Origin of the sequence: Gordonia sp. (in: high G+C Gram-positive bacteria) (assembly GCF_049647785.1) — a bacterium.
Taxonomy (GTDB): Bacteria; Actinomycetota; Actinomycetes; order Mycobacteriales; family Mycobacteriaceae; genus Gordonia.
Window position 1 is genome coordinate 56,399 of sequence record NZ_JBARYI010000078.1, and the last position, 180,859, is coordinate 237,257.

At 64.2% G+C, this 180,859-nt stretch carries 177 protein-coding genes, 2 tRNA genes, 1 pseudogene and 1 riboswitch (1 of these 181 only partly in view); of the genes and pseudogenes, 95 read left to right on the top strand and 85 right to left on the bottom strand.

Annotation, left to right across the window (positions count from 1 at the left end; all coding sequences use genetic code 11):
* From WBA38_RS12130 to WBA38_RS12155, 6 genes are all read left to right on the top strand, one after another.
* Window positions 1–397, top strand: the 3' portion of a protein-coding gene (locus WBA38_RS12130) for an SRPBCC family protein (protein WP_424293048.1). The gene continues 41 nt to the left of window position 1, outside the view; 397 of the gene's 438 nt are visible here — the last part of the coding sequence; its start codon lies off the left edge, out of view; its stop codon occupies window positions 395–397.
* A 71-nt stretch (window positions 398–468) separates the two neighbouring features.
* Window positions 469–1,320: a pseudouridine synthase gene (locus WBA38_RS12135; RefSeq protein ID WP_424293047.1), complete on the top strand. Its 852-nt coding sequence runs from the start codon at window positions 469–471 to the stop codon at window positions 1,318–1,320.
* Window positions 1,321–1,345: 25 nt separating this feature from the next.
* Window positions 1,346–1,690, top strand: a complete 345-nt coding sequence (locus WBA38_RS12140; RefSeq protein WP_424293046.1) for a hypothetical protein — start codon at window positions 1,346–1,348, stop codon at window positions 1,688–1,690.
* A gap of 5 nt (window positions 1,691–1,695) precedes the next feature.
* Window positions 1,696–2,052, top strand: a complete 357-nt coding sequence (locus WBA38_RS12145) for a YbaB/EbfC family nucleoid-associated protein (RefSeq protein WP_424293045.1) — start codon at window positions 1,696–1,698, stop codon at window positions 2,050–2,052.
* A 9-nt stretch (window positions 2,053–2,061) separates the two neighbouring features.
* Window positions 2,062–2,673, top strand: coding sequence for a recombination mediator RecR (gene recR, locus WBA38_RS12150; RefSeq protein ID WP_424293044.1), 612 nt, complete (start codon window positions 2,062–2,064; stop codon window positions 2,671–2,673).
* Window positions 2,674–2,685: 12 nt separating this feature from the next.
* The gene (locus WBA38_RS12155) at window positions 2,686–3,267 is read left to right on the top strand and encodes a uridine kinase family protein (protein WP_424322807.1); all 582 of its coding nucleotides are present in this window, start codon (window positions 2,686–2,688) and stop codon (window positions 3,265–3,267) included.
* A gap of 42 nt (window positions 3,268–3,309) precedes the next feature.
* Here WBA38_RS12155 and WBA38_RS12160 read toward each other — a convergent pair whose 3' ends face one another.
* Window positions 3,310–4,023, bottom strand: coding sequence for a type 1 glutamine amidotransferase (locus WBA38_RS12160; protein ID WP_424293042.1), 714 nt, complete (start codon window positions 4,021–4,023; stop codon window positions 3,310–3,312).
* Window positions 4,020–5,312, bottom strand: coding sequence for a MurT ligase domain-containing protein (locus tag WBA38_RS12165; protein WP_424322808.1), 1,293 nt, complete (start codon window positions 5,310–5,312; stop codon window positions 4,020–4,022). Before WBA38_RS12165 ends, WBA38_RS12160 begins: the two co-directional genes overlap by 4 nt.
* A gap of 199 nt (window positions 5,313–5,511) precedes the next feature.
* Here WBA38_RS12165 and WBA38_RS12170 point away from each other — a divergent pair, with 199 nt between their 5' ends.
* Complete coding sequence (locus WBA38_RS12170) at window positions 5,512–6,576, top strand: alpha/beta hydrolase (protein ID WP_424322809.1); 1,065 nt, start codon at window positions 5,512–5,514, stop codon at window positions 6,574–6,576.
* A 106-nt stretch (window positions 6,577–6,682) separates the two neighbouring features.
* Here WBA38_RS12170 and leuA read toward each other — a convergent pair whose 3' ends face one another.
* Both leuA and WBA38_RS12180 read right to left on the bottom strand, forming a co-directional pair.
* Window positions 6,683–8,530, bottom strand: a complete 1,848-nt coding sequence (gene leuA, locus WBA38_RS12175; protein ID WP_424293609.1) for a 2-isopropylmalate synthase — start codon at window positions 8,528–8,530, stop codon at window positions 6,683–6,685.
* Between the two features lie 179 nt (window positions 8,531–8,709).
* Window positions 8,710–10,206: an MFS transporter gene (locus tag WBA38_RS12180; protein WP_424322810.1), complete on the bottom strand. Its 1,497-nt coding sequence runs from the start codon at window positions 10,204–10,206 to the stop codon at window positions 8,710–8,712.
* Window positions 10,207–10,350: 144 nt separating this feature from the next.
* Between WBA38_RS12180 and WBA38_RS12185 the strand changes: the two genes are divergently transcribed.
* Entirely contained in the window at window positions 10,351–11,532 is a 1,182-nt protein-coding gene (locus WBA38_RS12185) for an ABC transporter substrate-binding protein (RefSeq protein ID WP_424322862.1), read from the top strand.
* A gap of 3 nt (window positions 11,533–11,535) precedes the next feature.
* Here WBA38_RS12185 and WBA38_RS12190 read toward each other — a convergent pair whose 3' ends face one another.
* The 3 genes from WBA38_RS12190 to WBA38_RS12200 all read right to left on the bottom strand — a co-directional run bounded on the left by WBA38_RS12190 (window position 11,536) and on the right by WBA38_RS12200 (window position 14,392).
* Window positions 11,536–12,201 (bottom strand): cache domain-containing protein, encoded by a 666-nt coding sequence (locus WBA38_RS12190; RefSeq protein WP_424322811.1) that lies wholly within the window; start codon window positions 12,199–12,201, stop codon window positions 11,536–11,538.
* Between the two features lie 63 nt (window positions 12,202–12,264).
* A complete protein-coding gene (locus WBA38_RS12195; protein WP_424322812.1) occupies window positions 12,265–13,014 on the bottom strand; it encodes a FadR/GntR family transcriptional regulator in 750 nt (249 codons plus the stop codon).
* A gap of 157 nt (window positions 13,015–13,171) precedes the next feature.
* The gene (locus tag WBA38_RS12200; protein WP_424293613.1) at window positions 13,172–14,392 is read right to left on the bottom strand and encodes a hypothetical protein; all 1,221 of its coding nucleotides are present in this window, start codon (window positions 14,390–14,392) and stop codon (window positions 13,172–13,174) included.
* A gap of 168 nt (window positions 14,393–14,560) precedes the next feature.
* Between WBA38_RS12200 and WBA38_RS12205 the strand changes: the two genes are divergently transcribed.
* The 10 genes from WBA38_RS12205 to WBA38_RS12250 all read left to right on the top strand — a co-directional run bounded on the left by WBA38_RS12205 (window position 14,561) and on the right by WBA38_RS12250 (window position 24,643).
* Window positions 14,561–15,826 (top strand): aspartate kinase, encoded by a 1,266-nt coding sequence (locus WBA38_RS12205; protein ID WP_424322813.1) that lies wholly within the window; start codon window positions 14,561–14,563, stop codon window positions 15,824–15,826.
* Window positions 15,827–15,836: 10 nt separating this feature from the next.
* The gene (locus WBA38_RS12210; RefSeq protein ID WP_424293616.1) at window positions 15,837–16,862 is read left to right on the top strand and encodes an aspartate-semialdehyde dehydrogenase; all 1,026 of its coding nucleotides are present in this window, start codon (window positions 15,837–15,839) and stop codon (window positions 16,860–16,862) included.
* Window positions 16,863–17,060: 198 nt separating this feature from the next.
* On the top strand, window positions 17,061–18,365 hold the full coding sequence (locus tag WBA38_RS12215) for a lipase family protein (protein WP_424297116.1): 1,305 nt from the start codon (window positions 17,061–17,063) through the stop codon (window positions 18,363–18,365).
* 69 nt (window positions 18,366–18,434) lie between these two features.
* Window positions 18,435–19,862 carry a hypothetical protein gene (locus WBA38_RS12220; protein ID WP_424322814.1) on the top strand — a complete coding sequence of 476 codons (1,428 nt, stop codon included), beginning with the start codon at window positions 18,435–18,437 and terminating at the stop codon, window positions 19,860–19,862.
* A gap of 64 nt (window positions 19,863–19,926) precedes the next feature.
* Window positions 19,927–20,598, top strand: coding sequence for a hypothetical protein (locus tag WBA38_RS12225; protein ID WP_424297119.1), 672 nt, complete (start codon window positions 19,927–19,929; stop codon window positions 20,596–20,598).
* Between the two features lie 54 nt (window positions 20,599–20,652).
* Window positions 20,653–21,084 (top strand): organic hydroperoxide resistance protein, encoded by a 432-nt coding sequence (locus WBA38_RS12230; RefSeq protein ID WP_424297121.1) that lies wholly within the window; start codon window positions 20,653–20,655, stop codon window positions 21,082–21,084.
* A 97-nt stretch (window positions 21,085–21,181) separates the two neighbouring features.
* A complete protein-coding gene (locus WBA38_RS12235) occupies window positions 21,182–21,667 on the top strand; it encodes a hypothetical protein (protein ID WP_424297123.1) in 486 nt (161 codons plus the stop codon).
* A complete protein-coding gene (locus WBA38_RS12240) occupies window positions 21,667–23,145 on the top strand; it encodes a hypothetical protein (RefSeq protein ID WP_424297125.1) in 1,479 nt (492 codons plus the stop codon). Before WBA38_RS12235 ends, WBA38_RS12240 begins: the two co-directional genes overlap by 1 nt.
* A gap of 10 nt (window positions 23,146–23,155) precedes the next feature.
* On the top strand, window positions 23,156–24,514 hold the full coding sequence (locus WBA38_RS12245; RefSeq protein ID WP_424322815.1) for a DUF2252 domain-containing protein: 1,359 nt from the start codon (window positions 23,156–23,158) through the stop codon (window positions 24,512–24,514).
* 55 nt (window positions 24,515–24,569) lie between these two features.
* A tRNA-Pro gene (locus WBA38_RS12250) sits at window positions 24,570–24,643 on the top strand.
* Between the two features lie 471 nt (window positions 24,644–25,114).
* Here the strand turns inward: WBA38_RS12250 and WBA38_RS12255 are convergent.
* From WBA38_RS12255 to WBA38_RS12265, 3 genes are read right to left on the bottom strand one after another with little or no spacing between them, the layout of a single operon-like run.
* The gene (locus WBA38_RS12255; RefSeq protein WP_424297129.1) at window positions 25,115–25,669 is read right to left on the bottom strand and encodes a sugar O-acetyltransferase; all 555 of its coding nucleotides are present in this window, start codon (window positions 25,667–25,669) and stop codon (window positions 25,115–25,117) included.
* 23 nt (window positions 25,670–25,692) lie between these two features.
* Window positions 25,693–26,691 carry a metallophosphoesterase gene (locus tag WBA38_RS12260; RefSeq protein WP_424297131.1) on the bottom strand — a complete coding sequence of 333 codons (999 nt, stop codon included), beginning with the start codon at window positions 26,689–26,691 and terminating at the stop codon, window positions 25,693–25,695.
* A 20-nt stretch (window positions 26,692–26,711) separates the two neighbouring features.
* The gene (locus tag WBA38_RS12265) at window positions 26,712–29,126 is read right to left on the bottom strand and encodes a penicillin-binding protein (RefSeq protein ID WP_424297153.1); all 2,415 of its coding nucleotides are present in this window, start codon (window positions 29,124–29,126) and stop codon (window positions 26,712–26,714) included.
* Between the two features lie 287 nt (window positions 29,127–29,413).
* Between WBA38_RS12265 and WBA38_RS12270 the strand changes: the two genes are divergently transcribed.
* Window positions 29,414–29,737 (top strand): WhiB family transcriptional regulator, encoded by a 324-nt coding sequence (locus tag WBA38_RS12270; protein ID WP_424297133.1) that lies wholly within the window; start codon window positions 29,414–29,416, stop codon window positions 29,735–29,737.
* A 70-nt stretch (window positions 29,738–29,807) separates the two neighbouring features.
* On the opposite strand, the gene WBA38_RS12275 is transcribed toward WBA38_RS12270, so the two are convergent.
* Both WBA38_RS12275 and WBA38_RS12280 read right to left on the bottom strand, forming a co-directional pair.
* On the bottom strand, window positions 29,808–30,914 hold the full coding sequence (locus WBA38_RS12275) for an ArsA family ATPase (RefSeq protein WP_424322816.1): 1,107 nt from the start codon (window positions 30,912–30,914) through the stop codon (window positions 29,808–29,810).
* Window positions 30,915–30,917: 3 nt separating this feature from the next.
* Window positions 30,918–31,958, bottom strand: a complete 1,041-nt coding sequence (locus WBA38_RS12280; RefSeq protein WP_424297137.1) for an ArsA-related P-loop ATPase — start codon at window positions 31,956–31,958, stop codon at window positions 30,918–30,920.
* A 50-nt stretch (window positions 31,959–32,008) separates the two neighbouring features.
* Between WBA38_RS12280 and WBA38_RS12285 the strand changes: the two genes are divergently transcribed.
* The 4 genes from WBA38_RS12285 to WBA38_RS12300 are packed head-to-tail and all read left to right on the top strand — an operon-like array spanning window position 32,009 to window position 34,207.
* Window positions 32,009–32,173: a DUF4177 domain-containing protein gene (locus tag WBA38_RS12285; RefSeq protein WP_156890486.1), complete on the top strand. Its 165-nt coding sequence runs from the start codon at window positions 32,009–32,011 to the stop codon at window positions 32,171–32,173.
* A gap of 4 nt (window positions 32,174–32,177) precedes the next feature.
* Window positions 32,178–32,651 carry a RidA family protein gene (locus WBA38_RS12290; RefSeq protein ID WP_424297139.1) on the top strand — a complete coding sequence of 158 codons (474 nt, stop codon included), beginning with the start codon at window positions 32,178–32,180 and terminating at the stop codon, window positions 32,649–32,651.
* Window positions 32,652–32,663: 12 nt separating this feature from the next.
* A complete protein-coding gene (locus tag WBA38_RS12295; RefSeq protein WP_424297141.1) occupies window positions 32,664–33,278 on the top strand; it encodes a TetR/AcrR family transcriptional regulator in 615 nt (204 codons plus the stop codon).
* A 53-nt stretch (window positions 33,279–33,331) separates the two neighbouring features.
* Window positions 33,332–34,207 (top strand): MBL fold metallo-hydrolase, encoded by an 876-nt coding sequence (locus WBA38_RS12300; RefSeq protein ID WP_424322817.1) that lies wholly within the window; start codon window positions 33,332–33,334, stop codon window positions 34,205–34,207.
* 212 nt (window positions 34,208–34,419) lie between these two features.
* Here the strand turns inward: WBA38_RS12300 and WBA38_RS12305 are convergent, their stop codons facing one another.
* Complete coding sequence (locus WBA38_RS12305; protein ID WP_424297144.1) at window positions 34,420–35,094, bottom strand: Crp/Fnr family transcriptional regulator; 675 nt, start codon at window positions 35,092–35,094, stop codon at window positions 34,420–34,422.
* Window positions 35,095–35,255: 161 nt separating this feature from the next.
* A complete protein-coding gene (locus tag WBA38_RS12310; protein ID WP_424322818.1) occupies window positions 35,256–35,522 on the bottom strand; it encodes a hypothetical protein in 267 nt (88 codons plus the stop codon).
* Window positions 35,523–35,752: 230 nt separating this feature from the next.
* Here WBA38_RS12310 and nth point away from each other — a divergent pair, with 230 nt between their 5' ends.
* Genes nth through WBA38_RS12330 form a run of 4 tightly spaced genes read left to right on the top strand, consistent with a single transcriptional unit; the run spans window position 35,753 to window position 39,157 of the window.
* Window positions 35,753–36,442, top strand: coding sequence for an endonuclease III (nth, locus tag WBA38_RS12315; RefSeq protein ID WP_424322863.1), 690 nt, complete (start codon window positions 35,753–35,755; stop codon window positions 36,440–36,442).
* A complete protein-coding gene (locus WBA38_RS12320; RefSeq protein ID WP_424322819.1) occupies window positions 36,439–37,146 on the top strand; it encodes a TlpA family protein disulfide reductase in 708 nt (235 codons plus the stop codon). The genes nth and WBA38_RS12320 overlap by 4 nt, the downstream gene beginning before the upstream one ends.
* On the top strand, window positions 37,143–37,958 hold the full coding sequence (locus WBA38_RS12325) for an NUDIX hydrolase (RefSeq protein WP_424322820.1): 816 nt from the start codon (window positions 37,143–37,145) through the stop codon (window positions 37,956–37,958). Before WBA38_RS12320 ends, WBA38_RS12325 begins: the two co-directional genes overlap by 4 nt.
* Complete coding sequence (locus WBA38_RS12330) at window positions 37,955–39,157, top strand: MarP family serine protease (RefSeq protein WP_424297151.1); 1,203 nt, start codon at window positions 37,955–37,957, stop codon at window positions 39,155–39,157. The genes WBA38_RS12325 and WBA38_RS12330 overlap by 4 nt, the downstream gene beginning before the upstream one ends.
* 15 nt (window positions 39,158–39,172) lie before the next feature.
* On the opposite strand, the gene WBA38_RS12335 is transcribed toward WBA38_RS12330, so the two are convergent.
* The 3 genes from WBA38_RS12335 to acs all read right to left on the bottom strand — a co-directional run bounded on the left by WBA38_RS12335 (window position 39,173) and on the right by acs (window position 42,727).
* The gene (locus tag WBA38_RS12335; RefSeq protein WP_424322821.1) at window positions 39,173–40,108 is read right to left on the bottom strand and encodes an alpha/beta fold hydrolase; all 936 of its coding nucleotides are present in this window, start codon (window positions 40,106–40,108) and stop codon (window positions 39,173–39,175) included.
* A 21-nt stretch (window positions 40,109–40,129) separates the two neighbouring features.
* On the bottom strand, window positions 40,130–40,657 hold the full coding sequence (locus tag WBA38_RS12340) for a phage holin family protein (protein ID WP_424297551.1): 528 nt from the start codon (window positions 40,655–40,657) through the stop codon (window positions 40,130–40,132).
* 126 nt (window positions 40,658–40,783) lie between these two features.
* Window positions 40,784–42,727: an acetate--CoA ligase gene (gene acs / locus WBA38_RS12345; RefSeq protein ID WP_424297549.1), complete on the bottom strand. Its 1,944-nt coding sequence runs from the start codon at window positions 42,725–42,727 to the stop codon at window positions 40,784–40,786.
* Between the two features lie 179 nt (window positions 42,728–42,906).
* Here acs and WBA38_RS12350 point away from each other — a divergent pair, with 179 nt between their 5' ends.
* Window positions 42,907–43,656, top strand: a complete 750-nt coding sequence (locus WBA38_RS12350; RefSeq protein ID WP_424297547.1) for an oxidoreductase — start codon at window positions 42,907–42,909, stop codon at window positions 43,654–43,656.
* A gap of 373 nt (window positions 43,657–44,029) precedes the next feature.
* On the opposite strand, the gene WBA38_RS12355 is transcribed toward WBA38_RS12350, so the two are convergent.
* Window positions 44,030–44,857 carry an HAD family hydrolase gene (locus tag WBA38_RS12355; RefSeq protein WP_424297546.1) on the bottom strand — a complete coding sequence of 276 codons (828 nt, stop codon included), beginning with the start codon at window positions 44,855–44,857 and terminating at the stop codon, window positions 44,030–44,032.
* 348 nt (window positions 44,858–45,205) lie between these two features.
* Between WBA38_RS12355 and WBA38_RS12360 the strand changes: the two genes are divergently transcribed.
* The 12 genes from WBA38_RS12360 (at window position 45,206) to WBA38_RS12415 (ending at window position 56,203) form a co-directional block, all read left to right on the top strand.
* Window positions 45,206–46,153 carry an esterase/lipase family protein gene (locus WBA38_RS12360; protein ID WP_424297544.1) on the top strand — a complete coding sequence of 316 codons (948 nt, stop codon included), beginning with the start codon at window positions 45,206–45,208 and terminating at the stop codon, window positions 46,151–46,153.
* Between the two features lie 83 nt (window positions 46,154–46,236).
* Window positions 46,237–47,280 (top strand): septum site-determining protein Ssd, encoded by a 1,044-nt coding sequence (gene ssd / locus WBA38_RS12365; protein ID WP_424297542.1) that lies wholly within the window; start codon window positions 46,237–46,239, stop codon window positions 47,278–47,280.
* On the top strand, window positions 47,277–48,314 hold the full coding sequence (locus tag WBA38_RS12370; protein ID WP_424297540.1) for a TadA family conjugal transfer-associated ATPase: 1,038 nt from the start codon (window positions 47,277–47,279) through the stop codon (window positions 48,312–48,314). The genes ssd and WBA38_RS12370 overlap by 4 nt, the downstream gene beginning before the upstream one ends.
* Window positions 48,315–48,639: 325 nt before the next feature.
* Window positions 48,640–49,200 carry a class I SAM-dependent methyltransferase gene (locus WBA38_RS12375; protein ID WP_424322822.1) on the top strand — a complete coding sequence of 187 codons (561 nt, stop codon included), beginning with the start codon at window positions 48,640–48,642 and terminating at the stop codon, window positions 49,198–49,200.
* Between the two features lie 281 nt (window positions 49,201–49,481).
* Window positions 49,482–49,733, top strand: coding sequence for a hypothetical protein (locus WBA38_RS12380; protein ID WP_006898160.1), 252 nt, complete (start codon window positions 49,482–49,484; stop codon window positions 49,731–49,733).
* 257 nt (window positions 49,734–49,990) lie between these two features.
* Window positions 49,991–51,478, top strand: coding sequence for a multicopper oxidase family protein (locus WBA38_RS12385; RefSeq protein ID WP_006898159.1), 1,488 nt, complete (start codon window positions 49,991–49,993; stop codon window positions 51,476–51,478).
* 142 nt (window positions 51,479–51,620) lie between these two features.
* Window positions 51,621–52,835 (top strand): L,D-transpeptidase, encoded by a 1,215-nt coding sequence (locus WBA38_RS12390; protein ID WP_006898158.1) that lies wholly within the window; start codon window positions 51,621–51,623, stop codon window positions 52,833–52,835.
* A gap of 303 nt (window positions 52,836–53,138) precedes the next feature.
* Window positions 53,139–54,062, top strand: a complete 924-nt coding sequence (locus tag WBA38_RS12395; protein ID WP_006898157.1) for a M23 family metallopeptidase — start codon at window positions 53,139–53,141, stop codon at window positions 54,060–54,062.
* 35 nt (window positions 54,063–54,097) lie between these two features.
* Window positions 54,098–54,439: a hypothetical protein gene (locus WBA38_RS12400; protein WP_287001276.1), complete on the top strand. Its 342-nt coding sequence runs from the start codon at window positions 54,098–54,100 to the stop codon at window positions 54,437–54,439.
* Window positions 54,429–54,857: a hypothetical protein gene (locus WBA38_RS12405; protein WP_006898155.1), complete on the top strand. Its 429-nt coding sequence runs from the start codon at window positions 54,429–54,431 to the stop codon at window positions 54,855–54,857. Before WBA38_RS12400 ends, WBA38_RS12405 begins: the two co-directional genes overlap by 11 nt.
* Window positions 54,858–54,906: 49 nt before the next feature.
* On the top strand, window positions 54,907–55,260 hold the full coding sequence (locus tag WBA38_RS12410) for a BlaI/MecI/CopY family transcriptional regulator (protein WP_006898154.1): 354 nt from the start codon (window positions 54,907–54,909) through the stop codon (window positions 55,258–55,260).
* 4 nt (window positions 55,261–55,264) lie between these two features.
* Entirely contained in the window at window positions 55,265–56,203 is a 939-nt protein-coding gene (locus WBA38_RS12415) for a M56 family metallopeptidase (RefSeq protein WP_006898153.1), read from the top strand.
* A 110-nt stretch (window positions 56,204–56,313) separates the two neighbouring features.
* Here the strand turns inward: WBA38_RS12415 and WBA38_RS12420 are convergent, their stop codons facing one another.
* The 3 genes from WBA38_RS12420 to WBA38_RS12430 form a co-directional block, all read right to left on the bottom strand.
* Window positions 56,314–57,123 (bottom strand): cytochrome c biogenesis CcdA family protein, encoded by an 810-nt coding sequence (locus WBA38_RS12420; RefSeq protein WP_045540370.1) that lies wholly within the window; start codon window positions 57,121–57,123, stop codon window positions 56,314–56,316.
* The gene (locus tag WBA38_RS12425) at window positions 57,120–57,734 is read right to left on the bottom strand and encodes a TlpA family protein disulfide reductase (RefSeq protein ID WP_287001281.1); all 615 of its coding nucleotides are present in this window, start codon (window positions 57,732–57,734) and stop codon (window positions 57,120–57,122) included. The genes WBA38_RS12420 and WBA38_RS12425 overlap by 4 nt, the downstream gene beginning before the upstream one ends.
* Before the next feature lie 153 nt (window positions 57,735–57,887).
* Entirely contained in the window at window positions 57,888–59,783 is a 1,896-nt protein-coding gene (locus WBA38_RS12430; protein WP_006898150.1) for a heavy metal translocating P-type ATPase, read from the bottom strand.
* Between the two features lie 87 nt (window positions 59,784–59,870).
* Here WBA38_RS12430 and WBA38_RS12435 point away from each other — a divergent pair, with 87 nt between their 5' ends.
* Window positions 59,871–60,197, top strand: coding sequence for a hypothetical protein (locus WBA38_RS12435; protein WP_231650302.1), 327 nt, complete (start codon window positions 59,871–59,873; stop codon window positions 60,195–60,197).
* A 26-nt stretch (window positions 60,198–60,223) separates the two neighbouring features.
* On the opposite strand, the gene WBA38_RS12440 is transcribed toward WBA38_RS12435, so the two are convergent.
* The 3 genes from WBA38_RS12440 to WBA38_RS12450 form a co-directional block, all read right to left on the bottom strand.
* Entirely contained in the window at window positions 60,224–60,808 is a 585-nt protein-coding gene (locus tag WBA38_RS12440; RefSeq protein ID WP_006898148.1) for a YdhK family protein, read from the bottom strand.
* 171 nt (window positions 60,809–60,979) lie between these two features.
* Window positions 60,980–61,219, bottom strand: a complete 240-nt coding sequence (locus WBA38_RS12445) for a heavy-metal-associated domain-containing protein (protein WP_006898147.1) — start codon at window positions 61,217–61,219, stop codon at window positions 60,980–60,982.
* 114 nt (window positions 61,220–61,333) lie between these two features.
* Window positions 61,334–61,732 (bottom strand): ArsR/SmtB family transcription factor, encoded by a 399-nt coding sequence (locus WBA38_RS12450; RefSeq protein ID WP_006898146.1) that lies wholly within the window; start codon window positions 61,730–61,732, stop codon window positions 61,334–61,336.
* Window positions 61,733–61,828: 96 nt separating this feature from the next.
* On the opposite strand from WBA38_RS12450, the gene WBA38_RS12455 reads away from it, so the two are divergent.
* The 3 genes from WBA38_RS12455 to WBA38_RS12465 all read left to right on the top strand — a co-directional run bounded on the left by WBA38_RS12455 (window position 61,829) and on the right by WBA38_RS12465 (window position 64,413).
* On the top strand, window positions 61,829–63,793 hold the full coding sequence (locus WBA38_RS12455; protein WP_039868140.1) for a heavy metal translocating P-type ATPase: 1,965 nt from the start codon (window positions 61,829–61,831) through the stop codon (window positions 63,791–63,793).
* 62 nt (window positions 63,794–63,855) lie between these two features.
* Window positions 63,856–64,251, top strand: coding sequence for a hypothetical protein (locus WBA38_RS12460; RefSeq protein ID WP_006898143.1), 396 nt, complete (start codon window positions 63,856–63,858; stop codon window positions 64,249–64,251).
* Window positions 64,252–64,413, top strand: coding sequence for a hypothetical protein (locus tag WBA38_RS12465; RefSeq protein ID WP_156150509.1), 162 nt, complete (start codon window positions 64,252–64,254; stop codon window positions 64,411–64,413). It abuts the gene before it with no gap.
* Window positions 64,414–64,532: 119 nt separating this feature from the next.
* Here the strand turns inward: WBA38_RS12465 and WBA38_RS12470 are convergent, their stop codons facing one another.
* From WBA38_RS12470 to WBA38_RS12490, 5 genes are read right to left on the bottom strand one after another with little or no spacing between them, the layout of a single operon-like run.
* On the bottom strand, window positions 64,533–64,916 hold the full coding sequence (locus tag WBA38_RS12470) for a hypothetical protein (protein WP_006898142.1): 384 nt from the start codon (window positions 64,914–64,916) through the stop codon (window positions 64,533–64,535).
* Window positions 64,913–67,159, bottom strand: coding sequence for a tyrosine-type recombinase/integrase (locus WBA38_RS12475; protein ID WP_045539760.1), 2,247 nt, complete (start codon window positions 67,157–67,159; stop codon window positions 64,913–64,915). Before WBA38_RS12475 ends, WBA38_RS12470 begins: the two co-directional genes overlap by 4 nt.
* Complete coding sequence (locus tag WBA38_RS12480) at window positions 67,149–68,348, bottom strand: tyrosine-type recombinase/integrase (RefSeq protein WP_424322823.1); 1,200 nt, start codon at window positions 68,346–68,348, stop codon at window positions 67,149–67,151. The genes WBA38_RS12475 and WBA38_RS12480 overlap by 11 nt, the downstream gene beginning before the upstream one ends.
* Before the next feature lie 21 nt (window positions 68,349–68,369).
* Window positions 68,370–69,593: an XRE family transcriptional regulator gene (locus tag WBA38_RS12485; protein WP_006898139.1), complete on the bottom strand. Its 1,224-nt coding sequence runs from the start codon at window positions 69,591–69,593 to the stop codon at window positions 68,370–68,372.
* Between the two features lie 58 nt (window positions 69,594–69,651).
* Entirely contained in the window at window positions 69,652–70,362 is a 711-nt protein-coding gene (locus tag WBA38_RS12490) for a hypothetical protein (RefSeq protein WP_424322824.1), read from the bottom strand.
* Between the two features lie 172 nt (window positions 70,363–70,534).
* On the opposite strand from WBA38_RS12490, the gene WBA38_RS12495 reads away from it, so the two are divergent.
* From WBA38_RS12495 to WBA38_RS12530, 8 genes are all read left to right on the top strand, one after another.
* The gene (locus WBA38_RS12495) at window positions 70,535–70,705 is read left to right on the top strand and encodes a hypothetical protein (RefSeq protein ID WP_424293622.1); all 171 of its coding nucleotides are present in this window, start codon (window positions 70,535–70,537) and stop codon (window positions 70,703–70,705) included.
* A complete protein-coding gene (locus WBA38_RS12500; protein WP_424322825.1) occupies window positions 70,702–71,493 on the top strand; it encodes a type II secretion system F family protein in 792 nt (263 codons plus the stop codon). The genes WBA38_RS12495 and WBA38_RS12500 overlap by 4 nt, the downstream gene beginning before the upstream one ends.
* On the top strand, window positions 71,490–72,059 hold the full coding sequence (locus WBA38_RS12505; protein ID WP_424293974.1) for a type II secretion system F family protein: 570 nt from the start codon (window positions 71,490–71,492) through the stop codon (window positions 72,057–72,059). Before WBA38_RS12500 ends, WBA38_RS12505 begins: the two co-directional genes overlap by 4 nt.
* A 90-nt stretch (window positions 72,060–72,149) precedes the next feature.
* Window positions 72,150–72,719 carry a hypothetical protein gene (locus tag WBA38_RS12510; RefSeq protein WP_424293973.1) on the top strand — a complete coding sequence of 190 codons (570 nt, stop codon included), beginning with the start codon at window positions 72,150–72,152 and terminating at the stop codon, window positions 72,717–72,719.
* A gap of 83 nt (window positions 72,720–72,802) precedes the next feature.
* Window positions 72,803–73,522 (top strand): AzlC family ABC transporter permease, encoded by a 720-nt coding sequence (locus WBA38_RS12515; RefSeq protein ID WP_424293972.1) that lies wholly within the window; start codon window positions 72,803–72,805, stop codon window positions 73,520–73,522.
* The gene (locus WBA38_RS12520) at window positions 73,519–73,845 is read left to right on the top strand and encodes an AzlD domain-containing protein (protein WP_424293971.1); all 327 of its coding nucleotides are present in this window, start codon (window positions 73,519–73,521) and stop codon (window positions 73,843–73,845) included. The genes WBA38_RS12515 and WBA38_RS12520 overlap by 4 nt, the downstream gene beginning before the upstream one ends.
* Window positions 73,846–74,296: 451 nt before the next feature.
* Window positions 74,297–75,049 (top strand): metallophosphoesterase, encoded by a 753-nt coding sequence (locus tag WBA38_RS12525; protein WP_424322826.1) that lies wholly within the window; start codon window positions 74,297–74,299, stop codon window positions 75,047–75,049.
* Window positions 75,050–75,143: 94 nt separating this feature from the next.
* Window positions 75,144–75,341 (top strand): hypothetical protein, encoded by a 198-nt coding sequence (locus WBA38_RS12530; RefSeq protein WP_424322827.1) that lies wholly within the window; start codon window positions 75,144–75,146, stop codon window positions 75,339–75,341.
* 13 nt (window positions 75,342–75,354) lie between these two features.
* On the opposite strand, the gene WBA38_RS12535 is transcribed toward WBA38_RS12530, so the two are convergent.
* Window positions 75,355–77,976 carry a DEAD/DEAH box helicase gene (locus WBA38_RS12535; RefSeq protein ID WP_424322828.1) on the bottom strand — a complete coding sequence of 874 codons (2,622 nt, stop codon included), beginning with the start codon at window positions 77,974–77,976 and terminating at the stop codon, window positions 75,355–75,357.
* A 3-nt stretch (window positions 77,977–77,979) separates the two neighbouring features.
* On the bottom strand, window positions 77,980–80,076 hold the full coding sequence (locus WBA38_RS12540; protein ID WP_424322829.1) for a site-specific DNA-methyltransferase: 2,097 nt from the start codon (window positions 80,074–80,076) through the stop codon (window positions 77,980–77,982).
* A gap of 206 nt (window positions 80,077–80,282) precedes the next feature.
* Between WBA38_RS12540 and tcmP the strand changes: the two genes are divergently transcribed.
* Window positions 80,283–81,434 (top strand): three-Cys-motif partner protein TcmP, encoded by a 1,152-nt coding sequence (tcmP, locus tag WBA38_RS12545; protein ID WP_424322830.1) that lies wholly within the window; start codon window positions 80,283–80,285, stop codon window positions 81,432–81,434.
* A gap of 1 nt (window position 81,435) precedes the next feature.
* Here the strand turns inward: tcmP and WBA38_RS12550 are convergent, their stop codons facing one another.
* From WBA38_RS12550 to WBA38_RS12570, 5 genes are all read right to left on the bottom strand, one after another.
* Window positions 81,436–82,188, bottom strand: a complete 753-nt coding sequence (locus WBA38_RS12550) for a DUF5131 family protein (protein WP_424322831.1) — start codon at window positions 82,186–82,188, stop codon at window positions 81,436–81,438.
* Between the two features lie 75 nt (window positions 82,189–82,263).
* Window positions 82,264–83,049 (bottom strand): DUF1883 domain-containing protein, encoded by a 786-nt coding sequence (locus WBA38_RS12555; RefSeq protein ID WP_424322832.1) that lies wholly within the window; start codon window positions 83,047–83,049, stop codon window positions 82,264–82,266.
* A gap of 9 nt (window positions 83,050–83,058) precedes the next feature.
* Window positions 83,059–83,304 carry a DUF2188 domain-containing protein gene (locus WBA38_RS12560; protein WP_424322833.1) on the bottom strand — a complete coding sequence of 82 codons (246 nt, stop codon included), beginning with the start codon at window positions 83,302–83,304 and terminating at the stop codon, window positions 83,059–83,061.
* Between the two features lie 198 nt (window positions 83,305–83,502).
* Entirely contained in the window at window positions 83,503–84,351 is an 849-nt protein-coding gene (locus WBA38_RS12565; protein WP_424322834.1) for a DNA-processing protein DprA, read from the bottom strand.
* Window positions 84,352–84,355: 4 nt separating this feature from the next.
* Window positions 84,356–85,231: a hypothetical protein gene (locus WBA38_RS12570; RefSeq protein WP_424322835.1), complete on the bottom strand. Its 876-nt coding sequence runs from the start codon at window positions 85,229–85,231 to the stop codon at window positions 84,356–84,358.
* Between the two features lie 198 nt (window positions 85,232–85,429).
* On the opposite strand from WBA38_RS12570, the gene WBA38_RS12575 reads away from it, so the two are divergent.
* The 12 genes from WBA38_RS12575 (at window position 85,430) to WBA38_RS12630 (ending at window position 93,154) form a co-directional block, all read left to right on the top strand.
* Window positions 85,430–86,353: a hypothetical protein gene (locus WBA38_RS12575; protein WP_424322836.1), complete on the top strand. Its 924-nt coding sequence runs from the start codon at window positions 85,430–85,432 to the stop codon at window positions 86,351–86,353.
* Between the two features lie 97 nt (window positions 86,354–86,450).
* A complete protein-coding gene (locus WBA38_RS12580; RefSeq protein WP_424322864.1) occupies window positions 86,451–87,017 on the top strand; it encodes a recombinase family protein in 567 nt (188 codons plus the stop codon).
* Window positions 87,018–87,036: 19 nt separating this feature from the next.
* Window positions 87,037–87,456, top strand: coding sequence for a hypothetical protein (locus tag WBA38_RS12585; protein WP_424322837.1), 420 nt, complete (start codon window positions 87,037–87,039; stop codon window positions 87,454–87,456).
* 63 nt (window positions 87,457–87,519) lie between these two features.
* Window positions 87,520–87,969, top strand: a complete 450-nt coding sequence (locus WBA38_RS12590) for a hypothetical protein (protein ID WP_424322838.1) — start codon at window positions 87,520–87,522, stop codon at window positions 87,967–87,969.
* Between the two features lie 61 nt (window positions 87,970–88,030).
* Window positions 88,031–88,405 carry a hypothetical protein gene (locus WBA38_RS12595; protein WP_424322839.1) on the top strand — a complete coding sequence of 125 codons (375 nt, stop codon included), beginning with the start codon at window positions 88,031–88,033 and terminating at the stop codon, window positions 88,403–88,405.
* On the top strand, window positions 88,402–88,980 hold the full coding sequence (locus tag WBA38_RS12600) for an antirestriction protein ArdA (protein WP_424322840.1): 579 nt from the start codon (window positions 88,402–88,404) through the stop codon (window positions 88,978–88,980). Before WBA38_RS12595 ends, WBA38_RS12600 begins: the two co-directional genes overlap by 4 nt.
* The gene (locus WBA38_RS12605) at window positions 88,980–89,285 is read left to right on the top strand and encodes a hypothetical protein (protein WP_424322841.1); all 306 of its coding nucleotides are present in this window, start codon (window positions 88,980–88,982) and stop codon (window positions 89,283–89,285) included. The genes WBA38_RS12600 and WBA38_RS12605 overlap by 1 nt, the downstream gene beginning before the upstream one ends.
* A 344-nt stretch (window positions 89,286–89,629) precedes the next feature.
* Window positions 89,630–89,923, top strand: coding sequence for a helix-turn-helix domain-containing protein (locus tag WBA38_RS12610; RefSeq protein ID WP_424322842.1), 294 nt, complete (start codon window positions 89,630–89,632; stop codon window positions 89,921–89,923).
* 119 nt (window positions 89,924–90,042) lie between these two features.
* A complete protein-coding gene (locus WBA38_RS12615) occupies window positions 90,043–90,402 on the top strand; it encodes a hypothetical protein (RefSeq protein ID WP_424322843.1) in 360 nt (119 codons plus the stop codon).
* 31 nt (window positions 90,403–90,433) lie between these two features.
* Window positions 90,434–91,489 carry a hypothetical protein gene (locus tag WBA38_RS12620; protein WP_424322844.1) on the top strand — a complete coding sequence of 352 codons (1,056 nt, stop codon included), beginning with the start codon at window positions 90,434–90,436 and terminating at the stop codon, window positions 91,487–91,489.
* Window positions 91,486–92,565: a hypothetical protein gene (locus WBA38_RS12625; RefSeq protein WP_424322845.1), complete on the top strand. Its 1,080-nt coding sequence runs from the start codon at window positions 91,486–91,488 to the stop codon at window positions 92,563–92,565. The genes WBA38_RS12620 and WBA38_RS12625 overlap by 4 nt, the downstream gene beginning before the upstream one ends.
* A 13-nt stretch (window positions 92,566–92,578) precedes the next feature.
* Window positions 92,579–93,154, top strand: coding sequence for a hypothetical protein (locus WBA38_RS12630; protein ID WP_424322846.1), 576 nt, complete (start codon window positions 92,579–92,581; stop codon window positions 93,152–93,154).
* Here WBA38_RS12630 and WBA38_RS12635 read toward each other — a convergent pair.
* The 5 genes from WBA38_RS12635 to WBA38_RS12655 form a co-directional block, all read right to left on the bottom strand.
* Complete coding sequence (locus tag WBA38_RS12635; protein ID WP_424322847.1) at window positions 93,151–95,223, bottom strand: relaxase/mobilization nuclease domain-containing protein; 2,073 nt, start codon at window positions 95,221–95,223, stop codon at window positions 93,151–93,153. The genes WBA38_RS12630 and WBA38_RS12635 overlap by 4 nt on opposite strands.
* Window positions 95,204–95,605 carry a plasmid mobilization relaxosome protein MobC gene (mobC, locus tag WBA38_RS12640; RefSeq protein ID WP_424322848.1) on the bottom strand — a complete coding sequence of 134 codons (402 nt, stop codon included), beginning with the start codon at window positions 95,603–95,605 and terminating at the stop codon, window positions 95,204–95,206. The genes WBA38_RS12635 and mobC overlap by 20 nt, the downstream gene beginning before the upstream one ends.
* Before the next feature lie 1,583 nt (window positions 95,606–97,188).
* Window positions 97,189–97,998 carry a hypothetical protein gene (locus WBA38_RS12645; protein WP_424322849.1) on the bottom strand — a complete coding sequence of 270 codons (810 nt, stop codon included), beginning with the start codon at window positions 97,996–97,998 and terminating at the stop codon, window positions 97,189–97,191.
* A gap of 90 nt (window positions 97,999–98,088) precedes the next feature.
* Window positions 98,089–98,280: a helix-turn-helix transcriptional regulator gene (locus WBA38_RS12650; protein ID WP_424322850.1), complete on the bottom strand. Its 192-nt coding sequence runs from the start codon at window positions 98,278–98,280 to the stop codon at window positions 98,089–98,091.
* Window positions 98,281–99,000: 720 nt separating this feature from the next.
* Window positions 99,001–100,704 (bottom strand): recombinase family protein, encoded by a 1,704-nt coding sequence (locus WBA38_RS12655; protein ID WP_424322851.1) that lies wholly within the window; start codon window positions 100,702–100,704, stop codon window positions 99,001–99,003.
* 37 nt (window positions 100,705–100,741) lie between these two features.
* Here WBA38_RS12655 and WBA38_RS12660 point away from each other — a divergent pair.
* The 4 genes and pseudogenes from WBA38_RS12660 to WBA38_RS12675 form a co-directional block, all read left to right on the top strand.
* Window positions 100,742–100,870: pseudogene (locus WBA38_RS12660) on the top strand (DUF4244 domain-containing protein); the annotation flags it as partial.
* Between the two features lie 3 nt (window positions 100,871–100,873).
* Window positions 100,874–101,254, top strand: coding sequence for a TadE family type IV pilus minor pilin (locus tag WBA38_RS12665; RefSeq protein ID WP_424296842.1), 381 nt, complete (start codon window positions 100,874–100,876; stop codon window positions 101,252–101,254).
* Complete coding sequence (locus WBA38_RS12670) at window positions 101,244–101,612, top strand: Rv3654c family TadE-like protein (RefSeq protein ID WP_424296843.1); 369 nt, start codon at window positions 101,244–101,246, stop codon at window positions 101,610–101,612. The genes WBA38_RS12665 and WBA38_RS12670 overlap by 11 nt, the downstream gene beginning before the upstream one ends.
* 50 nt (window positions 101,613–101,662) lie before the next feature.
* Window positions 101,663–101,884, top strand: coding sequence for a PLDc N-terminal domain-containing protein (locus WBA38_RS12675; RefSeq protein WP_424296845.1), 222 nt, complete (start codon window positions 101,663–101,665; stop codon window positions 101,882–101,884).
* Window positions 101,885–101,953: 69 nt separating this feature from the next.
* On the opposite strand, the gene WBA38_RS12680 is transcribed toward WBA38_RS12675, so the two are convergent.
* The 6 genes from WBA38_RS12680 to WBA38_RS12705 form a co-directional block, all read right to left on the bottom strand.
* Window positions 101,954–102,625 (bottom strand): hypothetical protein, encoded by a 672-nt coding sequence (locus WBA38_RS12680; protein ID WP_424296846.1) that lies wholly within the window; start codon window positions 102,623–102,625, stop codon window positions 101,954–101,956.
* A gap of 71 nt (window positions 102,626–102,696) precedes the next feature.
* Window positions 102,697–104,076, bottom strand: a complete 1,380-nt coding sequence (locus WBA38_RS12685) for a glutamate decarboxylase (protein WP_424296848.1) — start codon at window positions 104,074–104,076, stop codon at window positions 102,697–102,699.
* 71 nt (window positions 104,077–104,147) lie between these two features.
* Window positions 104,148–106,022, bottom strand: a complete 1,875-nt coding sequence (locus tag WBA38_RS12690; RefSeq protein ID WP_424296868.1) for a YhgE/Pip family protein — start codon at window positions 106,020–106,022, stop codon at window positions 104,148–104,150.
* 2 nt (window positions 106,023–106,024) lie between these two features.
* A complete protein-coding gene (locus WBA38_RS12695) occupies window positions 106,025–106,804 on the bottom strand; it encodes an ATP-binding cassette domain-containing protein (RefSeq protein WP_424296850.1) in 780 nt (259 codons plus the stop codon).
* A 5-nt stretch (window positions 106,805–106,809) separates the two neighbouring features.
* Window positions 106,810–108,084, bottom strand: coding sequence for an amidohydrolase family protein (locus WBA38_RS12700; RefSeq protein WP_424322852.1), 1,275 nt, complete (start codon window positions 108,082–108,084; stop codon window positions 106,810–106,812).
* 355 nt (window positions 108,085–108,439) lie between these two features.
* Complete coding sequence (locus tag WBA38_RS12705) at window positions 108,440–110,764, bottom strand: DEAD/DEAH box helicase (protein WP_424296854.1); 2,325 nt, start codon at window positions 110,762–110,764, stop codon at window positions 108,440–108,442.
* A gap of 299 nt (window positions 110,765–111,063) precedes the next feature.
* Between WBA38_RS12705 and WBA38_RS12710 the strand changes: the two genes are divergently transcribed.
* The 3 genes from WBA38_RS12710 (at window position 111,064) to topA (ending at window position 115,256) form a co-directional block, all read left to right on the top strand.
* On the top strand, window positions 111,064–111,267 hold the full coding sequence (locus WBA38_RS12710; protein WP_009679429.1) for a cold-shock protein: 204 nt from the start codon (window positions 111,064–111,066) through the stop codon (window positions 111,265–111,267).
* A gap of 146 nt (window positions 111,268–111,413) precedes the next feature.
* The gene (locus tag WBA38_RS12715; RefSeq protein ID WP_424296857.1) at window positions 111,414–111,989 is read left to right on the top strand and encodes a hypothetical protein; all 576 of its coding nucleotides are present in this window, start codon (window positions 111,414–111,416) and stop codon (window positions 111,987–111,989) included.
* Window positions 111,990–112,154: 165 nt separating this feature from the next.
* A complete protein-coding gene (gene topA, locus WBA38_RS12720; protein ID WP_424296858.1) occupies window positions 112,155–115,256 on the top strand; it encodes a type I DNA topoisomerase in 3,102 nt (1,033 codons plus the stop codon).
* Window positions 115,257–115,455: 199 nt separating this feature from the next.
* Here topA and WBA38_RS12725 read toward each other — a convergent pair whose 3' ends face one another.
* Entirely contained in the window at window positions 115,456–117,021 is a 1,566-nt protein-coding gene (locus WBA38_RS12725) for an adenylate/guanylate cyclase domain-containing protein (protein ID WP_424296860.1), read from the bottom strand.
* Between the two features lie 84 nt (window positions 117,022–117,105).
* Between WBA38_RS12725 and WBA38_RS12730 the strand changes: the two genes are divergently transcribed.
* On the top strand, window positions 117,106–118,377 hold the full coding sequence (locus WBA38_RS12730) for a DNA polymerase III subunit delta' (protein ID WP_424296862.1): 1,272 nt from the start codon (window positions 117,106–117,108) through the stop codon (window positions 118,375–118,377).
* 18 nt (window positions 118,378–118,395) lie between these two features.
* On the opposite strand, the gene WBA38_RS12735 is transcribed toward WBA38_RS12730, so the two are convergent.
* On the bottom strand, window positions 118,396–118,563 hold the full coding sequence (locus WBA38_RS12735) for a hypothetical protein (protein WP_424296864.1): 168 nt from the start codon (window positions 118,561–118,563) through the stop codon (window positions 118,396–118,398).
* Between the two features lie 98 nt (window positions 118,564–118,661).
* Between WBA38_RS12735 and WBA38_RS12740 the strand changes: the two genes are divergently transcribed.
* Together WBA38_RS12740 and WBA38_RS12745 are read left to right on the top strand one after the other, a co-directional pair.
* Window positions 118,662–119,108, top strand: coding sequence for a fluoride efflux transporter FluC (locus WBA38_RS12740; RefSeq protein WP_424296866.1), 447 nt, complete (start codon window positions 118,662–118,664; stop codon window positions 119,106–119,108).
* The gene (locus WBA38_RS12745; protein ID WP_424322853.1) at window positions 119,105–119,461 is read left to right on the top strand and encodes a fluoride efflux transporter FluC; all 357 of its coding nucleotides are present in this window, start codon (window positions 119,105–119,107) and stop codon (window positions 119,459–119,461) included. The genes WBA38_RS12740 and WBA38_RS12745 overlap by 4 nt, the downstream gene beginning before the upstream one ends.
* Window positions 119,462–119,530: 69 nt before the next feature.
* Here WBA38_RS12745 and WBA38_RS12750 read toward each other — a convergent pair whose 3' ends face one another.
* From WBA38_RS12750 to WBA38_RS12765, 4 genes are all read right to left on the bottom strand, one after another.
* Complete coding sequence (locus WBA38_RS12750; protein WP_424322854.1) at window positions 119,531–120,331, bottom strand: dioxygenase; 801 nt, start codon at window positions 120,329–120,331, stop codon at window positions 119,531–119,533.
* 147 nt (window positions 120,332–120,478) lie between these two features.
* Window positions 120,479–121,408: an LLM class F420-dependent oxidoreductase gene (locus WBA38_RS12755; RefSeq protein WP_424296781.1), complete on the bottom strand. Its 930-nt coding sequence runs from the start codon at window positions 121,406–121,408 to the stop codon at window positions 120,479–120,481.
* 211 nt (window positions 121,409–121,619) lie between these two features.
* Window positions 121,620–121,692: transfer RNA gene (locus WBA38_RS12760), tRNA-Thr, on the bottom strand.
* Window positions 121,693–121,790: 98 nt separating this feature from the next.
* Window positions 121,791–122,948: an NAD(P)-dependent malic enzyme gene (locus tag WBA38_RS12765; protein ID WP_424293158.1), complete on the bottom strand. Its 1,158-nt coding sequence runs from the start codon at window positions 122,946–122,948 to the stop codon at window positions 121,791–121,793.
* A 234-nt stretch (window positions 122,949–123,182) separates the two neighbouring features.
* Between WBA38_RS12765 and WBA38_RS12770 the strand changes: the two genes are divergently transcribed.
* From WBA38_RS12770 to WBA38_RS12780, 3 genes are read left to right on the top strand one after another with little or no spacing between them, the layout of a single operon-like run.
* Complete coding sequence (locus WBA38_RS12770) at window positions 123,183–123,821, top strand: GntR family transcriptional regulator (RefSeq protein ID WP_424322855.1); 639 nt, start codon at window positions 123,183–123,185, stop codon at window positions 123,819–123,821.
* Entirely contained in the window at window positions 123,818–125,074 is a 1,257-nt protein-coding gene (locus WBA38_RS12775) for an MFS transporter (RefSeq protein ID WP_424293160.1), read from the top strand. Before WBA38_RS12770 ends, WBA38_RS12775 begins: the two co-directional genes overlap by 4 nt.
* A 17-nt stretch (window positions 125,075–125,091) precedes the next feature.
* Window positions 125,092–125,961, top strand: coding sequence for a hypothetical protein (locus WBA38_RS12780; RefSeq protein ID WP_424293161.1), 870 nt, complete (start codon window positions 125,092–125,094; stop codon window positions 125,959–125,961).
* On the opposite strand, the gene galE is transcribed toward WBA38_RS12780, so the two are convergent.
* Both galE and rfbB read right to left on the bottom strand, forming a co-directional pair.
* Complete coding sequence (gene galE / locus WBA38_RS12785) at window positions 125,958–126,989, bottom strand: UDP-glucose 4-epimerase GalE (protein WP_424293166.1); 1,032 nt, start codon at window positions 126,987–126,989, stop codon at window positions 125,958–125,960. The genes WBA38_RS12780 and galE overlap by 4 nt on opposite strands.
* A 4-nt stretch (window positions 126,990–126,993) precedes the next feature.
* Window positions 126,994–128,007, bottom strand: coding sequence for a dTDP-glucose 4,6-dehydratase (gene rfbB / locus WBA38_RS12790; RefSeq protein WP_424293162.1), 1,014 nt, complete (start codon window positions 128,005–128,007; stop codon window positions 126,994–126,996).
* A gap of 117 nt (window positions 128,008–128,124) precedes the next feature.
* Here rfbB and rfbA point away from each other — a divergent pair, with 117 nt between their 5' ends.
* Both rfbA and WBA38_RS12800 read left to right on the top strand, forming a co-directional pair.
* Window positions 128,125–129,000, top strand: a complete 876-nt coding sequence (gene rfbA / locus WBA38_RS12795) for a glucose-1-phosphate thymidylyltransferase RfbA (RefSeq protein WP_424293163.1) — start codon at window positions 128,125–128,127, stop codon at window positions 128,998–129,000.
* 3 nt (window positions 129,001–129,003) lie between these two features.
* Entirely contained in the window at window positions 129,004–129,582 is a 579-nt protein-coding gene (locus tag WBA38_RS12800) for a dTDP-4-dehydrorhamnose 3,5-epimerase family protein (protein WP_424293164.1), read from the top strand.
* 151 nt (window positions 129,583–129,733) lie between these two features.
* On the opposite strand, the gene WBA38_RS12805 is transcribed toward WBA38_RS12800, so the two are convergent.
* Together WBA38_RS12805 and WBA38_RS12810 are read right to left on the bottom strand one after the other, a co-directional pair.
* Window positions 129,734–131,086 carry a M1 family metallopeptidase gene (locus tag WBA38_RS12805; protein WP_424322856.1) on the bottom strand — a complete coding sequence of 451 codons (1,353 nt, stop codon included), beginning with the start codon at window positions 131,084–131,086 and terminating at the stop codon, window positions 129,734–129,736.
* A gap of 80 nt (window positions 131,087–131,166) precedes the next feature.
* Window positions 131,167–135,096, bottom strand: a complete 3,930-nt coding sequence (locus WBA38_RS12810) for a Pls/PosA family non-ribosomal peptide synthetase (RefSeq protein ID WP_424293351.1) — start codon at window positions 135,094–135,096, stop codon at window positions 131,167–131,169.
* Window positions 135,097–135,331: 235 nt separating this feature from the next.
* Between WBA38_RS12810 and fgd the strand changes: the two genes are divergently transcribed.
* Together fgd and WBA38_RS12820 are read left to right on the top strand one after the other, a co-directional pair.
* Window positions 135,332–136,345 (top strand): glucose-6-phosphate dehydrogenase (coenzyme-F420), encoded by a 1,014-nt coding sequence (gene fgd / locus WBA38_RS12815; protein WP_424293352.1) that lies wholly within the window; start codon window positions 135,332–135,334, stop codon window positions 136,343–136,345.
* A 123-nt stretch (window positions 136,346–136,468) separates the two neighbouring features.
* Entirely contained in the window at window positions 136,469–137,128 is a 660-nt protein-coding gene (locus tag WBA38_RS12820; protein ID WP_424293353.1) for a DUF4870 domain-containing protein, read from the top strand.
* A gap of 80 nt (window positions 137,129–137,208) precedes the next feature.
* On the opposite strand, the gene WBA38_RS12825 is transcribed toward WBA38_RS12820, so the two are convergent.
* Window positions 137,209–137,751 carry a hypothetical protein gene (locus WBA38_RS12825; protein ID WP_424293354.1) on the bottom strand — a complete coding sequence of 181 codons (543 nt, stop codon included), beginning with the start codon at window positions 137,749–137,751 and terminating at the stop codon, window positions 137,209–137,211.
* 310 nt (window positions 137,752–138,061) lie between these two features.
* On the opposite strand from WBA38_RS12825, the gene WBA38_RS12830 reads away from it, so the two are divergent.
* On the top strand, window positions 138,062–139,120 hold the full coding sequence (locus WBA38_RS12830; protein ID WP_424293355.1) for a helix-turn-helix domain-containing protein: 1,059 nt from the start codon (window positions 138,062–138,064) through the stop codon (window positions 139,118–139,120).
* Between the two features lie 176 nt (window positions 139,121–139,296).
* Here the strand turns inward: WBA38_RS12830 and thiD are convergent, their stop codons facing one another.
* A complete protein-coding gene (gene thiD, locus WBA38_RS12835) occupies window positions 139,297–140,154 on the bottom strand; it encodes a bifunctional hydroxymethylpyrimidine kinase/phosphomethylpyrimidine kinase (protein ID WP_424322857.1) in 858 nt (285 codons plus the stop codon).
* Window positions 140,151–141,845 carry a phosphomethylpyrimidine synthase ThiC gene (gene thiC / locus WBA38_RS12840; RefSeq protein ID WP_424294738.1) on the bottom strand — a complete coding sequence of 565 codons (1,695 nt, stop codon included), beginning with the start codon at window positions 141,843–141,845 and terminating at the stop codon, window positions 140,151–140,153. The genes thiD and thiC overlap by 4 nt, the downstream gene beginning before the upstream one ends.
* Window positions 141,836–141,950: riboswitch (TPP riboswitch) on the bottom strand. It overlaps the preceding gene by 10 nt.
* A 136-nt stretch (window positions 141,951–142,086) precedes the next feature.
* On the opposite strand from thiC, the gene WBA38_RS12845 reads away from it, so the two are divergent.
* Window positions 142,087–142,437: a GNAT family N-acetyltransferase gene (locus WBA38_RS12845; protein ID WP_424294740.1), complete on the top strand. Its 351-nt coding sequence runs from the start codon at window positions 142,087–142,089 to the stop codon at window positions 142,435–142,437.
* A 10-nt stretch (window positions 142,438–142,447) separates the two neighbouring features.
* On the opposite strand, the gene WBA38_RS12850 is transcribed toward WBA38_RS12845, so the two are convergent.
* Genes WBA38_RS12850 through WBA38_RS12870 form a run of 5 tightly spaced genes read right to left on the bottom strand, consistent with a single transcriptional unit; the run spans window position 142,448 to window position 145,636 of the window.
* Window positions 142,448–143,242 (bottom strand): exodeoxyribonuclease III, encoded by a 795-nt coding sequence (locus WBA38_RS12850; protein WP_424294742.1) that lies wholly within the window; start codon window positions 143,240–143,242, stop codon window positions 142,448–142,450.
* Window positions 143,243–143,245: 3 nt separating this feature from the next.
* Window positions 143,246–143,734, bottom strand: a complete 489-nt coding sequence (locus tag WBA38_RS12855) for a barstar family protein (protein WP_424294744.1) — start codon at window positions 143,732–143,734, stop codon at window positions 143,246–143,248.
* On the bottom strand, window positions 143,731–144,309 hold the full coding sequence (locus tag WBA38_RS12860; RefSeq protein ID WP_424294746.1) for a ribonuclease domain-containing protein: 579 nt from the start codon (window positions 144,307–144,309) through the stop codon (window positions 143,731–143,733). The genes WBA38_RS12855 and WBA38_RS12860 overlap by 4 nt, the downstream gene beginning before the upstream one ends.
* A gap of 29 nt (window positions 144,310–144,338) precedes the next feature.
* Window positions 144,339–145,043 (bottom strand): GNAT family N-acetyltransferase, cg3035/Rv0428c family, encoded by a 705-nt coding sequence (locus WBA38_RS12865; protein ID WP_424294748.1) that lies wholly within the window; start codon window positions 145,041–145,043, stop codon window positions 144,339–144,341.
* A 2-nt stretch (window positions 145,044–145,045) separates the two neighbouring features.
* Window positions 145,046–145,636 (bottom strand): peptide deformylase, encoded by a 591-nt coding sequence (locus WBA38_RS12870; protein ID WP_424294749.1) that lies wholly within the window; start codon window positions 145,634–145,636, stop codon window positions 145,046–145,048.
* A 172-nt stretch (window positions 145,637–145,808) separates the two neighbouring features.
* On the opposite strand from WBA38_RS12870, the gene WBA38_RS12875 reads away from it, so the two are divergent.
* The 4 genes from WBA38_RS12875 (at window position 145,809) to WBA38_RS12890 (ending at window position 148,624) form a co-directional block, all read left to right on the top strand.
* Window positions 145,809–146,156 carry a DUF3263 domain-containing protein gene (locus tag WBA38_RS12875; RefSeq protein WP_424294751.1) on the top strand — a complete coding sequence of 116 codons (348 nt, stop codon included), beginning with the start codon at window positions 145,809–145,811 and terminating at the stop codon, window positions 146,154–146,156.
* 53 nt (window positions 146,157–146,209) lie between these two features.
* Window positions 146,210–146,725 carry a LytR C-terminal domain-containing protein gene (locus WBA38_RS12880; RefSeq protein ID WP_424294753.1) on the top strand — a complete coding sequence of 172 codons (516 nt, stop codon included), beginning with the start codon at window positions 146,210–146,212 and terminating at the stop codon, window positions 146,723–146,725.
* A 130-nt stretch (window positions 146,726–146,855) separates the two neighbouring features.
* Window positions 146,856–147,458, top strand: a complete 603-nt coding sequence (locus WBA38_RS12885; protein ID WP_424294754.1) for a superoxide dismutase family protein — start codon at window positions 146,856–146,858, stop codon at window positions 147,456–147,458.
* A gap of 23 nt (window positions 147,459–147,481) precedes the next feature.
* On the top strand, window positions 147,482–148,624 hold the full coding sequence (locus WBA38_RS12890) for a glutamate--cysteine ligase (RefSeq protein WP_424294756.1): 1,143 nt from the start codon (window positions 147,482–147,484) through the stop codon (window positions 148,622–148,624).
* A 6-nt stretch (window positions 148,625–148,630) separates the two neighbouring features.
* Here WBA38_RS12890 and mnhG read toward each other — a convergent pair whose 3' ends face one another.
* From mnhG to WBA38_RS12920, 6 genes are read right to left on the bottom strand one after another with little or no spacing between them, the layout of a single operon-like run.
* Complete coding sequence (gene mnhG / locus WBA38_RS12895) at window positions 148,631–148,957, bottom strand: monovalent cation/H(+) antiporter subunit G (RefSeq protein WP_424294757.1); 327 nt, start codon at window positions 148,955–148,957, stop codon at window positions 148,631–148,633.
* Window positions 148,954–149,217: a monovalent cation/H+ antiporter complex subunit F gene (locus WBA38_RS12900; protein ID WP_424294758.1), complete on the bottom strand. Its 264-nt coding sequence runs from the start codon at window positions 149,215–149,217 to the stop codon at window positions 148,954–148,956. Before WBA38_RS12900 ends, mnhG begins: the two co-directional genes overlap by 4 nt.
* Window positions 149,214–149,999 (bottom strand): Na+/H+ antiporter subunit E, encoded by a 786-nt coding sequence (locus tag WBA38_RS12905; RefSeq protein ID WP_424294760.1) that lies wholly within the window; start codon window positions 149,997–149,999, stop codon window positions 149,214–149,216. The genes WBA38_RS12900 and WBA38_RS12905 overlap by 4 nt, the downstream gene beginning before the upstream one ends.
* Window positions 149,996–151,615, bottom strand: a complete 1,620-nt coding sequence (locus WBA38_RS12910; protein ID WP_424294762.1) for a Na+/H+ antiporter subunit D — start codon at window positions 151,613–151,615, stop codon at window positions 149,996–149,998. The genes WBA38_RS12905 and WBA38_RS12910 overlap by 4 nt, the downstream gene beginning before the upstream one ends.
* Window positions 151,612–152,274 (bottom strand): Na(+)/H(+) antiporter subunit C, encoded by a 663-nt coding sequence (locus WBA38_RS12915; RefSeq protein ID WP_424294764.1) that lies wholly within the window; start codon window positions 152,272–152,274, stop codon window positions 151,612–151,614. Before WBA38_RS12915 ends, WBA38_RS12910 begins: the two co-directional genes overlap by 4 nt.
* Window positions 152,274–155,183, bottom strand: coding sequence for a Na+/H+ antiporter subunit A (locus WBA38_RS12920; RefSeq protein WP_424294765.1), 2,910 nt, complete (start codon window positions 155,181–155,183; stop codon window positions 152,274–152,276). The genes WBA38_RS12915 and WBA38_RS12920 overlap by 1 nt, the downstream gene beginning before the upstream one ends.
* An 82-nt stretch (window positions 155,184–155,265) precedes the next feature.
* Here WBA38_RS12920 and WBA38_RS12925 point away from each other — a divergent pair, with 82 nt between their 5' ends.
* The gene (locus tag WBA38_RS12925) at window positions 155,266–155,685 is read left to right on the top strand and encodes a hypothetical protein (RefSeq protein ID WP_424294767.1); all 420 of its coding nucleotides are present in this window, start codon (window positions 155,266–155,268) and stop codon (window positions 155,683–155,685) included.
* A 135-nt stretch (window positions 155,686–155,820) separates the two neighbouring features.
* Window positions 155,821–156,336 (top strand): hypothetical protein, encoded by a 516-nt coding sequence (locus tag WBA38_RS12930; RefSeq protein ID WP_424294769.1) that lies wholly within the window; start codon window positions 155,821–155,823, stop codon window positions 156,334–156,336.
* Between the two features lie 39 nt (window positions 156,337–156,375).
* Here WBA38_RS12930 and WBA38_RS12935 read toward each other — a convergent pair whose 3' ends face one another.
* The 7 genes from WBA38_RS12935 to WBA38_RS12965 form a co-directional block, all read right to left on the bottom strand.
* Entirely contained in the window at window positions 156,376–157,971 is a 1,596-nt protein-coding gene (locus WBA38_RS12935; RefSeq protein ID WP_424322858.1) for an acyl-CoA synthetase, read from the bottom strand.
* 99 nt (window positions 157,972–158,070) lie between these two features.
* Window positions 158,071–160,278 carry an AAA family ATPase gene (locus WBA38_RS12940; protein ID WP_424294772.1) on the bottom strand — a complete coding sequence of 736 codons (2,208 nt, stop codon included), beginning with the start codon at window positions 160,276–160,278 and terminating at the stop codon, window positions 158,071–158,073.
* Window positions 160,279–160,282: 4 nt separating this feature from the next.
* Entirely contained in the window at window positions 160,283–161,323 is a 1,041-nt protein-coding gene (locus WBA38_RS12945; protein ID WP_424294774.1) for a CDP-alcohol phosphatidyltransferase family protein, read from the bottom strand.
* Window positions 161,323–162,060, bottom strand: a complete 738-nt coding sequence (locus WBA38_RS12950; RefSeq protein WP_424322859.1) for a phosphatidylserine decarboxylase — start codon at window positions 162,058–162,060, stop codon at window positions 161,323–161,325. The genes WBA38_RS12945 and WBA38_RS12950 overlap by 1 nt, the downstream gene beginning before the upstream one ends.
* 203 nt (window positions 162,061–162,263) lie before the next feature.
* Entirely contained in the window at window positions 162,264–162,722 is a 459-nt protein-coding gene (locus WBA38_RS12955; protein ID WP_424322860.1) for an SRPBCC family protein, read from the bottom strand.
* Window positions 162,723–162,850: 128 nt separating this feature from the next.
* Entirely contained in the window at window positions 162,851–163,966 is a 1,116-nt protein-coding gene (locus WBA38_RS12960) for an acyl-CoA dehydrogenase family protein (RefSeq protein ID WP_424297587.1), read from the bottom strand.
* A 40-nt stretch (window positions 163,967–164,006) separates the two neighbouring features.
* Complete coding sequence (locus WBA38_RS12965; RefSeq protein ID WP_424297585.1) at window positions 164,007–165,197, bottom strand: acyl-CoA dehydrogenase family protein; 1,191 nt, start codon at window positions 165,195–165,197, stop codon at window positions 164,007–164,009.
* 81 nt (window positions 165,198–165,278) lie between these two features.
* Between WBA38_RS12965 and WBA38_RS12970 the strand changes: the two genes are divergently transcribed.
* Entirely contained in the window at window positions 165,279–166,685 is a 1,407-nt protein-coding gene (locus WBA38_RS12970; RefSeq protein ID WP_424297583.1) for an amidase, read from the top strand.
* Between the two features lie 114 nt (window positions 166,686–166,799).
* Here the strand turns inward: WBA38_RS12970 and WBA38_RS12975 are convergent, their stop codons facing one another.
* The 7 genes from WBA38_RS12975 to WBA38_RS13005 all read right to left on the bottom strand — a co-directional run bounded on the left by WBA38_RS12975 (window position 166,800) and on the right by WBA38_RS13005 (window position 175,021).
* Window positions 166,800–168,431, bottom strand: a complete 1,632-nt coding sequence (locus WBA38_RS12975) for a solute symporter family protein (RefSeq protein ID WP_424297581.1) — start codon at window positions 168,429–168,431, stop codon at window positions 166,800–166,802.
* Complete coding sequence (locus WBA38_RS12980) at window positions 168,428–168,805, bottom strand: DUF485 domain-containing protein (RefSeq protein WP_424297579.1); 378 nt, start codon at window positions 168,803–168,805, stop codon at window positions 168,428–168,430. The genes WBA38_RS12975 and WBA38_RS12980 overlap by 4 nt, the downstream gene beginning before the upstream one ends.
* 160 nt (window positions 168,806–168,965) lie before the next feature.
* Window positions 168,966–170,693 (bottom strand): cation acetate symporter, encoded by a 1,728-nt coding sequence (locus WBA38_RS12985; RefSeq protein WP_424297591.1) that lies wholly within the window; start codon window positions 170,691–170,693, stop codon window positions 168,966–168,968.
* Window positions 170,693–171,202 (bottom strand): hypothetical protein, encoded by a 510-nt coding sequence (locus WBA38_RS12990; protein ID WP_424297578.1) that lies wholly within the window; start codon window positions 171,200–171,202, stop codon window positions 170,693–170,695. The genes WBA38_RS12985 and WBA38_RS12990 overlap by 1 nt, the downstream gene beginning before the upstream one ends.
* Before the next feature lie 4 nt (window positions 171,203–171,206).
* The gene (locus tag WBA38_RS12995; RefSeq protein WP_424297576.1) at window positions 171,207–172,004 is read right to left on the bottom strand and encodes a LytR/AlgR family response regulator transcription factor; all 798 of its coding nucleotides are present in this window, start codon (window positions 172,002–172,004) and stop codon (window positions 171,207–171,209) included.
* A complete protein-coding gene (locus WBA38_RS13000) occupies window positions 172,001–173,281 on the bottom strand; it encodes a sensor histidine kinase (RefSeq protein WP_424297574.1) in 1,281 nt (426 codons plus the stop codon). The genes WBA38_RS12995 and WBA38_RS13000 overlap by 4 nt, the downstream gene beginning before the upstream one ends.
* 78 nt (window positions 173,282–173,359) lie before the next feature.
* Window positions 173,360–175,021: a class I adenylate-forming enzyme family protein gene (locus tag WBA38_RS13005; RefSeq protein ID WP_424297572.1), complete on the bottom strand. Its 1,662-nt coding sequence runs from the start codon at window positions 175,019–175,021 to the stop codon at window positions 173,360–173,362.
* A 72-nt stretch (window positions 175,022–175,093) separates the two neighbouring features.
* On the opposite strand from WBA38_RS13005, the gene WBA38_RS13010 reads away from it, so the two are divergent.
* The 4 genes from WBA38_RS13010 (at window position 175,094) to groL (ending at window position 180,699) form a co-directional block, all read left to right on the top strand.
* Window positions 175,094–175,957, top strand: a complete 864-nt coding sequence (locus tag WBA38_RS13010; RefSeq protein ID WP_424297570.1) for a TetR family transcriptional regulator — start codon at window positions 175,094–175,096, stop codon at window positions 175,955–175,957.
* A 205-nt stretch (window positions 175,958–176,162) separates the two neighbouring features.
* On the top strand, window positions 176,163–177,119 hold the full coding sequence (locus WBA38_RS13015; RefSeq protein ID WP_424297568.1) for a cyclase family protein: 957 nt from the start codon (window positions 176,163–176,165) through the stop codon (window positions 177,117–177,119).
* Entirely contained in the window at window positions 177,116–178,807 is a 1,692-nt protein-coding gene (locus tag WBA38_RS13020; protein ID WP_424297567.1) for an AMP-binding protein, read from the top strand. The genes WBA38_RS13015 and WBA38_RS13020 overlap by 4 nt, the downstream gene beginning before the upstream one ends.
* A gap of 269 nt (window positions 178,808–179,076) precedes the next feature.
* A complete protein-coding gene (gene groL, locus WBA38_RS13025) occupies window positions 179,077–180,699 on the top strand; it encodes a chaperonin GroEL (RefSeq protein ID WP_424322861.1) in 1,623 nt (540 codons plus the stop codon).
* Window positions 180,700–180,859 lie beyond the last annotated feature (160 nt).

Here is a 180,859-nt window from a genome sequence, read left to right on the forward strand (position 1 = left end):
CGCACCGGAAGCCGTCAGCGCCGCACTGGCCGATTACGCGACCGTTCGGCCGACGCTGCTTCCGGCAAACTACCGCGACTACCGCGTCGATGAGGGCGGCAACGGCAACGGCACGCTGGTTCATTGGATCTTGCAGGCCACCGAGAAGCGCCAGCGCGATGTCCTTGCCGACGTCACCGTCCAGGGCAACACCATCACTGAGACCGACCGCAATTCGACGATGGTCACCACGTACGTCGTCACCGGCGCTGGCGCAGGTTCGACCGTCGAAACCACCACCACGTGGAAGGGTGCTGGCGGCATCGGCGGCTTCTTTGAGCGCACGTTCGCGCCCAAGGGTCTGAATCGGATCCAGACCGAACTGCTGACCAACCTCAAGAACAAGCTCGAGAAGTAGTACTTCTGAGTCGTCGGGGACGCAGTCGCGTCAAACCACTGGCCGCCCGGGATGGCATTGATGCCACCCGGGTGGTTTTGCGTGCGCTGGGCAGCACCGTCTGCGAGGCACTGCTGGCGGCACCGTCGTTGAGCGAGTTGTCGGAGGCCGATCTCCGGGCACGGTCGGCGGCGGGGGAGATCGTGGACGTCGACGGCAATCCGGTCGACCTCGACGCCACGGTGCTGCGCCCGGCCCCGGTGTATCTCTACCGGGACCTGCCGCACGAGTATCCCGTCCCCTTCGACATGCCGATCCTGCATGTCGACGACGACATCGTGGTGGTCGACAAGCCGCACTTTCTGGCGACGATGCCGCGCGGCGCGCACGTCGCGCAGACGGCCCTGGTGCGACTGCGCCGGGAACTCGGCTCCGACGATGTTGCCCCCGCTCATCGACTCGACCGGCTGACAGCGGGCGTCCTGCTCTTTACCCGTCGTCGGGACGTGCGGGCCGCCTACCAGGAACTCTTTGCCGAACGGCAGGTCCACAAGGAGTACCGGGCGTATGCGCCGGTCGACGACTCTCTCGCGGCAGGGAGGCGCGTGGAGAACCGGATCGTCAAGACCTCCGGCGACCTCCGCGCCCAAGTGGTGCCCGGCGAGGTCAATGCGATCTCTTCCATCACGCTCGTCGGACAGGACGACGGTATCGGCGAATACCACCTGCTCCCGACTACCGGTCGCACCCATCAGTTGCGGATGCACATGGCTGGCCTCGGCGTTCCTATCCTGGGCGACCCGCTGTACCCGGATGTGGACCCGGACCTCGCTTCCGCGCCCGAACGCGGCGATTTCTCCCAGCCGTTGCGGCTGGTAGCGCACGTGCTGTCGTTCACCGACCCCCTCTCGGGGGAGCGGCGGGAGTTCCGCACCCAGCGTTGATCGCGGGTTCGCGTACCCTCGCGGCATGGCCATCATCGCGTCGTACGAGCGGCATCCCGACCTCGGATGCGAAGCCGTTGTGTTCCTCGACGACGAATCCGACGCCTGCTTCCAACTGCAGCGCGACCTTCCCGGCGGCCCGCGGGCAGGGGAGTACTGCATCACCACCGGTGCCAGCGCCCCCATCTACGACGGCATCACCAACTGGCGGCGCGTCGACAACCGATTCGAATTCGCGCTCACCCCGCGAGCGGCCCGATTGTTCGGTGACGAACTGCTGTCGTTCCAGGTAGTCGCGTCGGACGATGTCAGTATTGACGAACTCGCCGGGCACGTCGACCGCTTCCTTGCGGCCAACCGACTACCCTGAGATACGTGACTGACGCATTCGATCCCAGCGCCCTCTTTGGTGGCGGAGCAAACGGCGAGAACCCGATGGCGGGACTGCTCGCGCAAGCCCAAGAAATGCAGACCACGCTGCTGCGCGCCCAGCAAGAACTAGAGGAAGCCGTCGTGACCGGCACCGCTGGCAACGGCCTGGTAACCGTGACCGGATCAGGCGCTGGCGAGGTGACGGGCATCGAGATTTCCCGCGATGTCGTCGACCCCGAAGATATTGAGACCCTGCAAGACCTCATCATCGGTGCGCTCGCTGATTTCTCGAACGTCAGGGAGAATCTGGCCTCGGAAAAGATGGGGCCGTTGGCTGGCGGACTGCCCGGATTGGGCTGATTCACCACCATGTACGAAGGCCCGATTCAGGATCTCATCGACCAACTCGCGAAGCTTCCCGGGTTGGGCCCGAAGGGTGCGCAGCGCATCGCTTTTCACCTGCTTGCCGGTGAGAATGTCGAGATTGATCGGCTCATCGCCGCCCTCGGTCACGTGCGCGACGATGTTGTTTTCTGCAGCGAGTGCGGCAATGTGGCGGCCGAGAAACTCTGTCGCATCTGCGCTGACGCGCGCCGCGACGTGACGAAGATTTGCGTCGTCGAAGAGCCGAAGGACATCTACGCGATTGAGCGGACCAGGGAGTTCGACGGTCGCTATCACGTGCTCGGCGGGGCCCTGGATCCGTTGTCGGGCATTGGGCCGGACCAGTTGCGTATCCGCGAACTCCTGCGTCGCCTCGGCACGCAAGAGGACGGGCAGGACGTTTCGGAGATCATTGTCGCGACCGATCCCAATACCGAGGGCGAAGCGACCGCCACGTACCTGCTGCGGATGTTGAAAGATTTCCCCGGGCTGTCGGTCACGCGCCTAGCATCTGGTCTGCCCATGGGTGGCGACCTGGAGTTCGCTGACGAGTTGACGCTGGGTCGGGCACTGTCGGGCCGCCGCGTTCTGGTGTGACGGCCTTCCCCAATGACCGACACTCTCGATCCGACGCCGCGAGATTGGTCGTGGCTGGCTGACGAAGTCGCCACCCGCAGCGGGCTGATCGAGGGGGCCATCGCGATCGACGGACCGTCGGGTGCCGGGAAGAGCACGTTTGCTGCCGAGTTGGTGCGGGCGTTCGCTGACCGCAGTCGTGCTTCGGTCCTCATTAGTACCGATGACTACGCAACCTGGGACGATCCTGCAGCGTGGTGGCCGGAGTTGGAGCGCGATGTATTGGGCGCTTACGAACGCAACCACGACTACTCGTACTCGCCGCGCGTGTGGGTCGACGGCCATCCGCAGCCGGGGCCCGAGCAGTGGGTGCGGTGGCAGCCGATTCTGATTGTCGAGGGTGTTACGTGTGCCCGCCGGAGTTCGGCTCACCGGTTTACCCAGCGGTATTGGCTCGACGGTCCTGACCCGGAGCAGCGACTTGCCCGCACCGTCGCCCGCGATGGCGAAGCCGAGCGTGACCACCTGACGCGCTGGCAGCACTTTGAGAAAGGCTGGTTCGCCGTCGACAAGACCCGCTCCCGATGCGAGGTTTTGTCGTCGATTTCCGAGTAGCGACTGAGCGTAGCGATGGAGAGTATCGAGGAGCGACGACCCCTACCGCGCGGCGGCCAAGCGTTCCTTGCGGAGACGGTCCACCTGCGGGAGGTCCAAGGGGGCGAGCTTGGTGCCCGTCGCCTTTTCCAGGAGGTAGTCGGCGAGTTCGGGATTGCGGGCCAAAACCGGACCGTGCATGTACGTGCTGACCACACTGCCCTGCACGGCACCCTCGATGCCGCCGCCAGCACCATTGCCGACACCGTCGCGGACGCGGCCCAGCGGCTTGGCCGCCGGACCCAAAGTGGTGGCGCCGCGATGATTTTCAAATCCGGACAGTGGCTGGGTTAGACCGTCGAGCAGGGGCATGGTTACCAGTTCGCCGATTGCGCGAGCCTCTTGGGGCGAGGTCGTGAGATCGAGCATGCTGATCCCTGAAACCCGTTCGCCCGCAGCAGTCTCGTACCAGTGACCCAAGACCTGGATCGCGGCACAGATCGCCAGGACCGGCCGGCCAGCGTCCGCTGCCCGCTGCAAACCGGGGTACCGCTGAAGATGGCGAGTCGCTAGGCGCTGGGCATAATCTTCGGCGCCACCGAGGGTGTACACGTCAAGGGATTCGGGGACCTCGTCGTCGAGGGTGATCTCTACGATCTCCGCATCAAGGCCGCGCATGCGAGCGCGCTGACGCAAGATCAGGGCGTTGCCACCGTCGCCGTACGTGCCCATCACATCGGGCAGGACCAGGCCGATCCGCAGTGTCGACTCGCTCATCGGGTGCCTCCTTCGGTCGTGGCTTCCGGCGCGACGGGCTGGGCGCCTGCGCGTTCCAGGGCAACGCCAAGGTCGCGGAACGCGGTGTAGTTGGCGAGCACCTCCACGCGGCCCGGAGGGCACGAGGCGATCGCATCGAACGGATTGTCGATCACCGTGTGCTCGGAACCGGCATACAGCAGGCGGACCGACAGGTCTGCCGCGCGCTCGCCCGCGGCAATCACCTTGGTCTGCTCGAAAGCTTCGAAGCGCACATCCCACAGCCACGACAAGTCTTCACCATCGGGAACCTGGCCGTTAACGGCAATCACCAGGCTGTCGGCCGTCTCGTCGATCATCGACAGCGCTTCCTGCCAGCCCGCCGGGTTCTTAGCGAGGAGCGTGCGGATCCGGTGGCCATTCAGGTCGACGGTGCCATAGCGTCCAGCCACCTCTCCGACGGTCCCAACCGCGCGCGCGGCGAATGCTGGATCGGCACCCATGGCAACAGCGGTGGCGATGGCCTGCGTAGCGTTGCCGCGGTTGGCTCGACCGGGCACCTGGAGCGTCATCGGTGCGACGAAACCGTCGGGGCCGTAGACGTTGTCGTCGTCGAACCACCACTGCGGTTCGGGGCGGGCAAAGTTGGCATCGCCGGTCGATCGCCAGTGATCGCCCTCGCGGACGATGGGCTCACCAGATCGCGGACAGCTCACCGAGTCGCCGACCCAGCTTGCGCCTGCCGCGACCCACACCACGTGGGGGGCGTCGAAGGCGGCCGACGTGACGAGCACGTCGTCGCAGTTAGCGATGATCGTGGCGTCGGAATGATTGTTGATTCCGCGGCGCAGGCTTTGCTCGATGACGTTGATTTCGCCGACGCGGTCGAGCTGATCGCGAGACAGGTTCAGCAGAGTCATGGCACGCGGTGACGTGTTGTCGGCGACGTGCGCCACGTGTAGCTCGTCAACCTCGAGGGCAGCGATAGGGGCGTCCTGCTGCAGGCTCAAGGTCGCGATAATGCCTGCGTCCATGTTGGCGCCGTCGGCCTGCGTGGCGATCTCCCCGAGCCCAGCGAGTGCGGCAGCCGTCATCCGGGTGGTGGTGGATTTGCCGTTGGTTCCGGTGATCAGCGCGACCGATTTCCCGGCGGCCAACCGAGTCATGATCTTCGGGTCGATCTTCTCGGCGATGAGGCCGCCGATCATCGAACCTTTGCCGCGACCGGCGGTGCGAGAGGCCCAGCGGGCAGCCGCGGCAGCGGCGAGCGCGGCGCGAGTACGGACGGGGAGTCGGGTGGCTTCCGGCATGACACGAGTTTCCCACATGCGCGCATTTGGGCTGCTCCTGCGGGTGGGTGCGGGTGCCCAAAGATAACGCCATTAATTAATGTGACCGTTAGTAACGGCATAGTGGTTTGTCTGCCAGCAAGTGCGCGACGCAGCATCGCGCGCATGAGTGAGGCAGTCGCCAATGCTGCCCGGGAATCTCGGTGATAGGTTCGGCGGTGTGAGCCGCGCAACAGCAGTCAAGCTGCCTGTCCCGATGAAAATCCAACGATCGGTCCTCCTGGCGACCGCCAAGATGCCCAATGCCGTGCGAGCCCGGCTATCTCGTCTTGCCCCGGTCAATGCCGACGGCGACCGACTCGACCCGATGTTGACGGCAATCACCTTGGCTTCCAAGTACATTCCGTCGTTCGCGCTGATGGGCAAAACGGTCGAGGAATCACGTCGCTCTCTCGATCTCAATAGCGCAATGATGGCCGAAAGCTTTGGTCCGTTCGCGGTCGAAGAAGACCTGGTCATGGATACCGCTGCCGGGCCCGTGCCGGCCACGCGTTACAGCTTGGATGGCAACGGTCGCGGATTAATCGTCTTCTATCACGGCGGTGGATTCGTTGTGGGTAGCCGCGTCTCGCACGATTCGGCAGTGCGGGCACTGGCGGTGGCTTCGGGCGCCGACGTGCTCGCGGTCGACTACCGACTTGCTCCCGAGCACCGCTTCCCCGCGGCGGTGGACGATTCCGTCGCCGCCTTCCGCTACGCGGTAGCTAAGGCTGCCGACTGGGGCATTGACCCGAACCAAATTGTGGTGGCCGGAGACTCAGCCGGCGGTAATCTCGCGGCGGTCGTAGCTCAGCAGGTCCGTGGCGACGACGTTGTGCCGTGCCTGCAGTTATTGGTCTATCCCGTCGTCGACATGTCCCGTAAGCGCCCGTCCATCCACGAGTTTTCGACCGGCTTCTTTTTGACCGAAGCAGATATGGATTACTTCCGCGAGACCTACCAGTCCTCAGCAGACGACGTCTCCGACCCGCGATTCTCGCCGCTCCTGGCGGAGAGTCTGTCGGGCCTGCCGGACGCGCACGTCGCCGTCGCCGGGTTCGATCCGCTGCGCGATGAAGGCCTGGAGTACGCCGATGCGCTCGAGAAGGCAGGCGTATCGGTCACCGTCGATCGTGTTGGTCCGATGATCCACGGCTTCCTCAACATGGGATTGTTGACGCCGGTCGCCCGCGACAGCATTGCCCGGATGGGGGAAGCGATCAAGAGGGCTGTCGCCGCGGCATAGGAACGGCGGCGCTCGCGCGGAGATTCTGCTGGGGCGCACAGGCCGCGAATAAAGAAATCCCCGCCCGGAACCCGAGCGGGGATTTCTTCGCTAGTGCGTCAGCGATCTACGGTGCCCAGGTGCGGGCACCCTCGGCGGCTTCTTCAACGGGTGCGGCCGAACGGTGTGCGCGGTTCACGGCTGAAACCACGGCGCGCAGGCTGGCGGTGGTGATCGACGCGGCGATACCGACGCCCCACACCACTTCGCCGTTGATTTCAGCTTCGACGTAGCAAGCGGCGTTCGCGTCGTCGCCCGCGGTCATCGCGTGCTCGGAGTAGTCCAAGACGCTGACGTCGTAGCCAATGGTCGACAGGGCGTCGACGAAGGCGGCCAGCGGGCCGTTGCCGGTGCCGCTGATTTCCTTCTCAACACCGTCGACGAGCACGGCGGCGGTGACCGAATCTTCGCCGTCGTCGGTCTCCGCGGCGTCGACGCGCTGGCTCAACCGCTCCAGCGGGGTCACCGGCTGCAGGTATTCCTGCGAGAACACATCCCACATTTCCTTGGGATTGACCTCGCCGCCCTCACCGTCGGTGAGCTTCTGGATCTCGCGGCTGAACTCGATCTGCAGGCGACGCGGCAGGTCCAGGCCGTGATCGGCCTTCATGATGTACGTGACGCCGCCCTTGCCGGACTGGCTGTTGACACGAATCACGGCCTCGTAGCTGCGGCCCACATCCTTCGGGTCGATCGGCAGGTATGGCACCTGCCACAGGATGTCTTCGACGTCCTGATCGGCGTTGTCGGCGTCGATCTTCATCTGGTCGAGGCCCTTGTTGATCGCATCCTGGTGGCTACCGGAGAACGCGGTGTAAACCAGGTCGCCGCCGTAGGGGTGGCGCTCGGGAACGTTCAACTGGTTGCAGTATTCGACGGTGCGACGGATCTCGTCGATGTCGGCGAAGTTGATCTGCGGGTCGATACCGCGGCTAAACAGGTTCATGCCCAACGTCACCAGGCACACGTTGCCGGTGCGCTCGCCGTTGCCGAACAGGCAGCCTTCGATCCGGTCCGCGCCAGCCAGGTAGCCCAGCTCAGCTGCGGCGACACCTTCGCCGCGGTCGTTGTGCGGGTGCAGGCTCAAGATGATCGAGTCGCGGCGCGCCAAGTTGCGGTGCATCCACTCGATGGAGTCGGCGTAGACGTTGGGGGTCGCCATTTCGACGGTCGCGGGCAGGTTCAGGATCAGCGGGCGTTCCGGAGTCGGGTTAATGACCTCGGAGACGGCGTCGCAAACTTCCTTCGCGTAGGCGAGTTCGGTGCCGGTGTAGCTCTCGGGGGAGTACTCGTAACGCCAGTTGGTGTCCGGGTACTTCTTGGCTTCGTCCAGGCACAGCTGCGCGGCGTCGGTCGCAATCTTGGTGATGGCGGCCTTGTCGGCGCGGAACACGACGCGACGCTGCAGCACAGAGGTGGAGTTATAGAAGTGCACGATCACGTTCTGGGCACCGGCGCACGCCTCGTAGGTGCGCTGGATCAGCTCGGGGCGAGCCTGCGTCAGGACCTGGATGGTGACGTCGTCGGGGATTGCGCCGTCGTCGATGATTTCGCGGACGAAGTCGAAGTCGGTCTGGCTGGCCGACGGGAAGCCGACCTCAATCTCCTTGTAGCCCATGCGAACCAACAGGTCGAACATGCGGCGCTTGCGTGCCGGGCTCATGGGGTCAATCAACGCCTGGTTGCCGTCGCGCAGGTCGACGGCGCACCACAGCGGGGCTACTTCGGCGACCTTGTCGGGCCAGGTGCGGTCGGGCAGCGACACCTTCTCGACCTCATCGGCGAAACTCCGATAGCGGTGCACGGGCATCGCCGAGTTACGTTGCAAATTCCAACTGGCCTGGCCATCCGGAATGGGTCCCGTGGGGGTTACCAAGCGGCTGGGGCCGGAAGTGAAAGCGTCTGCTGGTGCCATGATTGGTCAATCTCCTGATCAAAGAAGTGGGGTTGACCGGCGCATAAAGAGGCCCCGCGACGGAGAGCCGGTCGGATCAGACCCCGCCGCGGCAACCGAGAAGGAGCGCGCGCTGCATGCTCTCCAGCATAACACCGCTGACGGTCCACCCGGCATTTCAAACGCGGGTGTGAAAGGGTTCACGGTCGCGTTGCGCCGCGGAGAGCAGCCAGTACGACCGCCGCGAGCACCAGCAGCGCGGACCCGCCGACCCCGGCGGCAACATGCAGTCCGTCGACGAATGCGGCTCTGGCGGCATCGATCGTCGCCTGTCCTGCTGAGCCCAATTCGCTTGCCTGCTTGAGGGTTTCGCCGAGTGAATCGGAGAAACCACGACCTTCGCGGTCGGCGATGAAGACGGCGGTGGCGATGGACCCAAGGAGTGCTAAGCCGAGCGAAGTCCCCAACTCAAAGCAGGTTTCGGAGATCGCCGAGGCGGCACCGGATTGCTCGGGCGGTGCGGCGCCAACCACGACGTCTGTCACCAAAGCGAAGATGACGCCGTACCCGACGCCGGCCACGGCACTGATCAACAGGAAGATCCAGAGGGGCGACGACGGTGTCATCGCGAGATAGCCGAAGTTGGCGATGCCTGCCAGCAGGACCGATCCGACGAGTGCGGCCCGGACGCCGACGAGTCGCGCTACCCGGTCGGCGGTGATGGAGAAGACGGCAATGGTGATTGCCATCGGAAGTCCGGCGAGGGCGGCCGCGAGGACGTCGTGGCCCAGGACCGACTGCAGGTAGACGTTCGCAAGGTAGGCGATGCCCGCTTCCACCATGATGCCGACCAAGGCGATGGCCAGGGCCGCGCTGAAGATGGGATTTCGGAACAGGCGCAGGTTCAGCAGTGGTGCGGGCGTTCGCGACTCGTGCCAGAGGAAGGTAAGCAGCATGGCGAGGCCGAACAGGCCGGTGATCACCGCAGCTGTGGAGAGACCTTCGGTTGCGAGCGACTTCACCGAATACACCGCGGGGAGCAGGCCGAGCATCGACAGGAGGACGCCGATGACGTCGAACGGTTCGCTGCTCGGTGAGTGGTACTCGGGCAGGACGAAAGGTCCGACGGCGAACAGGATCGCCAGCACCGGCACATTGATCAGAAACACCACACCCCACCAGTAGTGGTGCAGCAACATGCCGCCGATGACTGGGCCGAGGGCCGCGCCGCCAGCAAACGCCGACGTCCAAATCCCGATGGCACGCGCTCGGGAACGACCGTCGGGAAACATGTTGGCGATCAGCGCCAGACTGGCGGGCATCAGAGTGGCACCGCCGACACCCATCAGGGCGCGCGCGGCGATCAAGAAGGCAGTGCTTGGAGCGAACGCGGCGAGGACGGAGGCCGCACCGAAAAGTGCGGCACCGAGGAAGAGGATGCGGCGGCGACCAATTCGGTCGCCCAGGTTGCCCATGGTGATGAGCAGACCCGCGATCAGGAATCCGTAGATGTCGAGGATCCAAAGCTGGCCGGTAGCTGAGGGATCGAGGGCGTCAACGATGGTCGGCATTGCCAGGAAAAGGACTGACACGTCCATCGAGACCAGCAACACCGGAAGCAGCAGCACGGTCAGGCCCCACCAGGCGCGGCGGTTGTCGGCCGGTGGCTGGCCGGTGGGCGGGGGTGCCGCGGACATGGTGGAACTCCCTGGGAGATGGGGCGTGGACCAGCCAAGATTACGCCGTCATTTTCTAAACCCCACGGTGGTGAAACCGGCGCGCAAGAATGGAAGTGGACGCACCTGTGGTGGCGCCCGGCAGTTAACGGTCGTGGCAAGGAGATGATCGTGGCGAGAGGGAGGCGTCGGCTCGGCCTGCTCGCGGCACTGGTTGGCCTGACCGTCGCGGTGGCCGCCTGCGGCAGCTCGGCGATGGCCCCCAGCAGCAGTACGCCGACAGTCCTGGGTTCGGCGGAGGGCACAGTCAGCGTGCTGGCCGGGCCCGGTCACGTGGAAGACGGCAGCAACAATCGGTCCGTCAACTGGGTGCAACCCTTCAGTCAGCAGACGGGTTGGCAGGTGGAATTTACCTCGTTCGGGACGTCGGACGAGGCAGTTGCCAAGATGCGGAGCGGTCAGTTCGACGTCGTATCGGCGTCCGGGGATGCCTCCCTGCGGCTGATTGCCGCGGGTGACGTTGCACCGATCAACACCGCATTGCTCTCCAACTACCCCAACATCTACCCGTACCTTCGGGAAAAATCCTGGAACTCGGCGGGCGGGAAAGTTTACGGAGTGCCCAGCGGTTGGGGTGCCAACCTGCTGATGTACCGGACCGACCTCGTTAAACCCGCGCCGACGTCGTGGTCTGCGGTCTTCGACGACGCCGATCGGTATCCCGGCAAAGTCACCGCGTACGACTCGCCGATTTACCTGGCCGATGCCGCGCTCTACCTGATGAAGCACCGCCCGGAACTGCGAATCACCAACCCGTATGCACTGGATGAACAGCAGTTTCAAGCGGTCGTCGATCTCCTAAAAATCCAGCGCGCCAGCATCGGTTTCTACTGGAACGACATTGTTCACGAGGTACTGGCCTTCAGTGCCGGGTGGAGTGTCATCGGAACCACCTGGCAAGTCGGTGCCAACCTGGCGCGCGATGGCGGTGCGCAGGTCGAGACGGTAACGCCGGTCGAAGGCTCTACCGGCTGGGCTGATTCGTGGATGGTGTCGTCGCGCGCTAAGCATCTCAGTTGTGCGTACCAGTGGATCAACTACGCGTTGAGCCCCACGGTGAACGCACAGATCACCGAGTACGTCGGCGAAGCACCCGCCAACTCGAAGGCCTGCGCGCACTCGAAAGACCGCAACCACTGCGCGGTTTACCACTCCGCCGACGCCGCGTATGCCTCGAAAATTTGGTACTGGGCGACACCGATGGCCGACTGCCTCGACGGTCGGACCGACGTGAAGTGTGTCGACTATGCGGGGTGGACGAAAGCGTGGCTGGAGATCAAGGGGTGAGCCTCAGGCGACGATCGATAGGCCGTGCCCGACGTCCCACCGCTGCGCGGAATCCCGGATGAACTCGCCGGGTGCTACGAGCGGTGACGACGTGACGATGGCGCGGTCCTCGGAATTCACCAGGGCGGCCCCGGGGGAAACCGTCTTGAGCGAGGTCAAAATGCGATGTTCCAAGGCGGCGACGGTGACATCGAAGCCCACGACTCCGGCCGGACCGTCGGGCCGGTAGGTGTCGACGGCAGCGGTGTACGTGATGGAGAACTCGTCGGTGCAGAGCAGGTCGACGTACGGCCCGGTGATGGCCATGTGCCCGGTGCTGATCGGTGTCACGTACCAGTCTGCGGTGAGGTAGCGACCGCGTGCGGCATCGGACAGATTGGCGATCGGGTCGACGCGGTCGACACCGGTACCTTGCCACCACGCCATGTAGTAGCGGTCGGAGTTGAGCAGGCCCGGTGCGGCAATGAATCCGCCACCGGAAACAACGGAGTCGTCGGCCTTCAGTACCTCGGCGACGGTCGGTTTCACCGCGCGTTCAATCGCAGCAGCGTTGAGCGTCCCGCGGTGCGCCGCCAGCGAATGGCCCAATGCCACCGACCACCGCTGCAGGCTGGTGGAGATTTCTGTCAGCGATCGGGCGACTGCAGCTACTTCGGGCGATGTAGGCACGATCAGCGAGTCCTTTACTTGGGGCGAGATGTGGGTTGGGCCGTCGCCGGCGCTCCGACTCGGTTAGCCGGTTTGCGAGCGTCGAATGAGAAGCCAATTCACGGTATGGGTAATCAGCGCGCGGATGGCGGATTCGGCGTTCGCCTCGCTGCCCTCGGCAATGGCAGCAAGCACGGCGGACCGATGCGCGCACGACTCGCGACGATAGTCCGGGTCGGTGTTCGGCAGATAGGTGAGGCATCCGAGTTCAGACTGCGCCTGAATCAACGCTCGAGCCAAGCGGGCGATGCGCGCCGCAGCAGCGACTTCCACCAGGAATTCGGTTTCCAACTGGCGCCACGTCGTCGGATCCTGCTCGACATCCGGACTGTCCGGGTCGCCGATGAGGTCACCCAGGAGCTTCAGGTCGCTCGGGCTGGCTCGGCGGGCGGCCGCTCGAGCACAACCGACCGCCAGCGCCTCGTAATGGGCACCCATCTCGAAGATGTCGGTGCGCGACGTTTCCCGTAGCCGGGCCTCGGCACGTTCGGTAGAGGGTGCGAGGCCAGCGGAGATGAAGCTTCCCCCTGTACGGCCGCGAGTGGTTACGACGATTTCAGCGTCGCGGAGTCGGGCGAGCGCTTCACGAACGGTCAAGGGGGAAACACCAAGCGCCGCAGCAAACTCAACCTCGTTGGGGAGGCGTTGGCCCGGACGCAAGACGCCCGATTCTGCGGATTCCGCGATGCGATCGCTGATCTGGTCGACGAGGGAACCAGACCGGAGCGGCGTAAACACGGCGGACGTGCTCCGACTCGGCTCGGTGTTCAACATGACGCGGCCTCTTCTCTGCCGTGGCGGCACGGCATGTAGGCGGTGAGGAGGGAGAGTGTATGAAACGGAAAAATTGTGAAATTCGGGCGAGGGGATGGATCAGAGTAAACATACGCGGCGCCTTGCACGTCACAGACAAAACTGAGTCGAGCTTGAGCTAGATCGCATACTCGAACACCGTCAACATATGTGCGCCAAACCATCCGGAGAACACGGCAACCAGCGCTAACATCGCCGCGATTTCGGTGCGCGGGCGGGTTGCTATCCGCAGGGCAACTGGAATGAACAGGACAAATGCCGGCAGCAGCAGTCGTGCCCGGCTCATCATCAGTCCGTCCGACAACAGGATGGATGCCACCACCAGAGCGCCGTACACCAACACCGGCCATGGCACGCGATCGGCGATTGACCATCCGAGCAGAGTGATAACGGACACGAAAATGAGCGCGGTCGCGACCGCTGCGAAGGTCGAATCCGATCCCAGCGAGTCGACAAGGAAGCGCCACGTGGCACGACCGCCGTCGATCCTGGTGTTCCATCCGGAGGTCTGAACTTGGAACCAGCCGTCGAGGGAACCGGTCTTCGCGGCGACCAATGCCAGGTATCCGAGATAGCCGAGTGGGGCAATCCCGACTGCGACCCAGGCGCGGCGACCGTCGCGTCGGCCGAGGAACGCGGCGACCATCACGACGGCGATCACGGCGACCCCCGTCGGTCGCACCACTCCGGCGCCCAGGGCGCAGAACCCGGCGAGCAGCCAGCGTCGTTCGGTGACCCCAACGAGTGCCCATGCCGCGGCCGCGCAAAACACCGCTTCGGTGTACGCCATATTGAGGACCACCGACATGGGGGTGGCTGCGAAGAGGGCCACCAGGATCAGTCCGACGATCGGTGCCTGTTCTTGCGAAGCTCTGACCTGTGGTGACACCCGCGTCGCGCAGTGCTGACCTAGCCGCCCAATAGCCACCGCGGCGAGGGCCCCGGCAAGCACGTTGACGATCATGGCCGCCGCAAACGGCGAGATTCCCGGGAGAATGGCAACGGCCCGGACCAGCCAGGGGTACCCGGGGAAGAATGCATACGCGGTGAAATCGGTATGGACACCGTTTGCATCGGTGAACCAGGGTGGGACTCCGCCGTAGCCGTAGCGGGCGAGCCCGAGCATCCATTCGCCGTCCCACTTCGACAGTGTCGACGTCATTGCGAGCTGATGGGCGTTGGTAAAAACTGAGAGGACGGCGAGCCCGACTAGCCGGACGGCGAAGTACACGCCGACGCACAGCAACGCGAAACGGTGGGCCCGCACTGAACGTTCAGTGGCCACACGGAATTTCGACGGCGGACGGCGGCGTTGATTAGTCGCAGAGGTGGCTGTCATCGGGCCCGATGTTACGGCAGGACCGCGGCGGACGGTGGTCGCTGGAATGCGTCTGGTCAGCGGCGGCAGGTAAGGTGAACCGGGCGCAAGGCCCCTAGTACAGGACTGGCCTTGCCCAAGTGACTGATCTTGCAAAGTGACTGCAAAGACAAAGGAAGGTTGCACGACGTGGCTCTGGTTGTCCAGAAATACGGTGGCTCCTCAGTGTCGGATGCCGCTGGCATTCGCCGAGTCGCCGAGCGCATCGTCGAAACCAAGCGTGCCGGCAATGAAGTCGTCGTGGTGGTTTCCGCCATGGGCGACACCACCGACGAACTCCTCGACCTCGCACAGCAGGTCACCGAGAATCCGCCGGGCCGTGAGATGGACATGCTGCTTACCTCGGGTGAGCGGATCTCCAATGCGCTGGTAGCGATGGCGATTAACGCCCTCGGGGAAAACGCACAGTCGTTCACCGGTTCGCAGGCGGGCGTCATTACTACGAGCAGCCATGGCAAAGCCAAGATTATTGACGTGACGCCGGGTCGCGTTCGCAGTGCCCTCGACAACGGCCACGTAGTGCTCGTGGCTGGTTTCCAGGGCGTCTCGCAGGACACCAAAGACGTCACGACCCTCGGTCGTGGCGGCTCGGACACCACGGCAGTCGCCTTGGCTGCGGCGCTCGACGCTGACGTCTGCGAGATCTACACCGACGTCGACGGCATTTACACCGCTGACCCCCGCATCGTGCCGAACGCTCAACGCCTCGGACATGTCTCGTTTGAAGAGATGCTCGAGATGGCAGCGTGCGGTGCCAAAGTTTTGATGCTGCGTTGCGTTGAATACGCGCGCCGCTACAACGTTCCAATTCATGTGCGCTCGTCGTACTCGAATAAGCCCGGCACCATTGTCTCGGGCTCGATGGAGGACATCCCCGTGGAAGAAGCAATCCTCACCGGCGTCGCCCATGACCGCAGCGAAGCCCAGGTCACCGTCATTGGTATCGACGACAAGCCCGGCTACGCCGCCAAGGTGTTCCGTGCTGTCGCCGACGCCGAGATCAACATCGACATGGTGCTGCAGGGCGTGTCGGCGTTGGAGACCGGCAAGACCGACATCACCTTCACCCTGCCCAAGGAATTGGGCGAGTTGGCGGTGGAAGAACTCGGCAAACTGCGCGATGAGATCGGGTTCTCCGAGGTTGTCCTGGACGACAACATTGGCAAGGTCTCGCTGGTTGGTGCCGGTATGAAGAGCCACCCGGGCGTCACCGCGACGTTCTGTGAGGCGCTCAGCGACGCAGGCATCAATATCGAACTGATCTCGACATCGGAGATCCGCATCTCGGTGTTGCTGCGCGAACAGGACCTGGACCAAGCGGTCCAGGTGCTGCACGAAACCTTCGGCCTCGGTGCTGAAGAAGAAGCCGTGGTCTACGGCGGAACCGGGCGATAGGAGTCGGGTAATGGGTGTTCGTTTGGGTGTAGTCGGCGCGACCGGGCAGGTCGGCGGCGTGATGCGTCAACTGTTGGAGGACCGGAACTTCCCGGCCGACGAGATTCGTTTCTTCGCATCGCCGCGTTCGGCTGGAAAGACCCTGCCGTGGCGCGGCGGTGAGATCGTCATTGAAGATGCCACCACAGCCGACCCTGCGGGTCTCGACATTGCGTTGTTCTCCGCTGGCGCCACCATGTCGAAGGTTCAGGCACCGCGATTTGCCGCTGCTGGCGTCACAGTCATCGACAACTCGTCGGCGTGGCGCAAGGATTCTGACGTGCCGCTGATTGTCGCCGAGGTTAATGGCGCGTTGGCGAAGAACCCGCCCAAGGGCATCATCGCGAACCCCAACTGCACCACGATGGCGGCAATGCCGGTTCTCAAGCCGTTGCATGACGCCAAGGGCCTGCAGCGCCTCGTCATTTCTAGCTACCAGGCTGTGTCCGGCAGCGGACTCTCGGGCGTCCGCGAACTTGCCGGTCAGGTTCGCGCCGGCATCGACGGCGCGGAGAAGCTGGTCTACGACGGAAGTGCCGTCGACTTGGGCGAGACGATCAATTACGTCGCGCCGATCGCTTTCAACGTGGTCCCGCTGGCAGGTTCGCTGGTCGACGATGGCAGTGGCGAGACGGACGAAGACCAGAAGCTGCGCAACGAGTCGCGTCGTATCCTCGACATCCCGGAACTGTTGGTCAGCGGAACGTGCGTTCGCGTCCCCGTCTTCACTGGACACTCACTGTCGATCAACGCCGAGTTCGCCGAGTCGGTGACTCCGGAAGAAGCTCGCGAGATTCTCGCGACCGCCGCTGGTGTACAGGTCGTCGACGTGCCGAATCCATTGGACGCTGCGGGCGGCGACGTCTCGTTGGTCGGTCGTATCCGTCAGGACGAGGGTGCCCCCGCGGGCCGCGGGCTGGCGCTCTTCGTCTCGGGTGACAACCTCCGCAAGGGTGCTGCCCTCAACACGATTCAAATCGCGGAGCTGCTCGTCTAGCCCGAACCCCGCCGCTTGTCCTTCCCGCATGATGCGTTGATTCCCGCTACACGTCCGACGTGTAGCGGGAATCAACGCATCATGCGGGAAAAGGTGGGTGGGCGGGTGTTACAGAATTCACACGTTTGTGAGAGAGCTCACAGAATGGCGTGAAATCTGTACTACTCATCGGTAACTTTGTGCCGTAAGTTACAAAGCGTGAGAAATATTCGGGGCATCGTCTCATCGAGCCGTCAAACATTGTCAGGCGCAGCTAAGCGCGTCACTGTCGTCGCTGTTGTGAGTGCAGTTGCTGGCGCGACGCTGGTTTCGACCAGCGGTGCCGGCACTGCGGAAGCTGTCGGCAACTTCTACCTGCCGCCCGCTAACTACTCTTCGACGCCGGGTGACATCGTCCGTACGCAGCACGCCGACCTGCTCCTGCAGATCCCGGGCGTAAAGCGGCAATGGCCGGGCAACGCTACCCGCATCATGTACACCTCCACCAAGCAGGACGGATCCAAGACCGCCGTGACCGGCACCGTCGTCGAACCGACCGCGCCGTGGCAGGGCAAGGGAAAGCGTCCGACGGTCGTGCTGGCTCCCGGCACCATCGGGCAGGGCGACCAGTGCGCAGGCTCGAAGATGCTGTCGTTCCCGATGTCGATCGACCCGACCAAGCCGAGCATCGGCGTCAACTACTCGGGCCTGGAGATGAACCTCTTCCTCCTCAACGGCGTTCGAGTTGTCATGACCGACTACATCGGCCTCGGCACCCCGGGCATCCATACCTACGTCAACCGGGCCGAGTCCGCACACGCGGTTCTCGACGCCGCGCGCGCAGCACTCAAGACTGCCAAGGCACCGAAGGATGCACCGGTGGCCTTCGCGGGCTACTCGCAGGGTGGCGGTTCGGCAGCCGCGGCGGCCGAACTGGCGTCGACGTACGCTCCCGAACTCAACGTCAAGGCCACCTACGCGGGTGCGCCGCCCGCAGACCTCGCCAAGGTGCTCCCGGCCATCGACGGAACCTTCATCACCGGTGCTATCGGCTATGCGATCAATGGGCTCGCCGCGCGTTACCCGGAGATCAATTCGATCTTGGACAAAGAAACAAACGCGACCGGACGCAAGGCGCTCAAGGCAGTCTCTACCCAGTGCATCGGCGACACCGCATTGGCCTTCGGTTTCCAGCGCACCAGCTCGTGGACCCGCACCGGTGAGTCGCTATCGTCGGTAATCAAGCGCTACCCGGTGATCCAGGACGCGCTGGCCGATCAGCGGATCGGAAAGCTCAAGCCGAATGCACCGGTCCTGATTTCCACCGGCATCAACGACGACGTGATTCCGCACGGGCAGGTCATCACGCTGTACCGCGACTGGAAGAAGCAGGGGGCCGTCGTGCATCTGGCGAACGATTACACCCCGCCGATCTTCCCGGGTCTGGTCGTCAACCATGCGCTGCCTATGCTTTTCCAGCTCCTTCCGGGTACCAACTTCATCCTCGGCGAGTTCAACAGCTGAACCGGTAAGAACGAGTCATCACCTGGGCAATCAGCGCTCCGTCAGTTGTAAATGTGGTCCACTGGCCACGTGACTTTGACGAAACGTTTGCTGATTGCCGCGGCGACGGCGGTCCTCGGGCTCGCTGCGGTGTCGACTAATCCGTTGGACGGGTTAGGGACTGCCGTGGCGAGCCCTGCCATTCCCGGGGTTGGCCCGGCGGCCACTTCCCTAATGCACGGCGATCCGGAATCGACAGACAGCACGCCGTTCCGCGGACCGGGGCGAACGGCGCACCTGGCCGCGTCAAGCTCGCCGGGCGGAGTGTGCGCGGCAACGTTTGTCGGCTCCGACGGCTTCCCGATTTCCCTGTGCACCGCTTACGTGGCGGGGGACCCGCCGCAGGTCGCCACTCCCGTGGTCACCTTGTTCAACCCGAAGAATGCCCAGGTTCTGGCACGACTGCCGCTGACAAAGGGGCAACTGCTGGGCGGGGTTTACGGGTTCCTCGATAACCACGACCGCGTCGTCGTGGCGGATGGATCGGGCAAGATCCTCCGTGTCGGGCACCATCGCACACCGAGTGGGTGGAAGCTCAGCGTCGACAAGGCCACCGACGTCTCGAAGTATCTCGGGAACGACGGGATCACCGGCTTGGCCCCCGACTACCAGGGCCGGACCTGGTTCGCGACCACCAAGGGCGTGATCGGAACGGTCCTACCCGACGGTCGTATCGGTACCACCCGCCTGCCGCGGGGCGAGGAACTGGGTAACGGGCTGACGATCCATCGGTCCGGTGCCTCTGTCCTCACCACCCATGCGCTGTACGAGATGACCGCCGACGCGAACGGGGTTCCGCAGACCGTGTGGCGGCGAAGCTACGATCGCGGCACCGCACGCAAGCCCGGTCAGCTGACCTGGGGTTCGGGAACCACGCCGACGTATTTTGGCCCCGGCGGTGATGGCTGGGTCGCCATTGTCGACAGCGCCGCAACGCCGGAGTTGATCGTCTACAACTCGTCCGACGGGTCGCAGGTGTGCCGCATGCGCGCATTTAAAGCCTCACCGCAGGGCACCGAGAACTCGCCGATGGCGAAGGGCAACAGCCTTGTCATCCCAAGCACCTACGGCTTCCAGTATCCGCCGATGGCGGTAAACGGCGGTAATAGCGTGCCAGCATTTGCTGGTTTCCGCGGCGGCATGACCCGCATCGATGTTGCGGACGGGAAGTGCTCGCGCGTTTGGGAAACAACGACTGACCGGATGGCGACCCTGCCACGACTGTCGCGGGCCGACAACCTGATTCACGGCTTGGCTTACGGTCCCTACTCGGCGGTACCGCAGCAAGTTGGTCCGGTGAACTATGTCGCCATCGACTTTGAGACCGGCCGTCGCGTCGTCACCCGACAGGTCGGGGCTGCACCGCTCGACGAGCCGATGCAGTTGACCGGAATGATCGGTCCCGGCGGCGTCCTTTGGCAAGGGACCATAACCCGCATGCTGAAAGTGACGCCCTAGCGTGCGCGCTTAGCGTCGTCGGCTGGGCGATCCGGTGGTAGGCAGATCTGCCATGATCTATGGCATGACCACCCCCGGGTCGCCCGACGGCGACATGCCCGACGACGACCGGTTACCAACGCAGGCCGAACTCGACGCCCAAGATCTTGCTGAGATCGCCCGGAAATCGAAAGACCGCAATCTCGCCAATCGGTATCCGACACGGCCGGAGGACCCCGGACCGGCGCCCATGGAGTTGCTTCGCGATGCGCGGGTCCTGTGGTGGATTGCGGCGGCGGCCTGCCTGACGTGGGTTGTTTACGGAATCGCAAACCTGGGGATGCTTGAAGAACTCATGGCCGTCCGACTCCGCCCGGGTCTGGAAGAGGTCCCCGGCGTTGACCCGGATTCCAAAGCCCTGTCGATGGCATCGTTCTGGACCCCGGCCCTCCTCATTGGCATGCCGGTGTTCACTGCATTGAGCTATCCGCTGCTCGTCGGCATCGTTAAGTTCAACAGTCGCAATGTGCGCAGCATCTATGTCGCAGTCTTAGCTGTGGCGGTGCTGTTCACGATTGTCGGTGCCGACCTGCTCTTCAACTACCCGGAAATTTCCGTGGTCTGGCGGATCATCGCGTGGGTCGAGTGTGGCGCACTGGTCTTGTCCGCGCTCGTGACGATGCGTCGCGCGCCCAATGAATGGCTTCCGAAGACCTCATTGGTTGTGAAGCCCTTCCGGGCCTCGCGCGACGAGTAGGTTGGATAGCGGCGTGGATTTCACGCGATCTGACCGCATCTGAAGGAGAATGAAATGACCGTGTCCCCCGTGTACCACGTTTCGTCAACCTCTACCGGAGGTGGTCGCGACAGCGAAGTGGTGTCCGAATCGGGCCGCATCGATCTGGAACTTGCACCGCCGGTCGAGATGGGCGGCAAGGGCGACGGAAGCAACCCCGAGGAACTGTTTTCGGCAGGCTACGCGGCCTGCTTCATGGGGGCACTTCGCCTCGTTGCCAAGAACGCGGGCGTGGCCGTCCCCGACGACGCCGCAGTGAAGGTGACCATCGGAATCGGCAAGGACGACGTCGACGACGGCTTCGGACTCACCGCCGATATCGACGTTTACCTGCCCGGTTTGGAGACTGGCGCAGCTTCCGAATTGGCCCAGGCCGCACACGGTTTTTGCCCTTACTCGAAGGCCACTCGCGGAAATATTGCGCATAAGGTCACGTCTCGGGTGTAATCCCGGCACCTCCGCGCGGGTGTGGCGCGCTTCCGGTGTGACCGGTGGCACGGCCTCAGTGTGATTGGCGGCACGGCGCCGGGTACCGTGAACTCTCGTGAGTAACTTGGCACTCGTCGCGGCCGCTGGAATTCTGGCGGTCACCATCGCGACCATCGCATATGTTCGATACCGCCAGAACGAAACGGTGGTCCTGCGTCGTGACGCCGATCTCGCTGCCACGCTGCGCGAGTTGGCGGGCACCGATGCCGCTCGACTGGCCGCCGTCGACGAATTCGAGATCGGCCTCTACGAACGGCTCTTTTATAGTCGGGCGATCGGGCCGCGTGCCCGCTCGGCCGCCTGGGCTCTTCTCGCAACGGTGCTGACCATCGCCGCGGTGATTGCTCTCGACGGTCAGGACAACATCGTCAGCGTCGTCGCATGGGCGTGCTCGATTGTCCTGGCCGTCGCGTTCGGGATCGCCGCGGTCGTCTTTGCGGCGCTCGCTGGCTATTCGGCGCTGACGACGCCGCGCGTGTCGTTTGCCGATTCATACGCCGACGAGGCAACAGGTTCGGACGCGTCGGGCGCCGACTTGTAGTGGCGCGCAACAGGACCGGATCGACTCGTTCGCGGGTGATCGGCGCGGGTGCGATTGGCCTCGCGGTCGTGGTGCTGGTGGCGGCATCCGCCGTGTCGGTGGTTGCTGATAAAACCACGCCAGCACGACTGGTCGATGGCTCGGTCGAGGTTGTGGCCGAACCTGGTGTGCCGGACTCCGTGTTGGTGAGCCGCACGGTATTCGCGTCGTCGTCGACGGCAGTGGTGGTGGCGCAGGCGGCCAACGCCAGCGACGTCCGGGCCGCCGCCGACCTCGCGCGTGCCAAACGGGTCCCGGTCTTCGTCCTGGCTGAGAGCACCGCACCCGCCGTGTCGACCGAGTTGCGCAGGCTCGGCGTTACCCAAGCGGTGCGCATCGGTGCCGCTACCGCACCTGTCGACGTCCCGGAGACCACCGACACCGATCTGCCCGGCGACGCGGTCAGTACCGGTAGCGGAACGCTGGTGCTGCTGGCCGACTCGGGCAGCGACACGGTCGCTGCCGTGGCAACCGCCGAAGCAGGTGCCGCAGAGGTGATTTCGATGCCGGTCGCGGACCCGCGGAGTTCCGGTGAGGCCCTCGCCCGAATGCGCGCCAAGCCGGCCATGCCGGTTCGCGCGATTGGCGCGAACTTCGGCACCGTCGAGCAGTTCAAGCAGCAACTCAACCTGGCACGGAATGTCCAGGAGCTTCCGGGCGGCGGTCAACTGATGTTTCCGTCGCGTCGCGTCGTGGCACTCTACGGATCGCCCGGGGCCCCCGAGTTGGGCCCGCTCGGCCGCCAGAGCATTCCCGACTCCATCAAGAAGGCGAAGGCCCTGGCCGCCAAATACCAGAAGTTCTCGCCCGTGCCCGTCGTGCCTGGATTCGAAATCATCGTCACCGTCGCCTCGGCCGAACCTGGCCCCGGTGGCAACTACACCTCGGCGCTCGACGTTGAGAAGATTCGACCGTGGGTCGACGCCGCAGGCAAAGCTGGCGTCTACGTGACGCTCGATTTGCAGCCCGGCCGGATGAACTTCCTTAAGCAGGCCAAGATGTACCGCGACTTGCTGCTGGAACCGCACGTGGGGCTGGCGCTCGACCCGGAATGGCGCCTCAAACCCAACCAGGTTCATCTGACCCAGATAGGTTCGGTGGCACCCGCGGAAGTCAATCAAGTTTCGACGTGGCTGGCCGACATCGTCGCGTCCCAGAACCTGCCGCAGAAAGCGTTGGTGCTGCACCAGTTTGACGCCGATATGCTCGGCGACCGGAGCAAAATCGACACCCGCCGGCCGGAGTTGAGCTTCGTGATCCACGCGGACGGTCACGGTGTCCCCAGCGTGAAGATGGAAACATACCGTCGAATTGTGGCGGGGATACCGCCACGCACCTGGCTGGGGTGGAAGAATTTCTATACCGAGGACAAGCCCATGTTCTCTCCACGGAAGACGATGGCTGTCGACCCGGTACCGTATTTCATTTCCTACCAGTAGGAGGCCGACGATGGCCGTGTCAGTCGAAGAATTGTCTGCGGTTCCGGAGGCCTCGAAGCGACGCAGTTCGCTGGGACTCCTTGCTGCCCAGGACGCAATGCGTCTGCCGGATCTGATTCCCGTTCGCTATCACCGGATGTCGGCGACTCCGTTCACGTTCTATCGCGGGGCCGCCGCCGTGATGGCGTCGGACCTTTCGCTGACTCCCACAACGGGAATCATCACGCAGTTATGCGGCGATGCACACCTGAGTAACTTTGGACTCTTCCGGTCGCCAGAGCGAACCATGGTGTTCGACCTCAACGACTTCGACGAGACTCACCCCGGTCCCTTCGAATGGGATGTGAAACGGCTCGCCGCCAGCGTCATGGTCAGCGCCCTCCAGAATGGCAGCGATGAGAAGGAGGCGCGCCGAGCGGCCAAGCATGCTGCTCGGGCCTATCGGGAAGGCATGATCGCCAGCGCTAGCGAGACCGCGATGAAGTGCTGGTACACGCGGGTCGACGCGGACGATGTGATGGTCGATCTCGGAAACCGGTTCGATGTCTCGGTGTCGGAACGGACCCAGAAGGCGCTCGCGAAGGCCCGTCACCGAGACAGTGCGCGGGCACTTTCTAAACTCGCCTACGTCGATGCCGATGGACCGCATATCAAGAGTGACCCGCCGCTGCTGATGCCCGCATCGGAGATTGTGACGACCCTGTCGCGGGACGAACTCGATGCCGAGTTCCTGGAAGGGTTCGACCGCTACCGGCGGACGCTGCCGGCGCACGTTGCCGAACTGTTTTCCCAGTATCGCTTTGTCGAAGCGGCGCGCAAGGTGGTTGGCGTCGGCAGTGTCGGTACGCGGTGCTGGGTATCGCTCTTCGACGGTGCCATGGGTATTAGTGACCCGTTGATCTTGCAGCTTAAGGAAGCGTCCCAATCGGTCCTCGCGCCCTACGTGCGGGGATACCACTATGAGCACCAGGGCAATCGCGTCGTCTTCGGGCAGCAGTTGCTGCAAGCTTCCAGCGACATCATGTTGGGTTGGGTGCAGACAATGGTGTTCGTTGGCGGTCGCAGCGCAGACTTCTATGTCCGTCAGTTGCGAGACGGCAAGGGTTCGGTAGTCGTGGAGGCGTTGGAGCCGAAGGGCATGCGGTACTACGCGCGATTGTGCGGCACCGTGATGGCGCAAGCCCACGCCCGAACGCCAGCTCGGCTAGAGATCGCCGAGTACCTGTCGGATGCAGGCAAGCGATTCGATTCCGCGATCGCCGATTTCTCGGTCGAATACAGCCGGGTCAACGTTGCCGATCACGCCGGACTCATCGGAGCCATCAGCGACGGCAGCGTCGATGCTGTGTCACTCGGGCCAGACGCCTGACCAGCCGATTTTAATCTTTCGACCCACTCGTTGTAGGCTACTGGAGGCTACAACACGGGGTATGGCGCAGCTTGGTAGCGCGCTTCGTTCGGGACGAAGAGGTCGTGGGTTCGAATCCCGCTACCCCGACGCTTTGGTTGAGAAGCAGTAGAGGCCCCCGGCCTGCAGAAATGCGGACCGGGGGCCTCCTCGTTTGTCTGGAGGTCAGTGCTGGCGCAAACGTAGCCCGGCTGGATCAACACCGACCTTGGTGGGCTCGAGGCCAAACTCACCGGCGTTGGCTTGCAGTCGCGATTCCGGCGCTACGGCGTTACGTGATATGAGTGCTATGTCCTATATTTGATTACATTCTTGCGTCGTTTCTGAGAAAGCCCAGGTTAGTGTGACCCGGAGTCTTGTTTTGTCCCGGCGTGCCTGGTTGACTAATTAATGTTCCGCTCGCGCTAACTGCTGCAAGCGGAACCGCGTGTTCGGTGGGGCGCTCTGGGGAGGGTAGTGAGCCGAACAAGCGAGAAGGCGACTCGTCCTGCTCCTGTCTAAGGGGAGGGAGCTGGACGAGTCGCTCTCTTCTTTTCGCCCCGAAGTCGGGTGCTGTGCAGGCTACCCGAAGTCTTCGTGAGGAAGTTCGCGGATCACGCGCGCCGGATTGCCGGCAGCGAATACGTGGTCGGGCAGGTTACGAGTCACCACACTGCCCGCGCCCACGACGGTATTTCGACCGATGCTGACACCTGGGCACACGATGACGCCACCGCCGAACCACACATTGTCGCCAATGCTGATTGGTGCGGCCGACTCCCACCGCTCCCGTCGGGCTTGGTGATCTTCCAACGGATGTAATGCGGTCAGCAACTGCACTCGTGGGCCGATAGAACAGTCGTCGCCGATCGTGATCGGCGCGCAGTCGAGCAGGACGGCGTCGTAATTGAGGAAGCTATTGGAACCGATGGTGATGTTGAAGCCGTAGTCGCACCGGAAACGCGGCATGATCCAACTGTCGGATCCGAGGCCACCGAGGCGGTCGGTCAGGATCGCGGTTCGACGCGCATCCTCATCGGACCCCACCGCGTTGAACTCATCGCACAGGTGCCCGCACGCTTTGCGCAGGGCCACCAGTTCCGGGTCGGCATCGGAGTACCGTGCACCCGCAAGCATTAATTCCAGATTCGACCCGAGGCTCAAGTCAGCTGATTCTCCAGCTGCGGCAGGGACTGCTCGATGGGGCTTTCGCCGCCACCGTGCGAAATTGGGGTCAACGTCAAAAGGGTGGCTTCTGGGCGGCACGCGAATCGCGCTGGCGCATACGGTGACGTCCCCAAACCTGCGCTGACGTGAAGCTTCATGGTGGACCCCCAGTTGGAGACGCCCTTCACTCGTGAACGGTCGAGGTGGCAGTTGGTGACCACTGCGCCGTATCCCGGGACGCAAAGTTGGCCGCCGTGTGTATGGCCAGCCAGCACGAGGTCGTAGTCGTCGGCGGCAAAGGCGTCGAGCACCCGCGGCTCAGGGGAGTGGGTCAAACCCAAGCGCAACTGCGCCAGCGGGTTGGGACGGCCAGCAATCACGTCGTAACGATCGCGTTCGATGTGTGGATCGTCGACCCCCGCCGCCACCACGCGCACGGACCCAACTTCGAGTTCGCGGACCGTATGCGTCGCGTCAAGCCAGCCGCGCTCGGAGAAAGCAGCCCGCAAATCTTGCCACGGCAGCGGCTCGCCGTGGGTCCGGACGTGATTCTTCTTGAAGTACTTGAACGGATTCTTCGGCTTTGGGCCGAAGTAGTCGTTGGATCCGAAAACAAACAATCCCGGACGGGCCAACAGGCCGCCGAGCGCCTGCACGACGGCGGGCACAGCGTTCGGGTGGGCCAGATTGTCGCCGGTGTTGACCACGAGGTCAGGCTCAAGGCGGTCCAACTCGGAGATCCACGCCTGCTTGAGCCGCTGGTTCGGCATCATGTGGATGTCGCTGATGTGCAACACCCGCAGCGGCGATGAGCCGGGTTCGAGGACCGGGAGCGTGGCATGCCGGAGGGTGAACGCATTTCGCTCGATCATCGTCGAATAGACCAACCCCGCGGCCGCCGCGCCCGCTCCGCCAGCAATTACGCGGGCCAGCGTCGAAGGGTCACGTGGGGGAGGGACCGAGGCAGCGCCGAATCCAGGAACCGAAACCATTAGCTCAGGATACGCGTTGGCTAGCCTTCTGGAACTTCGATGACCACCGGGCCGACGCCGGGGACCTGAACGGTCTTCTCCGCAGGCGGGCCACCGTTGGTCGCGGTCTTCCCTCGGCCATTGCTCACGTACATGGCGATGGTGCTGCCTGGCATTGCGCTGTCAGACGGTGCGGTGAACACGACGGTCCCCTTGGGGCGGGGACTGTCGACTTCAAGCTCGGTGACCTTAAAGCCGGCCTCCTGAAGCCGCGATGTGGCCTGACTGACGGGCAGGCCGCTGACCTGGGGGATTCGTCCGCGATCACTGCCGGAAACGAACCGCGGATCGGTCGGCGGCAAGTTAACCGGACCAAACTTGGTCGCGATCGGTCCCATCATCGAATACCAAGTCCGAGCCGGTTCCATACCGCCGTACAGGTCGCCGTCACCACACTGGCGCAACGGCGAACTGCAGATGCCCGCCGGATGCGAACCGTCGTTGTAGGTGTAGACGGCGGCCGCCAGCCGGTTGGTGAAACCGAGGAAGGCCGACGAGCGGTGAGCTTCGGTGGTGCCGGTCTTACCGGACATCGGCAGACGCCAACCGGCGGCTCCAGCCGCGGCCGCCGACGTGCCGCCGCCACGATCGTCTTCGCTGAGCGCGTTGGCGAGCGTGTTCGCCAAACCGGCTTCCACCACCTGTTCGCACTTTGGCGGACTAAACGGGGCGTTAACCATGACTGGCTTACCCGCCGGATCCATAATCGCGTTGCTGTACTGGTCGCGCTTAACCGTCTGGATCGACAGAATCGGATTGGGTGGGCACCAGGTGCCACCCGAGGACAGGGTGGCCGCCACGTTCGACAATTCCAGCGCGTTGACCGCGAACGGTCCCAGCGTGAACGAACCGAAATTGCCCTTCTTGACGTACTCGGCGAGGCTTTGCTCGCTCACCCCCGACGTACCGGGCTGGTTGTACGACCGCAGGCCCAACCGGACGGCCATATCAACGGCGGGTTTAACGCCAACCTGCTGCAACAACTGCACGAACGTCGTGTTGGGGCTCGTCGCGAGTGCCTGCGTGACCGACGCGGCAGGCGGATAGGGGCCAGCGTTCTTGACGCAGTAGGCATTGGCCGGGCACCCGAACGCTCCGTTGCTGTTGCCCATGCCGAAGACGGCAATGCTCGGCGGAATCGGCAACACGCTGCCGATGCCCATGCCCTTCTCCATCGCGGCCGCCGTGGTGAAGATCTTGAAGACCGAACCCGCGCCGTCACCGACAAGCGAGAAGGGCTGCGGTTGAACAGTTTCGTTCTTGTTCGCATCGAGGCCGTAGTTGCGGCTCGACGCCATCGCCAGCACATTGTGCGAATTTTTACCCGGCTCCACGATGCTGCTGACCGTGGCAATGCCATCGGTACTCGGTGCCGTCAGTTGCTGTGCCGCGCGGACCGCGTTGCCCTGCACTTCCGGATTCAGGGTGGTGCGGATCAGGTATCCGCCGCGCAACACCTGGTTGCGGGGGATGCCGTTCTCGGCGAGGAACTGCAGCACGTAGTCGCAGAAGAAACCGTTATTGTTGGCGGCGATGCAGCCCTGCGTCGGGGTTTTCGGGGCGGGAAGCACACCGAGCGGCTTCTGCTTGGCCGCTTCAAACTCGGCGCGGCGCTCCGGAAAATTCTCGATCATGGTGTCGAGCACAGTGTTTCGACGGGTCATCGTCGCCTGCGGATCGGTGTACGGGTTCAGGCCGGAACTGGACTGGACCATGCCAGCCAGCATCGCCGATTGCTCGACGGTCAATTCCTTAGCCGAATGCCCGAAGTACGTCTGTGCGGCCGCCTCGATACCGTACGCATTGTTGCCGAACGGGACCACGTTTAGGTAGCGCGTGACGATCTGCTTCTTGGCGTCTTGCTTTGCTGCAGCATCGTCGAGGCCTTTTTCTCGTTTGGCCTGGTCGATCAGGGTCTGCTCAAGCGTCAGTGCCATCCGGACTTCACGCAGCTTACGGGCCGGGGTGGTCTCGATTGCCGCCTCGCGTTCGGCTTCGGTGCGGGCCAAGACAAGAAGTTGGTAGTTCTTGATGTACTGCTGATCGATCGTCGACGCGCCCTGCTGGACTTCGCCGGACGACGAGTTCTTCAGCGCCGCACGGATTGTGCCCTTCCAGTCGACGCCGTCGTGCTCCAGAAACCGACGGTCCTCAATGGAGATGATCGCGCGGATCATGTCGGGCGAGATGTCGTTGTAGCCGACCTGGTAGCGGTACTGGTCAAACAAGATGGCAATCGGCGCGCCGTTGGCGTCGGTGACCGTTGTGACTTCGGGAATCGTGCCACCCAGCAGTTCCGATGACGAATTTTCCATCGTGGCCGCCGCGCGATTGGACATGACACCCATGCCGACGGTGATCGGAAACAGCAGTCCCGCTACCAATATCGCAGCCATCACGATGGAGATTGCTAGGCCTGCGAGGTTCGAAGTCTTGCGCACGTTGGACACGATACGTGGCATCGGCCACCTAGCGCCGCATCCACCTGCGCCAACGTGTTTCGGGAAGGAAAATTCACCGGCACCTTAACTGACCGACTTGCGCTGTATCGGTGACCTCAATAGATTGGAGACGTGAGTTACCTAACAAAGGGGCTCATATTTCGGTTCGAATCACAGCAGGATCTTATGCACGGGCCACACCAGGTGCGTGTCGATGGGTTTGTGAAAGGCGGGATCGCGCAATGACTCTGGCGCCGTTGTCCACCGTTGACTCTGAAGCTCGACTGGCTTGGGTTTCCCAAGCACGTTGCCGTGGGGGTGACCCGGACGATCTCTTCGTCCGTGGAGCTGCCCAGCGGAAGGCCGCAACAATCTGCCGGCACTGTCCGGTTCAACTTGAGTGCGGCGCAGACGCCCTCGACAACCGCGTCGAATTCGGGGTGTGGGGTGGAATGACTGAACGCCAGCGTCGCGCGCTGCTGCGTCAGCATCCCGAAGTCACCTCGTGGTCGGACTTCTTCGAAAACCAGCGTCGCCGTCAGCGTCTCGGCGCTGTCCAGAACTAAAAGTAATCAGGCCCGGCAATCGCCGGGCCTGACGCCTTTTAGCTTCAGCTGTTCTCGCAGGTGAGTGCGGCTAGCCCTTGCTGGTGATCTGCTCTGCCACGGCGCGCAACGCGCTGGCATCGGCCACCTCGAAGGGGAGGGCGGGCACGCCGACCAGGGGCACGCTCGGATGCGACGAGGTAAACCGCTGCAGCAGGCGAACTTCCCGCTGGGCGGTGGCGGCACGCTCCGCGTGAATCTTCAATACGCCGCGGGTCAACTCGTCGTCCACCGTGGTCATCGCCGTTTCTGCGGCGGCGGCGGGCAAGCTCGACAGCGTTGGATGCGTCCGGTTCACCACCAGGCCCGTCAAGGGCATCGAATCCTTCGACAGTCGCTCCACAAAAAACGATGCCTCACGCAGGGCGTCGGGTTCGGGGGCGGCGATCACCACAAACTCGGTACCCGGCGTCTTCAACAGCTCGTATGTGCGGTTCGCGCGTTCCTGGAAGCCGCCAAACATTGAGTCGAGCGACTGCACAAACGTGGCGACGTCGCGCAGGATATCTCCGCCAACAATTGTGGCGATGCCGCGCATGGCCAGGCTCATTGCCCCGGTCAGGACGCGACCAACTCCGCGGCCACCGCCAACCAGCATCTTCATCAGACGCCCGGACAGAAATGACCCCAACCGCTGCGGCGCGTCGAGGAAGTCCAGCGCATTCCGTGACGGCGGCGTGTCGACAATGATCAGGTCCCAGCGGTTCTCGCCAAGGAGACGGCTGAGTTTCTCCATCGCCATGTACTCCTGCGTTCCGGAGAACGACGACGCCACAGTTTGGTAGAAGCTGTTGTTCATGATCGCTTCGGCGCGCTCGGGCGTCGAATGCTCAATGACCATGTCATCGAAAGTGCGACGCATGTCGAGCATCATGGCGTCCAGCGATCCGGTCGCGGTCTCGGCGATGGTGTCCAGCGGGACGGGCTGAGGCTCGTTGGTGAGCTCGTTCATGCCCAACGACTGCGCTAGCCTGCGGGCCGGGTCAATCGTCAAAACGGCGACCTTGCGACCACTTTCGGCGGCATGCAGGGCCATCGCGGCGGCGGTGGTGGTTTTGCCGACCCCACCGGAACCGCAACAAACAACCACTCGGGTATTTGGGTCGGCGAGTACCGCACCCATCTTCAAATCAGGCATGGCTTAGGCCCCCGTCTTCTTCAACACGGCCGAAAGTTCATAGATTGCACCCAGATCGACCCCGTGTTCGACGGTCGGCAGTTCCACCTGGGCGGCGTCGACATCGTCGAGTTCGGCTCGAGCAATGTATTGGGCTTGCAGCCGCGCTGCGTAGTCGATGGTTTCGGTCAACAGGCCGGCCAAATCATCGTCCGACAGGTGCACACCGACCTCGGCGAGACTCTTCTCAATCCGCCGCGAGTCGATCCGACCTTCGGCAATGGCGTCGGCCTCGTCCTCTGGCAAGTAAGCCGGGTTGACCCGGTTGATGACGATCGCCCCGATGTTGAGGTCCTTCGCCCGCAATTCGGCGACCGCCTCGATCGTTTCCTGGACCGGCATCGCCTCAAGCAGCGTGCACAGGTGAACCCACGTATCCGGTGAATGCAGCAGCGCCGCCACCGACTCGGATTGGTTTCGGATCGGTCCGCTCTTCGCGAGGTCGCGCATGGCGGTCGTCACGTCGAGGAAGTTGCCGATGCGGCCGGTCGGCGGGGAATCGACGACGATGGCGTCGTAGAGGCGTTCCCCCTGCTTGGTGGTCGCGATGACCCGTTCCTTGATTTTGCCGGTCACCAGCACGTCCTTGAGGCCCGGCGCCACGGTCGTGACGAAGTCGATCGCGCCGACCTTCTTGATGGCGCGCCCGGCAAAGCCCAGGTTGTAGAACATGTCGAGGTACTCCAGGAGCGCATGCTCGATCTGGAGCGCCAACGCCCACACCGATCCGCCGCCATCCATCGCGACCAGCTCAGTGTCGGTCGGGGGGAGCGGGGGCACGTCGAAGAGCTGTGCGATCCCTTGGCGTTCCTCGCATTCCACCAAGAGGACCTTCTTACCGTTGGACGCCAGGGTCAACGCCAGGGCTGCCGCCACTGTCGTCTTACCGGTGCCACCCTTACCCGACACGAAATGCAGACGTCCGTCGCGGGCTTGAACCGGCCATTCACCGATGCCCGCGTTGGGCCGCTCTACGTTCTCAACTTCGTTGACCACGCCGCTCACCTTATCGACCGTGTCTACTGCAGCCGCGTCTAACCGATAAGGTTGGGGGTATGAGTGCAGTTACCGCTTGGGAATACGTCACAGTTCCGCTGCTTACGCACGCGACCAAACAGATCCTCGATCAGTGGGGAGCCGACGGATGGGAACTGGTGAGCGTTCTTCCCGGCCCCACCGGTGAGCAGCATGTCGCCTACCTCAAGCGCGCAAAGGACTAACCCCATGGCAGCACCTTGGTCAGCACGACTCGCCGAATTGGGGATCGAACTCCCCGCCGTTGTAAAGCCGGTCGGTAGCTACACGCCAGCGCTGCGTGTCGGCGACCTCGTGTACACCTCGGGACAAATTCCAGTGTCCGGCGGCGAAGTGATCATCCAGGGCAAGGTCGCCGACGGTGCCGAAGGCGAAGTGTCCCCAGAGCAGGCCAACGAAGCCGCACGACTCTGCGCCCTGAATGCCCTCGCCGCCGTCCACGCTGAAGTCGGAATCGACTCGGTGGTGCGGGTCATCAAGGTCGTCGGGTTCGTCGCGTCCGCGCCCGGCTTCTCCGGACAACCCGGTGTCATTAACGGTGCCTCTGACCTATTCGGCGAAATCTTCGGCGAGGCTGGCGTCCATGCCCGCTCTGCCGTCGGCGTCGCCGAACTGCCGCTCGGAGTCCCCGTTGAAGTGGAGATCATCGTCCAGGTGCGATGACCGAAACCTCGAATGACTGACACCGCTGCTGGCGCTCGCCGCCTCCGTACTTCCGCCGCGCCGGAAGAACAGGAGTCGGTGATTCTGGCGTCTGCACGACGCGAATTTTCCGAAGTTGGTGTGCGTCGCGCCAGCATGGATGCGATCGCCAAAGCCGCGGGCATCTCGCGCAGCACGCTGTACCGCCGGTTCCCCAACAAAGACGTCCTCCTGTCGAAGGTTGGCGAACTGATCGCGATCGAAACGCTGCAGCGATTGGCGATCGCGGTGCACAACCTGCCGCCGCGTGACGCGGTGGTCGCGGCTTTCGTCGAATACACGCGCTTCGTCGGCGACGACCCCCTCGTGCGCCACCTGCTCGTCGAAGAACCAGAACTCGCCGATGTGATGATGGGCCGATCCTCGCGCGGTGCCGACGAATTTCTGGAACGCTCCACCCTCACGGTGGCGAGCACGCTGCGCCAGACCGGTGCCAGGATGCCAGACACTGATCTCGAATTGGTCGCCGAGCACCTCGTGCGGATCGCGTTCTCGCTGACGCAGGTCCGGACATCGCGCCTTGATCTCGCGAACCCGGCGACCATCGAGAATTACGCAACGAAGTTCTTGGCACCGCTCGTCTTCTGAGTCGCAGACGCCAGGCGGCCGCCAGTCGGCCCGCCGGTGGCTATCCTTGATGAATGTCCTCCGAAGCGTCAAAGACCCCGCCCGACAACGGCTCTGAAGCGACTGTCGTCGATGAGGCAGCGTCGAAGCCCGTGCACCCCGCCTACGGTGTGGTCCGCGAAGTCACACCGTTCGCGTCGGTGATCCTGTGCCGCAACCCGGGTTCGTTTGAACTCGACGGCACCAACACCTGGATTTTGCGAGCGCCCGGCTCGCCCACCGCGGTAGTCGTAGATCCGGGGCCCAAGAAGCACGGCAAGCATGTTCGCGCGGTCGTTGAAGCCGCGAGCGTCGTCGAACTAGTGCTGATCAGCCACCGGCATCACGACCATGTTGGCGCATGCAAGAAGATGCGGAAGCTGTCGGGTGCGCCCCAGCGGGCGTACTCGAACAAGTACTCGGTGGGTGCAGCACGCCTGCGAGACCGGGAGGTTATCCACGCGGCCGGGCTGAAGATCACCGTGGTGCACACGCCCGGACATACCGCCGATTCGACGAGCTTCCTCGTCGAATGGGAAGGTCAGCAGGCAATCCTGACGGCCGACACCATTCTGGGATTTGGCACCACGGTGCTCGATCCCAGCGATGGTTCGCTGAATGATTACTTCAATTCGCTGAACCGGCTGCTGGTGGAAGCCTCCGATGCGGTGCTGCTCCCGGGCCACGGGCCCGACCACCCGACGCTCGGCCCGATTGGTCGCTATTACAAGGCGCACCGCGAGGAACGTCTCGCGCAGATCGTCACGGCGATTGAAGCGATGGGCGTGACCCCGGAGAAGGCGAAACCGATGAAGGTGGTCCGCACGGTGTACGCCGACGTGGACAAGAAGCTATGGCCGGCCGCCCGCATGTCGGTGAAAACGCAGTTGGAGTACATCCGCACGCTCTAACCCGGGTTTTCGCCCTCCATCGTACGCCCGCCCGGCACTTTTCTGTCACGAACAGCGGATTTGGATCGGCACAACCGTCACCGATCGCGGTGATCGGTGACGTTCTGGTCGAATCGTGACAGAAAAGCGGTTTGGAATGGGGTGGGTTGGGGCAACAAAAATGGAGTGAAGAACCGCGCGGCGACGGCACTACACTCCATTTTTGTTTGTGGCTAGCGGGCGCGGCGGGCCAGACGCTCGGAATCGGCGATCAGGACGCTCTTGCCTTCAAGGCGAAGCCATCCGCGCTGGGCGAAGTCGGCGAGGGCCTTGTTCACGGTCTCACGCGAAGCTCCGACCAGCTGGGCGATCTCTTCCTGCGTGAGATCGTGCGTGACGCGGAGCGCGCCACCCTCCTGGGTGCCGAAGCGCTGCGCCAACTGCAAAAGCTGCTTGGCGACACGACCGGGGACGTCGGTGAAGATGAGGTCCGCGAGGTTGTTGTTGGTGCGGCGAAGGCGACGAGCCAAAACGCGCAGCAACTGCTCGGCGATTTCCGGACGGTCCTTGATCCACTTGCGGAGTGCATCCCGGTCCATCGTGACCGCACGCACCTCGGTGACAGTGGTGGCCGACGACGTACGCGGGCCTGGGTCGAAGATCGACAGTTCGCCGAACATGTCCGACGGTCCCATGATCGTCAGCAGGTTCTCACGGCCGTCGGGTGACCGGCGGCCGAGCTTGACCTTGCCGGACAGAATGATGAAGAGACGATCGCCGGGTTCTCCCTCGTGGAAGATTACATGCCCACGGGGGAACTCAATGGGCTGGAGTTCCTTTGCGAGCGCTGCGACGGCAGTGGGTTCGACACCCTGAAATATGCCCGCCCGTGCTAGTACTTCTTCCACCTAAAGAACCTCTCTCGAGAATATGCGCCGCGTCCAGTGAACACACTACGTGAAAAATCATAGTTGTTGGATTCATCACTGGTGGTATTAGTAGACAACTACCGCGCGTCCCAGTTCTATCCGGGGTGCCATTTCGACTGCGCGGCCGCGCTTTTGTGACGTTAGGAAGCGCGGGTTGCGCTTGAGCCTGTCAAATCCGATGCTCGATCTCCCGCAGGCTTTGCGCGGCGATTGCGAAGTTCATCCAACGCCGAACCCAGACCGTCCTTGGCCAGGTTGTTAACGTCGGTCGCGTCGGCGGCCTCCAGGAACTCTTCGACATGCTCGGGACCGACGCTGAGTCGGTCGAGTCGCTCTTGAACTTTTTCCATCGCAAGTGCAAACAGCATCAGCACGGCGGGGAAGAGGAGTACCGCAAAACCTTGCATGTGGACCAGTAAACACCCGGGCCTGAAGTCTCTGCCAAACCCAAACGGCCGTCGTCACCGAGTTGTGACCTGCCCGGATGTCAGAACAGGCAATTCGGTCGGTTAGACGACGGCGTCCCCGCTGGTCTTGGCGGCGCAGGTGGCAAGGGCCGCAGTCACGGCTAACCTGGTCAGTTGTGAGCAGACGTAAGGAAGAAACCAGGCTCGGCCTGGTTCGACGGGCCCGGCGCATGAATCGTGCGCTGCAGGTGGCCTTCCCGCACGTTTACGCAGAACTGGACTTCACGACGCCGCTCGAATTGTCGGTGGCCACCATCTTGTCCGCGCAGTGCACTGATGTCCGGGTCAACCAGGTGACCCCTGCCTTGTTCGCGCGGTATCCGGATGCGGCGTCGTACGCCACCGCCGACCGTACTGAATTAGAAGAACTGATCCGACCAACCGGCTTCTTCCGCAACAAAGCCAACTCGATCATCGGACTCGGACAGGCGCTCGTGTCGAAGTACGACGGTGAAGTTCCTGGCAATCTCAAAGACCTGGTGACGCTCCCCGGCTTTGGCCGGAAGACCGCGAATGTGGTGCTTGGCAATGCGTTCGGTGTCCCCGGGATCACCGTCGATACCCACTTTGGGCGTTTGGTGCGCCGCTGGGGCTGGACCCAGGAGACAGACCCGGTCAAGGTGGAGCACGCGATAGGTGAACTGTTCCCGAAACGGGAGTGGACCGACCTATCGCACCGCATCATCTTTCACGGTCGACGGGTCTGTCATGCGCGCAAGCCAGCTTGTGGAGTGTGCATTCTGGCGAAGGATTGCCCGTCGTATGGGGAAGGTCCCACCGATGTGGTGGAGGCCGCGGCCCTGGTCAAGGGACCCGAAACCGAGCACCTGCTCGATTTGGCTGGAGTGAAGAAGCAGTGAATTTTGTGAAGAAGGTCGGTCAGATTCTCAAGGAACCGGCCGCACGGGCAACGCTCGTGTTCATCATCGTCGCGGTCGCGTTGATCGCGGCTCTGTGGCCCCGGAGCACGACGCCAGATTCGGCGACCGCCACCGGTGCCAACCCGCCGACGTCGGGAATCACCGACCAGCAGGTGTCTGCCGACCAGATGGCAACGGCTCGAGCCGCGGCGGCGTTGAACCCGTGCCCCAGCGGCCAACTGCCGGTTGGACCGAACGCGGTGCTCGCGGGCGTGAGCGCGCCGTGCATGGCGACGGGCGATGAGATCAACCTCGGCGCGGTGACGGCAGGAAAGCCGCTCGTCATCAATATGTGGGCCGTGTGGTGCCTACCGTGCCGCAAGGAACTGCCGATCTTCGACGACTTCTCACAGCGGGCGGGCGAACAGCTGAACGTGATCGCCGTCCATGCGCGCGAAGGCGGAGACAAGCCGTACTTCGTTCTGAAATTCTTGGAGGAGGTCGGGGTGCATCTACCGGTCGTCACCGACCCGACGGGTGCTATTGCCCAGGCTATTGGGGCACCGCGGATCTTCCCGTCCACCATCCTGATTCGTGCCGACGGCACAGTCGCGAAGGTGATGCCGCAAATCTTCAACTCCACGGAGGAACTATCGCAGGCCGTTCGCGACAACCTTGGCATCGACGTTGGGGGCGGCGCGTGAGCGATGTCCAGGTTGGGCCAGTGGTTTCCCGCGATCAGATTCCCTCGTGGCTACATGCGGTGACCGATAACCCAGATGTCATCAGCGAGCGGGTGCTCGCCCGCGGCGGCGATCGCGCACGACTGGCGTCGCTGGCTGCGAAAGCCGGCGGGCAGCGCGCAGCGGCGGTCCTGGTTCTGATGTCCGGTTCGTTCGACCCAGACCCCAATTCGCCCGGCGGGCTCCCCGGCGACGCCGAGATCCTGCTGACCGAGCGGGCGGCCACGCTCCGCACTCACAGCGGTCAGGTCGCGTTCCCCGGCGGAGCGCGGGATCCGGGCGACGATTACCCGATCGGTACGGCGATGCGTGAGGCCGAGGAGGAGACGGGACTGTCGGGTGACGGGGTTACCATCCTGGCGAATTTGCCGGTCTTTCCGGTGCCGTCCGGATTTCAGGTACACCCGGTGCTTGCGCATTGGACGAAGCCCAGCGAGGTATTCGCCGTCGACCACGGGGAGACGGCCCGCGTCATGCGCGCAAATCTGCGGGAACTCTTGTCGCCGGAGAATCGTTTTCAAGTCAGCCGCTCCATCGTGGGTGCCACGGTCTACAAGGGCCCGGCGTTCATGTACGACGGCATGTTGGTCTGGGGGTTCACGGGCGGACTGATCGCCGCGATCAGTGAGGCCTCGGGGTGGGACGTTCCGTGGAACACCGACGACGTTCGGCCCCTTGAACAGATGATTGCTGAAACCGGCGGTCGACAAATTTCCGGGTTCGATGACCCGCCTGGCGGTAGCGATGCCAACGACGTGAACGGAGATCGATGAGCGGATCGATGTGGGTCGACCTGGTAATTCTGGCGGTGGCCCTGCTTGCGGCCTTCAGCGGATACCGACAGGGTGCGACCGCATCGGCATTGGCATTGCTCGGTGTCGTGATTGGTGCGATCGCCGGCATCCTGCTCGCGCCGATTGTTATCGAACGGTTCGACGACCCGCGCCTGCGCCTGGCGGTCGGACTGTTGCTGATCGTGGTGCTGGTGGTGATCGGTGAGGTCGCTGGCATGGTCCTGGGGCGGGCCGCCCGCAGCGGCATCCACGCGCCAGGGTTACGCAAAATCGACAGCATCATCGGGTCGGTGTTGCAGGCCATCGCCATCGTCGTCGCGGCGTGGCTGTTGGCGTTCCCGCTGCGCAGCGCCGAACAATTGAGCATCTCGCACGCGGTGGACGATTCGAAGGTGATTCAAACCGTCGACAAGGTGGCCCCGCAATGGGTACGCGACCTGCCGAATGAGTTCACCAGCCTGGTCGAGAGTTCCGGACTCAAGGAAGTCATCGGGCCATTTGGTCAGACGAGCGTTGCCGCCGTCGATCCCCCCAATCAGGGTCTCGTCAGTTCCCCCGCCGTTCAGGCGGTCCGCGGTAGCGTCATCAAGATCACCGGGGTGGCAAGTAGTTGCGGTCAGGCGCTGGAGGGTAGCGGTTTTGTCATCGCTCCCCAACGTGTCATGACAAACGCCCACGTGGTGGCGGGTACCGACACGGTCACGGTCCACGCGGCGAACGGACGTCGGCTAGGAGCGACCGTCGTTTGGTTTAACCACCGCAACGACATTGCCATCCTCGACGTTCCGGGCCTGCGTGCCAAACCGTTGACTTTTGCCGCGCAACAGGCCGAATCGGGTGCCGATGCGATTGCGCTCGGATACCCGGAGAACGGTCCTTTCACGGTGACGCCGTTGCGCGTGCGGAACGTTGTGGACCTGAGCGGACCCGACATCTATCAGAGTCCCAAGCAAGTGGAGCGGCAGGTGTACACGGTGCGTGGCAATATCCGTTCCGGCAACTCGGGTGGCCCGATGATCGCGCCGGACGGCACGGTTCTCGGTGTGGTCTTTGGTGCGGCCGAAGACCCGACCGATGACACCGGTTTTGTCTTGACCGCGGCGCAAGTTCAGCGTGACATCGCCGCATCCGAACAAAGTGATGTGCAGGTCAGCACGCAGCAGTGCGTCGCATCGTAGATAGCCCGAAGCGGCCTAGTCCGCGAGGTGGTTCAGGAGTAACCGATTGAATTCGGTCGGTGCCTCTTGATGCACGAAGTGGCCTGAGCCGGCAACAGTTTGATAATCCATCTGGGGTGCCCAGCGGCGACTGTCGGCCATGAGGGAGTCCAGGATGTAGTGGTCGTCTCGGCCACGTACGGCGAGGACGGGAATCGACAGCGCCTTGTCCATCAGGTTGAGGAAACGCCAACCGTCCGTGCGGAATTGGGAGCGGAACGCCCAACGGCGGTACTCCAGGCTGCAATGTGCGACGCCGGGGATTTGGATGGCGAGGCGGTTGTTCTTAATCGCGGCGCTGAAATCGTCCGTCTCCCGCCACGCGTCCCCGGCACGTTCCCGGAAATACTCGTCAATGAAGACCCCATCGCTGCGGGTGAGTCGGCGTTCGCCGATGCGCGGCAGTTGGTTGTGCAGGAATGGTCCCAGAAAAGCCGACCGCTCCTCGGTGTTGAAGAGAACCCCGTTCTTCAGGGCCTGCGGATGCGGTGACGACAGCACGGTGACCCGATCGACCACCGTCGGATGCAGCGTGGCCGTTGCCCAACAGACCAGACCGCCGTCGGCGTGCCCCACGAGCGAGGCACTGGCATGCCCAAGCGCACGTATCAGTGCGTAGGTGTCACCGGCGAGCGTCCAACCGTCATAGCCGCGCGGAGGCTTGTCTGAGTCGCCGTATCCACGGAGATCGACGGCGACCGCGCGGTACCCGGCGTCGGTGAGCGCGCTGAGCTGGTGCCGCCACGACCACCAGAACTCACCGAACCCGTGCAGCATCAGCACCAGTGGACGGTCGGCAATCCCATGTTCGGTTTCGACCGCATGGAAGCGCAGGCCGTTGGCGCGGACATCGAAATGCCGCCACGGTCCGTCGAAGCGGACGAGCGTTGGGTCCGGGGGTGGGCTAGTCACAACGGCGCGCGAGGAGGGCGATCAACGGTGCATTGGATCGCGGGCCGGTGGAATCTGCGGGTGAGCCATGCCGCCGGTCGGAGCCTGTTGGCGTCCGGGGATCACGGTGGCCAACTCGTTTACCGATTCGATCGTCTTCTCCGGTGCCTTGAGTTTCTTCAAGAACATGTAGCCGACGATGATCAGGATGATCGACACGACCAGGAGTAGCAGGAAGACGATGCCGAATGCAGCCCAGGTGGGCAGCCACACGGCGAGCAGGAAACCGAGGAAGACGAAGAAGAACAGGCTCGCGTACAGCAGCAGGGCCGCGGCGACGATCATCATGCCGCTGCCTGCGCCAGCCTTCTTGGCCTCTTGGACAAGTTCGGTCTTCGCGAGCTTGATCTCAGCGCGAACGAGCGTTGATGCGCTAGCGGTCGCGTCCTTGACCAGATTGCCGATCGTCGGTTCGCCGTTGCGTCCGAGGTTCGCATCCGACATGGGAATCGATGGAACGCGAGGAGCCTCGCCCGGGTTGCTCGGCCAGGTGTCGGAATTACCGCTCACGAAAACTCCCTCTTACAGATCGGTGGTCGGTCTCATGTTGCCACGTTGGGTGGCGGTGATGAAACGCCCGCCACCCTTGAAAAGGTGGCGGGCGCTTTTCACGACGAGATTAGCCGTGCGATGCGATCAGTTCTGGCGACTGCGGATCGCTTCGAAGACGGACGGGTCGACGAGCGTCGACGTGTCGCCGAGTTCGCGGCCTTCGGCGACATCCTTGAGGAGACGGCGCATGATCTTGCCCGAACGGGTCTTGGGCAATTCCGGAACGATATTGATTTCGCGGGGCTTGGCGATGGGGGAGATGTCGGTCGCCACCTGGTTGCGCAACTCGGTGATCAACGCGTCGCCGGCGTTCTCCGCGCCTTCCATCAGGATCACGAAGGCCACGATGCCCTGGCCGGTGGTTTCGTCGGCGGCACCGATGACAGCGGCCTCCGCCACCGAAGTGTGTGCCACGAGAGCGGATTCGACCTCAGAGGTGGAGATGCGGTGGCCGGACACGTTCATGACATCGTCTACTCGGCCAAGGACCCACAGTGCGTGGTCTTCGTCGTAGCGTGCGCCGTCGCCGGCGAAGTACCAGCCCTGCTCGGCAAAGCGCGACCAGTAGGTGTCCTTGAATCGTTCTTCGTCGCCCCAAATGCCACGCAGCATCCCCGGCCACGGCTTGTCGAGGACGAGGTAGCCCTGCTCCCCGTCGGCGACGTTGTTGCCGTTGTCGTCGACGATGTTGGCGCTGATGCCGGGCAACGGTCGCATTGCCGAGCCCGGTTTGGTTGCGGTGACGCCGGGCAGCGGGGAGATCATGATGCCGCCGGTCTCGGTCTGCCACCAGGTGTCGACGATGGGGCACTTACCGTGGCCGATGACCTCGTTGTACCAACGCCAGGCTTCCGGGTTGATCGGCTCACCGACGCTGCCGAGGAGGCGCAGGCTCGAAAGGTCGTGGGTGTCGGGGATGTCCCGGCCCCACTTCATGAACGTACGAATCAGGGTCGGCGCGATGTAATAGGTGGTGACGCCATACTTTTCGATGATCTGGAAGTGCCGGTGCTCGTCGGGGGTGTTGGGGGTGCCCTCATAGATCACTTCGGTGGCGCCATTCGAGAGCGGGCCGTAGACAAGGTATGAGTGACCGGTGACCCAACCGATGTCAGCGCCGCACCAGAAGACGTCGCGGCCTTCTTTATGGTCGAAGACATTGTGGAAGGTGTAACTCGCCTGCGTCAGGTAGCCGCCCGACGAATGCACGATGCCCTTGGGCTTACCGGTGGTGCCCGATGTGTACAGCAAGAAGAGTGGATGTTCAGCGTCGAAGGCTTCCGGCTCATGGTGCGGCGAAGCCTCGGCCACGGTGTCTTCCCACCAGACGTCGCGTCCCTCAACCCAATTGAGGTTGTCTTCGTGGTTGGTGCGGCGCACCACGATGACCTTTTCGACCGACGGTGCCGCATTGGCGCCGGTGCCGAGGGCTTCGTCGACGGCATCCTTCAGCGGAGCGGGCTTGCCACGTCGATACTGGCCATCGGTAGTGATGACGACCTTCGCTTCGGCGTCGTCGACGCGCGAACGCAGGGCCGCCGCGGAGAACCCGGCGAACACGACCGAGTGCGTGAGGCCCAGGCGCGCGCAGGCCAGCATGGAGATGATGGCTTCCGGAACCATCGGCATGTAGATGGCGACGCGGTCGCCGGTCTGCAACCCGATGGCGGTGAAGTAGTTCGCAGCACGAGACACTTCGTCTTGCAACTGGCGGTACGTGATGTCGCGGGAATCGCCGGGCTCGCCGACCCAATGGATCGCGACGCGATCGCCCTTACCTGCGAGGACATGGCGGTCGACACAGTTGTATGCGACGTTGAGCTTTCCACCCACGAACCACTTCGCGAACGGGGCATTCGACCAGTCGAGGACCTCGCCGAACGGGGTATCCCAGTCGAGGCGATGTGCCTGCTCGGCCCAGAACCCGAGCGGATCGGCCTCAGCGCGGCTGTACATCTCAGCCGTTGCGTTCGCGTTGGCGGCGAATTCTTCAGACGGCGGGAACACTGTGGGGGCGCTGGAGGTCATCGTCGAAAGCCTTTCCGTTGACGGATGATTTTGTTCTGTTGTGAACGTAGTCACTTTGGATACCAAGTGTGATGTCGGGACGGTTGCATGCGGGTTGCGAGCGATGAACGGTCAGTAGTCAGCGATCTGCGGCAGGCGCTCGTGCGGGCCGTTCCGAGTTCGAGACTAGGCTTGCTCGGGTGAGTCAAGATCCGTTGGCACCCCTGCTCGAACTCCCCGGTGTGCGTGAAGCTTCCGATAAGGCACGAGAAGCCGTTGGTGCCGCCCATCGGCATCCGATCAACATGCGGCAGTGGGACAAAACGTCTCGGGAGGCCTCGTGGCGTGCGGGACGATCGTCGGCCGCTATTGACGGTGGCACCACCGACATCTCTCGAGAAGACCTCGGTGACCCGATCGCAGCCGGGGCGATTCGCGTTGCGCAGTCCCTCGACAGTGACTCGCTCGACCAAGCCGTTACCGTGTTTCGTCGCGCGCCGGCGCAGTCGTTGGCAAGGCTGCACACCCTGGCTGCGTCGGACCTGCTGGAGGACAAGGACCTGCTGGGGCGGCCAAGGTCGGAGCCGCACATTGCGCAACGACTGGACTTCCTGGGCCAGTTGATCACCGGTGGTACTTCGGTGCCCGCGCCCGTTCTGGCTGCGGTGGTACATGGAGACCTGTTGGTGTTGCAGCCCTTCGTCGGCGCAAACGGCGTGGTCGCGCGCGCGACGTCGCGCTTGGTGTCGGCAACGACGGGCTTGGACCCGCACCTGCTGGGGGTGCCGGAAGTGTTCTGGCTGAGCAAGGTGGGGCAGTACAAGGAACTGTCGGATCACTTCGCGACCGGAGAGCCGGAGGCCCTGGCGAACTGGATCATCTTCTGCTGCGACGGCTTAGAAGCCGGAGCCAAGGAAGCCCTGTCGATCGCGGAGGCTGCCCGCGGATAGGTCGGCACACATATTTGCGGGCGGCCTCCCGACTGAAGGTTCAGTCGGATTGCCGCCCGCAAGCACGGACTTCAGGCTACCAATGCGTGCATATGTGGGTTGTGGGATCGCCTCGGCGATGAGGAGCTTGCATCTCGTCGTGACTCGAAGGCAGGTAACTCGGTCCTGCGCGGGTCGCGAATAATGCCCGCTGGTTCGCAGGCGCACAACGCTTTTGCCATTCAGAGCGGCGCGCTCCGCGTGGGTGCTTGCCGTCCGTGCTGGAGCTTGCCGATCCGGGGACTTCTACCCTTCTCTTCCGGGAGAAGCTTTGCCGTCCGGGGCTCCGTACCTCCATTTGTACATGGTGATGACGATCACATCAAGGGTTTCTTCAAAAATCTTTTGTGCCTGCTGACCTGGCACTTTGTGAATGTCGGAGTTGGTAAGCGACGGCCATGGCCGCTGCGGCCCCGATTGCTGTGGCGCACAATGCCGTTCGCGTGACGGCAGGCTTTGTGGCCCACGCGGCGGAAGGTAGGGGGTCGGGGAAATCCAAGATTTCCCAACCATTTTCGGCTGCGTGCCGGCGCAAAACCCGGTCGGGGTTGACGACTGCCGGGTGGCCGACCGCCTTCAGCATGGGCAGGTCGGTGCTCGAATCGGAGTAGGCAAAACACTGGGCGAGGTCGTAGCCGCGTTCGTCGGCGAGTTCCCTGATGGCGACCGACTTGTTCTCGCCGTAGCAGTAAAAATCCAGGGCCCCCGAGTAGTGCCCATCTTCGACGTGCATGATGCTCGCGCGAACGCAGTCGACTCCGAGTAGGGCTCCGATGGGTTCGACCATCTCGATACCCGAGGCGGAGATCAGGGCGACGTCGTGCCCGGCCTTCTTGTGCTCGGCGATCAGTGCGGCGGCTTCACTAAAGATGACCGGCCGGACTACCTCGTCGAGCGTTTCGGACACGATTTCGCGGACCTGGTCGGTGCTCCAGCCGGTGCTCATCTGGATGACGTGCTTGCGGAGTCGCGCGACCTGATCTTCCTCGGCCGAGGCGAGGTGGAACTGCAGTTGTGCGATCGCAGATCGAAGCATTGCGCGGCGCGTCAGCAAGCCGCCTTCGAAGAATGGCTTCGTGAAGGCGAGGGCGCTCGAGCGTGCAATGACGGTTTTGTCGAGGTCGAAAAATGCGGCGATCTGGGTTGATGACGTCGAGGTCACAGTACAAATCCTACGACTAGGGGAGGTTTGCAAAGTGTGACCGAGGATACACTTTGGGGGAGATAGTTGGTGTTGCAATCTTCGCGCGAGCGCGTGTAGATTGTTGGTATCCGGTTTACACCGGTAGCTTTCAGCCCGACCCCCCGGGGCTGAACAGCTGATGACCCCGGCCTCCTCCCCCCTGGCCGGGGTCGTCCTCATTTCTAGGGTGTTTTCGCCCCTACTCTGAATTCTTCCGCACTGGCGTGAGATAGATTCCCTTCATCGTCTCGCATTGTGACCTGGACCGCTGTAGTTTCAGACGGACAGTGTCGCAAGGAGCGCGCTAGAAATATGTCTGGGGATGGAATGAGAACTGTCGGAAGAATTACGCTCGCGCTGTGCGCGGCGTTGCTGGGAGCACTTGCCCTCGTTGCCGCACCAGCACAAGCGGATCCCAAGCTGCCGGAAAACTACAACTTCTTCGGCGGAATCCCGTACGAGTTGCAGCATCCGGGCGGATCGCTGCCGGGGTCCAACGACTTCAACTGCAAGCCGACAGCAGAGCATCCGCGTCCGGTAATTCTGGTTCACGGAACCGGCGGCGCCAAGACCACCAACTGGGGTTCGTACGTGCCCATGCTGAAGAACCGCGGCTACTGCGTGTTCGCTCTCACCTACGGGGCCCTGCCGGGTCTGCCGTTCCCGATGACCGCTGTCGGCGGCATGGATAAAATCCCGGTCAGTGCAGGTCAGCTAGCCAAATTCATCGATCGCGTTCGCAAAGCCACCGGTGCGAAAACTGTCGACATCGTCGGCCACTCGCAGGGTACTTTCATGCCTGCGTACTACATGAAGGCACTTGGGGGAGCGGACAAGGTCACCAAATATGTCTCGCTCGCACCGTTGTGGAAGGGCACCGGGTCCACGAGCCCGTCCATGAAGTGGATGGGCCAGCTGCTCGGCGATGCGCCGATCCCGGTGTGTATCGGCTGCGGCGGCATGCTGCCGGGCTCGGACGTCTACAACAAGATTTGGCGCGGTGGCAGTCCTTACGTGAAGGGTGTCGACTACACCAACATCATGACCAGGTACGACGAGCTCGTCGTCCCATATACCGCCGGTTACGTTCCAGGTCGCAAGGGCGAGAGCGTCAAGAACATCGTCGTCCAGGACTCGTGCTCGCAGGACTACAGCGAGCACATGGCGATCGCGGGCTCTCGTCGGGCCGCGTACATGGTGCTCAACGCGCTCGACCCGGAACATCCGGTGAAGGTGCCATGCGAGTTCGTGCCGCCGTTCACCGGTCAGTCCTGACCGAACCACGGGCACGCCAGCGCATGCCGGAGCCTGTGGATAACGCAGTTTCCTAGCCGGGACCAGTAGCGCATTCTCAGTTCATGAGTGATGCGCTACTGGTCCTTTCTGGTGAAGAACTGCTCGATGACCTCGCGCGATGCAGTGCTGCAGCCGGGTACACGATGGTGGTCGCAGACCCGGCTCGCTGCAGGCACCAATGGCTACGGGCCAGCGCGGTCGTCGCAGATCGGGCGGCGTTGGAGGTCCTGGGCCACATCGAACTGCCCAATCGTCCCGGGCTGTTCGCGGTCGGCACGGCTGGCGACGACGGCGAACTCTGGCGCGCTGGCTTGAGCCTCGGTGCGGCCGGCGGATTTGTTCTACCCGACGAAGAAGAAGCGCTGGTTGCCGCCCTTTCCCGCGTGCGGGAACCGCGGAGTCGATCGGCGGGCACCATCGCGGTGATCGGCGGTCACGGTGGAGCGGGGGCCAGCACGCTGGCGGCGGCGATCGCTCTAACCGCGGCGCAGACGTCCACGGTGCTGCTGCTCGACGTCGACCAAGCCGGGGCGGGCGCGGACCTCCTCCTGGGAATTGAAGCCGAGCCAGGTCTGCGATGGTCGGAGGTCAACGGCGAGACCGGTGCCATCGGCGGGGCCGCGCTCCGTGCGGCGGTTCCGCGGTCGCGCGGTGTTGGAGTGCTGGCCTGTGCGCGAGACGATCCGCAACCGCTGCGCCCCGACACGGTTGTCGCGGCTCTCGATGCCGCGCGGGGTGCCGGCGACGTGGTCGTTGCCGATGTAGGCCGCGAACCCGGACCGGTTACATCAGGCGTCCTCGATTCGATGGATGTCTTGATCGTGATCAGCACGGCAACAGTGCCGGGCGTCGCGGCCACGAGGAGAACTGTTGCTCGGCTGCTCGGTGAGCGGGAGCCACGTCTCGTTGTGCGCGGGCCAGCGCCGGGTGGCTTGCAAGCTGACGAAATCGCGCGGTCGATAGGGGTGCCGCTGCTCTGCGGATTACGGCCCGACCCGCGATTGCCCGCTCGATGCGAATCGGGAGGCCTGGCGTTGGGGAGATTCTCGCCCTTGGCGCGGGCGGCGAACACTATCTGCGATCTAGCGCGAGTGGGTCGACGATGACCGGCGCTGATCCGGCGCTCCTCGATCGCGTTCGGCAGCGCCTGGCTGCCGACACTCACGGCACAGCGGCGGCACCCGACCCGGCGACGATCGCCGAGGCGATCCGGGCCGAATCCGGGGGCCTCCTCGGCGACACCGATCTTCTTGCGGCCCTGCGCTATCTGCAAACCGAGATGGTGGGCGTCGGCAGGTTAGAAGGCCTGCTCGCCGATCCGGCCGTCACCGATGTGCTGGTGGTGGGGCCCGATCGCGTCTGGGCCGACCGCGGCGGCGGATTGGAACTGACCGGAGTGTGCTTCGACGACGAAGCCGGGGTCCGCAGGCTTGCCGTGCGGTTGGCGCTCGGGGCGGGCCGTCGTCTCGACGATGCGCAACCGTGGGTCGACGGCCGGTTGACGGGGGTGGGACGCAACGGTTTTCATGTCCGACTGCACGCGCTGATCCCGCCCCTAGCCCAGGACGGTACGTGCATTTCGTTGCGGGTTCTGCGTGGGGCCACGCACAATTTCGCATCCCTTGTCGCTCGCGGATCGATTGCTGCGGAAGTCGCCGACATGGTGGCCGAGGTGGTGGGTGCGAGGCTTGCCTTCCTCGTAGTTGGTGGAACCGGGGCAGGCAAGACAACTGTGCTGAATAGCCTGCTGGGCTTGGTCGAAGCCGAGCACCGCATCCTCTGTGTGGAGGATGCGCCGGAACTGGCACCCGATCATCCGCACGTTGTGCGGCTGGTGGCACGGGCCGCCAACGTTGAAGGCGTCGGGGAGGTGACGGTGCGAACGTTGGTGCGGCAAGCCCTCCGGATGCGGCCGGACCGAATCGTGGTGGGCGAGGTTCGCGGTGCGGAAGTGATCGACTTGCTGACCGCGCTCAACACCGGGCACGACGGTTGCGCAGGCACCTTGCATGCCAACTCGATCAGCGAAGTCCCAGCCCGAATGGAGGCCCTCGCGGCGCTCGGCGGGATGGGCCGAACCGCGTTGCACAGCCAGTTGGGCCCGGCCATCTTATCTGTAACTTGGTTACGGTGTATCTGACTGTGAATCACATGACGGTTTAGATTGTGGGTGACACCCCTCCAGTCGGGTGTACCCGTCGATAGGGCTTACGTGGGCGTCGAGGACCGGCGTGGAGTCGTTTGAGATTGGCAGTCGGGGGCCAGCAGAGGATTGGTTCCGTGATTCATCCGGTAAGTCGTTCCCGATGTCACACCCGGGCGAACTCTCCGGGAGTTCCCTGATGCGGTTGCCGGGTCTGGGATGCTGCAATCGAGGTATGCATGTGGGCGAGCAGGTATTGGTGAGTATTTCTCGGCAACTTGGGCGACCTGCCGGGATTCGCGGTCGAATCGTTGGCCGGGTAGTGAATCGACGCAATCGTGAACCTATCGCTGCCGCGGTGGAGGCTGCTGGAATCCGGGCGGGTCAAGTAGTCGCCGATGTCGGGTTCGGTGGTGGTGTCGGATTAGGGTTGTTGCTTGATCGTGTAGGGCAATCGGGCATGGTGCACGGATTCGAGATCTCCACAACGATGATCGACGGCGCACAGAGACGCTTCCGTCGCGAGGTCCAAACGCGGAGACTGTCACTGACTGCCGCGCCGATGGAGGCATTACCTGTTCCGGACGCTTCGATTGACGCGTTGATCAGCACAAATACGATCTACTTCATCGATGATGTGTTCGCCGCATTCAGTGAGCTCAATCGGATTCTCGCTGGCAACGGCTGCGCCGTTCTCGGCATCGCAGATCCGGATGCTTTGCGAGCGATGCCGTTCACGCAGTACGGGTTTCATGTCCGGGAGTTCGATGCGATTGTCGACGAACTCCAGCGAGCCGGCCTGCATGTCGAGGAGCGGATCCGCGCCGGCAGTGTCGACTTTCCCTACTGGTTACTCGTCGCACGCAAGTCGGGTGTCCGGTAGCGGTTTTCGATGGCTCCGCTGCCTGGGTGCGCCTGACCGCCTCACTGTGCGGTCCGGCTCGCCCCGCAGCTTCGGGTAGGCGACGTCGCTGAAGGAAACTCGTGGCGGACAACAGCATCAATGCTGTTCAGTCCAGGGCGGTGTGACGTGGGGAAGGCATCTTGGGCCGTGACGACCGAATGCCTGAAGTTGTCGGCCTGTGCCCCGGTCGGTGCAGGCGAGACTCGGTCTGCCACGGTCGGCGGGCGTACTGTTGGATCGACGGTGAATGAGGTGTAGCGATGATGTTCTCTAACGGCGGCCACATGGGCAGTTTCGGGCACGGTTGGATGCTGCTCGTACTGATCGCAGTCTGGGCGTTGATCGCCGTCGGAATCACTCTGGCGATCCGTTCGTCGATACGCGCCTCTTCAAAGCTGGACCCCGAGTCTGTCCTCGGCCAGCGTTTGGCGTGCGGGGAGATTTCGGACGTGGACTACACGCGGATGGTTCGGCTGATTCGCGACGACCCCCAGGGGCCTCCAAACTGGTGAGAGCCGACCAGTCGGCGCAGTGGTCAGGCCTGTGGGGCTGGTGATAGTTCCCGTTGAACAGTGAGCCAGGACATGCCGTTGTGCGTGTTCCAATGCTGGCGACGGTGAGGGGCCACATTCGTATCGTCAGCATCGGTTCAAGGTTTCCTCAAGATCGTCCGCGAGGGTCGCTACCCGGCGCGTCGGAGACGACTCTGGGAGTGGACGTCCGCGATACATGCTCGCGGATTCAGTGCGGACCAGAAAGGCTGATCAGGATGGTTGAGGTTTCGAGGCGATCGGTGCTCATCGGAGGGTTGGCGGCGCTGGGGGTCGGGGTACTCGGCGCGTGCAGCCCGGACCGCCCTCAACGCCCTGAGTCGTCGCCGTTGCCGGGACCACCGTTGCAGGCGTCGCCGAAGCCGGGGCAGAAGGTGGTGGAGGCGTCTTTGACGGCCCGACCGGTGGCTGTCGACCTCGGTGCGGGCATTATCGCGAACACCTGGGCCTACGGCGACGAGGTTCCCGGGCGAGTGGTTCGCGCCACTGCGGGCGACTTCCTGCGAGTCAACGTCGACAACCAACTTCCTGCGCCGACGACCGTTCACTGGCACGGCATCCGACTTCGCAACGAAGCCGACGGAGTCCCAGACGTCACGCAGCAGGCGATCGCACCCGGAAACCGGTTCGTGTACGCCTTCACGGCCCCCGATGCTGGGACGCACTTCTTCCACCCCCACGTCGGGGCACAGCTCGATCGAGGTCTGTACGCGCCGATCATCATCGATGATCCGGCCGATGCGGGCGACTACGACGCGGAATGGATCGTCGTCCTCGACGACTGGACGGACGGGGTCGGGAAGAGCCCCGATCAGATTCTGGCCGACTTTCAGGCCGATTCCGGACCGTTGAAGTCGGGCATGGGCGGGATGGATCACTCGTCGATGCCGGGAATGAACCACGGCAATTCGTCGCTGGGTGACGCCGGAGACGTCGCCTACCCGCACTATCTCATCAACGGCAGGGTTCCGGAGGCGCCGACCGAGTTCCGCTGCCGACCGGGTCAACGAGTCCGGGTGCGACTGATCAACGCGGCATCGGACACGGTCTTCAAGGTCGCACTCGCCGACCACACGATGACGGTGACGCACAGTGACGGACATCGGGTCAACGACAAGCAGACCGGAGCCCTGTACGTCGCGATGGGTGAGCGCTACGACGTGACCATCACCGCCGGAGATGGCGTGTTCCCGCTTGTCGCGGCGGCCGAAGGCAAGAGTGGCCAAGCCTTGGCGCTCCTGCGGACAGCTTCGGGACAGGCCCCGCCGAGCACCATCCGCCCGCGCGAACTCGAGGGTCCAGTACTTCTTGGCGCCGATGACCTGGCCGCGGCGGAATCGGCACGATTGCCCGACCGCGATCCCGACACCACACTCAAAGTCACTTTGAACGGGCAGATGTCGCCGTTTGCCTGGGGGATCAACGGCAAGAAGTACGGCCAGGACACACCGCTGACTGTCCGGCCCGGCCAGCGGCTGCGAATGCAGATCACGAACTCGACGATGATGGTGCATCCGATGCACATCCACGGCCACACCTGGTCGCTGCCCGACCGATCGGGTTTGCGCAAGGATACGGTGCTGATCCGTCCGATGGGCCGCGTCAACGTCGACCTCGACGCCGACAACCCCGGCGCCTGGGCTCTGCACTGCCACAACATCTATCACATGGAGACGGGCATGATGACCACTCTCCGATACGCGTAGACGCACCAGCCCTGCGGCACCTAGACCGGTACATCGCGGGCCGACTGAGACACCTCGATCACCCCATCTACTAAGCTGCTTAGTAGATGGGGTGGTTTCGCCCCTCGCGGTCGCGTTCTGTGCACACGAGAGGTCGTATCCCATGGTCAAATTCCCTAGAGGCGGTACTGCCGCCTTCCTTCTTGCTGCCGTCCTGATCATCGCAGGGTGTTCGCAGCCATCCCGGGATCTGGTGGCCGATCCGTCGGTTGCGTCGGCCGCGCCGTCGATCGAGCTCACCCCCGACGACGGGGCGAGCGGAGTCGATCCCCTTGCCCCGGTCGTGGCCACTGTGCGCGGCGGCACCCTGGAGAACGTGACGCTCGTCAACGATGGGGGGCGGCCTGTCGTCGGCATCATGACACCGGACCGCTCCTCCTGGAAGGTCGGTGAACCGCTCGGTTATGGCCGGACGTACACCGTGACCGCCACGGCTCGCGGCGGCGGACAGCGCGCCTCGCGCACCGGGTCGTTCACCACGCTCACCCCCGACAATCAGGCCGGCGTCACCCTGCAGACGACCGGCGGCACGCCACTGTCGACCGGAGGGACCTACGGCGTCGGAATCGTCATCGTTGCTCACTTCGACGAGCCGATTGGTGACCGCGCCGCAGCCGAGCGGCGACTGTCGGTCCGCACCACGCCCGGAGTCGAGGGCTCCTGGTACTGGCTCGACGACCAGAACGCTCACTGGCGGCCGCGCGAGTACTACCGTCCTGGCACCGAGGTCACCGTTGAGGCGCGGATCTACGGCGCCGACCTCGGCGGCGGCCTCTACGGTCAAGAAGATGCCGAGGCGACTTTCACGATCGGTGACTCGCACGTAGCGATCGCCGACGATCGCACCAAGCAGGTCAAGGTGTACGAGAACGGCAACCTCGTCCGCACGATGCCGACCTCGATGGGGATGGGTGGCACTGAGGTCATCGGGGGCACCGAGATCAGCTTCTGGACTCAGCGTGGCATCTATACGGTGCTGGATAAGGCGAATCCGGTCGTCATGGACTCGTCCACCTACGGTCTGCCGATCAACTCCAGGCTCGGCTACAAGCAAACCATCGCCTACGCCACGAGGATCAGCACCGACGGTGTCTATCTGCATCAACTGGACGAGACCGTCTGGGCGCAAGGAAACACGAATCTCTCGCATGGCTGCCTCAACCTCAACGGCGCCAACGCCCGCTGGTTCTACCAGTTCTCGATCCCGGGCGACGTCGTCGAGGTCCGCAACACCGGCGGGGCGCCGCTGGAGCTCTGGCAGAACGGCGACTGGGGCGTGCCCTGGGAGCAATGGCGAGCAGGCAGTGCGCTGGCCTGATCAGAACTCCTGCGAGACGATCACGAATAGATCTCACTCCCGCAACGATCTACTAAGGCGCTTAGTAGATCATTGGGTCGACATCGACGGCGTTGCAGCCCGCGCTGACATCGACCTGTCGACCGCGCTGACCTCCATGTTCTGCGATTGAAGGCGGCCCGCACACGCATTGCCCATTCCGTCGAATGTCCGGTTTGGTGCTGGTGGTGCCAGTGGTGCGCAAGTGTCATAGTGGCGTCCATGACTAGAGATCCCCTCGTCGGACTCACCTCCTCGCCATCATCGGCAACGCTCGCACCTCGGGTGCGGCACTGGGTGGGCACCGCCCCTGTCGCTCTTGGTCTGGCCGCGGCGGTTGCGGCGGGGACGCTGAGTCCAGCGCCCGCCGTGGCTGAGACCGCCAACGGTGTTGACGGTCACGTCGTGGTCGAGCTGGCGGCCATCGTTAAAGACAGCGTGCGGGCCGTGGCCGGACCTGACGGACTGGTGAAGCTGCTGGCCCCGATGGCCACCGTGACCTCATGTCTGACCGTCTCTGCCGAGACCGACCCCGCCGCAGGCGATCGGGTCGGAGCTCTGGGGTGCTTCGCGGCCGCCGGGACTGCCTTCGGTGGGCAGGCGCCATTGATCCTCGACGCGGTCCCTGTGGGGCGCCTACTGGCGACACTCGCTGCCGCGGTCGCGCCGCACGACCCGTCGATTTCGCACGGGGGATCCTCCGATCACCTCGCCCCGGACGGCGCCCGCCCCGCTCCCGGGCAGACTGCGGCCACCCCCACCCCCGGCGGTGTCCTGACCTCCACGTTCGGTGACGGTCGCGGTCATCAGGGCATCGACATCGGCAACCGCCTGGGAGCGCCCATCCTGGCGGTCGAGGACGGCGAGGTCATCAACTCAGGGCCTGCGGAGGGGTTCGGCCTGTGGATCCGTATCCGTCACGCGGACGGTGCTGTCACGACCTACGGTCACAACGATCAGAATTCGGTCAACGTCGGCGACCGTGTGCGTATGAGTCAGCAGATCGGCACTGTCGGCAGCCGCGGGGTGTCGAGCGGGCCGCACGTGCACTTCGAGGTCGCCGACCCCGCCGGGACGGCGATCGATCCGCTGCCGTGGCTGCAGGCCCGCGGCGTCACCATCGCCACCGAGGCATCGCCGCCGCCGACTGCGACGCCTCCGGACGTGTCGGTGCTGGCTCGGGGGCAGGTGCGCGACCGCCGACACTGACCTACTATGTTGCTTAGTAGATGGAGGGGTTGGCAGTGACGCGAACAAGGGTCAGTCATCGACTCGCCGTGGCGGTCGGCGTTCTCGCAGCAGTCCTCAGCGGTGCAATGATCTTGGTCTATGCCGAGACCGTTGACTTGCGAGGGCGCCCGCATGCGCACCGCCTCGGCTGGCCGCCGACCTGGCATTGGGTGTGGGCGGCAATAGTAGCGGCGATCGTGGCGCTCGCCGCGCGAGCGCTGCTGCGGCGACTGGTATTCACCGCGCACGTTCGCCGTGATTCGACGACTGCCGACCCGGCGGACGAGACCGACTCGACTCGACGGGCCGAGACACAGATGCTGACCAAGACAAGAAGGAGTGGCCATGCTGCGTGAGTGGTCCCTGGTGCGCTGGGTGGTGGCAGCAGTCACGGCCATCGCGATCGGATTGGCCGTCGGTATTCCGTCCGGACTGATCGACACGCCGTGGTATTCACGCATGACGCCGACCCTGTGGTGGAACTACCCGATTTGGCTGGCGACCGCGGTGTTGGGCGGCCTGATCGCGGCCACCTACATTCAAGCCCGGACGGCGCCGCGGATGGAGAAGAAACTCTGGGCGACGGTCGGTTCGGCGTTGGCTGTCGGATGCCCGGTGTGCAACAAGGTGGTGGTCGCGGTCGTCGGTGTCAGTGGAGCATTGACCGTCTGGGCGCCGTTGCAGCCGATCCTGGCTGTGGTGTCCGTGGCATTGTTGGGTTGGGCCCTGCAGCGACGGCTGCAGGGCGAACGGCGATGCGCGGTCGCGGCCTGACTGCGCGGTTTGCCGCAGTCAGTGCAGTGGCGTGAGGGAAAGGTGTGCGATGCACGGTCTGGGCGAGCTGGAGGCACGCATCATGGAGGTCTTCTGGCGCGATGACGCGGACAAACGTGTCCGCGACGTGCTCGAAGGGCTGGACGCGGAGCGCGAACCCGCGTACACGACGGTGATGACGGTGATGGACAACCTGTACCAGAAGGGGTGGCTGGGACGCGACCGGCGCGGCCGGGCGTACTGGTATCACTCGCTCAAGTCGCGTGAGCAGACCGTCAGCGATGCCTTGCGTGCGGTGCTGGCCGACGCCGGCGACCCGTCTGGGGCGCTGCTGCATTTCGTGCGGCACGCCTCCGACCAGGAAAGCGCAGCAATCGCTCAGGGCCTGCGGGAACGGGACTGACGCGGTGGTCACGGCAGCACTGTTGGGCGTGAGTGCGCTGGCTGCGGCTCTGATCGGTGACCGGGTCCTCGACGTCCTGATCGCGCGTGATCGACTCACGGCCAGGACCCTGCTGCGGGTGTGGGCGGCGCTGACCGCTGGCGTGTTCGTCGCCGCTGCGAGCTCGGTGGCCATCGTCGCCATTCCCGGCCACGCGAGCGTCGTGGGTGGGGTGTTGCAGACCTGCCTGAACGGACTCGACAGTGCGGTCAGCCGCACCCTCGAGTTGGTCGCCGGGCCAGGCGTGTTCGCCCTCGTCCTGGCCGTGTCCGGGTGGCGGGCTGCGGCGTTCTGGCGGACCGCCCGTCGCCGTGACCTCGAGATCGGGGCGCACCACGCACTGCTCGCGCGGTTGCTGAACCCGACGGGCGCCCGGTCGCCACTGTGGCTGCCGACGAGCACACCCATGGCCTACAGCACGCCCGGACGGACCGAGGGCCTGATCGTGGCCAGCGAAGGGCTGCGGCAGCGACTGGACCCGGCGGCGTTGTCGGCGGTGATGGCTCACGAACAGGCGCACGTCCATGGTCACCATCATCTGTTCGTCCGCGTCGCCGACTGTCTCTCGCACGCGGTGCCCTGGCTACCACTGACTCGGCAGGCGAGTCCCATCGTGCGCGCCCTGGTCGAGTTCGACGCCGACGCACACGCCGCGCATGAGCACGGCGACGCTGCCGTCGTCCGCGCGATCACGCACGTTCACCCGACCGCGCCGGCGGGCGCTCTGGGGATCGCTCGTGACTGCGTCGATCTGCGGTTGCATCGATTGGGCCGTTCCGCCGCTCCCGGCACGCGACCGTCGCGTAGTTCGTCCTACGCTGCCCCGACAGCGGCCGCGATGTTCCCCATTCTGCTATTCCTCGCCGGTCTGGCCACCGTCTTCCTGGCTGCCTGCCCCGCCTGACCCTCCTGGGAACCGGCCGGTGCTCGCCCGGCCCGTCGCATCGATCGTGATCGAGAGTCCGCACGCCGACGCGCACCGTCAGGCCGGGGCCAGGCTCGTTGGGCGCCCGGTCACACGGGCAGGACGACGTCGTTGATCAGCGCCATTCGGACCCAGTCCACGAACACATTCCACAAGCCCGTCACCAACATCACGCCGACACCGACCAGCAGGACGCCCCCGACGATCTGAATGGTGCGGGCGTGGCGGCGGAGGAAGCCAAGGCTGCGGACGGCCCATGCCGATGAGAACGCCAGGACCACGAACGGGACACCGAGGCCGAAGCAGTACGCGACGACCATCAGCGCGCCGCGGAACGGCGCGTCGCCGTTCGTGCTGATCGCTAGCCCGATGACGGCACCGAGGGTGGCACTGCTGCACGGTATCCACCCGATGGCGAACACGGCCCCCAGCAGCGGCGCGCCGACCATACCGGTGCGGCGGTGAGGCGTCATGCGGCGTTCTCGCCGGAAGAACGGAACCACGCCGACGAATACCAAGCCCATCACGATGGTCACGACCCCGCCGACGCGTTGCATCACTGCCAGGCGGGCCTGATCGAGGAAGACCGAGGTCACACCGAACAGCGCCACCGTGGCCAGGACGTAGACGAGCGTGAAGCCCAGGACGAACAGCCCTGCCGCGGCAACCACCCGCCACCGGCCGGACTTGGGGCCCTCACCGACCTGGACGGCGGGAGCTTCGGCACCGACCAGCCCCGCCAGATACGACAGGTAGCCCGGCACCAGAGGCACCACGCACGGCGAGGCGAAAGAGATGATCCCGACCAGCGCCGCGACACCCAGGCCCAGCAGCAGCGGACCACTGGTGACCGTGGCCGCGAACGTCGTTCCCAGATCCGCCAGAAACCACTGATTCACTGCGGCGCCGCCTTCTCCTCGGCCACCGTCACAACGGCAGCACGCAATTCGGCCTCGGTGATCGCTCGAAGGAACAGCTTCGCTGGGCGGTGCTGGCGGTCGAGGATCAGAGTGGTCGGGACAACACCCACGGGGACTCCGAGTGCGGCAAGGGTGGCGCCGCCGTAGTCGAAGATCGACCGATAGGGCACCTTGCGGTCGGTGGTGAAATCCTGTGCGGTCGAGCGCGAATCACGAAAGTTGATCCCCACGAACTGCACCCCACGGGCGCGGGTGTCGCGGTAGACGTTCTCCAGTGCCTGAAACTCGGTACGGCACGGTGGGCACCACGAAGCCCACACGTTCACCACAACAACGTCACCGCGGTAATCGGCGAGCCGGACAGTTCCCCGGTCGAACAAGTCCTCACCCTCGACCGCGCCGATCGCACGCCGCATGGCGGGCGCGTAGTCGATGACCGTCTGACCGTCAGGGGAGACGAACTGATTGGCGCGCACCGCAGACACGGCATCAGTGCCGGTACCGCACGCGGTCAGCACCGTGGCACCGATGAGCATCGCGCCGACGAGCGCCTGCGCGCGTCGCCGACGGCCACGCGCGCAGTCCGGCATCCTCTCGTCGATCCGGTACCTGTCCTCGGAAATGTGTCCGGGTGCCACACAACCACCTCCATCTACTAAGGAGAGTAGTACTAACTTGCTTAGTAAATGGTGAGAGTGATCGATGCCCGGGTGCTGACGGTGGCCGGCGGCGGACTAACCCGGCTAGCGGTCCAAGACTGCGCGCGTCGTTGATCCTGGATGCAGGTCGAGTCTGCGCAGCAGTTGTGCGTTCAGGGCCACGACGATGGTCGACAACGACATGAGGATCGCGCCCACCGACATCGGCATGACAAATCCGATGGGTGCAAGCACTCCGGCCGCGAGCGGGACGGAGATCAGATTGTAACCGGCCGCCCACCACAGGTTCTGTTTCATCTTGCGGTACGCCGCTCGCGACAGTTCGATCACCGAGAGCACGGAGCGGGGATCGTCGCTGGCCAGGATGACACCGGCCGAGGCGATAGCGACATCAGTACCTGCGCCGATCGCCAGACCGATGTCGGCCTGGGCGAGCGCGGGAGCATCGTTCACCCCGTCTCCGACCATCGCCACCCTGCGACCTTCGGTCTGCAGTTCCTGCACCTTGGCGGCCTTGTCTTCGGGACGGACACCGGCGAAGACACGGTCGATGCCGAGTTCATGAGCAACGGCATTCGCGACAGCTTCAGCGTCACCGGTGATCATCACGACCTCGACGCCCTGCGCATGGAGCGCATCGACAGCCTCGCGTGACTCGCGGCGGATCTCGTCGGCGAGTTTCAATGCGCCGATCAGCCGCCGGTCTTGAATGACATGCAAGATGATCGCCCCGTCCGCACGCCAGCGATCAGCGACAGGCAGTTCGTTGAGGTGTTCTTCGGCGAGCAGGTGCGGGCCCCCGACCCGCACTGTCGTTCCCTCGATCGTCGCGGTGACCCCCACTGCGGGCGATGAGGAGAAATCGCTGCTGGTCGGGACTCTGAGGCTGTGGCGATCGGCGGCGCCGACGATCGCGCGTGCGAGGGGATGCTCGCTGTCGGACTCAGCGGCCGCCGCCAACGCCAGCAACTGATCCTCGTCGACGTCGTCGACGGCAAAGACATCCGTGACAGTGGGTTCGCCCCGGGTGAGCGTGCCGGTCTTGTCGAATAGGACGCTGTCGACCGTCCGCATGCTCTCCAACGCAAGTCGGTCTTTGACGAGTACGCCGCCCCGGGCCGCACGCTCGGTCGCAATCGAGACGACGAGCGGAATCGCTAGGCCCAGAGCGTGCGGGCACGCGATCACCAAGACGGTGATCGTGCGAACCACCGCATCATCGGGCAAGCCGATCGCCGTCCACACAATCGCGGTGATCGCCGCGGCTCCGAGGGCAAACCAGAACAGCCATCCGGCCGCGGTGTCGGCGAGTCGTTGAGCACGAGACGACGAGTTCTGAGCATCGGTGACAAGCCGTTGGATCCCGGCGAGAGTCGTCTCGTCGCCGGTGGCCGTGATCACGATTCGTAGTCCTGAATCGGAAGCGACCGTCCCCGCGGTCACGGTGTCGCCAACACTGCGGGTGACCGTCTGGGACTCACCGGTGACCATCGATTCGTCCATCGCCGCACGCCCCTCGACGATCCGGCCGTCGGCTGGGATGCCCCCGCCGGGGCGAATGACGACGGTGTCGCCGACCTCCAGATCGGCGGGGGCCACGGCCTCGATTTGCCCGTCTCGGACACGTTCTGCTTGGTCGGGCAGAAGCGCGGCCAGGGAGTCCAGGGCCGAGGTGGTCTGGGCCAGCGACCGCATCTCGATCCAGTGGCCCAGCAGCATGATGACGATCAGCAGCGCCAATTCCCACCAGAACTCCAGTTGATGACTGACAAGTCCCAGCGTCGCCGCCCAGGACGCGAAGAACGCCACCGTGATCGCCAGTGCGATCAGAAGCATCATCCCGGGTTTCCGCGTCCGCAGCTCGCTCAGAGCGCCGGCCAGGAACGGCCAGCCGCCCCAGAGGTACATCACGGTGCCGAGCGCGGGCGCGATCCATTCGGCCCAGCCGGGGACCGAGTAGCCGACCAACATCGCGAACATCGGCGAGAAGGCGATTACCGGAACCGCGATGATGAGGTTGATCCAGAACAGTCGGCGAAACTCCCCGACGTGGTCACCGTGCCCACCATGCCCCCCGTGCGCACCGTGGTGGTCCCGGTGCCCACTGTGGTCTCCGTGTCCACTGTCGTGGTCCAGGTGCCCGCTACGCCCGCTGGGGGTGCCATGCTCTCCGTGATGGTCGGCGTGGTCGTTGTGATCTCGACCGTGCTCGCCGTGTTCGTTGTGCCCGCTGTGCGGTGGGTCTGCGACAGCATTGTGGCTCTCAGGCACTGCCGCGTCATGGCGGTCGACGCCGTGTATGGGGGCGCCGCCGACGTCTCGGTGGTGGTGGTGCGCGTGGGGGTCAGTCATCCTGCTGCCTTCCTCATCGTCATTCCCCAGCTGGGTTGGTGACTGTTGAAGTCGTCACCACCCCCGGCTCAAGACGTCGGTTGAATTTCGCTCTCGACGACCCACTTATGGTTGGTCATCTTCATGCCGTCCGCCTCGTAATCGACCATGTAGACGGTCTGGTCGGTGGAGCTGGCGATTGTTGCCTTCGCCCCCTTCATGCCCGTCATGTGATCGGCCTCGAGGGTGACTTCGGTGCCATCGGCCAGACGTCGATCTCCTGCGTTTTTGATCTCCTGTTGGACTACCCACTTGTGATCCTTGACCGGCTGGCCGCCGGTGGTCGGGGTGAAGTTCACCGAGTAGGTGTAGGTGTCGAAGGCGCCGACGATTGTGGCCCGCGCACCGTCCATGCCCGCCATGTGGTCTGCGGTCAGCATGACCTGGCTGCCGATCGGAAACTTGGGTGCTGAGACCGCCTTGATGCCGGCAGGTGCCGGTCCGCCGTCCATCGGGTGGTCCATCGGCGAATCGCTCATTGCTCCGGCACTGCTGGCCATGCTGCCACTGTCATGGCCTTGGTGGTCCTGGCTTTCGCCGGCACTGCAACCGGCCAGAACCAGTACTCCGACGAGTATTCCGGCCGAGACGGCCGTCATGAGAGGCTTGCGCATGTGGTCTCCTATCCACTCTGATCTCACCGAACGACGCACCGGTGTGGTGCATCGCCGTTTTCTCCGTTGTCGGCCGATTGCGCTTTGCTCGGCGGCCGCACAGGGCTGAAGGTGTAAAAGTGCGTTAACCCGCGAACGTCACGCCGACAGCAGGACGCGAGCTGGCGTCCATCAAATCCGCACTGCCGAATAGCCGGCCGCTGTGACTGCGTCGACCACCGCGGCCTCGTCGACGAGGCCGACGGCGGTGACCACGAGCCTGCCGGTCTGCGCGCTCACCTGAGCGTCCTGAACACCCTCTACGGCTGCGACTTCCTCGCGCACCGAGGCCTCGCAATGCCCGCACGTCATGCCTGTTACCTGATACTCGCTCGACGACATGTCTTCCCACCTCTCCAGTTGATACCCCATGGGGGTATGATGTTCCGATGACGATATACCTGCCGCCGGCCGTGATGCAAGAGTGCCGCCGCGCATCGCAGGTCAGGCGACCTGGCGAGAGCTGCCAGGTGTGGGGCGACTCGGTCAGTTGCGGTTGACTACGTCTGCACGTGACCGTTCGGGCGTCTCGGCGGTGTACTGATCAGTGAGACCGAGACGGAGGTGTTCGCTATGATAAACGGCCTCGTCAAGCAGTTGAGCGACGTGGGTGTCATAGAGGCTGTACACAATGCTGCGGCCGTTGCGTACCCCCGTGACCAGGCCCAGGTTCCGTAACAGTCGTAGTTGGTGCGAGACCGCGGACGGCTCCATCTGCACGGCCGCCGCAAGTTCTCCCACAGCCATGGCTCCGCCTTGAAGCTCGGATAAGATCCGCAGCCTGCTCGGAGTCGCCAAAGCCTGCAGGGTGGTGGCGACGCGGTCGGCGGTCGCCGCGTCGAGTGAGGTCGTTGTCTCGCCGCCACTGCCGATCCGGTGTCCCATGATCAACATCATACTTCGCACTACTCACATGAAGAGGTGTTCATATATTCTGATTTGGTGATTGATTCGAACCAGAGAGAGTGACCCGGGATGGACATGGCGACGACACAGGTCGACCAAAGCAGGGGTGCCGCGAGGCGTGGCTATGCCGGGGCGCGGACCCGTCCATGGGACCTTGCCGAGGTCCGATGGGCAGTGGCCGCATTGGTGTTGTTCGTGGCCGGGCTGGCCGCGCAGCTCGGCGGCACGGCGCCGGCAGTGTGGTGGACGCTATATCTGGCCTGCTATGTCGTCGGTGGGTGGGAGTCGGCGCTGTCCGGTCTGCAGGCGTTGCGCGAGAAGACTCTCGACGTCGACCTGCTGATGGTTGTGGCCGCGATCGGTGCTGCCGCGATCGGGCAGGTCACCGACGGTGCCCTGTTGATCGTCATCTTCGCGACTTCCGGCGCCTTGGAGGCCTGGGCGACGGCTCGCACCGAGGATTCGGTGCGCGGACTGCTCGACCTTGCGCCGAGTCGGGCCACGGTCCTTGGCGCCGGCGGGCACGAGCAGATCGTTGACGCCGCGGGGTTGGTCGTTGGCGACGTGATCCGGGTCCGCCCCGGTGAGCGTATCGCCGCCGACGGCACCGTCATCGACGGTGCCAGTGAAGTCGATCAGGCCACCATTACTGGGGAGCCGCTACCGGTGATCAAGCGGGTCGACGACGAGGTCTTCGCCGGTACGGTCAACGGCACCGGCGCACTGACAATCCGCGCTGACCGGCCTGCCGCCGACTCGGTCGTCGCGCGTATTGCGGCGATGGTCGCCGAAGCGTCGCAGACGAAGGCGCGAGCACAGCTGTTCATCGACAAGGTCGAACAGCGGTATTCGATCGGCATGGTGGCCTGCACGCTCCTGGTGTTCGCGATTCCGCTCGCGTTCGGTGCCGAACTGCAGCCGTCTTTGCTGCGAGCGATGACGTTCATGATCGTTGCGTCGCCGTGCGCGGTGGTCTTGGCGACCATGCCGCCGTTGCTGGCCGCCATCGCCAACGCAGGTCGCCGCGGCGTCCTTATCAAATCAGCGGTGGTCATGGAAAATCTGTCGACGATCGACACTGTCGCATTCGACAAGACGGGCACAATCACCTCCGGCCGTCCTGTCCTGGCCACCGTCGACCTCACCGGGCAGGGCCTCGACCTCGGCCACGGCATCGACACGGTCCTCAGCGTCGCCGCAGCCGTCGAGTCACTCAGTGAACACCCACTGGCGGCGGCCATCGTCTCAGCTGCCCATGAGCGAGGGCTATCGGTCCCGCCGGTGGAAGGCTTTGCCGCGCAGCCGGGGAGCGGTGTGACCGGCGTTGTTGGCGGGCACCAGATCGCGGTCGTGTCTCCACACACCTCGGACACCCCCGCGGCGGTCGAGGTCGCCGAACTCGTTGCTGCCGCCGAAACGCGAGGCGACACCGCGGTCATCGTCGTCGACAACGGGGCGGCTATCGCAGTGTTGGCTCTGGGCGACTCGCAACGCGTCGACGCGGCCGCCAGCGTGGTCGCTCTGACTGGCGATGGAGTGAGTACCGTCCTGTTGACCGGTGACAACGCAAAAGCCGCGGAACGCGTCGCGGCCGACGTGGGCATCGTTGACATCCATGCTGAATTGCTCCCGGAGGGCAAAACGGACGCCATTGCCGCCCTGCACGCTGGCGGTCGCACTGTCGCTATGGTCGGCGACGGGGTCAACGACGCGCCCGCGCTCGCTGCGGCCGAGGTTGGGATCGCGATGGGCGGCGCCGGTTCTGATCTGGCGTTGCAGGCTGCCGATGTCGTCGTCGTCCGTGATGATCTGACCGCAGTGCCCTCGGTCCTCGCTTTTGCTCGGCGGGCGCACCGTGTCGTCGTCGCCAACCTCATCATCGCGGCGACGTTCATTGCGGTACTGGTGCTCTGGGACCTGCTCGGCACGCTGCCTCTGCCACTCGGTGTCGCCGGCCACGAAGGGTCCACCATCATCGTCGGGCTCAATGGTCTGCGACTGCTCCGGCGTTCTGCGTGGCCACGAATGATTGGGCACTGATCAGCGGAGCCTCCGAAAAACGGCGGCGAATCAGGCGGCTTGTGTGTGCGACGATGACATCCATGGAATCGGTCCGGCCCTCGGTTGCCGCCGTCCACGATCGTGTGACAGTGCATCTGGACGCCCTCGACGACGCGACACTGGTCGACCAACTGCGCACGCTGCTCGGTGCGCGTTTGGTTGCGTATCTGGCCGGCGCGCCCAGCACCGCTGCGGTCAGCGACTACATCACACACGCGGCCGCAGTCCCGGACCACGTCCGAGCCCGTTTGAAGGTGGCCTACAGCGTGGCGGCCCTGCAACACCAGCTCGGCGCTACCCCATCGTTGATCCAAGCCTGGTTCCAAGGACGCAATCCGCGCCTGGATGATCGAGCACCGGCACAGGTCATCGCCGACGATCCCGGCCGCTTCCGAGGCACGCTCATCGCGGCCGCCGTAACTCTGGTGGGTGGCTAGGTGGACACTGACGCCGCGTTTGCGGCCTCCTGGCGGATCGGCAGTCGAATCAATGCCGTTGCTCAGGCCGAGATCCTCGTCGACTCCGTGGTGGGACCGCCACAGCACATTCGGCGACGACTGGATGCCGTCATTGACGACCTCCTCGATCCTGCTGACTAGGCTGGCGAACAGACGAATCAGCCGATGGCCCTACGGTTGGGCGCGATGTGCGCAATGACGTTCTCGAACCGTGGGACGGGACGTGCGCCGGTTACCCGAGAATCGTCGGCGGTCTGTCGTCACTCGTCCGCCGTGTCTAGCCGGCCGTAGAGTTTGGCGATCAGCACGTCCTTGGCGCGAAGTTCTGCGCGGAGGCGACGGAGTTCGGCATCGTTGGCCGTTAACTGAGCGCGAAGCGCCGACACGATGGAGCTGTCGGTGGCTGCAGCCTCGGGTGGCGGGGCGATGGTGGTGTGGGCGCGGATCTTCTCCCGCAGGTCCGGATGGTTGTAAATCGTCTTGCGGGTGACGCCGGCACGTACAGCGACGGCGTTGATGTTGATTGTGGCCCCCGATCTCCGCATGGCGGTGAGGGCCTTCTCAATCCGAGTCCGGACGTCGGCGGAGCGCTGCTGTGCGTGGGCGTTGAGCGCGGCGATCGCCTGATCAGTCGGTGGCGTCATACCCCATCACCTCGGTTCTCAGCTTTCCCTAGTGCGATCTCGTGCAGCCCTCGAGTCTGGATCTGCAGCAGCGGTCGCCGATCGGAGGTGCCGGCCCCGGCCACCGCAGAATCGCGATCGGCCGATGCCTGGTCCTCTTCGGCAGCGAGTCGGGCGATGATGGCATCGAGCGAGGCGATCTCGCGGAGACGTTCGTGGACCCAGACATTCTCGTCGGAAAGTTGCCGACCCGTGCGCTCGTGGTATTGGCGGCGCCGCACCTGGAGAAGCGACTCGGTACGGGTGCGCTGGTCGGCGAGTTCGTCGAGGTGTGTGCGGTCGGTGGCGAAGTGACCGCAGGTCAGGCAGGCGTTGCCTTTGTCGCAGGTCTGCAAGGGCGGCAGCAGACAGACGCCGTTCGGGAGGACGCGGTCGGTGCGTTGGGACAGTTGGGTCATGTCGTAGACGTCGGTGGGGCTGATGCCCAGGTCGGCGCCGTGGGCGCCGATCTTCTTGTGCTTGAGGAACTCCGCTTCCGCAGTGGCTGCGAGGGTGGCCGCGTATCGCAGGGTCATCTCGGGTGAGGCGTGTCCGAGGTAGCGCTGCACGACGTGGATGGGGACGCCGTCATTGAGGAGCTCGGTCGCCCGGGTGTGCCGGAGCCGGTGGGTTTGGGTGAACCTCAGAGGGTTTCCGGCGCTGTCGGTGAGTCCGTGGACTCGGTCGAGTTTGGCCAGTGCGGATCGGTAGGAGGCATACGGGCGGGGGCGTTGCCCCTGAAATTGGTGCCGGACCCCGAGAAACAGGTACTTCGGGGTCAGGTCCGGGTAGTGGTCTCGGTTGTACTGTTGTTGTTCGGCGATGATGTTCACCACGGCCTGCTCAACCAGGATCGTCGGGATGACGCCGTCGACCTTGGTCTGCTGGTACCGGAGTTTGGCGACGAACGCATCGGGGTCGTTACTGTCTACGGGACGTTCGATGCCAGGGATCGCCTCCAGGGGTTCGTGGTCGAGCATCAGGATCTCCGAGGCTCGGCGGCCGGTCAGGGCTTGAAGCAGCCAGATGCGGGCGGTCTGCGGGTCACCGAGGCCGGCAACGACCGATAGGGTTCGGTCGGGGTGGGTGATCGACACCGGGAATCCGCGGTCGGCGGACAGGACGTCGAGGTAGCACAGCATCTGCTGCAGTTCGCTGGTGCTGTACCAGGTCAACTCCCGAACGCGGGAGGAGTGCCGAGTCCGGAACGCCGGCCCCCACAGCCGGGTGTGCGCGGCCGAGACCGCCAGCCAGCGACGATCGCCGGTCGCCGCCGCGGCTTCGGGGGCGTGGTCGGCCATGAACGTGTAGAACACCTGCGTCTGGCTGCGGGCCTCGTCGACGGCCGACGCCGACAACAATCGCCCAGGCCGGGCACAGGCCTGCGGTGAGTGCAGGTAGCCGGAGAAGTCGGTGAACACCTGACGCAATACTGCGGGGTCGGTGCTGATCACTGGATCGTCGATGCCCTGAGCCTGCAGGAACGGCCCGAGAAGGCGGGACAGGGTGCGGGCCCGCTCCACCGCCGACGACCACCGCAGCAGTTCGGTGCTCAGCGCGGTCCGCAACCAGAAGCGGACACCGTCGCGGAGCCAGCGCGGTTCGAGGGTGTCCAAGCGTAGCGCTTTGTCGTGGGCCGGTTCGTGCTCGCGTTGCGGGATCCGCCGATCGGCTCGCAGATCCCAGATGTCGTGCTCCCACCACGGCTTGGTGCCGCAGCGGACACTGACGTGCAGGTGCATCTGCTCGATGAAGTTGGTGATGTTGCGGCGCGAGTTCGCCGACGCCAGGCGGGCATTGCGCTGCTCGAACCCCACCAGCGCCGACCGGGTCAGGTCCGCGACACCCAGGTCGGTCACCGACGTCGGTGGATCACCGTGGACTCGTTGATAGTCGGCGACGGCCGCGGTCAACGTCAGGGAGAACCAGCGCAGCAGGGACGGTTCGATCTTGCGGAGTCCGTCGGCACCGCACAGCCACACCCACCACGCCAGCTCTTGCTGCAAGCGCAGCGGAACCGACTGCGGGGTGAAGTCGTGCCCGTCCGGGTTCCGCAGGTACCGCCGATTGAGCAGAAACACGCGATCGGCGGGCGCCTGGTCGATGCGGTACCGCAGCTGCCGCCATTGATCGGGGACCCGCGCCCACTGCGCCTCCCACAAAGAGTCCCCGGAGGGATCTGCGGCGTCGGCAGGTATCAGCCGCGGGGTGTGGTCAGGTGTCATGGATTCCCCTCCAGCCCGCGACGTAGTTCTTCCACTGCGACAGGGACCGCATCTGCGCGTCTTCGGTCACCCATCCGTAGGTCGAGAGAGTGGTCTGCACATCCTGGTGGCCCAGGCGCCGCATCACCACGTGCGGCGGAGTCCCGTTGAGGAGCAACGCGGTCGCATGCGTATGACGCAGCCAGTGCGGCGACCAGTCGGCCGGCACTGTGTCGGGATGGTGGCGCCGCACCTGGTCGACCCGGGCGTACACGGTCTCCACCCGCATCGGCGCGAACTGCTGCCCGCGAATGAGATTGACGAACACGAAATGTGAATCCAGGTTCTCCACGAGCACGTCAGCGCACATCTGCACGAGCATCCACACGTACTCGGTGTAGAGCGCGGCCAAGTCGTCACCGATGTAGATGCGGCGAGCCCCGGTTTTGGCGCGCAGGCCGTGAGGATGATCATCGCGGCCGACGATGTCGATGGATGGGGTGACGCCGCCAGTGATGTGGAAGTCACTGTGCCGCAACGATAACGTTTCACCCAGGCGCATGCCGGTCTCGGCCAGGACCGCCATCATGAGTCGGTCGCGGAGTCCGACAGGGCCGCCGGTCCAGCCGGTGTCGGTCTGGACCGCACAGTCGTCGAGGATCGCGACCACCTGCGCTGGATCCAGGACCGGCGTCGCAGACTGGTTCGGCAGCCGAGTCCGGTACAACGGCCGCCGGTGATCGCGGTGCGGGCCGACACCGTCGAGGAAGCCCTTGTAGGGGCTCGCCCAGCGTTGGGTCCGGCGGGCACTGTAGAGCCGCTCATACGGTTCGATCAGGTGATGAGCATCGGCGTGGAAGGTGTACAGCGCCAGCACAGCAGCACTGTAGGTGGCGACCGAGGATTCGGCGAGCCACCTCTCCCGCTCGGACAGTCGCGTCACGCCGGGCAGGTCCCCGTACCGCAGGTAGGTCAGGAAGTCGCCGAACCGGGACACCGGAAACTGGTCCCACTCGTCGCCGACATGCTCAAGCAAAGTCCACCAGTATCCCAGGCCACGGGCGTAGCCGCGGACGGTATTAGGTGAGCGGTCCTGATCGCGCAGAAACCGCAGGAACTCGTGCGCAGGCAGAACGGGTAGACCGGTGTCGTCGACGACGGTGTAGGAGTCGGGCCGGTCAGGGAATCTCATTCGCTGTGCTCGGGCCATCACCGCCACCTCCGCCGACGATCACGCTTGCCGCGAACGGTGAGCGCCGGCGAAGTCGACCTCGACAACCGCGCCGCGGCGGCCGGTGACCGACGGCGCGGCCGCTGACGCCGGCGTTGCTACAGCCTTCTGAGCCGGCCCTCGCTGGCCGACCATCAACTCGCCGATCACATCGACCGGCAGGATCAATCGGCGTGCGGCCAGAGCCTGCACAGATTTGGTGCCGTACACCGCTTCGACCCACCTGCTCATCAGGCGAGGACGCTCGGGAAGCCGATCGTCCCAGCCCGGTTCGGTGCGGCCCCAGGTGAACCCGGTATCAGGATTCACCCGCGTATACAACTGCTTGCGCAGCGTCTCGTAACGATGCTCGTCCATGGCGCCGGACTCGTAGAAGTGGCGCAGCAATGCGCCGAGCGAGATGCCCCACTTCATCTTCACCGGAAGGAGATTCACCAACGACGGTGCACTACGCAACGATGCCGACGCATGCGCGTACGGCGCCAGGAACTCCGAAGCGAATCGCGAGGCCTCTTGCTCGCGTTCGTCGGTCATCTCACCGGCATTGCGATGGAGCATCAGGTGCCCGAGCTCGTGTGCGAGCGTCCACCGCGTCCGTTCCCACGAGTCCAACTCCCGCGACGCGACCAGAGGCCGTTCCCGGAATTCTCCGATCCACACCGAGCACCCGAGATGCTTCTCCAGACGTCCGCGTGAATTGCCTTCCAGGCCTTGGGATCCGAATCGTTCACTCCGCATCATCACCGGGATCCCACTTCGTTCCATCAGATGAGTCAGGTCCGCAATCGGCGCATCCGGTCCGACATTGAGCATCTCCCTGGCCGCCGCGGCCGCAGCGACAGGATCCAACGTCGGTCTGGGCTCAATCAGTAAGGGCGGCAACTTCTGCGCAGCATGCAACTGGAGCAGGAAGTCACCTGACAACGCCATCACCTGCGCCATCCGATTTTTCTCGGCAGCGGTCATCGCCTTCGGCGCCCGGAACGACAGATCCGACGGCTCGACCCGCGACACCGGTGCGGTGGTGAAGAACTCCGCAGGAAACCGCAGAACCTCACTCAAATGATCGACGTCCTGGACGGCCAACTCGACGGTCTCCGCGCGCTCCATCCGCGTCAACCGCGCACCAGACCAGCCCATCTTCGCGAGTACTTCTTTGGCGGTCATCCGTCGGAGCAGTCTCGCTTGCCGGACCCTGAGTCCGTACACCTCACATGTGGTCATAACGTCCCCGATTCAAACACTCGCCGACTGACGGTAGCGACCGGGTCTGACAGTTCCGCTAGGCCGGCGAAGGACCGTCGCCCTCCTGAGCCTTGCCCAGCAGGTCGCCGAAGTCGTCGTCGTTCTCGGCGACGACCTGACGAGGCTGCACTTGCCGCGGGAGTGGAGTCGACGCCAAAATCGCCACCGTCGACGATGAATCGATCCCGACCACCGCCGCCAGAAAAACCTCGGCCACCTGCACCGAGTCCGGCGTGAACGAGTAGAGCACGAACCATTCCACTGGGCCCGAGGGAATCTGCTGCTCCGGATCGGGAACAGGGAACGGAAGCACCCAGTCGGCCTCCGCCGGGCCGGAGTCCCGCTCGTCGGGAGTCACCGGAACCGGGCCGGTGCGCACGATTAGACGCTCGCCCTGCTCCGGGATGACCGACGCCGGCATCTTCCGGACCCGGATGCTGGTCCCTCGCTGGTCCTCGAGCAGTGCTGACATCCCCTGCCCGTAACGCATCGCGAACACGCCAGGCTTCGGCGGAGAATCTGGATTCCTGAAACCCACAGTGCGAAGCAACAGCATCCCGCGCACGTCCGTGCAGTGGATCATTCCGTGTAGGTCCGACACGGTCCCGCCGTACTCGGTCACCACAGGTTCCCAGAGGTCGGCAACCGCCTGAACGGCGTCGGCCAGGTCGCGCCGCAACACCACGAACTCGCCGTTGAACTGCTCGACCAGCTGGTCGCACTTGGCCCGGAGTTGGCTGAGGTTCATGCATGAAGAATTTCATATCCGTTCCTACATATCAATAGGTTCACCGATGAAAGTTTTCGCATCTGAATACTCGGTTGATACCTAATAGTATACATGTAGATAACAACAAATGCAAAGGTCAAGGGCATATTTATAACTCATCTTGTCTTGCTACTACAGATAATGCCGCCAAGTGATTCTCGGGGTTTCCCGCGATGAGGTGGGGCGACGGGCGTTGACCGAGATCGGGGTGGTCGAACGGGACAAGTCGGGCCTGGTGCGGGTGGTCCCCGCATGGACCGAGCCGGGTGGTTTCACCAGCCGCCGTGACCAGTTGCAGCGGATGATTCGGGAACGACGATGACCGTCGGGATCGCGTTGATAGCGATCGCCGGAACAATCTTGCTCTGGCCGGTACCCGAGGCGACGCGTCGACTGCAACGGCTCGTCGAGCATCGCGGTCCGGCACGACCACCCGCGGATCCGGTTGTGGCGATCTGGCTGCTCCCGGCTGTCGCAGCGACGGTGTTTGGTCCGGCCGCGGCGATCGCGGGAACCCTGATCGCGGCTCTGGTTACCCAACAACGACGTAAGGCGCGCCGCGACGCCGCCCATCACCGCGACATTGCCGACCTGATCGCCGCGCTGGGAGTGATGGGCACGGAACTGTCGGTGGGCGCACCGGTCTCGACCGCTTGTCGCGCGGCGGCGACAGAGTTGGCCGGGGGCGGGGAGGGGTCCGTTGCGCGTGAACTGGCGCGAATGGCTGCGCGTGCCGAACTCGGAGGTGACCCCGGGGGCGGGGTTGGCGTCGACGGCCCGGTGCGCCGGCTGGCACAGGCGTGGACGACGTCGCTGCACTTCGGTCTCCCCATGGGCGACATGCTGGCTGCGCTGCGCGCAGATTTGGTTGCGCGACAAGACTTTGCCGCCCGCACGCGCGCCGGGATGGCCGGGCCGCGCGCCACGGCGGTCGTGCTGGCGGGACTGCCTGTCTTGGGCCTCGCGCTCGGCCAGGCGATGGGGGCGGCGCCGGTGCAGGTGCTGTTGCAGGGCGGGCTGGGTGGGGTGCTGCTGGTGGCTGGGACCGGGCTTTCGGTGGGCGGAGTCCTGTGGGCCGGTCGAATCACGGACAAGGTTCTCGCGCCGTGACGGCGGCCCTGCTGCTGACGGCCGCGGCCTTGCTGATGTGGCCGGGACCGTCGTGGATGTTGGTGCGTGCGGCGGTAGTCGTGCCAGAAGGGTCAGCCGATGTGGTCGGATCGGGTGTGCCAGACCCGTTTGACGTGGCCGCGGGCTACGACACCTTGGCCGTGTGTTTGCGAGCGGGGCTGCCATTGGCCACCGCAGCTCGTGTGGCGGCGCAGTCGTCGCCGCTGGTGCTGGGGCAGCACTTTGCGCGTGCCGCGGATCTGCTGATGCTGGGTTCTGATCCGGAGGTCGCGTGGGCGGTCGGCGACGATGCTCCGGACGATTTCCGGGATCTGGCCGCTCTCATTAGGCGGGCATCGCGTGCGGGGTCGGTGTTGGCCGACGCCGTCGCCGGGTTTGCCGCGAGTACTCGCCGCCGTGCCGAGAACACCGCGCTTGAAGCCGCCGAACGGGCGGGCGTCAAGATCAGCGGCCCACTGGGCCTGTGCTTCCTTCCGGCGTTTGTATGCCTGGGCATTGCGCCCGTCGTAATCGGGCTGGCATCGGGATTACTCGTCGGATTGTGACTGGGCCAGCGTCTCTCGCACGTCATTCGGACGACAGAACCTCGGCGTTGCCCCTTCTGCTGGGTGCTGTTGGGCGCGCACTCTCGAAGGATGAACATTCGCCCGGTGATTCGTACGAGCATGGTTGTTGCCGCGGTGGCCGTGCTCATCGCGTCGGTCGCGGCTTGTGACCCGGTACCTCCTCGGGCGGGGCCGTCGTCTGCGGTGGCCTCGGTGACCGAGACAGTGCCGGATACTGACATGTCGCCGGTGACGGTCACGAGAACGGTCTCGCAAACTACCGCGCCGCAGCACAACAATCCGACAGCCAGTCAGCCGACCCCGTCGGCAACGGACCTGTCGCGCTATTACGGCCAGTGGGATGGGCATGGTCGCGGGATGACGCTCAACCCGGACGGGTCGGCAACGGTATCGCTGGCATCAGGTGCCGCCAACGTCGAGAAGTGGACGGCTACCTGGGGCGCGCACGGCCACGGCATCGTGGTCACCTTGCAGACCATGACGTCACGTACGGGCGAACCGCTCGGTCAGGAACCGGGCGAATCGTGGACGGGAAGCCTGGAACCGTCGCCGGAAGACGGTGTCACCATCCTCCACATGCCTGGCTTCACCGATTGGTGCTCAACGAAGTACGGGCGGTCGGTGGCCTGCGGGGCCTGAGCCGAGGCCGCTGCAGAATTTGCGGCAACGCTCGACGAACCTATCGTTGATTGGGTTAGCGGTGATGGTTCGTCAGGGGTGCAATGGCGCGGCAGGATGTGATGCGGGGGCTTCGGCTCACCATCCCGTTGATGCTCGGCTACCTCCCGGTGGCCTTCGCTTTTGGTGTGCTCGCCGAGGTGTTCGGGTTGCCGGTCTGGGCGTCGCTGCTGATGTCGGCGATCGTCTATGGCGGCGCATCCCAGTTCGCCGCCTTGCAAGTGTTGGCGTCGGGCGGTGGCATGTTCGCGGTCATCTCCACCACATTCGTGGTGAACTTGCGGCACTTCCTCTTAGCGGCGTCAATTGCCCCGCGTGTGAAGGACTATTCGACGAAGGAAGCCGCCGCGTTTGGGGCGCAACTGACCGACGAGGCCTACGTCATCCAAGAGGTCCTGTTCCGAGCCCATGAGCGACGGCCGAAAGCGGAAGTCTTCGCGCTCAACATGGGTGTCTACGCCTCGTGGATAGCCGGGACGGCGCTCGGCATCGTCTTCGGCAGCGCGGTGCCGGGTATCGAAGACATCGGCCTCGAATTTGCGCTGACCGCCATGTTTCTGGCGATCCTGGCCCAGGATGCCGTGCGGAGTCGGTTGGATCTGTTTGTTGCCCTGGTTGGCGGTGGCGTTGCCGTGCTGCTGACCCAGTTGGGGTTGGAGTTGTGGTCGGTGGTGTTGGCGACAGTGTTCGCTGCGACGGTCGGATTCTGCCTGGACCGGACCAATGATGAACCCGTTGATAGCCCGGTGGGTGAGACTTCGTGAGTACGACGTATCTGATCGTCATGATCGTGGGGATGGCGTTGGCGACGTTGATTTCGCGGGTACCGCCGCTGGTGTTGGCAACCAAACTCAAGCCGGGGCGGAAAGTTCAGCGGTGGCTCAAGCAGGTGCCGCCAGCGGTGATGGCCGCGCTTGTGGCGCCAGCAATTTTTGCCCCCGACGGGCAGATCTGGATCAGCTATCACAACGCCGACCTGATGGTCGGTACCGCGACACTGATCGTGGCCATCGCGACGAAGAACTTCTACGCCACCATCGCCTTCGGTGTTTGCGCGATGGCGTTCGTCAACCTTGTTTTGAATTGACCTCGGATTTGAATTGGGCCCGGTAGTGAATTGAGGGCGACGACACGCCCGATTGGGCCGTGTTGGAACCGATTGCGGGTCCGCTGCGTCTAACTCAGGTAGGGAATTTGCTACGGAACTACGACGACGGGGGACGTTATGGAAATCAGCAACTCGGTGCGAGCAAGTTATCGGCAGGTGCGAGACCTCGCGGTCCAGATTGCGGTCGACGAAGAAGGAATGTCGACGGCGGAATACTCCATCATTTGTAATTAACACCACGCACCTGGACTGGCTGACCAGCGGGTTCGTGAACGTCCAAGGAATCTGTACTTTCAAGTGCGAGTAGCGCACGACCGATGTCTACCGGAAAGCCGCTCTTGTGGCCGGCGACAGTCGGGTCAGACAACCCGACGGGAAATGACTTGCACATGCAAGTAAAACCGAGCCTTATATATATAGAGAGGTGCCTGTGACCATCACCTACGTCATCCCCGACACCCACGGCTGCCGGACCGAGCTGCAGGGGGCGCTGACCAAGGTCGATCTGTGCGACCCGTCGACCCAGCTCGTGTTCCTCGGCGACTATGTCGACCGCGGTCCCGACAGTGCCGGAGTCCTCACTGCTGTGAAGGACCTCTGCGACGCCCACCCCTCCCAGGTGATCGCGCTCGCCGGCAACCACGAGGTGTGGTTCCTCGACTGGCTCGACGCCGACGATGGTGACCCGACGTGGCTGCTGGCCGACACTGGGCTCGTCACGGTCCGCTCGTTCCTGCCGACCGAGGTCGTCGAGCGGGCCGTCGCCGCGCTGGCGGGCGGGAGCATCGAGGCGGTCAACACCACCATCAAGCGCGAGATCAGCGCCCGTCATAGCGATCTGATCGCCTGGCTGCGCCAGCTACCGCTGTTCCACGAGACGCCCACACACATCTACGTCCACGCCGGCGTCGACGAGGAGGCTGGACCGATGTGGAAGGCCATGACGACCGCCGAGACGTTCACGGAGAAGTACCCGCCGTCGCTCGGCAAACACGCAGTCGGCAAGCTGATCGTCGCCGGGCACACGGGCGTCGGCCCGCTGCACGCCCGCGAGGGCCGGATGCGGTGCTGGGAGCCATATGTCGATGCGGGGCACGCGTACCTCGACGGGCGCGTCGAGGACACCGGCGTGCTCAACGTCATGCGCTACGACAGCGTGAGTCGGACGACGTCCTTCCTTTGATACGCGGCACAAACACCCGCCGGCCGGTGGCTGGCGGGTGCTTGTTCTCTCGATTCGCTGTGCGCCGTCCTCTGCCCGCGATCTACTGGTAGGCGTGGACGACGAGCAGATGACCGAGGCCGAGATCGACGAGCTGTTCGAGCGGACGCAGCCGATCGGCAACGCGATCAACGCGCTTGCGCAGGCTGAGCTGGCCGTCGCCGCCGTCGACGAGCTTCCGGCCGAACATCGGGCTCGAATGGACCGAGTCTTCGCCGCAGTTCTTGACGAGGTCGAGCGTCCGCGAGACTGATGGCTCGACCCGTTCAGGCAGCCAGTCCAGCCTGGATCGTCGTGTACTTGTTTCCGTGCTTGGCGAACAGGGCGGCAATCGAGTCCTTGTCGGCGCTGCATGAGTAGACGGCTTGGCGGACCTTGGAATCCTTGAGGTCCAAGCCGATCAAGTCCTCGCCGGACTCCACGCCGACCGCGATCACCCGGTCGAACCTGTCGCCGTAGTTGTCCGCGTACTCCGCAAGAGCGGCCAGTTTCGGATGGGCATCGCCCAGGTGCGAGCCGTGCGGGTCGATGATCGACGGCTTCAGCTGGCCGTCGACCTCGTGAACGAACACGAAGTCGGGCTGGACAGAACGCCACGTGCCACCGGACTCATGGACCACTCGCAGCGAGTGCTTGGACGCGCCCGACGGATTCCGGTACCAGCCGACGAGCTTCCCGTTCTCTAACTCGTGCGCGATGGTCGCCCGCTCCCACCGGTTCTTGGTCATCTTCAGATCCAGCGGGTAGCCGCCGTCGACGGTAGACAGGACGTGCTTGACCACTGTCGGCAGCTTGTTCCCGTCTGGGTCTTCTGTGCCGACCCGCTCGTCGTCCTTGACCTCAATGGACACCGGCTCGGGCTCGCGCGCCATGTCCTCGATAGCGTCGTAGACCGGTTGGCGCGAATCCGGCAGGGCCTTGATGCCCGCCGCGTTTGTCGTGAGCCACAGCCGGGTCAGCGAGTCCGCGGCGTCCTCGACGGGTGCCTTGACCGGCTCCTCGATGAACGCCAGCGCCGCCACCTGCGCCCGCACCGCGGTAATGTCCTCGCTGCCCGGCTCGCCAGCCTCGTAGGCCGCGCGGATCGCAGCTTCCATGTTGCGTTGCAGGTACCTGTTCACCACCGACGTCGTCAGCATCCGCCGCAGATGGCGGAGCGCATCGTCGACGGTCGTCGCGTCTGCCGCGCGCGAGTCTGCAGCGTCGTCGCTGGCCTCGTCCTGGCCGTGCTCAGCGGTGATCCGCCGGATGTCGGCGGTCATGATCTCGTGGGCCTGCTCGTTGATCTGGGCGCGGTTGTCCGCGATGATGCCGTCCAGCACGGCGAACATAGCCGCGTGGGCGGCCTTGTCCGCACCGGGCACCAGCTCGTCGCGCGCCAGCTCGACAGCGGCCTTGAGCATCCGCTTGATCGGCTTGGGCGCGGCAGCCGGCTTCGCATGCGAGGGCAGCGACTCGATCAGCTCCACCACCGTCGTCGGTACATTCGGGTTGCGTACCAGGGACGCCGGCCCGAACAGCACATTCGGCACCCTTGCTCCGCCGTCGCCCGCGCGCGGCTCTCGCATGCCCATGATCTCCTCGGCCACGACCTTGGCGGTGCCGCGGTCGAAGTACGGCAGGTAGCACGAGGCCGAGTTGAGCCGCTCGACGCTGGTGGACTGCGCCAGCGGCGTGCGCACCATACGGCCGAGCAGCTGCGTGACGTAGGTGTCGTCGACGGCCGGGCGCAGCGACACCAGCACCTCGGCGCGCGGGCAGTCCCAACCGGTGCTGACCGCGTCCTTGGCCACCAGCACGCGGATCTGGTGGTCGTCCTCGATGTCCTGGGGCGCGACCTTGGGGATCTCGTACGCCCCGACCTCGATCGTCGAGCGGTCGCCGAGCACGTGCGCCACGCAGTCAGCAGGCATGTCCGGCCAATTCTTGCGCACCGTCTCCAGCATGAGGTGGATCAGTGCGTCCTCGTCTTGACGGCCCTTCTCCGAATCCTTCTGTCCCGCAGCCTTGTTCGGGATCTGGATCACCAGCAGCGGCAGCACCGTATCGATGCCCTGTTCAGCACAGTAGTGCGCCCACAGCTCGCTGACCGCGACGAAGTCGAGCGTGGCCTCGCGGACCATCGTGGTGGAGAAGTCGCCGTCCTCGTCCGGGATGTCGAGAGTCAGCGTGTTCTTCAGCAGTCCCGACTCCTGGACCCGCTTTGGGTCTATCTCGACGTTGGGCTCCTTGGAGAAACCCGTCGCATGCTTCATCGCCTCGTCGAAGCGCTTGACCGTCGCAGAGATGCCCCACACCACCGGCATCGGCGGGTTCGCGCCGTTGCCGTTGATGATCTTCTGCACGATCGTCTGTTCGTCGCCCGACGGCACCTTCATACCTTCGTGCGCCTCGTCGAGGACCATGTAGAGCGTCTTGTCCTCGTCGCCGATCGTGTTGTCCAGGATCTCCCAGAACGTGAAGCGCCGGCTGTCGGTGTGCTTGACGAAGTCAGCCTTCTTGCCGAGCTTGCTCGGGTTGATGAAGTAGACCTTGCCGGTCTCCAGTGAATCCTCGGCGTAGTGCTTGTCCAGCAGCACCAGATCGCCGGTCGGGATGGCGTCGGCACACTCGATGAACCGCCCCTTCGTCTGCTCGTTGAGCGAAGGGTCCTTGGATACCCACAGCACCACCGCGCTCGGATCGGCCGCGAAATCGAACTCGTCGCTGCCGTGCAGCAGTGCCTCGATCACCGTCGCGGCGATGACAGTCTTGCCCGAGCCGGTCGTGGAGCTGAGCGCGAACGCCGTCCGCTTCCTGCGCTCGTGCCAGTCGCGCCCGGCGAACCGCAGCGTCCTGAGGGTGTCCTCGACCGCGTCGCTCTGGTAGTCCTTCAGCGTGAACCGCACGGCTCAGGCCCTCCCGTTGTTGATCTCGAAGGTCCGCAGGTACGACTCGTAGAGCCGCACCGATTCGACGCCGTCTGGCAGCTGACCGGCGATCGCCTGGAACTGGGTCGCGTCGTCGGTGACGACGTAGGCGATCCGCAGATCCTCGGCGTGGGCCACCTCCTGCAAGAACGGGCCAGCCGAGTCGACGCTGAACAGCACCGCGTAGTAGTCGGCGATATCGAAGGTGTCGCTACGTTCGGCGATGAGCCGGCCCTGCGCGCCGGCGCGCATCCACAGCAACGGTGCAATCCGCTCGTAGGCCATGTCCAGCTCGACCAGAGCCGGGTTCTCATAGGTCAGGTCGAAGAACTCGACGTTCTCCTCCAGCCCTTCGCTGTACTGGCTCCCGTCGTTGCGTAAGCCAGTGACCACTGTCGTAATCCGCGGGCGGCAGACATGCTGGAAAACGCCGTTGGCTTCCCACTCGGGGTCGCCCGGTCGGAGACCCTTCTTACGCAGTGATTTGGAGTCCGCATCCGAGAGTTCGTTGTTCGTCACCAGGATCACGCGGCGGCGACCACCAAGTCGGTTGAGCCTCATTACGGCATCGGCCGTCGACCCGGACCCACCAAAAAAGTCCAGAACTACCGCGTCTTTGGGAGTGCACAGACCGATCCACTCGGCCAGCACTTCCGGGTCCTTCGGATTCGGGAACCGCTTGTCCTTGAATACTCCAGTTCCGTTTTTCGGTTCGTACAGCACGCGCGAGCCGTGCGTGCGCTGCCGGTCAAATACCGACAGTGCAGCCTGACCGGTCACCGACTCGAGAGGCTTCTTCAAGCTGATCGGCTTGGTGTGGTCTTCACGGAAGATCACCCAACCGTCATCGATCATTTCCTGCATACGCTCAGGCGAGGAGTACAGCCAACCGCGCTCAGGGACCGGGACCGGTTCGCGCGTCACCGGATGCAGTACATCGTAATCGGGACCGCCCCCGCCCGGCCAGGTGATGTCCGTATCCCGGCAGAGTCGACCATCCGGCAAGAAATACACGCTCCGCGACATTGCCTTGGCTGGAGAATCCTTCGGCTGGGACCGGAACCAAGCGCGCATGAGCTTGGTCGCCTCGACTTCGTTGCCATCGGACTCCTCCCACGCTGTCCGGCCCTGGGAAAGAACTTCTTCGACACCCGGCTTCGGCACCCGCCACCGCGCCCCCGCCGCCGGGATCTTGTCCGCGGTCAGCGTGTGAACGTCAGGAGCCTCCTTGACGGGGATGCCCTCGACCGACCAGATCGCCTTCTCCTTGGCATATACCAGCATGTAATCCGCACCGTTCGAGACGAAACGGGGGTCGTTCTTGCGCCCGCCCTGCCACACGACGTCGGATATGAAGTTCACCTCGCCGAACACCTGGTCCATCAGCATTCGTAGCCGATGGTGCTCGTCGTCACCAATGGCAACGATGACCACACCCGTAGGCTTCAGCAGTCGCTTGGCGAGCATGAGCCGGCGCTCCATGAACGCCAACCATTTCGAGTGGATATAGGCGTCGGTTGGGTCGACGTGCTTGTCGTTGTAGATCCAGTCGCTCGTACCTGTGTTGTATGGCGGATCAATGTAGATGCAGTCGACAGAGCCCTGGCTAGTGAACTCCAGAGCCTCCAGGACGTGGAAATTCTCGCCATTGATGACCGTGTGGAAGGGCTTGTCACCACCCCGAAGCAACCGCTCGCCACAAAGCGCCAGCCCCGGATAGATCGGGTCCCGGAAGTCAGCCACGAATACCAGGTCATCGACCGCCCGGCTCGCCTCGTCGTTGGTCTTTGGATCGAGCAGCTCGGCAACCTTGGCGCCCTTTGGGCCGGAGAGAGCCGTCACCAGCCAGGTCGCTTCCGACTCAGCAGCTGCCGTGCCCCTCTCGGGCAGGAACCGCACCTTGTCACCGACTGAGATGGCCCGTCCGGTCAGCGCCACCGACTCAGGAGTGTGTCGCTCGAAGTTCAGGCCGAACTGGCGGCGCGATTGCAGCGAGTCGACGTGTCGGCGCAGCGCCTTCGCCGTCGCCGGATCGGTGCTCGCCACTCGGTCGAGGAGTGCCTGAAGTTCGTTGCTCACAAAGGGCAACACTACTGTGACACCTGCGGCGACCTGCGGAGGATGAGGGTTCCGAGGTCGCCTCGGCGGTCACGGCATCATGCGACACACCCACTCGCAGCTCGGCTTCGGTCACATACTCGCGCACTACTATGGCCCCTACCAGGATGATCGCCCCGCTCTCCGCCGAGGCCGGGTGCGACGGCCCGAGAGTGAGAGCACCACCAATGTCGACCGGAACCGACGCGGGCCTGTTGGACAAGCCCAAAGCCCAGTCTGTCTACAAGCACGGAATCATCGAGCAGTACGTCGTTCGATACGCCACGATGACCGCAAGCAGGCTCGACCCCAAGCGCTGCGTGCTGTTCGACGGATTCGCCGGGCGGGGTAGGTTCGAGACCGGCGAGGCCGGCTCAGCCGAGCACATGATGATCGCCGCCCAGAAGATCAAGGCATCGACCCAGGTTGATCTGCTCCTCGTCGAGAAGGACCATGATTCGTACCTAGCGCTGAACGCCGTCGCCGACGAGTACCGCGAACGCGGGCTGCGGATCGCCGGCTACGAGGACGACTGCGCGAACCGCCTCGGCGACATGCTCTCACTTGCCAAGGGTGCGAGTCTGTTCGTGTTGCTCGATCCGTGTGGTGCGGTGCTCCCGATGGACCCAATCAGGGGCGTGCTCGACCAGCGCGGGAATTGGCCGCGCACAGAAGTGCTCCTCAACTTCAACGCCGGGCTCATCCGCCGCTCTGGCGGCCAGTTGAAGAAGGGACAGTTAGACCTCGGCGGGGTCGCGAAGGCCGACACCGTCTGCGGAGGCGAGTGGTGGCGCGACGTCGCGCTCGCGGCGCACGAGGAGTCCGGCGGGGAGAACTGGGAGTCGGCGGCCGAAGCTGTCGCCCTCGAATATTCACGCCGTCTCACGGCGGGGACCAAGTATGGCGCGGTCGTTGCGCCCGTTCGACGGCAGGTCCACAAGCAGCCGATCTACTACCTCATATTTCTTACGCAGGATCCACACGGCTTCTGGGTGTTCGGCGCCGCGGCGTCGAAGGCCCGCGAGAAGTGGATCGACTTCCTCGGTCCCGACGCGGACGAGGGTCAGGGGACTTTATGGGACACCGTCAAGGACCAACTCGATCGAGAAAACGCCAAGGCCGTCGATCGCATCACCGAGAATCTTCGCGTCCTCACTGCTGACGGCCAGCCGAAACGCGTTGTTCAGCACTACGCGGAGATATTCGGCGACGTGTACGGCGAGGCCAAGGAGACGGCGTTCTCGGCTGCGCTGCGCGCCATGATCAAATCCAAGGAGGTCGAGTACGTGACGAAGGGGAGCAAACCTCACCAGCACGTCATCAAGAAGTCGGGCGTCTAGGCTAAGCCGAGACGCTCGCCAGCTCGGGCATGTCGTCCCATGTCCGGCCGCCAAGCTCGCGGCCGTTGGCCTTCGGCGTGCGTCCGCCCCACTGCTTGAAGAAGAACGCTACGTCGGCGTCGACGCACTGGTCGCGGATCTCCTCGACCCATGCCGGGTCAATCGGCCGGGCCTTCGGCCCGGACTCGCCGCCGGCGATCACCCAGTCGATCCCGCTCAGGTCCAGGTCCGGCAGCGCGGTCAGCAGCGGCTCGCAGGACAGGAACCTCGTCGCGGCGGGCACCGCGCGCAGGTGGTCGATCCTGTCGACAACGTCGGCTGACTCCACCGAGACGCCCATCCACAGGTTGTCCGGCCAGTCGAGCTTGTCGGCGATCCGTTCGAGCCGGTGCGCCCGCTTGGTGAGCACCTGGTAGGTGTGCTGCGGCGTCGCCCAGATCACGTCGAACACGTCCTCGATGAAGCTTAGCGGCACCTTCGCGTGGAACAGGTCGCTCATCGAGTTCACGAACACCACCTTGGGGGCGCGCCACCGTAGCGGCTGCGCCAGCGCTCGCGGATGAGTGGTGACGCCGAAACCAGGCCCGGAGGTGCGCGGGTCGCCGTCGTTCTGGTACTTTTCGGCGCCCATCGCCTTGAGCCGCTTGGCCAGAGCCAGCGCGTAGCAGTTGTCGCAACCCGCCGCGACCCGGTCGCAGCCGGTGACGGGGTTCCAGGTGACCTCGGTCCACTCGATGGCGCTCTTCATGCCCATAGCCTCACCTTTCACATCCGTTACACGAGTGTGTATGGCATCGGCTTCCCGCGCAAGCTGACTCGGGCGTTCCGGCTAGTCCGTGACTCGCCCCACGACCGCCTCGGCGATTTGGTCGGCGATCTCAGCGATGTCGAACTCACCGGTGCTCAGCGCCCGCTTGTCCGCGAGAGACGGGCTGTAGCTCCTGACCTCTTCGGCGGTCACCTCGTGCCAGATCGGGAGCATCGACTGCTCGCCGGCCACTGTGCGGGTGACGAGCCCGTCCAGTTCGTGGTTCGTCCACCCCTTGGCGAAGAACGCCGGCGACAGGACGACCACGCCGAACCGGCTCGACCGGATGCCCTCGTCGATCTTGCGCCTCAGGCTGTCGCCAATCTTGACCTCGGTCTTGTCCAGCCAGACTCGGACGCCGCGCCCGGTCAGCGCGTCGCGCAGCGGTACCGCCACCGGGTCCTTGTCCTCCGTCGCGTGCGAGAGGAACACGTCCCATGTCTGGCCGCCGAGAGCATCGCCCACGGGCTCCACCGGCTCGCGGACCTCGATGTCACGGACCAGATTGGATGGCTGCCGGAACGTGGGCAGGTTGCCCCGTGGCGGCGGCTCAACGCTGACGCCGGATCGAATCCGGCCGCTGACGCCCCCGAGGTCGACGGCGATGACCCACCGACCATTGCTCGGGATCGGGATGCGCGCAGGTGAGCGCTTGACCAGCCCGCCGTAGTAGCGACACTTGCGGCCAGCTTTGTACGAGCGGTACTCCGAAGAGGTCATCAGCAGGACGTTGGCCTGCTTGTCGAGGGTCACGACCGCCGTGGCGCCCCTGCTCTGCTGACCGAGGTCGTAGTGAACGTGCTGCACTGAGGGACCCTATTTCTTGTCCCGCGGCGGGAACGGGTCGTTGCCCGGAGCCACTGTGTCGGAGTTACGAATCTTCCCATCCCGCCCGTGCGTGCGGACCTCGCCGCCTCCGGCATTGCTGACGATCGCCTTGGCCCGGGTCACGGCTTTCGCCTGTGTGTCGGTGTGGGCGCTCGCCCGGCTGGCTCCGGGCTTCTTAACGTCCCAGCCACCGTTGGTGCCTGGGACCACATGTCGCCGATTGTCGTTGCTCACAATGCTCCTCACCGGTCCTTGCTGGACCTAGCGCGAACACTAGTCCCGACCCCCGACAAACCGCTGTCCGCAAGCCGGTCGTTCACTGAGACAGCCGAACGCTGCCGCTGCGGCTGGCGAATCCGCAGGGCTTACAGTTTCATTCGGCCCGTGCAGAGGTGCGTCTCGGGTGACGTCCAGTATCGAGCGTTCGTGAGATCAGAGCAGTGTGCCCTGTTCAGGCTGGCCTTTGACATGATCGAGCGCGACACCGAGCTCCGTTCTTGAGGTTACTGGCTCAGCGCCAGCCTCGATGAGGATGCGGTTCCCGATGGGCGTCTCATCCCCGAAGTTGAGCGCAAACACTGGCCGGCCTCGCTTGAGTGCATCTCGTCCGGCTGCGAGAGTGCCGCCCTTCTCGCCAGCCTCGATCACTACCAGCGCTTTGCCCAGCCCGAAGATCACGTGGTTGCGGGCCATCGCTGCGTACGCTGCCCATGGCTGGTCTGGGCGGAACTGAGAGACGACGAGTATTCGGCCCGGATCGAAGCTCTCCTTGAACTCTCGTTTGACGCGGAAAGCGTCGATTCCTTCGGCCAGGACGATCACGGTGCGGCCGCCGCGGTCCAGAGCGGCGAGATGCGTCGCCGTATCCACTCCTTTCGCGTAGCCGGAGACCACCGTCAGTCCTCGATCGCTCACCTCTTCGCCGCACGCGCGCGCGGCCTTTAGTCCCAGAGGGCTTACGCGCCGTGATCCGCACAGCCCTGCGCCGTCCGCGGTTAGTAGCGACAGGTCGCCTTTGCAGAAGAGAGTCGGGACGGCAGGTCGACCCCTGACTACCAACGAATCGGGGAAGGCGTCGTCCCCGGCGTTGATTGCCTTGATACCCCGGGACTGGAGATCCTCGACTTTTCGTGCCAACGAGTCACGCACTTCCTTCGGAAGAGTTCTCCAGGCGTCTCGAAGCGGTTCTGGGTCAGGATCGGCCAGCGCACGAGTCACTTTCGCGGGCGTGCGGAACACTTCGAACGCGACTAGCGCCCGGAGCGTTCCCTCAACAGACATTCGTTCAGTTCCTCATCGTTCTCGCGCCGACCAGCCCATAGACTGCGTGAGCCCCCGCTAGCTTGGCAACCTGGGCCACTTCCGTGCAGGTCGCGCCGGTATGCCAGACATCGTCGACGATCACGCACGGTCCGTCCAGCATCGCCGGCGAGGAGAAGAGGCCTCTGACATCGATGTTCGGGTCCGCTTTCCGCGGTGCACGGGCGGGGCCGATCGTTTGGATCAGTTGTTTGTGGGTCGCCTCCGCGACCAGATGCGCCACCCGCTCGCCGGTACTATTGCCAGTGCCCGAGGAACCCGGAACGCTCAGAAGGTACGGTGCGTCCCTGTATGCCGGATGCCGCTCGATCGCCGCTGCCAGGCGCGCAGCGAGTGCCTCGCGGGCCTGCTTCTGCTTGCCAGGCGAGTAGGTGAAGTACTTCGCCTGGTGGATCAGCTGCCCCACTTCAGTGTTCGCCCACTGGTCTGCGGGAACGTCCTCATCGATCGTCTTGTAGCGGTCCAACGCCAGCACCAGGTCGAACGGTGCCGGGGCGGGCAGGCACAACCCTGTTTCAAGTAGCGACACCAATCCTGCGAGGCCGTCCGGGAACCCGCTGCGGAACTCCAGGCACCTGTTGTACTCGGGTCTGCTCGCCGGAACCGCCACCGCTCTGTACTTCGAGTCGAAGCACGCCGCGATATGGGTGAGGGGCAATTGGGGGGTCTTCAGATAGAGACGGCGCCACCGGTCGCCGTCGTCGGCTGGCTTCGCACGCAAGGAACTCTCGATCCGGCACGGTCGAGCCGGCGGGTGGAACTCGGATAGGTACATGAACGGGCAACCCTTGAAGTAACCGAAGTGAGTTTCAAAGCGTACCGCCAGTTCGCCCGTCTGCACGCGATGCCGGCACGCTCTGGCGTGCCTTATCTTCGAACGCTTTTTCGATCCGCTGGAGTACACCCTGGCGAGACGGTCTGCCTCGTCCAATCTTCTGTCACAACAAAGTTGTGTTTCGATTCGTTTGACATATTCTCGACAGGGTTATAAAGTTAGGTGGTACACAACGCACGGGGCCGCGACAGCCAGGGAGATGACATGAGCAGCACGATCACCATCAAGGACGCTACGGAGATCATCGAATCGGCTGAGATCCCCAACTTGAGCGCGCAGCCGGCGATCGACCACGGCCTGGTCGAGGAGCCATCCATCGAGGCGCGTCACGATTTGCAGGCCGACGAGATCGAGATCTCCGTGACCGGTGAGGATTGGGACATCGACTCGGTCTTCATCGATGTCCGCCACGACGGACTCGTCGATAGCGACGACGTGAACGGCGCAATCGCAGAGGTGCTGAGCCGCCTCCAGGACGCCGACAGTCCGCGGGTCCTGCTGGAGGACCTCACGCGGATCGTCATGGCCGACGGCCCGCGTGCACCTGCGGGATCTGCGTGTCTCACTGCTTTCGCGCAGTTCATGCTTGACGATGCGATCGCGGCGCAGTCGTTGCGGTTCTACGTCAACGACGACCACGTCGACGTAGTTGTCGAGCGTTCGCACGGCTGCTATCAGTGCCGCGAGTGGCACCACCTGACTGGCCCCATCCATACGGCATCGATGAAGACCCGGTCGCAGGAACGAGGCTGCGGCTCCTGGTTGGGACCTTCCTACCGCACGGTCGATCTCGACATCAAGGATGAGACCGTGAGCGCCGACTCCGTCGACGACGTGATCGACGCGCTGACCGAGGCTGTCGTCGAGGTCCTCGCCGAGGATGTCGACCGGATCGAGCGAGCCGCACCGCGCTGGGCTGCCGAGCATGACGACGCCGACTGGGAGGACCACATCGCCTATAACGGCATCGAAACCTACCTGGACGAGGCGATCACCGACGGTGTGCGGGAAGCCGGCTACCAGGCGGTGATCGACGTCCTCGTAACCTATGGAGTCTGCGACAGCGAGGACGAGGCCCGCGGGTGTGTGCTCTCGGCCCTCACCGAGGCCGTCATCAGTGCAGCCTGACCTTCTAGTCGACGAAGGGCCCGGAGTCATAGATGAAACCGGGCCCTTCGCTGTACCGGAAGGATTCGCTATGAGTTTCAGCGCCGGAGGCGGCAGCATGGTCGGTCAGCGCGTCGGCTACCGCCGTGTCTCGTCGGTCGACCAGAAGGCCGACCGCCAGCTAGACGGCATCCAGGTCGACAAAATCTTCACCGACAAGGCTAGCGGCAAGGACGTCGACCGCCCGGAGCTGCAGAAAGCGCTCGACTACGTCCGTGAGGGCGACACCCTCGTCGTGCACAGTATGGATCGTCTGGCCCGCAACCTTGACGACTTGCGTCGCATCGTGCGCGACCTGACCGACAGGGGCGTCAGGGTCGAGTTTGTCAAGGATGCGCACGTCTTCACCGGCGAGGACAACCCGATGAGCAACCTCATGCTGTCCCTGCTGGGCGCCGTCGCTGAATTCGAGCGGGCGCTGATCCGCGAGCGTCAGCGAGAGGGTATCGCGCTGGCCAAGGCTGCGGGCAAGTACCGCGGCGGACAGCCGAAGCTCACCCCCGCTCAGGCTTCCGAGCTCGCCGGCCGCAAGCGGGCAGGCGAGTCGGTTGCCGCCTTGGCCAGGGAATACGGAGTGAGCCGGCAGACGGTCTATCGGTACGTCGCCGAAGCTGAATCGGATTAATCGCACGGAAGGGAAGCAGTTGCCAGACGTCCCGCAGCTGTTCCGGCGGTGGCGATGGGCGGACGAGCGCCCAGAGGCCGACCAAACTCTCGTTGACCCGACGATCAGCCTCGACGACGCCCACCCGCGCCGTGGATGGGCGTTGCCGGCAGGCTGGGTGTCCGCCGTAAACACGCTGCACGCCCGCCTCGTCACTGTCGTGCCTGGTTACCGCGTCATTCAGGCCGCCCAGACACGTGACCGTCTCCGCTATCTGGTCGACGTCCTCGACCGCGACGCCGAGGTACTGATCGCCGAGTCCGCCGCACTGACCGCGACGATGTGCGCCGTGTGTGGCGCCGAGGTCGTCGAGCGTTCGTCGACGCCCCGCTGCGCCGCGCACCCGCGGCGTGAGGTCCCGCACGCGATGGCCCGGCCACCGGGTTGGGCGCCGACTTAGCAGCGACGGCGCAGCCGTCACCGGAAGCCTCCTCGACACCAACACGTCGAGGAGGCCTCTCACATGTCCACTCCACACACGTCCCCAGCAACCACCACCGCCACCAGGTCTGGTGCCCGCGTCGTCGTCACGCGCACCGACGTAGGTCTCATCGCCGGTGCCGAGCCCATCGTCGCGGTGATGGCTGACGACGGCGAGGTCATGGCCTTCACCCCTACGACGGCGCTGGACCTCGCCGGGATGCTTACCCGCGCCGCGACCGGCGAGATCGCGGTGCAGATCAAGGTCACGAACTCCTATCCAGGCGAATCGTTTGAACACGTCTACGACGTCGTCGCGCCCGCGCCGAGAGACAACGACTACGCCACCGACTGGATGTACGACAACCTCTACGAGCACACCGGCGAGGGGCCCGAGTACGCCAACACCCCTGCAGCTTATGAGGTCGAGATCCTCAGTGCGCCAAGCGAATTTGCGCACCTCGTCGGCCTGAAAGTCGATTCCTACGGGTGAGTACGCCGGCAGAGCCGTCGACGGCCGCCACCTCGAACACCACACCAAGGGAGGGCCCGTCATGACCACGATTCTCTGCGATCCCTGGATCGAGCGACATATCGGTGCAGGGCGCCTGTCGCCGGGAGCCCGCGGCATGAGCCGTGAGGCCGCCGCCGAGCAGTACAACAGCGCAAACGGCCTTGTTTCGTCGGACGAGGACTACCTCTACACGCCTGGTCAAGCCGCTGACGTCGCCCGCGAGCTGCTCGCCGACATCGGCATCGAGATCACCGAGGGCTCGCGCATCCTGCTCACCGACATGACCGGTGGTCCGCGCTGCTGGTCGCACCTTGTCGAACCATCGCAGATCGAGTACGCCGCCGAGCAGCACCGACTCATCACAGGCGAGACCATCAACCCCGACCCGATCGTGGAGGCACTGCCGTGGGCATGACACCGTCCGTAGCCATCACCGAGCCCGACCGCCCTCGTGTCTGGATCGGTTCCCTTGCCGCGTACCACGGCTCGCACGACGGCGTCCCGCGCCTCATCGGCGAGTGGTACGACGCGACCGACGCGGGCGAGGTCACCGTCGCCGACCTGCACAAGGGCACCAGCGTGCCGTTCGACCCCGACGACGAGCTGTGGGTGATGGACCTCGACGGGGACTGGCCGGTGCGCCGTGAGATGGACCCGACCGAAGCCGCCCGTTGGGGCGAGATCTACGAAGAGGTGGGCGAAGAGCGCTGGCCAGCTCTGTGCGCGTGGGTGCGCAGCGGCGGCTACATCGCCGAGGGTGACACCGACTTCCCGGTCCTGTCCGACTTCGAGGAGGCGTACTGCGGTTCTGGCTGGGATAGCTTCCGGGACTTCGCCGAGGACTTTGCCGAGGACATCGGCCTACTGTCCGATGTGCCCGAGAGCCTCCAGGTGTACTTCGACATGCACGCCTGGGCCCGAGACCTCGCGTACGATTACATGACTGAGCGGGACGCCGACAGCAACCTGCACATCTTCAGGAATCTCTGATGACCGACTTGACCCTGTGCGACGCGCTCGACCTACTGCCCGAGGCCTGGCACGACGACGTCGCCGACGACGCGGCAGGCCAAGGCTGTACCGTCGGCTACACGGCCGCGGCGAGTGGCCTGCGCACCGCAACGATCGAGCGGGTGTGGCGTCACTTCGCCGAGCGGAAGGGCGACGCTGACTGGCAGGCGCTGAGCGCCGGCCAGCGACTCGACGAGGTCTTCCCGGACTACAGCGCCATCGGAGCGTTCGACCTGCTCGCTGAGCTCGGTGTTACGCCGGTCTATGTCCTTCCTTCCGACTGACCCACGGGGGCTGGCCGCTGCGCGAGCCAGCCCTCCCTGGGTCATTCGCGCATATGACGCGGGACTTTGCAGACTCATGTGAGCTTAGTCTCATTGCTTGACACGACCTGCTACCCTCTTAGACGTATAGATAGGCGACCGCGAGAGCGGTCTGTGCAGCTCATCGCCTATTTTCTGCCATAAACCCCTCCTACGAATGAATGCGTCGCCCAGATGGGCGGCGCGTTTTCTTTTGCACTATGCGACGATGCCTATGTGGCAGTAGTGCACCATAAGTCGGACGCTACCGATCGACCGTGATCCGCACAGCAGGAAGGACGCTATGAACGTGACAAGATGGGCCCGTGCCCGCACCAGACGCCCATATCCCGCAGCGCGAGCTGGATGCTCGCCCAGTGCGGCGTGAGGCCGTCGGCGCCGCCCTGCGAGCGGCCCGGATCGCAGCGGGTCTCAACAAGCAGCAGGCAGTTGAGTTGTCCGGCGTTTCCAGGCATTCGTTGATGCGCTTGGAAGCGGGTAGCGGCTCGATGAATCTGGACCGCCTGTGGTCTCTTGCTCGCGCGTACGGCACCACGCCCAGCGCGATTCTCGCTGCCGCCGAGAGAGATCCCGAAGCCGCCGAGACGCTCAAGCCGTAATTCGGCTGCTCCGCACCACCACCACTCACCTCACGACGTCGACACCCTCGACGTCCGTGCTCGCTGTGCGCAGCGGGCCCACGCACACCACCTGACACCACCACCTGGGAACCACCACCATGAAAACTCGCATCATCACCGCTCTGACCGCGCTGTTCGTTGCCGTCGCCGGTCTGGCCGGCACCACCGCGACCGCGCCCGAGGCCTCTGCCCGGGTCGCCAGCGGCACCTACACGTACACGACCGTCTCCTTCGGCGTGCCGTCGAAGAGTCGGGCCGTGATCCGCGGGAACTCCCTGACCGTCTACGCGCCAGCGGGAGTCCAGCGCTATCGCCTCCACCAGACGCGATCCGGTGCGTTCTACGACGTCATGGGAACGCGCTACGTGCTGCACAAGAAGCGTGGAGGTTCCTACTCGGGTCCGACTCACTGGGGTCCTGCCGTCATCGGCCACTCGATACTCGTTCCGCGCCGCTGACCAAACCCCGCGACCTCGAAGGACCTTTGCCATGCCTGACCTCGACTTGTACGTCATTCACAACCTCAACCGACGCGCCACCTCGCCGGAACTGGCCGCTCAGCTGACTGCCCGGCTCAACACCGCACCCGACCAGATCACTCGCCAGCGGCTCGACATCGCGCGATCCATCCTCGGAGATCCGCAGCGTCGGGTGCAGTACGACGCGATGCTCGCTGACCCGGCCGCCCCGACTATCACCGAGCAGACCCTCGCCGCGCTCTCCGGGTTCGGCACGACTGCCCCCGGAAGCAGAGTTCCCGGACTCCTCTCGTCTTCCAAGACGCGGCTGCTGACCCTGGCCGCGGCAGTGCTTGGGCTCGTGGTGATCATCGTGGTCACCGTAGTCTCGTGCGGCAGCGACAGCACCAGCATCCCAGTCGGTGCCGACGGCGTCACCACGACCGCGGCGACTGCTGGCGACGCGGCTCCAGACTGCAAGCGCTGGACCAACAAGTCCGTCAGTTCCGCATCCTGGGCCTCCGGCGCGAGAAAGGCTCCCCGTGCCATTCTCGTACTGACCGACGCCTACGCCCTGCCGTCGGCGTTCGCGCCTCTGTCGGACCCCTCACGGTCGAGCGATGTGAACTTCGGCGGTGGTGTGCCGTTCATGGTCCCGACGCTCACGCAGTTCCAGAATCGGGATGTCGGCGTCTACGCGTACGAGAAGAAGAGCAGCAAATACGACAGCGATGGCTATCCGGACGCTGTTCTGCATGCCGCGACGCTCGCCCAGGACGGCAAGCTTGTCTCCGAGAAGACCTACACTGCCGCCACTGGTCGCGAACTGCCGAAGCCGTTCGACCTCGCGCAGGACGTGGAGGAAGGGTACTACCGCGTCGAGGCGGCCAGCGGCGTCACGATCCCAAGCGCGGCCGCCGGCGACAAGGCGCACAAGAACTATGTGTGGGCGCTCCCGGACGCCTTCGATGAGAACGTCGTGTGGGTCCTGGCGCGCGGATCGGACAAGCTCTACAAGGCTGGCCTCTACGGCGTCGTGAGTGGGGTCGAGGCGGTCGTGCCGCTCGTGGACAAGTGCGCGAAATGACCGGGCCGCTGAACGACTCGCCGCAACTGTCCAAGCACAGCGCGACCCCATGGCTGATCGCCGCCGTGGTCGTGCTCGCGATCGCCGTCATCGCCGCACTCGTCGTCATCGTGACCGCCGACGACGAACCCGCCGCCGCACCGGCGACGGTCACCTCGTCCGGGATCCCCGGAGCGACCAGCACGGCACCGGCGACCACCACGACGGGGACAGCGGCTCCGCAGCCGCCGGTGGCCGGCGCGTACGCCGGTGCCGGCGGTCCGCGGCCGGCAGGAGCCGAACCGCTCCCGACCTACGTCGGGAAGTACTCGAAGCTGGAATCGGCGCACCTGCTCACGCCCACCGGCGGCATAGGCTGCGACTTCAATGCCACCGACCAGGACGGCAAGCAGGGCCAGTGCGGGGTGCGGAAGTTCGCCCAGTCCAGCCCATTCGGCTGCGAGAGCATCGGTGGCAGCTGCAAGCAGAAGTGGCTGTTCCTGTTGGCCGACGACCGGGTCGGAGTGCCGGTCGGCTCCACTGGGACCACGGGCTGGATGAACCAGCCCGCCAACGACGGCTACACCGTGCCGCGCGTTCAGTACGGCCGCAGCTACTACTTCCAGGACTGGGTCGTCGCCTCGGCCTCCAACGGCTTGACCGTCTGGAACTCCACGACCGGCTCGGGGGTGTTCCTGTCGAACGAGCGGGCCCAGACCTTTGACGGTCCCGCGACCGCTGGGCCGACGACGCCGACCGCTGCGCCGATCGTCTTCGGCTCGATGGCCTCCAACGGGAAGGGGCTGGGCACCGCGAAGCCGGCGTCGATCTACTACGGCGGATCGCCGTCGAGCATCGTCGAGGGCGTCAGCTGGAGCTCCTGGGGCGGTGACCGGGCCGAAGGCGGCGGCACCGGCAACTATGTCGCCCCCGGCCGCGCCACCGCGCAGTCGGTGAAAAGGCAGGCCACCGTCGTCGCGTTCGCTCCGGGCACCTGCAACGGTCAGCGCGCCTATACCAGGGCCGCGATCTACTTCCCGGGCGAGGGGCAGTCCTTCGACGCCAGCGGGGCCGTCGACATCTGTTTCACGCCGTGAAAGGGACGCCCGCGTGATCGCCACCATTCCTCCCCGCGCGATGACGAGCGGGTCAGCACTAATGCAGGGGGCTCTCGTGAACGTGAACTGGACTCGCGCCGACTATGTCGCAACGCTCCAGCGACTCTCACAGCACGTCAACCAGCTGTCTCAATGCACGGCGAGACTCAACTATCTGACTCGCCAGCGCGACGAGGTCAGTGAGTACAACAAGCTGGTCCCGGGTTCGCGCAAGAAGGCCGAAGACCGCGTGGCGGCGGTCAACGCCGAGATCCAGCACACTCGACAGATCGAACAGGGAGCAATCGCCGAGTTTCGACAGTTCTACTTCGGCATCGGTGGCCCGGAGTTCTACCCCGTCGACTACCTCAACGGCTACGCGATCACCCAGGTCGCGACGCTCATCGCTCAGCATCGTGCGGACTCGGTGGGTGAAGCCCTGCGCTTCCTCCTTCAACAAGAGGAAGCGCAGGGCCAGTACCGCCAGGCACAGGCCGCTGCCGACCGCCGCCACCGGCAGAATATCCAGCACCGACAAGACGTCGCGAACAGGGCCATTTTGTGGGACATGTGGCGCGACTGGCGTTAGTCCTCGCCCAGTTCACGGGTCTTCGTGAACCCGCCTGACGGCGGATTACCAGTACCTGTGCGGGCGCGATGCTCGTCGACCGACTCGCTGTAGAACAAGTACTCGCCGATGACCCCGCGCCGCGCTTGCACCCGCTTGAACTGCTCCGCTGCGAATTCCGCGTATGCGTCGATGCGCCCCGTCGCCGCGAGGTACGCCGCGAACTCCGGCACGCCACCGGCCGCGGCCTGCCGCACCGCCGCTGGCGCCGTGTCCGGCGGGGTGCCTGTGGAGGCGGGCCGGAAGTACGTCGCGCGCCACACCAGGTATTCGGCCGGCTCACCGTGCTCACGTAGGAACGCCGTCGCGGGGCGCGGGAGCGATCCGAGGTGCGACTGCTCGCCACGGACCACCCGCACCGCGTCGCCCCACTCCGTGCCGTAGTACGCATCCATCGACTGCGGGGTCTCGCCCGCGGACCGCTTCCGGTCCGCGTATGCCTCGTAGCGCTCCTGAGCGAACTGCTCGTAGCCGCGGGCTGCACCCTCCTCGTGCGTCGACAGGAACCTCAGTGCATCGTCGGACAGCGACGCCAGCGGCCCATCAGCCGGCCGCTCGACCGGCGCGGCCATCGCGTCGCGCTTCTCCGTGGCCCAGGCCCGCAGGGCGTCGGCCTGCTGTCGCTGCTCCACGTAGAGGACCAACAGCCAGGCGAGCCCCTCCATGAGCGACTGCGACTGCGAGATCCGCCGCGCTGCGACCTGAACGTCGCGGTCGAGACGGTCCTCGACGCGCTCGGCGACGTCGTCGATCCACTCGTCGGTCCGAGTCCGGTGCCGGGCGGCCTTCCGCTCGATCGATGCGTTCAGTCGGCCGCCCGCCACCGTGCGAGGCGTGCCCGCTCGCTCGCCTTGATCTTCTCCATCTCCTCGTCCAGCCACGACGGGCGCCTTGCGGCGGCCGGGCGCTTGGCGATCGCCCTCATGGTCGAACCCATCACCGCCCGCGAATCGTCGAATGCCCGCATCGCCTCCAGTCGGTGCCGCAGGGACAGCGACATCCCCTCCTCCGGCGTAGGCTCTGGTTCCGGTTCCGGCGGCTGCACCGGCGTCGCTGCGAAGTTCACCCCCGACGGCTTCGACACTTGCTCCCGCAACTTCTTCTGTCGCTCGGCCCTGCCCATCTTGAATCTCCTTCTGTCGGTCAACGATCGACGACTCGATCGCTTGGTAGGTGTAGTCGGTGCCGAAGATCGATCCGCCACGCGACATCTTGTAGGTCTTGCCACCGCTCGACTCGAACCGCCGGACACGGCCGGCGTCGTCGAGGACGGCGAACGACAGCGCGGGCTTCGGGTTGGTCTTGCTCGGCTTCTTGAAGCGCACATCGACGCCGCGTGCGCGCATCCGCTTCTTGAACGACGCCATCGAGTCGATGCTGTCGTCGTCGAGGACGCGGTCGACCTCGTCCCGGACCCATGCCTGCCAGTTCTCTTCGGTGACGTCGAGGTGATCGAGACCTGTGTGGTCAGGGATCTCGACGCCGCGGCGGCGAAGCCAGACGCCCTCCTTGGTCTTCGACACCTCGCCGGGCTCGGCGACGAGCAGGCCGTTCTCGGCCATTAGCTCGTCGTTGATCGATTTCACGTCGCCGTAGACGAAGCCCTTACGGAGCGCCCGCACGGTCTGTGTGTCGTGATTCAGGACGAAGATGTGCGCGTGAAGATGGTTGCGGTCCGCATGCACGCCGACCACGCACGGTGCGCCCGGTGCTACACGCTTCGCCAACTCGTAGGCCAGTTCGAGGACCCGCTGCTGGTGCTCCGGGTTGCTGCGGTCGAACTCGTCGGGCGAGAAGGACTGAGTAAGCAGGATGCCTTTGCGAGGGCGCCGTTTTGAGTACGGTGCGAACATTTCCTCGGCAACGCGAGCCGTCTCTTCGCCGGCAGCGATGCCGGGCGGCAGCATCGTGAAGTCGGAGCGGAAAGCGACGGGGCGGAAGACCTGATCGCGCTTCCGAACTTTACCCACGATCACGTACATGATCGGCCCGGTGATCGCCCTCGCAGGCTCAGCCTTGACAATGCTCATGGACCTGCTCCTGGATCTCGGCCACCAGGTCGTGAAGCTGCGCGACGACGGCCTGCATCGCGACAGCCTCGCCGCTGTTCGCGTGCCGCGCTAACTGGTTGACGTTGTTGCCGAGCTTGTTGATCGACGCGGTGCTCTGGGTCAGGAGCGACGCCCACCGTGCGGTCGGAGGCCGCACAGGACGGCTCCTGGGCTCCTCACGGACGGGCTTGCCGACCTCGCCCTTGGCGCGCTGCTTCTTGACGTGGTTGTGCGTCAGCTTGATCGCGTGACGGATCGCCGCCGAGGAGGTCTTAGCGTTGTAAAAGTCCTGGATCTCGTCGACGGCAGTCTTCTCGTCGTCCTTGACGCGGACGTGAATGATGGTCGATTTTGCGGACACGGGTTCCCTCGCAGAATGGTGCTGTGCGAGAGACCTGGAATGCCCTTAGAACCTGCATCGGCTCGACCCGGACGGGCCTCAAGTGTGGAACCGAAGTGGCTCCTGGGGTTCTTTCCCCTACCTGATTCGTCGTCGATTCTACCTCAGCGGCATAGGGAGAAACAGCGCGGCTAGAAACGCACAAGTGTGTGACACCTCTGCCCGCTGCGCGGGCCTCCTATCACTTGTGCCTGCTAAAGGGAGGTGGCTGCGCCCCTCCCTCTTGGGCCTTCGGCCCAATTCACCCTCCCTGCGGGTGCTCGCGCTCCGCGCTGCGCCTGAGCCCGTGCCGCCTCGCTGGCCTGCCGATGGCAGGACACCTCGACCCGCGACATGTCGACCGCTCGGAGGTGCGCGGGCGTGGACCGTGATCCCCGACGGCGACCAACGACCGTCGATCGCAGCGCGCCCGTGACGCAGGCCGAGGTTTCGCTCGTCCCGCTCTGGCGCCGACAGCTGGGTTGCCCCGCCCCCTGACGGGCCGGGGAGGGCACTGCGCACTCGCTTCGCTCGCACGCCGCGCCCAAAGGACCGTGCCGCACCAAGGAACACCCTGCGCCGAAGGGATGCGCCAAAATCGGCCTCATGAGATCGCCGCTGAGGCGGGATCGACTCGGTAGCCGTTCGGCTGCGGAACCCAAGGCGTTCGGGCTACCAGGGTCGCTGCGGAGTCCCGTGATCAGCCGGGCCCAAAGCTGGATGAACGGTGGCAGGGGTCCGGGCCAAGTTGGTCACGGTCGACGTGGTGGAGCGAGCCTGTGGCTGTCGACGCGTTGAGGAGGGGCGAACCCGGCACGGCCCTCGGCACCGCCGGAATACCGTCGCCGAATGACGCGCGCCAGCAAACAAGTGTCGAAAACTATTGTGCTGCAGTAATTCTGGTCGATCATTGGTCGGTTGAGGTCCTACCTTCGGGTCACTGTGTGCCCACACAGGCTCGGAAGTCGGTTTTCGCTGGTGCACTCGAACGACCACTTCGGGACAAGGTAGCCCGGAGCAGACCAGGAAGAAGGCGTCGCTGGCTCCCCGAGAGCGCCGTCTCGGGCCATTCACGCCCGGAAAGAACCGTCGCTGGCCCGTACCGGGCCTGAGTGGTCTCCGTATGGCTTCTGATCGGTACGTCGACCGACCAGCGACGCCTCGAAATTGGTTGTCGTCGGCTGCTGGATGGTTTCGGTACGTCGATCGACCATCGACGCCCCGATTCGGGCTCTCGTCGGTCACCCGACGGTACGAGCAGCAGCCACCTTGGCCCGGACCGGGCGCGTTCGGGCCAAGCGATGACCACCGGACGCTCGTCGAGAGACCGGTTCTGATCCAGCGCTAGCCATCTCGGGCCGGATTCGCCCAGACGTGGCCGTGACTGGTCGGTCGCCGTACCAGCCAGCGACCAGCGCTAGCCCACTTCGTCCCGACGCGGGTCGAAGCGGTCGGGTCGAGCGGCCGCCGAGCGGCGCGCCAGTGGGCGCAGAAAAGACCGCACCCCCGCCACCACGGAGGTGACGGGGGTGCGACGATAGGTGTAGGACCGTGATCAGGAGCGGTCACATGTGCCGGAACCGGAGAGCCCATACGTTCGGCGGCAGAGCCCGTCTCACGTCCGGGTGAGCAGTAATCACCCGATACACGACCTCGGGCGACTTCCCGTTCCACATCGTGCGATTGATGATGTCTTCCCATGTATCGTCGCTCGGGTCCTGCAGGACGCGCGGGAGCGCGTAGTCACGAGCCCATTCCTCGTCTGCGAGCTCGCGCCGCAGCCGCTCGCCTTCGACGGCCGCGGTACGGATGGAACCCGGGTGCTTCATGTAGATGTCGGGGTATTCGCGCGCCACATCGGTCGGGGCCAGCTCGCCCTCGAACACACGCCGCTTCACGTCCTTGAAAGTCACACGCGGCGCGCGAGTCCACCGCGCCACGAACGCGTCGTAATCGAACGATGCGACGACCTCGTGGAAGCCCTCGTGCGACAGGTACTTGCTGTAGTTGCGCCACGCGAGGCCGCCGACGAGGGGCGCGACGCGGTACCCGGGCGGGAGCATCGCTGCGACGACGTGAAGGTCGCGGCGGTCCTTGAATCGGAACGCTCCCTGCAGATGCTCTTCTGCACCGACGCAGGAGACGCAGGCGGTACCGGTGCCGTGGCGGACAAAGAGCCAGTCCACGGCACCGCTGAATACTAGGGCCGCGCGGAGCTTGATCTCATCGGCTCGGTCGGTCGTCGCTGCGTGGCGAACGAACACGAAAGCCCGATAGCGGACCCGGTCAGCCTTCGGAGTGTTGTTGGTGTCGATCTCGGTGCTGGCGCACTGCAAGCGCGCCCGGGTAGCATCGGACTGTGGTTGGCGAGTCATCCGCCAACTCCTTTCGTGAAGAGTGAAGAGCGACTGGGCCTGGCAGCCCAGGCGCTTTTTCCATTGAGTTTGTGGTTGTGCAGGGGGAGGTCAGCCGGCGTCGGCCAGGAAAGATTTGAGATCCTCGACGCGGTACAGGACCAACGTCGGGGAGATACGGCGATAGCGCGGGCCCGCGCCTCGATTGCGCCAGTTGCGCAGAGTTTTCGGAGCGACCCCGAGGGCCTCAGCGGCCTCATTCGTCGTGACGGACAGCCGAGGAACAGCAGTGGTAGCAGACATGACGCCCACTCCTTCCAGAAGAAGAAGCGCACCAGTTGGTTTCTGTGGTGGTGGGCAGTCACTTCGCGGGAGGCCTGCCGGCCCAGAGCCCCGCTTCGCACCGCCGTCTCGGCTCGGTGCCGCCGCCGCCGTGACCCTGGCGGGGGTCCGGCGTGCCCTGCCGGAGAGGACCCGGCGTACCTCGCCGGGAAGGAGTGCGGCCCGGCGTCGCCGGACCCTTCTACCCTACCGTTCCCCGGTTCCGCCTTCAAGCACCCTGGCCGCTATGATCTGCGGGCCTACGAGCGCAGCGATAGTCCCATGCTCGTCCCAGTTGTCCCACTTCTTTCTTCGTTAGAAAGTGGGACCGCCTGTGGCATCACCGCAGTTCGCCGGGGGTGGGGCGTTGCCTGTCCTACTCTGTCCCAGTCCTCAATCAAGAACATGCACCCGCGTACGCGCGCGCGTCCGTGCTGGTCATCGCAGCCATCCGTGCAGTCTTGTCCCACATCATGTATGAAAGTTGGGTCTCGTCCGAACATCTGTCTTTCAACGCTCTATTTTCCGACGGTCGAATCGGGGACAGCGGGAGCACTCCGGGCATCTGTGCAGGTCACAGACCACTTCGCTGTCCCAAACACGCGAAGCGAGATCCGGGGCACCTCCGGAATCTGTGCAGGTCACAGGGTACTTTGCTGTCCCGATCCGAGATTGGGACAGCGATCGGGGACATCGGAGTGTCTACGGTCCGTCGACCACATCAGCATCGGCCCCGTCGCGCCAGTATCGGCCCGCCAACGCTTCGGGAATGGACGCCCACCCATCGGCGTCCCATCCGCCGAGTGCGCGCGCCTCGGCCATCGCGGCGATCGGCCCGGGCAGCGCGCCACCGTCCAGGCCCGGCCCGGCGCCCATCATGATCTCGAACTTGTCGACCTTCGTACGGCCGTGCTCCGTGTGCGAAAGCCACGTCACGCGCACTCCCGAATCCCGGAGCCACGCTGTCCGGGTCGCCTGGTCGGCCCGGCTCCACCATTCCGCCACCGTCTCGCCAGTACCTTCGTACCGCCAGCCTGACGCCTCGATCGGTTGGCCACGCAATGATTCCTGCCGTTCGGTCAGCGCCGCTATGCGGGCGTCCAGCCGCTTTCGCTGCGGCGTTCCGCGCTTGAAGGCCCCCGTGCCCAGCTGGTCGACTAGGTCGCCGAGCAGCTCGTCGATCTCGGCCAGCTCTCCGCGAGCGTCACTGCCGGAAAACCAGATTCTCGTCATCCGCTCCATCGAACCGACCCGGTCAAGAACATGCGCCTCTACCTCGTCGTCTGCCCACTCCAGCGGCACGCTCCGGTTGTCGCACGGCCCGGAAACACCAGCAGTACCCTTCTTGTCCTGGGCGTAGGCACACCGGTACCGCGGCTTGCGGCCCGGGCCGCCCTTCAAGCGGTACGCCGGGCGCCCGCACACACCGCAGAACAGCACCTTGAGCAGCAACCCCGACGTCGTCGTCGCCGTGCGATCGACCTCGCGCGACCGCAGCGCTGCGCCGACCCGATCGAAGATCTCCCGGGTGAGGATCGGCTCCGCCCGCACCACCGGCCGGCCATCATCTCCGGTGACGACGAACTCCGGCCCTAAGATCCTCTGGCCCTTGGCGTCTCGCTGCGATTGCCCCTTCGCATCAACCACCGGGTCACGAGTGATGATCTGTCCGAGCAGGGTGCGGGAGGTCAGTTGCTCTTTCATCCGTCCACTGGCCCAACCGTAGTGCTTAATCTCCCGCCCCTTGATCTGGCTCATACGATCTTTGGGCGTCAGCACGCCCCGCTTAGTGAGGTCGGCTGCGATCGGACGCAGCGGCTCCCCGGCCAGCACTCTCTCGACGACCTCATGGATGATCGCCACCTGCTCTGGGTCCTGAACAAGTCGCCACACGCCGGTCTCGTCCTTCTCCGGCACGTACCCCCACGGTGCGATCCCGCCTCGCCACTTGCCCGACCTGATGTTGTGGCGCGACGCCGAGGCGTTGCGAGTCGAGATCGCTTCCAGTTCCATTTCCGCCGTCTTCGCCACGAGCATGGCCACGATGTCGCCGAACGGGGCCGTGAGATCGAGGAACGCCTCGGTGGCCGACACGATCGCTACGTCATGCGCCTGCCCCCACCGGATCACGTCAGCCAGGTCGAGCAGTCGGCGCACCAAGCGATCCATCCGGTACACGACCAAGACGTCGAACTCGTTGTGCCTATTGGCAAGCCAAGGACCCAACTTTGGGCGCGTGAACGGTGTTGTCGCACCGGCAGATACGTCAAGATCCTCGACTACGTCGACAACGTCATAGCCGCGCTGCTCGCACAGTTCGCGACATGCCTGCTCCTGCCGTTCCGGCGAGGTGGTCGCATCGGTGACGCGGGACAACCTGACCACGATCAACGCACGTTTTCCCATGTCAGGGATCATACCTTGGTATTAATTAAGACTAATGGAGTATGCGATCGGCACCATTGCGGCGGCGGCTTTTGGTGCCCTCCTGTACACCGTGGTTACCGGGGATTCGGTGCTCAGTGCGCTCACCGGAATTATCGGCAAGGCGCTGAGCACAACAGCGGGATGAGGCATGGCGTTGCGTGGACTCGGGCGGAATCTGGAGCCTATTCGGCGTATGGGTCGCGACGAGTCGGGAATGGTCACCGTGGAAGCCGCGTATGCGCTGGCGGCGATAGCGGCGTTTCTGCTCATTGGTCTCGGCGGGGTGGTGGGGGTCTCGGCGCAAATTCGGTGCACCGACGCCGCTCGCGAGGTTGCGCGACTGACGGCAGCGGGCGATGAATCGGCCCGCCGAATTGGCGAGGCGGTGGCGCCTGCGGGAGCACACATCGCGGTCGGCAACGACGGTGAACGAGTGGCGGTCACCGTTTCCGCGCCGGTGCCGTTGCTGCCCATCCTCAAGGTGTCGGCGACTGCGATTGCGGCACAAGAGCCCCATAATGTCAGTTGATCATGGGAATTTGGGCTTTTCGACCGTTATGGGAGCGGCGACTATTGCTACGTTAGCTGTGTTGCTGATGGCGGTTCTACTTTTTGGGACCGCTGTAGCCGCCCGGCATCGGGCGCAGTCGGTTGCCGACTTGTCAGCATTGGCCGGAGCATCAGCTGCACTGTTGGAGGGCAGAAGCGGGTGCGAGGTGGCGAGGGAACTCGCGGCGGACCAGGAGGGAGCGCTGCGAGTTTCCGCCTGTATCCAAGACGGCGACGACGTCCAGGTGACCGTCTCGATGACGGTCCGGCTCGGACGGTTCGGGATCCGCGACGCAACCGCTTCCGCGCGGGCAGGCCCCATCGAATCCGTCGAGTAACGGATTTCGGAAAGTCTGCTAGTTTCTTGACCTTGAAATAAGGTAGGCCGATGGATGGGCAATATCTGATCTTCCCCGATTGGGTCGATCTCCTCTATCCCATCGCCGCGATGAACGTAGTGCTGATTGTCCTCGCCGTATTTCTCGTCGCCCGAGATCGTCAGATGAGTGCGCCCGAGAAAGTTGGGTGGACCATCCTGACCGTGGTTCTGCCTATCGTCGGTGCCGTGTTTATGATTTACCGGCAAATGAGGGAAGGCCAAGACGACTGAATCCGTTAGAAAACGAATTCAAAGAATCTTGCTCCAGAACAATTCTTACGGCGCAACGTTGGGGTTCGCTCAAGAGCTGCTTCCCGATTTCCGTGCATCGGCGGCAAGGACAATTGCCGATGCGGCAAAGAAGCACAATGCACCGATGAACGTTCCCATGTTTGCGAGCGTCGCATCGACGGTGGTCCCGGTCTTGCTCACAAACGATCCGACCGCCGAAACGCCGAAAGCTACGCAGCCGAGGAAATTGATCTGCGCCGACCACCAGTCCGCGCTGCTGGGTGCCCACATCCGGTCGGTCGAGCGCGTGAACGCCAGCAACACAAAGAAGCCGCTGATGAGGAAGGCCACCGATCCACCCGCATCTGGATTCCACACCAACTGCTGCTCACCGTGAGTCGTGTGTACTTCCAGCGCTGCTGCCGTGCTGACGTTAAACAACAGGGTTCCGAAGAACTGGATCGACGCAGCGAGCCACGCGGCCGTAAACATCACACCGGATCCGTAAGAGACCGGAACGGTGCGCGGGCCACTCAGCTCCATTTGGATCAGTGCAGCGCCGGTAAAGAACCACGCCCCGATGAAAAAGCAGAGATTGGCGGCCGAGGACCCAGCCCAGGACCCAAAACCCGGGGCAGACCCGAGAGCAAACAGGGCCGAGCCGATCATGAAGCCAATGGCCTGCTTAGTCGGTGTCGGTGCCAGCGCACGACCAACCGAAGCCGAGGCGTCGAGGCTCATGGCATGCCTTTCGGATAGGTGGACATGTCCCGGACCCGCTCGACCGGCGGGTCCGGGACAGTGGATCCAGATTAGTGGTGGAACGCTGCGGTTTGGCCTTCGCGTGGCATCGGGCCGCTGAGCTGCTCGAGGAACTTAACCTCGGCGCGCAGATCATCCAACAAATCGGAGGCCAGATCCTGGCTCAAGCCGGCGCGGACCACGATGCGCTGCACGGTGGTCGCCGCGAGGTCGTCAGCCAACGGGTAAGCGGGAACTTGCCAGCCCTTCATCCGCAAACGATCCTGAAGGTCGTACAGGGTCCAATTTTCGGTGTAACCGGCCTTCATTCGCCACGCGAACACCGGGATGGTGTCGCCCTTGCTGACCAGCTCGAACGGACCCATCTCGGCGATCGCCGCCGAAAGTCGCTGCGCCACATCCAGCGAGCCCTGCTGAACCGCCGTGTAACCCTCACGGCCCAACCGCAGGAATTGGTAGTACTGCATGAGCACCTGTGCGCCCGGGCGCGAGAAGTTAAGCGCCAAGGTCGGCATATCTCCGCCAAGGTACGCGCAGTGGAAGATCATGCTTTCCGGCAAGGCCTCCTTGTCTCGCCAGACGATCCAGCCGACGCCCGGGTACACCAGGCCGTACTTGTGACCCGAGGTGCTGATCGAGGCGACTCGATCGACGCGGAAGTCCCACTCCAGATCGGGCTGGCAGAACGGCGCGATCATGGCACCGGATGCACCGTCGACGTGGATGTGGACATCGAAACCGGTGTCCCGCTGGATCTCGTCGAGCTTCGCGGCAATCGCCGCCACCGGCTCGTACGCGCCGGTGTATGTCTGACCCATGATCGCGACCACGCCAATGGTGTTCTCGTCGACGTACTTCTCCAGGTCATGGCCGTCGAGGAACAGGTGGTCCTCGGTGATCGGCACCCAACGGGGCTCCACCTCGAAGTAGTTGCAGAACTTCTCCCAGCAGACCTGAACGGCCGTCGAGAGCACAATGTTCGGGTTCTCCGTCGACTTGCCCTGCGACTTGCGTAGGTGTTGCCAGCGGCGCTTCAGCGCCAAGCCGCCCAGCATGCAGGCCTCAGACGAACCGATGGTGGACGTGCCGATGGCTTGCTCAACGTCCGGGTTGTGCCAGAGGTTGCCCAGGATCCGCCAGCAGCGATCTTCGATCGCCGCGGTCGCCGGGTATTCGTCCTTGTCGATCATGTTCTTGTCGGCGGTCTGCGCGTACAGAAGCTGCGCTTCCTTGTCCATGTACGTCGTGACGAAAGTCGCCAGGTTGAGGCGTGAGTTTCCGTCGAGCATCGCCTGGTCGTGGACGATTTGGTAGGCGGTGCTGGGAAGCATCATGTCTTCCGGGAGCTCGTGACGCGGCAGCGACGTCGCCTCCCCGCTTCGATTGAAGACTGGGCTGAGCATCATGCGATCGGAATCAGTATCGGCCATGTTTCTCTCCTAATTTCTCAAGTGAGCGATCTGTTGAATGTGAGCGGCACAGGGTTGCCGGTTAGTACAGGTCACACCTCGACTGGTGGGTAGAGCCGGTCCATGGTGTACTGCCGGTTCCGTCTCGCGGCGAGCACCGAGACACCCAAGAAGACGACGGTGATTGTCAGTAGCACGGTGAGCGCCACCCAGAAGCGGTAGTCAACACCGCCCATGATCATCTGTCTCAGCCCGTTGACGGTGTACGTCATCGGATCAATCCAGTGGATGTATTGGAAGGGTTTGGTCGTCGTCTCAACTGGATAAATGCCGCCGGCGGACGTCAATTGGATCATCAGGAAAGCCAATGTGACCACGCGGCCCACGGCTGGCCCGAATAAGGCGTTGAACATCTGTATCAACGCCAGGAATGCGGCGACGACCACCACCATGAATAGGAATGTTCCCAGCATGTGTGCTGGTCGAAGCCCGACGGCTAAGACCGTGACGCCGTACAGGATGGCGGCCTGCAAGATGCCGACGGCGAGTGTCGGCGCATACGAGGCCAGCACGGCGCGCACCGAACTCAAGCCCTGGGCGATCGGCCGCGACTGCAACGGTGTGAACAGCATCCAGGCGATGATTCCGCCGACGAAGAGTGCAAGCGAGAAGAAGAACGGCGCGAAACCGGTACCAAATGTGCCCGCCTCGTTCTTGTACTCCTCCGACAGCACCACGGGCTGCGCCAAGGTCTTGGCCAGCGCATCCTGCTGCTGCTGCGTCCACTTCGGGATCGCCTTGCTCGCTTCGTCGAGTCCACCCGCGAGTTCGTGAGCACCCGCAGCAAGCTGAGTGGTGCCTGCTGCCAGTTGGTTCGCACCCGAACTCAGCTCGTTGGCGGCCCCGCGCGCCGACTGGATGTCCGAATGTAGACCGTCGGTCTCGGCGAGCCCGAGAAGCGAGTGGATTTGGCTACCGGGAGTGTTCATTGCCGCAGTGAGTGCCTGCGAGTCATTGAGCAGTTGCGTCGCGGAGTTATTTGCCTCCGGGCCAAGACCCTCGTTGCCCAGCACATTCTTTGCTGGCGCCAACGTGCGAGCAAGGGCCCGCATCGCCGGGTCCGGACTGTTGGCCATCGCGGAAACGGCTTGGTCGAGTGCGTTGTAGGCGCGTGATTGCGTGGCCGCCGCTCCGCCCACGATCTCGTTGAGCCTCGTCGCGTTCGCGTTGACCCGTTCGGCCGTGGCGCGGACCTCCGCCGGGCTCAGGCCCCCGGAACCGCTCGTCGCGGCGAGGAGGGGATCGGTGACCCGCATAACGACCCCGGACAGCTCATCGAGTGCACCGGACAGTTCGTTGGCTCCGGCATTGGCGGTGTCCAGTCCGGCCGCGAGTTCGTTCGCTCCGTCGGTCGCCTTGGTTACCTGCGGCAGCATGCTGCCGACTTCCTTGAACACGATGTCGAAGGTCTGCGTACCGACCTGCGCTGAGACCTGCGTGACGACCTGCTGTGCGGCGTCGCCACCCAGCACGGAGGCAAGGTAGTTGTTTGCGTCGTCGTAGGTGAAGATGAGCGGGGCCGATCGAGCGTTGCCGGTTGTCGGTGAAGTGACCGCTTCGCTGAAATCCTTCGGCAGCGTGATGGAGAAGTAGTACTTGCCGTGCGCGACACCGTTGGCGGCTTCTTCTTCGGAAACCACATGTAGATCAAGCTGTTTAGAGTCGACGAGGCCCTGCACCACCTGTTCGCCCGCAGCAAGAGGTTTCCCGTTGAGGGTGGCGCCAGCATCCATGTTGACCAGCGCAATTGGCATCTTGTTAACCGCATTGAATGGGTTCCAGAATGCCCAAAGGTACAGGGCGCCATACATGAGCGGCATCAAGATGATCACAGCGAGGGCTAAGCGAGGCATTCGCCCGCGGTAGTACCGCTTGAAGTCGCTGCCTGGGGAAAACGCGGCAAGCATCTTCATTGAATCTGGTCCTCACGTTGGAGACGAATGAACTCGTCGTCGGTCAAGTTGGGGACATCGATAACGTCCGTGATTCCGGGTTGCGGTTGCACACCATTGATATCCGCGGTGATGACGGTCTGTTCTCGTCCCAGTGCGATGAGACGATCCAGCAAGATTCTGCTGCTGCGATCGCCAGAAAGTTTGTCGACCCCGCCGACAACCAGCAGTTCCGGGCGGCGAATATTGGCCATAGCGATTCGGAATAGTGCTGCGGTAAGTTCGGGGAGTTCTTCGACGTATGCGTCGAGCGACGGCAAAGTCAGCGGGCCGAACACCGGTCGGCACATTCTTTCCAGGTCATCCTGGGTCGATTGCCCGACGATTTTGTACCAGGGGGCGGTCCAGCGAAGCTGTTCGGTCAGCACATCGTGCACGCGGATCGTCTGCTCGATACCGTCGACTTCCTCGATGAATCCAAGCGCGGAGTTGGCAAACAGATTGCGAGCATCATTGATTCGGCCGAAGGAATCTAAGGTTCCCGAGGTGGGCTTCATTCGGCCGGCGAGAGTTAACAACAAAGCGGTTCGCCCGCGTCCACCGGCACCGACGAGAACAGTGAGTCCACCGCGACGGACGCGCAAGTCAACGGGTCCATAGATATGCCCCCACGAAGCGCGGACGCCGATACCCTGTGCATCAAGTAACACCTCCCCGCCGTCAGCGAATTGCACGGTGGAGAGTTGGTCGGTGGCGGCCGGGTCGTAGATGGGGGAGTCTGGGGTCGGTTCGGTCATCGTTGTTACAACTCGTTCTTTACGACAACGCCATCCTTGATGATGACCTTCAGGTACTCGTCGGGCTTGCCGATAATTGATAGGTCCGCGGTCGGATCGCCGTCGAACAGCAACATGTCCGCCCAGGCATCCTCGGCAATCACCCCGAGTTTGTGCGCCGCGTAGGGATTGCGTGGACCAGCCATCTCAAACAGTTCAGCATTGACCGAGGTGAGCATCTGAAGTGCCTCGATATTGGTGTAGAACTCGCCGAGGCGCGCGGCCATTTCGCTCTGGCGCGGTGCCGATTCGGGCTCCAAGAGTAGGTCGGTGCCCCACGCTGTCTTTACTCCGTGCTTGCGAGCCCAGCCGTAGACGGCGTCCGTCCCATTGCAAATCTCAACGTTCTTCGCCGAGCGTCCGGGATCCGGGTACGAGTGGTCGTGCTCGGCGAAGGGTTGCATCGACAGCCAGATGCCCTTCTCCCCGATCAACGCGACCGTGTCTTCATCAGCGAGGTGGCCGTGCTCGATGGAACGCACTCCCGCATCAATGGCGCGGCGAATCCCTTCGACGGTGTAGACGTGCGTTGCCACGTACGTGCCGTAGTCGGAGGCGGCTTCCACAGCGGCACGGATCTCGTCGGCCGTGTACTGGAGGGTGTTGAGTGGGTCGTACATCGAGGCCGCTCCGCCTCCGACGGTCAATTTGATCTGCGTTGCGCCCTTGCGCAACTGTTCACGGACTGCCGTCAAAACATTGGCCGAACCATCAGCCACTCGAGTGAATCCGATTTCTTCGGTACGACTCGGTCCGCCACCGAAAGTTGGCGGGGTCTCGTAGACGAAGGCGAAGTCGGCATGGCCGGAAGTCTGCGAAATCATCGCCTGGCTGGGGAAGATGCGCGGACCTTCGAATTGGCCGCGGTCGATCGCTGTTTTGACCGCGGCTACGTCGCCGCCCATGTCTCGGACCGTGGTGAATCCGCGGTGCAGCATGGCCTTTGACTCGGCAAGGGTGTTGACGTAAAGGCTGCCTGTCGGACCCATGATGAAGTCCATGTAGCTGTTGGCATTACCCATTAAATGAACATGGGCGTCGCTCATTCCGGGCATCAAAAAACGACCGCCAGCGTCGATAATGGTGTCCTCGGGCTGGGTGGCTACGGGAGAGGTCGAGACCGCGGAAATTGCCGGTCCCGCTATTACAACATCAGCGCCGGAGACTGTTTTTCTGTCAGTTCCGTCGAAAAGGGTGCAGTTTCGGATAACGGTCCGCGAGTTAGCAAGGGGCCTGTTCATAGTGTCAGTATTGCAGAGGATTAGATCCTGCACTGGATGTGGGTGGGAACCAACAAGCAAATTGGACCGCAATGCGCGGAGTCTCGAAATTCACGAGATGTTCAGGGCTGATGCGCTGCAGCGCTGAAAGCATTTAGGCCGCACCATAGCGTGATTTTGGCGCCAGTTAAAGGGGCTAAGCGAAGGTTCGATCGTTCAGGTGATGCTCGGCGGGAAAGCCTAGGCGCGCGCCGATTGCGGCGAAATACATTCGCGGTGACATAGCATAAAACAGTCCCTCATATATTGAAGTCATACAAAGGGGACCCAAAATTGTGTAGATCGCCGCGGGGGCTGGCGAGGGCGACGAGGTTTGCTAGTGATGCAGCTGGCCGATGAGACGGAGGAGCTTGATGGCGTGTTCCTTGTCGAGTGGTTCGTTGCCGTTGCCGCATTTCGGAGACTGCACGCATGACGGGCAGCCCGAACTGCAACCGCACGAGGAGACGGCGACATCGGTGGCATCGATCCATTCCACGAAGGCCTCGTAACCGCGGGCGGCGAAGCCTGCGCCGCCGGGATAGCCGTCGTACACGAACACGGTAGGCAGGCCGGTGCCGGGATGGTTGGCGGTCGATAGGCCACCGATATCCCAGCGATCGCAGGTGGCGACCAGTCCGAGCATGCCAATCGCCGCATGCTCGGCGGCGTGTAGTGCGCCGGGGAACTTATCAAGGCCAATGCCAGCGCTAAGCATCGACTCCGGCGTTAGCGTGTACATCACCGCGCGGGTTTCGAGGCGGTGCTCGGGGAGGTCGAGTGGGACCGAATCGAGAATCTCGCCCGTGATGGCCTTTCGGAGGAAGCCGACCACCTGGCCCGTCACAACGACCCTTGCCAGCGCCACGGTCAACGGCCCAAATCGGCGCTCAACCTCGATTTCGGTAATGGTGACGTGGCTGACCTCGCGCGGCGAGGTCGTCCAATCCGGTTCTTCCGGATGCGCCAGGGCGAGGCCATCGTTGAGGTCGAGTTCGTCGATCACGAAGCTCTCACCCTGATGGAGATAGACCGCTCCCGGGTATACCGACGTCATCGCGCGGGCGGTATCGACCGTGCCTAGCAGGCGGGAACTGGTGGTGTCGACGATCAGCACCTGTCCGCCGATGCCGCCGCGAATGTCGATGTCGGCGTGCGGGTCGATTCCCGGGGCGACGTACCAGCCAGCCTTGCGGTGCTTGAGCATTCCCTCGGCCGTGAGCTGCGCGACGACGTCCTCGGCCGAAAATGCCCGCACGTCTTCCGGAGTGAGGGGGAACTCCATAGCCGCGCACAGCATGTGGGGTCCAAGGACATACGGATTGGTCGGGTCGGTGACCGTGGCCTCCACCGATCGCTCCAGGAGTGTTGCCGGGTGGTGAACGAGGTAGGTATCGAGCGGGTCATCGCGTGCCACCATCACCACGATGGACCCCTCGCCGCGTCGTCCCGCGCGACCGGCCTGCTGCCAAAACGACGCAATGGTGCCCGGGTATCCGGCCACGATCACCGCGTCGAGGCCGGAAATGTCGACGCCGAGTTCGAGTGCGTTGGTGGTGGCCACCCCGAGAAGTTCTCCGTCGGAGATGGCCTGCTCAAGCTTTCTGCGATCGTCGGCTAGATAGCCGGCCCGATAGGCCGCCACGCGGTCGACGAGATCGGGGGCCGTGTCGGCCAGGATGGCTTTCGCGCGGACGGCGGTAATCTCCACTCCGCGTCGACTGCGGACAAAACAGAGTGTGCGGGCCCCTTCGATGACGAAATCGGCGAGAAGTCGAGCGGCCTCCGATCCCGCGGAACGTCGGACCGGGGCGCCGTTCTCGCCCAATTGGCCACCGGCCGATTCGTCGAGAAAGCCGGGCTCCCACATGGCGACGGTCCGCGCCCCGTGTGGGGAAGCGTCCTCGGTTACCGCGACGACGTCCTCGCCGATGAGCCGGGAAAGTGCCTGCGCGGGATTGGAAACCGTGGCGCTGGCACCAATCACGACGGGATTGGCACCGTACTTGCGGGCGATCCGCAGGGTGCGTTGCAGCACCAGGGCGGTGTGCGAACCGAAGACACCGCGGTAGTGATGACACTCGTCTACGACGATGTACTTCAGCTTTGCGAAGAACGTGCGCCACCGCGGATGCGTGGACGTGATGCCGATTTGCAGCATGTCGGGGTTGGTGAAGATCCAGCGGGAATGCATGCGTGCCCACTGCCGGAGTTCGGAATCGGTGTCGCCGTCGTACGAACTCGGCGCGAGGTGATTGAACTCGGGTCGACCGGCAATTAAGTGTGCGATGGACCGCAGTTGGTCGGTGCCAAGCGCTTTGGTGGGCGACAGGTAGAGCGCCGTGGAGTTGGGGTCTTCGGCAAATGTGGTGAGGACGGGAAGTTGGTAGGCCAGTGACTTACCCGACGCTGTGCCGGTGCAGATGCAGACGTGCTGCCCCCGCTTTGCGAAGGTGGCCGCATCGGATTGGTGGCGCCACGGCTTGGGGACGCCATGTTCGACGAACGCATCGCGAACGGCGGGGTGCACCCACTCCGGCCAGTCGGTGACATCGGCGGACCTGGAATCGATCACCGACAAGTGTGTGAGTGGACTCGCATCCTCGGATACGCCCGCCAGGGTGCGGCCGAGCAGATCGCGGCCGTAATTGGCTTGCCCCATAAGTGTTTTGCGCCCCGCGGTTCTTATTTCGACGTGTCTTAACCTGCCATCGTACGCAGGGACTTTGTGCCCAAATCCGGCTCCCGGTAAAGAACCTTGGCCATGAGGGTGTCTTTGCGGGCCGGAACGTGGTTAGCTTGAGGAGGTCGCATGCTCCACAAGTTGGAGCACAGGCGATCGGTGTACTGCAGTTTGTTCCATCGCCACCCGGCGAGGTTCGTTTGAAGTACGGCGGTCCCAAGAGACCACCGTCGCGGCTCCGCCGCGCCGGGTGAATGCAATGTAAAGGAATGCAGTAAATGGCACAGGGAACTGTGAAGTGGTTCAACGCGGAGAAAGGCTTCGGATTCATCGCGCCTGACGATGGCGATGCTGATGTCTTCGTTCACTACTCCGAGATTCAGGGCAACGGCTTCCGTACCCTCGAAGAGGACCAGCGCGTGGAGTTCGAGGTTGGCCAGGGCACCAAGGGTCCCCAGGCTACCGGCGTTCACGCACTCTAAGTCTCCACTGAGCCCGCCAGGGTTCGATTAAAGACTTCAACTAAACTCCCGGACCGCTTTGGCGGCCGGGAGTTTAGTCATTTCTGGGCCCGGTGGTTCGCGTCCCGCGACACCAAACTGTCACCTGAGTCTCGTACGATGGTCAGGTGAGCCAGATGTCGCTGTTTTCTGCGGAAATTGAGGACCCGGCAATTGCCGACCTCGCGGGATTGCTTGCGGCACAAGGACAGTCGATGCATACCTCCTGGGGTGCCCGAGTGTCGGTGGTGGTCGCAGATCAATGGCGTGCCGAAGCGATCTGCCAAGAGATCGTCGATGCTGGTCTCGAAGCGGAGATCGTCGCCTCCGAAGAGGGGCACCCAATCGCTCGCACGGAGGCGAACCCCCGCATTACTGCGTTGCACCGCGCCTGGACCGCAGGTGCGGTCAAATCAGTTCCCGAAGGCTGGACTCCCACACCGCATGCGCTGCGCCTGTGGACGCTGGCCGCTGGCCGCCCAGACGGGCCGCATTACTGCCTCGGACTCGACCCGGGTGCCCCCGACACCTATGCGAATCTCTCGACGTCGCTCATGCGCGTGGGAATTGCGCCGACTCTTGTCGGGACACGCGGAGGCAGCCCCGGACTACGAATCTCCAGTCACAAGCGAATTACCCGACTGCTGGAGAATATTGGGATCGCCCCAGACGGCGCGCCCGAGGGGATTTGGCCCGGTCAGTAGGGGCAAATAGTGCCCGCGTAGCGTCGAACTGTGCAGTTTGCGGTGCACAAATTGGTCTGAACAAGCGACCTACGTCTCTACGCAACTATCCAGCGCGACGTGCAGAAGACACGTTATATAAGGTACAACGGCATCGAGCAGCAATTACCTGACCGAAGGGCACCCGTGGCCGCCAACGACAACTCATCCTCCGCCGTGCGGCGACTCGTCATCGTGGAGTCCCCGACGAAAGCACGCAAAATTGCGGGCTATCTCGGCGGCAACTACGTTGTCGAATCGTCGCGTGGGCATATCCGAGACCTGCCTCGCGGTGCCGCCGACGTGCCCGCCAAATACAAGGGGCAGCCCTGGGCGCGCCTTGGCGTCAACGTCGACGACAACTTTGAGCCCCTCTACGTGGTGTCCGCAGACAAGAAGTCGACGGTCACCGAGCTGAAGTCGTTGATGAAAGACGTCGACGAGCTTTACCTCGCAACGGACGGTGACCGCGAGGGGGAGGCCATCGCATGGCATCTACTTGAGGTCTTGAAGCCGAAGATTCCCGTCAAGCGCATGGTGTTCCACGAGATCACCGAGTCGGCGATCCGTGCTGCCGCAGAGGATCCGCGCGAACTCGACATGCCGATGGTCGATGCGCAGGAAACCCGACGCATCCTGGACCGTCTGTACGGCTACGAAGTGTCACCGGTGCTGTGGAAGAAGGTCATGCCGAAGTTGTCGGCGGGCCGAGTGCAGTCCGTTGCCACCCGCATCATCGTCGAACGCGAACGCGAACGCATGGCGTTCGTGTCGGCCGACTACTGGGACATCGCCGCCACGCTCGATGCCGGTGCCGAAGCGTCCCCGAGGACGTTCGCGTCGCGGTTGGTCAATATTGGTGAGGACCGAGTTGCCACTGGCCGCGACTTCGGTGCCGACGGCCAACTGAAGAAGACCGCCGGTCTGACCGTCCTCGACGAAGCGCGCGCCACCGGTTTGGCCGCTGCGCTGCAGGGTGCGCCCCTGACGGTTCGTTCGGTAGAAGAGAAGCCGTACACCCGTCGGCCGTATGCGCCGTTCATGACATCGACGCTGCAGCAGGAAGCAGGGCGCAAACTGCGGTTCTCCTCCGACCGCACCATGCGCATCGCGCAGCGACTGTACGAAAACGGCTATATCACCTACATGCGTACCGACTCGACCACGCTGAGCGAGTCGGCGATCAACGCGGCGCGCTCGCAGGCCCGCCAACTGTATGGCGACGAGTTTGTCCATCCCACTCCGCGCCAGTACACGCGCAAGGTCAAGAACGCGCAGGAAGCGCACGAGGCGATTCGCCCTTCGGGTGAAACCTTCCGCACTCCGGGCCAGTTGGCGTCGGCGCTCAACACCGACGAGTTCCGCCTTTACGAGTTGATCTGGCAGCGCACCGTGGCCTCCCAGATGGCCGATGCGCGCGGCACCACCATGAGCTTGCGGATCGGTGGCAAGGCCACCACCGGCGAAGACGTTACGTTCGCGTCGTCGGGCCGCACCATCACGTTCCCCGGTTTCCTGTCCGCGTACGTCGAGACCGTCGACTCGCAGGCGGGCGGCCAAGCCGACGACGCGGAGAACCGTCTCCCGAACCTCCGCGAAGGTCAGGCGCTCACGGCCGCCGCGTTGACTGCCGACGGGCACTCAACCAACCCGCCCGCCCGCTATACCGAGGCTTCGTTGGTGAAGACCCTCGAAGACTTGGGGATTGGTCGTCCGTCCACGTATGCGTCGATCATCGGCACCATTCAGGACCGCGGCTACGTCATCAAGAAGGGCAGCGCGCTGGTCCCGTCGTGGATCGCGTTTGCGGTCATCGGCTTGCTCGAGGGCTACTTCAACAGTCTCGTCGACTATGACTTCACCGCATCGCTGGAAGATGACCTCGACCAGATTGCGTCCGGCAACGCCGACCGCACCCGCTGGCTCAGCGAGTTTTACTTCGGAACCGACACCGACGCACCCGTCGACGACAACGACGATGCCGCCGGTGCCATGGCGCGCGTCGGTGGTCTGAAGAAGCTCGTCGACGTCAACCTTGAGGGCATCGACGCACGAATCGTCAACTCGATCAAGCTCTTTGACGACTCCGAAGGCCGCCCCGTTTTTGTTCGCGTGGGACGCTACGGCCCGTACTTGGAACGCAACGTGGCAGGACCGGACGCCGAACCCGACCTGAAGCGCGCCAATCTGCCGGCAGATATGACGCCCGATGAGTTGACGCTGGAAGTTGCCGAAAAGCTCTTCGACACGCCGCAGGAAGGGCGCGTTCTGGGCGTCGACCCGGTAACCGGTCACGAGATCGTCGCGAAGGAAGGCCGATTCGGTCCGTATGTGACCGAGTTGCTTCCCTCGGAAGATGACGGCGACGACGGTACGGCACCCGTGCCGACAATCCCGGCAGGTCCCACGCCACGCGACGGCGGTGAAACCGTCGGATCGCCTGTACCGGCCGGCGACGAGGTGGTCGCACTCGACGAGGTCGGCGAAGGCACCGTCGCGACCGCCAAGAAGACGGCGAAGAAGACTGCTAAGAAGGTCGCGAAGAAGGCTGGCCCCAAACCGCGAACCGGCTCGTTGTTCAAGGGCATGGATATTTCGACCGTCACGCTCGAAGACGCATTGAAGTTGCTGTCGTTGCCGCGCGTCGTCGGAGTGGATCCGGAGAGCAACGAGGAAATCACCGCGCAGAATGGCCGCTATGGTCCGTACCTGAAGAAGGGGACGGATTCGCGGTCGCTGACCAGCGAAGATCAGCTGTTTACGGTGACGCTCGAGGAAGCCCTCAAGATTTACTCCGAACCGAAGCGTCGTGGTCGTGCTGCGGCCGCCCCGCCGTTGCGTGAGCTGGGTCCCGACTCGGTCACCGAAGCGCCGATGGTGATCAAGGATGGCCGATTCGGTCCGTACGTGACCGACGGCGAAACCAACGCCAGTCTCCGCAAGGGCGACGAGGTTGCCACCATCACGCCGGAACGGGCAATGGAACTCCTGGCCGATCGCCGCGCGCGCGGTCCGGCCAAGAAGGCAGCAAAGAAGACGGCCAAGAAGACCGCAGCGAAAAAGACTGCAGCGAAGAAGACGACAGCGAAGAAGACCGCGGCGAAGAAGACGACCGCGAAAAAGACGGCAGCAAAGAAGACAACGGCGAAAAAGACGACGGCGGCGAAGACGACTGCCGCAAAGAAGACGACTGCCGCAAAGAAGGATCCCGCCCCAAACGCCGCATCCGACGAAGCCCCCTGGGACTAGCCCCAGGGAGCGCTCCCGCGCCGTTCCGCTTTTCCGTCACAATTCAGCCAGACCGTCACCGATCTTCACGATCGGCGACGGTCTGGCTGATTTTGGGCTCCCAGATGTGACAGAAAAGGGGAAATCCGGCGGGGGTTCAGCCCGTAAACGCACCGCAAAACGGCAGACGGCAGACGGCAGACGGCACGACCGTCCTCGCCTAAGCGGGTTCGACGGAACCGGTGGGTTCAGCGATGTCCAGATCGGGGCGAGCCAGCAGGGTCTCGATTCCACGGCCGCGGAGTTCTACACCCTCGCCGATATCCCAGTGCTTGGATTCGGCATCGCTAGCCAAGAACACCGCGCGGGCCGAACCAAGGACGCGGGTGGCTTCATCTTTCGCCAGTTCGGTCAGGCGGGCCGCCTCATTGACCGGGTCCCCAATCACCGTGTACTCAAGCCGCTGTTCGGAGCCGATATGGCCAGCGACAGCTTTACCTGCCGACACCCCGATGCCCATGTCGACGTCACCGAGGCGCTGCGAGAGTTCCACGCGCAAGTCGCGGGCCGCAGCCAGGGCGGCACCGGCAAAGTCGTCCTGATCCAAGGGAGCACCGAAAATTGCGAGGGCGGCATCGCCCTGGAACTTATTGACAAACCCGCCGTGCCTGCCCACCACTTCCACGACCACCTCAAAGAAGTCGTTAAGCAATTCGACGACTTCGCGGGGTGGGCGGTTTACGGCGAGTCGCGTCGACCCGACGATGTCGACAAACAGCACTCCGATATAGCGCTCTTCGCCACCCAACTCGGTGCCGGTCTCGATGGCACGACGTGCCACGTCCTCGCCGACGTAACGGCCAAACAGGTTGCGGAGATCCTGGCGCTCGCGAAGGTCGGACACCATGTCGTTGAACCCGGCTTGCAAAAGGCCGAGGTCATTGCCGTCGTAAATCTTCACGGCGACATTCAGATTGCCTGCACGGATCTGGCTCAGGGCGACCCGCAACTGTTTCACGGGGTCGGTGATCGACCGAACCAGCCGTGAGACTGCGAGCAATCCGAACACAATCGCCGCGGTCGCCAGCCACAGAATCGGGCGCTGCAAGCCCTGGGCATCGGTCTCGATCACGTGCGTGTGCTGCAAGACGATCAGAGTCACAATCATCAACATCGGAACGACAACCGAGGTCACCCAAAACACCGTGATGCGGGTGGCGATACCGGGGGCCTTGGAATTATCGGGGTCGTTGGCCATCGCGGCCACCGTGATCGGCCGCAGCACCTTCTCGGTCTGCATAAACCCGAGGACGCCCGTCACAAGGGCGCCGATGAGGCTCGCGATGATGACGATGACGCAGTCTTTCACCGACGTGCGCAGGTTGATTATGGACAGCAAGATGCCGCCGACGGCCCACAATCCCAGGTTGATCGCTGTGAGCAGGGTGGGCAGATTGAGGGCACGTCTGCGGGCGGCTTCGTCGTCGAGGCGGGTGCGCCGCCGATGCCAGATCAGGACCGGCATGCTGAGTTGGATGGTGAGGTAGGTACCGATGATGATCGCGATCACCAGGTACAGGCCGAACGCCGCCTGGTTCTGGGCGTTGAACTGACTGAGGGAGATGGAGTCGACCTGCGGCATACCGAAGCGGAGGAAGGCGAAGGTGAACAGCGCACCGAGCAGGTTGGCGCGGAGCATGTCGAGCGCAAGGACGGGCCACGGCGTGTGCACCAGCCAACGCAGCGTGTGCGCTGCCCGAGCTAGGCCGGACCGTCGTGTGACCATGTCATCCAAAGTAGCGGGCTGCTTGCAATTGTTAAACACCCGGCGGGATGCGGGATTGCTGAACTGGCCTTTAGTCTGACAGATGTGACTAATGTCTTCGCCAGAATGATCGGCCAGCAAGCCCTGGTCGACGAGTTGTTGGCAGCAGCAACATCGGCTCGTGCCGTAGCTTCTCGGCTCAGTGAGGCTGAAGGCGGTGCGGTTTCGATGTTCGCTGGCGAACCCTCCGGTGACATGGAGCCGGTGGCACGCGAGACCATGACCCACGCTTGGTTGTTCACCGGGCCGCCCGGCAGCGGGCGGTCAGTGGCCGCGACCTGCTTTGCAGCGGCTCTGCAGTGCCAGTCGGTCGACGAGGTGGGGTGCGGGGAATGTCGTGCCTGTGTGACCGTGCTGGCGGGCACGCACGGCGATGTCCGGCACATCGTGCCGGAAGGTTTGACGATTTCCGTCGCCCAGATCCGCAGCATCGTGCAGTTGGCTGCCCGTCGTCCGACGACGGGCCGCTGGCAGATCGTGGTGGTCGAAGATGCGGACCGGCTCACCGAGCAGGGCGCAAATGCGCTCCTGAAGGCTGTGGAAGAACCGCCAGACCGCACCCTGTTCCTCTTGTGCGCGCCGTCGGTGGCACCCGAAGACATTTCGATCACGCTGCGTTCGCGGTGCAGGCATGTGGGGCTCACCGCCCCACTGGCCGCAGACATTGCGAGGGTCCTGGTGGACAGGGACGGTATCGACGTCGACCGTGCCGAGTGGGCGGCGTCGGTGTCTGGCGGACACGTTGGACGAGCCAGGCGGCTGGCGGTAGACGCCTCCTCGCGGGAGCAACGCGACAGGGCGCTGTCGCTAGCGCGCGCCGCCACCCGGGATTCGACGGCCTACGCGGCAGCTGAAGACCTGGTCCGCACCGCTACGGAAGCCGCAGCGCTACTGAGCGCCGAACGCGACGCGGCGGAAACCGAAGAGCTGATGACGGCGCTCGGTGCCGGCGGCACAGGCAAAGGCACCGCACGACCACCGCGCGGAACCGCAGGTGCGGTCAAAGATTTGGAGAAGCGACAGAAGTCGCGGCGCACCCGCATGATGCGTGACGTCCTTGACCGCGCTCTCGTCGACTTGGCGGCGTTGTTCCGCGACGGGCTGTCGTTGGCGATGGGGGCACAAGTGACCTTGATGCACCCGGACAAAGCCCAAGATTTGACGGGGCCGATGGCGCGTCATGCGAGTCCGGAGGAGCTATTGGGGTGCGTCGAAGCGGTTCTGGATTGCCGCGACGCGCTCGAAATGAACGTGAAACCCAAGTTCGCCGTCGACGCGATGGTGGTGCGAATTGGTCGGCAACTGTCGCACCGGTGAGGGGCTAAGCAGTACGCGCTAGTTCGCGGACTCGGCGCGGTCGTCGTCGATGTCCGTGCCCTCGGTATCGGTGTCCTCGGCGAGCGGATCGTCTCCACCGGCACCTTCAAGGACCGTCAACTCGTTGTCGATGGCTGCGGAAACCGCTTCCGCCTTCTGCTTGATCTTGTCGATGAAGTGGTTCATTGATGCTCCTGGGCCTGGTAGAAAACTTGATCTAACTATATGTGTGGAACAGCGAATTGTCGGCGTCACGTCGTAGTCTTTTCCGCAGTGGTCCGGCAGTGAGCTTCGTTGGGAGTCAGATGGGGCAGTGGGCGCGACTTTCGGCGGTCGGATTGGTCTTCGTCGGTGCCTTGGCCGGAACGTCGGTTCGGTGGGTCGCCGAAAAGGCATGGCCTGCCGTAGACGGCGGGTGGCCGTGGGGAACTTTCGTCGTGAACCTCGCTGGCGCGTTCGTGCTCGGCGCGCTGCTCGAAGGGTTGGCCCGGTTGGGGAGCGACGCTGGCGTGCGGCGCGGTGTGAGATTGGCTGTTGGCACTGGCTTCTGTGGAGCGCTCACCACGTATAGCGCTTTCGTGTTGGAGATCAGCATGCTGGGCCGCGGTCACTTTTACGGCATGGCGGTCGGATATGCGGTCGTAAGTGTGGTGGCTGGCGTACTGCTGGCCTGGTTGGGAATGCGTATTGCCCGACGCGTACTACCGCTCGGGACGGTGACCGCCCAATGATTTTTGCCCTCACGGTCCTCGCGGGAGCGCTCGGTGCGGTGGTTCGCTTCCTGGTGGACGATCTCAGTCGGCGCCGCTGGCCAGCGGCCTTCCCCGGCCCCACCTTTGCAATCAATGTGACGGGCTCGCTGCTCATCGGGTTGGTGGCAGGCTTAGTTATGTTCGGCGGGGCCGCGAGCGAATGGCAGGTGGTGGTCGGGACGGGCTTCTGTGGCGGCTACACCACCTTCTCGACTGCTGCTGTCGAGACGATCCGCGTTGGCGGGCGCCGTGGCTTCATTTACGGAGTGGCAATGCTGGTTGGGTCGGTCGCCGCGTGCGGCGTCGGGCTATGGCTTGGTTGGTTGCTCTAGCTATCTGCGTAGCTTCTGAAAGAGCGGCCTGGCGCGTGATGAACGCACCAGCGAAGATGCGACACCGGACTAGGCTACGACAATGCTGCGCTTGGCCAAGCCCATCCAAAACCCGTCAATGGGCTGGTCGGGAACGTCGCCGATATGCGATGCCGCGCCAAGAGTCACAAACAGCGGAGCGAAGTGCTCGGTCCGCGGGTGCGCGTACGGCATACCCGGCGCTCGGTTGGTGAAATCGAGAAGCGCGTCGACGTCGCCCGCGGTGAATTGCTCGCGTGCCCAGTGATCGAACTCCACCGACCACTGGGGTGGGACGGCATCGGGGGTGGGATCGGTCAGGTACGGCAACCCGTGGGTCGTGAAGCCGGAACCGATGATCAGGACACCTTCATCGCGAAGGGGCGCTAGTCGCTGCCCGAGGCTCAACAGGTGCTGTGGATCTAGCGTTGGCATCGACACTTGGAGGGTCGGAATGTCCGCCTCGGGATACATGACGGTCAGCGGCACGTAGGCACCATGGTCCAGGCGTCGTTCGTGGTCGTGACGGACCGGCTCGGTCGCGGGCATCAGTGCACCGACCCGATCGGCCAGCTCGACGGCTCCGGGGGCGTCGTAGGTGGTCGCGTAATAGCGATCAGGGAAACCCCAGAAGTCGTAGGTCAGTGGGACTCGGGAATCGGTCGCACCGACCGTGAGCGGAGCCGCTTCCCAGTGTGCGGAGACGATGAGGATTTGCTTTGGTCGAGGGAGGTTGGCGGCCAGCGCCTTCAGTTCGGTAACCCAGCGCTTATCGTCGACCAGTGGTGGAGCCCCGTGGCTGAGGAACAGTGCGGGCATCCGGTCGGCGGCTGGCTGGGTGGGTGACGACATCGTGAGCCTCCTGCGGGATCGGTCTACCTCGGTGGAGTGCAGAGCAACTGCCGACCCACGCGCTTCCAAGGATAATCCCGCCGGCCGCGACCCCGGAGCCAAGACCTTTTTCCCTTCTCGCATCATGCGAGAAGGGACGGCGGGCGGTTACCCGAGTTGCGGGGCCACGTGCTCGGCGACGAGCGCGAGGTGCTCGAGGTCGGCGAGGTCGAGAACCTGCAGATAGATGCGGCTGGCTCCTACCTCGCGATAGCGGCTGATGGCCGCAGCGACCTCGTCTACGGTGCCCGCTGCGCCATTCGCGCGAAGTTCTGCCGGCTCGCGACCGATCGCGGCCGCACGCTTGGTGAACTCGACTTCCGTGCGCCCACAGCACAAGACGAGGGCGGCGGAGTTGACGATCTCGTCGCGGTTGCGGCCGATACGCTCGCACGCGGCATCGACGCGCTGATACATGTCGGTGACTTTCTCAACGGGCGAGAACGGCACGTTGAACTCGTCGGCGTACTTGGCTGCCAGCCGTGGTGTGCGCACGGGTCCGCCACCGCCAATGATGATCGGCGGACGAGGCCGTTGGACGGGCTTGGGTAGTCCCGGCGAGTTCGTGATCTGCAAGTACTTTCCTGCGTAGTCGAACGTTTCTCCCGCCGGGGTCGCCCACAACCCGGTGACAATGTCGAGGGTTTCCCCAAGTCGATCGAAGCGTTCGCCCAGCGGCGGGAACGGGATGCCGTAGGCGGCATGCTCTTCCTCGAACCAGCCAGCACCGAGGCCGAAGTCGAGCCGACCGCCACTCATGTGGTCGACTTGCGCCGCCTGAATCGCGAGTTGGCCCGGGTGCCGGAACGTCGCCGACGTCACCAGGGTGCCAAGGCGGATCCGGGAGGTTGCCGTCGCGAGCGCCGCCAGCGTCAGCCAGGCGTCGGTGGGTCCGGGGAGGCCGTCAGAGTTCATCGCAAGGTAGTGATCGGAGCGAAAGAACGCGTCGAAGCCGAGTTCCTCGGTGGCTTGTGCGACGGCGAGAAGAACGTCGTAGGTGGCGCCCTGCTGAGGTTCGGTGAAGATGCGAAGTTCCATGGGCCCATCATGCCTACGGTGCCCGCACCACGAACACATCGACTCGGGGCACCGCGCGGACAGGTGCCGGAAGTACTACCGCGCCGACGGGCCGTTCGCCGCGGGATGTGTCGAGCGCTTCGCGGATTACTTCAAGGGTTACGGGGTCGTAGGGGACTTCAGCTCGAAACGAAAAGCAGGTCTGGACCGTGGTCCAGACCTGCTTTGTTTGAGCCGCCTAGGAGAATCGAACTCCTGACCTATTCATTACGAGTGAATCGCTCTACCGACTGAGCTAAGGCGGCGTGCCGTCTCGCGACAGCGCTGCCAATCGTACCGAGTGGCCAGCCCTGCAAGCAAAACGGGTGCTAGGGGCGGTTTCGCGGACCTGTGGCGGCGTGGGTTAGCTCGTCACTCCCTCGGCGCGGGCAGCGTCGGCGACGGCCTTCGCGACTGCCGGGGCGACGCGATCGTCGAGCGGGCTGGGGACGATGCAGTCGGCGGCCAGGTCGTCGGCGACAACGGAGAGGATGGCGTCGGCGGCAGCGAGTTTCATGCCCTCGGTGATCCGACGGGCACCAGCATCGAGCGCGCCAGCGAAGACTCCGGGGAATGCGAGGACATTGTTGATCTGGTTGGGGAAGTCGCTACGGCCCGTCGCGACGATGGCCGCGTACTTGGCCGCGACGTCCGGGTGAATCTCCGGATCAGGATTCGACATCGCGAAGACGATCGCATCGTCGGCCATCGATGCCACGTACTTCTCGTCGACGAGGCCCGCCGAAACGCCAATAAAGACGTCGGCACCGGCCATAGCCTCACCGATATCGCCGCTGAGGCCACGGGGATTCGACCATTGGGCGAGTTCGTTCTTGTACTCCACCATGTCGGTGCGGTCGGCGGACACGACGCCCTTCGAGTCGAGAACGACGATGTCGTCGATCCCGGCCGCCTTCAAGATCTTGGCGCATGCAACGCCAGCAGCGCCGGCGCCCGAAATTACGACCTTCAGCGGCGCCAGATCCCGCTTCATAAACTTCGCCGCGCCCTTCAATGCGGCCAGTACGACAATCGCTGTGCCGTGCTGGTCATCGTGCATGACGGGGCAGTCGAGGGCCTCGATAACTCGCTGCTCGATCTCGAAACAGCGGGGTGCCGAAATGTCTTCCAGGTTCACTGCGCCGAAGCTGGGGCGCAACCGGATCAGAGTTTCGACGATCTCGTCGGGGTCTGTGGTGTCAAGAACTAGAGGGATGGAATTGAGGCCTGCGAAGCTGCGGAACAGAGCGGCCTTGCCTTCCATTACTGGCAGTGATGCTCGCGGCCCGATATTGCCCAATCCTAGGACGGCGGTGCCATCGGATACGACCGCCACCAGACGTTCGGTCCACGTGTATTTGTCGACGAGTTCGGGGTCAGCATGGATGGCGCGGGACACCTGGGCAACGCCCGGCGTGTAAATGATCGACAGGTCTCGCTGCGTCTGGATCGGGGCACGCAATTCGACGGATAGTTTGCCGCCCTCGTGCGCCAGAAATATGTCTTGATCCGAGATCTGCATGGGGTTGCCTCCAGGCTCCGGTCGAGCGGCGACAGGGGTACCTGTCGCGCTCGTCGCTAGTCATCAACGTGCGGACGGCGCTGTCCACATGTAACTCTGCTCGCCGAGCCTCTTCGCCGTGGCGAAACGCGAAGAGAGTGGCGAGCTTCATGAATCGTATTCCGCGGATGGGTGGTCGTCGCTGTTCGGCGAGAAAGTGCAACCCCAACACGGTGTACAGTACAACTTGTGTCTATGACGTATTCATCAGCGGATCGGGTGTACGACGAGGTTAAGGAACTAATCCTGACCTGCGAGCTTCCCGGTGGGGAGATGATCAGCGAAGGTGACATCGCGACTCGGTGCGAGGTCAGTCGAACGCCCGTGCGCGAAGCCTTCCTCCGATTGGCGGCCGAAGGTTGGATGCGTCTGTACCCAAAACGCGGCGCGCTGGTCGTCCCAATCGGCGAACGCGAGGCGCGGGACGTGCTTGATGCGCGTGTCCTGTTGGAAACCCATGCGATCGGCGCGATCGCGCAGGATCCCACGGCCATCGCGAACCTGGCCGGCCAACTGCGCACGTCGCTCGACGGCCACCGCGCCGTCGACGCCGCCGATGCCGCCGAGTTCGCCCGGCTGGATGCGGAGTTTCACCAACTGATCGTGGCTGCGGGCCGCAACGGGTTGCTCGCCGACTTCTACACCTCACTCGGCGAGCGGCATCGTCGAATGACGGCCGCACGACTACGCCACGATCCGACCGTCACCGCTCAGATCCTGACCGACCATGCCGAACTCGCCGACGTGGTCGCGGCAGCCGACGCCGACCGTTTCGCGGACCTCCTGGCTGCGCATTTGGCGAGTGTCCACGGCACCGAAGGTGGGCTGTCGTGAAGGCCCCTTGGGCTGCGGTCAGTCTCGCGGTCTTCACCGCCGCGTGGGGCGGAAACGAGTTCACCCCTCTGCTGGTGATGTACCGGACCGTCTCGCACATGTCACCGGTCGCCGTCGACGTGCTCTTGTTTCTGTATGTGCTGGGCATTGTTCCAGCGCTCCTGATCGGCGGACCACTGTCGGATCGCTTTGGTCGCCGGCCGCTGATGTTGCCGTCTCCGGTGATTGCGGCAATTGGCTCGACGCTGCTCGCCATCGGCGAGCATTCGGTGCCGCTGCTGGCGGCGGGCCGCGTCCTCAGCGGCATCGCGCTGGGGTTGGCGATGGCAGTCGGTGGTACGTGGATCAAAGAACTCTCCGACAGAGCCGGTGATTCGGCATCGGCGGGAGCTCGACGCGCTGCGCTCAGTTTGACGGCCGGGTTCGGTATCGGCGCGGGCGTGGCGGCAGTGCTCGCCCAGTGGGGGCCGTGGCCGGGCCAACTCGCCTACCTGATCACCATTGTCTTCGCCGCCGCCTCGCTCTTGGCCATCGCGCGGACCCCGGAGACGCGCCGTCGCACGTCAGCGGGTAGTTTCGCCGATGCGATGAAGATCCCGTCGGCCCGGAAGCTGCGCTTCTGGCTGATCATCGGGCCGGTTGCGCCGTGGGTGTTCGGTGCGTGCGCCATGGCTTACGCGGTGATTCCAGCGCTGATGACCGAACACACTGCTGGCGTGGCGATAGCGTTCGCCGGCCTGTGCTGCGTGGCGGGTCTGGCCGCCGGCTTCCTTATCCAGAGTGTCGGTAAACGCATCGACCGTCCCGGTTCGACGCGGGCCATGGTGACAGCGTTGGCGTTCGTCGCCGTCGGGATGGCGTTGTCGATTGCGGTCGTGGCGAATCCATCGGTCCCCCTCGCGGTGTTCGCGGCCATTGTCCTGGGGTGCGGCTACGGGATGGCCTTGATCTCGTGCCTGCTGGAGGTCCAGCGGATTGCCGGACCCAACGACCTCGCCGGGCTCACCGCGGTGTTCTACGCGTTGACCTATCTCGGATTCGCCTCGCCAGCCATCATGTCGTGGCTCATCGAACGCTTCCCATCGGTTACCTATACGGAAATGTTTATCTTCGGAATCGCGATGGCCGTGCTCGGTGCCGTCGTGGTGACGGTCGCCAATCGGACTCGGATCGCCGGACCGGGGACCATCGTTCCCGCCGAACAGGAAATACCGCTGGCAGATCGGACGCCGCTGCAGGTGCCTCACCCGTGAGGTGACATGATTCGCGCATGGTTTCGACCAAGCTCGACGGGCGACTGAAGGCCCTCGTCTCGAACATGCCGGAAGGCGCTGGCAAATATGTGGCGCTGGGATTCCGGATCGTCCGGGCGCTCGCCGTCAATAACATCAGCGACCGCGCGATGACCCTCGCCGGGCAGGCCTTCACCTCGGTCCTGCCGGTGATGCTACTGCTGACCGCGCTGCACGGCGTCGGTGCGACTGCACTCGACGAGTTCTTGGGCATGTTCGACCTCAGCGACATGATCAAGCCGGACGAATCGACCGCCACCTACACCTCGTTCGGCATCATCGGCGCCCTGATGACGGTGATTTCCGCGACCTCACTCGCGCGTGCCCTCGATCGCATGTACGTCGGAGTTTGGGGTTTCCGAAGCGCCGGGATGCGCGGTTGGTGGCGTTGGTTCGCCGTTGTCGTGATTCTGGCGATTGCCGTGCTGGCCCAGGTTGTGGTGGCCGTCTACTACGACGATTCGGTACCTCGCGGGTTCCTTGGCCTGGTCAGCACATTCGTGATTTGGACGCTGGCGTGGGTCGCGGTGCCGCGGGTCCTGATGAAGAAGCAGTTTTCACTGGTCGATCTCTGGTGCGTCGGCGCTCTCTGCGGCGCCGCGCTGACCGCGTTCATTGCGTTCACCGAATTAGGCTATTCGACGGTCTTCGCATCGTCGCGGGCTGCTTTCGGAGCCCTCGGACTGGTGTTCGCCTCAATCGGGTGGCTTTTCATTTACACCGCGATCGTGGTGGTCGCGACGGTCCTGGTGAAGGTCTTGCGCACCCCGGCCGACAACGACGCCACCATCGTCGAGCAGGACGTCGACCTCGACGGGTCGGTCCCACTCCAGTCCGGCGGCGGCTAGTCCGGGTACCCGTTCGGGTTCTGCGACTGCCAACGCCACGTATCAGCGCACATCTCGTCGATGGTGCGAGTCGCCGACCAGCCCAATTCGCGGTTGGCCTTGGACGGGTTGGCCCAATAGGCATCAACATCGCCGGGACGCCGAGGAACCACCTCGTACGGAATCTCGCGACCGCTGGCCCGCGCAAACGCGGCAACGACCTCCAGCACCGACTCGGGGTGACCGCTGCCCAGGTTCCACACCGACAGCGCGTCGTCGCGGAGGCCAATCCGTTCGAGCGCGGCCACATGCCCGGCCGCCAAATCTTCGACGTGGATGTAGTCGCGGACGCCCGTCCCATCGACGGTGTCGTAGTCATCGCCGAAGACCGCCAACTTCTCGCGACGCCCCACCGCCACCTGCGCGACAAACGGCATCAGGTTGTTCGGCAGACCGCTGGGGTCCTCACCGATCCGGCCGCTGGCGTGCGCGCCCACCGGGTTGAAGTACCGCAGCAACGCGATGCGCCAGGAATCATCGGCGACCGCCAAATCACGCAGCACCTGCTCCACCATCACCTTGGTCCAGCCGTACGGACTCGTCGCGTAGGTCGGCATGTCTTCGGTACGCTCGCGCACCGGGTTCTCCCCGTACACCGTCGCCGACGAGGAAAACACGAACTGTCGTACCCCGTGCACATCCATCGCCCGCAGTACCGAGAACGTGGTGTCGAGATTGTTGCGGTAGTAGGCCAACGGCTTCGCCACCGATTCGCCGACCGCCTTGAACCCGGCGAAGTGAATCACCGCCTCGATCGGCTGACCGCCGGCGATAGCGTCGTCGAACAGCGCGAGCGTCGCGGCCTCATCGGTGAGGTCGACGCGACACACCGGAATCGACTGTCCGGCAAGCTCTTCTAATCGCGTGACCGCCGAGGGCTTGGCATTACTGAAATCGTCGGCGATCAGCACGCTGTGGTTGGCCACCAGCAACTGCAAGACGGTGTGGGAGCCGATGTAGCCGGCTCCGCCGGTGACGAGAACGCGCATCTTCTTATTCTCCGGATTCGAGGACGTGCTGGGTGCGGGCATAACCGGCTTCGACGGCGGCCTTCGCGGCGGCCCACCAACTGCGATTATCGCGATACCAATCGATGGTCGCGGCCAGCCCCGAGCTGAAATTGGTGTACTTCGGCTGCCACCCCAACTCGGTCCGCAACCGGCTCGAGTCGATAGCGTAGCGGCGGTCGTGCCCGGGGCGGTCGGTGACAAAGTCGAAAGCGTCAGCGGGCTGTCCCAGCGCGGTCAAGATCGATTCGACGACTGTCCGGTTGTCGACCTCCCCGTCGGCACCGATCAGATACGTCTCACCGATCGCGCCGCGATCCACAATCGTCCACACGGCGTCGTTGTGATCATCGACGTGAATCCAGTCGCGAACATTGCGGCCATCGCCATAGAGTTTCGGCCGCACACCGGTCAGCACGTTGGTGATCTGCCGCGGGATGAACTTCTCCAAGTGCTGGTACGGGCCGTAATTGTTGGAGCAGTTCGAGATCGTCGCCGCCACCCCGAACGAGCGGACCCAGGCCCGCACCAGCATGTCGCTGCCAGCCTTGGTGGCGCTATACGGGCTCGACGGATTGTACGCGGTCTCCTCGGTAAAGCGGGCTGGATCGTCGAGTTCCAGATCGCCGTACACCTCGTCGGTGCTGATGTGATGCAAGCGGACGTTGTACTTGCGGATCGCCTCAAGCAACGTGAACGTCCCCACCAAATTGGTTTGGATGAACACCGACGGGTCGGCGAGCGAGTTGTCGTTGTGGGACTCGGCCGCAAAGTTGACCACCAAGTCCGCGTCTTTGACAAGCGCGTCGACAATCACCGGGTCCGCGAGATCACCGCGCACCACGTGCACGCGCTCGGCCACAGCCAGCAGCGTCTCGGGGTTGGCCGCGTAGGTGAATTTGTCGAGGACCGTCAGTTCCACGTCGGGACGGGTGGCGAGCGTCCGCAGCACAAAGTTGGCCCCGATGAACCCGGCACCGCCGGTCACGAGTACCCGCATGGAATGGCTCCTCAGCTAATTCGAGTGAGTTCGACCCGAAGACGTTGGTTCGAGACGGTATTGACCCTGAGACAGTAATAGTTCTGACTGGCCCGAGGATACCGATAGGCTGACCGCATGCGCGGAATCATCCTCGCCGGCGGCACTGGCAGCCGGTTGCACCCCATCACCCAGGGGGTCAGTAAGCAGTTGGTTCCCGTCTACGACAAGCCGATGGTCTACTACCCGCTGTCGACCCTCATGCTCGCGGGTATCCGGGACATCCTGATCATCACCACCCCAACCGATCGTGCCGCCTTCGAGAACCTCCTGGGCGACGGCTCGCAATTCGGGGTGACGCTGAGCTATCGCGTACAGACCGAACCCAACGGATTGGCACAGGCATTCGTCCTGGGTGCCGACCACATTGGCAATGATTCCGTCGCGCTGGTCCTCGGCGACAACATCTTCTACGGGCCGGGCCTCGGTTCGCAGCTTCAGGGTTTCGACGGCATCGACGGCGGCGCGATCTTCGCCTACCGGGTCGCCGATCCGACGGCCTACGGCGTCGTCGAATTCGATTCGGCGGGCAACGCGGTGTCGTTGGAAGAGAAGCCGGTGCAACCGAAATCGCGGTATGCGGTGCCGGGGCTCTACTTCTACGACAACGATGTGGTCGAGATCGCGGCCTCACTGAAACCGTCGGCGCGCGGCGAATACGAAATCACCGACGTCAACGCCGAGTACCTGCGACGGGGCAAGCTGCACGTGACGGTCCTGCCTCGCGGGACCGCGTGGCTCGATACCGGTACCTTCGACTCGCTCCTCGACGCGGGCAACTTTGTCCGGACCGTCGAACAGCGGCAGGGCCTGAAAATTGGGGTCCCGGAAGAGATCGCGTGGCGGCTCGGCTACCTCGACGACGATCAACTACATTCGGCAGCTACCCGATTGGTGAAATCGGGGTACGGACAATATCTGCTGGATCTGCTCGATCATGGACGGGAGTTATAGGGCATGGACGTACGGCCGCTGAAGATTTCGGGGGCGTGGGTGTTTACCCCGACTCGATTCGCCGACGACCGCGGCGAGTTCCTCGAATCGTTTAAGGCAGACGTCGTTGCTGAAACGATCGGGCACCGGTTCGCGCTGGCCCAGGTCAACACCTCGGTGTCGGCCGCCGGCGTGATCCGCGGCGTCCACTTTGCCGACGTTCCGCCCGGCCAAGCTAAGTACGTCACCTGCACGTCGGGCGCGGTGCTCGACGTGATCGTCGATATTCGCGTCGGATCGTCGACGTTTGGGGAATGGGACGCGGTCCTGCTCGACGACGTGGACCGTCGAGCCGTTTACGTCGCCGAAGGTTTGGGCCACGCCTTCTGCTCGCTGAAGGACGGTTCCGTCGTCAACTACCTGTGCTCGACGGGCTACAACCCGGGGGCCGAGCACGGGATCAACCCGATGGATCCGGCCCTCGGTATTGACTGGCCGCGCGTGGGACTAGACGGCCTGCCCTTGACGTACGTGCTGTCGGAGAAGGATGCCGAAGCTCCCCGTTTGGTCGACGCTCGCGAGTCGGGCCTGTTGCCGCAGTAGCGGCGTCGTACCTCGCGCCCCGCGCCTTCCTGCTCCCGCACCTTGCTGTTCTCGCATGATGCGTGCATTCCCGCACTATGTCGGACATGCAGCGGGAATGCACGCATCATGCGAGAACAGGACCGGAGGGACGACGGGGCGCTCGCGCGGCCTATGTGGGGAAGGCGGGGAGCTTTGCGGTGAACAGCCAGTCTTGCCAGATGTCATTCAACGACGTCGTCGTGAATGTTGAGGCGAGGGCGATGAAATCCTCGGTCGTCACACAGCGGTAGGCGTACTTCTCAGTCCAGCGGCGAATCAGCGCAAAGAACTCGCCGTCGCCGATTCGCAACCGCAAAGCGTGCAAGGTGATGGCACCGCGTTTGTACACCCAGTCGTCAAACATTTGCTTCGGCCCGGGATCGGCCAACGTCACCGCAACCGGCTCCGCGGCCAACTTCGCGTAGTAATGGTGTGCCCACTCGTCGGCAGTTTTGCCGCCGGAATGCTGACTCCAGAGCCACTCCGCGTAGCAGGCAAAACCTTCGTGCAGCCAAATGTCTTGCCACCGCGCCACGGTGACCGAGTTCCCGAACCACTGGTGCGCCAACTCATGTGCGACGAGGCGCTCATGATTGAGGGTGCCGTCGCAATGGTTCGCGCCAAAGGTTGAAAAGCCCTGTGACTCAAGGGGAATCTCGAGGGCATCCTCGGTAACCAGCGACGTGTACTCGCGGAACGGATACGGGCCAAACATTTCGGTGAACGCCGCGACCATCTGCGGTTGCCGAGCGAAGCTCGCCTCGAAATTCTTCTCCAGGGCGGGCGGCATCAGTCCGTGCACCGGAACAGGTCCGTCGACCATGGTGCGACGCTCGTACTGTCCGATCTGGATAGCTGCCAAATAGGTCGACATGGGTTCGGGCTGCTCATAAACCCACGTTGTCTGCCCGGCACGACGACGCTTACTCACCAGCCGACCATTCGCAAGCGCGTAATACGGGCTGTCGGTGGTGATCTCGATCCGGAACGGTGCCTTCGCTTCGGGATGGTCGTCGCAGGGGAACCACGACGGCGCACCGTTCGGCTGATTGGCACACAGTGAACCGTTTTCCAATTCCTCCCAGCCGACGCTTCCCCAAGGGCTCCGGACCGGTCGCGGGGTACCGCTATATCGCACTTCCATCGTGATCGCGCTGCCCGTCGGGATCGGTGCGGCAGGTGTGATCGACAGTTTCCCCAACCGGTGCGCAAACCGGACGCGTTGACCGTTAACCGTCACTTTGTCGACCCGCATCGACGATGCGAGGTCGAGGCCCACCCGCCGCAACTGCTCGTACGACGTCGCAGTCACGGTCGCTGTCCCGGAGAGTCGGTTGCTATTGACCCGGTAGTCGAGAGCGAGGTCGTAGCGGGTGACGCGATAGCCGAGGTTGCCGTTGCCCGGTAGGTAAGGGTCGAGTTCGTGAGAGGCGGCGCTCAGCGTAGGCGAGTGCCATGCGGTCTTCCCGAATTTGCCGGGCACAGCCTGCCTTTCGTTGAGCGTGGGATCTGGTGACGTCGAGGGTACCGCCGCCGACAGTTGTGTTGGAGACTGCGCTGGGGTCAGCGCGGCCAGGGCGCGATCGGATTGCCCTGCCACCGCGTATTGGCCGGGACAACGTCGCCGCGCATCACCAACGACGCCGGTCCGACCGTCGCCGATTCACCCACACCGGACGCAGGCAGCGCAACGCAATGCGGGCCGAGGGTGGCACCGGCTTCCAGGGCGACGACATCGATCGCCATCACGCGGTCATGGAAAAGATGTGTCTGGACCACGCATCCGCGCTGCACATTGGCACCGTCGCCGAGAGTTACGAGGTCGGCTTCGGGGAGCCAGTACGACTCGCACCAGACGCCGCGGCCAATCTTGGCGCCGAGCGCCCGCAGCCACAGGTTTAGCACCGGCGTGCCAGCGGCGGCATTGGCGAACCAGGGGGCGGCCACGGTTTCGACGAACGCATCGGACAGTTCGTTACGCCAGACAAACGAACTCCACAGCGGATGCTCGGACGGCTGGATCCGACCCACAACGACCCATTTGGCTACGGCCGCGACGGCACCGGCAACGGCACCTGCGGTGAGCAAGATGAGTCCGCCGAGCAGGGCAGCCACCAGGGCATTCCATTCGACGGCGAGCGTCTGCAGCGCAAACAGGACGCCGACGCCGATGCCGAACGACACCATCACCGCGATGATGCGCAGTGTTTCGACGGCCCCGCGTGCCGCACGCAAGCGCCGTGAAGGGGCAAACGTGCGTGTGGTGTCGGTCTCGGAAGCGGTGCGGCGCAAGCGAACCGGGGGACTACCGAGCCAACTGGAACCACTCTTCGATTTGAGCGGCGCTGACGACAGGACGGCCACAAGAGAGTTTTTCGGGAGCTTGCGCGACGGTGCGACCATCCCGGAGTTACCGAGGAAAGCGCGCTTGCCGACCTTCGCTTCACCGACCCGCATCCAGCCCCCGCCGAGTTCGTACGACGCCATCAGCGTGTCGTCGGCCAGGAACGAATAGTCACCGACCGTCGTGAATTTGGGGATCACCAGGGCGGTAGAGATCTCGGTGCCCTTGCCAATCTTGGCGCCGAGGGCCCGGAACCACCATGGCGTCAGCAGGCTGGCATACATCGGGAACAGATAGGTGCGCGCCGAGTCCATCAGGCGCTCGGTGGCCCACACCTGCCAGCCGATGCGGGATCGAACCGGGTAGACGCCGGCTTTCATCCCGATCGACAGGACACGGACCGTAAGGAGAACAACGAGCGCGAACGTGGCCATCGCAGCGAGGGCTGCGAGTGGTGCCATGGCGAGCCCGCGCAACGCGGCCGAGCCCATCGTCTCGGCGGACAGCGACCACAAGCCGATCACGACCAGGCCCACGGCGAGCGACAGCAACGGGATGCCGGAAATCAGGAAGGCCGACGCCGCGTAAACCGGCACCCACCACTTGCGTTGCGGAGGGCGCTGCTCCGGCCATTCGGCGGTGGCTTTCGCGACCTTGACGGCCGGCGAACCGGACCACCGCTGGCGCGCCTTTACCTTCCCGCGGACTGCCGACCCGGGGTCGATGATGGCGTCGCGCCCCACGACAGCACCGGGCAGCAGCACCGAGCGGGCGCCGATCGTCGCGCCCGGCTTGATGTCGACGCGCCCAATGATGAGGTCGTCGCCGTCGAGCCACCAGCCGGACAGATCCACTTCGGGTTCGATGGCGGCACCGTCGCCGATATCCATGAGGCCGGTGACGGGCGGCAGCGAATGCAGGTCGACGCCGCGCCCGATCGTCGCGCCGAGCGAGCGTGCCAGCGTCGGCAGCCACGGTGCACCCGACAGGTTGTAGGCGCCGCTGGCCTGCATGAGGCGTTCGGACAACCACAGTCGAACATGGACCGACCCGCCGCGCGGATACGTCCCCGCGCCAACGCCAGCAAGCAGGATGCGGGCTCCGCCGGCCGCGATGATCAGCCGACCGAACGGTGTCACGAACACCAGGAACGCAACAGCCAGCCACCACCAGTTCACGTGCACCAGCCACGACGCCGAATAGCCGAGGCTGTCGGCGACGGCGCGACCGATGTTGTTGGCGAACCCGAGCCAGGTAATCCACGCGATGCCGGTCAGCGTGGCGAGCGGAACCGAAGCGATCGCCTGGGCGATGCCGGTGGCGCGCGGAACCGGGCGGACCGTGCGCTTTTCGGCGACGGCGGTCGGATCCCGAGAATCGAGGAGTTCGGCGAGCGAACCGAGCCGCGGATGGTCGTAGAGGTCGGCGACCGTCACTTCCGGGAAGCGGGTGCGCAGGGCCGTGACCAGTTGGGCGGCAGACAGGGATCCGCCACCTTCGGAAAAGAAGTCGGCGGCGGGGGAGCCAATACTGACACCGAGAACACCGGTCCACTGTTCGGCGAGCCAGGCTTGGGTTGGCGTCAGATCACCATCGGAGTCGGAGGAATCGGTCCCGGCCACCGGCCACGGCAGTGCGTCGCGGTCGACTTTGCCGGACGTGCGGGTGGGGAGCTCGTCCATCAGCACCAGGCGGGGAACCATGGCGGCGGGCAACTCTTCGCGGAGTGAGGCTTGGGCGGCGGCGACGTCGAAGTTGGGGTCGGTCGACGCCAGGTAGCCGACGAGAAGGGCATTTCCGTTCGCGGTTTTGCGGACGGTGGCTGCAGCGCCGCTGACTCCGGGCAGGTTTTGCAGGGCATTGTCGATTTCGCCGAGTTCGATGCGTCGGCCACCAATTTTCACCTGGTCGTCGGCACGACCAACAAATTCGAGGCCTTCGTTAAGCAGTCGGACCATGTCGCCACTTCGGTACGCGCGGTCCCAGCCCAGGGTTGGCATTGCCGAGTATTTTTCAGCGTCCTTGACCGGGTCCAGGTAGCGAGCGAGGCCAACGCCGCCGATCACCAGTTCACCGGACTCGCCGACGGCAACGGGTCGGGCATCGGCGTCGACGACGGCGAGGTCCCAACCGATCAGGGGCAGCCCGATGCGGACGGGCTCACCGCGGTGCATCTGGGCGGCGCACGCGACGACGGTCGCTTCGGTGGGTCCGTAGGTATTCCACAGTTCGCGGTCGTCGGTGGCGAGGCGATCGGCCAATTCGGGTGGGCAGGCTTCGCCGCCGAAAATCAGTAGGCGGACGGCTTCGAGCGCCTCGGCGGGCCACAGCGCGGCCAACGTGGGGACCGTCGAAACCACATTGATATCGCGCTTGACCAGCCACGGACCTAAATCCATGCCCGACCGCACCAGCGCCCGCGGCGCCGGTACCAGACACGCCCCACTGCGCCAGGCGAGCCACATTTCCTCGCACGAGGCGTCGAAGGCAACCGACAGGCCAGCGAGGACGCGGTCGCCGGGGCCGAGCGGCGCATCTTGCAGAAACAGGGCGGCCTCGGCGTCGACGAAGGCTGCGGCATTGCGGTGGGTGACGGCGACGCCCTTGGGTCTGCCGGTAGACCCGGAAGTGAAGATGATCCACGCGTCGTCGGACAGGGTGGCCGGCGACGACGTCAACGAGGGGAGCGGTTCGTTGGCGGATGCTGCCGCACGGTCGGTTCGGCGGTGCACGCCATCGGCATCGACGATGGCGTCGACATTGGCCTCACCAAACACCAGGCGAGCCCGCTCCTCGGGATCATCGGCGTCCACGGGCACATAGGCCGCACCGGCATACAGCGTTGCCAGGATCGCGATGTACAAATTCTGATCGCCCGACGGCATCCGAATGCCGACGCGATCACTGCGGCCGACGCCAATATCGGCGAGACGACCGGCGACGCGTCGAATGATGGCAATGAGTTCGGAATACGTGACGATGGAATCACCGTCGTCAATTGCCGGTGCATCGGGATACCGGCGGGCGGTGGCCACCAGGATGTCGCACAGGGTTCGTGGTGCGGGTGCGGCGTCGCCCAGGAGATATTGGGCGGGGATGTGCCCGTCCGCCGGGGCGTCGGCCCGACTTGAACCAACCGGAATTGACACTGTGCGGGGACCTCTTCCGAGCGCGCGGCAAATGCGTGCCAAGCCGACACGTCGAAGTCATTGTGCAACAGGTCAGACCCTCGCGCTTGGCGGTGAACCGTGTTTTGCCCAATCAGTGGTCAGCAGGGCAGCATTCGCGCAAACGCCCACCGTAAGGTGAATCACGAAGTGTAGAGGACCGAGTCACACGCGACATGCGTTATGGCTCGCCCGTCAGTACTGAGGAGAGAGACTTATGGCAGCACCGTTGAAGCTCGGACTCAAGGCATCAGCAGAACAGTTCGACCCCCGCGAACTCGTGGAGGTTGGGGTGATGGCCGAGGAGTTCGGTCTCGACTCGGTGACCGTCAGCGATCACTTTCAGCCGTGGCGGCACAACGGCGGTCACGCACCGTTCTCGCTGGCCTGGATGGCTGCTGTCGGTGAGCGGACCAAGCGCGTCCAGATGGGTACGTCGGTGATGACGCCGACGTTCCGCTACAACCCGGCTGTCGTGGCTCAGGCTTTCGCGACCATGAGTTGCCTGTACCCCGAGCGCGTAATGCTGGGTGTTGGCACCGGCGAAGCTCTCAATGAGTACGCCACGGGATTCACCGGCGAATGGCCCGACTTCAAGGAGCGCTTCGCGCGCCTGCGCGAGTCCGTCCGCCTCATGCGTGAACTGTGGACCGGCGAGAAGGTCGACTTTGAGGGCGACTACTACCGCACCCAGGGCGCGTACATGTACGACATTCCCGCCAACCCAGTACCCGTCTATATCGCTGCTGGCGGTCCCGTCGTCGCGCGGTACGCCGGTCGTGCCGGTGACGGCTTCATCTGCACCTCGGGCAAGGGCATGGACCTCTACACGGAGAAGCTGATCCCGGCCGTCAAGGAAGGTGCGGAGAAGGCTGAGCGCCAGTTCGACGACATCGACCGGATGATCGAAATCAAGATCTCCTACGACCCCGACCCGCAGAAGGCCCTCGAGAACACCCGATTCTGGGCACCGCTGTCGTTAACGCCGGAACAGAAGCACTCGGTGAACTCGTCGGTGGAGATGGAACGACTCGCCGACGAACTGCCGATCGAGCAGGTCGCGAAGCGGTGGATCGTGGCTTCGGACGCCGACGATGCCGTCGAGCAGATCAAGACGTACATCGATGCCGGCCTCAACCACCTGGTGTTCCACAACCCCGGACACGATCAGCGGCGGTTCCTGGAGGCGTTCACCGCCGATGTGGTGCCGAAGTTGCGAAAGCTGGGCTAGAGCGAGACGTCGAAGGGTCAGCTATTCGTCGCAAGATCGTTGTCTGACAAGCAAAGCCACCATAGGGTGGACCGCAAGTCGACAGCACTTCCGCGAGTCCGCTACAGGCAAACGAGGGGTTTCATGAACGCACCAATTCCCGGCCAGAACGGCGACGGCGGGCAGCCGGGTCAGCCGCAGTACGGTCAGCCGGGCCAGCCAGGTCAACCGCAGTACGGTCAGCCAGGTCAACCGCAGTACGGTCAGCCGCAGTACGGTCAGCCGGGCCAGCCAGGCCAACCGCAGTACGGCCAGCCGAGTCAGCCAGGCCAACCGCAGTACGGCCAGCCGAGTCAGCCGGGCCAACCGCAGTACGGTCAGCAACAGTACGGCCAGCCGGGCTACCAGCAGGCCTTCGGTCAGAACGGCGACGTGACGACCAACCTGTCGATCAACTTCTGGCTGTCAGCCTTCTTCTCTTGGCTCCCCGCAGTGATCTTCTACTTCATGGATAAGGACAAGGTTCCGGCGATTACGCGCAGTTACGCGGCCGCGAACCTCAACTTCCAGATCCTTCGTACGTTGGTCGGGTTCGGTGCATGGGTCATCATGATGCTCATCGTCCTTGTCGGGGGCGGTTCGCTGTCGCCGGCTGTCAGCCTCCTGTTTTCGTTGGTGATCTTCGGTATCTCGATCTATCTGTTCGTTCTGCAGATCATGGCCGCGATCAAGGTTCAGGACTGCGCCCGCCGCGGTGAGCCAGCCGACAACCTTTACCCGTTCAACGTCAACTGGGTTTCATAGCCAGTTTCGGTATCGGAAACAACTAACAAAGCCGCCGGGCGAATCAATGAGATTCACCCGGCGGCTTTGTGATGGCAGGCCTACTCGGAAGGTGCGACAGTCTCTGTCACGGTGGGTCCCGGAACCTCGACCGTTTTAGTCCTGGTTTCGGTCTGCGTATTGGTGACCGTGTCGGTAACCGTGGCGGTGTTCCGTTCGGTTTGCGTTTGCGACTTGGTGACCGTGGAGGTTTTCGTCAGCGTGGTGGGGTCGGAGGAGACCTCGGTGGTGGTCGTCGTCATGGTCTCGGTGACTGGTGTACTGGCTTTAGCTGGGCGCAGCGCGTCGATCGCGAAGAAACTGACGATGACCAGAGCAGCCGCTGCGCAGGCGATCGTCGTGATGATTCGCCATCGACGAACCGCAGCGGTCTCGGCGGCGACGGCAGTGGCGGTTGTTTCCGAATCGTCGCCCTCGGGGGAGTTCGATGTCTGGGACTGCTGCGCATACATCTGCGGCGCAGGGTTGCCTGTCGTGTAGCCCGAGTAGGCGGCTTGTCCGGCGGGGACGGCGGAATACTCGGCCGGGTACTGCGGATCGCCCGTTGGCGTATTCGCGGTGCCGTCGTTCGGCGGCTGAGTCACAGGCTCTCCTCGGAGGAAAAATTTGGGCGGGGTCTCCGCGCTATTTATGCACAGTACCGCGTGGATCGGGGCTGATTTGCGCGCCCTACCGGTACTTCCGGCACGTCGGGGGGCATTTCGAGAGCGTGCATCTTGGTGACCCGCGATTGTGGTCCAACGAGATAAGTGTGACCCAATCGAACTATGAAGGTTTGTTGTGAATCGTTCGACAGAGCGGCATTTGGTGTGTCAGGATGTCAGATGAGAACGCAAGGCTCCCTCCCAAAGCCAGGCCCATCTCGTCATGTCCCCCATGCGTAGAAGGTCTTTTATGTCCCCTGTTACAACCATGCCCAAAGCACGTCCCGTCGCCTCCTCTGCTGCTAGTCGCGCGCCTCTGGCAACGCGACTCACCCCGCGCGCAGTCGCGGAGTGGGAAGCTCGACTCGGAGTTGGAAACGCCCCCACCCGGCTTCGTCCCGACCGGTTCACCGGATCTGCGGGAACCACCACTTACTCTCCGACGGTTGACGTCCGCGTCGCCGAGCCGGATTCATTCCACGCAATGCGTTTCGCGGCGGGCTTGTCGTCGATCGCCACCTACTGTGCGCTCCAGCCAGCAATGGTTCTGGAACGCACTGCGGCTCGCGTCCGAATGGATCCCTCCGACGCGCTCCTGGTGAGCGTGAGCGGCATGCGTGGCCAGTCCATCATTCGTCAGGGTGGCCGGGAGTCCACCTACGGCCCCGGTGACCTGGTGTTCGTCAACAATGCTGCCCCGTACAGCATTGTCTCGACGGCGGTCTCCGACCCCTCGGGCATGCTGATCCCGTTCAGCCGACTCGGCAAGCACCGCCATGTCGCCGAACGCCTCCAGCGTCCCGTCGCCGCCAACACTCCGCTCGCACGGGCGGCTGCAGTCTTCGTCCGTCGCTTTGCCGCCGAGACTTCGGCCCTCAAGTCGACGTCGGCAGCAGCAAACGTTTCCGAGCAGGCCGCCGTCGACCTTCTTGTCGCCGCCTTGTCGGAGCTCGAGGGTTCGCCAGCGGCGATGGAAGACAACGCGCTGTTTGTTCAGGAAGCCGCAGCAGATCTGATCGACCGTCACCACCGGGATTCGAGCTTCTCGCCCGACGTGATCGCAGAGCACCTGCACCTGTCGCGCCGTCAACTGTACCGCTACTTCGAAAGCTGCGACAACTCGCTGGCCAGCCGCATCGCCGATCGTCGCCTGCAGACCGCACACGAAATGTTGGTCCAGAGCCCGATGGCTTCGATCAGCAGCATCGCATTCTCGTCGGGCTTCCCGACCGTGGCGACCTTCCGCAACCGTTTCAAGACGCGTTACGGCGTCGGCCCGGTTGAGTACCGCCACCGCGTCCACGGCTAGACGCTAAGAACTAAGCACGCCGCCCGGATCATCGCGAGATGATCCGGGCGGCGTGCTATTTACGCGGGGTTTTCGTCCCTTTCCTGTCACATCTGACGGTCGTGCCGGTGACCAAACCGTCACCGATCGAGACGTTTGGTGACGGCTTGGTCGAATCGTGACAGAAAAGGGGGATGTTAGGGGGTTGAGGGGGCGAGGCGCCAGAGCGGGTTGACGGGGCCATGGCCTGCACCCAAAGGGTAGGCGGCAGCGAGGCCTCGCGTGACCCAGCGTTTGGCGAAAGCAACGGCATCCGGTACCGAGTAGCCGTGGCCGAGCGCTCCGACGATAGCGGCGGCCAAAGTGTCGCCGGCCCCGTGATCGTGCGGGGTGTTGATCCGCGGGGCGGGAAACTGATGGAAGTCGGTGCCGTCGTACAGCAGATCCGGGCTGAGGTCGCTACCTCGCAGATGCCCGCCCTTCACCAGCGCCCAGCGGGGACCCATCGCGTGCAGTGCGACGGCGGCCGCCCGCTGCGTGGCATCGTCGACGACGTCGATCCCCGTCAGCAGTCGCACCTCGTCGAGGTTGGGCGTCACGACCGTCGCAAGCGGAAACAACTGCGTCGTGAGTGCCCCGAGGGCATCGGCGGCCAGCAGGGGATCTCCGTGCATCGATGCCGAAACCGGGTCGACGACCAGCGGTATCGCACCATCACGGCCGATACCCAAGTCGACTGCCGCGTCGGCGATCGCGGTGATGATTGGCGCGGAAGCCAACATGCCAGTCTTGGCCGCCGAAACGCCGATGTCGGAAACCACCGACCGCATCTGCGCGGCGACGATCGTCGGATCAATCTCGGCGAACTCGGTGACACCCGTCGAGTTCTGGACGGTCACCGCTGTAATGGCGACACATCCGTGTAGACCGAGCATCGCGAAAGTCCGCAGGTCAGCTTGGATTCCCGCGCCGCCACCGGAGTCGGAGCCTGCGACAGTTAGCACCCGCACCGGGGTGGTGCCGGGTGCAGCGAGCGGGAGCGACGGGTACGTCACGGCGTGCTCACCGCCTCGTCGATCGGTAGGTAAACGCGGTTGCCCGAGGCGGTGAACTCGGCCGACTTTGCGGCCATCTCCTCGGCGAGGCGGGCGTCGATATCGTCTTGCGTCACCAATCCGTGCTCCTCGGCGTATGTGCGGACGTCCGCGGAAATACGCATTGAGCAGAACTTGGGTCCGCACATCGAACAGAAGTGGGCGGTTTTAGCCGGCTCGGCGGGCATCGTCTCGTCGTGATACTCGCGGGCGGTGTCGGGGTCAAGAGACAAGTTGAACTGGTCGGTCCAGCGGAATTCAAAGCGGGCCTTACTGAGAGCATCGTCGCGCTCTTGCGCCCGCGGATGCTGCTTCGCCAGGTCGGCGGCGTGTGCAGCGATCTTGTAGGTAATAACGCCGACCTTCACGTCGTCGCGGTTCGGGAGGCCAAGGTGCTCCTTCGGCGTGACGTAGCAGAGCATCGCCGTTCCCGCCTGGGCGATCATCGCCGCACCGATCGCCGAGGTGATGTGGTCGTACGCTGGCGCAATGTCGGTGGCGAGCGGACCCAGGGTGTAGAACGGCGCTTCGTCGCACAGTTCTTCCTCGAGCCGGACGTTCTCGACGATCTTGTGCATCGGAACGTGACCGGGGCCCTCGATCATTACCTGCACACCGTGCGCTTTCGCGATGGCCGTCAGTTCGCCGAGCGTGCGGAGTTCGGCGAACTGTGCCTCGTCGTTCGCGTCGGCGATAGACCCCGGACGCAGACCGTCACCGAGGGAGAAGGTGATGTCGTAGCGGGCGAGGATCTCGCACAGTTCGTCGAAGTGCGTGTAGAGGAATGACTCGGTGTGATGGGCCAGGCACCACGCCGCCATTATCGACCCACCGCGCGAGACGATGCCAGTGACCCGCTTGGCGGTGAGCGGCACGTAGCGCAGCAGCACGCCAGCATGCACGGTCATGTAGTCGACGCCCTGCTCGGCCTGCTCGATGACGGTGTCGCGATATAGTTCCCACGTCAGCTTGGTGGGATCGCCGTTGACCTTCTCGAGCGCCTGGTAGATCGGGACTGTGCCGACGGGAACCGGTGAGTTCCGCATGATCCACTCGCGCGTGAGGTGGATGTCTTTGCCGGTTGAGAGGTCCATGATGGTGTCCGCGCCCCAGCGGGCCGCCCACACCATCTTTTCCACCTCTTCGGCGATCGACGAGGTGACTGCCGAGTTGCCGATGTTGGCGTTCACCTTGACCGCGAAGGCCTTGCCGATGATCATCGGCTCGGATTCGGGGTGCCGATGGTTGGCCGGAATCACTGCCCGACCTCGGGCGACCTCGCTGCGGACCAGCTCGGGGTCGACGCCTTCGCGCGCGGCGATGAACTTCATCTCCGGGGTGACGATGCCTTCGCGGGCCCACGCCAACTGTGTTGATGCGGTGTGTGCGGCTGTCCCACGTTCGGGGTTGGCCGGAATCAGCACCGGTTCTGGACGAACCCAGTGGTCACGGGTTTTTGCTAAACCGGCATCCAGATCGATGGTTGCCGAATTATCGGTGTAGGGGCCGGAGGTGTCGTAAAGGTCGAGGTGATCACCATTGGTGAGGTTGACGCGACGCTGCGGGACGGCCATGCCGTCGACGTCGAGATAGTGCTTGGTGGAGCCTTGGATGGGTCCACAGGTAACAGTTTTTTTCGACATGTCGGCCATGACTTTTCTCCCTACGCCGGCATTATCCGGACAGGTTCAGGCGGTCGACGACCGCCTGTCGTCATCTCAGCCCCCGGTTTCGTGGGAGCCCCCGCGTATGAAATTTGCGCCCGCGGATGGGGCGCTCACCACCCTACTCAGGTGCCGGATCGAAGGCATATCGTGATGCGCATGTGACTGATGTGACTTGCATCTCTATTTGTCCAACCATAGGCTTGTGATGCGAGTCACAGGAGGCTATATGTACCGGAAGCACCGTCATGCTCAGCCGACGCAATCGGCGCGTTCGCTGCTGCAACAGATATCTCAGGTCTCGCACAACCCTGACCGTGAGCGGTTCGAACTCTGGGTGGCTGGCGATCTCGTCGGTGTCCTCGGTTATCGCATCGACAAGGGTCCGCAGGGAGATGTGGTCACCATCCTGCATACCGTTCTCTACGACGAATACAGCGGACACGGACTTGCGACCCGACTGACGGGCAGCGCAATGTCGTACATGCGAGAGAACAACCTCAAAGTGCGGCCGATCTGCTCGTTTACCAGACACTTTTTGGACAGTCATCCCGGCATGGTGGCAATGGCACCCGCCTAGTGAAACTCGCTTACAAGGTGAGGGCGCTGACGTCGAAGACGACGGGCGCATGGTCGCTGGCACCCTGGGTGGCGCGAACTTCTCGATCAATGAAGGCGTCGTGTATGCGGTTGTTCAATGCTGGTGAGCACAAACCGAAATCGATGCGCATGCCCTCGTTGCGGGCAAACCGACCGGCTTGGTAGTCCCAGAACGTGAACGTCCTTGGGCCCGGCGTGTACGGGGCCGCGCTGTCGACGAATCCATGGTCGATGAACTTCGTGAAGGCGGCACGTTCTATCTCACTCGTATGAGTGCGACCCTGGAAGTACTCCGGATCCCACACATCCTCATCCGTGGGTGCCACGTTCCAGTCACCGAGCAGGGCAATCTGCGCTGCGGGATCGTGCGTCAGTTCCAGACTGGTCACATCCGCGAGGGCACCCAGCCAATCGAGCTTGTACTGCAGATGCGGGTGCCCGGGCTCACGGCCGTTGGGCACGTACAGGCTCCAAACTCGCACCCCGCCGCACGTCGCCGACATGGCGCGCGCCTGTATCTCGCCGTTGTAGGTCGGCTCACCGTCGAAGCCGTTGTGAACCTCGTGCACTCCGAGACGTGAAGCAATGGCGACGCCGTTGTAGCCGCTGGTCCCGTGGAAGGCGACGTCGTATCCGTGCGCGATGAAACTCATCACCGGGAACTCGTCGTTGGTGCACTTAGTTTCCTGCATTGCCAGCACGTCGATAGCGTGCCGATTCATCCATGCCACGACCTGCTCGGATCGGGCGCGGATCGAGTTCACGTTCCACGTCGCCAGGCGCATGCGTCAATCTTGCCGTAGCCGCAAGAGGGGCGCGTCAGCGGCCTCCCATCGTCGGGCGACGAGATCACCCGCCGTTGTCGAGTCAGCAAGCAAAACAAGCCCGAACCCCAGTTGCTCACTGCGGTAGTGCTCGCGCCAAAAGTCGACCGATGTCGCGAACCATGCGAAATCATCGGCATTCGCCGCCGCGAGGAACTTGTCAGCGGCTTCGATCACGGTGAGGTAGCCGGTTGCGACCGCGCCGGTCGGCGTGTGCATGCCTGTCGGTAGATCGCGAATGGAATCGTCGAACGCGTCCTTATTGGCGCCGAAGTGCGACGGGAAGTCCCACGCGGAGGCAAATGCCTCGTACATCCCTGGCATGGTCGCCATTTTGGCGCCGGGAAGTCGCCGGGCGACGGCACCGGTCCGGTAGGTGCTGATCGATCCGACTGCCAGAACGGTAGCCGGGCCGGGGCCGGTCAAGGCGCCGGGGGGAAATTCGAGGTTCATGCGGCCGGTCCTCTGATCAGGATGAAGCTCTTGTAATGGTCCTTGGTGTACCAGGCTGAACCGTCGCTGCTGGTCACGATGCGTTCGGCGTCGCGGCCGCGGCCTCGCTGCTTCGGATTCACGTCCCACTCCCGGTACGTGATCCGACGCCCGCTGGAGTCTTTGACCGGAAGGTTGCGCTCGTTGTTGCGGAAGGTGTCGCCGCCGCGCGTCCCGGGCGCATTCGCGGCCTCCGGCCATCGACCGGCATCCACCAGTGCCAAGGTGTTCAGTACCCGCGCGGGTATCTGCTTGCTCGGCGCCGGGGTAGCGGTCGACGACGTCTTCTTCGGAGCCTTGGAGGCGGTGGCTGGCCGCGTGGGCTTCGGTGTTGCGGCTCCAGCGGGTGCCGGAGCGGCTGACGAAGCACTCGTCGTCGACGTCGCAGCTTCGGAATCGGGGCCGTCCCGTCCGTCGATCCACCAGGTCAGTGCGACGACCGCCAGAAGCAATACCACGGCCAGAATTGCCGCAAAGGTTCGTCGTTTGGTTAGGTCGGGCGCGCCGTCGGCGTCGGTGGGGTTGGAATTCGACATCGCCTCCACCGTATGTCATTGCGTGGACGCTACATCGTCAGCAAACGGCAGGTGTGATGCAACTCGAACCCGAGAGCGCGCCACGCATCGCGCGCGGCACCGTCGAAAGCGGGGACGGTCGCCGCAGCTACCCCCGGTGAAATGAGGGCCCACTCGCCGGCGGGTGTGTCTCGGTCGGGTTCGGGACCGACGAGTACCTCGTACGCAATGGACGCGCGAGGCGCGGCCCCCAACGCGGAACTGCGCAACAGGCGGTCGGCCACCATCAGTCGAGGTGCCAGGTCGTGGTCGGTGAGCCAGGCGAGGGCAGGTCCCAGACCCGCTGCCGTCGACCCGAATTCGACCGGTGCCGCCACCCCGGAGCGCAGGTTGGGGCCAGCCGCGGTCAGTAGCCATCCGTCGATCACTTCGCGCGCGTCAGTCGATGCGGCCTCCATCAGTGCACGCTCGACGTCCCGGATCTCCGAATTTCGAACGACCCGGCGCGACAGCAGTCGGATCGACGAGATAGCCGCGAGGGCGAGCCGATGGGTTTCGCCATCGCGCTCGATGAACACGGCGGTGTCGGAGCGGTCACGGAGAATGCCGGTGATGTCGGACTGCGTCGGATGACCCCGTGCCGGTTGCGGATTTGGGGCCCCACGCCAATCTGCGGGAGCGTCGTCGCCCAGTCGATACCGGATGACGACGCGATCACCGATCGCCGGTTGGTGACTGCCGCTCGCGGAAGGCATGGCTAGTCGTCGTGCCCGAAGGGGTCGACGCCAGCACCGGGCAGCCACGACAGTCCAGGCCGACCCCAGCCGTTGCGCTTGATGGCCTTCTTTGCTGCGCGCGCATTGCGTCCGACTAGGACGTCCACGTACAAGAAGCCGTCCAAGTGGCCGGTCTCGTGCTGCAGCATGCGAGCAAAGAAGCCATTGCCCTCAATTTCGACGGCGTCCCCATTGCGGTCGGTTCCGACGACCTTGGCCCAGTCGGCGCGACCGGTCGGGAACCCTTCACCCGGCACCGACAGGCAACCTTCGTCGTTATCGTCCGGGTCGGGCATGGTCTCGGGGATCTCCGACGTCGTCAACACGGGGTTGATGACCTCGCCGCGACGTCGCGTCGCTCCGTCGGGGCAGTCGTACACGAACAGTCGCAAACCCTGGCCCACCTGGTTGCCAGCAAGGCCGACACCGTTGGCGGCGGCCATCGTGTCGTACATGTCGTCGAGCAGGGTGATGATCTCGGCGGACGGCTTGCCGTCAGCGTCGAGTTCCACCGGGCTCGTCGGCTGGTGAAGGACCGGTTCGCCGATGATGCAGATCGGGAGAATTGCCATGGCTGAGTATTCTACTTCGCGACACACCGGCGTTGGCTGCGGTGCGCCGTCGAGGGTTCGCCACGTCATCGTGGTTAGATGTTGGACGGAACCACACCAATGTTATTCGCCTCGTGCGGAGCTCCGGTGGTGGTTGGGGTGTAGATCAAGGTTCGGCTGTTTGAGGAGCGAAATGGACGGCGCAACTGCGCGTAGCCCAAAGGGTGACCCCACAGCTGTCGGCAACGTCAGTGACGAGGGTGTCGACCCGCATGAGGTCGGTGCCGACGGCCTCTCCCGGCGTGAGCGGGAGATCCTCAACTTTGAGCGCCAGTGGTGGAAGTTCGCCGGCTCAAAAGAAGACGCCATCAAAGAACTCTTTAACTTGTCGGCAACCCGCTACTACCAGGTACTTGGTGCGCTCGTCGACCGTCCGGAAGCTCTCGCCGCCGACCCGATGCTCGTCAAGCGGTTGCGTAGGCTCCGAGCGTCTCGCCAGAAGGCGCGTGCCGCGCGGCGTCTCGGCTTCGACATCACCTAATACTCACACCAGCCTTCGATATCCCATGAGTGCGGTGGGTTAGAGTTGCGGTGATGAATGCTGATCGTGAAACCAACCGACTGCCGCTGCGCGCGGGTGCCATGTTGCTGCTGGCGATTGCGGTCGTCTGCCTTGGGCTTGGCATCCACCAGCTGACCCTCAAAGACAACGCTCCCGACGCCGGGCTCATCGCTGCAGAGAGTTCGCAAGCTTCGGCGGAAGCCAGTGCCGGATCGCCAACCGCCGCAGCCAGCGATACCGCCACCACCAGTCCCAGCCCCACCGTTGATCCCAACGCCACCGAACTCTGCGTGCTTAACGCCGGATCGATCACCGGGTTGGCAGGCGAGGTCGGTGACGCTTTGACCAGCGCGGGATACAAGGTTGGCGAAAAGGCGAACCTCGCGAGCGCAAGCATCACCGAGAACACCATTTTCTACACCGCAGACCAGGAGGCGGAAGCCAAAAAGGTCGCCGAATCAGTTCCGGGTGGGGCAGCGTTGACCGCTCGGCCGGACCAATTCACTCGCTGCCCCGGTGCGATTGCGGTCGTCGTGGTGAGCCGGTAGCACGCGAGCCGGGTGGACCGGTCATAATCATTGACGAGTAATAACGAACAACACATGGTGAATACGGCAACTCTCGCGGCAGGCTCAAGCCCAGCCAGCCGAAGTGCCAGCCGACGTAAAAGGAGCACACATGACCGTCCGTAGCAGCAACCGCGCTTCGACTGTCCGAGTCGTTGCGGTACTCGCGGCGGCTGGCGGCGCAGCCCTCGCCCTCGCAGCTTGCACCCCCAACGAGCACGCAACCGACGTTCCCGGCACGACGCCGGCCGTTGTCACCGGCGACCAAGTGGTGCCGGGCGAAGTGGTGAATGCCGACGGCATTCCCAATACCGCGCAGGCTGGCGCGACCACCCTCTTCGACAAAGAGGGCAACCGCGTTGGATTCGTGAGCTTCACCCAGGAGGACGACGCCGTGCAGGTTTCGGCGCGCGTCTCGGGAGTTAAGCCCGGTGTTCACGGTCTGCACATCCACACGGTCGGCAAGTGTGAGGCGTCGACTAACTTCACCTCAGCGGGCGGTCACTACCAGGCACCGGGTCGTACGGCAATGCCCGAAACCGGCGACCTGATGAACATGAACGTCCTCAAGAACGGCACCGCCACCGGTACCTACACCACCGATGCCTTCACCGTGCAGGAGATTCGCGGCAAGGCATTGATCTTGCACGACGTCGCTGAAGACGGTGCTGATGCTCCCCGCGTGGCCTGCGGCATCATCTCGCAGACCCGCTAGTTAGCAATCGGGGGGACCAATTGGTGACGATTCCGGCAGAGATCGTCTTCAACGGCTCTGCGGGACCGACTCTTGGCGTCGAATGGGAACTGGCCCTGGTCGACAAGACCACCCGTGACCTGAGGAATGCCGCCGACGATCTTTTCCGGCTCATCGACGTCCGTACTGGCTGCGACGGTGGGAAGGGGACCGGAAAGATCCATCGGGAGTTGCTCCGCAACACCGTTGAGTTGGTGACCGGGATCTGTCACACGGTTGGTGAAGCGATGGACGATCTCGGCGGCTCGCTCGAGATTGTCCGCGAGATCGGTGACGAGATCGGCGTCGACCTGTTCGGAGCCGGTACCCACCCATTTGCGGAATGGTCTGCGCAGCAGTTGTCGGAGGGGCACCGGTACGCGGAACTCATCGAACGCACCCAGTGGTGGGGTCGACAAATGTTGATCTGGGGCGTGCACGTGCACGTCGGGATCGATGACGGCAGGAAGGTGCTGCCGATCATCTCGTCGCTGCTGAAGTACTACCCGCACCTGCTGGCGGTGTCGGCATCGTCGCCGATGTGGGTTGGTCGCTCCACCGGTTACGCAAGCAATCGCGCCATGATGTTTCAGCAGTTGCCGACGGCCGGGCTGCCCTTCCAGTTCCAGCAGTGGAGCGAGTTCGAGCACTTCATTCACGATCAGAAGAAGACTGGCATCATCGACCACCTCAACGAAGTGCGGTGGGATATCCGACCGTCGCCACACTTGGGAACCATTGAGGTCCGGGTGTGCGACGGTGTGTCGAACCGTCGGGAACTGGCGTCGATTGTTGCGCTGACCCACTGCCTTATCGTCGACTTGGATCGCCGTCTGACCGCCGGAGAGACCCTCCCGCACATGGCCCCGTGGCTGGTTCAAGAGAATAAGTGGCGCGCCGCTCGCTACGGCCTGGACGCGATCATCATTCAGGACGCCGACTGCTCCGAACGCCTCGTCACCGACGACCTCGCCGACCTTCTGGTTCGGCTGGAACCGGTGGCCGCGTCGTTGGGCTGCCTGGAAGAACTGGGCGGGATCGCCGACATCATCGCTGGCGGCGCTAGCTACCAGCGGCAGCAGCGGGTCTTCGCCGAAACGGGTGACCTTAACGCGGTCGTCGACTCTGTGGTCAACGAACTGTCGTAGCTGTGGCTATCGGCCGTCGGCCAATTCGTCCTCGTCGAGGACACTCTCCCCGAGCGACTGCTCGCGGTAGACCAGTCGGCCCACGCGTTGGGCGACGACGGGTGCGGTGATGAGCGTAAAGAGACCGGTCAAGACGAGCATGCCGCCGTCGGGGTGGCCGTCGAGCTTGATGTATGTCCCCATCAGTACGAGGATCATGCCGAACGTTTGCGGCTTCGTCGCCGCGTGCATGCGGCTGAGGGTGTCGGGGAATCGGACGATCCCGATGGCCGCAGTTAACGCCAGCAGCGAACCGCTCAGAATGAAGACGGCGGCGATCACGTCGCGGATCATTGCTGATCGTCCCGGACTCGGAAGCGGGCAACGGCAATCGAACCGAGGAAGCCGACCAAACTCAGGGCGACGATGGCCGGCACGACCGTCGTATCCAGCGTGTACGCCACCCACACGGCGAGGCCGCATGTTGCGAGGGCAATGATGGCGTCGACGCCGACCAGACGATCGAGGGTCGAGGGGCCGCGGAGAGTGCGGTAGCCGGTCAGCAAGACGGCCGTGAGAATCATGCAGGCACTGATGGCCCAGACGATGGTCATCGGGACTCCTTTCGTGCACGTTCGGCGTCCGCCACGCGTTTGCGGTCGGCGAACGGTACGTGATGGTAGTCGTCGTCGATGCCGTGGAACGGGCTGGGACGCCACTCGTCGTCACGTTCGAAGGTCTTGATGAACTGCCGCTCGACGTAGGCCATCTGCTTAAAGAATTCGTCGATCGAGCTACGTTTGCGGACGTCAAAGACATGGATGTACAGCATCCGGGCGGCCTGATCGATCTCGACGACCATGGTTCCCGGAACCAAGTTGATGTAGTCGACCGCCAAGGTCAGCACGAGGTCGGACTTGATGGCCACATGCACTCGCACGACTGCACCGAGTGGCGGTGGGCCCGGTTTGATTGACGCCCACGCGACCTGGGCGCTGGAGATAAAGAAGTTGACGATCAAGGTGGCGGCGAGTTTGAGCGCCGACAGAATATGGAATCGACCTTCGACGGGCACTCGCGGCAGCGGCAACAGGACCATCACCAGGGCCGCGATCACCGCGCCCATGATGATGTTGCCCCAGGTGATGTCGCCCCACAGCAGCACCCAAACAAAGGTCAGCCAGGCGAAGCCCCACAGTCGGAGGGCCAGTCCCCGGAGTGAGCCGCCCGACCACTGCGGGGCGCGCAGATGGTCGTTGAGCCATGCGTAGACACGGATGACAGTCGAGGCAACGACGAGGAAGGCGACGCGCCACAGGTTGGTGAAGAAGGCGGCGACCGGCCCCTTGTTAACCGGTTTGACGTGCGGGCGATCGGGGAATGGCGTGTTGCTCATCGCTGTCCTCCCACGGGCTCGTGCAGTACCGATTGGATGTAGTGCTCCCGGTTGATGACGCCGTCGGCGGCGTCGCCGGTGAAGGCAAACATGGGTCCGCCCCAGACGGTGAGGGCCAGTCCGGCGGCCACCATCGCCATGGTAGGAACGACCATCGCGATGGGCATCCGTCCGACATCCTCGCGCTCGGCGAGCTGGACGTCGGTGCCCTCTTCAATGAGCGCGGAGGCGGTACTCGATGCGAGGTCGCCCTCGGGGGCGTCGGCGCGGGCCCGCCAAAAGGCCTTCGTCCAAATGCGGGCCATCACGTACAGGGTCAACAGGCTGGTGATGACCGATCCGGCAACCAGCAGCCAGGCGAGTACCGAGCCGTCCTGCGCGCCAGCCTCAAGGAGCGCGACCTTGCCGATGAACCCGGAGAACGGCGGGATGCCGCCGAGATTGAGGGCGGGGATGAGGAAGAGTGCGGCCAGCAGCGGGCTGGCGATGAGGCCGCCGAGCCGTCGCAACGACGACGATCCGGCTTGTCGTTCGATGAGCCCGACGACCAAGAACAGGGTGGTCTGCACCAGGATGTGGTGGGCGACGTAGAAGATGGCGGCCGAGGTTGACAGGGCGGATCCGACGGCGATACCGAAGACCATGTAGCCGATATGGCTCACCAACGTGAACGACAACAGTCGTTTGATGTCCGACTGCGCTATCGCACCGAAGATACCTATCAGCATGGTCAGTAGGCCAGCGATCATTAGGACGTTGTCCATGGACCCGCCGGGGAACAGCAAGCTATGCGTGCGGATCAGCGCATACACGCCAACTTTGGTGAGCAAACCCGCGAACACGGCGGTGACGGGTGCCGGTGCCGTCGGATACGAGTCCGGTAGCCACGTCGACAGCGGGAACACCGCGGCCTTAATGCCGAACGCCACCAGCAGGACGGCGTACAGGGCGTTGCGCGTGCCGGACGGTACGTCGTCGAGCCGGACGGCCATCTCAGCGAGGTTGAGGGTGCCGGTCGTCGAGTAGGCGAAAGCGATGCCCGCCAAGAAGATCAGCGACGACACCATCGACACCATGATGTACGACGCACCCGCGCGGACCCGGTCGGCGGAAGCGCCAAGCGTCAGCAGAACGAAGCTCGCGGCGAGGAGCACCTCGAATGACACGTAAAGGTTGAACAGGTCGCCAGCGAGGAATGAGTTGCAGACGCCAGCGGTCAGGATCAAGTAGCTCGGCAGGAAGATCGACACCGGCTGTTCGGTGGTGCCGTCCCGGATGCCCTGTCCGATGGCGTAGACAACGACGCACAGGAGCACGATCAACGAGATCACCAGCATGAGCGCGGCGAGCCGGTCGACGACCAAGGTGATGCCGAGCGGGGTGCCCGCCAAGCCGCGGTCGCCCCAGCCCCCGATATTCACCGCGAAGGTGCCGTTTTCTCTGGTGAGGAACAACATCAGGGACGACGCCGTCAGCGCGATGGCGATGGCACCGACGCTGACGAGCCGCTGCAGGTGGGGGCTGCGCGCAGCGAGGAGGGTCACCGCGGCGGCAAGCAGCGGTACCAATGTCGGCAGCACGATGAGGACGGAAATCCAGGAGGGATTCGGGATCATCGAATCACCCCCGGGTTGGCGGGGTCCGCAGGGTCGGTGTCATCGGGGTCAGTCGGCATTTCGTCGCCGTCATCGGGGAGGTCGTCGAGCACGTGCGCGTCCTCTGGCATGAGGTCCGGTTCGTGGACGTTGATGTGTGCGGCGATGAATTGATCCGGTGTCAGCGGGTTGCCGTACTTGTCGAACAGGTCGCCAACCACCGTGTCTGCCCCGGTCTGGGGGTCGTCGCTGCGGTCGCGGTCGGGGAACAATTCCGGCGTGGACGTCGCGATCTTGATGTCTTCCTCATCGTCGCCGAGTTCGTCATCGGCGGGCATTTCGCTGCCCGGCGGCAGTTCGGCGTCGGCCTGCTGATTGATCTGGAACAGCCGGTAGGTCAGGGCCAAGATGAACGCTGCGATGCCGAGGGTGATCACGATTGCCGTCAGCACCATGCCTTGGGCGAGGGGGTCGGCGTCAAAGCTCTGGCCGGTCGACTCTCGTCCGCGAATCGGCGGATGACCCGGCTCACCAGCCAAAATGATGATCAGCAGGTTCAATGAGTTGCCGACGAGCAGGAGCCCAAACAGCATGCGGACCAGACTGCGTTCGGTCAGCAGGTAGACGCCCGCCGACGCCATGACGCCGATGAGTATGAGGAGTCCGAGGTTCACGGCCATCACTGCACCTCCGCTGTCTCGGTGGCGGGGGCATCGGGGCTTTCGCCCGCGTCATCGTCATCGCCCGCGTCATCGTCGGGTTCGTCGAGACGAGCGCCGAGGCTCCGGAGAATATCGAGGACCAGGCCAACCACAATGAGGTAGATGCCGAGGTCGAAGAACAGGGCGGTCACCAGTTTTACGTCACCGAAGATCGGCAGCGTCATCTTGAAGACCGCGGACGAGAGGGCCGGTGCCCCGAGGAACAACGACGTGGCCGCGGTTGAAGCCGAGATAGCCAGGCCGGCTCCGAGGATGGTGCCGGCTTCGACGCGGATCGCTTCGCCGAGTTCGTAGCGTCCGCCAGCCAAGTACCGCAGCACCAACGCCAGGCCCATCACAAGGCCGCCGGCAAATCCGCCGCCCGGCGCATTGTGACCGGCAAAGAAGAAGTAGACCGACAGGACCACCAGCGTCGGGAACACGAGGCGGGTTGTCGCTTCCAAGATCAGCGAGCGCTGCGAAGGGTCGCGCATCTCGCTGCCGCGCAGCCAGGTGGTGCGGGAGTTGCTGAAGTCGTCGTCGTTGCGGCGTTCGGCGAGCGCCGACTCGGTCGCCCGCGGGACCAAGCCGAACCGGCGATTGCGGAACAACATGGACGCGACACCGGTCGCCGCAACGATCAGCACCGACACTTCGCCAAGGGTGTCCCAGGCGCGGATGTCGACAAGCAGGACGTTGACGGCGTTGGCACCGTGACCGAACTCGTACGCTGCGTCGGATAGGTACACGTGCAGTGGTTCGACGGAGCGAGCAGCGGAGGCATACAGGCCGATCACCACGAGCATCGCGCCGAAGGCGACCGAGATGATGATGCGGACGGTACGGTGACCGGTCTTCATCGCCGACGATGCCTCGGACGGGAGCTTACGCAAGACCAGCACAAACACCACCAGCGTCAGGCTCTCGACCAAAAACTGGGTTAGCGCGAGGTCGGGGGCGCCATACATGGCGAAGAGGGCACCGCAGCCGTAGCCGGTGAGGCCGAGGGTTAGCAGACCTGCGAGACGGTTGCGGAGGACCGCGGTGGCGATGGCTGCGGCAGCCATCAACAGACCAATGACGATCTCTTCGGAAGTGTCGAAGCCCCGAATGTGTAAGGTCTGCCTGCGGCCGAGGAAGAGGGCAGCAATCGGGAGCAGCACGGCGGTGGTCAGGATGACGCCCTGCGTAATGGGTAGGGAACCGCGCTGCGTGTTTCGCGTAACCCACAGCGACATGCTGTCGGCGGATCGGAGCGTGCGGTCGTAGATCCGGTCGGCATTGAGGCGCGGCGGATGAACGAAGATGTGGGCGCGCAGCTTCCGCAAGATAAGGAACAGGGCGGTGCCCGCGACAACCACGATGATCGAGAAAACGACCGGCAGGCCGAACCCGTGCCACTGCGCGAGGTGTTCCAGGTCGTGGCCGTAGGCGGGAAGCGTCTGAGCGTACGGCTCGAACAGTCCGCCGACCCATCCGGCGGCAACCGCTGCGACCACGCCTGCCGCCGACAACACGGCCGGTGGCACCAGGAACATCGGAGTCGGCTGCTCAAGCTGGGCGACGGCGCGGGTGGGGAGCCTGCGCACCTTCCGGCCAAACGCGCCCCACAGGAAGCGGGTGGTGTAGGCGAAGGTGATGACCGAGCCGATCAGCAGCACGATGGTGACCAGATGCCGCACGGTCGGCGGTAGGGCCTCGGTGTCCCAGACGCTGGCGAACGCGGTCTCCTTGCCGACAAACCCGAGTGTGAACGGCAGTCCGGCCATGCTGGCCCCGGCCACCGCTGCGATGGTGGCGAGGAGTGGTAGCCGGTGTCCAAGTCGGGCCAACTGACGAATGTCGCGGGTTCCGGTGGAGTGATCGATGATGCCGACGACCATGAACAGGCAGGCCTTGAACATAGCGTGCGCGACCACCATCGCCAGGCCAGCCATCGCAACGTTGGCGTCGCCGATACCGACGAGCACGACGATGAAGCCGAGTTGGGAGACGGTGCCAAAGGCGAGGATCAGCTTGAGGTCGAGTTCGCGGAGGGAACGCCAGCCGCCAATCAGCATCGTCATTAAACCGAGGCCGATAACAAGGACCTGCCAACTGATCAACGGTGCGAACGCCGGTGCCAGGCGGGCCACCAGGTAGACGCCGGCCTTCACCATGGCCGCGGCGTGCAAGTAGGCGCTGACCGGCGTCGGGGCGGCCATCGCGCCGGGGAGCCAGAAGTGGAACGGCACGATGGCCGACTTCGATAGCGCGCCAATCAGAATCAGTACGACGGCAACGTCGACGAATATCCCGGCGGCGGGCGGGTTGGCGACGAGGTCGGAGAGCAGGTAACTGCCGGTTCGTTCGCCGAGCATGATGAGGCCGACGAGCATTGCCAGTCCGCCGAAAGTGGTGACGAGCAGGGCTTGCGTGGCGGCCCGCCGGGACGTGGCGCGGACACCGTAGAAGCCGACGAGCATAAATGACAGGACCGTCGTGGCTTCCCAGAAAACGTACATGACCAGCGTGTTATCGCTGACGACGAGGCCGAACATGGCGCCGGCGAAGGCGACGAGTTCGCCGCCGAAAACTGAGACACGTCGTCGCATCTCGTCGAAGTAGTTCGCGCAGTAGATCAGAACGAGGGTGCCGACACCGAGGATCAGGACGGACATCACGGCGGCGAGGGTGTCGAACCGCAGCACGATATCCATGCTCAGGCTGGGGATCCACTCGACGGTCTCTACGCGGGGTTGGCCCGGTGTGGGCCAATGCGTGGCCACCCATGCCAAACCTGCGGCCGGGGCGAGTGCGAGAACGTAGAAGCCGCGGGAGCCCAGGGCCTTAATGATCGGTGGCGAAGCGAGCGCGCTGAGGAACAGTGCGATCAATACCACGATCAAAATGGCACTCCGGCTGGTGTCGAGAACGGATGGGCGGGGTGTCGCAGCGACGACGCGCTGGTTCTACCTTACCGTTTTGGGTATGAGGAACTTTCGCAGGCTGCTGCTGGTAGCGCTGATCGTGATGTGCATTGGCAGTGTCCTTGCCGCGTGCGGTGACGACAAGCAGGCCGCGCCGCCGGGCGTCGCCCTGCCCGGCGACTTCCCGCTGTCGGATGTTCCGCTGGTGGATGGGAACGTCCTGACCGCATCGGGTGAGTCACCGAAGTGGCAGGTCACGGTGCAGGGCAAGGCTGCGGACGGCAACGCATTCACCAATGCGGTCAGCAAGTTGACGGACGCCGGGTATCAGGAATCGTCGCGTGTTGACGACCCGCAATCCCGTTCGGTGTTGCTGAGCAAAGACGTCGGCGACAAGCAGTTGTGGGTCAACGTCGGCCTGTCGGCCAACGCTTCTTCCGGTGCCTCGACGGTGATCTACCAGATCAGTCGCGCTGGCTAACCAGTCGCCGACCAATCTTGTGGGGGAGTGATGGCAGGAGGTCAGCAGGCGGTTTCCAGGGAGTTCACAGCGAGGGTCGGTTACCTGGTAGCTAACGGGCGACGAGGATGTTGCCCTTGACGCAGAGGATCCGAAGTGACCACTCCCCACGACCCGACTAACGACCCGTCCGACGAGAATGGACCCGACCCCGCAGCGCAGCCGGTCGACGAGCAGCCCACCGACGCGATTCCCGCAGCCGAACCGGCGGTGCCGCCGGCTGCAGCCGCGCCAGCACCGCCTGTGCCGCCGACACCGCCCACAGCGGCCGTACCGGTCAACGACACGAAGCGGAAGTGGCTGTGGGCCGGAGCGGGTGTCGGTGCACTCGCCTGCCTGGGCCTGGCTTTCGGGCTCGGCTACATCACCGGCGATCAGACCGGTCATCACGGCGAGCGTGGAAACCATCACCGCATGGACGAGCGCGGCCACATGAACCGCGGCGGCCAGGAGATGCCCGGACAAGAGTTCGGCCGGGGCCGCTGGCGCATGGCGCCGCCGGAGCAGGGACAACAGAATCCCAATCAGCAGAACCCGCAACAGCAGACGCCCGGTCAGCAGACGCCCGGTCAGCAAACCCCGACCAGCACCGTCCCCAGCATTCCGGGTTAAGCCTTCGGGTTAAGCCTTCGGGTTAGGTCTCCGTCAGCGTCAGGCCCTCTCGGAGAGGCCTTCGTGAGCCACGCGGAGGTCCTTCTTGAGGATCTTTCCTGACGGGTTCTTGGGGAGCGCATCGGCGAAGACCAGGTACTTCGGCCGTTTGTAGGCTGCCAGAACACTCTCCACGTGGGTGTTCACCTGATCTTCAGTCAGGTTCACTCCGTCCTTCGGCACAACCACCGCGGCCACCGCCTCGATCCATTTCGGGTGGGGAACGCCGAATACTGCGACCTCGGCAACACCGTCGAGAAGGTAGATCGCCTCCTCTACCTCGCGGGAGGCGACATTCTCGCCACCGGTCTTGATCATGTCCTTTTTGCGGTCGACGACAGACAGGTAGCCCTCGGCGTCGATGATGCCGAGGTCGCCGGAGTGGAACCAGCCTCCGGCAAACGCGGCGGCGGTCTTCTCGTCGTCGCGGTAGTAGCCAAGGCACGCGTGCGGACTGCGATGCACAATCTCGCCGACTTCACCGGTGGGTACCGGATTCCCCTCGTCGTCGACGACCATCGTCTCCACGTTCAACGATGCCCGACCCGCCGATCCCGCGCGCTCCATCTGCTCGTGGGGTTGCAGGATCGTGGCCAGCGGTGACATTTCGGTCTGCCCGTAAAAGTTCCAGAGGTCCACCTCGGGCAGACGGCGGCTGATCTCGCGAAGCACCTCGACCGGCATGGCGGAAGCACCGTAGTAGCCCTTGCGCAGGGACGACAGGTCCCGGGCATCAAAATCCGGGTGGCGCAGGAGTGAAATCCACACGGTCGGCGGGCAAAACAGCTTGGTCGCACCGTGGTTTTCGATGGCAGCCAGAACGGAAGCCGGGTCCGGGCTGGGCAAGATAATGCTCGTCGCTCCGAGGTACACGTCGACCGATAGGAAGCAGTCGAGTTGGGCGCAGTGGTACAGCGGGAGCGAATGAATCTCGATATCGTCGGCGCTCATACCGCCGTCGACGATGCACGAAACATATTGCGAAATCAGGGACTTCGACGACAGCAGCACGCCCTTCGGACGTGATTCGGTACCGGAGGTGAACATCATCCGCACGGGGTCGTCGTCGCCGACGGCCACCTGCGGTGCCGCCGCATCGGGATGTGCGATCCAATCGGCGACATCCTCCCAACCGTCCGTCGCTGAGTCGGTGAGCTTGATGGCGCCTCGTATGGCGTCGATCCCGGCTGTGTCGATCGCCGCCCCGACAGTCGGTGTCAGGGCGTCCTCGGCGACGACAATGCTTGAGCCCGAATGGCTGAGGATGAACGCGATTTCTTCGGCACCGAGGCCAAAGTTGATGGGAACCAACACCACACCGAGGCGGGCCGTCGCGAACCCGAGCACGACGAACTGCCAGCAGTTATGGCTCACGAGCGCCAGGCGGTCGCCCTGGGCGAGGCCGCGTTCTGTGAGCGCATTGGCGCATCGGTTCACGGCTTCGTCGAACTCGGCGAACGTCAGCGTGGTGTCGCCGTTGATGATGGCGGTTTTGGATGGCGTGCGGAGTGCGGTTCGGCGCAGCAGGTCGCCGATCGTGTACGACCGCGCGGTGGCGACGGCAGCGGTGGTCTCTGGACTAAATCCGGTGGTCACGATCTCTCCTTGCAGAAATTACTTGGGTCTCCTAGTAATTCGTACAGGGGTCGGCCGATCCGCGAGGCAGTTTGGCGCAGTTCTTAACGGCCGGGCACGCTACTCGGCGCGACGCTGCGCGTACGCCTCGAGTTCAGCGACCTGAACCGGATCCAGCGATGGACGTACAGACTCGCGTGCGGTCGCGACATCGTCGGCGGTCACGGTCACGGCGTCGATGTCCCGGCGCATCGCAGCCAGGGCCGCCTCGCGCAGCAGTGCCGAACAGTCGGCAGCCGAATAGCCGTCGAGTTCTGCAGCCAGGGCCGCCAAGTCGATGTCGGCGAGGGGCACGTTTCGCGAGGCGGCGCGCAGGATGTCGGCGCGGGCTTCGGCGTCCGGTGGCGGCACAAAGACCAGGCGTTCGAGCCGACCGGGCCGCAGGAGTGCCGGGTCGATCAAGTCGGGGCGGTTGGTGGCTCCGAGAACGACGACGTCGGTGAGGGGTTCGGCGCCGTCGAGTTCGGTCAGCAGGGCGGCCACCACGCGGTCGGCGACGCCCGAATCGGTGGATCCGCCGCGACGCGGGGCGAGAGCGTCGACCTCGTCGAGGAAAATCATGGACGGTGCGCTCTCGCGGGCCCGCGTGAACAGATCGCGGACGGCCCGCTCAGATGAGCCGACCCACTTGTCGAGCAACTCGGCACCCTTGACGCTGTGGACCGACAGTTTGCCGGAAGCAGCGAGTGCGCGAACCACGAAGGTCTTGCCGCAGCCGGGCGGCCCGTAGAGCAGCACACCGCGCGGGGGTTCCACACCGAGTCTGGTGAAGGTGTCGGGGTGCTGCAGCGGCCACAGGACAGCTTCGGTGAGTGCCTGGCGGGTCTCGACCATGTCGCCGACATCGTCGAGCGTGATCGATCCCAGTGCCACATCCGGTGACCCCAAGCGCGACGCGGGGCGGACCACACCGAGAGCTTCGATGAGGTCTTCGGTGCGCAAGGCAGGGGGTTCGTCGTCGCGGGTAGCGCGGGTCGCGGCCCGTAGCGCGGCATCGCGAATCAGGGCGGCGAGGTCGGCGGCGACAAATCCCGGGGTGCGCGAGGCGATCTCGTCGAAATCGATACGACCATCGGTCGGCGCGTCCGATGCGATCGCGTGCAGCAGACGAGAGCGTTGAGCGGCGTCGGGCAGGCCGATCCGCAGTTCGCGGTCGCACAGGTCGGGTTCGCGGAGTCGGGAGTCGAGGTCGCCCGGATCGGACGTGGTGGCCATGAGGGCGACCGTGCCATCGGCGATGCCATCGCGCAGGTCTTGCAAGATCAGCGACGCCACGGGATCGGCGGTGCCGGGGAGCAGTTTGTCGATGTCGGTAATGAGCAGGACGCCACCGTCAGAGAGCTGGGCGAGGGCGTCTTGGACGGCGCCGCGGCGCGGCTCGGCGGTCAGCGCACCAACCGAGGGGCCATCGACTTCGGCGAGTGGACGGCCTTGGCAGACCGACCGCACGACCGTCGCCTTCCCGACCCCGGTCGGACCGGAAACCAGCACGCCGAGGCGTGGCGCGGCCCCAAGTTTGCGGAGCACATCGGGGTTGTCGAGGTTCACCTCGAGCCACTCGGTGAGACGAGCGACCTGGGTGTCAACGCCCACCAGGTCGGAGGTCGGGCGCACCGACCTCGGAGCCGGGGGCTGCGTCGAACCGTCACCGGTCGAGGTTTTCCCGGTGGCCGCAGGCGTCGAATCCCGTCGACCAGCGGTGATCGGCGCGTCGCCGGTGTGCCACAAGACTGCCGAATTGGTTTGCACACTGACCGGGCCCGCCGGCACGGTTTCGGTGATCGTCAGCAACTCGTTGGTCCAGGTGATCCCGACCGAGCGGGCCAGCGACGCGGTGGCTTTGGACGCCGACAGTTCCGGTCCGAGGTCTCGGGGCAGCAGTGAGACGGTGTCGCCAACGCTCACGACCTTCCCCAGGAGTGCCCGTCGCAAGGTCGGTTCTGTGATGGAGACAGTGGTCAGTGCCGAGCCCTGGACGCTCACGCGCGTCGCGCCGTGAACTACCACGGGTGCCACCACGACCTGCTCATTCTCGCGAATCCCGAGGTTCGAGAAGGTGAGCTCGTCGAGCTGGATCAGGCCCGTCGGTGCGCTGGCGGACGTCGCGGCGACCACCGCGGAGGTGACGCGCGCACCGGTGAGTTGAACGGCATCCCACTCGCGCAACGACAGCGCGACGAGGACTTCGGGATGCACACGCACGATGCCGCGTCGAGAGTCGGCTGCGGCGATCTGCAGTCGCGCGGTCAGGGTCAGCGATGGCGTCATCTTCTCAGTCCTCGGGTGGACCCTGCGGGCGCCGCAGACCCAGACGCGCCGTTGACGGGGCACGACCGCCGCGCGCGGGCATACCGCGACGGCGGGTTCCGGCCGCGACGGCCTGCCTGCGTTCGTCACGGCGTTGTAGGCGCCGGTCGCGGGCCGGTGCTTCCCAGTGCTCGGGGTGTGCGGCGGCCCACCGTTGGGTGCGCCACGCGAACGGAATATGCACCAGATAAACCACCACGATGATGATCATCAGCAGGTAGGGGAAGGTGAAGAGCAGGGCGGCGGCTGCGGCGACGATGAAGAGAATGCCGGCCAGCGCGCTGGGGCGAATATTGGCGCCCTTCAGCGACAGGGTCGGGACGCGGCTAACGGCGAGGAGTCCGATAAACACCATCCACGCGCCGACGGCGGGCACGGACGACCACCATCCGCTCCCGAAATGCTGCTCGAGGCCGATCGGCAACAGGGCCATGACGGCGGCGGCCGGAGCCGGAACGCCGACGAAGTAGTCCTTCGTGTATCTGGGCGCGTTGTCGTCGTCGAGCAGGGTGTTGAACCTGGCGAGCCGCAGCACGATGGCCACGCAATACAGGAGTGCCAAGATCCAGCCGAAGTCTTGGGCCGCCGACGACGATGCGTCACGGAGCACGACTGCGTACACGATTAGCGCGGGCGCGACACCGAAGTTGATCGCATCGGCGAGCGAGTCGACTTCGGCACCGATCTTGGTTGACGCATCCATCAGCCGAGCCACGCGGCCGTCGAGGCCGTCAAAGACCGCGGCTAGCACCAGCAGTCCCATCGCGAGGTCAACCTGGCCGACGTCGGCGGACCGCACGGCAGTCAGGCCAGCGCAGATCGCGAGGATGGTCAGCGTCGACGGCACGATCATCCGGCCGGCGCGGGCCGATCGGGAGGCGCGTGAGCGTGCCGATCTGGGGTCCGAAGAGGCGGTGGGGTCGGACAGCGAGTTGTCTACGGTACGGCGCAACGAACGCTTGCGCGGGGTCACCGAAGGGCTGCGCAGGGCCCGGATGCGGGCCATCAGCGTCCCGACTTCTGCACTGCAGGCAGCTGTCCCAGGATGGTTTCGGCACCAACGGCGCGCTGTCCGACGGTCACCTTCAGTTCGGTGCCTTCCGGGAAGTACACGTCGACGCGGGAGCCGAATCGGATGAGACCGTAGGTGTCGCCGATCGTCAGCTGGTCACCGGGTGCCGGGTCGCAGACGATGCGTCGAGCGATCAGTCCGGCGATCTGCACGACACCGATCCGGGGGCCGGATGCGTCGGCACCAGCCGCGATGGTCATCGCGGTGCGTTCGTTTTCGCTGCTTGCTTCCGGCAGGTCGGCTGAGAGGAACTTGCCGGGGGTGTGCTGCACGGACAGGACTCGGCCCGAGATCGGGACTCGCTGAACGTGGACGTCGAATACCGACAGGAAGGTAGAAACGCGGGGGAGCGGTTTGTCGCCGAGGCCCAGTTCGGGCATCGGGATCGCCTCGTCGACGAGAGCGATGGTGCCGTCGCCCGGTGCTACGACGAGGCCGTCGCCGGTCGGAGGTACGCGGCTGGGGTGGCGAAAAAACAGGGCCGATGCGCCCGCAAGGGCCATGGCGGGACGCGAAATCCAGGGGTGCTTGCGGCCGAGGACCGCGACTGCGGCCGGTCCGACGACGAAGGGGAGTCCCTTCGGGTGCAGTGGCGGGACCGTTTCGCGAAACAGGTCGACGAGGTGGGCAAGGCCTTCGCGGTCGTCGGGTTGGGCGGGACGTCGAGCCACCGGTTCTGCACTCCTAGATAGAGGTCGCCGTCCCGAGGTAATCGGGCTTGGCGGTAGTGGTGTCGAGTTTAATCGCCCGCGGGGCGAGCACCGCATCGTGTGGCCTACCGCTGGTCACGAAAATAGTTTTCCCCGCCCGGCGTTGACGGGGTCGCAGGCGACCACCGCCGGTGCTGAGCGGGGAAAACTCTGGCAGGAAGCGACTATGCCTGGGCGGCGCGCTTGATCTTGCCGAGCGTCTCGCGGATCCCCTCGGCGAGCTCGGCCTCAAAAGAGGTTTCGCCTCCGAAAACCTTGTCTACCAGGGTCGATGACAGCTTTGTGGTCTGGCCGCCCGCCGCAGTGCGGCTTTCGGTCAGCTGCACGCCGGCGTCGGTCGGGGTGATCTTGAAAGCCCACACTGTCTTGTTTTCGGCGATCTTGAAAGCAAGCTCTTCGTTCGGCTTGAAGGTGACGACCTTCGACCGCGTCGGCCATACGAGGGCGCCGCTGCGGTTGATGTTGAACGTCTTGGTGCCCAACTTCACGTCGCCGCCGAAGATAAACATCTTCTTGCACTGCGGACTCCACTCGCCCATGCGGCGCAGATCGCTGATGACCGACCAAACCTGTTCCGGCGTGGCCGCGATTTCGACGGAGTCTTCGATCAGAGTTGTAGCCATAGTTTCCTCCTTGGCGGTTGCCGTCCCACAGACGGCAAGTGCGTCCCGCGCGTTACGGAACAGTGCTGCCGGTCACTCTAGTGCATGTGACGCAAGGTCACACCTTCTAGGGTGGCTGGCAAGCGCGGTTACTCGACGACCACCATGTCGTAGTCGGCGACCGCACCCGACAGGCGCTGCAGATGACTGTCCGCATCGCCCAGCGTGTGACTGATCGCGGTCAACCTGCTCACGTAGTGCGCCACCGGGTACTCGGCGGTCATGCCGATACCGCCGTGCATCTGGATAGCTTCCTCTCCGATGTGCTTTCCCGAGCGTGCGGCTTGCAACCGGGCACGCGAGGCAATCGTCGGATCGAAGCGGTCGTCGGACAGTGCCGCCGTCGCGAAAACGCTCAGGCTGCTGGCCAATTCCAGCGACACGTACATGTCGGCGGCGCGGTGCGTCAGGGCCTGGAAAGTCGAGAGCGTGACACCGAACTGCTTGCGGGTCTTGAGGTATTCGGTGGTCATCGTCAGGCACGAGCGCATCGCGCCCACAGATTCCGCCGTCAAGGCGGCTTGGGTGTAGACCTCGACGTCGTTGATGACGGCGGTTGCATCGCCCGAACCGAGGCGAGTGGCGGCAGCGCCGTCGAAGGTAATTTGTGCGCCACGGCGACGGTCGTGGGTGCGGTAGCCAGTGCGGGAAACGCCATCGGCAGCGGCGTCGACCAAGTAGAGGCCAACTTCCCCGGCCTCATCGCGCGCCGAAACCACCAGCGTGTCGGCAGAATGGCCTGCCGGGACCAACGACTTGGTTCCGGTCAGAGCGCCATTCGCGAAGGCCGTTTCGACGGCATACGACGGCCAGCGGTCGCCGTTCTCGTGATGGGCAAAAGCCAACAGACGCTCGCCCGACGAGAGGCCCCCGACGATGTCGGCGCGGACATCGGCGTCGGCCGTCTTGGCGACCAGGAGGCCGGGCACCACCACCGCGTCGAGGAACGGTTCGGGCGCGATCGACGCACCAAACTCCTCCATGACGGGGGCGAGTTCTTCGGCTCCGGCACCGGTGCCGCCATCGGCCTCGTCGAACACCAAGCCCAAGATGCCGATCTCGGCGAGCGAGTTCCACACGCCGCGATCCCAGCCGAGTTCGGTGTCGGTGACGGCGCGCAGGGTCTCAATGTCGTACTTCTTGGTCAGTACTTCGCGAACGGTGTCGCGCAGCATGACCTGTTCTTCGGAAAGTTCAAATTCCATGGGTAATCCTTAACTCAAGTCTGGTCGGCGGCAGCCGCAATTACAGGCCGAGCACGGCCTTATCGATGATCTGACGCTGCACTTCCGATGACCCGCCGTAGATCGTCACCTTGCGGTAGTTGAGGTACTGCGGCGTTGCTCGCTGTGCCCAGTCGGGGCTCGAAATGTCTGCTGGCTCGTCGGCACCGTCGATGCCGGAAACCGGGAGGGAGTCCGGGCCCGCGATGTCGGCAAGCAACTCGGTGGCGGCCTGCTGCAACTCCGAGCCGCGGAGCTTCAGCAACGACGACGCCGGGTTCGGCTTACCGTCGCTCGATCCGGCGACCACCCGCAACTGCGTCACCTCGAGCGCCAGGAGCTCGTTCTCCAGGGCCGCGAGACGGGCGGCGAACAGCGGGTCGTCGAGCAGGGTTCCCTGCGGGGTGCGGGTGGCCTTGGCCAATTCCTTGGCTTGTGCAACCTTCGTCTTGGTCCACCCGATGCGGGCGATGCCGGACCGCTCGTTGCCCAAGAGGAACTTGGCGATCGTCCAACCAATGTTCTCCTCGCCGACCATGTACTCGGCCGGGACGCGCACGTTGTCGAAGAAGACCTCGTTGACCTCGTAGCTGCCGTCAATTAGCTGGATGGGTCGCAATTCCACGCCGGGACTATCCATCCGGAACAGGAAGAAGCTAATACCTGCCTGCTTCTTGGCGTCCGGATCGGTGCGGGCGAGGCAGAAAATCCACTCGGCGAACTGACCGAGCGTGGTCCACGTCTTCTGTCCGTTGATGATGTAATGATCGCCGTCGCGAACGGCGCGCGTCTTCAGAGACGCCAGGTCGGAACCGGCTTCGGGCTCGGAGAATCCTTGGCACCACCAGATGTCGAGGTTCGCGGTCTTCGGGAGGAACTCTTCTTTCAGCTTCTGTGAACCGAATGCGGCGATCACCGGGCCCACCATGCCCGCGTTGAACGGCAGAAGGTCGGGCACAAAGTTCAACGCCATCTCTTCGCGCCAAATGTGGTGCTGGATCGGCGTCCAATCTTGACCGCCCCATTCGACCGGCCAGTGCGGGACGGCGTAGCCACCCTTGTTGAGAGCCTGAGTCGTGGTGATCAGATCGTCCGGGTAATTAAGGGCCCCTGCCTTGGATCGCTCACGGATCTCCGCCGGAATCTCGGTCGTGAAGTACGTCCGGAGTTCCTGGCGGAAGGCTTCTTCTTCTGGTGTGAATTGCAACTGCATGTCAGTAGTCTTACCTGTTGATGTGTGTCGCCGTACAGCCTTGCCCGTTCCGCGGGGCGCCTGTCGGTTACGGTGAGCGCCATGTTGCATGTGCATGCGTTCACCGATGATTGCCTGGGCGAGCTCGATGCCGTGGGTGTTGCCCAATCGATCGCGGCGGGAGAAATCTCGCCGACCGAGGCGGCAAAAGCCGCGCTGGCCCGGATCGATGTCGTCGAACCCACCCTCGGGGCGGTGGCCTACGACGACCGCGAGCGGGCCCTCGCACGCGCGGCAACGGGAGACTTCGGCGGCGCTTTCGCCGGCGTGCCGTCGTTGATCAAAAACAACACCCAGTTTGAGGGCATCCCCACGTTGTACGGGTCGGCCGCGCCGGCGGTCGTACCTGCTGCGGCGAACGAACCGGTTGCCGACGAACTGGTCGCGACGGGGTTGAACATTCTGGGGGCGACGACAATGCCAGCGTTCGGGTTGACGGCGACAACGGAGTTTGCGGACCGGGCTCCGACGCGGAATCCGTGGAACACCGATTTCTCGTCCGGGGCGTCGTCGGGCGGGGCGGCAGCGCTGGTGGCGTCGGGTGCGGTGCCCATCGCGCACGGCAACGACGGTGGCGGCTCCATTCGGATTCCGGCCGCGGCGTGCGGGCTCGTCGGATTGAAGCCGACCCGAGGTCGGGTAGCGCAGTCTGCGCAGATGAAGGGCATGCCGATCGACCTGGTCAGCAATGGCGTCTTGACCCGCACGGTTCGCGACACGGCGCATTATTTTGCCGACCTGGAACGTCAACGTCGGGTGGATTCGTTGCCGCCGATCGGGCTCGTCGAAGGTCCGGGAACCAAACGGTTGCGGGTCGCGATGTTGAATGCGCCGCTGACGGGCCGCCTGTTGGATGCGGATACGAGCCGCGCGTTGGATGCCACCGTCGAACTGTTGGAGTCGTTGGGCCACCGGGTGACGACGATTCCGATGCCGATTGACCGGGCCTACATCAACCAGTTCACCGACTACTGGGCGCTGATGGCGTTCGGCATTGAACGGCTGGGTGCGCAGTCGATTGGAAAGGGTTTCGACCGGTCGAAGGTGGATCCGTTCACGAAGGGACTGTCGTCGCGGTTCATGAAGCGCTTCTACCGCTTGCCGAGCTCGATCATGGGGCTGAAGCGCGCGAACAAGGCCTTCCACGCGATTTTCGACAACTTCGACGTCGTCTTGTCGCCGACCCTCGCGCATGCGGTCCCGGAGATCGGCCACCTGGATCCGAGCGGCGACTTCGACGAGATTTTCGCGCGCCTCATCGACTACGTGGCCTTCACTCCCGCCAACAACACCAGCGGCGGTCCCGCCATCACGGTGCCGCTCGGCCAGGGTTCCAACGGCGTCCCGGTGGGCATCCACTTCTCGTCCGGCCTCGGCGACGAACGAACCTTGCTGGAATTGGCGTTCGAACTCGAGGCGGCGAAGCCGTTCGCGCGGATCCAGGACTAGCCCCACCGTCGCTCCGCTCCTCCTGTTCTCGCATGATGCGTCAATTCCCGCACTACGTCTGACGTAGTGCGGGAATCAACGCATCATGCGAGAACGTGAAGGCGAGTGGCACTCCTAGTGGGAGAGGGCTCCTTCCGCGCCGACGCCGGTGAGGGAGCGGACTTCCATTTCGGCGTTGCGGCCGGGTTCGCCATGATCCTTCGACGACAGCGTGCCGACGATGCCGAGGATGAAGGCCAGCGGGATGGAAATGATGCCGGGGTTCGACAGCGGGAACCACGCGAAATCGGCACTCGGGATCATGGCCTTCGGTCCACCGGAGACGGCGGGCGAGAAGATGATCAAGAGGATGCACGAGGCGAGACCGCCGTACATGCTCCACAGGGCGCCACGAGTGTTGAAGCGCTTCCAGTACAGCGAGTACAGGATGGTCGGCAGGTTTGCCGACGCGGCGACGGCGAACGCCAGCGCCACCAGGAAGGCAATGTTCTGGCCGTTGGCGAGAATGCCCAAGATGATGCTCAGCACGCCAAGGACCACAATGCACTGGCGTGAGACGCGCACCTGATCGTCTTCGCTCGCCGTGCCGCGCTTGATCACCGAGGCGTAAATATCGTGGGCGAACGACGCCGAGGCGGTGATGGCCAAACCAGCGACAACCGCCAGGATCGTTGCGAAGGCGACGGCCGAGATCACGCCCAGCAAAACGGTGCCACCGAGTTCGAGAGCCAGCAGCGGTGCGGCCGCATTTTCCTTGCCCGCGGCAGCCATGATGCGGTCCGGTCCGACCAGCGCCGCGGCGCCGTAGCCGAGAACCAGCGTGAACAGGTAGAACGCACCGATCAGCGAGATCGCCCAGACCACCGAACGGCGGGCTTCCTTGGCGGTCGGAACCGTGTAGAAGCGCATCAGGACGTGCGGCAGTCCTGCGGTACCGAGGACCAGAGCCAGGCCGAGCGACAGGAAGTTGATCTGTGAGGTCACCGACCCGCCGTACTGTGCACCGGGTGCCAGGACGTCACGAGCAGCAGTCTTGGCGTCCGACGACCCGCTCATCGCGGTCTGCGCGTCGCCCATGATGGTCGACATGTTGAAGCCAAACTTGGCGAGCACGAGGAAGGTCATGACGCCGGCACCGATAATCAGCAGGACCGCCTTGATGATCTGCACCCAGGTGGTGCCCTTCATGCCGCCGATGAGGACGTAGGCGATCATCAGGACACCGACGATGGCGATAACGATGGACTGACCGGTGCGGTCGTGGATGTTGAGCAGCAGCGCGACGAGGCCGCCGGCACCCGCCATCTGTGCAAGCAAGTAGAACAGCGAGACGACGAGCGTCGACAGTGCGGCCGCCATGCGGACGGGGCGCTCATGGAGTCGGAAGCTCAGGACGTCGGCCATCGTGAACCGGCCCGTATTTCGGAGGAGTTCGGCGACCAGCAGGAGTGCGACCAGCCAGGCGACCAGGAAACCGATTGAGTAGAGGAAGCCGTCGTAGCCGTAGACGGCGACAGCGCCCGCGATGCCTAGGAAGCTGGCGGCCGACAGGTAGTCACCCGCGATAGCGACGCCGTTCTGCGGCCCGGTGAAACCGCCACCGGCGGTGAAGAACTCGGAGGCGGAGGCATTCTTCCGGTTGGCGCGAATCACGACAACCATGGTTACGGCGACGAAGGCAATGAAGATGGCGATATTGATGGTCGGGTTACCGACGTTGGATTCGGCCAACACGTTGGTGGTCACGCGATCTCACCTGCTTCGCGGGCGTAGGTGCCGTTGGCGAAGTTGTCACGAACCACTTCTGCCTTGGGGTCCAGATCACGTCCCGCGAAGCGGACGTACAGGAAGGTAATGCCGAATGTGGTGACGAACTGCAGCAAACCCAGCAGGAGCCCGACGTTGATGTTGCCCCACACGGGAGTGCCCATGAAGTCGTGGGCGAAAGCGCCGAGGATGACGTAGGTGAAGTACCAAAGGAGGAAGAAGACCGTCATCGGGAATACGAACCGGGTCAGGGTCTTGCGCAGTTGCGCAAACTCCGGACTGGCTTGCGCGGCGAGGAATGCGTCCTGCGACGGACTCACATTCGCGTCCGCGGCTTGATCTGTGGTGGTCACGATCGCTCCTTCTCTGAAGTGGACTGGCAGTACAAACTGCTTCAAAGCATGAGTGAGAGGACGGTCACAACGAAAGCGATCTGTGATTGAGGCGACAGACTGGGGGCCTCGTGCGATTAACGGTGCGTGCTGGAGGACGAACGGTGACGCATTTTGTCGGCTACGGCGTCCGTTCGACGCCCAGGCCAAGCCGTTCGGGCACGTGCATGCGGGCGAAAGCGCCAGCGGTGCCCGCTGGGATGCGAGCGCGGGTCACTAGGCTGACCAGCACCATTGTTGCGAACGTGAGGGGTACCGTTACCGCAGCGGGGTAACTGGCAATGACGGCGAGCCAGCCGTCGTCGTCGGTGATGATTCCGGTGACGGAAATGCCGACGGCGACCGCCGAGGTGATAGCGCCGATGGCCAGTCCGCTGATCGCGCCGACTGCGGTGAGGCCCCGCCACCAGATACCGAGGACCAGAAGTGGGCACAGGGTGGACGCGGACACCGCGAACACGAGGCCGACTGATCGGGACAATTCCAGGCTGCCCGCACCGAGGGCTATGCCGATCGGGATGGTGCCGCCAATCAGCGCGCAGATCCGAAAGGAACGGACTCCGGCGGGCATCAAGTCGGTCGACATGACGCCCGCGATGCTGACGAGTAGGCCCGACGACGTGGCCAGGAACGCGGCCATAGCGCCGGCTGCGACGAGCGCCGACAGCCCGATCGCGAGGATGCCTCCGGTAGCGGACGACGGCAGCAGGAGCACCGAAGCGTCTGCGGTGCCCGTTGCGAGAAGTTGCGGAACCCACACCCGAGCTAAGACACCGAGCACCGTGGGGAAGAAATAAAACACCGACAGCGCGGCGATCACGTTCAACGCGGTACGACGTGCGGCCCTACCGTCTGGGTTGGTGTAGAACCGGACCAGCACATGCGGCAGGCCCATCGCGCCAAGGAATGTCGCGATGATCAGCGACAACACCTGGTACAGGGGATGGCCGCCGCCGAGGCCGCCGCCGGATGTCATCCACGCCGACCCTGTCTGCGGGGCTCCGGCAACGACGGGGGTGGCGGCTCCGGCGTCGAGGTCGATGACGGAGCCGCGACTGAGTTGGTGCATCCCCGCAGTCAGGGGTGCGTTCGCGACGACGACATCGTCGACGGTCCCGGTGACGCGGACGCCGACCGGATCGGTGACTGATACGTCGACGGGGGTATCGATGCGGACGGTGGTTTCGGTGTGCACTCGCGGCGGCAGTGGGTCGCCGATCCGTTGCGGGCTGTTGAGGAAAATGGCACCGAGCACGATCACCGGGATAGCGACGGCGGTCAGTTTGAGCCAGTACTGGATGGCCTGGGCGAAAGTCACCGATCGCATGCCTGCGCCGACCACGTTGACGATCACCAGCAGTCCCGTCGCGACGATTCCCACCCACGGCGGAATGTGCAGCAGGATCTGCAACGTCAGCCCGGCCCCTTGCAATTGCGGAACCAGGTAGAGGACGCAGATAACGATGACGACGGCCATGGCGGCTTTGCGAGCGCGGACTGATCCGAGGCGGAACTCGGCGAAATCCGGCACGGTGTACGCGCCCGAACGGCGCAAGGGCGCGGACACGAACAGCAGCAGCGACAGGTAGCCGGCGGTGAAGCCGATCGGATACCAGAGGGCATCTGCACCGTATTTGGCGACCAGGCCAGCAACGCCGAGGAACGACGCCGCCGACAGGTATTCGCCCGCGATGGCGGCCGCGTTCCAGCCGGGTCCGATGCTGCGGGAAGCCACGAGAAAGTCGGAGGTGGAGCGCGCCCCACGACCGCCGTAGGCACCGACCGCAACGGTGCCCAGGGCCGCGAGAAGGATGGCGACGACGGTGAGGGCCGAAACGTGATCGGTCATCATCGGGCTGGTCCCTGCCCGTCCCGATTCGGGTCGTAACTGTTCCCGCTGCTGTCCCCGCCGTTAGGGTCGGCGCCGTTAGTGTCCCCGTTGTTGGTGTCCCCGTCGTTGGTATCCCCGTCGACGAGCCGGACGAAGTCGCGTTCGGCCTGCTCGGCGAGCCGGATGTAGAGGCGGCCCGCCAGGTACAGCAGGGGTAACGGCAACAGTCCCAGGATTAGCCAGTTGAGTGGCCACCCGAACACGGTCGCATGGCTGAACGGTTTGACGGTGGCGCCGATGAGGGGAATCGCCGCGAAAATTGCGAGTACCGCCAGCCCCAACCGCAACGACAGTCCCAGTTGGGCGCGAACGAGGCCGCGGACCAAATGCTCACCAATGTCGGTCTGTTCGGCAACTTCTACTCGAGTGCGAACAACGCGGGCACCGCGACGTTGAGACAAGACGACGCGTTCGCGTTGGCCGGCGCGGTCGCGGGCGGAATCGGAGCCCGACTCTCTGGGGGACATGAGGCTAGTCGCCGCCCTCGGCCCTCGGGGCGCGGAAGGTGCGGAGCGGATCGCGGACGAGTCGGTCTTTGAGTTCTCGGACCTGGCGTCGACTGACGGGGAGTTCCACCGCCGGTGATCGTCCGTTGGCTCGGACACGCACCATCGTCGTGGTGCCCGCTGAGCGCAGCCCGACGACCATCGGTAGCGAAACCAGGTACGAGCGGTGTACGCGTGCGAATCCTGCTCGTCGCCAACGAGATTCGAGAGTCGAAAGGGTGACGCGCACCAGATAAGACCCAGTGTCGGTGTGCAGGCGGGCGTAGTCGCCAACGGCCTCGATCCACGAGATCGAATCGCGCTGCACGAGTGATGTGACGCCTCCGAGTTCGACGGGGATTACGTCGTCGGCGGGCTCGTCCGGTTCGGTGGCAGCGGCGGGCTCGGCACCGTTATTGAGGGCCGCCACGATGCGGACCAGCGCTTGGTCGAGTCGTTCGCTGCGCAGCGGCTTCAACAGGTAGTCGACGGCACCGACATCGAAGGCTTCGACGGCTCGATCGTCGTGCGCGGTGACGAACACGATGATCGGGGGTGCGGTGTAGTTGGCAAGGACCGACGCCAATTCCATTCCGGAGAGGCCGGGCATTGAAATATCGAGGAATACGGCGTCGATGTGATGGTCGGCCAGTTCGCGGAGTGCTTCGGTCGCGTCGGACGCCTTGTAGACGGTGGTGACCGCATCGTGGCGGTCCAAGAGATATGTCAGTTCGTCAAGGGCGGGGATTTCGTCGTCGACTGCGAGGACGGTGAGCTCGGTCATCGTTTCGTCTCCTCGGAGGTCGGGGCGTTTCTCGACGGAGAAACTCCGCCAGGGCGGGTGCGACTGGTTGCCGGTGCGACGTGGATACCGGGCGCGAACTTGGGAACTCGCATGCTGACTTTAGTTCCGGCACCGATCGCGGTTTCGATAACGAGGCCGTAGTCGTTGCCGAACGCGGACCGCAGTCGTTGGTCGACGTTGGTGAGTCCAACGTGTGCACCGTCCGATTCCTGCGGTCCAGCGGGGTCGAGTGCGTCGATGGCCCCGGTCCGCAGCAGTTCGGGATCCATGCCGACGCCGTCGTCTTCGACGCTGAGGAGGCAGTCGGACCCCACATTGCGGGCGACGATGGAGATGGTCCCGTCGCGTCGGCCAGCCATGCCATGGCGGACGGCATTCTCGACAAGGGGCTGCAATGCCAAGAATGGAACCACGACGCCGAGGACTTCGGGAGCGACCTGGAGTTTCACCACGAGCCCGTCGCCGAACCGGGCGCGTTCGAGGGTGAGATAGCGGTCGATATTGCGGAGTTCGTCGGACAGCACGGTGTATTCACCCGCGGCCCGGAACGAGTAGCGGGTGAAGTCGGCGAAGTCGAGAATCAGTTCGCGTGCCCGTTCGGGATCGGTGCGGACAAATGAGGCAATGGTGTTGAGGGCGTTATAGATGAAGTGCGGGCTGATCTGGGCGCGCAGGGCGAGCACTTCGGCGCGATCCAGACGTGAGCGGGAGGCGTCGAGTTCGGCGAGCTGCAGTTGCCCGGACGCGTACCGGGCCACTTCGGTGATGGCACCGATGCGGCCGGGGCCGGGATTGGTGAGCGAGACCACGACGAGCGCACCGGCGCTGATGTCGTCGGAGAGCAGGGGAGCGGCCAATAGGCTGCGGGTGGGGCCCACGCCACCCCCGGGATTTGTCAGGACCGCGTGACGGCCATTGTCGAGGGCTTCGGATGCGAGGCGGGCGGCATCCCGGCGAAGCGGTGGCGTCCACAGGTCGATGTCGCCGTCGTAGGCGAGGAACGTTCCGTCGGCGGCGTAGAGGGCGAGACCGTCGGCACCGGTCAGGGTCCGCAGCGGGACAGCGGCGGCGGTCGCAGATTCTTCGGTCAGGCCATTTCGGAGCGAGCGAGCGGCGACGGCCGCAGTCTGCAGCGTGTTGTGAACGGCGCGCTCGTGCGGAGTGCTGACGACCCGGCGGGTCCGCAGGGCAACGACGATTAGTACGGCGGCGAGCACGACGCCCAGGGCCGTGATCGCAATCAGCTCAGCGGACATAGGGCATCACGGTTCGAGACTAGCTGCGGGGCGTGGTGCCTCTGGCATGAACGCCGCAGGTAGGTGCGGTCTTCCCGATCAGCGTAGGGCACGGCGCAGTAGCTTGCCGGTTGCGGTGCGCGGGAGCGCGGAGACGAACTCCACCTCGTGCGGGTACTTATAAGCCGCCAGATGATCTCGGCAGTAAGCGATCACCTCGCCCACAGTCATCGTCGCACCGGGGTTGGTCACGATGAAGGCTTTCACCGTTTCGCCACGGTACCCATCCGGTACGCCGATCACGGCAGCCTCCGCGATGGCCGGATGCGACTGCAATCGTCGCTCGACTTCCGACGGCCACACCTTGTATCCGGCGGCATTGATGATGTTCTTCTTGCGGTCGACGATGTAAAACCAACCGTTTGGATCCATAAACCCAACGTCCCCGGTGCGTAGAGAACCGCCGGAGAAGGCGTCGGCCGTTGCGACCGGATCGTTCCAGTAGCCGTGGATCACCTGTGGTCCGGTCGTCACCAATTCGCCGATCTCGCCGACCGGAAGGTCGTTGCCGTCGTCGTCGACGATCCGCACGATGGTGTCGAACACTGGTATTCCTACCGATAAGACCTCGAAATCGTCGCTGACCGGGGCGCTTACGCCCGGTGGAACCGCATGCGACGGCGAGGTTGTTTCGGTCTGTCCGTAAACGTTGTGGATGTAGCCACCGAGTCGTTCCTCAAGTCGGTCGGCGACGTCTGGTTCGATCGGTGCGCCACCGGAGTACCGCAATCGAAGTGAGGCAAGGTCGGATGCTTTGACGTCGGGGTCACCGGCAAGTGCGATGTACGCGGTGATCACCGCAACGCAGAACGCAGGCTGCCATTCGCGGCAGGCATCGGCGATGACCGTCGGATGAAACCGATGGGTCATGATCAGCGGCGACTGGTTAATCAATGCGGTGGCGACGGCACCGACCAATCCGGTTACGTGGAAGACGGGCGCGAGCGCGAGGACTGGTTCACCCGGACGCAATCCGGTCCAGTCTCGGTACACCTGTGCGTTGAACGCGAGGTTCGCATGGGTGATCTGGGCACCCTTGGATGGTCCCGTGGTACCCGATGTACTGGCGAGGAGTGCGATGTCTGACGGCCCGACCCGCCGTTGCTGCGCTGCTGGTCCGCTGCCGACGGATGCTTCCGCGATGAGTGCCATCAGGTCGACCGTGTCGCCCGGCTTGCGGCGCCTTGTTCCGTCGAAGACTCGCGCATCATCGCGTGTCTGCCCGTCCAGTGCGGAGACAGTCACCACGATTCGCACTGATGTTGCCCCGGTGGCGAGGACGGCGCGGGCCCGGTCGGAGTACAGGTCGTCGAGGATGAGCAGTGCGGTGGGGGCGAAGGAGGCAAGGGCGTCGGACAGCTCATCGGACGTCGCCATCGGACTGATTGGAGTAGCCGTCCCGCCTGCTTTCCATGCTGCGATCACGCCGATAACAAACGCCGGATTGTTCTGCAGGCACAGGGCCAGGCGATCGCCCGCGCTGAACCCGCGGGCGATGAGAAACCAAGCGAGGGCATTTGCGGCGCGGTCGACTTCTGTCCAGGTGAGCGTTGAATCAAAGTAGTGAATCGCCGGAGAATGGGGAACTGCGGTGACAGCGGCATCGAACATATCGAGCGCCGTGGGGAAGGCGCGGCGCAAATGTGGGCCACGGTCCGCCGGGTAGGCCGTGAGCCACGGCCGTTGGTCGTAGCCGGTCATGGTGTCGAGTCTAAGTGGCACGTTCGGTTGTGCGGGCAGGTGAATCTGTTTGCACAGGCTAGCCTGTTCAGTATGGCTGAACAATCGTTGGGTGTCGGGGAATCGGTTCGACTCTTGCGTGTCCGACGCGGACTAACGTTGCGCAGCCTCGCGAAGGTTGTCGGAGTCAGCGTCGGCACAATGAGCGCTATCGAGAACGGGAAGGTCGCGGTAACGATCGATCGGTTGCGCCAACTCGCGAACGCGCTGGGCGTCGATGCTGCCGCGCTGATGGATGTGCGGTCCGAAGCTCCCGTGGTAGCCGCCGATCCATCCTTGGCGTCCGTTGGTCAGCGGTGGCGCGAGTTTGGGCCGCTCGACCTTGATCCGGTGTTGGAAGCGGCGGTTGAGGCCTTCTCTGAAGTGGGCTACCACGGTGCAACCATGCGGATGATTGCGGACGCGGCAGATGTGGGCATCGCGGGGATCTATCGGCATCACCAAGGCAAGAAACAGCTGATCACGGCCATTGGTGAGGCGCTGGAGGTTGACGCGGCATGGCGCGTGGAGGCCGCGGCGGCGGATTTCCGGGATGACCCGGCGCGAGCTTTCGGAGCGATGGTTGAGGCCCTTTCGCTGTGTCAGATTCATCGGCTGGAGCCAGCGTTGGTTATCGAAACCGAGTTGCGGCGGCTCGATGAATTGAGTCGGGAACGGATCGTCGCCCTGCGGCACGCCATGACCCGGAGGTTTGAAGTTGTTGCTACCGCCGCTACCGAATTGGGGCAGTTTGGGACGTCCTCGCCGGCGGGTACGGCGCGGACTGTTGTGGCGCTGTGTCGGGCGCTGCCGCTGCGGTTTGGGGGAGGATCTGCGCTCCCCGGTGCGAGTGTCGCGGAGGAGTATGCGAACTTGGCACTGCTCATGATGATGGCGAGCAAAGTTCAGCAAAACTGAACAGATTGTCCTGCGCACCCAGGGAACAAAATGCCAGGTAGAGCCTCTTTTTGACACCTGTTGACAATCGCCATCGAGTCTGTGATTCTCATCTCATCACCGACTGAACGAACGGTCGCTCGGTCGTCTGGCGGTGAATCTCGATTCCTCCCGTGAGCTCAAGTCACCCAAGTGGCTGGGGGCTCTGCCGACGAAAGGTTCTGCGATGACTTCCGTTCCAGACTTGACCGAAATCCTTGAAAACTCCCCGTCCAACTGGGGCAAGTGGGGGCCAGACGATGAGGTCGGCAGCCTTAACTACCTCACCGCCGAGCAGGTCCTGCGTGGAGTGTCGCTCATCAAGCGTGGTGACCTCTTCACTCTGCAGCGGCTGATTGGAGATCCAAAGGGCGACCCCGTGTGGCCCGGACGCACGCCGGCGACAAAGGAAATGGTCTACGACGAGTCTGATTGGGATGAGGGCGGCGACGGACCGCAATTCCCGGGTGGTCTGCACTACGCCGATGACAAGCTCGAAGCCTTCCTGCAGGGGTCGACGCAGTACGACGCCCTGGGGCACGTTTGGTTCGACGGCAAGATCTGGAATGGCTACGACGCGCGCACCACGATTGGCGGACTGCAAAAGGCCAGCGTCGAACCGATCGCTAACCGGGGAGTGGCTGGCCGTGCAGTCTTGCTCGACCTCGCTCGTTGGCGCGGAGTGGACGCACTGGGCCCGAAGGAAGCATTCAGCCACGAAGATCTCCAAGCGTGCGCAGCCGCGCAGGGCGTGGAACTGCGGCCTCGCGACATCCTCCTGATCCGCACCAACCACCTCGAACTGTTCTTCCAGGATGCGGACGGGTTCTACGCGGACTTCGGTGAACCAGGCTTGGTGTACTCCCCGGAATTGGTGCAGTGGTTCGCCGACATGGAAATCCCGAATCTGGTGACTGACACCATCGCCAACGAGGTCACGCACGATCCCAACAGCGGGGCGGCGCTGGTGCTGCACAACGCCCTGATGCGCAACCTCGGAATCGCTTTCACCGAGATTTGCGACCTGGAGAAGCTGGCGGAGGACTGCGCGAGCGATGGCCGCTACGACTTCTTCTATGTCGCGGCACCGTTGAAGATCCACAGCGCTAGCGGTTCGCCCGTCAACCCGGTGGTGATCAAGTGACTTACGCGGACCGGCCCTGGCTAGCGCGGTACCCGGACTCGGCCCCCACCGATTTGGAGCCCGAGTATTCCTCGGCGCTCGAGGTCTTTGATGCGGCATTGGCCACCGCGCCCGATGCGGCAATGCTCGCGTACTTCGGAACGTCGCAGACCTTTGCCGACGTCGATCGGGCCTCGCGGGCGCTCGCATCCGCGTTGGCGGCGAATGGGTTTAGCCGCGGCGACCGGCTTGCGCTCTACGTGCAGAACAACCCGGCATTTGTCATCGGCATGATTGCCGCATGGCGATTGGGTGGGACGGCGGTGGCGATCAACCCGATGAACAAGCAACGGGAATTGTCGTACTTGCTGCGTGATTCCGGAGCTACGGCATTGCTGGCGCTCGATGATCTGTACGCGCAGATTGGGCGAGAGGTCGTCGAATCTGGCGTCACATCAGTCCACACCGTCGTCACCTGTTCTCCGCTGGACATGCAGGACCGCAACGACGCCCGTCTCTTCGCCGACTATCACGCGGTTCGCACCGATGGCACCCTCGATCTCGGCGAACTGATCGCTGCGGGCGGCGGCAACAGCCTTCCGGACCCGCAGCTCACCCCGGATGATGTCGCCGTTCTGGCGTACACCTCGGGAACCACCGGCGACCCGAAGGGTGCGATGAACACCCACGGCAATTTCGTGTTCAACGCTCAGGTGTACCGCGAATGGACCGGGTTGAAGCCTGGCGAACCGGTCCTGGGTATTGCTCCTTTGTTCCACATCAGTGGGCTGGTCGGGCACATCATGTTCGCCATGTTGATGAAGTCGCCGCTGGTTCTGGCGCATCGTTTCGAGCCGTCGGTGATGCTCGACGCGGTGAAGGAGTACCGTCCCGTCTTCACGATTGGGGCGATTACCGCGCTGAACGCGTTGGCTGCGGCACCGGGCGTTTCGCCCGGCGATCTCTCGTCGCTCCGGATCCTCTATTCGGGTGGCGCACCGATCGCGCCCGCGGTGGGCGATCGGCTCGAACAGATCTACGGTGCCTATGTCCACAACATTTACGGACTCACCGAGACAAATTCACCGTCGCACGCAGTGCCCTTCGGCGTTCGAGCACCGGTCGATCCGGTTTCCGGTGCATTGTCCGTTGGACTGCCGGTGTTCAATACGATCGTGCGTGTCGTGGGGTCGGACGGGGCTGACGTCCCGATCGGCGAGATCGGTGAGTTCGCGACCTCCGGTCCTCAGGTGGTTCCCGGGTATTGGAACAAGCCGGAGGCCACAGCGTCGTCGATCCCCAATGGTGAGTTGCATACAGGCGACGTCGGCTTCATGGACGCTGACGGCTGGTATTACGTCGTCGATCGTAAGAAAGACATGATCAACGCATCGGGCTACAAGATCTGGCCGCGGGAGGTCGAGGACGTTCTCTACTCGCACAGCGCCGTTCGCGAAGCCGCCGTCGTCGGACTGCCGGACGAGTATCGCGGCGAGACGGTGAAGGCCTTCGTCTCGCTGCATCCGGGGCAGAGCGTCGACGAGGCAGAACTCGTCGAATTCTGCAAAGCGCAGATGGCGGCCTACAAGTACCCGCGTTCAGTTGAAGTGATGGACGAACTGCCCAAGACGGTGACCGGCAAGATTCTTCGCCGTGAGCTGCGGGACGACGCAACCGCGTCCTCGCAGCCTGGCGGAGCAAAGTCTTAGGAAATTTCTAGGGACGGGCAGGTTGCAGTATTCCTCGGTAGGGGCGCTGTGACCTGCCCGTTGTTCGTCGTTGGAGGGGTTGGGAGCGGCAAACTCCTTCCTTGCACTCTCGGGGTGTGAGTGCTAAAAATGGTACTTGGCACTCTCGGCATGTGAGTGCCAGGTCGGATCGATGAGATCGGTTCAAAAGACACCCCGGTCGTCCGTCGCGGGCATCCGAGTCCGGCCCGAAGACTTAGTGTCACCCCCTACCGGAGGATCACTTACCAATGGCAAAGCAGATTGCTTTCGACGAAGAGGCACGTCGCGGCCTCGAGCGCGGCCTGAACAGCCTCGCCGACACCGTCAAGGTCACGCTCGGACCCAAGGGCCGCAACGTTGTCCTGGAGAAGAAGTGGGGCGCCCCCACGATCACCAACGATGGTGTTTCCATCGCCAAGGAGATCGAGCTGGAGGACCCGTACGAGAAGATCGGCGCCGAGCTGGTCAAGGAAGTCGCCAAGAAGACTGACGACATCGCGGGCGACGGCACCACCACCGCTACCGTTCTGGCGCAGGCGCTGGTTCGCGAAGGCCTGCGCAATGTCGCAGCCGGCGCAAACCCGCTGGGCCTGAAGCGCGGCATCGAGAAGGCCGTTGCGGCCGTCACCGAATCGCTGCTGGCATCGGCCAAGGAGGTCGAGACCAAGGAGCAGATCGCTGCTACCGCCGGTATCTCGGCAGGCGACCAGACCATCGGCGACCTGATCGCCGAGGCCATGGACAAGGTCGGCAACGAGGGTGCCATCACCGTCGAAGAGTCGAACACCTTCGGCCTGCAGCTCGAACTCACCGAGGGCATGCGCTTCGACAAGGGCTACATCTCGGGCTACTTCGTGACCGACGCCGATCGCCAGGAAGCCGTCCTCGAGGATCCGTACATCCTGCTCGTCTCGGGCAAGATCAGCACCATCAAGGACCTCCTGCCGCTGCTGGAGAAGGTCATCGCGTCGGGCAAGCCCCTCGTGATCATCGCTGAGGACGTCGAAGGCGAAGCTCTCTCGACCCTTATCGTCAACAAGCTCAAGGGCACCTTCAAGTCTGTCGCCGTCAAGGCTCCGGGCTTCGGTGACCGACGCAAGGCCATGCTGGCCGACATCGCCATCCTGTCCGGTGGCGAGGTCATCAGCGAAGAGGTTGGCCTCTCGCTGGAGACCGCTGGTCTCGAACTGCTGGGCACCGCCCGCAAGGTTGTCGTCACCAAGGACGAGACCACCATCGTCGACGGTGCCGGCGATGCCGACGCTATCGGCGGTCGCGTGGCGCAGATCCGCGGCGAGATCGAGAACAGCGACAGCGACTACGACCGCGAGAAGCTGCAGGAGCGCCTGGCGAAGCTGGCCGGTGGCGTTGCAGTCATCAAGGCCGGCGCTGCCACCGAGGTGGAGCTCAAGGAGCGCAAGCACCGCATTGAGGACGCTGTCCGCAACGCGAAGGCTGCCGTCGAAGAGGGCATCGTCGCCGGTGGTGGCGTGGCTCTGCTCCAGTCGGAGTCGGCCATCGACGGACTGGCCCTGGAAGGTGACGAGGCCACCGGTGCGAACATCGTTCGCGTCGCCCTCGAAGCTCCGGCCAAGCAGATCGCTGTCAACGCTGGCCTCGAGCCCGGCGTTGTCGCCGACAAGGTCCGCAACTCGCCGCTGGGAACGGGCCTCAACGCCTCGACCAACTCCTACGAGGACCTGCTGGCTGCCGGCATCAACGACCCGGTGAAGGTCACCCGCTCGGCACTGCAGAATGCAGCATCGATCGCGGCTCTGTTCCTCACCACCGAGGCTGTTGTTGCTGACAAGCCTGCTCCGGCTGCTCCGGCAATGCCGGGCGCCGACGAGATGGGCGGCATGGGCTTCTGATCTTCTGATCATCGCCCTGCGCAGTTTCGCAGAACTCACCGAAGGCCGGTCACCCATTGGGTGGCCGGCCTTCGGCGTTGCCCGCGCATCCTATTCTGCCCGTCGTACCTCCGGCTCCCGTTCTCGCATGATGCGTTGATTCCCGCACTACGTCAGACGT

Coding starts and splice junctions, on each gene's coding strand:
- WBA38_RS13000 (WP_424297574.1), bottom strand. CDS start 173,281: ATGTCCGCTGAGCTGATTGCGATCACGGCCCTGGGCGTCGTGCTCGCC.
- WBA38_RS12370 (WP_424297540.1), top strand. CDS start 47,277: ATGACCGGCGCTGATCCGGCGCTCCTCGATCGCGTTCGGCAGCGCCTG.
- WBA38_RS12485 (WP_006898139.1), bottom strand. CDS start 69,593: ATGACCACATGTGAGGTGTACGGACTCAGGGTCCGGCAAGCGAGACTG.
- WBA38_RS12410 (WP_006898154.1), top strand. CDS start 54,907: ATGCACGGTCTGGGCGAGCTGGAGGCACGCATCATGGAGGTCTTCTGG.
- WBA38_RS12845 (WP_424294740.1), top strand. CDS start 142,087: ATGTACCGGAAGCACCGTCATGCTCAGCCGACGCAATCGGCGCGTTCG.
- WBA38_RS12490 (WP_424322824.1), bottom strand. CDS start 70,362: ATGAACCTCAGCCAACTCCGGGCCAAGTGCGACCAGCTGGTCGAGCAG.
- WBA38_RS12755 (WP_424296781.1), bottom strand. CDS start 121,408: ATGGAACTTCGCATCTTCACCGAACCTCAGCAGGGCGCCACCTACGAC.
- groL (WP_424322861.1), top strand. CDS start 179,077: ATGGCAAAGCAGATTGCTTTCGACGAAGAGGCACGTCGCGGCCTCGAG.
- WBA38_RS12675 (WP_424296845.1), top strand. CDS start 101,663: ATGGATGGGCAATATCTGATCTTCCCCGATTGGGTCGATCTCCTCTAT.
- WBA38_RS12960 (WP_424297587.1), bottom strand. CDS start 163,966: ATGGAATTTGAACTTTCCGAAGAACAGGTCATGCTGCGCGACACCGTT.
- WBA38_RS12725 (WP_424296860.1), bottom strand. CDS start 117,021: ATGGTCACACGACGGTCCGGCCTAGCTCGGGCAGCGCACACGCTGCGT.
- WBA38_RS12380 (WP_006898160.1), top strand. CDS start 49,482: ATGATGTTCTCTAACGGCGGCCACATGGGCAGTTTCGGGCACGGTTGG.
- WBA38_RS12900 (WP_424294758.1), bottom strand. CDS start 149,217: ATGACCATCGTCTGGGCCATCAGTGCCTGCATGATTCTCACGGCCGTC.
- WBA38_RS12360 (WP_424297544.1), top strand. CDS start 45,206: ATGAGAACTGTCGGAAGAATTACGCTCGCGCTGTGCGCGGCGTTGCTG.
- WBA38_RS12595 (WP_424322839.1), top strand. CDS start 88,031: ATGACCACGATTCTCTGCGATCCCTGGATCGAGCGACATATCGGTGCA.
- WBA38_RS12470 (WP_006898142.1), bottom strand. CDS start 64,916: ATGACGCCACCGACTGATCAGGCGATCGCCGCGCTCAACGCCCACGCA.
- WBA38_RS12605 (WP_424322841.1), top strand. CDS start 88,980: ATGACCGACTTGACCCTGTGCGACGCGCTCGACCTACTGCCCGAGGCC.
- WBA38_RS12210 (WP_424293616.1), top strand. CDS start 15,837: ATGGGTGTTCGTTTGGGTGTAGTCGGCGCGACCGGGCAGGTCGGCGGC.
- WBA38_RS12885 (WP_424294754.1), top strand. CDS start 146,856: ATGACCGTCCGTAGCAGCAACCGCGCTTCGACTGTCCGAGTCGTTGCG.
- WBA38_RS12140 (WP_424293046.1), top strand. CDS start 1,346: ATGGCCATCATCGCGTCGTACGAGCGGCATCCCGACCTCGGATGCGAA.
- WBA38_RS12515 (WP_424293972.1), top strand. CDS start 72,803: ATGGCGCGGCAGGATGTGATGCGGGGGCTTCGGCTCACCATCCCGTTG.
- WBA38_RS12645 (WP_424322849.1), bottom strand. CDS start 97,998: ATGACTCGCCAACCACAGTCCGATGCTACCCGGGCGCGCTTGCAGTGC.
- WBA38_RS12635 (WP_424322847.1), bottom strand. CDS start 95,223: ATGAGCATTGTCAAGGCTGAGCCTGCGAGGGCGATCACCGGGCCGATC.
- WBA38_RS12160 (WP_424293042.1), bottom strand. CDS start 4,023: ATGAGCGAGTCGACACTGCGGATCGGCCTGGTCCTGCCCGATGTGATG.
- WBA38_RS12800 (WP_424293164.1), top strand. CDS start 129,004: ATGGACGTACGGCCGCTGAAGATTTCGGGGGCGTGGGTGTTTACCCCG.
- WBA38_RS12850 (WP_424294742.1), bottom strand. CDS start 143,242: ATGCGCCTGGCGACGTGGAACGTGAACTCGATCCGCGCCCGATCCGAG.
- WBA38_RS12285 (WP_156890486.1), top strand. CDS start 32,009: ATGAGTGCAGTTACCGCTTGGGAATACGTCACAGTTCCGCTGCTTACG.
- WBA38_RS12925 (WP_424294767.1), top strand. CDS start 155,266: ATGAGGAACTTTCGCAGGCTGCTGCTGGTAGCGCTGATCGTGATGTGC.
- WBA38_RS12565 (WP_424322834.1), bottom strand. CDS start 84,351: ATGTCTGTTGAGGGAACGCTCCGGGCGCTAGTCGCGTTCGAAGTGTTC.
- WBA38_RS12955 (WP_424322860.1), bottom strand. CDS start 162,722: ATGGCTACAACTCTGATCGAAGACTCCGTCGAAATCGCGGCCACGCCG.
- WBA38_RS12425 (WP_287001281.1), bottom strand. CDS start 57,734: ATGCCGGACTGCGCGCGTGGCCGTCGGCGACGCGCGCAGGCGCTCGTC.
- WBA38_RS12255 (WP_424297129.1), bottom strand. CDS start 25,669: ATGCTTGCGGGTGCACGGTACTCCGATGCCGACCCGGAACTGGTGGCC.
- WBA38_RS12600 (WP_424322840.1), top strand. CDS start 88,402: ATGACACCGTCCGTAGCCATCACCGAGCCCGACCGCCCTCGTGTCTGG.
- WBA38_RS12830 (WP_424293355.1), top strand. CDS start 138,062: ATGTCCCCTGTTACAACCATGCCCAAAGCACGTCCCGTCGCCTCCTCT.
- WBA38_RS12390 (WP_006898158.1), top strand. CDS start 51,621: ATGGTCAAATTCCCTAGAGGCGGTACTGCCGCCTTCCTTCTTGCTGCC.
- WBA38_RS12855 (WP_424294744.1), bottom strand. CDS start 143,734: ATGAACCTCGAATTTCCCCCCGGCGCCTTGACCGGCCCCGGCCCGGCT.
- WBA38_RS12435 (WP_231650302.1), top strand. CDS start 59,871: ATGCCCCCCGTGCGCACCGTGGTGGTCCCGGTGCCCACTGTGGTCTCC.
- WBA38_RS12970 (WP_424297583.1), top strand. CDS start 165,279: ATGTTGCATGTGCATGCGTTCACCGATGATTGCCTGGGCGAGCTCGAT.
- WBA38_RS13005 (WP_424297572.1), bottom strand. CDS start 175,021: ATGACCGGCTACGACCAACGGCCGTGGCTCACGGCCTACCCGGCGGAC.
- WBA38_RS12165 (WP_424322808.1), bottom strand. CDS start 5,312: ATGCCGGAAGCCACCCGACTCCCCGTCCGTACTCGCGCCGCGCTCGCC.
- WBA38_RS12615 (WP_424322843.1), top strand. CDS start 90,043: ATGAAAACTCGCATCATCACCGCTCTGACCGCGCTGTTCGTTGCCGTC.
- WBA38_RS12665 (WP_424296842.1), top strand. CDS start 100,874: ATGGCGTTGCGTGGACTCGGGCGGAATCTGGAGCCTATTCGGCGTATG.
- WBA38_RS12860 (WP_424294746.1), bottom strand. CDS start 144,309: ATGTCGAATTCCAACCCCACCGACGCCGACGGCGCGCCCGACCTAACC.
- WBA38_RS12475 (WP_045539760.1), bottom strand. CDS start 67,159: ATGACACCTGACCACACCCCGCGGCTGATACCTGCCGACGCCGCAGAT.
- WBA38_RS12745 (WP_424322853.1), top strand. CDS start 119,105: ATGATTTTTGCCCTCACGGTCCTCGCGGGAGCGCTCGGTGCGGTGGTT.
- WBA38_RS12965 (WP_424297585.1), bottom strand. CDS start 165,197: ATGCAGTTGCAATTCACACCAGAAGAAGAAGCCTTCCGCCAGGAACTC.
- WBA38_RS12460 (WP_006898143.1), top strand. CDS start 63,856: ATGGAATCGGTCCGGCCCTCGGTTGCCGCCGTCCACGATCGTGTGACA.
- WBA38_RS12440 (WP_006898148.1), bottom strand. CDS start 60,808: ATGCGCAAGCCTCTCATGACGGCCGTCTCGGCCGGAATACTCGTCGGA.
- WBA38_RS12510 (WP_424293973.1), top strand. CDS start 72,150: ATGAACATTCGCCCGGTGATTCGTACGAGCATGGTTGTTGCCGCGGTG.
- WBA38_RS12200 (WP_424293613.1), bottom strand. CDS start 14,392: ATGACAGCCACCTCTGCGACTAATCAACGCCGCCGTCCGCCGTCGAAA.
- WBA38_RS12295 (WP_424297141.1), top strand. CDS start 32,664: ATGACTGACACCGCTGCTGGCGCTCGCCGCCTCCGTACTTCCGCCGCG.
- WBA38_RS12310 (WP_424322818.1), bottom strand. CDS start 35,522: ATGCAAGGTTTTGCGGTACTCCTCTTCCCCGCCGTGCTGATGCTGTTT.
- WBA38_RS12990 (WP_424297578.1), bottom strand. CDS start 171,202: ATGTCCCCCAGAGAGTCGGGCTCCGATTCCGCCCGCGACCGCGCCGGC.
- WBA38_RS12620 (WP_424322844.1), top strand. CDS start 90,434: ATGCCTGACCTCGACTTGTACGTCATTCACAACCTCAACCGACGCGCC.
- WBA38_RS12275 (WP_424322816.1), bottom strand. CDS start 30,914: ATGCCTGATTTGAAGATGGGTGCGGTACTCGCCGACCCAAATACCCGA.
- WBA38_RS12875 (WP_424294751.1), top strand. CDS start 145,809: ATGGACGGCGCAACTGCGCGTAGCCCAAAGGGTGACCCCACAGCTGTC.
- WBA38_RS12915 (WP_424294764.1), bottom strand. CDS start 152,274: ATGGCCGTGAACCTCGGACTCCTCATACTCATCGGCGTCATGGCGTCG.
- WBA38_RS12770 (WP_424322855.1), top strand. CDS start 123,183: ATGACGTATTCATCAGCGGATCGGGTGTACGACGAGGTTAAGGAACTA.
- WBA38_RS12290 (WP_424297139.1), top strand. CDS start 32,178: ATGGCAGCACCTTGGTCAGCACGACTCGCCGAATTGGGGATCGAACTC.
- WBA38_RS13010 (WP_424297570.1), top strand. CDS start 175,094: ATGGCTGAACAATCGTTGGGTGTCGGGGAATCGGTTCGACTCTTGCGT.
- WBA38_RS12735 (WP_424296864.1), bottom strand. CDS start 118,563: ATGAACCACTTCATCGACAAGATCAAGCAGAAGGCGGAAGCGGTTTCC.
- WBA38_RS12480 (WP_424322823.1), bottom strand. CDS start 68,348: ATGGCCCGAGCACAGCGAATGAGATTCCCTGACCGGCCCGACTCCTAC.
- WBA38_RS12650 (WP_424322850.1), bottom strand. CDS start 98,280: ATGTCTGCTACCACTGCTGTTCCTCGGCTGTCCGTCACGACGAATGAG.
- WBA38_RS12695 (WP_424296850.1), bottom strand. CDS start 106,804: ATGACCGAACCGACCCCAGACTCCCCCATCTACGACCCGGCCGCCACC.
- WBA38_RS12330 (WP_424297151.1), top strand. CDS start 37,955: ATGAGCGGATCGATGTGGGTCGACCTGGTAATTCTGGCGGTGGCCCTG.
- WBA38_RS12180 (WP_424322810.1), bottom strand. CDS start 10,206: ATGTCCGCGGCACCCCCGCCCACCGGCCAGCCACCGGCCGACAACCGC.
- WBA38_RS12670 (WP_424296843.1), top strand. CDS start 101,244: ATGTCAGTTGATCATGGGAATTTGGGCTTTTCGACCGTTATGGGAGCG.
- WBA38_RS12625 (WP_424322845.1), top strand. CDS start 91,486: ATGACCGGGCCGCTGAACGACTCGCCGCAACTGTCCAAGCACAGCGCG.
- WBA38_RS12195 (WP_424322812.1), bottom strand. CDS start 13,014: ATGTTGAACACCGAGCCGAGTCGGAGCACGTCCGCCGTGTTTACGCCG.
- WBA38_RS12225 (WP_424297119.1), top strand. CDS start 19,927: ATGACCACCCCCGGGTCGCCCGACGGCGACATGCCCGACGACGACCGG.
- WBA38_RS12750 (WP_424322854.1), bottom strand. CDS start 120,331: ATGTCGTCACCCACCCAGCCAGCCGCCGACCGGATGCCCGCACTGTTC.
- tcmP (WP_424322830.1), top strand. CDS start 80,283: ATGTCGACCGGAACCGACGCGGGCCTGTTGGACAAGCCCAAAGCCCAG.
- WBA38_RS12450 (WP_006898146.1), bottom strand. CDS start 61,732: ATGGGACACCGGATCGGCAGTGGCGGCGAGACAACGACCTCACTCGAC.
- WBA38_RS12700 (WP_424322852.1), bottom strand. CDS start 108,084: ATGAACAGGCCCCTTGCTAACTCGCGGACCGTTATCCGAAACTGCACC.
- WBA38_RS12270 (WP_424297133.1), top strand. CDS start 29,414: ATGACTCTGGCGCCGTTGTCCACCGTTGACTCTGAAGCTCGACTGGCT.
- rfbA (WP_424293163.1), top strand. CDS start 128,125: ATGCGCGGAATCATCCTCGCCGGCGGCACTGGCAGCCGGTTGCACCCC.
- WBA38_RS12430 (WP_006898150.1), bottom strand. CDS start 59,783: ATGTTCGCGATGTTGGTCGGCTACTCGGTCCCCGGCTGGGCCGAATGG.
- WBA38_RS12455 (WP_039868140.1), top strand. CDS start 61,829: ATGGCGACGACACAGGTCGACCAAAGCAGGGGTGCCGCGAGGCGTGGC.
- WBA38_RS12500 (WP_424322825.1), top strand. CDS start 70,702: ATGACCGTCGGGATCGCGTTGATAGCGATCGCCGGAACAATCTTGCTC.
- WBA38_RS12155 (WP_424322807.1), top strand. CDS start 2,686: ATGACCGACACTCTCGATCCGACGCCGCGAGATTGGTCGTGGCTGGCT.
- WBA38_RS12575 (WP_424322836.1), top strand. CDS start 85,430: ATGAGCAGCACGATCACCATCAAGGACGCTACGGAGATCATCGAATCG.
- WBA38_RS12905 (WP_424294760.1), bottom strand. CDS start 149,999: ATGAGCAACACGCCATTCCCCGATCGCCCGCACGTCAAACCGGTTAAC.
- WBA38_RS12880 (WP_424294753.1), top strand. CDS start 146,210: ATGAATGCTGATCGTGAAACCAACCGACTGCCGCTGCGCGCGGGTGCC.
- WBA38_RS12690 (WP_424296868.1), bottom strand. CDS start 106,022: ATGCTTGCCGCGTTTTCCCCAGGCAGCGACTTCAAGCGGTACTACCGC.
- WBA38_RS12405 (WP_006898155.1), top strand. CDS start 54,429: ATGCTGCGTGAGTGGTCCCTGGTGCGCTGGGTGGTGGCAGCAGTCACG.
- leuA (WP_424293609.1), bottom strand. CDS start 8,530: ATGGCACCAGCAGACGCTTTCACTTCCGGCCCCAGCCGCTTGGTAACC.
- mnhG (WP_424294757.1), bottom strand. CDS start 148,957: ATGATCCGCGACGTGATCGCCGCCGTCTTCATTCTGAGCGGTTCGCTG.
- recR (WP_424293044.1), top strand. CDS start 2,062: ATGTACGAAGGCCCGATTCAGGATCTCATCGACCAACTCGCGAAGCTT.
- WBA38_RS12680 (WP_424296846.1), bottom strand. CDS start 102,625: ATGAGCCTCGACGCCTCGGCTTCGGTTGGTCGTGCGCTGGCACCGACA.
- WBA38_RS12870 (WP_424294749.1), bottom strand. CDS start 145,636: ATGGCAATTCTCCCGATCTGCATCATCGGCGAACCGGTCCTTCACCAG.
- WBA38_RS12245 (WP_424322815.1), top strand. CDS start 23,156: ATGGCCGTGTCAGTCGAAGAATTGTCTGCGGTTCCGGAGGCCTCGAAG.
- WBA38_RS12185 (WP_424322862.1), top strand. CDS start 10,351: ATGATCGTGGCGAGAGGGAGGCGTCGGCTCGGCCTGCTCGCGGCACTG.
- fgd (WP_424293352.1), top strand. CDS start 135,332: ATGGCAGCACCGTTGAAGCTCGGACTCAAGGCATCAGCAGAACAGTTC.
- WBA38_RS12265 (WP_424297153.1), bottom strand. CDS start 29,126: ATGGCTGCGATATTGGTAGCGGGACTGCTGTTTCCGATCACCGTCGGC.
- acs (WP_424297549.1), bottom strand. CDS start 42,727: ATGACCTCCAGCGCCCCCACAGTGTTCCCGCCGTCTGAAGAATTCGCC.
- WBA38_RS12995 (WP_424297576.1), bottom strand. CDS start 172,004: ATGACCGAGCTCACCGTCCTCGCAGTCGACGACGAAATCCCCGCCCTT.
- galE (WP_424293166.1), bottom strand. CDS start 126,989: ATGCGCGTTCTCGTCACCGGCGGAGCCGGCTACATCGGCTCCCACACC.
- WBA38_RS12705 (WP_424296854.1), bottom strand. CDS start 110,764: ATGGGGCAAGCCAATTACGGCCGCGATCTGCTCGGCCGCACCCTGGCG.
- WBA38_RS12580 (WP_424322864.1), top strand. CDS start 86,451: ATGGTCGGTCAGCGCGTCGGCTACCGCCGTGTCTCGTCGGTCGACCAG.
- WBA38_RS12685 (WP_424296848.1), bottom strand. CDS start 104,076: ATGGCCGATACTGATTCCGATCGCATGATGCTCAGCCCAGTCTTCAAT.
- WBA38_RS12985 (WP_424297591.1), bottom strand. CDS start 170,693: ATGACCGATCACGTTTCGGCCCTCACCGTCGTCGCCATCCTTCTCGCG.
- nth (WP_424322863.1), top strand. CDS start 35,753: ATGAATCGTGCGCTGCAGGTGGCCTTCCCGCACGTTTACGCAGAACTG.
- WBA38_RS13015 (WP_424297568.1), top strand. CDS start 176,163: ATGACTTCCGTTCCAGACTTGACCGAAATCCTTGAAAACTCCCCGTCC.
- WBA38_RS12945 (WP_424294774.1), bottom strand. CDS start 161,323: ATGGCCCGCATCCGGGCCCTGCGCAGCCCTTCGGTGACCCCGCGCAAG.
- WBA38_RS12910 (WP_424294762.1), bottom strand. CDS start 151,615: ATGATCCCGAATCCCTCCTGGATTTCCGTCCTCATCGTGCTGCCGACA.
- WBA38_RS12765 (WP_424293158.1), bottom strand. CDS start 122,948: ATGCAGATCTCGGATCAAGACATATTTCTGGCGCACGAGGGCGGCAAA.
- WBA38_RS12230 (WP_424297121.1), top strand. CDS start 20,653: ATGACCGTGTCCCCCGTGTACCACGTTTCGTCAACCTCTACCGGAGGT.
- rfbB (WP_424293162.1), bottom strand. CDS start 128,007: ATGCGGGTACTCGTGACCGGCGGTGCCGGGTTCATCGGGGCCAACTTT.
- ssd (WP_424297542.1), top strand. CDS start 46,237: ATGAGTGATGCGCTACTGGTCCTTTCTGGTGAAGAACTGCTCGATGAC.
- WBA38_RS12550 (WP_424322831.1), bottom strand. CDS start 82,188: ATGGGCATGAAGAGCGCCATCGAGTGGACCGAGGTCACCTGGAACCCC.
- WBA38_RS12260 (WP_424297131.1), bottom strand. CDS start 26,691: ATGGTTTCGGTTCCTGGATTCGGCGCTGCCTCGGTCCCTCCCCCACGT.
- WBA38_RS12445 (WP_006898147.1), bottom strand. CDS start 61,219: ATGGGGTATCAACTGGAGAGGTGGGAAGACATGTCGTCGAGCGAGTAT.
- WBA38_RS12385 (WP_006898159.1), top strand. CDS start 49,991: ATGGTTGAGGTTTCGAGGCGATCGGTGCTCATCGGAGGGTTGGCGGCG.
- WBA38_RS12710 (WP_009679429.1), top strand. CDS start 111,064: ATGGCACAGGGAACTGTGAAGTGGTTCAACGCGGAGAAAGGCTTCGGA.
- WBA38_RS12940 (WP_424294772.1), bottom strand. CDS start 160,278: ATGACGCCATCGCTGACCCTGACCGCGCGACTGCAGATCGCCGCAGCC.
- WBA38_RS12300 (WP_424322817.1), top strand. CDS start 33,332: ATGTCCTCCGAAGCGTCAAAGACCCCGCCCGACAACGGCTCTGAAGCG.
- WBA38_RS12590 (WP_424322838.1), top strand. CDS start 87,520: ATGTCCACTCCACACACGTCCCCAGCAACCACCACCGCCACCAGGTCT.
- WBA38_RS12820 (WP_424293353.1), top strand. CDS start 136,469: ATGAACGCACCAATTCCCGGCCAGAACGGCGACGGCGGGCAGCCGGGT.
- WBA38_RS12865 (WP_424294748.1), bottom strand. CDS start 145,043: ATGCCTTCCGCGAGCGGCAGTCACCAACCGGCGATCGGTGATCGCGTC.
- thiC (WP_424294738.1), bottom strand. CDS start 141,845: ATGGCCGACATGTCGAAAAAAACTGTTACCTGTGGACCCATCCAAGGC.
- WBA38_RS12780 (WP_424293161.1), top strand. CDS start 125,092: ATGGTTTCGACCAAGCTCGACGGGCGACTGAAGGCCCTCGTCTCGAAC.
- WBA38_RS12655 (WP_424322851.1), bottom strand. CDS start 100,704: ATGGGAAAACGTGCGTTGATCGTGGTCAGGTTGTCCCGCGTCACCGAT.